Genomic DNA, 227867 nt, shown 5'->3' on the forward strand with positions numbered 1-227867 from the left:
CCCCACCGGGTGCCCGGACCGCCGAGCACCACCATGACCAGCAGCGACAGGGTCAGCTCGGACGAGGTGATGTGCGGCGACGCGCCGCCGACGATCAGGACGTAGACCACCCCGCCCGCCGACGCCAACCCGCCGGCCAGGGTGAAAGCGACAAGCTTGTAGCGGTACGGGTCCAGCCCGAGCACGCCGATCCGTCGCTCGTCGTCGCGCAGCCCGGCGAGCACCCGACCGGTCGGCGACCCGCTGACCCGGTGCACCACGAAGACCACGAGCGTCAGGTACGCGAGCGCCAGCCAGTACAGGTTGACCGTGTTGGTCACCCCCACCAGGGCGGCGGGCAGCCCGGACACGTCCAGCGGCAGTCCCTCCTCGCCGCCGGTGAGCCCACCGAAGTCCCGGGCCACCAGGATCGCCCCGACCTGGGCGAACGCGAGGGTGACCATGGCGAACGCGATGCCCACGGTCCGCAGGGCCACCGCACCGAGCAGCGCCGCGAGGATCGTGCCGCCGGTGATGGTCAGCAGCGCCGCCTGCCACAGCGGCAGCCCGGCCCGGGTGACGAGGATGTCGGTGCCGTACACGCCGGCCGCGAAGTAGAGCGCGTGGCCGAACGAAAGCATGCCGGTCCGGCCGAAGAGCAGGTCGTACCCGGCCGCCAGCCCACCGAAGATCAGGCAGATGGCGAGCAGTTGCAGGGTGCCCGGCGAGTTGACCGGCCCTTCGAAGATCCCCGGGAGGGAGATCGTCGAGTACGGCAGGACCGCCATCACGACGAGCGCGACGAGCGGCAGGAACGGGCGGACCCGGTGGACACGGCCTGGCTTCGGCACGGTGGGCGTCGGCGTCGGTGTTGTCTGAAGAAGCGTCATGCCGTTGCCACCTTTCCGGCGATGCCCTGCGGGCGCAGCAGCAGCACCACGGCCAGCAGCCCGACCACGCAGATGTCGCCCAGCCCGGACGTGCCGTAGTAGTTGACGAACTGCTGCACCAGCCCGACCACGACCGCCGCGTACGCGGAGCCGACCACCGAACCCATCCCGCCGATCACCACCACGATGAACGCGAAGATCAGCAGTGAGCCGCCCTGTCCGGGCGAGACGGTGCCGAAGTAGACCCCGCCGAGCGCCCCGGCGAGCGCGGCAGCCGCCCCACCGATGGCGAAGACCAGGGTGAACGCCTTGCGGACGTCGATGCCGAGCGCGGTGACCATCTCCCGGTTCTCCACCCCGGCCCGGATCACCAGGCCGTACCGGGTCCAGCGCAGGAACGCCAGGATCGCACCGAGCACCAGCACCGCCGCGATGATCAGCAGCAGGCCACCGTTGGGCACCTGCGCACCCAGGATTCCGGTCACCTGCCGGGTCCAGTCCGGGCGCGGGAACGGTCGGGCGTCCGCGCCCCAGGTGGCCTGGAGCAGCGCCACCCCGGCCAGCGACAGACCGACGGTGACCAGCACCTGCTCGATGGTGCGGGAGTAGAGCGGGCGGATCAGCACCAGCTCGACCAGCACCGCGACGAGCGTGCCGGCGGCCACCCCGAAGGCGACCGCGAGCACGAAGCCGAACCCGTCGGACCCCGCGCCCGGCAGGTTGCCCGCCGCCCACCAGGTGCCGTACGCGCCGACGCCGAGGAACAGCCCGTGCGCGAAGTTCAGCACGTCGGCCAGGCCGAAGACCAGCGACAGGCCGGACGCGACCAGGAAGTACAGCGCCGCCAGGCCCAGCCCGGTCAACGCCAACAGAATCACGGTGCTCACGCCTTCACCTCCGCGCCGACACCCAGCAGCGACTTCGTCAGCGCGGTCTCCAGCAGCAGGTCCTGCGCGTCGCCGGTCCAGGCCACCTTGCCGGCGGCCAGCACCACGGCGTCGCGGGCGAGCCGCCGGACCACCGCCAGGTTCTGCTCGACCAGCAGCACCGGCACCGACTCCGCGACCCGTTCCAACACCTCGGCCACCTCGGTCACCACCTTCGGCGCCAACCCCTTGGTCGGCTCGTCGACCAGCAGCAGCCGGTTGTCGTTGAGCAGCACCCGCCCGATCGCGAGCATCTGCTGCTGCCCGCCGGAGAGCGAGCCGGCCCGTTGCCGTCCGCGCCGGTCCAGCTCCGGAAAAAGAGCGAAGACCTTGTCGTACGCCGGGGTGGTGCCCCGCCGTTCGGCGAGCCGCAGGTTCTCCGCGACGGTGAGGCCGGCGAACACGCACCGGTCCTCGGGCACGTACCCGAGCCCGCCACGGACCAGCCGGTGCGTGGGCCGCGCCAGCAGGCTCTGCGCGCCCATCCGGATGGTGCCGCGTACCTCCCCGGCGGGCGGGGTGAGGCCGACGATCGCGCGCAACGTGGTGGTCTTGCCGACGCCGTTGCGCCCGAGCAGGACCGTCACGCCGGTCGGGGCGACCTTGAAGGACACCCCCTGGAGGATGTGCAGCCCGGAGATCCGAACCGACAGGTCCTCCACGGTGAGGATCGGTTCCATCAGAGCGCCTCCCCGAGATACGCCTCTTGCACGGTCGGGTTGGCCATCACCGTCTCCGGGGTGTCGCAGGCCAGCAGCGCGCCGTGGTGCATGACGGCGATCCGGTCGGCCAGTTCGAGGATGACGTCCATGTGGTGCTCGACCATCAGCACCGACCGGCCGCTGTCACCGGTCAACGACTTGATGACGGTCACCAGTTCGGGCACGTCCTCGGCGCTGACCCCGGCCATCGGCTCGTCCAGCAGCATCACCCGGGGTTCGCCGGCGAGCAGCAGCGCGATCTCCAACTTCCGCTTCTCCCCGTGGGCCAGGGTGCCGGCGAGCGCCGTACCCCGGTGGGCGAGGCCGACCCGGTCGAGCGCCGCGTCGGCGGCGGCGGCGACCTCCCGGTCGGCCGCCGCCCGCCGCCACAACGCCATCGAGCCCCCGCGGTGCGCCTGCACGGCGAGCCGGACGTTCTCCCGCACGCTGAGCGAGCCGAAGACCGAGGACGCCTGGAAGGTACGGCCCAGACCGAGGCGCGCCCGCTTGTGCGGCGGGAGCGCCCCGATGTCCTGCCCGTCCAGGGTGATCCGGCCCTCCGTGGCCCGGCGCAGGCCGGTGATCAGGTTGAACAGTGAGGTCTTGCCGGCGCCGTTCGGCCCGATCACGCCCAGGAACTCTCCCGGCGCCAGGTCGAGGTAGACGCTGTCGACGATGGCGACCTCACCGATCCGCCAGGTCAGACCGCGGGTGGCGAGCATTTCTCAGCCCTTCATGGCCACGGCCGGTGGCGCGGTCTCGTCGCCGGTGAGGCTCTTCTGCGCGGTGGCCGTGAAGTCGGTGCCGCTGCCGGTCAGCTTGGCCTGGAACATCGGCTGGAGCAGCGCGTGGTCGGCGGCGCGGATGGTCATCTTGCCCTTGACCCCGTCGAAGCTCCAGTCCTCCAGCGCCTTGACCATCTTGTCGACGTCATCGCCGCCCTCCTGCACGGCCCGCACCACCATCTGGGCGGCCGCGAAGCCGTCCGGGTGGAACAGGTCGATGGTGTTCACCTTGGCCTTGAGCGCCTTGCTGGCCTCGGTGTCGGACGCCCCGTCGAAGTAGTGCGACAGGAAGGAGATCTTCGCGCCGGCCGCGCCGAACGTCGGCCAGGACGCCCGGATGTCCAGGCCGGTGACGACCGTGGTGGACGAAAGGACGCCCTGCTGGTCGAGGGGCTGCCACATCGCCGGGGCGGTGGTGCCGGCCCAGGCGACGAAGAGCAGGTCCGGCTTGGCGGCCTTGATCTGGCTGGCGAACGGGGTGAACTCGGTGGCGCTGGCCGGCGCCCGCACACTGCTCACGGTGGCGCCCGCACCGCCGATGACGGCCTTCACGGCGGCCTCGTTGGCGTCGCCGAACGCGCCGTCCTGGGCGAAGACCACCACCTTCTTGCCGGTCGGGTCGCCGATGAACGACTTGGCGGTCACCACGTCCTGGTAGGACTGCCGGCCGGACCGGAACGTGTACTTGTTCGCCCCGGTCACCGCGTCCGTGGCGGCCGGGCCGGAGATGAACAGGACCTTGTTCTGCGCCGCGATCGGCGCGACCTGCAACGCCACCCCGGACGCGGTCGAACCGGCGATGATCTTCGTACCCTTGCCGATCAGGTCCTTCGCGGCCGAGACCGCCTTGGCCGGGTCACCGGCGTCGTCGACCTCGGTCAGCTCTATCTTCCGGTCACCGACCTTGCCGGTGCCCTTGGTGGCGAAGTCGAGCCCCGCCTTGAAACCCTCGATGTACTGCTTTCCGTAGCTGGCCAGGGCTCCCGACTGGGAGTACACCAGGCCGACCTTGACCGGGGCGGCACTGTCGCCGCCGCCGGTGGCGGTGTCCTGCGGGCTACCGCAGGCCGTGGCGGCCAACGCCGCGGCCATCATCGTGGCGGCGGAGAGGAACGCCCGCCGCGTGTGCCGGACCGTCATCGCGACTCCAGGTGAGGACAGGATGCTTGGTTGTCGGCTCACGCTAGAAGTGACGTCACCCACGGGCTATGTGGCGGAAACACACAAGTAACGCGAGGGGGGTGGCCCGGGGTTACAGCGGGCCGCACTACCACCCCCGCCCCGGACCTCCCGATGGCCCGTAACGCCACGGATGGATCGACACGTGTGTCGCCCCAAGCCATCCCCCGTCAGCCGCACGGCCCGGCGTGGTCCGCCGGGCGCGGGCACCGCCGCCGACCGCCGAGCAGGTGGTCACAGAAAACCCGATGTCGTACGCACTGAGCGTCCTCCTCCGACACCGTCGTCTCGGCCCGGTCCACGTCGGCAAGGAAGCCCAGCGCCCGGGTGATCGCCCGCGCGAACCGCAACGCCCCCGGCAGGTCAGCGGACACCACCGGCAAGTGCACCACGAAGCGTTCCCTCTCCACGACCACCGTCCTCTCAGCATGGAAGGGCGGTCCGGCGCGCGGGTAGGGGACGCGCATCGGACCGCCCGGCCCCACGCCCGCAGCTCTCGACAGCGGCGGTACGAACGCGGAGCCAACCAGTGGCCCGAACTCCGAGGGGTTTGCCGAACCAACCGGAGCCGGACACCCAGCAACCTACACCAATTGCTTGTGTAGGTCGACGACCGAAATCGCAGCTTGTTGCAGTTATTGGTGCAGGCCGGCATGATCGAGGAGCCGAACCAACCGGAGTCCTCACCATGCCCACAGCAGAAGCGCCCTATCGGCGCATTGCCAACGAGATCGCCGCGAAGATCAAGAGCGGCGAGCTGAAGCCGGGCGACAAGCTGCCGTCCACTCGGGAACTCGCGGAGAGCTACGCCGTGCACATGAACACCGCGTCGCGGGCGCTCTCCCTGCTGCACGACCGTGAGCTGATCACCGGTCAGCCCGGGCGTGGCACCTACGTCGCCGAGCATCCCGGACGTTGACGCCCCGCCACCCTCCCCGCGTCTCCACCGTCGGCCCGCTCCACTTCCGCCGTCGCCGACCGCCCTCGTCGCTCGCGGCCGCCGCCGAAGGCGGGTCGAGCACGCGAAGATCCGCGCAACTTCCTCGTTACTGCTGCCTCCGCCAGGCCTGATGCAGCAACTTCCCTGTTGTTGCTGCAGCAGGCCGACTAGCCCCCGCAAGATCGTGCCCGAACCAGGAAGTAGTGGCCTCGCACTGCCTCCGAGGCCACTACTTCCCTGTTCGAGCGCGATCTTGGGGAGCGTTGCCGTTGGGCGTGCCATCTCCTGTTGAGCCGTATGCCTCTGAGTCATCTTGATGACTCACAGGCATCAGGTCGGCGGGTCTTGGGCCTGCGGGTTGCGTCGGGGACGCCGCTGGCCCGGCATCCAGGGTGGCGGACGACGGGCCAGCGGGTGGGCCGGGCGTGATCGGCCCGGTGGTCGACTCGGAGCGGGTCAGCGGCCGGGTCGAGGTTCGGTGCGCGGGTCAGAGGCGGGCGCAGGTCGGAGGCGGGTGCGGGTCAGCGCCCAACGGCCGTCAGCGGCCGGCGCGGGCGGCGACTGCCGTGTCCGGGTGGTCGCTGAAGACGCCGTCCAGCCCGAGGCCGAAGAAGAGTTCGTACTCGGCCGTGATGTCGCCGCGCGCGTTCGGGTCGGTGCCGATCCGGAAGTCCACCGGGAGGAACTGGTTCTCCGCGCGGAACGTCCAGGAGTGCACGAGCAGCCGCTCGCGGTGCGCGTCCCGGACCACGTTCGTCGGGGCGAGCAGCTTGCCGGCGGCGTCGCGGGGCACGATCAGGTTCTTGTTCGCGCCGATGCCGTCGGCGTACCCGGCGATCCACTTCAGGCCGGCGGCCGTGGCGAGGTCCTGGTAGGTGCGGGTGTCACCGGCGGCGGTGAAGTCGTACGGGCTGCCGGTCGCGTCGAGGAGCTGGATCAGCTTCACGTCGGTGAGGCGGCTCAGCCGGCGCAGGTTGGCCGTCTCGAACGACTGGATGAAGACCGGCGAGTTCTTCCGGTCCAGCTTGTTGCGCCGCAGCACCGCCAGCAACGGCTCCTCCAGCGGCTTGCCGATGGACGTGAAGTAGCTCGGGTGCTTGGTCTCCGGGTAGATACCGATGGTGCGGCCCCGTGCCCGCCCCTCGGTCCGGGCGAGGTCGATGACCTCCTGGAGGGTGGGCACCTCGAACCGGCCGTCGAAGGCGGTGTTCGCCACGCGTACCTGCGGCAGTCGTTCCTTGGCCCGCAGCGTCTTCAGCTCGGCCAGGGTGAAGTCCTCGGTGAACCAGCCGGTCACGGCGACACCGTCGATGGTCTTCGTGGCCTTGCGGGCCGCGAACTCCGGGTGCGTCGCCACGTCGGTGGTGCCGGAGATCTCGTTCTCGTGCCGGGCGACCAGCACGCCGTCGGAGGTGGACACCAGGTCCGGCTCGATGTAGTCGGCGCCCATCCGGATCGCCAGCCGGTACGCCTCCAGGGTGTGTTCCGGCCGGTAGCCGCTGGCCCCGCGGTGGCCGATGACGATCGGCCGGTCGGTGGCCCGGGCACGGTCCGCGTCGGTCGAGGGACCGGCGGCGGCCACGGTGGGCACGGCCACCGCGGCGGCGAGCAGCGCGCCGGCCACGCCGAGGGTCGAGAGGGTACGTCGCAACGCCGTCTCCTGTCATCGATGGTGTCGCAGACAGCAGACCGGTCGTGATTGGCCGGAAGTTGGTCGATGGCTGGCCGGCAGGTGAATCTCCGGAATGGGCGTTCCGACTCCGGCAGGCACCCGGAAAAGGAAGATTGTCTGGTGCACCGGTTACTCCGCAACCCCGTGCGGCTGGTGCCGCTGGGGTTCCTGGTGCCGATCCTGCTCGGCACCGGGCTGCTGATGGCGCGCTGGTCGACCGTCCAGCACCAGCGGCCGCCCCTGGTCACCGCGCTGTTCACCGCCACCTCTGCGGTGTCCGTCACCGGTATGGCGGTCACCGACACCCCCAACTACTGGTCCGGCGGCGGCCTGGTGGTGATCACCCTGCTCACCCAGCTCGGCGGCCTCGGCATCCTCACCGTCGCGGCGCTGGTCATCCTCGTGGTCTCCCGTCGGCTCGGCCTACGCAACCGGCTGCTGGTCCAGGCCGAGACGGCGGAGTTCGGGCTCGGCGACGTGACCCGGCTGCTGAGCCGGATCGCGGTGACCGTCTTCGCCTGCGAGGCGGTGATGACCGCGCTGGTCGCCGGCCGCCTCTGGTGGGCGTACGACTACCCGCCCGGCCGGGCCCTCTGGTCGGGCGTCTTTCACGCCGTCCAGGCGTTCAACAACTGCGGTTTCGCGCTCTACACCGACGGTCTGCTGGCGTTCAGCCGCGACCCGTGGGTGTCGCTGCCGTTGGCGTTCGGTGCCATCGTCGGCGGTCTCGGCTTCCCCGCCCTGTTCGAGGCGGTGCGTGAGTGGCGAAAACCGGCGGGGTGGGCGGTGGCCACCAAGCTGACCATCTGGGGCAGCGTGGCGCTGCTGCTGCTCGGCTTCGTCGGCCTGCTCGCCGCGGAGTGGACCAACGCGAGCACCATCGGCCCGTACGACGTGGCGGGCAAGATGCTCGCGTCGTTCACGCAGATCGCGTTGAGCCGGACCGGTGGGTTCAGCGTGCTCACCATCGGCGATCTCCAGGAGGAGAGCTACCCGCTGCTCATCGTGCTGATGTTCATCGGTGGTGGGAGCGCCAGCACGGCCGGCGGCATCAAGGTGTCGACGTTCTTCCTGCTGGCGTTCACCATCTGGGCGGAGCTGCGTGGGGAGCCCGACGTGACGGTCGGGCACCGCCGGGTGGCTACCGCCAGCCAACGGCAGGCCGTCACGGTCGCTCTGCTGAGCGTCGCGCTGGTCACCGCCGGGACGATGCTCGTGCTGCTGCTCACCGAGGCCGTGCGGTTCGTCGCGGTGCTCTTCGAGGTCACCTCGGCGTTCAGCACCACCGGACTGACCATCGGCCTGGCCGGCGAGTTGCCGAGCAGTGGTCAGCTGGTACTGACGGTCCTGATGTTCATCGGTCGGGTCGGGCCACTCACCCTCGGGTCGGCGATCGCCCTGAACACCCGGCGCAGGCTCTACCGCTATCCCCAGGAACAGCCGATTGTCGGCTAGCGACGAGGAGGTCGAGGTGTCGACGAGACGAGCGGACGGCGGTGGCGTCGTCGTGATCGGGCTGGGCCGGTTCGGCTGCCACCTGGCCGGGTCACTCGCCCGGATGGGCCGCGAGGTGCTGGCCGTCGATCGCAATCCGGATCAGGTGCAGCGCTTCTCCGCCCAGTTCGACCGGGTGGTGCAGGCCGACACGACCGAGGAGGGCGCGTTACGGCAGCTCGGCGTGGCGAGCTTCGGCCGGGCGGTGGTGGCCATCGGGGCGTCCGTGGAGGCGAGCGTGCTCACCGTACTGGCGCTGGTCGAGCTGGGTCTGCCGCAGATCTGGGCCCGCGCCACGTCGCAGAAGCACGCCAAGATCCTGTCGTCGGTGGGCGCGCACCACGTGATCTTCCCGGAGGCGGAGACCGGGGACCGGGTGGCGCACCTGATCGTCAGTCGGCTGCTCGACTTCATCGAGTTCGACGACGACTTCGCGATCGCCACCGTCCGAGTTCCACCGTCCCTGGTCGGTCGTACCCTGCACGACCTGCGCCCACAGGAACGCGACGGGGTCCGGGTGATCGGCGCGAAGGTGCCGGGCGAGCGTTTCCGGTACGCCTCGGACGACACCGCGCTGGTGGACGGCGGAGTGCTGGTCGTGGAGGGCGGGATCGACCAGGTGCAGCAGTTCGCGGGACGGCGCTGACACGTCACTTCGGGTGGTGCGCGCGCCCCTCAGGCGCTTTCACCCTTTTCCCGGACCACCCGGCCCCTTGCCCTTGCCATTGTTCGCCTTCGGCGCCTTCGGCTGCTCGGCCGCCTTCGGTGGCGCGGGCGCCTTGGGGGCGACCTTCGTGGTGGTCTTCGTCGTCGTCTTCTTCGGCGGCGCCTTCGTCGGGGCGGCCTTGGTCGCCGGGGCGGTGGACGGGGTCGACCCGGCCACCCCGGAGACGCGTACCCCGCAAGTCGCGTCGCCGAGCCGGAACTCCACCGGCAGCGGGTTCGCCCCGGTGTACGTCCCCGCGAGGGTGAGCTTCTCGGCCGCGCCGGGCGCCAGCGTGGTCCGCTGCGCCGCGGGGCGGATCTGCACCGCGCCACCCTGCTGCTGCGCCGGGGCGGGCTCGGCCTTGGTCACCTTCTGCTGCCCGGGGAACGTGAAGCTCATCGTCCAGTCGTCGAGCGCCCGGTCGCCGGTGTTGGTGAGGGTCAGCTCGGCCGTGAAGTCCTTGCCGGAGTCGCTGCGCAGCGCGTACGCCACCTCGCAGGGCGCCTTCTCCGGCAGACCCATCCGCGCCTCGGTGGTGGGCCGGTCCTGACCGCTGGCCGGGCTGCGGGAGGTGAGCCCCCACATCGCCCCGGTGACCGCGATCAGCCCGACGGCGGCCACCCCGGCCTCCACCCGCCGACGCCGGTTCGCCTGCCGGATGCGGCTGCGCCGGGTCCGCGACAGCGGAAGGGCGTCCGTCTCCGCCGACCAGGGCAGGATCGTGGTGCCGGCGTTGGCCAGCGCGGTCGCGTCCAGCGGTCCGCCCGCCGGTGACACCGGTATCGCCGTCAGCATGCCGGCCGCCTCGGCGAGGGTCCGGGCCAGCTCGGCGGTGTCCGGCCGGTCGGCGGGTCGCTTGGCGAGGCAGCGCCGCACCAGGTCGGTCACCTCGTCGGGCAGACCGGGCACCGGCGGCATCGGCTCAGGGTCGCTGTACATGTGCGCCCGCAGCATCTGGGTGGTCGTGGTCGCCTCCCACGGCAACCGGCCGGTGAGCATCCGGTAGAGCAGCAGCCCGACGGCGTACACGTCGGTGGCCGGGGACACCTGGCCGTTGTCCAGCCGCTCCGGCGCGAGGTACGCGGGCGTACCCAGCAGCGCGCCGTCCGGCCCCTTCTCGCTCTCCCCCACCAGTGCGGAGATCCCGAAGTCGACCACCTTCACGCCGGTCGAGGTGAGCATGACGTTGCCCGGGGTGACGTCGCGGTGCACGACCCCGCGACCGTGTGCGGTGGCCAGCGCCGAGCTGACCTCCGCGCCGATCGTCACCGCCTCCCGCCACGGCAGCCGCACCTCCCGGCCGAGCCGGGCGGCCAGCGAACCGCCGTCGACGAGTTCCATCACGACGTACGGCACGGTCAGGCCGACCTGGTGGGACTCGCCGTAGTCGTACACGTTGGTGATGTTGGGATGGCAGAGCCGCGCGGCGGCCTGCGCCTCGACCCGGATGCGGTGCCGGAAGGCCCGGTCGGTGGCCAGCCGCGAGGCCAGCACCTTCACCGCGACCTGGCGGCCCAGCACCTCGTCGTAACCACGCCAGACCACCGACATGCCACCCGCGCCGAGCTGCTCGACGAGCCGGTACCGCTCATCGAGGAGTTGCGCGCCGTTCCGGTCCCCACCGCCCATGGTGGCCGTTGTTGCCCACCACGGACCGGGCTACACCTGAAGGATCGGAATCGGTCAGGAATGTCACCCGATCAGGCGGTCGCCAGCAGTTGGTCCACCGGGGCGTAGTCGTCGGTCAGCACCAGCGCCGAGCCGACGAAATCCATGAGGTCCGTGCCGGAGAGCAGGCTGACGGTCGCGTCGACCACGTCGAGGCGGGCGCGCACGGCGGCCAGCGGCAGCGGCGCGTCCGAGGCGACGATGAGGAAGTTGCTGCCCCGCTGCTCGGCGAGAGCTTCGGGCGGGGCGATCAGCGCGACGTTGGTGAACTCGGCGGCGACCGTCGCCAGCTCGGCGCGGATGAAGCGCAGCGGCGGGTAGTCGATGACGTTCTGCACGTACACGCCGCCGGGGCGGGTCACCCGCCGGATCTCGGCGGCCATCTCCCGGGTCGCCAGGTGCCACGGCACCACCAGGTGGCCGAACGCGTCGCCGACGACCAGGTCGCGGCTGTCCGCCGGCTCGCCGGCGACGAGCATCCGGGCGTCGCCGACCACGGTCCGCAGGCCCGACCCCGGGCGTACGCCCAGTTCCCGTTCGCCCAGCTCGACCAGCCCACCGTCGATCTCGAACACCACGTTGTCGGTGCCCGGCCGGGTGGCGGTCAGGTACGTCGGCACGGTGAAACCGCCCCCGCCCAGGTGCAGCGCGTCCAACCGCTGCCCGGCCGGCGCGGCCACGTCCGCGACCGCGCCGATCCACTTCGTGTACGCGTACTCCAGGTGCCTCGGGTCGGCCAGGTCGACGTACGAGTGCTGGGCCGAGTTGAGCAGCAGCGTCCGGCCGCTGGGCCGGTTCGGGTCGGTGACGACCCGGGCGCAGTGGTACGCGGTCTCGATGTCGCACGGGTTCGGCGCGATGGTGCTCAGCCCCGCCCCGAGCAGGCCGAGGATCGCCAGGGCGGCCCGGGCACGGGCCGGACCGGGCAGGCCGCTAGGTGCCTGCCGGCGCAAATACCAGCCGAGTCCGATACCGACCAGGCCGAGGGAGATCGCCAGGGCCAGCAGGATGACAGTGGTGGGCAGCGCGGCGACCAGCACGAACCCGGTGAGCAGGGTGGCGGTGATACCGCCCAGGGTGCCGATGCCGGACAGTCGGCCGACCACCTGGCCGGTCCGGCGCAGGTCGGCGAGTTGGAGCTTCACCACCAGCGGGGTGACCGCCGCCAGCAGCGCCGCCGGCACGAACACGGCGAGCGCCACCAGCAGCAGGATGGCGCTCGCCGCCCCGCCTCGCAGCACCTCGCCGGCGTAGCGCACCACGGGCAGGGTGATCGCGGTGGCGATCCCGGCCAGCACCAGCGCGGGCGCCAGCAGGCCGCGCGGGTCACGCCGGTCGGCCAGCCAACCGCCGGACCACGCGCCGTACGCGATCGCGGCGAGCGCGATGCCGATGACCGAGCTGGTCACCTGGAGGGTCACCCCGACGTACGGGCCGACCAGGCGCAGCGCGACCGTCTCCAACACCAGCACGGCGCCGCTGGAGAAGAAGACCAGGAAGGCGGCCAGCCCGTTGGGCAGCGCCCTGCCGGTGACCGGCACGGGCGGAACCTCGGGAGCCGCTACGTCGGACGATGGGGAACTCATCGTCGCGATGGTACGCAGCGAAGCTGCCGCTCCGGGTCAGTACATCGAGAGATGAACATGGTTCGTGTGGGACGCGGCGGGACTGCCGCTGCCACTGTAGGCACGCCAGCCGGTGCCGGGATGCCAGATCTGCCGGTACCAGATCACGTAGAGCACACCCAGCCGCTCGGCGTTGCGGACGTGCCAGGCGGCCAGGCTGTCCCCGTACGCCTTGTCGCCGCCGGTCGCGTTCTTGTCCTCGAAGCCGTTGGTGGCGGCCGAGAAGTCGCAGGCCCGACCCTTCGGGTGCTCACCGCCGCCACCGCTGCGCTTGCAGGAGACGTGCCGCTTGTAGCCGGCCGCCTGGGTCTCCTTCAGGGCGTGCAGGGTGCGCGGGGTGATGCACCCCGAGGTGGTCGGGTCCTTCACCGAGCAGGACTCCGACGGCCACGACCCGTCGGAGTTGCGCGGCGCCGGCTTCGCCGAGGTGGAGCTGCCGCCGCTGAAGCCGTTGCTGCCACCCGAGCTGACCTCGGCCAGCGCCGCCTCGGCCTCCTTCTTCTTCTTGGCCATCACGGCGAGCTGCTTCTGCTGCTCACGAACCTCGGCGTCGATGGCGATCTTGGCCTGCTGGGCCTGCTGCCGGGCCTCGGTGAGATCGCGCAGCCGCTTGCTGTCCCGCTGGGCCATCAGGTCCAGGTCGGCCGCCCGTTGCAGGAACGCCTGCGGCGTCGCCGTGTTGAGCAGCATCGCCGTGGGGGTGAGCCGACCGGCCCGGTACGACTGCGCGGCCACCTCGCCGACCTGGGCGGTCAGCCCGACCAGGCGAACCTCGACCGCCTTCAGCTCACCGTTCAACGCCGTCTGCCGCCGCTTGGAGTTGTCCAGCTTGGCCTTGGCCTCGATGTGCCCCTTGGCGGTCAGTTCCAGCGCGTCCCGCAGCTTCTTGGTGCCGCCCTCGTCCGGCTCCGCGGACGCGGGCGCGCCTGGCGCGAGCACCAGCGTCAGGGCGGCGAGCAGCGGGAGCAGTACGCGGCGAACGCGCGGCTGACTGAGCCTGGTCCTGGGCACGAAAGCGTCCTTCCGTCGACCGCCGGCCCCCGGGTGACACGCTGCGCGGCGGCGTCCCCGCCGGCGCCGGGCGGCGGCCTGCTGGCGGAGACCGCCGGTCACGATACCGGAACGCGCGGCGGTGACCAGTCCCGCGACCGACCGCCGGCCGCAGTGTCGACGCAGCGTGCCAGCGTGGTTGCGGGCCGCACGCGAGGGCTCGCGATTCAGGAGCTGAGCAGTGCCTCGTGCACCTGGGCCCAGATCTCTTCGTTGGCCGCGACGAGCAGGCCACGACCGTCGTCGGCCGGGTGGTAGTCGACGCCGTCGAACCGGCGGGCCACCCCACCCGCGGCGCGGACCAGCAGCGCGCCCGGCGCATGGTCCCACGGCAGCGTGCGCCAGAAGAGGGCGAACTGCTGCTCACCGGTGAGGATGTCCAGGTACTCCCGGCCGGCGCAGTGCTGGCCGGGCAACAACTCGCCGAGCCGCCGACCACCGGCCCGGACCCGGTCGCGGGTCTCCGGCGGCAGGAAGCGCGTCATCGCCGCGCCGCGGATGTCGCCCGGCGGCGCGACGACGTCGGCGGTGCCGACCGGCTCGCCGTTGAGCAGGGTGCCCTCGTCGGCCAGGCCGGCGGCCAGCGTGCCCGCCAGCGGGTCGAGGATCCAGCCGGCTCGCGGTCGCCCGTCGGTCAACAGCGCCACCATCAGGGCGAACGGCCGGCGGCCGGCGGCGAAGTTGGCGGTGCCGTCGACCGGGTCGACAAGCCACACGTCCCCGGCGTCGCGCAGGTGGCCCAGCAGCGCCGGGTCGTCGGCGACGCCCTCCTCACCCACCACCAGCGAACCGGGTCGCAGCCGGCGCAGCCCGGCGGAGATCAGCTCCTCGGCGCGACGGTCGGCGACGGTGACGACCTCGCCGGGTGCCTTCTCCGACACGTCGTCGTCGTCGAGCTTGCGGAACAGCGGCAGCACGACCTGGTCGGCGGCCTCGGACAGGAGGTCGCCGACGTCGTCGAGCAGGGTGTCAGCCACGCGGCGGCAACTTGACCACGCTGACGAAGAACTCGTCGATCTGCCGGACCACCGAGATGAAGCGCTCGAAGTCCACCGGCTTGGTCACGTAGGCGTTGGCGTGCAACTGGTAGCTGCGCAGGATGTCCTCGTCGGCCTGCGAGGTGGTGAGTACGACCACCGGGATCCGGCGCAACTCCTCGTCCTTCTTGATCTCTTCCAGCACCTCCCGCCCGTCCCGGCGGGGCAGGTTGAGGTCGAGCAGGATCAGGTCGGGCACCACGGCGTCCGCGTACGGGCCCTCCCGTCGCAGGTAGGCCAGCGCCTCCGCGCCGTCGGAGACGACGGTCAGCCGGTTGCGCAGCTTGTGCTCCTCGAACGCCTCCTGGGTCATCAACACGTCACCCGGGTCGTCCTCGACGAGCAGGACCTCGATCGGGCTCTTGCCGTCCGCCGGCGCGGTCATCCCACCGTCTCCCTCATGTCACCCGTTCTACCGCTTTCCGGCGGCCCGTCGGCCCGGTCCGGCTGGTCCGCCCCGGCGGAGTGCTCCGGCTGCGCGGAGGACGCCTCGTCCGCAGGCGTGGTCTCGCCCACCGTGACCTCCTGCGGCTCCTCGGCGGGATCGGCGGCGGCCTCCACGTCCTCCGGACGCGCCGGCAGCGTGAACCGGATGGCGGTGCCCTCCGGTACGTCGGTGTCCACCCAGACCCGGCCGCCGTGGTATTCCACGATCTTCTTGACGATCGCCAACCCGATGCCGGTGCCCGGGTACGCGTCCTTCGAGTGCAGCCGCTGGAAGATCACAAAGATCTTGTCGGCGAACTCCGGCTCGATACCGATGCCGTTGTCCTGGCAGCTGATCTCCCACTCGGCGTCGACCAACCGAGCCGAGATGTGCACCTTCGGCGGCACGTCCGGCCGGCGGAACTTGATCGAATTGCTGACCAGGTTGGCCAGCAGGTTGGTGAGCAGCGGCTCCTCGCCCCGGATCACCGGCAGGTCGGTCCAGGTCAGCTCCGCGTCGGCGTACTGCCGGGCCGCCTCGGTCTGGCCGGCCACGTCGCCCATCACCTTGTTGAGGTCCACGTCCACGAAACCGGTGGTGAGCCGGCCGATCCGGGAGAACGCGAGCAGGTCGTTGATCAGGCGCTGCATCCGCTGCGCGCCATCCACCGCGAAGGCGATGTACTGGTCGGCCCGTTCGTCGAGCTGCCCCGCGTAGCGGCGCTGGAGCAACTGGCAGAAGCTGGCCACCTTGCGCAGCGGCTCCTGCAGGTCGTGGGACGCCACGTACGCGAACTGCTCCAGGTCACGGTTGGACCGGGTCAGCTCCTCGGCCTGCTTCTGGAGTTGACTGTTGACCCACTCGATGCGTTCGCGGGCCTCCCGCACCTCGGCCAGGTCGGAGGCGATCTTCTGGCGCATCGCGTCCACGTCGTCGCCGAGCCGGATGAACTCCGGTGGGCCGACGGTGGCGACCCGGTGCTGGTAGTCGCCCTCGGCGACCTCGCGAACCTGGTCGGCCAGCCCGGTCAGCGGCTTGACCACCATCCGGTCCAGCGAGAGCAGCAGCACCACGCCGGCCACGACGACCACCAGGGCCGCGACGATCAACAGGACGACCAGCACGTTGCTGCTGCTGCGCACGTTGTCGGCGGCCTGCTGCCGAGCGGCCAGAATCTCCTGCTGCAGGTCGTCGACGGCCAACCGGACCTGATCGAACTGCTGCCGGGCCTGCTCGGTGACCAACGCCTGGCCGGCCCGGGTGCCCTCCCGCTCCGTCGTGGTGATCACCGGCTCGGCGACGGTCTCCCGCCACTGCGCCGAACGCTCCTCGACGATCCGCAGCTCCTGACCGATCTGCGGGTAGTCGTTCAGCAGGGCCCGCATCGCGGTGACGGTGGCCTTCTCCTGGTTGAGACCCGCGTCGTACGGCGCCAGGTCGGCCGGGTCACCGCTGACCGCGTACCCGCGGATCGCCGTCTCCTGGTCGAGCACCGCGTTGAGCAGTTCCTGCGACTGCACCCGCAGCGGCCCGGTCTGGTTCAGGATGGCGTCGATCTGGGTGCGGTTGCGGGCGGCGATGGCCGCCTCCGCGACGGCCAGGCCGATCAGCAGCACACCGACGACGGTGAGCAGCGTGATGACCCGGCGGCGCAGACTCCAGCCGCCGACCACCGGCGTCACCGGCCACCACCGCGACTGACCAGCAGCATCGCCACGTCGTCGGCGAGCGGACCGCCGTTGATCTGCTCGGCCCGGCCGACCAGCCAGGCGGGCAGCTCGGGCAGCGACACCTCCCGGTTGGCGGGCTCGTCGAGCAGTCCGCTCAGGCCCGGCACGTCGAGCCGTTCGTTGCCGGTGCCCACCCGTCCCTCGATCAGGCCGTCGGTGTACATCAGCAGGGACCAGTCATCGGTGTCGAACTCCAGGTCGTAGGCGATCGGCCGGCGGGGTCGTACGCCCAGCAGCAGGCCGCCGGGGGCGGGTACCGGAACGACCCGACCGCCGGAGAGCAGCAGCGGCGGCGGATGCCCGGCGAGTCGGACGGTGGCCCGGTTGGCGTCCAGGTCGAGTCGGGTGGTGGCCACCGTCGCGAAGATCTCCTGGAGGCGGCGCTCGCTCATCAGCACCTGCTCGAGAGCCGGCAGCACCTCGTCGTCCGGCACCCCGGCGAGGACGAGGGCCCGCCAGGCCACCCGCAGTTCCACGCCGAGCGCCGCCTCGTCCACCCCGTGCCCGCACACGTCCCCGACGATCAGGTCGAGACGGTCCGGGCGGGTCTGCACCACGTCGAAGAAGTCCCCGCCGATCAGCGCGGCGTGCCGACCCGGACGGTAGAAGGTGTGCACCGCCACCTGGTCGGTCGTCATCAGCGGCTGCGGCAGCAGGCCGCGTTCGAGGCGGGCCGACTCGGCCTGGCGCAGCTCGACCTCGCGCAGCCGGCGGGCGTTCTCGTCGGCGCGCTTGCGCTCGACCGCGTAGCGCAACGCACGGGTCAGCAGCACCCCGTCGACCTGGCCCTTGACCAGATAGTCCTGCGCGCCTTCGGCGACCGCCACGATGCCCAGGTGCTCGTCCGAGCGGCCGGTCAGGACGCAGACGGCGGCCCCGCTGGACATCTCCAGCACCTGGCGCAGCCCGTCCAGCCCCTGGGCGTCCGGCAGGCCCAGGTCGAGCAGGACGCAGTCGACATCGGTGATCCGCTGCCGCGCCTCGCTGAGGCTGGTGGCGACCACCAGGTCGATCATCGAGTTCGTCTCGGCCAGCAGCTCGCCCACCAGGAAGGCGTCGCCCTCGTCGTCCTCCACCAGCAGGACCCGCAGTCGCTCGCCGGGCGGCAGGTTGCCGTGCCGAGCCAGCCCACCGTGCGGGTACGGCACGACTGGGGAGCCGGCCAGGCCGCCTCCCCGGTGCGGCCGGGTCACCGCCGCGAGACGCGGGAGTTCGCTGGTGATGTCGGGCTCCTTCCGAGTGCCCTGCTGATCCTGTATTAGACAACGGTCGCACACAACACGATGGCCGCGGCACGGGGCGGGGATGGGCAGGATCACTGCCGGTCGGCCCCACTACCCTCGAGGAGTTCGGATGGGCGCACCCCCCACCCCCGTCACGGCGGACGTACCGCTCAAGCCAGCTCGGGGCGTACCCCCTGCCGACCGTGCGCTGACCCGACCGCGCCGGCGGCTCCTGGCCGCCGCGGCCGCGCTGGTCGCGCTGGCCGCCGTCGGCGCCGGCAGCCTGCTCGACCTGCGGACCCCGGCGCCCCGACCGGCGGACGCGCCGGCGGGCGAGTTCAGTGCCGCCCGGGCGTACGCGGACGTCCAGGTGATCGCGGCCCGCTCGCACGTCGCCGGGAGCCCGGCCAACGACCAGGTACGCGCGCACGTCGAGCAGAAGCTGCGCGGCCTGGGCCTGGAGACGCAGGTGCAGGACACCGTCGCGCCGGAGGCCGGCCAGCTCAGCGGGGCGGCCGGCGGCGCGACCGTCGCCCGGGTCCGCAACGTGGTGGCCCGGCTACCCGGCACCGACCCGACCGGCCGGGTGTTCCTGGTCGCCCACTACGACTCGGTGCAGACCGGACCGGGCGGCAACGACGACGCGGCCGGCACCTCGGCGATCCTGGAGGTGGCCCGCGCGCTGTCCACCGGTCCACGGCCCCGCAACGACGTCGTCTTCGTGCTGACCGACGCCGAGGAGGCGTGCCTGTGCGGAGCGGCGGCGTTCGCCGCGAGCAACCCGCTCGCCGCCGACGGCGGCGTGGTGCTCAACCTGGAGGCGCGCGGTTCCACCGGTCCGGTGATCATGTTCGAGACCTCGAAGAACAACGCCAAACTGGTGGACGTCTTCGGCCGCGCCGCCCCGCACCCCGTGGGCACCTCGTTCGCGGTGGAGATCTACCGGGCGCTGCCCAACGACACCGACTTCACCGCCTTCCTGGACCGTGGGTTCGTCGGGTTGAACTCGGCGTACATCGACGGCGGGGCGATCTACCACACGCCGCTGGACACGCCCGCCGCGATGGACCGGGGCAGCCTCCAACAGCACGGGGACAACGCGTTGGGCCTGGCCCGGGAGTTCGGCGCGGTCGACCTGACCGAGCTGCGCTCCGGGCACGACGCCACCTACTTCCCGCTGCCGGGTGGGCTGGCCCGTTACCCGGGCTGGCTCGTCCTGCCGCTGGCCCTGCTCGCGGTGCTGGCGGTCGCGGCGCTGGGGTGGCTGACCCGCCGCAGCGGACGGGCCGGCACCGGCCGGCTGGTCGCCGGTTTCGGCCTCGCCCTGGTGCCGATCGTGGCCGCGCCGGTCGCCGCCCAACTGCTCTGGTTGGCGATCACCACGATCCGGCCGGGCTACGCGGAACTGCTCGACCCGTACCGCCCGATCTGGTACCGGCTGGCCGTACTGGCGCTCGCCGCCGCCATCCTGTTCACCTGGTACGCGCTGACCCGCCGCCGGATCGGCCCGGCCGCACTGGCCGTCGGCGGCCTGGCCTGGCTGGCGCTGCTCGGCGTGCTGCTCGCCGTGGCGGTACCCGGCGGGGCGTACCTGACCACCCTGCCGGCCCTGGCCGGCGCTCTCGGGGGCCTGGTCGCGCTGCGCACCCGGCAGACCGGGCCGTGGCCGGTGGTGGCGGTGACCGCCACCGCGGCGGTCGGCGTCGTGATCCTCCTGCCGACGGTGGTGCTGCTCTTCCCCGCGCTGGGGATGGCGATGGGCGGGGTGGCCGCGCTCGTCGCGGTGCTGCTCGGCCTGACCGCGCTGCCGGTGGTCGACCTGCTGCACCCGCAGGCCGGCGGGCAGCGCGGCCTGCTGGCGCTGCGGGCCCGGCGCCGCGCGGCGCTGCCGGCCGGCGCCGCCGCCGTGGCGGCGGTGGTGCTCGCCGGGGTCGGGCTGGCCGTGGACCGCTTCGACGCCGCCCACCCCGCGCCCACCCACCTGATGTACGCCATGGACGCCGGCACCGGGCAGGCGCGCTGGTTGAGCCACGAGACCGACCCGCAGCCGTGGACGGACGGCTACGTGGACGGGGTGGCCAGCGTGGCGGACGACTTCCCCGGCCTCGGCGACGGCGAACTGCGGGTCGGCCCGGCCCAGGCGACCAGCCTGCCGGCACCGAAGCTCGACGTGCTGGCCGACACCAGCGCCGGTGGTGAACGCACCCTGCGGCTGCGCCTCACCCCGCAGCGGGCGGTCCGACTCACCACCCTGCACGTCGACACGACGACCGCCACCGTGCTGCGCGCCGAGGTCGCCGGGCGCACCGTGCCGGTGGAGCCGCGGGCGGGCAGGTGGGGCTTCGGTCTGGTCTTCCACGCCCCGCCGCCGGAGGGTGTCGAGGTCACGCTGACGCTGCGGCCGATCGCCGCGCAGGTGGCGCTGCGGGCGATGGACGCCAGCGACGGGCTGGACGCGCTGCCCGGCTTCCGGCCCCGGCCGCCGGCCGTCGGCGTCGTCGGGTCGCACAGCTCCGAGATGCTGGCCGTCGCCCGCACCTATCCCGTCTGAGAAAGACGAACCGGTGGTCCGGCGGACGTTATATACCGCCGGGCCACCGGTTCGACAATCGTGTTTCTGTCAGTTCACCGGCTCGGGTTGACCGGAGCCGATACGCCGCCAGCGGTTTCCGTCGTGATCGGTGAAGGTCAACTCCACCAGAACGGTGTCGGTCGACGCCTGTAACCGGTGCTCGGTGGTGACCGTGATGAAAAGATCCGCGCTTTCCCGGCCGTGAATACGGCGGACCTGTTTGGCTCCGGCGAGGTCGACGGGGGGATCGTCCGGATCGTCCGACGGCACCAGCCGCGGCAGTACCGTCACGTCGAGCACCGGCGCGTCACTCTCGTTGGCCACGGTCACCCGCAGCACCGCGTTGCCCCGGATCTCGGTGACCGCCGAGACCAGCCGGGCCTGGGTGGCCCGGACCCGCATCTCGTCTGCGCGTCGGGCGCGGATCTCCCGGCGCAGACCGAGGTACACGAAGAGCACACTCGCGATCGAGCCCAACGCGCCGAACCAGTCCGGCACCGAACCCCAGTCGGCCACATCGTCGTACGGCAACCAGTTCATGTGTCCATCGTGGATGCACCACGCGAACGTCGAGGACGGCGGATCGGTCCGAATGACCGACGAATTGTAAATGGCGATGTCGATTCCGGTCGACCGGGTGACCTAAACGGAGAGTGTGCAAGTCAGTACGGCGGTGGATACCCTTGCGGTTGACGTAGGGCGGGTGACGACCCCTCCGAATGTCCACTCAGTGGACATGATCTTTTCTGCCACCCGCCGCGCCGCAATTTCGCCACCGAAGGGGGACCGCATTGACTGCGGACGTTCCACCCGCGGATGCGGGCGTGCGCCGACCTGCCTATGACCGACCGAGTCGCGTCTCGGTCGACCCGCCCCTCGGGCGCCTGGACACTCCACTGCACGGCCGCGACGCGCTGATCGACGAGATCATGCTCCCGGCGGACACCGACGAGGCAGCGCCGTCGGTGCACATCCTGTGCGGCATGGGTGGCTCCGGCAAGAGCCATGTGGCCCTGGAGATCGCCCGGCGGGCACGCGCCGACGGCCGGACCGTCTGGTGGGTGCAGGCCGGCCGGCTCAACTCCGGGATGCGCGAGGTGGTCAGCCAACTCGGCGCGTCGGAGAGCCAGGTCGACCAGGCCTGGTCCGGCATGATCAGCGCCACCGACCTGGTCTGGCGCTACCTCAACCAGGCACGGCAGCCGTGGCTGCTGATCTTCGACAGCGCGGACGAGCCCGCCGCTCTCGGCCCCACCGACGGGGTGCTCGCCGACGGCACCGGTTGGCTGCGCCGGCCGGAGGCCGAGGACGGCATGGTCCTGGTGACCACCCGGGACGGCAACCGTGCCACCTGGGGCACCTGGTCGACACTGCACCAGGTACGTCCACTCGACGCCGACGCCGGCGCGCAGGTACTCATCGACCGGGCCGGCGCACAGGCCGGCGACCTCGACGACGCCCGCGAACTGGCCCGCGAGCTGGGCGGGTTGCCCCTGGCCCTGCGGGCCGCCGGCAACTACCTCCGCTCGGTCAACGCCAGCCTGGTCTGGCGCGGCTCCTCCACCATCACCACCTTCGCCGACTACCGCAGCGCGGTCCAGCGGCGGTTCCGCTCACCGCTGGACGCCCCCGGCGTCGACCTCGACGAATCACTCGGCCTGGAGATCGTCCAGAAGGTCGACGACATCTCCCTGGACCTGCTGGCCCGCCGCGGGCTGGAGCAGAGCCGGCCGCTGCTCAACGTGCTGGCCTGCCTGAGCATCTCCCCGGTGCCCTACGAGGTGGTCCTCAAGCCGGCCATCCTGGCCGGATCACCCCTGTTCGAGGGGCTGACCGCCCGGCAGCGGGTGAAGGTGTTGGAGGGGATCGGCGACCTCGCCCTGGTCGACTTCGACGTCCAGGAGGACGTCACCGACCCGGCCTTCGCGCATGTGCTGTCGCTGCACCCGCTGGTGCACGCGATGTTCCGCGACCGCGACGAGGTCCGCGAGCAGATCGCCGAGTACCACGGCGTCGTCATGAAGCTGCTGCTCGCCGCCACCGAGGGCCAGAATCCGGACGACCCGGCCGCCTGGTCGAACTGGGACGTGCTGGTGCCGCACCTGGTCGAGGCCGTACGCGAGTACCTGGTGCCGCAGAAACACAAGCACGACCCCGAGACGGTACGCCGGGCACTGGAACTGGCCCGGCTGACCGCCCGCTACCTGATCGCCGTCGGTCTGCCCGGCTCGGCCTACGACATCCTCGAACCGATCGTGCGGGGCTGCGCCGCGTACGACCACGACCTGGACCGGCCGCAGGTGCTGGCGCTGCGCCACGAGTTGGGCCGCACCTGGCTGGAACGCAACCAGCCGGAGATGGCCGACCGGGTGCTGCGCGACGTGATCGCCGACCGCACCCGGGTACTCGGCAGCGACGACCCGGACACCCTCGCCAGCCGGCACAAGCTCACCAAGGCGATCATGGCGCAGCGCCAGTGGCCGGAGGCCGAGTCGGAACTCCGACAGATCGTCACCGCGGAGCACCAGGTACGCGGGCCCGAGCACTGGGACACCATGGTCGTGCGGCACAGCCTGGCACTGGCCGTCCTCGCCCAGCACCGCGCCCCCGAGGCCGAGGAGATGCTGCACGCGATCCTGGAGGTCCGGTACCGGCTGTGGCCGTCGAACCAGCCGGAGACCTGGCAGGCCCGGCACACGCTGGCCCGGTGCATGCAGGAGCAGGGCCGCCTCGACGAGGCGGAGGCGGAACTGCGGGCCACCCTGGCCACCGTGGAGCCCCGGCACGCCGACCGCAGCGAGGTGCTCGCCATCCGGGCCACCCTCGCCGTGGTGCTCCTGCTCGCCGGACGGGTCGACGAGGCGATCGAGGTGTACGAGGCCCTGCTGGCCGACCGTCGGCGGCTGCTCGGGGACTTCCACCTGGACACCCTCCAGGTGGAACATGCCCTGCGCCGCCTGCGCAACGGGGAGTGACCGGTCAGTGCGGTGCGGCGGGCCCCAGGTCGCTCGGGTCGGTGTTGCCACCGCAGACGATCACCGCGACCTGCTCCCCCGCCCGGGGCACGTACGCCCCGCCGACCAGCGCGGCCAACGCGGCGGCGCCACCCAACTCGGCGGCGACCCGCAGCTCCGACCAGAGCAGGCGACGCGCGCGCACCAGGTCGTCGTCGCGTACCAGCACCGAGACCACGCCGGTACGACGGGCGGTGTCGAAGGCGATGTCGCCGATCCGGCGGGCGCCCAGCGAGTCCGTGGCGATACCGCCCACCTCGATGTCGACCGGCCGGCCCGCCTTCAGGGCGGCGTTCAGGGTGGGGATCTGCTCCGGCTCGACGGCGACGACCCGCACCGACCCGTCGAACCAGGTGGCGATGCCGGACACCAACCCGCCGCCACCGACCGCGACCAGCACGGTGTCGACCCCGCCGAGCTGACGCTCCAGCTCCCGGCCCACGGTGCCCTGCCCGGCCACCACCTCCGGCTGGTCGTACGCGTGCACCACGAGCGCTCCGGTCTCGGCGGCCCGCTGGGTGCTGGCCGCCAACGCCTCGGCGTAGTGCTGGCCCACCTGCCGCACCTGCGCGCCCAGGCCGGCCAGCCGCTGCACCTTGACCGGCGAGGCGGTGACCGGCACGAAGACCTCTGCCGGCACGCCCAGCGAGCGGGCCGCGTACGCGACGGCGAGGCCGTGGTTGCCCCCCGAGGCGGCGATCACCCCGGACGACGGCAGCGGCCCCTGGAGCATTCGGTTGAACGCGCCGCGCGGCTTGAACGAGCCGGTGTGCTGGTGCAACTCCAGCTTGAGGCTGACCAGCCCGGGAACGCCCAGGTCGGCACCGTCGACGGCGATGACCGGCGTCTCGCGGACCCGCCCCTCGATGCGCGCCGCAGCCGACTCGACGTCGCTTCTGTCCACCATGGGGAAACGCCCTTCACTACGACCAGAGAGCCAGTCGACCCTCGTCGGTGAGTCCGACGAAACATCCTATGGAGATGCGCCGGCCATCCGTCGCCGGACGCACCGTGTGGAAGTGGCGCGGGTCGAAGAGGAATCCCTCTCCCAACGTCGGGCGCAACGTCAACGACTGCGCGCCGTCGGCCACCGACTCCCGATAGCCGTACCCGCCGGGAATGCGCAGGTCCTCGTCACTCGGCTGCCACCGGCGACGCCACAGCACCGTCTCCCCGCCGCCGGGCGGCACCTGGACGTAGATGTTGAACGCCAACTGGGCCACCACCTCGGCGTCGAGCAGCCGACCGGCGTACTCCCGGACCGCGTCGTCGAAGTGCACCTGAAGGCCGGCGTTGATCTCCCGGACGATGCCGACGTGCATCTGCCGTCCCTGCCGCGTGCCGGGCGTCACGTCCGGCCAGGCAGCCCGGAACGCGGCGAGGCACAGCTCGCGGGGCGCATCCGGCAGGCCCAGCGTGGACCAGCCCTTCTCCGCGGCGTCAGCCGCCTCCCAGTAGTCCTCGCGCAGGTCACCACCATCGCGGTGGTCGTTGATGGCCGGGCCGAACTTGGCGACGACGGGAAAGACGCGACTCTCGTCGTAGCGGTCCATCTCCGCGTCGGCGAGCGCGGCGGTGATGGCGTGGCAGCGGGCGGCGGACAGCAGCCCCGGCACCCGGACGGCGGCGATCCGCCCGGCGGCCAGACCGGCGACGTCCGCGCGGGTGATCTTTTCCGACTCGACGGCCACGAACAACGGATCTGTTCTGCTCGGTTGTCGCACGGCGGTCCTTCCGTTTCGAAGATCCCTGACCGGACCGGTCGCGCCTTCCGATCCGCGCACCGTGCAATGTAGCGAGCGCCGGCAAACCCGAACGCCACCATTGACCGTGGCGTATCTGGCGCACACTTTTGGCAGTTCCCGGGCGAGGTGGTGGACGCGCCGTTACCATCGGCCCATCCAGGGGTACGACACACCGGGCCGTACGGCGGATCGATTCCACCGATCGGAGAATGGTGGCGACTCCCCCGCACGGTGGATGATGCGACTAGTTCGAATGCGGACGAGGAGTTCGATTATGGCTGGCGCCGGCCCGACCGATCTTGACGCGTACGTCGACCGCCTAGAGATGGCGCGTCGAATAGCCCGGGAAATGATCGAGTCCGACCACCTCGCGCTGGAGTTGGCCGTCCGGCAGCGCCCGCAGTGCTGGTCCCGACGCCCGGTCGTGCACGCCTCCCGCACCGACGCCTGACTCACGCGCTAACCCGCACCTCGGCCGCCGGCCGTGCCCGCCCTCCGCGCCGGATGATCGACTCCAGTTCGGCGAACTGGGGCCATCTTGCTGCGGGGATACCCCCAGTTCGTCGAACTGGAGTGGATCACGTGGCCGGGACCGCGAAACGTGGCACGGTCGGGCAGGATGCCACCCATGCGCCGGCTCGCAACCGTTCTCTGCCTGCTGACTGCCGTTGCGCCGGGAGTGGCTGCCTGCGCGGCGCCGCAGACACGGCCCGAAGACGCCGTACCGAGCGCGTCCGCCACGTGGGGCAGCTACCAGGCCGAGGTGAGCGGCGTGACGCCCGGTCCGGGTGTCCGGGCGGTGACCGTGCAGGTCAAGGCGCTAGCTGGTGGCGATGGTTGCTCCCGCAACGTGCGGGTTGACAACCAGACCGAGGAGAACGGCGTCATCTTTGCCGACATCGTGCAGGAATCGGCCGGGTCCGCCATCGTTGGCGCCTGTCCGACCTTCGAGGCCGCCGAGGTGACCCTCACGTCGGAGGAGCCGATCGGCGACCGCCCGCTGTCGCTCAACCAGAAGACGTGGGCGCTGAAGAATGGCGCGTACACCCGGTGTGACGAGACCCTGGGCTGCAATCCACCGAACGACCGCTGCGACCCGACCTGGACGCGTGCGGCCGTACGGGGGATGGACGTCTCCCGCCACTCTCAGGGCCACGTGGAAGCCTGCGACGGCAACTGGCTGGTCATGACGGTGCCCGACGACCCGACCGCGTGCGGTGTTGAGCCCCGGCCGGGGTGCGAGGTGAACACCGCCGTGCGGCGCTACTTCCTCCGAAATGAGCCGGCCGGATGGTCGACCGTCGCCCGCACCACATCGGGTGGATGCGACGTCGCCCTCAAGGCCGCGCCCGCCTTCCCGCGGAGTCTCTGCGCCAACCTGGAACCGACCGCACGGCTCGTCACCGCAGGCCCACCGCTGCCCTCCGATCGGCCCGGCGGCTGATCGGCGTAGTTCCAATGGGGACGAGGAGTTCGATTAGGGCTGGCCCCGGCCTGAGCGCGGTGCTACCGCTGGCCGGGTGCGGCCTCCTCACCGCCAGCCTGCGACCGTGCGCCCAGTCGGAGTAGGACATGCCTCTGTCGTCTGGGTGGACGCTGCCCATCAGCGCGTCCATGCCACGAACCGCTCGTACAACTCGGCCGGCGCAACGTCGGGCAGCTCCACGACGACGACGAAGAGCAGCCCAGCGACGTACATGGAAAGGCCGATGCGGTCCCGCCCGTACGCCTCGGCCAGGCGCACCCGCGCGGGATGGCACGGCCAGGGCGTGTCCGCCGAACACGTCTGACAGTGCCACTGCGGCCGGCGCGGCAGGTGCTCCCCGTCCATCCGGCGATTGAGCGCTGACACCGACCGTTCAGCCCGATTGGCCCGTGCCGTCTCCCACCCTCCGGCCTTCACAGGGCCGCCCGCCCACCGTCGCGGGTGCCGTCCCGCGCCGTGATCCCGTACGCGCCAAACCGCTGTGGGTAGCAGGTTGCTGCGCCGGTTGGGTCCAACTGGACCTGATGCCGTCTCCTCCACCAGCGCTTGAACCGCTCCCGAACTGCCACCACGCCTCCCACCGTCACTGCGCGTACTCGTCCGATACACCGTGCGGCGGTACGCTCACTTGGGTCGACGGGTTGCGCGTTGCCAATGCGCACCGGCAACCTGGCAACTCCGGCGGGAGGCGCGAGACATGCCAACATTCGGTGCCCGAATGCGGACAGCGCGGGAAGCGCGTGGGCTCAGCCTGGCCGCTCTCGCCGAGCTGCTGCCCGCCGACAAGGGCCACCTCTCACGGCTTGAGAACGGCCGTCGTCGACCGGGTGAGGATCTGGCCCGCAGGATCGACGACGTCCTGGCCGCTCGTGGGGAGCTGATCGCCTGCGCCGCCCTGGATATCGCCGCCGCCTCCGACACGCGGCCGTCAGAGACCGTCGAGCTGTTACATCGAATGCACGCCAGGGACACCGCCCCCGCCACCATCGAGACGTTGCAAGCGACCGTGACCGAGCTGTGCTGCCAGTACGGGTGGCGCGACGCCGGGGAACTCCGCACCGAAGGTCAGGGTTGGCTGCGCGAGGTCGCCCGACTGCTACAGCGACCGACCGGGCTGCGGCAGCACCGCGAACTGCTGGTGTGCGCAGGCTGGCTGGCGCTGCTGATCGGCTGCGTCGAATACGACCTCGGCAAACGCGCCAGCGCCGAGGCCACCCGCACTGCTGCCCGGCAGCTCGGCGAGGAAGCCGGTCACCCCGGCATCACCGGCTGGGCGTGGGAGATGACGGCGTGGTTCGCACTCACCCAGTCTCGGCACCAGGCAGTGTTGGCTGCCGCCCGAGCTGGGCAGGAAGCCGCCGGCCGGCAGCGGGTGGGGGTGCAACTGATCGCACAGGAGGCCAAAGCGCTGGCACGGCTCGGCGACCTCGATGGCGCGCGGACGACGCTCGATCGAGGTCGGCGGCTGCTCGACCACCTCGGTGCGCCCGACCGGCCCGACAACCACTTCGAGGTCGATCCTGGCAAATGGCTGTTCTACGCGATGGACGCCTACCGCCTCGCCGAACACGACGCTCTTGCCGAGCACTACGCCAACGAGGTTCTACGTCTCGGCACCGGATCGGACGGCATCGAGCGGTCACCCATGCGGATGGCCGAAGCCAGACTTACTCTCGCCGCCACAGCCCTGCGAGCTGGCGAGCTGGATCGAGCCGTCGAGGAGGGGGTGGCGGCGTTCGCCGCAACTCGCCGGTCCCTGCCCTCGCTGCTGCTCGTCGCCGGCGAAGTTGACGTCGAACTGCACCGTCGCTACCCCCGCGAGCAGGCCACCGCCGAGTTCCGCGACGCGCTGAACGCCGTTCGATAGCCACACCCGCAAGCGCTGACGTCATCTCCGCCATATCCCGGACCGGGCTCTTCATCCGTGCAGGTACTCGTCCACGTCCAGTTCCGCCCGCGTGAGCCGGAGGAATTCCAGCACCCGGGCATCCAGGTGCCAGCCCATCAACTGAATGAAGAGGCGGGCCAAGGAGTCGGCCTAACGGATGAGCACGCCGCCGCCCCCGCGCTCAGGAAAACGGACGGTAGCGGAAGCCTGACAGTGCGCCTTAGCCTGGGGAAGCTCGGAGCGAAGGCGGGAGGATGGCACGACGTAGTGTCTGGGTGGCTGTCTTGAACATCAGCTCGCGTACCGCCGCAAAGATCTCCGCGAAGCATCAACTCACAGCCGACGAGGTCCGTGACGCGGTCGTCTGTGTTACAGGGCTGACCTACGTATGGGATGTCGATGAGGTTCGTGGCGAGCGGGCGGTCGTTCAGGTGTGGCTGCGCGGCAGACCAGCGCTAATAGTCTTGTACCCGGCAGACGATCCGATGGGCGATGCTTGGAACTTGGGTAGTGCTTACTTCACTGACATCTAGCGAAGAGCCGAGACAGGGGAGATGATGGCACCATGGCGACCAGCGACGAGTTCTACGAATCCGATGAGCCGCTAGACAAGATCAAGAACGCCTTCGATCGTGGCGAGAAGGGCCACACTGGCCGCGCCACTTGGTCTGTGACCTCGTACCTGAAGCTTCCCGCCTCTGTGGGGCTCGTTGTCGACCACCTGTCGAACAAGACGACGCGAGAACTACCTGCCCACTGATGGCGTCCCCGGTAGAGGCGCAGCTCATCCTTTGCGATGCCGCGCAAGCTGAGTCCGGCAAGGTTCACATGCTTGGTGCTGGTTGGTCGATGACCTCATCCCCGACCGCACCTCACGCCGTAGCCGTGTTGATCAAAGTTCCTTGGGACCGCGCGAACCAGCAACTGCCGCTGAAGTTGCAGCTACTCGAACAAGACGGCAAAGCCGTTAAGGTCAACATAGGGGTGTCTGAGGTTCCAATCGGCACAGAAGCCAACATCGAGGTAGGTAGGCCGGCTGGCTTGGCTCCTGGGACCATGCTCGACGCGTCGTTCGCGCTGAACGTCCCCTCTCTTCCCCTCCCCCCAGGGCGTTATGAGTGGCGCATGAGCTTTGCGGGGAAAGATTTCGTAGCTTCCTTCACAGTCCGTAGTACCTGATCGAACGTTTGCAAACGTCACGGCCCTGCTGGCCCTGTTGAACGAGCCATCCCGGAGTGCCCAAGGGTTCCGCTGGAGGCACTGCACTGCCCATGTCCCGATCAACTTGAAGCCCGGAACCGCCATAGATCATGGTGGCCCGGGGCCTCTTCCAATGTCGCGCCCGGCGGGCTGTCACCGTCGCGCTAGGGAAGGCCAGAGGCACGGCGGCGGGTCATCGGCCCGGCTCAGGTTCGGCGGCGCGAGCGGCCGGCGAAGCCAGCGACCTTGACGACCTGAACACGGCATGACCATGGTCCGGCGGCCCTTGGCAGAGCTGTGGAACGCAGGTCGGAGGCCATGCAGCTGCTACTTCCAGCGGAAGTGGACGAAGAGGCGGCCGAAGTTCTTCGAGTCCTTCTCGACCCGGTGGTAGAGCTGCTTGACGTCCTTCTGGTCGAGGAACCGCAGCACCCGCTTCTTGAGCTGCCCCGAGCCCTTGCCCGGGATGATCTCGACGAGGGTGGCCTTCTTCGCGACCGCCTCGTCCATGATCCCGCGCAGCGCGCGGTCGATGTCCTGGCCCTTGTTGAAGATGTCGTGCAGGTCCAGCTTGAGCTTCATGCCGCAGCCCCCGGCCGGTCAGGTCCCATGTCCGCCATCCTAGGCACGCCCCTGCGCCGGCCCGACCGCCAAGTGACGGCCCGATCACCAGGGCAGGCCCGACGACGAAGGGGCGGCCCCCAGGACCGCCCCTTGTTCGTCACCGGTTTTGCGTTCAGCGGGTGCTGCCCACGCGGGCCGAAACCCGCTCCAGCGCCACCCGGTAGTCGTCGTTGGCCGCGTACATCGCCGCGGCGATCCGCAGGTGCCGCAGCGCGTCGGTGTGCCGGTTCAGCCGCTCCAGCGTCCGGCCCAGGACGTGGTGCGCGTAGTGGTCGCTCGGGTCCCGGTCGATCAGCTCCCGCAACTGCTCCTCGGCCCGGTTGAGCTGGGCCGACTGGAAGTACGCCCGGGCCAGCAACTGCCGGACGGCCGCGTTGCCGGGCTCGACGTCCACGATCGGCTCCAGCAGTCGGGCCGCGCCGCTCGGGTCACCGGTCTCGAAGAACATGGTCGCCCGCCGGTAGTCCGCCAGAAGATCCATCTGCCCACCTCCTCGGGTCGCGCCGTCACCTGTTCCGACGCTGGCACAACGCCGGCCGTTTGGCGACTGTTCCCCGAGTCGAAATGAGGTCACGTACGGGCGTCGCGACGTCCGGCGGACAGCTCCCAGGCCCGGACGCCGCCGACGATCCCGGCCGTGTTCGGCACCACCACCACGTCGTCGCCCATCCGGGCGAGCTGCTCCGGCCGGATCAGCCGGGAGTTGCCCCCACCCAGGTAGAGCCGGTCCCACCGGAACACCGGGCGCAGCCCGTCCACCACCTGCCGGATGCGGCGGGACCAGAAGGCGTCGCCGAGCCGCCGCCGCTCCGGCTCACCCACGTACGTGTCGTAGGTGGTCCCCCAGCGGACCGGCGCGTGCGACAGCTCCAGGTGCGGCGCGAGGACGCCCCCGTCGAAGAGGGCGCTGCCCAACCCCGTCCCCAACGTCAACACCAGTTCACAGCCGGTGCCGGCCACCACACCCGCCCCGTGCACCTCGGCGTCGTTGAGCACCAGCGCCGGCACCCCGAACGCGTCGGCCAACGCGCCCCGCGCGTCCCAGCCGGACCACTCGGCCAGCAGGTCCGGGTCGACCCGGGACCGGGGTCCGCTGCGGGTGACGTAGTGCGGGGTGGCCACCACGACCCCGTGCCGGATCATCCCGGGCACGCCGACGGTCAGCCGGTCGGCCGTGGGCAGTCGCCCACCGAGCTCCAGCAGGGTCCGCACGAACAGGGCGGGCGGCAACGGGTACGGGGTCGGCACCCGCAGCGGTCGGGCGCGCATCGTGCCGGCCTCGTCGAGCACCGACGCCTTGATGCCGCCGCCACCGCAGTCGATCGCCAGTGTGGTCACCACGTCATGGAGTCTGCCCGCTGGCGGCCGGTCTCATGCGGGCGGCCCGATAGGCTGCCGTCCTGATGAGCGCCACGATGATCGTCAAGGACCTGGCCGCCGGGCACGGCGACCGCCCCCTCTTCGCCGGGCTGGACCTGGTGGTCGCCCCGGGCGACGTGGTCGGCCTGGTCGGGCCGAACGGGGCCGGCAAGTCGACGCTGCTGCGTACCCTCGCGGGGTTGTTGCCGGTCGAGGCCGGCAGCGTCCGACTCAGCCCACCCACCGCGACCGTCGGACACCTGCCGCAGGAGCCGGAGCGGCGGCCGGGCGAGACGGTACGGGAGTTCCTGGCCCGCCGGACCGGGGTGACCGCCGCGCAGGCGGCGTTGGACGCGGCCACCGAGGCGCTGACCGCCGGGACGGCGGGCGCCGACGACGCGTACGGGGACGCGTTGGAGCGCTGGCTCGCCCTGGGCGGCGCGGACCTCGACGAACGCGCCGACCAGGTGAGTGCCGATCTGGGGCTCACGGTCGACCTGGACCACCCGATGACCGGGCTCTCCGGCGGCCAGGCGGCCCGGGCGGGGTTGGCGTCGCTGCTGCTCAGCCGGTACGACGTCTTCCTGCTCGACGAGCCGACGAACGACCTGGACCTGGCCGGGCTGGAGCGGCTGGAGGAGTTCGTCACCGGGCTGCGGGCCGGCACGGTGCTGGTCAGCCACGACCGGGAGTTCCTGACCCGCACGGTGACCCGCGTGCTGGAGCTGGACCTGCCGCAGCAGCAGGTCAACCACTACGGCGGCGGCTACGCGGCCTACCTCGAGGAGCGCGAGGTGGCGCGGCGGCACGCCCGCGCCGACTTCGAGGAGTACGCCGAGACGAAGGCCGGCCTGGAGGCGCGGGCGCGTACCCAGCGCTCCTGGATGGAGAAGGGCGTGAAGAACGCCCGCCGCAAGGCCACCGACAACGACAAGATCGGCCGTAAGTTCCGCAGCGAGGCCACCGAGAAGCAGGCCGCCAAGGCGAAGCAGACCGAGCGCCTGATCGAACGCCTCGAGGTGGTCGAGGAGCCCCGCAAGGAGTGGGAGCTGCGGATGGAGATCGCCGCCGCGCCCCGCGCCGGCGCGGTCGTGGCCACCCTGCGCAACGCGGTGGTACGCCGGGGCGGCTTCACGCTCGGGCCGGTCGACCTCCAGATCGACTGGGCGGACCGGGTGGCGGTGACCGGGGCGAACGGCTCGGGCAAGTCCACCCTGCTGGCCGCGCTGCTGGGGCGGCTGCCGCTGGACGAGGGGACCGCCTCGCTCGGGCCGGGCGTGGTGGTCGGCGAGGTGGACCAGGCGCGCGGGTTGTTCCTCGGCGACGCGCCGCTGATCGACGCGTTCCAGGCGGCCGTACCGCAGATGTCGCCGGCGGACGCGCGGACCCTGCTGGCCAAGTTCGGCCTGCGCGCGGCGCACGTCCCCCGGCCGGCGGCGACCCTCTCGCCCGGCGAGCGCACCCGCGCGGCGCTGGCTCTGCTCCAGGGGCGCGGGGTCAACCTGCTGGTGCTGGACGAGCCCACCAACCACCTGGACCTGCCCGCCATCGAACAGCTCGAATCGGCGCTGGCCAGCTACCCCGGAACGCTGCTGCTGGTCACCCACGACCGGCGGATGCTGGCCGCCGTCGAGACCAACCGGCGGCTGCGGGTCGACGCCGGGCGGATCGCCGAGGATTGATCCCGGCGCGCGGCCGGGCGCGGGGTGAGAATGACGCCATGCTCAAGTGGGAGTACGCCCTGCTGGTCCGCCGCCGCCAGGCGGCGACCAACGACCTCGGCTGGGAGGTCGTCTTCGTCTGGTACGGCCCGGACGGCTCGATGGTCGACGTGACGCCGTACGGCGACACGGCGCTGGCCCACCTCAACCGGGCCGGCGACCAGGGCTGGGAACTGGTCGCGATGAGCGAGGACCCGTCGCTGCCCGGCAACCACGAACTGCACCGGTACCACCTCAAGCGGCCGAAGCCCGCCGCTCCCCCGCCCCGCCAGCGGATCCGGGGAGGTCGCCGGACGCTGTCGGGCTGACCTTCGACGTCACTGGACCGGAGCGCGGGTCTTGGACCCGGGCGGCGGCACTCCGATGAGCGTGATGACTGTGCGGCATCTTGATGCCCCACAGTCATCACGCTCGACAGGGGTACGTGCCTCCGGACGCCCCGGCACGCCCGCCGTCGGGCGCGCGACCGCGAAACGGGGGAATACCGGGCGCGTAGCCGGGTAACGCGCGGCGGGAGGTGGCCCGAATGGTCGCTTTGGCACAGACTCCGCCCTCGGCCGACCGGCTGCGGTTGATCGACGAATCCCTCGCCCAGGCGTGGGCGGACCAGGTCCGGCACGACGACCGGCTACGGAGCCTGGCCGTCGAGGTGCGGTTCGACCGGGGGGTCGCCCACCTCACCGGCGAGGTGGCCGAGCCGGCCGACCTCCGGCTGGTACGGGACCTGGTGGGACGGCTGGCCGGCGTCTACGGCGTCTGGTGCCGGGTCGGCGTCGGCGGACGGGCCCCGGTGGTGGTGGACCTGGGCTGCGGCCCGACCAAGCAGTGGTCGGGCAACCTCGGGCTGGACATCTATCCCGCGCCGGGCGTGGACGCGGTGGCGGATCTCTCCGGCTCGCTGCCGCTGGCCGACGACTCGGTGGACGTGCTGTTCGCGGTACACATCCTGGAGCACCTGATCGACTTCCTGCCGCTGGTGGACGAGTGTCACCGGGTGCTCCGGCCCGGGGGCGTCCTGCACGTCATGAGCCCGTGGTGGGGGCACGTCAACGCGGTGGCCGACCCGACCCACGTACGGCTGATGGACGTGCAGACCTTCAAGGGGATCTGCCAGCTCCGGCCGCCGGGCACCCCGCGCTGGTACCCGCTGCACGCCGGGTGCGACGGCGCGTCGATCTTCGCCGACCTGACGCCGCTCCCGGCCGACGCCGAGCCCGCGCCGAACTTCCACCTGGCCCGCTTCTTCGACTAGGGCTTGGTGGATTCGCGTAGTTCCAGGCGGTACGCGGCCTTGACCGCGCGGGCGGGGGCAGCGCGGTCACCGTCGAGGCGATCGGCGAGGAGTTCGACGGCCAGCCGGGCGATCTGCTCCTTGTCGGGGGCGACGGTGCTCAGCGTGGGGACCGAGAACCGGCCGTCCTCGATGTCGTCGAAGCCGACCACCGCCACGTCCTCGGGAACCCGCAGACCCGCCTCGTGCAGGGCCCGCAGCGCGCCCAGGGCGAGCGTGTCGTTGAAGCAGAAGACGGCGTCGGGGCGTACCCCGGCGGTGAGCAGGCCGCGCATCGCGGCCGCGCCATCGGCGCGGTGCCAGGCCGTCGCGGACGCCACGAGGGCTTCGTCGTAGGCCAGGCCGGCAGCCCGCAGCGCCTCGGCGTAGCCGGCCAGGCGGAGGCGCGCGCTGGCGCCCTCGTCGGTGCGCTGCGCGCCGATCGCCGCGATCCGGCGGCGGCCGAGCCGGATCAGGTGGTCGGTGATCTCCCGGGCGGCGGTGACGTTGTCGATCACCACGCGATCGGCGGGGCCGTGGTCGACGCGCTCGCCGAGCAGCACCATCGGGGTGCCGTCGAGGCTGGCCAGATCCTCCGCCGTGAGCGCCAGCGGGCTGAAGATGAGCCCGTCGATCAGGTGGTCGGTGATGCCGGAGGCGACGACACGCTCCTGCTCGCGCCGGCCGCCGGTCTGGTCGATGAGCACGGTCCAGCCGTACGCGGCGGCGGCGGTGACGACGTGCCGGGCGAGTTCGGCGAAGTACGGGATGTCGAGTTCCGGCACCGCCAGGGCGATCACCCCGGTACGCCCCTTGCGCAGGTGACGGGCGGAGAGGTTGGGCCGGTAGTTCAGCTCGGCGATGGCCTCCTCGACCCGGGCCCGGGTGTCCGGACGGACGTGCACGTACCCGTTCACCACGTTGGAGACGGTCTTCACCGAGACGCCGGCCCGCTCGGCCACGTCCTTGAGCCTGTGTCGCACCCCGCAACCTCCCCGATGTGACCCAGCGCACCATACCCGCTCTACAACGTTGCAAAAAGGGGCCGGCACGCGCCAAGGGCTCCCGCCATGGCGGGAGCCCCTCGGCTGTCGTGCGGTCAGGCGCTCGGCTGGCGCTGCTCCGGCGCGACGGCCGGTTCGTGGCGGGCGAGCCGGTTACGGCGGTAGCCGTAGCCGAAGTAGATGATCGCGCCGAGCAGCATCCAGGCCAGGAACCGCAGCCAGGTCTCCACGGACAGGTTGAGCATCAGGTAGAGGCAGGCGACCGCCGAGACGATCGGCAGCACCGGCGAGAACGGCACCCGGAACGGCCGGTCCAGGTCCGGACGCTTGCGGCGCAGGATCGGCACGGCGATCGAGACCAGCACGAACGCGCAGAGCGCGCCGATGCTGACCAGGTCGGCCAGGGCGGACAGCGGCAGGAAGCCGGCCAGCAGCGCGACCGCCACCGTCATGATCGCCGAGATCCGGTACGGGGTGCCCCAGCGCGGGTGCACCTTCGCGATCGCGGGCGGGATCAGCCCGTCCCGGGCGATGGCGAAGCCGATCCGGCCCATCGCCACCAGGTCGACCAGGATGACGCTGGTCAGGCCGGCGACCGCCGCGATGGAGACCAGTACCGCGGCCCAACCGGCGCCGACCGACTCGAAGGCCGAGGCGATCGGGGCGCCCCGGTCGATCTCGGTGTACGGCACCATGCCGACGACCACCAGCGAGACGCCGATGTAGAGCACGGTGGAGATCAGCAGCGTACCGAGCAGGCCCAGGGTGAGGTCCCGCTTGGGCTTGCGGGTCTCCTCGCCCAGGTTGGCGACGGCCTCGAAGCCGGTGTACGCGAAGAAGACCACCGCCGCGGCGCTGAGCACCCCGACGAAGCCGAAGACCGACGGCTCCAACCCGAACAGCGCCTGGGTGACCGGCTGCTTGATGCCGTCGTCGCCGCTGCCGGCGGGCTCGGCCGGCGGGATGAACGGGGTGAGGTTGGCGGCCTTGACGAAGAACAGGCCGGCGACCACCACGAAGACGCAGATCGCGACCTTGACCAGCACCAGCAGGTTGGTGATCCGGGCCGACTCCCGGATGCCGACGATGGCGACGACGCCGAGGATCAGCACGATGGCGATGGCGCCGACGTTGACCACGCTGCCCTCCTCGCCGAACCACCGGGTCGGCAGGTCGAGCAGTTCGGCCAGGTAACCGGACCAGCCGCGGGCCACCACCGCCGCGCCGAGCGCGAACTCCAGCAGCAGATCCCAGCCGATGATCCAGGCGACGATCTCGCCCATCGTGGCGTACGCGTAGGTGTAGGCGCTGCCGGCGGTCGGCACGCTGGACGCCAGCTCGGCGTAGCAGAGGGCGGCGAGCAGGGCCACCACGCCGGCGATGGCGAAGGAGATCACCACGCCCGGTCCGGCGCTGTCGCGCGCCTCGATTCCGGTGAGTGTGAAGATGCCGGTGCCGATCACGATGCCGATGCCGAAGCCGGCGAGGTCGAGAGCGCCGAGTCGCCGCTTGAGTCCGACCCCGCCGTCACTGCCGTCCGCCTCGCCCTGGGCTATCACGTCCTTGATCGGTTTGGTTCGCAGCACGGACATGCGCTCACCCCTTCACACCGTGCGACCACCACCGTGGCGGCCGGTGACCGGCGTTGCTACCCAGCGGAACGAATGGTCAACCACGAACACTTGCGGCGACGACGCGATTGTGAAAATTTCCTTCTGTACGCAGATAGGCAGCGGCGAATCTTGCCGCATGCAGATCGCATCGGGAGCCCCAACGAAGGGACATACCGCATGAAAGCACTCCGTCTCACCGCCGCCGGCCTGGCCGCGGTCCTGCTCGGCTCACTCGCACCCGTCGCCCCCGCGAACGCCTCCGCCTCCTCCTCGACCGCCGCCTGCGTCACCAACCCGGCCACCCCCAAGCGACAGTTCCGGGCCATGTGGATCTCGTCGGTGGTCAACATCGACTGGCCCAGCAAGGCCTCCCAGACCAGCCCGGACCGGATCGCCGCCCAACAGGCCGAGTACCGCGACCTGCTCGACCTCGCCGAGCGACTGCACCACAACGCGGTCGTCGTGCAGGTCCGGCCCACCGCGGACGCGCTCTGGCCCTCTACGTACGAGCCGTGGTCGGAGTACCTGACCGGGGTGCGCGGCCAGGACCCCGGGTGGGACCCGCTGGCCTTCCTCGTCGCGGAGTCGCACCGGCGCAACCTCGAATTCCACGCCTGGTTCAACCCGTACCGGGTCTCCATGCCGGCGCCCGGCGGCGCCGGCGCCGACCTCGACCAGCTCGCGCCCGGGCATCCGGCCCGGCAGCACCCGGACTGGACCTTCGCCTATCCGCCGGCCGGCGTCGCCGGCAGCCGGCTCTACTACAACCCCGGAATTCCCGAGGTACGCGAGTTCGTCCAGACCGCGATGATGGACGCGGTCAAGCGGTACGACATCGACGGCGTCCACTTCGACGACTACTTCTACCCGTACCCCAGCGGCAGCTACCAGGTGCCCGACGACGCCACCTTCGCGGCGTACAACCGGGGCTTCACTGACCGGGCCGACTGGCGGCGGGACAACATCAACCTGCTGATCCAGGAGATGAACGGCAAGATCAAGGCGGCGAAGCCGTGGGTGAAGTTCGGGGTCAGCCCGTTCGGCATCTGGCGCAACGCCAGCGCCGACCCGCTCGGCTCGGACACCACCGGCAGCCAGTCGTACGACATCATCTCCGCCGACACCCGCAAATGGATCAAGCAGGAGTGGATCGACTACGTCGTGCCGCAGCTCTACTGGTACATCGGCCAGTACCCGGCGGCCGACTACGCGCGACTCGTGCCGTGGTGGGCCGAGACGGTGCGCGGCACCCGGGTGCAGCTCTACATCGGCCAGGCCGACTACAAGAGCGGCGACCCCGCGTACGGGCCCTACTGGCAGAACCCGCGTGAGCTGTCCGACCACCTGACGCTCAACCGGGCGTACCCGGAGGTGCAGGGCAACGTGCACTTCTCCGCCGTCCAGGTACGGGCCAACCGGCTCGGCGCGACCGACACCTACGCGGCCGAGCACTACTCGCGCCCGGCCCTCGTACCGGCCATGCCGCACCTGCCGGCGAAGCCGCTGCTCCCGCCGGTCGTCACCGGGGTCACCCGGCAGGCCGACGGGGTACGGCTGACCTGGCGTCAGCCCGCCGACGGCAAGGGTCCTCTGGGCACCGCCACGTCGTACGCGATCTACCGGTTCGACGGGACCACCCTGCCCGGCCGGTGCGCCACCGCGGACGCCACCGCACTTGTCGACACCGTCCGGGCCACCCCCGGCGGCGCGCAGTCCTGGGTGGACACGTCGGCCGAGCCCGGCCGGCGCTACACGTACCGGCTGACCGCGCTGGACCGGACGGCGAACGAGAGCCCGGCCGGGCCTCCGGCGTTCCTGCTGCGCTGACCAGGTCCGTTGAATGCCCCGGGCGCACCCACGCCCGGGGCATTCGTCTGTTTCGACGCATGTCACCGATAGTTGGCGCGGCGCATACCGGGACGCTGATCAATTGATCGACACTTGTCGACATCCGGTGACCAGCCGGTAACTTCCGTCCCACCGCACACCCCGCGGAGGTAAACCGTGCCCCGACGTCTCGCCACCCTGTTCGCCTCGGGCGCGCTCGCGCTGCTCGCCACCCTCGCCCTCGCCTCCCCCGCCGCCGCCGTCACCCCCGCAGAGAAGCTGTCCGTGCTGTCGAGCTGGACCCAGACCAGCGCGTCCAGCTACAACGCCTGGAACAGCGCCCGCCTCAACCGGGCACCCTGGGCCGAGTACAACTTCGTCTGGTCCACCGACTACTGCTCGTCCAGCCCGGACAATCCGCTCGGCTTCACCTTCAACCTGGGCTGCTACCGGCACGACTTCGGCTACCGCAACTACAAGGCGGTCGGCCAGTTCTCCGCCAACAAGGCCCGCCTCGACAACGCCTTCTACGCGGATCTGAAGCGGGTCTGCGCCACGTACAACGCGGTCGTCCGCCCCGCCTGCTACAGCCTGGCTTGGACCTACTACCAGGCCGTCCACGTCTTCGGCTCGGTAGCCGCCGTCCAACAGTCCGACATCGACCGAGCCGCCCGAATGAAGGCGAAAGCCGAATCCCAAGCCCGCGCCCGCGCCTGACCCCCTTTTTCACCGGTGATCAAGAGGTTGGCGTCAGCTGAGGCGCGACTTCTGACGCTAACCTCTTGATCGACAAGGCCCAGCGGGTGGGGGTTAGGCGTGTTCGGTTTTGGTGGCGGGGTGTTGGGGTGGGGTGGGGTGGGACAGGTCGGTGCTGAAGCGGGTCGAGTCCGCGGCCAGGTCCGGGTGTTCCACGTCGAGCGCGAGCGCGACGGCCTCGTCCAGGCTCAACTCGCCGCCCTCCCCGTACGCGTCGTCGAACGCCACGTCACCTATCATCATCCGCAGCTCCGCCTGCTGGTCGGCCCAGTAGCCGCCGTAGATGCCCGGCGTCGCCCGCATGCTCGCCCGGGTGACCTGCGCCGCCCCGAACAGCCGCGCGGCGGTCGACCGGTCCCCACCGAGCGCGCACCGCACCGCGATCGCGTTCAGGGTGTCGCAGGCCCCGCCGTGGTAGCCGTGCCCCATCCGTGAGCGCAACGCCGCGAGTAGGTGCTCGTGCGCGGCGATCACGTCACCCCGGGCCAACGCGACCATCCCGAGCAGCATGTCCACCGAACGCCGGCCCCGCTCGACCGGACGGGCGGCCTCCACCGGCCGCGCCGCGCCCAGCAGATCCGCCGCCTCCTCCAGCGCGCCCCGCCGCCAGAGCAGCTCGGCCAGGCTGAACACCGCGAACAGCGCCTCGCCCACCACGTCCTGCCCGTGCGCCCAGTCGATGACCTCCCGACAGACCCGCTCGGCCTCGAAGAACTGGCCCATGTCCACGAGTGGCGCGGCCCGGCCGGCGAGCACCCGGGCCAGCAGACCGGCGTCACCGGCCTGCCGGGCGGCGGCCTCCGCCCGCTGCGAGTACCGCAACTCCTCGGCGAACTCGCCGTCGGCGCCGGCGTGCATCGAGTGCATGTGGTACGCCGCCGCCAGCTCCGCGTCCGGGATGCGCTCGCCCGTCTCGGCGATCCGTCCGTACAGCCGGAACAGCCAGAGCCGACCCTCGCGCGCCAGTCCACGCTCGCGCCACCACTGGTCCAGCCCGTTCGTGAGACGCAGACCGGCGCGGGCGCTGCCTCCGGTGGCACACCACCGCAGCGCGGCCCGCAGCTCGTCGGCCAGCGGATCGAGGGTGTAGAGCGACAGCGTCACCGGTCGTCCGTCCGGGCCGAGGTGCGCCCGTTCCAGGGCGTGTGCCGACCAGGCCACGTGCCGGTCCCTGGCGGCCTGCTCCTCACCCGCCTCGGCCAGCCGCCGGGCCGCGTACGCCCGGATCGGGTCGAGCATCCGGTACGAGCTGCCGGCGGCCCGCGGCTCGGCCAACACCATCGACTTGTCCACCAGCACCGACAGCGGATCCAGCGGGTCGTCGCCGAGCAGCCACTCCACCGTCGGCAGGTCCACCGGCCCGGCGAAGACCGCCATCCAGCGCAACAGCCGCGCCGCCCGGGGCCCCAACGTCCGGTACGACCAGGTGACGGTGGCCTGCATGGTCAGGTGCCGTTCGGTGGCCGACCGCTGCACGGCTCTGCTCGCCGGGGTCGGCGGCGGCGTGCCGATCGCCGCGGCCACCAGGTCCACGGTGTCCTGCTGGTTGCCGGACCAGCCGCGCTCCACCGGCGGTGGCTCCGGGTCCTCCCGGCCGGCGTCCAGCGTGCCGAGGACGTCGTCCAGCCGTTCGGCGAGCTGACCCACGGAGAGCACCCGCAGCCGGGCGGCCGCCAACTCGATGGCGAGCGGCAGCCCGTCCAACCGTTGCACCACCCGGCGCAGGTCGGCCGACTCGGCCGGGTCCGGCTGCCGGCCGCCACGGGCCGCCGCCGTCCGGTCCAGCAGCAGCGCGACCGCATCGCTCTCCGCGCCGTCGGCGCGCGGATCGACCGAGAGCGGCGGGATCCGCCACACCACCTCGCCGGGCAGGCTGAACGACTCGCGGCTGGTCGCCAGCACCCGTACGCCGCCCCCGCCGGAGAGCAGCCGCGAGATGACCTCGCCGCAGGCGGCCGGTTGCGAGTCGCAGGTGTCCAGCACGACAAGCATCCGGCGAGCCGCCGCGTACTCGACGAGCGTGTCCAGCATCGGGCGGCCCGGCTCGGGCCGCAGCCCGAGCACCGCGGCGATCGCGAACGCCACCAACCCCGGGTCGGTCACCGAGGCGATGTCGACGAACCACACCCCATCGGGGTACGCCTCGACGACCCCGGCGGCCAACTCCACGGCGAGTCGGGTCTTCCCCGCGCCGCCCGCACCCAGCACCGTGACCAACCGGTGCCGCTCCACCAGCCGCCCCAGCTCGGCGCGCTCGACCTGCCGCCCGACGAACGAGGTCACCTGGGTCGGCAGGTTGTGCGCCACCGCCTCGGCGGTACGCGGGCGGGGGAACTGCCGTTCCAGCCCAGGAGCGACCAGTTGGAACAGCCGCTCCCGGTCGTCGAAGCCCCGCAGCCGGTGCAGGCCCAGGTCCAGCAGGGTGGCACCGGGCGGCAGCGGGTCGGCCCGACGGGCCGTGGACGCCGAACACAGCACCTGCCCGCCGTGCGCCGCCGCGGCCACCCGGGCGGCCCGGTGCACCTCGGGACTGGCGTACTCCCCGTCGCGGGGCTCGGCGTAGCCGGTGTGCAGGCCCATCCGTACCCGGGGCGCGGCCTCGGTGGTCGGCCAGTCGTGGTTGGCCAGGGCCCGCTGGGCGGTCAGGCAGGCCGTCAGTGCCGCCGCCGCGTCGTCGAAGGCCAGGAAGAACGAGTCGCCCTCGGTCAACAGTTCGGCACCACCGGTGGCGGCCAGGGTACGACGCAGCAACCGCCGATGCTCGGCGAGCACCGGGCGGTAGTCCGCGCCGAGCAACTGGGCCAGCCGGGTCGAGCCCTCGATGTCGGTGAACACGAAGGTCACCCAACCGCTCGGGAGCTGGATCCGTGGCGACATGCGTGGAACCTCCGCCCGTGACGTCGGGTTCATGCTGCCTGAGTCCGAGCGGTCACGCATCGTGAGAACGGCCGGGCACGTGCCGCCTCAAGGTGCCACTCCAACCCGGTCCCGGCAAGGCCGGTTCACGAGTCTGCCGCCGAAACCGCCGGATCAGCAGCCGCAGGCGCCACCGCAGCAGCCGCCACCGCCGGATGCCGGCGCGGCACCGGCGCCGCGACCGGTGACCGACACCGCCGAGAGCAACTTGACCGTGTCGGCGTGGCCCTGCGGGCAGGTGGCCGGCGCTCCGGCCTCCGCCATCGGACGGTTGACCTCGAAAGTGTCGCCGCAGGCGCGGCATCGGAATTCGTACCGGGGCATGCAACCAGGGTACGTGGACCTGACGTCCGAGGGGACATGAGTGATACTCGACGGGTGGTGGACGGCGAGGACAAGACGCGAGTGCAACCGCTCCGACCGGCCGCGCCGCTGGACGGGCCGCTGGCGGAGTCGGGCGCCGCGCCGGATCCGGTGCCCCCGGCCGTGCCTCGCCCGCGTCGGCCCTGGCTGAGCAGCGGCAGTACGGACGCGAAGACCACACCCCCGGCCTCGGGCGAGGCTGCTCCTTCCTCGACAGTCGACGCTCCGGCCGCTGTCCAGCGCGAGGACGCCCCCGACGACATCGCCGCGAAGGACGCCCCCACCACCGATGCCACCGGTACGGCCACCGCCGCTGCGGACCGGGCCGAGGGAGGCATCGACAGCCCGGCGCGCGACAACCCCGACGGTGACGTCACGGCGAGGGCCGACACCACGGCCGCCGAGCCCGCGAAGGCCGACCCGGCAAAGACCGACGCGGCAACCGCCAGCACCACGGCCGCCGACACGGCGAAGAACGACGCCACGGCCCTCGACGCGGCGAAGGCCGGCACCACGGCTGCCGACGCGGCGAAGACCGGCACCACCGACGCCGACACGGCGACGAGCGACGCCACGGCCGCCGATCCGGCGAAGGCGAAGACGGGCGACGCCAAGGCCGGCACCGCCAAGACCGGCAACGGGACGGTCGCGGCGGGTACCGCCGCCACCGATCTGACGGCGACCAAGGTGGACGGCGTGGCCGTCGTACCGGCGACGACGCCCGGTCGGCGGCGGCGGGTCCCGTTCGCGCACGCCGTACGGCTGCCACCGCCGCGCCAGGCCGCGGTGACCGCCGCGCGGGCGACCCGCGACTGGTCCCGCCGGCCCAGCGGCCGACTCACCGTGCCCGGGGTCTTCCTGCTCGCCCTGGTCGCCGCGACCGCCGCCGCCGGGGCGCTGCTCGTCCCGGCGACCATCCGCGGGTCCAAGCCGGTGGCCGTCGACGCCTCGGCCGCGCCGACCGTGGCCGTGCCGCCGGCCCTGCCGCTCGACCCACGCCCGACCGGCCCGCTGCCCAGTGGTGCGGTGCCCACGGGCCCGCCGCCCACCGGGGCGTTCCCCACCGGCGTCGTGCCGACCGGACCAGCCGTCGCGCCGACGGTCGGCGGTCGCCCGTCGGACGCCCTGGCCGGTTGGGCGCAGCAGGTCGGGGCCAAGGTCGGCATCCCGCCGGCCGCCATGCAGGCGTACGGGTACGCGGAACTGATGCTCGCCCAGACCAACCGGAGTTGCGCGCTGAGCTGGACCACGCTGGCCGCGATCGGTCAGGTCGAGTCGGGGCACGGCTCGGCCAACGGCGCGCAGCTGGGTCCCAACGGCAAGGTGTTACCCAAGATCATCGGGCTGCCGCTGGACGGCAAGGGCGGCCGGATGCGGATCATCGACACCGACCGCGGGGCGCTCGACAACGACAGCACCTACGACCGGGCGATCGGGCCGATGCAGTTCATCCCGACCACCTGGCAGGAGATCGGGGCCGACGCCGACCAGGACGGGATCAAGGACCCGCACGACCTGGACGACGCGGCGCTGGCGGCCGGCAACTACCTCTGCAAGGGTGGCCGCAACCTCAGCATCCCCGGCGACTGGTGGAACGCGATCCTGTCGTACAACGATGTGCGCCGGTACGCCCAGGACGTCTACAACACCGCTGACCGGTACGGACGGGCCAGCCGCCAGATGTGATCGTCCGCGTACATTGGAGGACCGGACACTTCCCCCTGGCAGCCGTTAGCGGCAAGCTAGACGGGTGATGGTGCGCGAGTGGGACCCCAGGACCGCGTCCTCCGCCGAGATCGCGTCGTTGTTGACCACGCTGAACGCGGTGCTCGCGGCCGATCTGCCGCAGGACCCGCCGTGGCGGGAGACCTCCCTGCGGGAGTATCTGGCCGAGGTGATGCCCGGTGAGCGACGGATCTCCTGGCTGGCCCAGGCCGAGCCGGGCGACCCCGGCGAGGTCGGTGCCGTCCTCGGGCAGGTCCACGTGCTGCTGCTCGGTGACATCGGGGTGATCGAGGTGCTGGTCCACCCCTCCGCACGACGCAGCGGCCTCGGCCGTGACCTGGTCCTGCGCGCCGCCCGGCGGGTCTACCAGGAGGGCTTCCGGTCGATCGGTGTCGAAGTGGTCGGCGACACGCCGGCCGTGGCCTTCTACGAGTCGCTCGGTTTCACCCGGGAGTACGTGGAGACGCGCAGCGTGCTCGACCTGACCTCGGTGGACTGGGCCGAGTTGACCGAGATGGCCACCGGGATCGGTGCGGGCTACCACCTGGAGTTCTACCCGGGCGGGCCGCCGGACCATCTGATCGAGTCGTACGCGCGGGCCAAGGCCGAGGTGCGCGACGTCGAGGACGGCGAGCTACGGCCCAGCTCCTACGACCCGGAGCGCCTGCGGGACAGCCTGGACACCCTGCACCGGCGCGGCATGAAGCCGTACATCGTGCTGGCCCGGCACGAGCAGAGCGGTGAGGTGGCCGGTCTGACCGAGGTCGTGGTGCCCGCGCAGCACCCGACCCGCGCCGACCAGTACGACACGATCGTCGCGCAGGACCACCGGGGTTACGGCATCGACCGGGCGATCAAGGCGCGGATGCTGCTGGAGCTGCGCTCCGCCGAGCCGGAGCTGGCCGAGGTGCAGACCTGGAACGCGCAGGCCAACGAGGCGATGCTCAAGGTCAACGCGGAACTGGGCTACCGGCCCGACCGGGACTGGTGCGAGTACAGCGTCGACGTCGCCGAGCTGGTGCACCGCCTCGATCCACCACGCTGAGGAATTCACGAAAGTGTCCGCCAGGGGATGGACGGTGGACAGTGGGGCACCTTAACGTGCGTTGACCCCGTCCACCCATCGTGGAGGCCCTATGCGCCCGCGCCGCACGACAGCAGCGCTCGCGATCGCCACCGCCGCAGTGACCGTCACGGCTCTCGGCGTCACCCCCGGCGCGGCCAGCGCCGCGCCCACCGACCTCTTCATCTCCGAGTACGTCGAAGGCTCGTCGAACAACAAGGCGATCGAGCTGTTCAACGGCACCGGCGCTCCCGTCGATCTCACTGCGGGCGGCTACCAGCTCCTGCTCTACTTCAACGGCGCCACGACGGCGACCACCATCGCGCTGACCGGGACGGTCGCCGCCGGGGACGCCTTCGTCTTCGCCAGCGCCTCGGCCGGGCCGGCGATCCTCGCCCAGGCGGACCAGACCACCGGGGCGAGCCTGTTCAACGGTGACGACGCGATCGTGCTGCGCCGGGGCGCGACCGTGCTCGACTCGATCGGCCAGGTCGGCGTCGACCCGGGCACCGAGTGGGGCACCGGCACGACCAGCACGGCGGACAACACGCTGCGCCGGCTGCCCTCGGTCATCGCGGGCGACACCGATCCGTCGGACGCGTTCGACCCCGCAACGCAGTGGGCCGGCTTCCCGGTCGACACCTTCGACGGGCTCGGCGCGCACACCGTGGACGGCGGTGGGCCGGTCGACGTCCCGGCCACGGTGACCTGCGGCGACCCGCTGGTCACCGCCTCGGGAACGGCGGCGAGCCGGGAGGTCACCGCCACCGACCCGGACGACGAGATCGTCGACCTGGCGGTGACCGGGGTCAGCCCGACGCCGGCCAGCGGCTCGATCAGCCGTACCGCGGTCACGCCCGCCGACGCGGTGGGCGGCACGGCCCGCGCCACGGTCGGCGCGAGCGCCGACCTCACCGCCGGGGCGTACACCGTCACCGTGACCGCGACCGATGCGGGCGGTGGCACCGCGAGCTGCGCGCTGGTCGTGCAGGTGACCCGGGAGCTGACCGTCGGGGAGGTGCAGGGTCCGACCACCGACACCGAGTCCGGCCCCGCCGACCGGTCGCCGCTCGCACCGGCGAGCGGCAACGGCACGAGCAGCACGATGTACGACGTCCGTGGCGTGATCACCCAGCGGACGCTGGCCCGTACGTCGGCCGGGGCGGAGCAGAACGGGTTCTTCCTCCAGAGCCGCAGCGGCGACACCGACGGCGACCCGACCAGTTCCGACGGCATCTTCGTCTTCATGGGCACGTTCACCTCGCTGATCGGCGGCTACGTGCCGACCGTCGGCGACGAGGTCGTACTCCGGGCGCGAGTGTCGGAGTACTACAACTTCACCCAGCTCTCCGGGGCGTCGCTGGTCCGCCGGATCGCCACCGGTCTGGACGTGGACACCACGGTCACGGTCGCCGACGCGACGCCGCCGGTCGAGCTGACCGAGGCGCAGCGCTGGTGGGAGCGGCACGAGGGCACCCGGCTGCGGGTCCGCGCCGGCAGCGGCGCGGTGAGCGGACGCGACGTCTTCTCGTCCACCGCCGACGCGGAGCTGTGGGTCGTCGACCGGGACGATCCGCTGCTGGACCGGGCCGACCCGTACGCCCGGCGGGTCTTCCGGGACGCGCACCCGCTGGACAACGACCCGACCCGGCGCTTCGACGACGGCAACGGCCAGCGCGTGCTGCTCGGCAGCATGGGGGTGAAGGCGACCGCCGCTGACAGCACCGCGCTGCTCCCGCCGGCCCACACCTTCGACACGCTGCGCGCCGACGCGGTGGGCGGCGTCTACTACTCGTTCGAGAAGTACGGCGTCCAGGTCGAGCGCGCCGAGTTCGACGCCGGGGCCGACCCGTCGAAGAACAACCCGCCGAAGCCCGCCGACCGGTCCCAGGAGGTCGCGGTCGCGACCTACAACGTGGAGAACCTGTACGACTACCGCGACGACCCGTTCGACGGCTGCGACTTCACCGGCAATGCCGGGTGCACCGGTGTCAGCCCACCGTTCGACTACGTGCCGAGCAGCGAGGCGGACTACCGCCAGCACCTGACGTCGCTCGCCGACCAGATCGTCAAGGATCTGCACGCGCCGGATCTGATCCTGGTGCAGGAGGCCGAGGACCAGGACATCTGCACGGTCTCCGGGACGGCGCTGGCCTGCGGCGAGACCAACAACGCCGACGGCGCCCCGGACAGCATCCAGGAGTTGGCGCTCGCGGTGGCGGCGGCCGGTGGGCCGGCGTACGCCGCTGCCTACGACCGGACCGGCGCGGACGCCCGCGGGATCACCGCCGCGTTCCTGTACCGCACCGACCGGCTGTCCCTGGCGGCCGCGACGGCGAGCGACCCGCTGTTGGGCGCGACGCCGACCGTGCAGTACCGCGCCGCCGGTCTGCCGGGCAACGCCGACGTGCAGAACCCCAAGGCGCTCAACGCGGTGTTGCCATCCGACGTGGACACCTCGACGGGCAAGGACGGCAACAACGTCTTCACCCGGGCACCGCAGTTGGGCAAGTTCACCGTGGCCGCGGCGCCGGGCTCCACCGAGCGGTTCACCCTGTACGCGCTGAGCAACCACTACTCCTCCGGTCCGGACAGCCGGGTGGGGCAGCGACGGGAGCAGGCGGCGTACGGAGCGGCGATCGTCACCGCGATCGAAGCGGCCGACCGGGACGCCCGGGTCGTGTACGGCGGTGACCTGAACGTCTTCCCCCGCCCGGACGATCCCATCGCCACCGCCGCCCAGCCCACTCCGTCGGACCAGCTCGCTCCGCTGTACGAGGCGGGCCTGCACAACCTCTGGGACAAGCTGGTGGCGGACGTGCCGGCCTCGGCGTACTCGTACAGCTTCGAGGGGCAGGCGCAGACGCTCGACCACCTGTTCGTCAACGACGCGCTCTACGGCGACCTGGTGCAGGTACGGGCGGCGCACGTGAACGCCGACTGGCCGGCGGAGTTCACCGGTGACGGCTCGCGGGGTTCCAGCGACCACGACCCGCAGGTGGCGAGGTTCCGCTCGCGGGCGTCGTTGACCGTCGCCGACACCACTGTGGTCGAGGGCGACCAGGGCACCCGGCAGATGGTGTTCACCGCCACCGTCTCGCGGCCGCTGTCGCAGCCCGTACTGCTGTGCGCCGCGACCGTCGGTCTCACGGCGCAGGCTGGCTCGGACTTCGACGCGTACGCCGGCTGCAAGGTGCTGGCCGCCGGCGATACCTCGGTGACCTTCCCGGTCACCGTGCGGGGTGACCGGCGGCGCGAGTCGGACGAGACGCTGACCCTGCTGGTGGCCGGCGTGCCCGGCCTGCGGCTGGCCGACCCCCTGGCGACCGGAACCATCACCAACGACGACTGAACAAACGGCGTTGATGGCCCACCGTCCGGTTTCTCCGGAGGGTGGGCCGTTCGCGGTGTCAGTAGTATTCGTCGATGATCGGCGGCGGTGGCAGGTGCCGATGCTGCGCGACCCGCACCTCCCACTGGCTACGTCGGCGCCGTGCCTCGCGGTCCGCCGAGCTGCGGTGGTAGGTCTCCGGTGGCCGTGCCAACCCGTAGATGTCCCCCCACCACTCCCCCGGCTCCGGATCGAGGATCGTGTCGAGGTGCGAGGGATAGCGCCGACCCGCACCGTCGTGGACGTCTTCCCGGTCGGCCATCGGCTGGACGATCCGGCCTTCCTGATCCACCACGACCAGGTAGAGGCCGCCCGCGCCGAGCAGGCGTTCCAGTACAGCAAGGCTCGGTGTCAGGCTGCCCGCCTCGACCCGCCCCACCGTCGACGGTGACACCTTGGCGAAGCGGGCCAGCCGAAGTTGGCTCAGCCCGACGATCCGACGTGCGCGGCGAACCAGACCGGCGATGGGAAACCGACCGACGGTAGGGCCAGGGGGAAGAGGAGGTTCGAGCGCCGACGCCATCTCACCACCATCACCCGTGTCGGCACCCGACTCAATCCCTGTGGATAAACCTGTGGACAACTGAGGACCGGGCCGGCGCCGGGCCGGGGGCGGCCGGGGCATGGTTGACCGCCTTTGCTCTGCTTCAACGGACGCAACAGTTGGAACCCAAAAGTGTTGCGTCCGTTGAAGCAGAGCAAAGGGCGCGTGAAGGGGTACCGGACCTCCTCGGGCCGGTTGTCAGGATGGGTCGCTCAGGGCCCGGGCGGGTCAGAGGTCGCAGAGGCGACGGCCGGAGCCGATGTCGTCAAGCGCCGCGTGCAGGTCGCGGATGCGCCGCTCGGCCTCGGCGGTCAGCCGGTCGTGCAGGCGCTGCCAGTCGGCCGGCTGGGGGTCGGGTGGCAGGGCCGCGAGCAGGTCACGGATCTCGTTGACGGTCAGACCGACGCGCTGGGCCACCCGCGCCACCCTGATCCGGCAGGCCGCGTCGACGTCGAAGCGCCGCTGGTTGCCGCCGGTGCGGTCAGCCGTGATCAGGCCCTGCCGCTCGTAGAACCGCACGGCGGAGCCGCTGACCCCGCTCTCCCGGGCCACCTCGCCGACCGTCAATGTGCCCATCGCCAGTCCCCCACCGCCATTGACTTCACCATTACTTCAAGTCCTAGCGTCCGAAGCATGACGACGCAAGAGGACACCCGCCCGACCGTCGCCGTGCTCGTCGGGAGCGTCCGGCAACCCCGGCTGGGCCGCTCGATCGCCGACTGGTTCGTCGCGCACGGGAGCCGCCGGGCGGACCTGGACCTGGACCTCGTCGACCTCGCCGAGGTGGCGCTACCGTTCGCCGACACCCCTCCCGGGGGCAACTCGACCAGCCCGATCAGTGCCCGGTTGGCCGTCGCCGACGCGTTCGTGGTGGTGACGCCCGAATACAACCACAGCTTCCCGGCCGCCCTGAAGAACGCCATCGACTGGCACTACCGGGAGTGGGCCCGCAAGCCGGTGGCCTTCGTGTCGTACGGCGCCAGCTCCGGCGGCATCCGCGCGGTGGAGCAACTCCGGCTGGTCTTCGCCGAGGTGCAGGCCGCCACGACCCGCTCCGGGGTGGTGCTCCGGGCACCCTGGGAACGCCTCGACGCCGACGGTCGGCTGGTCGACGACGAGCCACTGCGGCAGGCGGCCGACGCCACCCTGAGCGAACTGGCCTGGTGGGCCGAGGCGCTGCGCACCGCCCGCCGGGTTCGGCCCTGATGGACGCGTCCGCGCGGCGGCTCGGCTGGTACCTGACCCTGGGTGGTCTGCTCGCGGTGATCGACACCACGGTCACCGTGGTGGCCCTGCCGAGGCTGGTCGACGACCTCGACACCGACCTTCCCACGATCGGCTGGGTCACCAGCGGCTACGCGCTCGCCCTGGTCGCGGTGATGCCCACCGCGGCCTGGGCGATCGGCCGCTTCGGCGCCCGCCGCACCTACCTGACCGCGCTGCTGCTGTTCACCGCCGGCTCCGTGTTGGCCGGGGCCACCTGGAGCGTCGGGTCGCTGATCGCGTTCCGGGTGCTCCAGGGGCTGGGCGGCGGCCTGCTCAACCCGGTCGGGATGGCCGTCGCGCTCGCCGCGGTCCCGCCGCAGCGGCGCGGGCGGATGATGAGCCTGCTCGGCCTTCCGGTGCTGGTCGGACCGCTGATCGGACCGGTGCTGGGTGGGCTGCTGCTCGATCACGCCTCCTGGCGGTGGATCTTCTGGATCAACCTGCCGGTGGGGCTGGTGGCGCTGGTGCTCGGCCGGCTGGTGCTGCCGGTCGCCGACGCGCGACGACCACCGGTCCGGCTGGACGTCGTCGGGCTGCTGTTGCTCTGCCCTGGTCTGGCGCTGGCGGTGTACGGCCTCAGCGTCAGCGGCGAGCGCGGCGGGGTCGTCACCGCGTCCGTGCTGTTGCCGTTCACGCTCGGTGCCCTGCTGGTGGTCGCCTTCGCGGTGCGGGCCGGCCGGGTCCGGCAGCCACTGCTGCGCCTGGCCGTGCTGCGCGCGCCGGGGATGACCCCCGGTGCCGCGACGGTGGCCCTCTTCGCCGCCGGATACTTCGGCTCGTTCCTGATCATCCCGGCCTACGTGCAGGTGGTACGCGGTGACTCGGCCACCCTGGTCGGGATGATCGGCATCCCGCAGGCGCTGACCACCGGGCTGACGCTCCAGGTCGCGACCCGGCTCGTCGATCGCGTCTCGGCGCGGCGGGTGGTCGGGCTGGGCATTTGCACCGCCGTGACCGGCACGGTGGCCCGGCTGCTGGTGCTCGACGCCGACACGTCGTACCCGTTGCTGGCCGCGCTGGGGGCGGTCATCGGCCTGGGCATGGGTGCGACGCTGATGCCGACGATGACGGCGGCCAGCCGGTCGCTGCCGGCCGACGACGTACCGTCCGGCTCCACGCTGCTCACCACGGTGTCGCACACCTCGGTCGCGGCCGGCACGGCGCTGATCGCCGCCGTCCTGTCCCTCCTCGTGGACCGGGTGGCCCCGAGCCTGGGTGGCGGGGGCATCACGGCCGCCGGCCGGCTCGACCCGGCCAGCCGACTCGGGCTCGCACCGGAACTGGCGCAGGCCACCCGGCTCACGATGGCGGTCTCGGCCGTGCTGCTGGCGCTCGCCTGGCTGACCAGCCGAGGACTTCCGGCCACCGTCGCGGCCGCCGACGAGGCGGTCCACCCGGCGGGAGCCGCCGAGTCGGTCAGTAGCGCTGGCGGAGCAGACCCGCGGCCTCGACCGCCCAGTAGGTGAGGATGATCTGCGCGCCGGCCCGCTTGATCGAGGTGAGGGTCTCCATCATCACCCGCTCCCGGTCGATCCAGCCGTTCGCGGCGGCCGCCTCGACCATCGCGTACTCGCCGGAGACCTGGTAGGCGGCGACCGGGACGTCCACCGCGGCCCGGACCGCCGACACCACGTCGAGGTAGGGCAGCGCCGGCTTGACCATCACCATGTCGGCGCCCTCGGCGACGTCGAGCGCCACCTCGCGCAGCGACTCGCGCAGGTTCGCCGGGTCCTGCTGGTAGCTGCGCCGGTCGCCCTCCAGCGCCGACTCCACGGCGTCCCGGAACGGGCCGAAGAACGCCGAGGCGTACTTCACCGCGTACGCCAGCACGGACACGTCCTGGTGTCCGGCGGCGTCGAGCGCCCGGCGTACCACGCCGACCTGGCCGTCCATCATCCCGGACGGCCCGACCACGTGGACCCCGGCGGCGGCCTGGGCCACCGCCATCTCGGCGTACGCGGCCAGCGTGGCGTCGTTGTCGACGTCACCGTCGGGGGCGAGCACCCCGCAGTGCCCGTGTGAGGTGAACTCGTCCAGGCACAGGTCGCTCATGACGACGGTGCTGTCGCCCACCTCGGCGACCACGTCGCGGATGGCGACGTTCAGGATGCCGTCCGGGTCGATGCCGCCGGACCCGGTGGGGTCGCGCCGCTCGGGGACCCCGAAGAGCATGATCCCGCCGACACCGGCCTGCACGGCCTCGGCGGCCGCCTTGCGCAGCGAGTCCCGGGAGTGCTGGAGCACTCCCGGGAGCGACGCGATGGCCCGTGGCTCGGTCAACCCTTCCTTGACGAACATCGGCACGACCAGCTCGGCCGGGTCGACCCGGGTCTCGGACACCAGCCGGCGGATCGCGGGGGTGCGGCGCAGGCGGCGGGGCCGGATCTCGGGGTACGACATGGAAGGATCCTCTCGAACGACGACTACCGGAACCGCAGAGCGGTCGGCCCCTGCACCTTCGAGCCGCGGCGCTGCTTGGCCGGCATGGCGGCCAGCTTCTCGCGCAACTCGACGGCGTAGGCGGCCAGCGCCTCCACCAGGTCGGGCACCGAGGCGTGCGGCGGCTGGACGTCGACCCGCAGGCCGAACTCCGTCGCGGTCTCCGCCGTCTTGGGCCCAATCACGGCAACAACCGTGCGCGCGTGCGGCTTCCCGGCGATACCGACGAGGTTCCGCACGGTCGAAGAAGACGTGAAGAGCACCGCGTCGAACCCGCCCGACTTGATCGCGTCCCGAATCTCGGCCGGCGGCGGCGCGGCCCGCACCGTCCGGTACGCGGTCACGTCGTCGACCTCCCAGCCGCGCTCGGTGAGCCCGGCGGCGAGCGTCTCGGTGGCGATGTCGGCGCGCGGCAGCAGCACCCGGCCGACCGGGTCGAGGATCTCGTCGTGCGGCGAGAACTCGGCCAGCAGACCCTCGGAGGACTGCTCACCGGCGGGGATCAGCTCCGGCTGGATGCCGAACGCGCGCACCGCGTCGGCGGTTGCCTCACCGATGCAGGCGATCTTGACGCCGCCGAAGTGCCGGGCGTCCAGGCCGTGCTCGGCGAACTTCTCCCAGACCGCGCGGACCGCGTTCACCGAGGTGAAGATCACCCAGGCGTACCGGCCGTCGACCAGGCCCTTGACCGCCCGCTCCATCTGCGCCGGGGTGCGCGGCGGCTCGACCGCGATGGTCGGCACCTCGCACGGGATCGCCCCGTACGCCCGCAGCCGGGCACTCATCACGCCGGCCTGCTCCTTGGTCCGGGGTACCAGCACCTTCCAGCCGTACAGCGGGCGGTTCTCCCACCAGCTCAGCTTGTCCCGCTGGCCCACCCCGACGCCGACGGTGAGCACCACCCGGCCGGTGAAGCCGAGCGCGGCGGCCACAAAGCTGTCCACGGTCGACGTGGTCGTGTACTGGGTCTCGCCGGTGCCGTCGCCGGTCACCGCGACACCGGTGGTGCCGTCGACCCCCGCGGCCAGCAGTCCGTCCCGGACGGCGGCGAGGTCACCGGCGTCCACCGCGAGCGCGAGCGAACCCCGGCCGACGGCGGCGGCCAGCGCCTCGAAGTCCAGCGCGCTGACGTCCTCGACGTCGGCGGCGGTACGCACACCCGGCAGCGGAACCCCCGCGTAGGTGGCCACACCCTCGGCCTGGCCGACGCCGGGCACGACCTCGAAGTGGGCGGCGGTACGGGCGACGGCCTGCACCTCCTTGACCACCGAGTCGTGGCCGAACGGGTCGCCGGCGACCAGGTGCACCGCGTTCAGCCCGGACCGGGCCGCGGAGATCAGCACCTTCGCCACGTCCCCCGGGGCACCTTCGGCCGGGGTGAACTCGGCGTCGTCCCTGGCCTCGGCGCGCACGGCGACGAGCAGCGACTCCGGGACTCCCCGGTCGTAGATCACCTGGTCGGCGTCGACCAGGGCGTCGTGCGCCCGGCGGGTCAGCAGACCTGGATCGCCGGGGCCCGCCCCGACGAACGCGATACGGCCGACGGGCTTACGGGTGCGGGTCATTCTGTGCTCCCAAATTGCTGGGTCCCCGGGCCGGTGTGTCCTTCGTGGCCGAGGATCGAGTCGGCGCCGAGTTCGAGGAGTTCGGCGGCGAGTGCCTTACCGATCTCCGCCGCGTCGGCGGGCGTTCCGGTGCGGGACAGCCGGAGGTCACGAGTGCCGTCCGGACTGATCACCGCCCCGCGCAGGTAGATCTCATCACCGGTCTCGCCTTCGGCGAGCTCGGCGTAGGCGGCGACGGGCGCGCTGCACCCGGCCTCCAGGGTGGCCAGCAGCGCGCGCTCCGCGATGACCGCGGCGCGTGACGGTGCGTGGTCGAGCGTTCCGAGCAGCTCGACCAGGTCCTGGTCGTCGACCCGGCACTCCACCGCCAGCGCGCCCTGGGCGGGCGCGGGCAGCATCAGCATCGGGTCCAGCGTCTCGGTGATCACGTCGGTCCGGCCGATCCGGGCCAACCCGGCCCGGGCCAGCACGACGGCGTCGAGGTCGGCATCGGGACCGAGCACCCGCGCCAGGCGGGTGTCGATGTTGCCGCGGATCGGGGTGACCTCCAGTTGCAGGCCGAGAGCGTGCAACTGGGCGATCCGGCGCAGCGCGCCGGTGCCCACGGTGGCGCCGGGCGGCAGCTCGGCGAGCGTCCGACCGTCGCGGGCGACCAGCGCGTCGCGCGGGTCCTGTCGGGGCGGTACCGCCGCGATGTGCAGCCCTCCCGCGCCGGCCGTGGGCAGGTCCTTGTACGAATGCACCGCGAAGTCGATCGTCCCGGCGGTCAGGGCGTCACGCAGCGCGGAGACGAACACGCCGACGCCGAGCCGGTGCACCGGCGCGCTGGAGCGGTCACCGGCGGTGACGACCTCGACCAGCTCGACCGGGCGGCCGGTGGCGGCGGTCACCGCCTCGGCGACGTGGCCGGACTGGGCCATGGCCAGGGCGCTGCCCCGGGTGCCGAGGCGCAGGGGGGCGGTCATCGCGCACCTCCGGTGGGCGGGACGGGGTCGGTGGCGTCCGCGCCGGGCACCGGGTCACCGGCGGCGGACAGCCCGCCGAGCTCGGGGCTGAGCACGTCGGGGACGGTGTCCACCGGCGAGGTCTGCGGCACCTGAAGGTCGAACAGCTCACGCAGCAGGGCGGCGTACTGGTCGCCACCGGGCTCGGCGGCGAGCTGACGGACCTTGACGGTGGGCTGGTGCAGCAGCCGCTGGACCACCCGGTGCACCGTACGGGCCACTTCGGCGCGCAGGTCGTCGCCGAGGTCGGGACGGCGCTGGGCGAGGCGACGCAGCTCGGTGGCGACGACGTCGTCGGCGCGACCGCGCAGCGCCGCCACGGTGGGCGCCACGTCGGCGCCGCGCAGCCAGGTGAGGAAGCCCTCCACCTCGCCGGTGACGATTCCCTCGACGGCGGCGGCGTCGGCCGCGGCCGGACCGTGGGCGAGCAGTGCCGCCATCCGGTCGATGTCGATCACCTCGACGCCGGCCAGGTCGGCGACGCCCTCCTCGACGTCCCGCGGGACGGCCAGGTCGAGCAGGACCAGCGGGCCCCGGGCCGGGTCGCGCTCGGCGAGCGCGGCCTCGACGACCGTACGGGTGAGGACCGGTTCGGTGGACGCGGTGGCGGCCACTACGATGTCCACTGTGGAGAGCGTGGCGGCCAGCTCGGTCATCGGCGCGGCGCCCGCACCGTACGACTCGGCGAGCCGGACGGCCCGGTCGATGCCCCGATTGGTGACCGTGAGCGGCCCGGCGCCCAGCCGGGAGAGCGTGGCCACCCCGAGCGAGCCCATCGCGCCGGCCCCGATCACCAGGGCCGGACGGCCGGCGAGGTCACCGTCGAGGTGCCCGGCCGCCAACTCCAGCGCGGCGGTGACGACGCTCTGGCCGGCCCGGTCGATGCCGGTCTCGGCGTGGGCCCGCTTGCCGACGCGCAGCGCCTGCTGCATCAGCTCGTGCAGCAGGCGGCCGGCCGAGTCGGCGCCGGTGGCCCAGTGGTACGCGTCGCGCAGCTGGCCGAGGATCTGCGCCTCGCCCACGACCATCGAGTCCAGCCCGGTGGCGACCCGGAAGACGTGGTCCACGGCGGCGGTGTCGTAGTGGACGTAGAGGTGGTTGGCGAGCGCCGCGGGAGTGCTGCCGGCCTGCTCGCCCAGGACGGCGCAGATGTCGCCGAGCCCACCGTGGAAACCGGACACGGCGGCGTACACCTCCACCCGGTTGCAGGTGGAGACGAGCACCGCCTCGCTCACGTACGGCTGAGCGACCAGGCGGTCCAGGGTGCGGGTGAGGTCGGCGGGGGGCACGGCCAGCTGCTCCAGCGTGGCGACCGGGGCGGTCCGGTAGGACGCGCCGACGACGAGCAGTTTCACGTGCCGATCGCCTCCTGGGTGTCGGTGGCCGCGAGCCCGCCGGGCAGGGCGGTGAGAGCGGACCCGCCGGTGGCGGGCAGCGCGGTCAGCGACGCCTTACGGTGCTCGTGGAAGGACAGAATCTGCAGCTCGATGGCGAGGTCGACCTTGCGTACGTCGACCCCCTCCGGAACAGAGAGTACGCACGGCGCGAAGTTGAGGATGCTCGTCACGCCGACCGCGACCAGCTGATCGGCGACCCGCTGGGCAGCCGGTGCCGGGGTGGCGATCACGCCGATCGCGATGGACTCCTCCGCGGCGACCGCCGGGAGGTCGTCGACATGCCGGACAACCAGGCCGTTGATCTCCTCACCGACCCGGGAGGGATCGGCGTCGAGCAGTGCGGCGATCCGGAAGCCCCGGCTGGCGAACCCGTCGTAGCCGGCCAGAGCGTGACCGAGATTACCCACCCCGACCAGGGCGACAGCGCGACGCTGTGTGAGCCCGAGCACGTACTCGATCTGCTCGATCAGCAACGCGACGTCGTAGCCCACGCCCCGGGTGCCGTACGAGCCGAGGTGGGAGAGGTCCTTGCGGAGCTTGGCGGAGTTGACTCCGGCGGCCGCCGAGAGGCCCTCACTGGAGATCGTTTCGTGGCCGGCGTCGGCGAGGTTGTGCAGCGCGCGCAGGTATTCCGGGAGCCGAGCGACGGTCGCCTCGGGGATGTCCGGGAGCGCCGGTACGGCACCGGCGCGGCCGGGCGCACCTGGCTGACGGTGCTGACTCATGAGACTCCGTGCGGTGCGATCCTCGGCCAACTCCGCTGGTCGGCCGCTTGTGGACTCCCGCTGGCGACCGAGGTTGCCGGCTGTGCTAGCAGGGCGCGTCGGAACTACAGAGTAGGCGCTTGTGAAGACGTGCACAAATCGCGATCTTGCCGCTCCAGCACGCGACCCCACCCGCCCCTCCATTCCACAAGATCGATTGAGCACTCACCACCCGCGCGATTATTGCTCAATCCCGACTTCTCTGACCAATCCCGCGCCGCCCACCCCCCGCACCACCCCACCCCCGCCCCCACCTGCGCCCCAACCCCGCCCCGCCCCCACCCCTGCCCCCGCCCAGCTCCCGCGATCTTGCACTTTCTGTCGTTCCATACCACCCACATCCACACAAAGCGTCGACAGCAACTGCAAGATCGACGCGGGGATGGGGGAGGCGCGGGCTCGGGAGGGGGGCACGGTGGGAGAAATGGGGAGGGCACGGTGGGAGACGGGACGGGGCACGGTGGGAGACGGGACCGGGCAGGGTGGGAGAAGGGCTGGGAGGGTGGGGGCAGCACTACCGGGGAGAGACCAGGCTTCGGGATGGGGGGCGGGTCGGCGGCTGCCTAGCCTTTGAGCCATGACCGCCCTTGCCGCCACCAGCGACCGGCAGCCGCTGGCCCGGAGCATCCCCCGCCAACTCTTCGTCGACTCCGGGTACGTGCTGCTCAGCCTGCCACTGGCAGTGGCCAGCTTCGTCGTCCTCATCGCCGGCCTCTCGGCCGGCCTCGGCCTTATGGTGACCGTGATCGGCCTGCCGATCCTCAGCGGCACCCTGTACGCCGCCCGCGGGCTGGCCGACATCGAGCGCCTGCGGCTGCCCGCCGTGCTCCGGCAGCCCCGGGTCCGACCGCGCTACCGGCTGCCGGAGGCGGGCGCGAGCGCTTGGCGACGGATCTTCCTGCCGATGCGCGACGCCCAGTCCTGGCTCGACCTGGCGCACGGAATCCTGCGGTTGATCGTGGCGCTGGCCACCTTCGTGGTCACCGTCTCCTGGTGGGTCGTGGCGATCGCCGACTCCCTCTACTGGGCGTACGACTGGGCCCTGCCCCGCCCGTCCGACGGCGACCAGGACCTGGCGCAACTCCTCGGTCTCGGTGACTCGACCACCGCCCGGATCGGTCTGAACACGGCCGTCGGCGTGTTCTTCCTGATCACCCTGCCGATCGTGGTCCGGGGCTGCGCGCTGCTCCAGGCCAGCTTCGGCAAGGCCCTGCTGACCGGGGTGGCCGAGATGCGGGACCGGATCACGGTGCTGGAGGAGCAGAAGCGGGCGGCGGTGTCCGCCGAGGCGTCCGCGCTGCGCCGGCTGGAACGTGACATCCACGACGGCCCGCAGCAGCGGCTGGTCCGGCTCGCGATGGACCTGAGCCGGGCCCGGATGCAGCTCGCCTCCGACCCGGAGGAGGCCGGCCGGACCATCGACGAGGCGGTCACCCAGACCCGGGAGACGCTTGCCGAGTTGCGGGCGCTGTCACGCGGCATCGCCCCACCGATCCTGGTCGACCGGGGTCTGCCCAGCGCGCTGGCTGCGCTCGCCGGCCGCGGGCTCGTCCCCATCGAGCTCCAGGTGGACCAGCAGTTGGGTACGCGGGACGGCCGGCTCGACCCGGCGGTGGAGAACACCGCGTACTTCGTGGTGGCCGAGGCGCTGACCAACATCGCCAAGCACAGCCGGGCCACCGAGGCCACGGTCGCCGTGGCCCGCCGGGAAACCCACCTGGAGGTACGGGTGGGCGACGACGGGCAGGGCGGCGCACACCTGGCCAAGGGGCACGGGCTGGCCGGTATCGCCGACCGGGTGCGGGCGGCCGGCGGTGAGCTGGCCGTGGTCAGCCCGAACGGCGGGCCCACCGAGATCCGCGCCGAACTTCCGCTGTGAACCATTCGGGAAGCGGCCTGGACGTGGTAGACACCACACCCATGCGCATCGTGATCGCCGACGACGCCGTCCTGCTCCGGGAAGGGCTGGTACGGCTGCTGACCGAGAGCGGGCACCAGGTGGTGGCCGCCGTCGGGGACGGAGACGCGCTCGTCGAGGCGGTGGTCGAGCACCGGCCCGACGTGTCGATCGTCGACGTCCGGATGCCACCGAGCCACACCGACGAGGGGTTGCGGGCGGCGGTACGGGCCCGCCAACTGGTGCCGCGTACGCCGATCCTGGTGCTCTCCCAGTACGTCGAGGTGTCGTACGCCGATGATCTGCTCGCCACCACCGGCGGTGCCGGCGGCGGCGGGATCGGCTACCTGCTCAAGGACCGGGTGGCGGCGATCGACGAGTTCCTGGACGCGCTGCGCCGGGTGGCGGCCGGCGGCACGGTGCTCGACCCGGAGGTGGTCGGCCAGCTCTTCGCCCGACGCCGCCGCGACGACCCGCTGCGCGAGTTGACCCCGCGCGAGCGGGAGGTGCTCGCGCTGATGGCCGAGGGCCGGTCGAACACTGCCATCGCCCGCGCCCTGGTGGTGAGCGACGGCGCGGTGGAGAAGCACGTGCGCAACATCTTCACCAAGCTCACCCTCCCGCCGGACACCGAGCAGCACCGGCGGGTGCTGGCCGTCCTCACCTACCTGCGGAACTGACCACCCCGGCGGCCAGCGCCACCGCCTCGGTGAGGGTGTCGGCCACCGGGTGACCGGAGGCGCGCAGCCGGGCCGGGTCGGTGAACCCGCCGGTGTAGAGCACCGCCCGGCCGCCGACGGCGAGCGCCGCGTCCGCGTCGTCGATGGAGTCACCGATGAGTACGACCGCGCTGCCGTCCACGCCCAGCTCGGCCAGGTGCTGCCGCAGCGACTCGGCCTTGCGGTCGCCGCCGACCGTGGCCCGCAGTCCGTCGACCCGGGTGAAGTGGCCGGTCAACCCGTACGTGTGCACCGTGGGCACCAGTTCCTCGTGGAACCACATGGAGAGCAGGCTCTGGCTGCCGTCCCAGGCGGCCATCGCGGTCCGCGCGTCGGCGGCCAGCTCGCAGGTGGTCAACCCGTCGCGGTACGCGTCGTGGAAGATCCGGTCCAGCCGACCGAACGCCTCGTCGTCCACGGCCTGCCCGAGCACCTCGGCGTAATAGTCGGCGATCGGCCGGCGGAACCGCGTCCGGTGCTCCTCGAGGGTGACCGTCGGCCCACCCACGCTGGCGAACACCGCGTTGGTGGCGGCCACCACCAGGCTGAGGTCGTTGAGCAGGGTGCCGTTCCAGTCCCAGACCAGGTGGGGTTGCGCAGGGGTCATCCGAGCACCATAGGCGCAGAGTCAGAGTTGTGGGGTGGTCAGGTCCCGCAGCAGCCGGTCCTCCTCCACCCGCCAGTAGCCGTGCTCCTTACCGTCGAGCATCACCACCGGCAGCCGGTCCCCGTACTCCCGTTCCAACTCCTCGTCGCCGGTGACGTCCCACTCGACCCACTTGTCGCCGGTGACCGCCACCACCCGGTCGAGCGCGGCCTTGGCGTCGTCGCACAGGTGGCAGCCGGGTCGGGTGATCAGGGCGAGCCGGGCGTCAGTGGCCATCGGGTACCTCCGTGCGGGCGTCGTCGGCGGGTGCGGGCGGGCCGGCCGGGGTCGCCGACCGGAGTTGGGTCTTTCGTACCTTGCCGATCGCCGAGTGGGGCAGTGCGTCGACGAACTCGACGGCGGTCGGGCACTTGAACCGGGCCAGGTTCCGTGCGCAGTGTGCGAGCAACTCCTCGCCGCTGACCGACCGCCTTGGTGCCGGTACGACGTACGCCCGCACAGTCTCGCCGGTTCGCGGGTGCGGCACACCCAGTACCGCCGACTCGGCCACCCCGGGGTGCCCGGCGAGCACGAGTTCGACCTCGTGCGGATAGACGTTGAAGCCGTTGACCAGGATCAGGTCGCCCAGTCGGTCGACCAGGAAGAGGTCCCCGTCGGCGTCGGCGTACGCGATGTCGCGGGTGCCCCACCAGCCGTCGTCGTCCGGACCGTCGCGGCCGTCCGGCCAGTAGCCGTCGAAGAGGTTGGGACCGCGGACCACGATCTGCCCCGGATCGGTGCCCGGGGCGACGTCGGAGATGTCCAACTCGTCCGGGTCGTCGTCGGGGACGGTCTGGCCGTCGCGCCACAGGTCCACCGAGTCCGGGCCGACCAGGCGCAGGTGGACGCCGGGCAGCGGCCGGCCGATCGAGCCGGCCTTGGCCACCGGTCCGACCAGGGTGGACGTGAGCACCGGCGCGGTCTCGGTGAGGCCGTAGCCGACGTGCACCGAGTGACCGGTGGCCTCGGTGAAACGGGCCGCGACCGCGGGTTCCAGCGGTGCCGCGCCGCATACCGCCACCCGTACCGACGCGGTCGCCGCGCGGGCCGCCGGGGCGTCGGCCCAGGCCAGGAACATCGACGGTACGCCGACCAGCACGCTGACCCGGTGCCGGGCGATCTCGGCGAGCGCCGCCGTCGGGTCCGGCTCGTCGAGCAGCACACCGGTGGCGCCGTGGTGGACGACGGCACCGAGCGCCGAGTTGAGCCCGTACGCGTGGAACAGCGGCAGGGCCAGCAGCACCGTGTCGTCCGGGCCGACGACCGGCGGCTCGATGGCGTCGACCTGCTCCTGGTTGGCCAGCAGCGCGCGGTGCGAGAGCATCGCGCCCTTCGGCCGGCCGGCGGTGCCGGAGGTGTAGAGCAGTACGGCGAGGTCGTTCCCGCCCCGGCGGGCCCGGGGGTCCGGCCCGGGTTGCCCGGCGGTCGGCGGGGTGTCGTGCACGGCGGTGAGCGCGGGCAGGTCGGCGGCCACCTCGGCGACCAGGCCACGGACCCGCTCGGTGCCGATCAGCAGCGACGCGCCGGAGTCGGCCAGCACGTGCCGCAGTTCCGGGGCGGTGGAGGCGGGGTTGACCGGCACCGCGACCAGCCCGGCCCGCAGCGCACCGAGCCAACCGATCACGAAGTCGGGAGTGTTGGGCAGCGCGATCGCGACCCGGGGCGGCTGGGCGCCCGGCTCGGTGGCCGCAACGGCGGCGGCGAGGCCGTACGCGGCGGCGGTCACGGCGGCGTCCAGTTCGGACCAGCTCACCCGTCGGTCCCGCCAGTACAGCGCGGGCCGGTCGCCGTGGTCGAGAGCCGCCCGACGGACGCGGTCGGCGAGGTTCGGCGGCGGTTCCGCCGGCAAGTCCTGCACGGTGGTCGAGTCTGGCACAGCGGCGGTCGACTGGCCACGCCCGACGAGCGCCGCGCGAGGGGCGTACCGCGTCCCGTCAACGGGACACCAGCCGTGCCGTCGGTGCTCCGATCGAGTCCGGCTGATGGGACGTGCGGCGCGCCCGGGCAGCGGTTCGGCCACCCCGGTCCAGCGGGCGGCGAGGACGGCTCGGCCGATCGGTTGAGATCGCGTCCGACCTGGGGATCCATCCTGGAACAACGGGTCGGTCGAAAGTCAAACGCACACGACGGACAACCGGTCCGCCACCGGTGCGACACGGCGGGAAATACTTCCGCCCTGTGTAACGGACTTGCCACGCGCGGGTGACGTTGGCCCTATTATCACTCGGGTCGGCTCACCCCATTTGCCGTGAGTCGACACCCCTCAGCCCGAGGAGGCCCCCGTGCCTGTGAGCGCATTGGACCAGCACCTCAAGGGGAACTGCCGCCCGTCGGCACACCCCGGAACAGTCCTGCCCGACCGGCTGCCCGGCCGGTCCGCACCGACGACCCGCAAACCGGCCCGCCCGGCCACCAACGGGACGGGGGCGGCGCGATGACCACCTTCGGATACGCGGAACGCCCCGTCGGCCTGACCGGCCAGACGCCCCGTTCGCAGGTCAACGAACGCCCGGCGGCCCGCACACCGCTGAACGATCCGCACGCCGCGCTGCGCGGAGAGGGCCCCGCCCAGCGGACCCGCAACCGCCCGCACACCAACGAGCCTCCGCCGAGACCGGCGGTCCCCGGTGGCAACGCGATGCCGACCGGCGGTCGGGTCGCCGCACCGGCCCGACCGACCATGCCGTCGCAGGGCCGCCGGGCCGGCGACGCCCCGGCTGCGGCCACCGACCCGGCGGCGGGCGAGACGGCGGTGATCCCGGCGGTGCCGGCCGCCGCGCCGACCACACCGACCGGCTTTCCGAGCCGCCCGGACCCGTCCGACCCGGCCACCGAGGTCTGGACGCTCGTCGAGCGGGCGCAGGCCGGCGAGTCCGAGGCGTTCGGTCTCATCTACGACAGGTACGTGGACACCGTCTTCCGGTTCGTCTACTTCCGGGTCGGTAACCGCCAGCTCGCCGAGGACCTGACGTCGGACACGTTCCTGCGCGCCCTCAAGCGGATCGGCAGCTTCACCTGGCAGGGCCGTGATCTGGGCGCCTGGCTGGTGACCATCGCCCGCAACCTGGTCGCGGACCACTTCAAGTCCGGCCGGTACCGGCTGGAGGTCACGACGGGCGACGTGCTGGACGCCGACCGGGAGGACCGCGGGCCCGAGGGCAGCCCGGAAGCCGCGGTGGTCGAGCACATCACCAACGTCGCCCTGCTCACCGCCGTCAAGCAGCTCAACCCGGAGCAGCAGGAGTGCATCGTGCTCCGGTTCCTGCAGGGCTTCTCGGTGGCCGAGACGGCCCGCGCCATGGGCAAGAACGAGGGTGCCATCAAGGCCTTGCAGTACCGGGCCGTCCGCGCCCTGGCACGGCTGCTGCCCGACGGCTTCCAACCGTGATCCGCTAGCCGTCCTGAGCGGCGTCGATCACTGTCTGCGCAGCTCAGGACAGGTGTCGCTCGGTGACGCCGATCACTTTCTGTGATTTCCGCCCCGCCCGGCCCGTAACCCGTGCCCGGCCCGCCGCGTTTCTCCGGGTGCGACCGGTGGATGTCCCGGCAGGGCCGGGGCACCGAGGTCCGCCCGGCACGCCGGACGGCGCCTCAGCTCCGTGGCGTCACAACGCCGCCCGGTCGCCGGAGACCACGGCGGCCGACCGGCCGTGACCAGCGAGAGGAGGTGCCTGCGGTGGACAACGACCTCTTCTCCCGCCGGCGTGCCGAGCGCTTCGCGCAACTTCTCGACGAGGCCAACGGCGGCCGGCGGCACCACGTGCGGTCCCGGGTGGACAGCCAGCTTGCGCCGCTCGTCGCGGTGGGTCAGCGGATCAGCGCCGATCCACCCGCCGTCGAGGTGGATCCCGACTTCCGTACCGGCCTGCGGGCGATGCTGCTCGCCACCGCCGAGCGCGAGGGGATGGGCACCACCCCGGCCACCGCCGAACCGGCCGCCCCGCGTGCCGCAGCCACCGGCCGTGGCTCGCTGCTGCCGGCGGTCACCGCCCGACGGGCCCGTGCCCGGGGCGCGATCCTGGTCGGCATCGCCGCCGGCGCGATCGCGGTCTCCGGCATCTCCGCCGCCAGCGAGAACGCCGTTCCCGGCGACGCGCTCTACGGCATGAAGCGGTCCACCGAACGGGCCCAACTCGCCCTGGCCAGCTCGGACATCAGCCGTGGTCAGCTCTTCCTGGACTTCGCCCGGACCCGGCTCGGCGAGGCGGCCGAGCTGCGCGGTGACCGGATCGGCTACAGCGCCGTCCTCGACGACATGGACGCCGACACCCGCCAGGGCATCCGCCTGCTCACCGCCGCCGCCGTACAGCGCGCCGAGCCGGCCAGTCTGGACACCGTCAACACGTTCGTCGCCAGCCAGCGACGGGCGGTGAGCGGGCTGCTCGACGGCGCGGGGCGGGCCGACCGGGAGCGGACCCGACGGTCGCTGGCCCTGCTGGACAGCATCCGGGAACGGTCGGACGCGGTACGCGCCGCCATCGCCTGCGGCCTGCCCGCGCCGACCGGCAGCGACACGCTCGGCCCCACCCCGAGCACCTGCCCCGGCGCGCGCTGACCGCTACCTGGGACCCGCACGACCGGCCGCGCACGTTTCCCGTGCCCGGCCGGTCGGTCGTGCGCTCCGGATACCCTCGCTGGAGGCATCGTCGTAGCTGCTGAAGGAGGGAAGTCGCGTGGCGCGCAGCCGCAAGGTGACGGTCAGCACCGACGTCCGTGGGCACACCGCCGGGTGGGCGGAGACCGACCTGGCGTCGGTCACCCCGCCCGCACCGGACCCGACCGCCGCCGCCTTCTTCGACGTCGACAACACGATGATGCAGGGCGCGTCGATCTACTGGTTCGCCCGGGGGCTCGCCGCCCGGAACTACTTCACCACCGCCGACCTGGCCCGTTTCGCCTGGCAGCAACTCCGGTTCCGGCTGCTCGCCCGGGAACACGCGGGCGACATGTCCCAGGCGAAGGAGGCCGCGTTGGCCTTCGTCGAGGGGTGGCGGGTCGACGACGTGGAACGGCTCTCGGAGGAGATCTTCGACGAGCTGATGGCGCCCCGGATCTGGGCCGGTACCCGACAGCTCGCCCAGGGCCACCTGGACGCCGGCCAGCGCGTCTGGCTGGTCAGCGCCGCCCCGGTGGAGATCGGTCGGGTGATCGCCGCCCGACTCGGCCTGACGGGTGCGATCGGCACGGTGGCCGAGGTGCGGGCCGGGGCGTACACCGGGCGGTTGGTGGGTGATCTCATGCACGGGCCCGCGAAGGCCGAGGCGGTCACCCAGCTCGCCGCCGTGGAAGGGCTGGACCTGACCCGCTGCGCGGCGTACAGCGACTCGGCCAACGACCTGCCGCTGCTCTCTGCGGTGGGGAGGGCGGTGGCGGTCAACCCGGACGGCACCCTGCTGCGGCAGGCCCGCCAGCGTGGTTGGGAGGTACGGGACTTCCGAACCGGCCGTCGGGCCGTCAAGATCGCCGTACCGTCGACGGCCGCGGCTGGTCTCGTCGCCGGCGCGGTCACCGCCGGCCTGGCTCTCCAGCGTCGCCGCCGCGCCGGCTGAGCGTCAGGGGCCGAACGGGTCGGGTCGCCGTTCCAGCAGCGTGTGCAGGGTCTGCTGGATGGTCTCCCGCACCTGGTCGGCGAGGTTGAAGACGACAAGCGGATCGTCCGCCGAGTCGGTCAGGTGGGCGGTGGGGATCGGCGGGCAGAACTCGATCAGCCACTTGCTGGGCAGCGGCACCATGCCCAGCGGCCCGAGCCACGGGAAGGTCGGCGTCACCGGAAAATACGGAAGCTTGAGCAGTCGCGCGAGGGGCTTGATGTCGGCGAGCATCGGATAGATCTCCTCGCCCCCGACGATGGCGACCGGGACGATCGGCGTGCCGGTACGCAGCGCCGCCGAGACGAAGCCACCTCGACCGAACCGTTGCAGCTTGTACCGGTCGGCGTAGAGCTTGCCGATGCCCTTGAACCCCTCGGGGAAGACGCCGACCAGGTCGCCGCCGCCGAGCAGCCGCTCGGCGTCCGGGTTGCAGGCCACCGTGCCACCCGTCTTGCGGGCGATCTCCGACACCACCGGCATCCGGAACACCAGGTCGGCGCCGAGCAGCCGCAGGTAGCGGTGGGCCGGGTGCTTGTCGTGCAGAGCCGCCGACAGGATCAACGCGTCCAGCGCCACGGTGCCCGAGTGGTTGCCGACCACCAGGGCGGGCCCGTCGACGGGTACGTTCTCCACCCCGCTGACCTCGGTGCGGAACCAGTCCCGGTAGAGCAGCCGCAGCAACGGGTGGAAGACGGCGTCGGTCAGCTCCGGATCGAAGCCGAACTCGTCGACCTCGTAGTCCCCGGCCAACCGTCGACGCAGGAACGCCAGCCCGTTCGCGACCCGACGATCCCACTGGTCTCCCGGCCGGTCCGCCACCGCGGGGGCGGTGCCACCGCCGGAAGCCGACGCGGTGCCACCGCCGGAAGCCGACGCGGTGCCGCCGCCGGACGCCGGCGTGCTCTCGCTGGTCGGCTCGTCGGGCGTCGTGCCGTCGGCCTCGGCGGCGGGTGTATCAGCCGGGCCGTCGGTCGGCAGGTCGACCTCGTCACCGGCCGTCGCGGCGGGGGCGAGCCGGGCCGCTGGACGGTGGCCGTTGCGCCGCGCCGGCTCCGCGTCCGGCACGGGCGGAACCGGCGGTACGTCGTACCGCCCGATCCCCTGCGGCTCCTGCCCCGGCCCGGTCATGAGGTGCGCTCCCGCACCGCGGCCCGGACCTGCCGGATGCCGTCCAGCACCAACTGCTCGGCGGCGGCCAACTGGCCCCGGCTGAGCACCGCCCTGCCGTGGTGGGCGCGGATGAAATCCTCGAACGCCTCGGCCGTGGAGCGCGGCGTGAAGCCGTACTCCTGCTCGAGGCGCGTGGTGTCGACGACCCGGCCGTGGACGAAGAGGTCGACCTGGTCGAGGCCGTAGCGGCCGACCCCCATGGTGCGGGCCAGCGCCGCGGCGCCGGAGAGACCGGGCTCGAACACCGGCACGGCTACCCGACCGGCCCGCCGGATCGCCTGGGACAGCGACAGCACGCCGGGACCGGCGACGTTGTAGGTGCCCGGATGGTCTTCCACGATCGACCGGTGCAGCACCTCCAACGCGTCGTCGAAGTGCAGGAACTGGAGTCGAGGATCGCGGCCGAAGACGGTCGGCACGAACGGCTGCGCGAAGTAGCGGGTCAGGGTCGTGTCGGCGGTCGAACCGATGAACGGGGCGAAGCGCAGCACCGTCGCGGTCACGTCGGCCCGACGGCGGCGGAAGCCCCGCACGTACCCCTCGACGTCGAGGATGTCGCGGCCGAAACCGCCGCGTGGCACCTCGCGCGGCTCGGTCTCCTCGGTGAACACGGCCGGATCGCGGAACGACACCCCGTACGCGGCGGTCGACGAGCGGACCACGAGCTTGCGCAGGCGGGGCGCGCGCTGGCAGGCGGCGAGGAGCTGCATGGTGCCGATGACGTTCTGGTCCTTCATGGCCGACCGGCCACCGTGCTGCGGGTCGGGGGAGCTGACCAACGCGAGGTGGACCACCGCGTCGACGTCCAGGTCGGCCAGGAGCCCACCGAGCGAACCCGGGTCGACGCGGATCCGCTCGACGCGGTCCAGCAGGTCGGTGAACTCGGCGGCCGGTTCCGGCGCGTCCACGCCGATGACCCGCTCGATACGCGGATCGGCGGCCAGCCGGGCGGCCACGTGGGCGCCCAGGTAGCGACCGACCCCGGTCACGACGACGACCCCCGGAGCACCTGGGGTGCTACCGGGGGTCATCTGACGCACCTACGCCGACAGGCGGGATCGAGCCGGGACGACCACGGCCTGATCACCTGAGCCTCCGGAGGTCGACAGTTTGGCAAGTGACGCTGCTGCCGGGCTGGGCCCGGCGACTGTCACTTGCCGAGACGGCGACGCTGGACGCGGGTCTTGCGCAGCAGCTTGCGGTGCTTCTTCTTAGCCATGCGCTTACGGCGCTTCTTGACCACCGAGCCCATACGACAGCCTTTCGATACAACGTGCGGGGCGGACCGGATGACACCACGCAGGTGGCGACGGAGACCGCATGCGGACAACGGACCGGACCAGTCTGGGCGGCGGGGCGCACCGGCGGGGTCTCGGTCGCGCTCCAGGGTAGCCGGAGAGCGTCAGCAGGACCAACGCGCCCCCGTCCATCACGCCTCGCGAGCGCTCGATCGGCCGTGCGGTGGCTCAGGCGGTTTCCTGAAAGGCACCCCGCAGGTATTCGTGCACCGCGTGCTCGGGCACCCGGAACGACCGGCCCACCCGAACGGCGGTCAGCTCACCGCTGTGCACGAGGCGATAGACCGTCATCTTCGACACCCGCATGACCGTCGCCACCTCCGCGACGGTCAGGAACTTGACCTCCGACAGCCGTCCGTCGGACTGCGACCCGGCCATGGCTCACCGACCCATCCCATGCCCGGCGCGAGCCAACCCGACGGATGCTCCGGGCCGGGCGGCGACGCGCGTGTTACCAGTACGGTAGCGGGACGGCTGTGACCGGCGCGATCCCTTCGTACAACTGATCATGTTTCGGTGGTGGGTTCACCCGATCCGGCCCGCCGTTATCTCCCCGGCTGCGTCCGTCGTCCGGTTGTTCACTCGGCGCGCAGCGCCACCACCGGGTCGAGCCGGCCGGCGCGCTGCGCCGGGACCACGCCGAAGACGATCCCCACCGCCGCCGACACACCGAACGCCAGCGCCAACGACCACCACGTGATCGCCGCCGGGATCGGTGACAACGCGTCCACCAGCAGGGCGGTCCCCACGCCGAGCGCCATCCCGGTCAGCCCGCCGATGGTCGTGAGCAGCACCGCTTCCAGCAGGAACTGCACGCCGATGTCGCGGGGCCGCGCGCCGACCGCCTTGCGCAGCCCGATCTCCCGGGTCCGCTCGCGGACGCTGACCAGCATGATGTTGGAGACGCCGACGCCGCCGACGAGCAGCGAGATGCCGGCGATGGCGGCCAGCACCCCGGTGAGTACGCCGAGGATGTCGCCGAGCACCCCGAGGATCTGCTGTTGCGTGACCGCGCTGAACTCGGTGTCCGGGTGCCGACGGTTCAGCTCGGCGACGATGCGTTCGCCCAGCTCGTCGATCCGTTCCCGGTCGGGAGCCTTGACCGCGATGCCGTCCACCCGCTGGGTGCCCCAGAGGCGCTGGGCGGCGGTCACCGGTACGTGCACCTCGTCGTCCCGGTCGACGCCGAGGCTCTGCCCGAGGGGCGCGAACACGCCGATCACCCGGAACCGCACGCCGGCGAGGGTCACCTGCTGACCCAGCGGATCGCGGTCGGGAAACAACGCGCGGGCCACCGAGTCGCCGAGCACCGCTACCCGCCGGCTGGTGTCCACGTCCGTGCCGGTGAGGTAACGGCCCCGGGCCAGCGAGCGGGTGAACACCGTGGGCGTGGTCTCCAGCACGCCCTGCACGGTGGTGAAGTCGGAGCGCGCGCCGGCCCGCGCGGTCGCCCCCGAGGCGACGGTGACCGCCACCCGCTGGGGATCCCCGACGACGCGGGAGACCGCGTCCGCGTCCTTGAGCGTCAACGGCGAGACCACCGGGGCGTTGCCCACCTCGATCTTGCCGGGGACCACCAGCAGCAGGTTCGAGCCGAGCCCTTCGACCTGCTGTTCGACCTTCTGTTTGGTGCCGGTGCCGATGGCGACCAGCAGCACCACCGACGCGACCCCGATGATCACGCCGAGCATGGTGAGCGAACTGCGCAGTCGGTTGGCGCGCAACGCATCCAGCGCCACCCGCCACGCCTCGGCGACCCTCACGCCGTACCGTCCCCGGGCTCGACCATCTCGGCCCCGGCGCGGCGCGGGCCGAGCTCACGCACGTCGGCCCGCGCGGCCTCGTGCGGAAGGCGTCCGGTGGCTCCGGCGGGCCCACCGGAGCCACCGGACGGGTGCCCCGGGCCGTTTCCGGACACGGACCGGGGCTCCGCGCTGGGAGCGGGGACCAGTGTCTCAGGTCGACCGTGGTCGACGGACGGCGGTCGATCATGGAGATCGCCGGCGCTGTCCGCGACCACCACACCGTCGCGCATGGCGATCCGGCGTGCGGCCCGCGCCGCCACCTCCTGGTCGTGGGTGACCATCACCAACGCCACCCCGGACTCCGCGTTCAACCGCTCCAACAGTTCCAGCACCGCCGCGCCGGTCACACTGTCCAGGTTGCCGGTCGGTTCGTCGGCCAGCAGCACCGTCGGCTCGGTGACCAGCGCGCGGGCGATGGCGACCCGCTGCTGCTCGCCACCGGACATCTGGTTGGGCCGGTGGTCGAGCCGGTGCCCGAGACCGACCCGGCCCAGCATCGCCGCCGCCCGCTCCCGACGCTGCCGGGCCGACACCCCCCGGTAGACCAGCGGCAACGCCACGTTCTCCACCGCCGAGGTACGCGGCAGCAGATGGAACGCCTGGAAGACGAAGCCGATCGTCTCGTTGCGCAGGGTGGCCATCTCCGGCGGGGAGAGAGCGTTGACGTCCCGCCCGCCGATCACCAGTCGGCCACCGGTCGGCCGGTCGAGCCCGCCCAACAGGTGCATCAGGGTGGACTTGCCGGAGCCGGACGGCCCGACCAGCGCCACGTAGTCCCCCGCCCGCACGGTCAACGACACCCCGCGCAGCGCTTCGACCGACACCCCGTCGAGCTGGTACGTGCGCGACACGTCCACCGCCTCGATGGCCGGTGGGGTGTCGCTCACCGCACCTCCTGGCCGTCGCGCACCTGGTCGGTGCCGCGTACCACGATCCGGTCGCCGGCCTGGACGCCGTTGAGGATCTGCACCAGGTCGGCCCCCTGGACGCCCACGGTCACCGGTGCCCGGTCGGCCTTTCCGTCGCGGACCACCCAGACGGCGTCCCGGCCGTCGGCGGAGAAGACGGCCGAGGCGGGAACGGTCACCGCGTCGGCCGCCTCGCGTACCCGCAGGTGCACGATCGCGTTCATGCCGGGGCGGGGCGTGGGGGCGGGCTCGTCCTCGGCCAGCTTCCCCGCGCCGAGTGCGAGGCGTACCCGGTAGGTGACCCCGCCCTGCGCCGAGCTGGTGGGGAGCACGTCCACCGAGCGGACCGTGGCGTCGTAGCTGGCACCGCTGACGGCGTCCAGCTCGACGGTGGCCGTCACCCCGGGCTTGACCAGCAGCACGTCGGTCTCGTCCACGTCGGCGAGCAGCCCGAGCTGCCCGGTGTCCACGATGGTCAGCACCGGCGTGCCGGCGGTGACGAGACCGCCGACCACGACGGCGTCGTCGACTCCGGCCGGCGGACCGGCCGGGGCGGGCGTCAACGCGGACGGGTCGAGCCCGGCCCCACCGGCCTGCTCCAACAACCCGGCCAGACCGCCGCTCGCGCCACCGCCGGACCGGGTGCCGCCCGGCTGCACCACTCCGGCGATCGGGGCGCGCAGGGTCAGCGCGTCGACGGTCGCCTTCGCCAGGTCGTACGCCTGCTGGGCCTGGAGCCGTTGCGCCGCGGACAGCGAGCCGACGGCGGAGTTCAACCCGCTGATCCCCCGCTGCACCGCGCGCACGGCCGCGTCAGCGCTGCGCGCGGCGGCGGCGTACTGCCGCTGGGCAGAGGTCACCTGGGCCAGCAGCGCGTCCCGTAGCTGCTGGTCGGCGATCTTCTCGGCGGCCTCGCGGGCGGCGTCGAACGCCTCGTCGGCGGCCTTGTCGGTGCTGCGCCGGCTGCTGGTCAGGTTGCCGGTGGAGACGCCCCGGCCGGCGCGCTTGGCCGCGTCCAGCGCCTCCTTCGCCTGACGCAGGCGGGCCTGGGCCGACGGGGACGCGACCACCGCGAGCACCTGCCCGCGCTTCACCCGCTGTCCGGGCTGGACCCGCAGGCTGGCCAGGGTGCCGTCGGCGGGCGCGGTGAGGCTGGCGGCGGCGCGGGCCGTCACCGTCGCCGGAGCGTCGATCACCTCGCTGACCGGGTTGACGGCCGCCGAGGCGAGCGCGACCGGCGGTTGGTCGTCACCGCAGGAGGCGGCGGTGGTGGTGGTGAGGACGGCGACGGCGGTCAGGGCGATGAGCAGGCGGGGCCGCGTGGCGCTTGCGGGCCTCGGCAGGTCGGGGCGGCGCACCCATCGATGGTACGGTGCACCGTCACGCGGCGGCGGCGCGGATGTACGCCACGCACTCGTCGTGCAACGTCGACCAGTCCTCGCCGAACGCCTCGTCGGCGGCGGCGGCGAGCGTCGCGCGGTCGTGCACGACGGCCTTGAAGAACGTCAGCAGCCGCTCCGGCCCGAACCGGTCGACGAGGTGCCGGACGGCGAGGTAGCCGACGCCGTAGCTGCCGCCGACCCGTTCGGCGGGCGCGTCGTCGGTGGGGGTGATCCCCTCCAACCGGCCGTCCCAACCGCTCCCGACCAGTTTGCGCACCTCGGCCAGCCCTTCGTACCGGTCGACCGGCCGACCGCCGGAACCCGAGAACTCGGCCAGTCCCTCGACCAGCCACCAGGTCGTCTTGCCCGGGTAGCCGCGCTCGGGCAGCGAGGCGGCGTGGGTCAGCTCGTGCCGCAGCAGGTCGTCGGCGCCGCTGCCGGGCAGCCCTTCGGCGTTGAGCACCACCTCGTGGTGGCCGCCACCGACCGTCACCGCGTAGCCGCCGGTCCACTGTGGGCGTCCGCCGCCGTACCAGCGCTGCCACTCCGTGCGCCCGGCGTAGAAGATCCGGTAGCGGTCCGGGGGCGAGCCGGCCACGACGTACGTGTCGGCGACCTTCGCGGCCGCCTCGGCCTGGGTCAACAGGGCCGGCAGCTTGCCGCGCAGCGCCGGTGTGGTGGCGACGATGGTGCGCGCGCCGACCGCCACGACCAGGTCGCTGATCTCCCACGGCCGGGTGCCGGTCTCGGCGGACTTGGACTCCTCGACGGCGACGAGTCGGGGCTGGTCGCCGTTCTCCCGCCAGCGGGTGCCGATCAGCACCGGGCTCGGTCGGCAGTCGGCCGTGACGAAGCAGTACTGGAAGCGGACCAGCAGCCGCCACTCCCCCGGCTTGCCGACGACCGGCGTGGGCAGGCCGCTCGGCTCGGCCCGCCAGACGGTCACCTTGAGGGCCCGCAGCGCGGCGAAGCGACGACGCAGGTCGGTGTGCGCGGCCGGGTCGGCGACCGCGAGGAAGCCGGTCCGATCGCCGCCGAGCAGCGCCGTGGACTGCCGCCGGAGCTGGGCGGTCATCCGGTCGGAGAGGCCGCGCGCGACGGCGGTGGCCGGGTCGTCGGTGGCGGTGACGCCGGCCCGGCTGAGCGTGGCCCGGCCGCCGGCCTCCCGGATGGCGCCGACCACAAGCGCCGCCGGAAGGCCGCAACCCAGCAGCAGAACGACAACGACGAGTACGGTCCACAGCGGCCAGAGCCGCCGCGGTGCTGGCTGCTGCACCCCGTCAGTCACCCGGCGAAGGGTACGACCAATCGGCGAATCGGGCGAGGCCGACCCGACCCGAACGGGTCGGTCAGACCCCGCGAGCCGGCCAGGAGCGGAATGCGGTGTCCAGGCCGGCGACCAACTGGTGGTACGAGCGGTCGACCTCGCGCGGCAGCCCGAAGCCGCCGGCTGCCTCCAGGGCGACGAAGCCGTGCAGGGCACTGCGCAGGGCGCGGGTGGCGTCCACCGCGTCGTCGCCGGTGAGCCCGTAGCCGCGCAGCACCGCGAAGATGGCGCCGACCGCGCGTTCGCCCGCCTCGACGTGCTCGGGGTCGGACGGGTCCGGCACCCGCTGGGTGGTCGGGTAGCGCCCCGGGTGCCGGCGGGCGTACGCCCGGTAGGCGTCGGCCATCGCGCGCAGGGCGTCCCCGCCGGCCCGCCCGGCCGCGGCCGTGGTCAGCTCGGTGGCGAGTTCGGCGGTGGCGAGCGCGGAGAGCTTCTGGCTCAGCGCGTCCGCCCCGCGGATGTGCTTGTAGAGGCTGGGCAGCGCGACACCGAGCCGGCTGGCGAGCGCGGCGAGGGTGAGCTGTTCGTAGCCGACCTCGTCGGCGAGGCGGGCGGCCTCGCGTACCACGGTCTGCTGGTTGAGCCCGGCCCTAGGCACCGCCACACACCTGGCTATCAGTCATAGCCCAAAAGCTAACGCTGCTAGCCAGGTGCGTCAACCGACTGTCACTTCTTGGAGATCAGGGCGCGGCCGAAGAAGACCATGTTCGCCGGGCGCTCGGCGAGCCGACGCATCAGGTAGCCGTACCACTCGTCGCCGTACGGGACGTAGGTGCGCACCGTGTAGCCCTCACCGGCCAGCCGGGCCTGCTCCTCCGGGCGGATGCCGTAGAGCATCTGGAACTCGAAGCGCTCCGGACCCCGGTCGAACCAGCGGGCCCGGTCCTCGCCGATCGAGATCATCCGTGGGTCGTGCGTCGCCAGCATCGGGTACCCGTCGCCGGACATCAGGATGTTCATGCAGCGGACGTAGGACTTGTCCACCTCGCGGGCCGACTGGTAGGCCACCGACTCCGGCTCCTTGTAGGCGCCCTTGCAGAGCCGCACCCGCGAGCCGGCCGAGGACAGCTCCCGGCAGTCCGACTCGGTCCGCCGCAGGTACGCCTGGAGCACCGCGCCGGTCGACGGGAAGTCCTTGCGGAGCTTCGCCAGCACCTCCAGCGTCGAGTCGGTGGTGGTGTGGTCCTCCATGTCCAGGGTGACCGTGGTGCCCACCGCGTCGGCGGCCGCGCAGATCGCCCGCGCGTTGTCGTACGCCAACTGCTCGTCGAACATCTGGCCGAGCGCGGAGAGCTTCACGCTCACCTCGGCGGCCGGGGTGAGCCCGGCCCCACCGAGCATCGACAGCAGCTTCAGGTACTCGTCCCGGGTGGCCGTGGCCTGCTCGGGAGTGACGGTGTCCTCGCCCAGGTGGTCGAGGGTGACGGCCAGACCGTCGTCGACGAGCCCGCGGGTCGCGCGCAACGCGTCGTCGGTGGCGGCGCCGGCGACGAACCGGCGGACGACGTCCCGGGTGTACGGGGCGGTCGCGACGAGCCGCTCGACCTGGGATGACCGGGAGGCGGCGAGGATGACGGAACGGAGCATGAGCCGAGCGTATCGCCCCTGCCAGGAGCCCCGCCCGGCGGCGGCTGGGGCTGCGGTGCTGGCGTCGATCAGCTACAACGATGCCGTGAACCAAAGCCCCCGCCGCCGGCTTCGGTCGGCCTCCGTGCAGCTCGGCGCGCTCACCGCTCTCGCGCTCGCCCTCTCCGGCTGCAACCTGACCTCGGACGACGACGATGACGACGACTGCGCCCTCGGGCCGGTCGGTGGCGGCGACACGGTCGCGCTGGCGATGCGGGTGCCCGCCTCCGCCACGGCGCGTACCACCGGGGAGCCGACCAGCGCCGCCCTGCCCGAGCGCGGCGGGTTCGGCACCCACCTCGCCTCCTGCGGCGGCTGACGTGCGCCGCGAGACGGTCACGCCCCGGCCCGACTGGGACGCCACGATCCGCGCCCAGGGCCTGGTCTACGTCGACACCGAGCTCCCCGACGGCGGGATCATGTCGTACTGGGACGAGACCGCCGCGTACGCCTTCGACCTCGACGAGGTGCTGCGGCTGGAGGAGGCCACCGAGGAGCTGCACCGGATGTGCGTGGCCGCCGCCGAGCACGTGGTGGCGCAGCGCCGGTACGCCGAGTTCGGCATCCCGGAGTGGGCCACCGACGCGGTGGCCCGGTCGTTGCGGGAGACGCCGCCCACCCTCTACGGGCGCTTCGACCTGGCGTACGACGGCAACTGGCCGCCGAAGATGCTGGAGTACAACGCGGACACCCCGACGGCGCTGGTCGAGGCGAGCATCATCCAGTGGTACTGGCTGGAGCAGACCCGCCCCGACCTGGACCAGTGGAACAGCCTGCACGAGCGGCTGGTCGGCGCCTGGGCCAAGATCGGCGCCGGGCTGCACGACCCGCGGGTGCACGTGCTCTGGTCGAACGAGGAGGAGTCGGGCGAGGACCACATGACCGCCGGCTACCTCGCCGAGACCGCCCGCCAGGCCGGCCTGGACGTCGAGCTGCAACCCATCCAGGAGATCGGCTGGGACGGCCGGCGCTTCGTCGACGCCGCCGACCGTCCGGTGACCACCTGTTTCAAGCTCTACCCGTGGGAGTGGATGCTCGCCGAGCCGTACGGGCCGCCGGCGCTGGCCCCGGGCACCCCGACCACCTGGATCGAGCCGGCCTGGAAGCTGCTGCTGTCCAACAAGGCGCTGCTGGCGATCCTCTGGGAGCTGTACCCCGGGCACGAATACCTGCTCCCGGCGTACCTCGACTCGCCGCGCGGCATGCCCGAGTACGTGGCCAAACCGCTGCTCGGCCGGGAGGGCGGCTCGGTACGCATCGTCACCGCCGGCGAGGAGATCACCAACCCGGGGATCTACGGCGACGAGGGCTGGTGTTACCAGGAGTTCCGGGCGCTGCCACAGTTCGCCGGCAACCGGACGGTGCTGGGTAGCTGGATCGTCGACGGCGAGTCGGCCGGGCTGGGCGTCCGGGAGAGCGCGAGTCTGATCACCGACGGCTACGCGCGGTTCCTGCCGCACTACATCGACGCGCCGCGCACCCCGTGAGTCGTCTACCGTTGGGGTGTGAACTTCGACGCGTACGCCCGGACCGGCGTTGACCTGGTCAACGCCCGCCTGGACGACCTCGACGACCTGCGGGCCCTCTTCCCCGACGACAACGCCTGGATGCGCGACGAGGTCGCCGACCGCGATGTCGCGATCTTCCGGCGGGCTCAGAAGCGGTTGCGTGACGTCTTCGAGTACGGCACCTCGGGGCGCGACGCCCAGGCGGTGACCGAGCTGAACGCGCTGCTGGAGGCGTTCCCGGTTCAGCCGCGCATCTCCGGGCACGACTCCAGCGACTGGCACATGCACGTGACCAGTCGGGGCGCGTCGGTCAGCGCCGAATACCTGGCCGGCGCGGTCTGGGGGCTCTCGGTGTGGCTCTGCGAGTACGGCAGCGCCCGCTTCGGGGTCTGCGCCGACGAGCGGTGCGGCAACGTCTACCTGGACACGTCGTCCAACTGCTGCCGGCGGTTCTGCTCGGAGCGCTGCGCGACCCGCTCGCACGTTGCGGCGCACCGGGCCCGCAAGCGGGCCGCGGTCGGTGAACAGGCGACGGTCGCCCCGCAGCCCACCTCGACCACCGAGTCGCTGACCCCGGTCAGCTGACCCGCCGGCCGGGCGGCGATGTCAGACGTCGACCGGTGACGGCGCGGTGAGGTGCGCGCGGGCGAATTCGAGCGCGGTCCGCAGGTCCGCCTCGCGCACCGCGCGACTCTTCGCGCCCCGGGTCGCCACCTCGACGGCGACCGCGCCGGTGAACCCCCGCCCGGCCAGCGAGGAGAGCAACTCCGCGCAGGGCTGGGTGCCGCGCCCGGGCACCAGGTGCTCGTCGCGGCCCCCGCCGGTGCCGTCGCCCAGGTGCACGTGGGCCAGCCCCGCGCCCATCCGGTCGGCCATCGCGAGGGGGTCACTGTGCGAGGCCGCGCAGTGCGAAAGATCCAGGGTGTACGACGGGTAGCCGGTGTCGGTCGGGTCCCATCCGGGGACGTACGGGACGAACTGCCGCCCGGCCATGCGCACCGGGTACATGTTCTCCACCGCGAAGCGGAGCCCGGAGAACCGGTCCGCGACGGTGGCCAGCCCCTCGGCGAAGCCGCGCGCGTACTCGCGTTGCCAGGTGAACGGCGGGTGCACCACCACCGTCGGTGCCCCGAGCGTCTCGGCCAGCTCGGCGGCCTTGCGCAGCCGCTGCCACGGGTCCGGGCTCCACACCCGCTGGGTGACCAGCAGGCAGGGCGCGTGCACCGAGAGCACCGGCACGCCGTAGTGCGCCGACAGGCCGCGCAACGCGCCCGCGTCCTGGCTGACCACGTCAGTCCAGACCATCACCTCGACGCCGTCGTAGCCGAGCGCCGCGGCCAGTTGGAACGCCGCGGCGGTCGGCTCGGGGAAGACCGAGGAACTGGACAGGAGCACCGGGACTCGGGACGTCACACCAGCCAGCGTAGCCCGGCTGTCACGGGGTCAGCAGGACGAGCACCGGCAAACCGGTCGGCGGCCGGCGCTCGGTCACATCGGTTCGAGTTGATCGAGCCGACGGAGGATGACCCCCTCCCGCAGCGCCCACGGGCAGATGTCCAACGCGTCCAGGTCGAGTCGGCGCATGACCCCCTCGGCGACCACCGCACCCGCCAACAGTTGGTGGGCCCGACCCGCGCCGACCCCCTCCAACTCCATCAACTGGGCGGGCGTCATGTGCCGGATGAAACCGATGATCTGCCGCAGACCGGCACGGGTCAGCCTGCGGTGCACCCAGAGGCCCGCGCCGGACGGCGCCGCCCCGGCCAGTCGCGCCAGGGTGCGGAACGTCTTCGAGGTGGCCGCCACCCGGTCCCAGCCCACCTCGGTCATCTGGTCGACCACCTTGTCCAGCCGGCTGTCGACGTACTCCCGTAGCTTGTCGACGGCCTCGGCGGACGGCGGCGTGGTGCTGGCCGGGTCGACCCGCAGTTGCTCGCGGGTGAGCCGCCCGGCGCCGAGCGGCAGCGAGACCGCGACATCCGGGTCCTCGTCGATCCCGGCGGCGATCTCCAGGGAGCCGCCGCCGATGTCGAGCACCAGCAGACGCCCCGCCGACCAGCCGAACCAGCGTCGCACCGCCAGGAACGTCATCCGTGCCTCGTCCGCGCCGGAGAGCACCTCCAGGCGTACGCCGGTCTCGTCGCGGACCCGGGCCAGCACGTCGGCCGCGTTGGTGGCGTCGCGCACCGCCGAGGTGGCGAACGCGAGCAGGTCGTCGGCCTCCAGCCCGGTGGCCGCCGCCCTGGCCATGCCAACCGCCTTGACCAGGCTGTCAGCGCCCACCTCGGTCAACGCCCCGTCCGGGCCGATCTGCTCGGCGAGACGCAGGACGACCTTCTCCGAGTGGGCCGGCCAGGGGTGCGCGCCGTGATGCGCGTCGACCACCAGCAGGTGCACCGTGTTGGATCCGACGTCGAGGACACCCAGTCGCATGGTGAAGACCCTAGGTGCAACACGTTCGTGCGGCTCGTCGGCCCGCGGACGGCACCGCGCGTACGCTGGTCCGGGTGACGATGGAGCTCCGCGTGCTGGTGGACGACCCGGGCGACCCGCGCAGCCGCGAGGTCCCGCTGGACTTTCCCCGGGAGTGGATCGAGTTCGCCGACCCGGCGGACGAGACCCACCTGATCCGGGCCGACCTGACCTGGCTGCTCTCCCGCTGGACCTGCATCTTCGGCCGGGGCTGCCACGGCATCATCGCCGGCCGGGCCGCCGACGGCTGCTGCTCGCACGGGGCGTTCTTCACCGACTCGGACGACGAGAAGCGGGTCCGCCGGGCCGTCAAGCTGCTCACCCCGTCGACCTGGCAGCACTTCCAGCGCGGGTTCAAGAACTGGACCGACGAGGACACCATCGACGGCAAGAACCCGGCCCGCCGCACCGCCACTCAAGGCGCCGACGGGCCGTGCGTCTTCCTGAACGACGCCGACTTCGCCGGTGGCGGTGGTTGCGCGCTGCACGCCCAGGCGCTGCGCGACGGGGTGCACCCGCTCGAGTACAAGCCGGACGTCTGCTGGCAGCTGCCCATCCGCCGGGACCAGGACTGGGTGAAGCGTCCGGACAACACCAAGGTGCTGGTGTCCACGCTGTCCGAGTTCGACCGGCGAGGCTGGGGCGCCGGTGGGCACGACCTGGACTGGTGGTGCACCTCGTCGACGGATGCGCACGTCGGGACCGAGCCGATGTACCTGTCGTACGGCCCGGAGCTGACCGCGCTGATCGGCGTGGCAGCGTACGAGCGACTGGCCGAGCTGTGCGCCGCCCGGGTGCGGCAGGGCCTGGTCGCCCCCCACCCCGCCGACGATCTCTGAGTCTGGCGATCAGCTCCGTCGGTCGAGGGCGGCGGCGACGAGGGTGCGGGCGCTCTGCCGGGCCGCCTCGGCGATCGCCGGATCGCCGTCCAGCACACCGCTGGCGAGCCCACCGTCGATCAGCAGGGTGAGCTGCCGGGCGAGCAGCTCCGGGTCGGCCGCGCCGGCCTTGCGGGCCAGCTCGGTCACCCACGCCCGGACGACGGTCTTGTGCTCGACCGTCCGGGCGTGCACCGGGCCGTCGGCGGGCGACTCGGCGGCGGTGTTGATGAACGCGCAGCCGTGGTAGCCGTCCCGGCGACAGGCGCTGGCGAGGGCGTCGAACATCCCGACGAGCTGGTCGCGCGGCTCGTCACCGGCATCGCGGGCCGCCGCCCGTAACGCGCCGAACCACGCCTGGTCGACCCGGTCCAGGTACGCCAGCACCAGGTCGTCCTTGCGGGGGAAGTGCTTGTAGAGCGTCGCCTTGGCCACCCCCGACTCGGCGATCACCGTGTCCACCCCCACGCCGCGCGGGCCGTGCGCGTAGAACAGTCGGAACGCGGTGGCCAGGATCCGGTCCCGGGCCGAGCCGGCCGGCGTGCGCTGCGCGGACATCAACACTCCCTCGTCGCTGCTGGTGGCGGGCACGATTTTACAGACAGCTCCGTCTACAGACAGCTTCGTCTGCTACCGCTCGGTCTTCTGCCACTCGTCGGTCCGCCGCAGGGGCTGACGGTGTCCTCGACTCCTGTCGAGCTGCCCCAGATATGGGGCTGAACCAATGGGGCTGCGCCAGCGGGGCTGCGCAACCGGGGCTGCGCCGACGGAACTGAGCCAACGGAGCTGAGCCACCGAGGGTTCGGGCGAGCGGCCACGCGCCACCCGCGCACGCCCGCCCGCAACGCCCCACTTCTGGGGCAGCTCGACACGGGGCGAAGGACGGGCGCCATGCCGCGCCGCAACCGCGACCGAACCTCCGCCCCATTTCTGGGGCAGCTCGACACGGGGTGAGCGATAGGCACCCTCCCGCGCCGCACCGCAGCCCAACCCCCGCCGCCCCGAATCCGGGGCAGCTCGACACGGGCGAGGGACAGGTTCGATGCCGCCGTCCATGAGGGACAGCAATAGACAGACCTGTCTGTTAGTCTGCGGGCAACCGGCGCGAGGCCACCGCGCCCGAGTGGAGGATCGATCGACATGCGCATCGCAGTTCTCGGCACCGGCTCGGTGGGGCAGGCCATCGCGGCCCGCACGGCGGAGCTGGGCCACCAGGTCACCGTCGGCACCCGGGACGTCGCGGCCACCCGGGCCGGCGCGTACGCCGACTGGGCGGCCGCCCACCCCGAGGTCGGCCTGGCGACCATGGCCGCGGCGGCGGCCGACGCCGAGCTGGTCGTCAACGCCACCAGCGGCACCGCCTCCCTGCCGGCGCTCACCGCTGCCGGCGCGGCCAACCTGGCCGGCAAGGTCCTGCTCGACATCGCCAACCCGCTCGACTTCGGCGCGGGCTTCCCGCCCACCCTGACGGTGGACGACACCGAGTCCCTGGCCGAGCGGATCCAGCGGGAGTTCCCGCAGGCAAAGGTCGTCAAATCACTCAACACGCTCACCGCGGAGCTGATGGTGCACCCGCGCCAGCTCGCCGACGGCGAGCACAGCGTCTTCGTCTCCGGCGACGACACGGAGGCGAAGCGGATCGTCACCGACCTGCTCGTCAGCTTCGGGCACACCGACGTGATCGACCTCGGCGACCTCTCCACCGCCCGGGGCACCGAGATGCTGATGCCCCTCTGGCTGCGGCTCTACGGCCGACTCGACACCGCCATCTTCAACCTCAAGGTCGTCCGCTGACCCGATGCCCACAGCCCGAAGGGGCCCACGCCAGGCGCGTGGACCCCTTCGGATCGGCCGATCACGGCTCGAACTTGTAGCCCAGACCCCGTACGGTGACGATGAAACGCGGTGCCGACGGCTCCGGTTCGATCTTGGAACGCAACCGCTTGACGTGCACGTCCAGCGTCTTGGTGTCACCCACGTAGTCGGCACCCCAGACCCGGTCGATGAGCTGGCCACGGGTCAGCACCCGGCCGGCGTTGCGCAGCAACAGCTCCAGCAGCTCGAACTCCTTGAGCGGCAGCTGCACGGCCCCACCCTCGACCGTCACGACGTGCCGCTCGATGTCCATCCGCACCGGACCGGCGGCCAGTGTCGGAGCGCCCGCCTCGGCGACCTCCGGGCTCTGCCGCCGCAGCACCGCGCGGATGCGGGCGACCAGCTCGCGGGGGGAGTACGGCTTGGTGACGTAGTCGTCCGCGCCGATCTCCAGGCCGACCACCTTGTCGATCTCGCTGTCCCTCGCGGTGACCATGATGATCGGCACGGCCGAGCGCTGCCGGAGCTGCCGGCACACCTCGGTCCCCGACATCTCGGGCAACATCAGGTCGAGCAGCACGATGTCGGCGCCGGTCCGGTCGAACTCGGTGAGGGCGTCGGTGCCGGTCGCGGCGACCGATACCTCGAAGCCCTCCTTACGGAGCATGTACGACAGGGCGTCGGAGAACGACTCCTCGTCCTCGACCACCAGAACGCGGCTCAACGGGGATTTCCTTTCCATTGCTGTCAGACCTGCCGTAGCTCGGCCGGACCGGCCTCGATCCCAACCGGCGGCAGTGTCGCCAGCAGGTCGTCCGGTGGGCTGGCGGGCAACCGGAGGGTGAACGTCGACCCACCACCAAGAGTGCTCGACACCTCCACCCGACCGCCATGGTTGCTCGCGATGTGTTTCACGATGGCCAGGCCGAGCCCGGTGCCACCGGTGGCGCGTGACCGTGCCTGGTCGGCCCGGTAGAACCGCTCGAAGATCCGGTCCACGTCCGTCGGGGCGATGCCGATGCCCTGGTCGGCGACCGCGATCTCGACGTGCTCGTCGTCACCGCGGAGGGTGACCCGCACCGTGGTGTCCTCGCCCGAGTAGTTGATGGCGTTCTCCACCAGGTTCGCCACCGCCGTGGCGAGCTGACTGTCGCTGCCGTACGCCGTGAGGCCACGCTCGCCGTCGACCGTCACCTCGACGCCGCGCGCGGCAGCCGTGGTCCGGGTGCGGTCGACCACCTCGGCGATCACCCAGTCGAGCGCGACCGGCTCCGGTGGCGGCTGCGGCTCGGCGCCCTGGAGCCGGGTCAGCTCCAGCAGCTCCTGCACCAACCGGCCCAGCCGGGTTGACTCGTGCTGGATCCGTTCGGCGAACCGACGGGCGGCGACCAGGTCCTCGGAGAGGTCCGGTGCCGTGGCGTCGGCCGGCTCGGTGGCGTCCAGCAGCGCCTCGGCGAGCAGTTGCAGCGCCCCGATCGGGGTCTTCAGCTCGTGGCTGACGTTCGCCACGAAGTCGCGCCGGACCCGGGTCAGCCGGTGTGACTCGGTCACGTCGACGGCCTCGACGGCGATGAAGCCGTTCCCGAGACCCATGGCCCGCAGGTGCACGCCCAGCGGGTTCTCCCCCGCGCTGTCGCGGCCCCGGGGCAGATCCAGCTCGATCTCGCGCCGCACGCCGGTGCGCCGCACCTGACCCGCCAGGGTACGGATCAACGGGTGCGCCGCGATCGAACCGGGTGTGCTCCCGGTGCGCAACAGCCCCATGGCGCGGGCCGCCGGGTTGATCAGCACCGGCTCGTCGTCGTTGTCCAGTACCACGACACCGGCCCGGAGCGAGTCGATCGTCCGACGGCCGAGCCCGGCCTGCTGCTCGTCGGCTATCGCGGGCCTCCCTGTTCTCCAGCGGGACAGCAGGAGGCCGGCGACCAGTCCGGCCGCCAACGCCACGGCCACCACGACCGCCACCGCCCACTCCACTCGGCGATCGTAGGGTCATTGTTAACCTGGCTACCACACAGAACGGGACGAACCACCCTCACTTTCAGAAGTGTTCACCCCCACGTCTGGCGTCGTTCACCGTGGTTCATCCGGGGTCCGTCAACGCCCCCTACCGTTGGCGTCGCACCTGCTCAAACCCTGCGCCGGCACCAGTCGGCGGCGACCGACCACAGGACGTGATGATGCGCGACGAGTTCCGGGCCGACCTTCAGATCGTCAGCCAACTGCTGGTGGACATGGCGGAGGGCATCCGCGCCGCCATGCGCCAGGCAACCCGGGCCCTGCTCACCGCCGACCGGCAGGCCGCCGAGACGGTGATCGAGCGGGACGCCGAGATCGACGACCTCTACCGGCACGTCGAGGAGCGGGTGTGTGACCTGCTCGCCCGACAGGCGCCGGTCGCCTCCGACCTCCGGGCGATGATCACCGCGCTGCACGTGGCGGCGGATCTGGAGCGGATGGGCGACCTCGCCGAGCACGTGGCGAAGACCGCGCTGCGCCGGCATCCCTCCCCCGCCGTTCCGGCCGAGCTGCGGACGGTCTTCACCGAGATGTCCGAGATCGCCGACCGGATGGCCGGGAAGATCGGTTCGGTGCTGGCGAAGCCCGACGTGGACCTCGCCGCCGAGCTCGACCGCGACGACGACGCCATGGACGAGCTGCACAAGAGCCTGTTCGCGGTGCTGCTCGGCGACGACTGGCCGTACGGGGTGGAGACCGCGATCGACGCCACCCTGCTGGGCCGCTTCTACGAGCGTTTCGCCGACCACGCGGTGAACACCGGCGAGCACGTGATCTACCTGATCACCGGGGAGAACAGCCCGACCGCCAACTGATCGGATGTACGAGAAAGGGGGCCCCGCCGACGCGGGGCCCCCTTTCTGCGACGCTCAGCGGCCCTGGTTGGCGACCGCGGCGGCGGCTTCCTTCGCCGCCGTCGGGTCGAGGTAGGTGCCGCCCAGGGTGAGCGGGCGCAGCTGCGGGTCGAGGTCGTAGCGCAGCGGGATGCCGGTCGGGATGTTCAGCTTGGCGATCGCCTCGTCGGAGATCTGGTCGAGGTGCTTCACCAGGGCGCGCAGCGAGTTGCCGTGCGCGGCCACCAGCACCGTCCGGCCGGCCAGGATGTCCGGCACGATCGAGTCGTACCAGTAGGGAAGCATCCGCTCGACGACGTCCTTGAGGCACTCGGTACGCGGCATCAGCTCGGTCGGCAGCAGCGCGTACCGCGGGTCACCCACCTGCGACCACTCGTCGTCGTCGGCGATCGGCGGCGGCGGGGTGTCGTACGAGCGGCGCCAGAGCATGAACTGCTCCTCGCCGTACTCGTCAAGGGTCTGCTTCTTGTTCTTGCCCTGTAGGGCGCCGTAGTGGCGCTCGTTGAGCCGCCACGACCGGCGTACGGCGATCCAGTGCCGGTCGGCGGCGCTGAGCGCCAGCTCGGCGGTGCGGATCGCCCGGCGCATCACGCTGGTGTGGACGACGTCCGGCAGCAGGCTGTGCTCGCGCAGCAGTTCGCCGCCGCGCCGCGCCTCGCCCTCGCCCTTCTCAGTCAGGTCGACGTCCACCCAGCCGGTGAAGAGGTTCTTGGCGTTCCAGTCACTCTCGCCGTGCCGCAGCAGGACCAGCGTCCCGACGGTGGGCCCCTCGCTCGCAGTCATGCGGATCATCCTGCCTCAACCGGTTCGCGGACACGCGGGCACCCGTCGTGACGACCACCACGTGAAAAAGCGGATGACCTGCGATTCCGGCCAGCACTAGGGTTGTAAGGCGCTGTAGTCACATCGGTCATTACTTGCAAGCGGGGGCACCACGTGCGGACGATGCGGAGCTGGTTCCGGGACACCACCGGTGGCCTGCCGAGGACCTTCTGGTACCTGTGGTCAGGCACGCTGATCAACCGGCTCGGCTCGTTCGTCCTGGTGTTCCTCGCCATCTACCTGACCCAGGAACGCGGCTTCTCCCCCTCTCAGGCGGGCCTGGTGCTCGGGCTCTGGGGCGTCGGCGGCGCGGTCGGCACCACGGCGGGCGGGGCCCTCGCGGACCGGTGGGGCCGCCGGCCGACGCTGCTCACCGCGCACGTCGGCGCGGCGACCATGATGCTCGCCCTCGGGCTGGCCCGGGACCTCTGGGCGGTCGCGCTGGGCGCCCTGCTGCTCGGCATGTTCGCCGAGGCCGCCCGGCCGGCGTTCGGGGCCATGATGATCGACGTGGTGCCGGCGAAGGACCGGCTGCGCGCCTTCTCGCTCAACTACTGGGCCATCAACCTCGGCTTCGCCTGCGCCGCCATCCTCGCCGGTCTCGCCGCGCAGGCCGACTACCTGCTGCTGTTCGTGGTCGACGCGGGCACGATGCTGATCACCGCGCTGATCATCTTCGTCCGGGTACCGGAGACGCGCCACGGTGGGTTCACCGTCGCGGCGACGACGGCCCCGCGCGGCGCCCTGCGCACGATCCTCACCGACCGGGTCTTTCTCGGCTTCGTGACGCTGAACCTGTTCGCCGCGCTGGTTTTCCTCCAGCACATCTCGATGCTGCCGATCGCCATGGGCGACTCCGGCCTGAGCCCGGCCACCTACGGCTCGGTCATCGCACTCAACGGCCTGCTCATCGTCGTCGGCCAGCTCTTCGTGCCGCGGCTGATCCGGGGACGCAACCGGTCGCAGGTGCTCGCCCTGGCCGCCGTGGTGATGGGCGTCGGATTCGGGCTGACCGCGTTCGCGGGGAGCGCCTGGTTCTACGGACTGACCGTGTTGATCTGGACGGTCGGCGAGATGCTGAACTCGCCGTCGAACTCCACGCTGATCGCCGAGCTCTCCCCGGCCGAGCTGCGCGGTCGCTACCAGGGCGTGTTCGGCCTCTCCTGGCAGATCGCCGGCGCGAGCGCGCCCATCCTGGGCGGTCTGGTGCGCGAGCATGTCGGCAATGCGGCACTGTGGCTCGGCTGCGCCGCGATCGGGGTGCTCACGGCGGTGGCCCACCTGGCGTCCGGCCCTGCCCGGGAGCGCCGGGCCGCCGCGCTACGGCACGCCGCCGAGGCCGCGGCACCGGTCGGCGCGCGTGCGCCGCAGCCCGCCGAGGTTGCGGCCTGAGTCCGGTACGACCACCGCGGGCGGGCCCGACTACCGTTCCGAGGAAACGGTTAACAAACTGAACTGTCGGGAGGTCGCATGCACGCCCTGCGGCGTTGGTGGCACGACACCGCGGGCGGGCTCCCCGACTCCTTCTGGTACCTCTGGGCCGGTCTGCTGATCAATCGTGCGGGCGCTTTCGCGATGCTCTTCCTGTCGCTGTACCTCACCGACGCCCGGGGCGCCAGCGAAGCGGTGGCCGGCACGGTCGTCGGGGCGTACGGGGCCGGTGGGGCGGTCGGCGTGCTGTTCGGTGGGGTGCTGGCCGACCGGTGGGGTCGCCGGGCCACCCTGCTCGCCGCCCACCTGGCCACCGCCGCCCTGATGGTGGCGCTGGCCTTCAGCCGGCCCCTGCCGCTGATCGCGGCGTTCGCCGCGCTGGTCGGCGTCGCGCACTCCATGCCCGGCCCGGCGTTCGTCGCGGCGATCGTCGACGTGGTGCCCGCGGACCGGCGTTCGCGCGCGTTCAACCTGGAGTTCTGGGCGCTGAACCTCGGGATGGCGGTCGCCTCGCTGCTCGCCGGGCTGGTGGCCGAGGCGAGCTTCACCGCGCTGTTCCTGATCGACGCGGGCGCCACGCTGACCGCCGCCGCCGTCATCGGCTGGAAGGTTCCGGAGACCCTGCGCCGGGTCGCCCCTGCCGCCCGGACCAGCCTCCGGACGCCCGTCCGGCCCCGGCGGCCGGGACTGCTCACGGTCCTCAGCGACCGGATCTTCCTGGTCTTCGTCGGCCTCACCTTCGTGCTGGCCGTCCTCACCCTGCAGACCTCCACGATCATGCCGCTGGCGATGCGCGCGGACGGCCTCGGACCGTCGGCGTACGGCGTGGTGGTGGCGCTCGGCGGCGCGCTGATCGTGCTCGGGCAACTGTTCGTGCCCCGACTGATCGACCGACGCCGCAAGGCCGTCGTGCTGGCCGCCTCCTCCGCCCTGCTGGCGGTCGGCTTCGGAACGCTGGCCGTCGCCGACGACCTCGTCGTCTACCTGGGCGCGGCGGTGGTCTGGACGGCCGGCTCGATGCTCGCCGCCCCACCCAACGCGCAGATCAACGCGGATCTCGCGCCGCCGGACCTACGCGCTCGGTACCAGTCGGTTTTCTACCTGACCTTCCCCGCCGCGGCCTTCGTCGCTCCCATGCTGGGCGGGGTGAGCCTGCAGTTCCTCGGCGACCGGCACTGGCTCATCGTGGGCGGCTTGGGTCTGCTGGCCGCCGTCGGCCACCTGCTGGCCGGACCACAGCGCGAGCGGCACGTCGACGCGCTGCGCCGGGCCGCCGACCGGGAGCCGGCGGACCGGGTCCCGACAAGCTGACGGTACGACGGCAAAGCGCCCACCACATCCCAAAGGTCATGGTGGGCGCTCGCCGGTGGGGCCGGCGGCGGCGGGCAACACTCACCCCCGTAAGCATCGCCCGCTCACGCCGCCGGTCCAAACAGGTGGGCACCGTCCCCCAACGGTTGATCCACCCGTCCCCTCGCGCCTCGCCTGGTGCGCGGATCTGATCGATCCGCCGCTCCCCCGAACGTTTCCAAGCGTGGCGCGGCGCAATAAAGCTAGTTCGACCGCATTCTGGATTCAACCCAGAAGGGCTGTCTCGCCGGTCACAACTGGCGAGTATCCCCAGTTCGGGCCTCGGTCTGTGGCAACAGCCGACTACCCGTCGGGCATTCCCGCAAACACCTCAGCCGTCCTCACGATCGGGTGATTCCGTTCGGAAGAAGTTGCTCGGCCGGCCGTCCCGCAGCTGCTCCTGATAGATCAGATTGAGCCGGCGCAGATCAAAGGTGTGGAACCACTCATCCCAGGTGATCTCACGAATCCGGCTGCTTTCCCGGTATCCGGGGATGTTGAAGGTCAACACGCCGGCCCGGCCCTCCCGCTCGGTGCCCGCGATGGTCGCCGGCTTCGCGCCACGCGCCCGTGCCCACCGCTGGATGACCTCGTGGTTCGCGGTGATCAGGCTGCGCCCCGGCCGCTCCGGCCGGTCCGCGATCGACGCGATCACCTGCGAGCTGCGGACCGACCGTCCGGTGCCCCGCCCGGTCCGGATCCCACCGGCCGCCGTACCTGTCGACCGGCTCGCCGTGGCCCGCTTGGCGGGAGACGTGCTCTTCGCGGCAGTCGTGCTCCTGGCGGTCGCCCGCTTGGCGGGAGCCGTGCTCTTCGCCGTGGCCCGCTTCGTCGGTGCCGTACGCTTCGCCGCCGGTCGGGCCGACGCCTTCTTCGCGGGCGCCTTGCGCGCCGGAGCCGTCGTCCGCGCGGTCGCCGAGGTCCGGCGCGCCGCCGTCGACTTCGCCGCCGTCGTCCTCTTCGCCGTCGTCCTCTTCGCGGTGGTCTTCTTCGCGGCGGCCGACTTACGGGCCGCCGTCGACGTCCGTACGGTCGTCGTCTTCTTGGCAGCCGCCGTCTTCCGCGCCGGGGTGCTCTTGGCGGCGGCCGTCTTCTTCGCGGCGGCTCGCTTCGCCGGGGCGCTCTTGTTCGCGGGCGCGGCCTTCGCGCGACTCGGCGCCGCCCGCGTCGCCGACTTCTTCGTCGCGGCGGCCCGACCCGCCGACGCCCTGCTGCCGGATGCCCGGCCGGCCGGCCCGGTGCTGCGCCGACCCGCCCCACCGGCGTCCGAACGCATCGAACGCACCAACTGCTTCACCAGGTCGGGCTTGCGCATGGCGGAAATGCCGGAGACCCCGCGCCTGCGCAGTTGCCCCCGGATGTCGTCCACCCGCATCTGGGAGATCGCCGACTCGGACACTCCCGGCGTGCCCGGAGTCTGGTTGCCGGCCTGTCGTCTGGTTCGGGTCGCAGTCCCGCCGCGACCTGAGCTGTTCCGCTGAGCCATGGGACGCTCCGCTCCTCGACACTCCGTCCTCGGCGCGCGGGGGTCCCTGTGCCGCACCGCGCGCCGCGGCATACCCCGCAGGAGCAGCCCCAACCCCCAACCGCGCCCCGCCCCCACCCCCCAACCGCGCCGATCTTGCGCTTTCGGTTGTCGATATAACCCTTTATGCGCCTTGTGTCGCGACAGAAAGTGCAAGATCGCGGGGCGGGGCGGGGCGGGGCGGGGCGAGGCGGGGCGGGGCGTCAGGCAGGGTTGGTGGTGGGGGGTGGGGGTGGGGTGGAGGGTTCGAAGAGGTGGGCGAAGGCCGCCAGGTTCGCGGTCGACTCGCCGCGCTTGACGCGCCACTCGTACTCGCGCCGGATCGAGCTGCCGAAGCCGATCTCCAGCATCGTGTCGAAGGACTCGTCGGAGTAGGTGAGCACCGAGCCGAGCAGCCGGTCCAGTTCGTCGGCGTCCACGCCGGCCGGATTGACCCGCCCGGTCAGGTAGACGTCGCCGACCGCGTCGATGGAGAAGGAGACGCCGTACATCCGGGCGTTGCGCTGCAACAGCCAGGACCACAGCTCCTCGCGGCGCTCGTCGGGCTGGCGCATCACGAACGCCTCGATCCGCAGGGCGTGCTCGCCGACGATCAGGTTGCAGATCGTCTTGAGCTTGTGGGTGCCCGGCAGCGTCACCGCGTACGAGCCGGGACCGGTCGACTCCCAGGCCAGGTCACGGTCGGCGCAGACCGACTCGATCAGGGTCGCAAGATCGCTCTTCGGGCTCACCGGACCCACTCTACGACCGACCCGACCAACGCACCCGATGGCGAGCGCCCGGGGTCACCAGGAGCAGGACAGGGCCGGGTCGCAGGCCAGATCAGCGGCGAGCCGGGCCCGACGCGCGGCGATCGCCTCGCCGTACACGTCGAGCAGCCCCGACACCGTCTGGTCCCAGGAGAAGTGCCGGGCGTGCTGCGCGGCGCCCCGGGACAGCCTGGCCCGCAGTGCGTCGTCCGGCAACAGGCGACTCAGCGCGCGGGCCCAGTCCACCGGGTCGTGCCCGTCGATGAGCACCCCGCTCACCTGGTCCCGGACGGCGGTGACCAGGCCACCGACTGCGGCGGCCAGCACCGGCGTACCGCAGGCCTGAGCCTCCAGGGCGACGAGGCCGAAGGATTCGTTGTGCGACGGCACCGCGACCAGGTCGGCGGCCCGGTAGAGGGCGGGCAGGTCGTCGCCGGTACGCGGCGGCAGGAAGACCACCCGATCGGTGACACCGAGCGTCGCGGCCAGCTCGATCAGGGCGGTCGGCCGGTCCAGGCCGCTACCGCTGGGGCCGCCGCAGATCACCACGGTCACCTCGTCGGCCAGGGCGGGGTCCCGCTCGCGCAACGCGGCGACGGCGCGGATCAACACGTCCGGTGCCTTGAGCGGCTGGATCCGGCCGACGAAGGCCACCACGTACCCGTCGACCGGCAGTCCCAGCCGGCGGCGGGCGGCGCGGGCGGCCACGGCGCGCTCGCCCGGCGCGGGTCGGAACCGGGCCAGGTCGACGCCCGGCTGCACGACGGTCACCTGGGTCGGGTCGGCGTCGTACCGCTCGACGAGGTCGCGGGCCTCCACCCGGGTGTTGGCGACCAGCCGGTCCGCCTCGGCGACGACCTGCTCCTCGCCGATCACCCGGGCCTTCGGCTCCGGCCGGTCGTCGGCGGCGAGCTGAGCGTTCTTGACCTTGGCGAGGGTGTGCGCGGTGTGCACGAGCGGCACACCCCAGCGTTCCTTCGCCAACCAGCCGACCTGACCGGAGAGCCAGTAGTGGGAGTGGATGAGGTCGTAGTGCCCGGGCGGGCGGGACGCCTCGGCCCGCAACACCCCGGCGGTGAAGGCGCAGAGCTGCCCGGGCAGCTCCTCCTTGGTCAGCCCTTCGAGCGGGCCGGACATGATGTGCCGGACCTGCACACCGGGGGCCATCTCGACCACCGGGGGAAGTTCGCTCGAGGTGGCCCGGGTGAAGATCTCCACCTCCACGTCGGCCTCGGCGAGCCGCCGGGCGACCTCGAGGATGTATACGTTCATCCCCCCGGCGTCGCCCGTCCCGGGCTGGTGCAGGGGGGATGTGTGTACGGAGAGGGTGGCGATGCGGCGCGGCCGCGGCCACGGTCGGGCACCTCGCTGACGACCGACACCGGTGTGCAGTTCCGCCACGTCCGCTCCTTCTGTCACGGTTAATGCCGTCACGCACGACCGGCGCTTCTCGGTCAACCTGTACGCCGGATGTCATCTTCCCCATCGGGCTACGGAAATGCCTCAGCGCAGCCGCCCGGCGTGACGGACCTCATCACCGGGCTCCGTCGACGCTGCCGTACGCCCGGTCGGGATCGGCGGGGCGGCGCGGGTGACAATGGCCCGATGACCTCTGTCGCCATCGTCACCGGAGCGTCCAGCGGAATCGGCGCGGCCACCGCCCGCCGGCTCGCCGCCGAGGGCTTCCACGTGCTCGCCGCCGCCCGCCGGGCCGACCGGCTCGCCGGTCTCGTCGCCGAGATCGCCGCCACGGGCGGACAGGCCACCGCGGTGACCTGCGACGTCACCTCGGACGAGTCGGTGGCCGGGCTCGCCGAGGCCGCCGCGCAGGCGCCCGGGCCGGTCACCCTGCTGGTCAACAACGCCGGCGGGGCGCGCGGGCTGGACCCGGTGGAGTCCGGCTCGCTCGACGACTGGCAGTGGATGTACGACGTGAACGTGCTCGGCACGCTGCGGGTGACCCAGGCGCTGCTGCCGGCGCTGGAGGCGTCCGGCTCGGGGACCATCGTGGTGGTCTCCTCCACGGCCGGGCTCACCGTGTACGAGGGCGGCGGCGGCTACACCGCGGCGAAGCACGCCCAGACGGCCATCGCCGGCACGCTCCGGCTGGAGCTGTGCGGCCGACCGCTGCGGGTGATCGAGATCGACCCGGGGATGGTGAAGACCGAGGAGTTCGGTCTGGTCCGCTTCGACGGCGACGCCGAACGGGCCGCCGCCGTCTACGCCGGAGTGCCCGGGCCGCTGGTCGCCGAGGACGTGGCCGACTGCATCGCCTGGTGCGCCACCCGCCCGGAGCACGTGAACATCGACCGGCTGGTGGTCCGGCCGCGGGCGCAGGCGGCGCAACACAAGGTCCACCGGGTCTCCTGAGCCGGGCACAGGACCCATGAGCGGGGCGCCACGACGCCGACCCCTCGGCGTGGTCACCCGGGGCACGACCAACCCGAACCGGCTCCGCCGGGTGGACAACTGGATCGTGGAAACCTGCGCCGACCGGCTGCGGGCCGCGGACGATCCGCTGGTGGTGGACCTGGGCTACGGCGAGACGCCGGTCACCGCCGTGGAGCTGCGGGCCCGGCTGGCGTCGGGGGTGCGTCGGGACGTACGCCTGGTCGGGCTGGAGATCGACCCGGCGCGGGTGGCGGCCGCGACGCCGGCCGCCGACCCGCCCGGCCTGACCTTCGCCCGGGGTGGCTTCGAACTGGCCGGGCTGCGGCCGGTCCTGGTCCGCGCGTTCAACGTCCTGCGCCAGTACGACGAGAGCGACGTGCCCGACGCCTGGCGTACGATCACCGCCGCGCTCGCCCCGGGCGGGGCGCTCGTCGAGGGCACCTGCGACGAGCTGGGTCGCCTGGCGAGCTGGCTGCTCATCGACGCGGACGGCCCCCGGACGTTGACCCTGGCCGCGAAGCTCACCACCCTGGGCAGCCCCGCCGAGCTGGCCGAACGGCTACCCAAGGCGCTGATCCACCGCAACGTGCCGGGTGAGGCGATCCACGACCTGATCCAGGCGTTGGAGGACGCGTGGCGGACCGCCGCCCCGTACGCCACGTTCGGCCCCCGCCAACGCTGGGTGCGCGCGGTGACCCAGCTGAAGGCCGAGGGCTGGCCCGTCCTGGCTGGTCCGCACCGTTGGCGCCAGGGCGAGCTGACCCTCCCCTGGCCCCTCCCCACGCACCCCTGACCGCGCGCCCCCGACCCCGCGCACCCTCACCCCACGCACCCTCACCCCGCGCACCCACCCCGCGCACCCCGCCCCCGCCCCCGCCCCCGCCCCCGCCCCCGCCCCCGCGATCTTGCAGTTTCTGTCGTCACATCGCGGGCGAAAATGGACAAAGCGATGACAGAAAGTGCAAGATCGCGGGGGCGTGGCGCGCGGGGCGGGGCGTGACGCGGGCGCGAGGGCGCGCGGGGGGCGCGGGGGCGCGGGACGAGCGCGGGCGCGCGGGGGCGCGGGGGCGCGGGCGCGGGCGCGGGCGCGCGGGGGCGCGGGGGCGCGGGCGCGGGCGCGGGCGCGCGCGGGGGGGGCGGGACGGGGGTTAGAGGGCGCAGTTTACGAGGACTGGTTCGGGGTGCAGGGTCACCCCGAAGCGGTCGTGTACCTCGTCGCGGATGGTGTTGGCCAGCGTCAGCAGGTCGCCGGTGTGGGCGGTGCCGCTGCGGTTGGTGAGGGCGAGGGTGTGCTTGCCGGAGATGGCCACGCCGCCGGGGCCGGGGTGGCCCTTGGCGAAGCCCGCCTTGTCGATCAGCCAGGCCGCACTCACCTTGACCATGCCGTCGGATCCGGGCCAAGCCGGCGGTTCGCCCAGTTCGGCGGCGCGTTCGCGCAGCAACGCGTACGTCGCCTGGTCGAGCACGGGGTTGGTGAAGAACGAGCCGACCGAGCGGGTGTCCGGGTCGGTGGCGTCGAGCACCATGCCCTTGCCGGCCCGCAGTCGCAGCACCGCCGCGCGCGCGTCGGCCAGCGGCACCTGATCGCCCACCTCGACACCGAGCGCCCGGGCCAGTTCGGCGTAGCGCACCGGGCCGGACAGCGGCGAGCGGCTGAGCCGGAAGTCGACCGAGAGCACCACCCAGCGGTCCTGGTACTTGAAGATGCTGCCCCGGTAGGCGAACCCGCAGTCGGCGGCGGGGACGGTCCGGCGGGTGCCGTCGAGGCGGTCGTACACCTCGACGCCGGTAATCGTCTCGGCGACCTCCTGGCCGTACGCGCCGACGTTCTGGATCGGGGTGGCGCCGGTCGAGCCGGGGATGCCGGAGAGGCATTCCAGGCCGGCCCAGCCGTTGCGGACGGTGGTAGCGACCAGGTCGTCCCACGGCTCGCCGGCCTCGACACGTACAGTGACGGACTCGGCGTCCTGACTGAGAACCCGCAGGCCACCCGAGCGCACCAGCACGACCGTGCCGGGGAAGCCGGCGTCGCCGATCACCACATTGCTGCCACCGGCCAGGACGAGGATCGGCTCGTCCGCGGCCCGAACCGCCCGGATGATCTCGTCCGCGCTGGTCGCGGCCACGATCCGCCCGGCCGGCCCGCCCATCCGTAGCGTGGTGTAGTCCGCCAAGGGACCCGGAATGGGACGATCGGCTTCGGTTGTCGGCTGGGCGGAGGCGTCTGACACGTCTTTCACTTTAGGCTGATGGGCAGCCGCGGCACCCACTGGTGGCCCGGCACCCCCGGGAGGATGGCGATGAGCAGAGTGCAGGGCAGCAAGGATTTCTGGATTGGGGCGCTCCGGGCCGAGGGTCCGGCGTTCGCCGCGGCGGTTGCCGAGGCACCGCCGGAGACACCGGTGCTGTCCTGTCCCGGCTGGACGGTCAATGATCTCACCCTGCACCTCGCGGGCATCTACCACTGGGTTTATTCGTTCGCCGGATCGGGGAGCACGGAGGCACCACCCCGCCGGGAGGCGTCCGAGGCGCCGTCCGGGGTGAGCGCGCTCCAGCTCTGGCAGCACGGGTACGACCAGTTGATGACCCTGTTCGACGGGCTCGACCCGGAGGCGCCGGCGTGGAACTGGGCCCCGCAGCCGAAGAAGGCCGGTTTCTGGCCGCGCCGGATGGCGCACGAGACGGCGGTGCACCGCTGGGACGCCCAGCTCGCCATCGCGGCCGGCGAGCCGGTCGAGGCCAAGCTCGCCGCCGACGGGGTGAGCGAGGTGTTGGACACCTGGTTGCCGGCCGGCCGGCGGCAGGTGAAGGGCGACTGGCACGGGGTGGTCCAGCTCGCGGCGACCGACGCGGACCAGGAGTGGTACCTGCGGCTGCGCGGTCAGGGCGTGGCACTGCTCGACACGGCGACGATCTTCGACCACGACGACCACCACGCCCGTGCCCAGGTCAGCGGCACGGCGAGCGACCTGCTGCTGGCGCTCTGGGGCCGGGTCAGCTTCGAGACGCTGGACGTCACGGGCGATCGTGCGCTGCTGGACGGGCTGCGCACCGGCTGATCTCACGCCACCACGCGTGACGAGGGCGTCACCCCGATGGGGGTGACGCCCTCGTCGCATGGCGGGACAGATTCGTGAGAGCGCTCTCTTGACAGCGTGCGGGTGACCCACCACGCTGGCGTGAGAGCGCTCTCTTGGCCTTCTGCCACCACCTCATCACGTTGAGAGAGGTCCATACGATGGCTGTCCTTCCGCGCCGCCGCCTCGCCGCGGTGGCCCTCGCCGCAACGACCGCCCTGCTCGTCACCGCCGGCTGCGGCGGCGGTGACGACGCCGACGCGGGCGGTCCGATCACGCTGACCGTCGACGTCTTCGGTCAGTTCGGCTACGACCAGCTCTACCAGGAGTACATGGCCGCGCACCCCGACGTGAAGATCGTCGAGCGGGGCACCGGCAGCAACCTCGACGAGTACTCACCGAAGCTGACCCAGTGGCTCGCCGCCGGCCGGGGCGCCGGCGACATCGTGGCCATCGAGGAGGGCCTGCTCGTCGAGTACAAGGCGAACCCGAACAACTTCGTCAACCTGCTGGACCACGGCGCCGCCGACCTCAAGGGCAACTTCCTGGAGTGGAAGTGGAACGCCGGCCTGACCGCCGACGGCAAGCAGCTCATCGGCCTCGGCACCGACGTCGGCGGCATCGCCATCTGCTACCGCAAGGACCTTTTTGAGAAGGCCGGCCTGCCCACCGAGCGGGACGAGGTGTCGAAGCTCTGGCCCACCTGGCAGGACTACATCGCCACCGGGGAGAAGTTCGTCGCGGCGAAGACCGGGGCGTCCTTCCTCGACGCGGCCACCAACACCTTCAACACGATCCTGTTGCAGACCGCCGGCAACACCACCGGCTACAGCTACTACGACACGAACGGCAACGTCGTGGTCGACAGCAACCCGGCGGTACGACAGGCGTGGGACACCACGATGGACATCATCGACTCGGGCCTCTCCGGTAAGTACGGCTCGTGGTCCGAGGAGTGGGTGTCCGCCTTCAAGCAGACGAAGTTCGCCACCATCGCCTGCCCCGCGTGGATGACCGGGGTCATCGAGGGCAACGCCGGCCCGGCCGCCAAGGGCAAGTGGGACATCGCCCGGGTTCCCGGCAACGGCGGCAACTGGGGAGGCTCCCACCTGGCCGTACCGAAGCAGAGCAAGCACCAGGCTGAGGCCATCGAGCTGGCCAAGTTCCTCACCAGCGCCAAGGGCCAGATCGGGGCGTTCAAGGCCAAGGGGCCACTGCCGTCCTCGCCGCAGGCGCTCGACGACCCGGCGATCGCCCAGTCGACGAACGCGTACTTCTCCGACGCGCCGGTCGGGATGATCTTCGGCACCGGCGCGAAGAGCCTCAAGCCGGTCTACATGGGCCCCAAGAACCAGGCCGTGCGGACCGAGGTGGAGAACGCCGTACGGACCGTGGAGCTGGGCCAGCGCAGCCCGGCGCAGGGCTGGACGGACGCGGTGACCAACGCGAAGAAGGCCGCCGCCAAGTAGCCCGAGCCAGCGTGCGGGCGGACTCCGGGAGCCGGGTGCCGCCCGCACGACGGAAAGGAGTTTCCGGGCATGACGGTCCAGCTCGACGCCCGACCACCGGTCGCACCGGCGACCAAAGCCCGCCGACAATCGTCGGGCCGGCTCAGCCGCCTCGACACCCGCTACTCGCCGTACCTCTACATCGCCCCGTTCTTCCTGCTCTTCGCGGTGTTCGGGGTCTACCCGCTGGCGTACACCTTCTGGGTCTCGCTGCACGACTGGGACCTGCTCGGCAGCGAGCACCCGTTCGTGGGCGCGGAGAACTACACCCGGCTGCTCGCCGACCCGGACTTCTGGCACGCGCTGGTCAACACGCTCGGCATCTTCGTCATCTCGACGGTCCCCCAGTTGCTCGCCGCGCTGTGGCTGGCCAACCTGCTGAACCGCGGGCTGCGGGGGCGTACGGGCTGGCGGATGGCGGTGCTCGTGCCCAACGTCACCTCCACGGCCGCCGTGGCGATCGTCTTCGGGGTGCTCTTCGGCCGCGAGTTCGGCATGGTCAACTGGCTGCTCGACCTGGTGGGGCTGGACGCGATCGAGTGGAAGTCCAACCGGATCGCCTCCTGGGTGGCGATCTCCGCGATGGTCGACTGGCGGTGGACCGGCTACAACGCGCTGATCCTGCTGGCCGCGATGCAGGCCATCCCCCGCGACCTCTACGAGGCGGCGGCGATCGACGGCGCGAGCCGGGCCCGACAGTTCTGGTCGGTCACCGTTCCGCTGCTCAAACCGACGATCATCTTCTGCACCATCATCGCCACCATCGGCGGCCTCCAACTCTTCACCGAGCCCCGGATGTTCCACTCCGGCACCAACCCGATCCGGGGCGGACCGCTGCGCGAGTCGCAGACCCTGACCATGTACATGTTCGAGAACGCCTTCGCGCCGCACTACAACTTCGGGTACGGGTCGGCGGTGGCGTGGTTGCTCTTCGCGCTCATCGCCCTCGTCGCGGCCGTCAATGTGCTGGTCCTGCGCCGCCTCGGCGGCTCAGCCGGCAGCGGCAAAGGCGGCACAGCTGGCACCGGTCGAAGCGGCTCGTCCGGCACCGGCAGGAAGGGAACCCGATGAGTCGGCTCTGGCGGGCCAGTCCGCTCACCTACTTCGCCCTGATCGTCGCGGCAGTCCTGTCGATCTTCCCGATCTGGTGGATGTTCGTCGTCGCGAGTCGTACCAGCGACGCGATGGGCCAACTGCCGCCTCCGGTCACGCCGGGCAACAACCTGGGCGCCAACATCGCCCGGCTGTTCGACAACACCGACGCGTACTTCCTGACCGGCCTGATCAACTCGGTGATCGTGGCGACCACGGTCACCGTCTCGGTGGTGTTCTTCTCCAGCCTGGCCGGGTTCGCCTTCGCCAAGCTGCGCTTCCGGGGTCGCAACGCGCTGCTGTTGGTGATCATCGCGACCATGATGGTGCCCACGCAGCTCGGCGTGATCCCGCTCTACCTGCTGATGACGAAGTTGCAGTGGAACGACCGGCTGCCCGCGGTGATCGTCCCCGTGCTGGTCACCGGGTTCGGCGTGTTCATGATGCGGCAGTACGCCGGCCAGGCCATCAGCGACGAGCTGATCGAGGCCGCCCGGATGGACGGCTGCGGCACCGCCCGCATCTGGTGGCACGTCGTGCTGCCGGCGCTGCGCCCGGCCGCCGCCGTGCTCGGCCTGCTCACGTTCATGACCACCTGGAACGACTTCCTGTGGCCGTACGCTGTGCTGAACGACCCGGCCAACCCGACCGTTCAGCTCTCCCTACGGGCGTTGTCCGACGGGTACTACCAGGACATGTCGCAGGTGTTCACCGGCACGGCCATCGCGACGCTGCCCCTGTTGCTGGTCTTCGTGCTGTTCGGTCGCCAGATCATCGGCGGGATCATGGAAGGTGCGGTCAAGGCGTGAACGAGATCCGATTTCCGGAACATTTCCTCTGGGGAGCGGCCACCGCCGCGTACCAGATCGAGGGCGCGGCCCGCGACGACGGTCGCGGTCCGTCCATCTGGGACACCTTCTGCCGTACGCCCGGAAAGGTCTACCAGGGCCACACCGGCGACGTCGCCTGCGACCACTACCACCGGTACGCCGACGACGTGGCCCTGATGGCCGAGCTGGGCCTGCGGGCGTACCGGTTCTCGGTCGCCTGGCCCCGGATCCAGCCCGACGGCAGCGGCCCGGTCAACCCGCGCGGGCTCGACTTCTACGACCGGCTCACCGACACCCTGCTGGCCCGGGGCATCGACCCGATCGTCACCCTCTACCACTGGGACCTGCCGCAGAGCCTCGAGGACCGGGGCGGCTGGACCAACCGGGAGACCGCCGAGCACTTCGCGACGTACGCCACCGCCGTCCACGCTCGCCTGGGCGACCGGATCGACACCTGGACCACCCTGAACGAGCCGTGGTGCTCGGCCTACCTCGGGTACGGCAACGGGGTACACGCCCCGGGTGCGCGGGACGGGGCGGCGGCCTTCACCGCCGTACACCATCTGCTTCTGGCGCACGGCCTGGCGGCGCGGGCGCTGCGCGCGGCCGGCGCGCGCAGCGTCGGCATCACCATCAACCCCGCTGATGTACGACCGGCGGACCCGCAGAGCGCGGCGGACGCGGCCGCCGTCCGGCTGGTCGACGGCCTGCACAACCGGATCTTCCTGGATCCGTTGCTGGCCGGCGGCTACCCCGACGACGTCCGCGAGCACGTGGCGCGGATCGTCGAGCCGACGTTCATCCACGACGGCGACGAGAAACTGATCGCCGCCCCGATCGACCTGCTCGGGCTCAACTACTACGCGCCCACCTACGTGGCGGGGCGGCCGGACGGCGACGGTGACGGCGCGTACCCGGGGACCGAGGGGGCGGTGCACTTCCTGCCGCCCAGCGGACCGCTCACCGACATGGGCTGGATGATCGAGCCGGCCGGGCTGACCCGGCTGCTGGAACGGATCGCCGCCGACTATCCGGGCGTGCCGCTGCTGATCACCGAGAACGGCGCGGCGTTCCCCGACAAGGCCGGCGCCGAGTCCCCCGAAGGGCTGGGACAGGTGATCGACAACGACCGGATCGCCTACCTCGACGGGCACCTGCGGGCCGCCCACGAGGCGATCTCCCGGGGCGTTGATCTGCGCGGGTATCTCGTATGGTCATTGTTGGACAACTTCGAGTGGGCGGAGGGTTACCGCAAGCGGTTCGGGATCGTGCACGTCGACTACCTGACCCAGCGGCGCACACCGAAGGCCAGCGCCCGGTGGTACCAGGAGGTGATCTCCCGGAACGGGCTGTGACGAGCGGGGGGCGGTCACGATGACGACGGCGCAGCGGCCGACGCTGGAGGCGGTGGCGGCACGGGCCGGGGTGTCCAGGGCCACCGTCTCCCGGGTGGTCAACGGCTCCACCACCGTCGCCGAACCGATCCGGGAGGCCGTCAAGCGGGCGGTCGCCGAGTTGGGGTACGTGCCCAACCTCGCCGCCCGCAGCCTCGTCACCCAGCGCACCGACTCGATCGCCCTGGTCATGCCGGAGGCGGCCACCCGGGTCTTCTCCGACGACCAGGTCTTCCCGGGCATCATCCGGGGCGTCAGCCAGGAGTTGGAGGCCGCCGACAAACAGTTGGTGCTGATGCTGGCCGGTTCGCCGGCCGGGCACCAGCGGGTCGAGCGGTACACCACCGGCCGGCACGTCGACGGGGTGCTCTTCGCCTCGCTGCACGGCGCCGACCCGCTGCCCGGCACGCTGGCCCGCCTCGGCATCCCCGTGGTGGTCAGCGGCCGGCCGCTCGGCGACGTACCCGTGCCGTACGTGGACGTCGACCACGTCGGCGGGGTCACCGCCGCCGTCCGGCACATGATCGACAGCGGTCGGCGGCGGATCGCCACCATCGCCGGCCCGCAGGACATGGTGGCCGGCATCGAACGGCTGAACGGCTACCGGGAGGCGGTCAGCACCGCCGGGCTGCCCGAGCTGGTCGCCGTCGGTGACTTCACCCGGGAGTCCGGCGCGGCGGCGATGCAGCAGCTCCTCGCCGACCACCCCGACCTGGACGGGGTCTTCGCCGCCTCCGACCTGATGGCGCACGCCGCCCTGCGGGCGCTGCACGCCGCCGGCCGGCGGGTGCCGGAGGACGTGGCGGTGGTCGGCTTCGACGACATCGAGACCGCCGCGTACACCGAACCGCCACTGACCACCGTCCGGCAGCCGATCGTGGAACTCGGCCGCCGGATGACCCGGCAACTGCTCCGCCTCGCCGCCGGCGAAGCGATCGAACCGGCCGTCATGCTGGACACCGAGCTGATCATCCGCACGTCGGCGTGACCCGCTTCAAGATCCGCGCAACTTCAGTGTTGTTGCTGCTTCCCGGCGTCGGGAGGCAGCAACAACCCTGAACTTGCTGCCTGCCCCGTTAATGCGTCGCCGCCGTGCGCGATCGTCGTTAGCCTCGCCGGCATGCCGGATCCTGTCGCGCTGCTGCACGTACCCGCTCTCTCCGACGTCGCCGAGTACGCCTACGCGGCGACCGTCGAACCGCCCGCCCGCCTGGTGTTCACCGCCGGCGCGTGCCCGCTGGACGCCGAGGGTCGTACCGTTTCGCCGGGCGACCACGCCGCGCAGGCCCGGCAGGTGATGGCGAACCTGGAGACCGCCCTCGGCACGGCCGGCGCGCGGCTCACCGACGTCGTCAAGACCACCGTGTACGTGGCATCGTCGCGCCAGGCGGATCTGGTGACCGTCTGGGAGGTGGTCCGGGACTTCTTCGGCGACCACGACCCGCCCAGCACCCTGCTGGGGGTGGCCGTGCTCGGCTACAGCGACCAGCTCGTCGAGGTCGAGGCCGTCGCCGCCGTACGGACGGGGGCCTGACATGCGCATCCGCAAAGCCCGGCCGGACGACGCCGCCGCCGTGGTGGCGCTACGGGCGATCGTCCATCCGTACCTGGTACGCGGAGTCGAGTCGACCCGCAAGATGCTGGCCGAACCGCCGCCGCACGAGGGCTGGATCGCATTCGTGGCCGAGGTCGACGGCCAGGTGGTCGGCTGGACGTCCGCCGAGCCCACCACGTCGACGTCGGTGCAGGGCTTCGGTGACGTCAACATGCTGCACGTACACCCCGACCACCGCCACCGGGGCATCGGGACGGCGCTGCTGACCGCCGCGACCGACCACCTCCGCCCTCTCGGGGTTCGCCGCGTCCGCACCATGGCCACGGCAGACTCGCTGCCCTTCGCCAGCCGGCACGGCTTCACGCCCAGCCGCGAGGTGCGCTACTCGGCGCTGGACCTGACCCCGCCGCCCGCGCTGCCCGAGCCGCCTCCGGGCGTACGGCTGCGGCCGATCGCCGACCTGGACCCGCACCTGCTCTACGCGGTCGACGTCGCCTCGGCCGTCGACGAACCCGGTGACGTGCCCGTGGACGCGGTCACCTTCGAGAGCTGGCGGCAGGACGTGTGGGACAACCTCGGACTGGACAAGACGGCGAGCATCGCCGCCGAGGTCGACGGCGAGTTGGCCGCGTTCAGCCTGGTCAAGCGGGACGGGGACCGGATGTGGTCGGACTACACCTGCTCGGTCCCGGCGTACCGGGGTCGCGGGCTCGCCCGGCTGGCCAAGACGGCGGCGCTGCACAAGGCCGCTGCGACCGGGGTACGGATCGCGTACACCTCGAACGACGAGTCGAACGCGCCGATGCTGGCGATCAACGCCCGGCTGGGCTATCGGCCCGTGACGACCCTCTGGGCCTGCCTGGCCGACCTGACCTGATCAGTCAGCTTGATTGCGTGGGCGCGTCCATTCCAGGAACCGCGCGACGTACACCGCCGGGTCCGGCCGCAGGCCCAGCCTCAGCGCGTCGGCGAACGCCTCCCGCGCGAGCGTGGTCAACATGAGCAGCATCCCGACCCGATCGCCACGCCAGCGGGACAGCAGCGACAGCCGCGCCGCCGAACACGGCCAATGGGCGCCGCAGCGGGTACAGCGCCAGTGCGGCAGGCCGGCGTGATGCGGGCGCGGTCGCGGGCTCATCGGGCGCACGTGGGCAGCCGGGTGTTCAACACCTGCACGCCTTCGCGCCGCACGTAGAGCTCACGCCGGGCAATCGCGTCACCGCGCGTCCCCAGCTCGTACGCGTCGAGCCACACCCACCCGTCGTACGTGTCCCACTCCAACTCGCGGATGACCCGCACGGTGATCGGGCGCAGAAACTGCACGCTCGCGGTCGCCGACAGGCGCAGCAGGTCGCCGGCCCGGAATGTCGCTCCTGGTGCTGCGGGCATGTCTTCCCCTCCGGTGGGCCAGGAGGGGCCGCCCCTGAGTGCTCGCCCACGGGACGGCCCCCGGGCTGACACCGCCGCCGGGGCTACACCTCCACCAGCAGCGCCGCTCACCTGACACACTGCCGATAGGAGCTGGACGGCTACACCCCGTAGATATACGTTTCATAGACGTGGGGGACGTCCAGCGGGAGGCGACCATGAATCAGGCGCTGCGCGCTGCGCTGGCGAACTCGGGTGAGACCGTTGAGAGTCTTGCCGAGCAGGTGGGAGTAGACCCGAAGACGGTCGCACGGTGGGTCTCGCCCGGCAGAGTTCCCCACCCCCGCCATCGAGCGGCGGCGGCGAGCGCCCTGGGGCTCGATGTAGAGGACATTTGGCCGGACGTTTTGAAGCGCCGTGAGCCGGCGTGGCTACGGCCGTGGGTCGAGACAGAGCTCCAGGCGACCGCACTCCGCGCCTTTCAGGTGTCTGTGATTCCCGGTCTGCTACAGACACCGGAGTACGCATCACTAGTCCTCAGCAGCGGGTTGTTGGACGCGGACGAGGTTGAGGGTTACGTGGAGACACGCCTCCGCCGACAGGCGGCGGTCCTCAACCGACGTAAGCCCCCGCTCTACATCGCGGTCATCGACGAATGCGCGTTGCGCCGCGGGGAGCCCGACATCATGCACCGCCAGCTGGACCATCTGATCGAAATGGCGCAGCGGTCCAACACCTTCCTTCATGTGTTGCCGCTTGACGCGGGCATGCATCCCGGACAAGCCGGACCGTTCGTCATTGCCACCACCGAGGATGGCGACGTCGGGTACCTCGACGATCAGGCATCCGGCCGGCTGACCAACGAGACAGCCCCGCTCTGGGCCATCTGGGATACGCTGCGATCAGTGGCTCTTCCACGCCGCCACACCATCGACTTTCTGAAGGCACGAACATGGCTGACCTGACCGGCGCCAAGTGGCGTACCAGCACCCGAAGCAGCTCTAACGGCGGCGACTGTGTCGAGGTCGCCGACAACCTTCCGGGTGTCGTCGCGGTTCGCGACTCAAAGGACCGCGATGGCGGCACCCTCCGGTTCGACCGGCACACCTGGCAGGGCTTCGTCGACATGGTGAAGACCGCCGCCCTCTGAGCCACCACATCAACGAAGACCCTCAAGATCACCCGGGGTCACTCGCTATTGACGCCGCTAACGTGCGAGGGCCTGGCATACCGTGAGACCCACAGCGCTTCCGCGCGACCAATCCGTCGATTTCCTGGGAGCCCGAAAATGGATGACCTGACAGGCACCCGTTGGCGCAAGAGCACCCGCAGCAGTTCCAATGGCGGCAACTGTGTCGAGGTTGCCAACAACGAGCCGGGCGTCGTCCTCGTCCGGGACACCAAGGACCGTGACGGCGGCACCCTCCGGTTCGACCGTCGCACCTGGCAGGCCTTCGTTGACAAAGCGAAGACCACCGCCCTCTGAGCAGCCACATCGAGAAAGATCATCGGGATACCGGGGTCTTTCGTATGCCGTCGGCGGCAACGGCTGACGACTAGCCAGCCAAGCCTGGGCGGCGTCGAAAACCTCGTGGGCCTTGGCATGGGTGTCCGCCCCGAAGAGCACCAGACGCGCCTTGGTCGCCGCCGGAGAGTGGCCAGGCGAAGCACCGAGAACGCCTGGGGCCACCGCGTACAGCAGTTGTTCCTGGCGGCGCGAACAGCGTGCCGACAGTACGCGAACGGGTCGTCGTCGCCGGAGACGCAGCGCTCACGACCCCGACGATCAGATCGCGGCGACTCTCGCCGACCTGGGCACCCCACCGACGGCGGAGAAATTCGCCCCGACTGCAACACTGCACGGCTAGCGCACCCAGGTCGAGCAGGCACCGCGAGAGACGTCGTCGAGCGGGCACCGACAGGCCGTACGCTCGCCGCAGAATGGCACGCGCGGGAGGCTGAGGGCAGACGAGAACTGCTCAGGGATGCGGTCGACGTGATGGCGCTCGGGCCCGACCGCAGAGAGCCGCAGGGATTCGACCCGTCGCGGCTCACGGTCGCGTGGGCGGAGATGCTGCACTAGGATTAGGCCCAGTGGGAAACGGTGACGCGCCGTAAGCATAGACGGGGCCTGCGGCAGGACCTGCCCGTTAATGCACTCCGATCGGGACGTCACGTGTCACGGCGTGCGACGGGCGCGGCGGTGATGTGGTGGGCACCCGTTGCGGAGCCTCGATAGCGTCGAGCGCGTGAACTGGCGTCAATTCAGCGTGGCGATCGTGCAGGCCCTTGCGTGGCCGTCGGTCGTCCTTATCGCGCTGCTCGCGTACCGGCGGCAGGTCTCGCAACTGCTCGGTGACAACCTGCGGCGGCTCTCGTGGGGCCGATCGAAGCCGAGTGGGACCGAGTAGCCGAGGAGACACGAGCAACGATCGAGGCGGCCGCATTTGCGCCCACACTGCCGGAAAGTGACCGTGAACTGTCACGCGCCGAGCGACTGCTCGCCGCGGGGCATGCAAACGCTTCCACAAATCCAACGGCGGCAATTGTGTACGCTTTCCAGGCAGCCCGCGTCGCACTCAAAGACTATCTACCAATCGAAGACGAAGACCTTAAGGAGAGCACGCTCGGTCGGCTGATAGAGCTCTCGACAGAGCGAAATCTGATCGATCCTGCCGCAGCAGTTGTCTTCTCGCGCCTTGAAATGCTCGGTGACTTGGCTCATCATTCCGGACGCCAGGTGCGGACAGCCGAGCAAGCCGAAGAGTACGTGAAGATGGTCAAGGAGTTCATGACGCTCCTCGACCATTCGCCGGCAACTGTGGGGCGCACAGCCGCCTGGTCAGCCGGGAGTGAGTGAAAACCAGACTTCAGGCGTGTCGGCTGGCCTTCGCTCGCCGCGCCCGTACGGCCTGGGAGGGCGGGACACCCTGGGCGTGTAGCGGTATCCTTCGCGATCGATTACCACTCCACATTCCGCCGCTGGAGGCGCACCCGTGACGATCGAAGCGTGGATAGGGCTTGGCAGCCTGGTGGTGGCTATCGTCGGTGTCGCGGCGGCGGTCCGGTTCCGACCTCAGCCGTCCCTCGCCGCCATGCATCCCGGCCTGCACGAGGAGGAGCGCCGCGAGGCGCTTTCGGCACTCCATGACATCGAAAACGTAATCAATGATATTCGCTGGGGCACGCCCCTTGCACACGGCATGCCTGCCTTCACCGTACTATCGGAAGCTGTTGAACGACTAGGCAAGGTTGCGAAGATTGCACCACATCTAGGCGAAATTTTCGAGGACGCTTTGGAGGAAGCGCGCCATCTTCGGTCCGTCACCGGCAGCGTTCCGGATGACAAGGAGATCATGTATGCCCTGCGCGAGTGGAAGCGGACCGACGATCCGATCAGCCTATACGCGCCTGGCCCTCTCTTGCGCAATATCGCCGGCAAGGCGATCCGGCAGTTCAATACCGCCAAAGATTGCCACGAGGCGGTGATAGGGGCCAGAGAGGCGCTGACAAGCTCGAAGAGCTGAGCCAGTCGCCTGACGATGGCGAAGGCGGACGATTGGGCCGGCGGCGTCGCTTACGCCCGAGGCCTGGGAGGCCCTGCCGGCCGAGCGGCTGCTGGGGTGTTGGGCAAGGATGTAGAGGTGTTATGGCCAGAGGTCGCCCGCCGCGCGATCAAAATCGGTTCAGACCGCGAACTCGTCGGCATGTACGCGCGCCGTTCCGACCTGCCGCGTTCGCTGTTTCGCGAGTTGATCGACAAGGCGGACAGACGGTTGTGGTTCGGCGGGTACACGAGCTACTTCGTGTGGCTTGAGGTGCCCAACGCCCCTGCCACGCTCGGTGCGAAGGCGCAGAACGGCGGCGACGTACGTTTTCTGCTCGGTGACCCCGGCAGTGAGATCACCATGGCACGAGAAGGCATCGAGGCGACTCCACTCACGCTGGCGACTCGCATAGCCATGACTCGGGCGGAAATCGCGAAGTCTCCGGAACCCCTTGCCGTCCGACTGTCAGACCGGCACGTTGCCATGTCCGTCTGGGTCTTCGACGACGAGGCGATCGTGGCCACCCACATCGGTTCAGGACTAGGGCAGGATTCGGTGACCATGCATCTCCGACGCCGCGAGGCGGGTGGCCCGTTCGATCGCTACGTGGAGCACTTCGAGTCCCTGTGGAATGACGCGGTCCCGACTGGTCCGACGATGATCACTTGATGCTGACCAGTTCCCAGGAGCGATTTCCAACTGGTGAGCATCAAGTGATCAAGCCGCGAGCCGCACGGGACCTACGCCGCGTCGAAGACCTCTCGGGCCGTGGCGTGGGTGTCCGCGCCGAAAAGCACCAGGCGTACCTCGCTGACCGTGGCGGGCGTGGCCGCGCGGAGCACCGACAGCGCCTGGCGGACCGCGTCGTCGACCGGCCAGCCGTAGATGCCGGCGGAGATCAGCGGAAACGCCACCGTGGACGCGCCCAGCTCGTCGGCGACCCGCAGGCTGTTGGCGTAGCAGTCGCGCAGGAGCCCCGACCGGTCCTCGCCGGCCGAGAAGACCGGGCCGACCGTGTGCACGACCCAGCGGGCCGGCAGGTTCCCCGCAGTGGTCGCCACCGCCTGCCCGGTGGGCAGCCCTCTGCCGTACTTCGACGCGCGCAGCGCCCGGCACTCGGCCAGGATGGCCGGCCCACCGCGTCGGTGAATCGCGCCGTCCACGCCACCGCCGCCGAGCAGGGACGAGTTCGCGGCGTTCACGATGGCGTCGACCCGCTGTTCGGTGATGTCGCCCTCGATCAGGGTGATCTCCACGTCAGCTCTCCTCGATCGACTGGCCCAACGAGCGGCGGGCCAGCAGGGTGGCGCCGGCGACGGCGGCCGGCATCACCAGCACCGCGCCGAGTGGGATGAGGAAGCACAGGAAGACCGCCACGCCGAAGCCGAGCGCCATGGGCCGGTCCGCCTTGAGGATCGTCCGGCGCTGCGGCAGCCGCATCCCGCGCCGGTAGAAGGGTGCGCCGACCAGCTCGACGGCGAGGAACCAGCCACCCACGGCCGCCCCGATCACCGGGACCACCGTCTGGCCGACCACCGGGATGAAGCCGGCGAGGAACAGTGGGATGCCGACCAGCGCGGTGAGGGCCACCAGGCGTACCGAGTCGGCGGTGCTGCGGCGCAGCGACGACCAGAACGGCACCTCCACGGCGTTCGGGGTGCCGCCGAGCCGTTCCTCCACCTTCTCGGAGATCTTCTCGTAGAACGGGTCGCCGATGACCAGGGTGACCGCGGTGAAGCTGATCACCGCGAGCAGTCCGCCGATCCCCAGGAAGGCGAGCCCGGCGATCACCCGGACCAGGCTGCGGCCGGTGGTCGACCAGCCATCGGCGAACGGGGTGACCAGGGCCGCGAGGTCGTCCACGAAGTACACGAGGGTGGCGAACGCGGCCACGAAGAGCGCGCCGGAGATCAGCGCCGGCACGATGCCGAGCAGCATCAGCTTCGGGCTGCGCACGTAGAGGCCCAACCCGCGTAGGAGCAGCCGCACTCCGAGGAGGAAGCGTCCGACGGCCCCGGTCACCGGGCTGGCGATTCTGCTGGCGTCCACGATCGAGCAGCCTAACCATCGGTGATCGATTCCGCCGGACGGCGAGCGGCACCAGGCAGGATGGTCGGGTGCGCGCCTCCCGACTGATCTCGTTGCTGCTGCTGTTGCAGGCGCGCGGTTCGATGACGGCCGGCGAGCTGGCACGGGAGCTGGAGGTCTCCGAGCGGACCGTCTACCGGGACGTGCTGGCGCTCTCCGCCGCCGGGGTGCCGGTGTACGCGGACCGGGGCCGGGCCGGCGGGTACCGGCTGCTCGGCGGCTACCGGACCCGGTTGACCGGTCTCACCCGCGACGAGGCCGAGGCGCTCTTCCTCGCCGGCCTGCCCGGCCCGGCCGGCGACATGGGCCTGGCCGACGCGGTCGCCAGCGCCGAGCTGAAGGTGCTCGCCGCCCTGCCGCCGGCCCTGCGCGACGCGCCCGTCCGCACCGGTCAGCGGTTCCACCTGGACGTGCCGGGTTGGTTCCAGGAGACGCCGCCACCGACCTGGCTGGCCGAGCTGGCGCGGGCGGTCTGGGACGACCGGGTGGTACAGCTGCGCTACCGGCGCGGCGACAACGAGGTGACCCGGCGGGTGCAGCCGTACGGGCTCGTACTCAAGAACGCGACCTGGTACCTGATCGGTCGGGTCGGCGACAACATGCGCACCTACCGGGTGGACCGGGTGACCGACGTCGAGGTGGGCGACGAACAGTTCGCCCGCGACGCGGGCTTCGACCTCGCCGGGTACTGGCGCGAGCAGGCCGGGTCGTTCCTGCGGACCATACTGCGGGCCGAGGTCACCGTCCGGCTGAGCCCCGCCGGCCTGCGCCGGCTCCGACACGTGGTCGACGCCCCCGAGGTGTACGACGAGGTCGTCACCACCCTCGGCGAACCGGACGGGCAGGGCTGGGTGGTGGCGCGGCTGCCCGTGGAGACGGTCGACGTCGCGTACGCCCAGTTGCTGGCGCTGGGCCCGGAGGTGGAGGCGCTCGACCCGCCGGAGCTGCGCGGACGCCTGGCGGACGCCGCACGCCGGGCCGCCGCACGGTACGACGACCCGGTCGTGCCGTGACGCCGGTCAGCGGCCCGTCACGTCAGCGGGCCGAGCGGTGACCGGTCAGCGGTAGCCGGTGACGTCGGCCGGCTTGCCGGCGTCGACGACCTCGCTGATGTAGCGGAACGCCTCCGGCTGGCTGCCGTCGACGTCGGTGAAGCCGTACACCTTGGACAGCGTGCCCGCGTCGACGGACTGGCCGCTCCAGCGGGCCTTTTCCTCGTCGGCGGCGAGCGCGGCCACCGCGCGGCCCACGAAGGCGGGTGTCTCGGAGATCAGGAAGTGCGGGTCGGTGGCGGCCCCGTCGCGCCAGGTCTCCTCGGTCACGCCGAAGTGCTCCAGCATCGCCTCCGAGCGGATCCAGCCGGGGGTGAGCGCGACGGCCGTGCAGCCGTGCGGCTTCAGCTCGTGCGCCTGGCTGAAGGCGAGCCGGTTGACCGAGACCTTGGCCAGGTCGTAGAAGACGGAGAGGCGGTAGTTCTGGTCGTTGTACGCCTTGGTGCCGTCGCCGATCTCGACCACCAGGCCACCGGGCTTGCGGATCAGCAGCGGGAGGGCGAAGTGGCTGGTGATGATGTGCGTGTCGACGGCCAGCCGCAGGGTGCGAAAGCCCTTGTCGAGCGGCTGCTCCCAGACCGGCTTGTCCCAGGTGACCAGCGGGTCGCCGCCCCAGATGTCGTTGACCAGCACGTCCAGGCCGCCCTGTTCGCCATCGATCCGGGCGACCAGGTCGCGTACCTGCTCCGGCACCAGGTGGTCGACCTGTACGGCGATGCCGGCGCCGCCGGCCGCGGTGACCAGGTCGGCGGTCTCCTCGATGGTCTCCGGCCGGTCCATCTCCGAGCGGCCGGCACGGCTACTGCGGCCGGTGGCGTACACGGTGGCACCGGCGGCACCCAACTGGACCGCGATCTGCCGCCCGGCACCCCGCGTGGCACCGGCGACGAGCGCGATCTTTCCTGCGAGCGGTTGTGTCATGCCTGCGAGGCTGCCAGCGATACCTGACAGCCGACGTCCGAATTCGTCAATCCACCAGTCGGACCCGGACCCGCCGGTTGGCCCGCCCCTTGCTCTCCACCTTGACCACCTGCACCTTGCCGATCTGGGCGGTGGACGCGACGTGGGTGCCGCCGTCCGCCTGGACGTCCAGACCGACGATGTCGACGATCCGCACCTCCTGCTCGTCCGGCGGGATCAGGTTCGACTGGGTGCGGATGATGTCCGGCAGGGCCAACGCCTCGGTACGCGGCAGCACCCGGGTGGCGACCGAGCGGTCGGCGGCCACCTCGGCGTTGACCAGCTCCTCGATGCGGCTCTTGAAGTCCGGCGGCACCTCGGGCAGGTTGAAGTCCATCCGGGCCTCGCCCGGTTCCATGTTGCCGCCGGTGACCAGCGCGCCGAAGTCCCGGAACACCACGCCGCAGAGCACGTGCAACCCCGAATGGGTACGCATCAGACGGGTGCGGCGCTCGTCCTCCACCGCACCGACGACCTCGGTGCCGACCGGCGGCAACGGGTCACCTTCGGCGGGGATCAGGTACGGGTCGTCGCCCTTGCGCGTACCGACGATCCGGGTCTGCACGCCCTGCCACAGCAGTACGCCGTGGTCCGGTGGCTGGCCGCCGCCGCCCGGGTAGAACGCCGAGCGGTCGAGCACGATGCCCTGCTCCGGGTCGGCGTGCAGGACCGTGCAGGTCCACTCGCGCAGGGTCGGGTCGGCGAGATCCAGCCGGTGCGTCCGGCCATGCTGTGTGACGCCCATGACAGGGCACGTTACTCGTTGAGGAAGCCGGAGATGCGCCCCCGCAGGTCGGCGCGTTCCGTCCAGAGGAAGCCGGGGCGGCCGTACACGTGCAGGGTGGCCCGGGGCAGGGCGGCCGCGAGTTGCTCGGCAACCTCGACCGGGTGCAGCTCGTCGCCCACGCACCCGATCACCAGAGCCGGCGCGGTGACCGCCGCCAGCACCCCGGCGTCGTCCAGCGGCACCTGACCCGCCAGAGTGCCCAGGCCCTCGTCCAGGCCGTCGCGGAGCAACTGGTCGAGCCGCTGCCGCAGGTACGCCCAGCCGGCCGGCGTGTTGCGAACCGCCGCCGGCAGCTCCAGTGAGACGACGTCCGCGACGGCCCCCGCGTCCCCGCTGGCCACGGCATCCACCAGGGCGCCGATGCGCTCCCAGGCGACCGGACCACGCGGCTGGTCGAGCGCCGCCGGCAGGAAGAACACCAGTTTCTCGAAGCGCTCCGGGCTCTCGGCGAGCAGCCGGCAGAGCGCCCCCGCGCCGAGGCTCGCCCCGAACGCCCGGTTGGCGCCGCCCAGGTCGGCGATCGCCCGCAGATCACGGGCGAGGTCGAGGTAGGTCCACGAGCCGGGCGGAGCGTCCGAGCGGCCGTGCCCCCGGAACTGGAAGAACAGTCGGCGACCGGCCACCCCGCTACCGAACGGTCGCGTGGTGGCGATCCCGTTGCCCAGCCCGTGCGCGAAGACGGTGACCGGCTCACCGACGCCGGTGACCAGGCGTTCCAACCGCACGCCGTGCGGCGTGTCGACCAACTCGGTTTCCGGATCGGGGATCGCGGGTCGGCCGGTACGCGGTCCGCCCGGGCCGGGACCGAAGGTGCGGGGACCGCTGTCCGGTGGCGGAGGCCAGCGGAAACCTCTCACCAGAACCCTTTGCCGTTGCCGTCACTGAGGTCGCGCAGGCCGACCCGGACGTCGAGCAGGTAGATGAGCGCGGCGGCGATGCCGATCAGTCCGAAGAGGCTGATCGGACCCCGGCTGAGCAGGATCAGGACGAGACAGACCGCGAGGATCGCGATCCAACCGCCCTTGGGCAGCGTGCCGATGGCGGCGAAAGCGTCGGAGCGCTGCGTGATGGCATGCACCAGCGCGACACCCTGGATGATCAACGCGAAGACGAGCAGAATCAGCTCGATCACGTAACGGACTTCGAACGCGAAGATCGGCGCGGCGGTGGCCATGCCGGCAAGTTTATGTCGGCGACCCCGACTACGTCCGTCAAGGACGCCGTCGGGATCGCCGACCGGACGAACTACTCGGCCGCCGGGCGGGTCCGCTTGGTGGCCCGGGGCAGCTTGGCCGACGGGGTTTCGGCCGGCTTCGCGGCCTTCGCCCGGGTGGCCTTCTTGACGGCGGCCGGCTTGGCCTCCGCGATCTCGGCGACCTCGGCCGGGCTCGGCACCTCCGCCGGGGCCGCCGTCGCAGCCGGGGCGGGCGCGGCGGCCGGAGCCGCGGTCGGGGCGGGCGCGGCGACCGGGGCCGCGGTCGGGGCGGGCGTGGCGGCCGGAGCCGTCGCCTCGGTGGCCTCGATGTCCGCGTTGACCGTCTCGGCGGCCTCCAGCACGCCGGCGCCGACGACCCGCTCGCCACGGGCGACCAGCGCGCCGTACGCGGCGAACGCCCGCTCCTGGGCGGCCTGGGCGGCGGTGACGACCACGGCTGCGTTGCGGGTGGCGGCGGCGCGCAGCTTCTCGATGTCGGCGACCTCGCGCAGCTTGGCCAGGTCGGCCGACTCGCGCAGCTTGGCCAGGTCCAGTTCGGCCTGCGCCCGGTCGCGCAGGGTGCCGGCGGTCTCGTTGGCCGTACGCAGCGTCTCGGTGGCCTTCTGGCGCAGTTCGAAGCCGGTCAGCACCGCCCGGCCGCCCAGGTCGGCGACGACCCGGGTGCCGTGCACGCCGACGACCGCGGGCAGCTTGCGGAGCTGCTCGATGGCCAACTCGGCCGCACCGGCGGCGGCGTAGATGGGAGCGGGGATGCGGTTGGTCTTCGGCTCGGTCATGACGTCTCCTCCTCGGCCGTCTCGGCGGCCTTCTTCTCGGGGGTGCTGCTCGGGGCGTTCTTGTCGGGGGTGCCGCTCGGGCTGTTCTTCTCGGAGGTGCCGCTCTTCTCGGAGGTGCCGGTCGGGGCGGGTGCGGGGCCCGCCTCGGTCACGGCGACCGACTCGAGCACGGCCTCGGTCGGGGTGCCGCCCTCGGTGGTGGGGCCGGTCGCGGCCAGGTTGGCCACGTCGGCGGGCGCGTCGTTGACATCGGTCGGGGTGGCCGCCCCGGCTGCGGCCTGGGCCTCTGCCGCCGCGGCTGCGGCCTGCGCCTCTGTCGGGGTGGTCGCCCCGGCTGCGGCCTGCGCCTCGGAGAGCCGGGCGTTCTCCCGGCGGAAGGTCTCGTAGATCTGGCTGAGCGACTGCTTCTGGGCCATCGTCAGGTCGGGGTCCACCGCAATGGCGGCGAGCACGCCGTGGCCCTCCTTGTCGTCGAGCAGCCCGGCTCGCAGGTACATGGCCGGGGTCGACACCCGCAGCGCGCTGGCCAGTTGCTGAAGCACCTCGGCGCTGGGCTTGCGCAGACCGCGCTCGATCTGGCTCAGGTACGGGTTGCTGACCCCCGCCTGTTCGGCCAGCTGGCGCAGCGAGATCTTGGCGTTACGGCGCAGATCGCGGATGAACCCGCCGACGTCGGGGAGGTCCTTTGGTGTCGCCATGCCGCCGACGCTAATCCCCTCCGCTAACTCCTGCAAGCAAAATGCTTGCCAGAGTTAGCAAGGTCTCAACGTCCCATTTGCGCGCCACCCCGCCCGGTCCGTACGGTCCGTTGGTGCACAAGATCACAGTCAATGGAGCAGCCCTCGCCTACGACGAGGCCGGCAGCGGTACGCCCGTCGTCCTGCTGCACGCCGGCATCGCGGACCGACGGATGTGGCGGGACGTCCTGCCCGCTCTCGCCGTCCGGCACCGGGTGATCGCCCCGGACCTGCGCGGGTACGGCGATTCGGAGCTGCCACCGATGCCGTTCACGCACCACGACGACGTGGTCGGCCTGCTGGACGCCCTGGACCTGCCGCAGGCCGCCCTGGTCGGCTGCTCCTTCGGCGGGTCGGTCGCCGTCGACACCGCGCTGGCCCATCCGGACCGGGTGAGCGCGCTCGCCCTGTTCGACACGGCGGTCTCCGGCAACGAGTGGTCCGAGGAGGCCAACGACCTCTGGGACGACCTGGTCGGCGAGGTCGACCCGGACGACTTCGTCGCGGGCGCGGCCGGCGAGGTGCGGTTCTGGGTGGTCGGCCCGGCCCGTCAGCCGGCCGACGTCGACCCCGACCTGCTGGCGCTGGCGCAGGAGATGGACCAGCGCGCCCTGGCGGCGGAACTGGCCCTCGGCGCGGTCGAGGTGGGCGAACTGACGCCACCGGCGATCGGACGTCTCGGCGAACTGAAAATCCCCGTCCTGGTCACCGCCGGCGCGGCCGACGTGCCGGACATCCGCCGGCTCGCCGATCGGATCGCCGCCGAGGTCCCCGGTGCGGTACGCCTGCCGGACGTCCCCGACGCCGCACACCTGCTGCCACTGGAGCGCCCGGCGCCGGTCAACGCCGCGCTCCTGGACTTCCTGACCTGAGCAACCCCCACCCCGACGCCCCGACACTCGCCATCCGGCGACGCTCGGCGACCGGCGCTGGCGCTCGGTTGAGCGTGATGCCTCAGAGGCATATATATGACTCTGAGGCATCACGGTCACTGACAAGCGGGCGACCCGACGAGCGCCCCGGCCCGCACACCGCCGAGGCCGCCGTGACCACCACACACTGACCCGTTGATCATGAAGTTATTGCCATCCGCATCGGGGTGTCGTGGCAATAACTTCATGATCAACGGCGGGGACGGCGGGGACGGCGGGGGCGGGCTTGTGGGAGTGGGGGGCGGCCTTGGTTACCAGAGGGGGCGGACGGCGCCGACCGGGACGCCGCCGCCGAAGAGCGGCACCTCGGCGTACTCGGTCAGCACCGGTGCCTGCACCCCGAGCCGCCGCAGCGCGGAGACCAGCACCGGCATCCGCGCCCGGTCTGCGCCATCGTCGATCTTCAGGGCCACCGCGCCGACGCCCGGCAGCCCGACCGCGAACACGCCCTCGGCGCCGATCTTGGCCAGCAGGCCCGGAACACCGCGCATCAGCCGGGTGTCGTCGGCCTGGGTGCCACCCACGATCTCCGGGTACGCGCGCATGGCATCGGCCACCCGGCGCGGCGCCGAACCGGGCTCGGCATCGACAAGCCGCAGGTACGCGCCGGCCAGGCCGGTCAGCGACACCGCGAGCACCGGCGCGCCGCAGCCGTCCACGCCCACCGCCGCCACCGGCTCACCGGTGAACTCCTCGACGGTCGCCCGCAACCGCTGCTGCAACGGGTGCTCCGGCCGCCAGTAGCCGTCCCGGGGCCAACCGGCGGCCTCGCAGGTCAGCAGCATTCCGCTGTGCTTGCCGGAACAGTTCATCTGCACCCGGGTCGGCCCGCCCCCGGCGCGCAGCACGGCCTCCCGGGCCGCCACGCCCGCCGGTAGGTCGGGCGGGCAGTGCAGCGCGGCGGCATCCAGTCCGGCCCGGTCGAGCAGCGCGCCGACCCGGGCCAGGTGGAAGTCCTCCCCCGCGTGGCTGGCCGAGACCAGCGCCAGGTCGGCCGGGTCGGTGAGCGGCAGGCCGGCGCGGAGCATCCCGACCGTCTGCATCGGCTTGCTGGCCGAACGCGGGAAGACCGGTGCGGTCACGTCCCCGGCGGCGGCCAACGGCGCCCCGGTCGCGTCCAGCACCACCACCGAGCCGCGGTGCCCACCCTCCACGAACCCGGACCGGACCACCTCGGCGAGCGGCACGCCGCCCTCGTACGTCTTTCCCACGTGCTGGACGGTACCCAGCGGATCGGGTCGCCCGTCGGCGGGGTGACCAGGTCGTCCACCGGCCGAGTGACAGGGGCGCGGGATGCCCTCGGCCTTACAACCCGAGCAGCGCGCGGGCCTCGATGGTGGTCAACGGCGGCCGCTGGGCGAGTTGGGCGAAGCCGACCGCGCGGGCGACCAACTGCATGTTGGACTCGACCGGGCGACCCTTGGCGTACGTCACCGTGTCCTCCATGCCGACCCGCAGGTGTCCGCCGGTCGACAGCGAGGCCAGCAGTACCGGGATGGTGCTGCGGCCGATGCCGGTGGCCGAGAACGTGGTGCCCTCGGGCAGGTCCCGCAGCATCCGGTGCGCGGCCACCAGCGTCTCGGTGGTGCCCGGCATCCCGCCCGGCACACCCATCACGAAGTCGACGTGCACGTGCCCGCCCGCCGGCAGCCCGTACTTGCCGAGCAACCGCTGCAACGCGGACAGGTGGCCGAGGTCGAAGATCTCGTACTCCGGCACGATCCCCCGCTCCTGCATGCGGGTGTGCAGGTCGACGATGAACTCCCAGCGGTTGAGGAAGACGTCGTCGCCGAAGTTGACCGTCCCCATGGTGCAGGAGGCCATGTCGGGACGCGCGTCGAGCACGGCGAGCCGGGCAGCCTCCGGATCGGTCACCGCGCCGCCCGAGGAGAGCTGCACGATCAGGTCGGTGCTCTCCCGCAGCGCCGCCACCGTCTCGGCCAGGCGGGCCGGGTCGAGAGTCGGCCGGGCCTCGTCGTCACGGATGTGGACGTGGATCACGGCGGCGCCGAGCGCCTCGCACTCCTTGGCGGTGAGCAGCAACTCGTCCAGGGTCACCGGCAGCGCCGGAACCTCCGTCTTGGCCGACTCCGCCCCAGTCGGGGCCACCGTGATCAACGTCCCTGTCGTCATGCCGGCGATCCTAGACGTGCCGGTCAGGACGGGTCGATCGCCGCCGCGGTCTCGCCGATCATCAGGGCGGCGTCGTCCGGGACGTTCCGCTTCAGCACGGCGAGGGCGACCTGACCCAGTTCGTGGTGCAGCACGGCGCTGCCCACGAAACCCACCGCCCGGCCGTCGAGAGTCACCGGCGTACCGGCGGCCGGCGGCTGGTCGGTGGTCACCCCGTCGAGGTGCAGCAGCACCAGGCGGCGCGGCGGCCGGCCCAGGTTGTGCACCCGGGCGACCGTCTCCTGCCCCCGGTAGCAGCCCTTGTCCAGGTGCACGGCCGGGCCGATCAGGTCCACCTCGGCCGGGATGGTCCGGTGGTCGGTGTCCACCCCCACCCGGGGCTGCCGGGCGGCCACCCGGATCGCCTCGTACGCCCAGAGGCCGGCGACCGGCACGCCCGCGCCGCGCAACTCGGCGACCACCTGCTCCATCGCCGAGCGGGGCACCAGCAGGTCGACCCCGAGGAGGCCACGTCGCGCCCAGCCGCCGATCGGCAGCGGGCGGACGTCGTACCGGATGCCGGCCCGGGGTGGCACGGCCCCGGCGGCGAACTTCGGACCCGGCACCGGGAGCAGGTCCGGTGCGGCCAGCCCGGTCACGCCGAGCGTGCCGACGGCCTCCGCCGCCGCCGGACCGACAAGCGACAGCAGCGCCCGTTCGGCGGTGGCGTCGCGGGGGTCGACCTTGCTGAAGAACCGCATCTTCTCCAGGTATCCCAGCAGGCCGTCGGTCGCTCCCGGCTCGGTGTCCAGCCAGGTGGTCTCGCCGTCCTCGGCGACCAGGGCGTGCTGCTCGACGTGCCCGTGCGGGGAGAGCACCAGCAGCTCGGTGCCCTCACCGGCGGCCAGCGTCGACAGGTGCTGCGAGGTGATCGTGTGCAGCCAACCGGCACGCTCCTCGCCGGGCACCGCGACGATCCCCCGGTGGGAGCGGTCGACCAGGCCGACCTCGGTGTCCAGCACGCGCTGCTCGCGCAGCGGATCGCCGTAGTGCGCGGCCACCCCCCGCACACCTGCGGCGACGTGCGCCGGGTCCGGCTGGTCGCGGCTGGCCTCGTCGATGCTCTCGACGGCCACCGCGCCCGCGATGTCGATCATGTGTGGTCCCCGTTCTCGCAACGGCCGCAGACGCCGAAGAGTGACACGTGCCCGATGTCCACCCGGAAACCGCGCTGCGCGACCAACTGGTCGGCGAGCGGACGGAGCAACTCCGGATCGATCTCGTCGATCGCGCCACACTCCCGGCAGACCAGGTGGACGTGTTGGTGCTCACCCGCCGCGTGATAGGTCGGCGAACCGTGCGACAGGTGGGTGTGCGTCACCAGGCCGAGCCGTTCCAGCAGCTCCAGCGTGCGGTAGATGGTGGTGATGTTGACCCCGGCGGCGACCTCCCGCACGGCGGCGTGCACCCGCTCCGGGGTGGCGTGGCCCAGATCGAGCACCGCCTGGAGCACGAGCTGCCGTTGGGCCGTCAACCGCAGTCCACGGGCCCGGAGCATTTCCGCGAGGGAGGATTCGGACACCGTCCGATCATAGTTCGGCGATCGCGCCGGTCCCCCGCGCGCGGCGTCCGCCGCTACGCTCGACGGTCATGGTGACGTCGTCCGCCGGCAATGTCCCGGCCACCCCGAGCACCCGGATCGCCGTGCTCGGACGAGGCCCGATTCCGGCGGACGAACCCGTGCTGCGCGGCGACGACCTGGGCGTCCTGCGCGGTGACGGGCTCTTCGAGTCGATGCACCTGCGCCAGGGGCGACCCTGGCTACGCGACGAGCACCTGACCCGGCTGGTCACGGCGGCGGCAGCCGTCGAGCTGGACCTGCCGCCCACCGACGCGCTGACCGACCTGCTCGACTCGGTGCTCGCGGGCTGGCCCGCGGAGGTGGAGGGCGCGCTGCGGCTGGTGTGCACCCGGGGCTCGGAGGCCGGCGGTCCGCCGACCGTCTACGCCACGTTGACCGCGGTACCGGCGTCGTCGCTGGCGGCGCGACGGAACGGGATAACCGTGGCCGTCCTGCCGCTGGGGGTGCCCGCCGACGCCCGTACCGGGCTGGACTGGCTGCCGGCGGGGATCAAGTCCACCTCGTACGCGGTCAACAGCGCCGCCCGTCGGTGGGCGCGACGGGCCGGGGTGGACGACGTGCTCTGGGTCTCGTCCGACGGGTACGCCCTGGAGGGGCCGACCGCCAACGTGGTGTGGCTCACCGGCGACACGATCTGCACGGTGCCCGCCGCCACCACCGGCATCCTGCCCGGCACGACCATCGCCTGGCTGCTCGCCCACGCGCACGAACTGGGCCTGGAGGGCGCCGAACGGATGGTGACGCCGGCCGAGCTGCACGCCGCCGACGGTGTCTGGTTCAGCTCCTCGGTACGCGGACTCGCCGAGGTCCGGATGCTGGACGGGGTACGCCGGGACCCCTGCCCGCGTACCCCGGCCCTGCACGAGCTGCTGGGTTTCCCCGTCGACTGAGCCGTCAGCCGCCGACCCGGACGAGCCGCGCCGACAGGTGCGGGCTGAGCGGGTGACCCATCGCGGCCATCTCCTGGGCGTAGAGCAGCGCGCCCTCCACGATGCCGAAGAGGCGGTGCCCCCCGGTGACCTCCTTGGCGGTCGCCGTCCGCACCACCGCGTCGGTGGCGAACTCGACCTGGGTGCCGGTGCGCTTGCCGAGGTGCAGCTCCATCACCCCGGTGGGAGTCGTGAGCAGGGCCTCCAGCTCGTCGGTGGCCCGGCCGTCCACCAGCACCGGTCGCCACCAGCCGACCTCGCGACCGGCCGGACGAACGGGCCGGCTCTGCTCGTCGAGGATCCAGGCCCGCGACTCGTAGTGCAGGAACGGCCGGCCGTCGTGGCTGATCTTGATTTCCTGCGCGTAGTCGAAGTCCTCGATGGTGGGGAAGCCGCCCTTGCCCCGACCACGCCACAGACCGATGTACGGCAGCAGGCCGTCCAGCGCGGGGTGCAGCTTCGGGCCGACACGCAGGTCGTAGCTCTCCTCGTACGGGTACTCCTCGACCGGCGGCGCGTTCAGCCACGGCGGTTGCAGCGGATTCTCGTCGCTCACTGTGCGCTCACCAACGTCCCCTTGAAATCCTTACCGCCAGGTAGACCAAGCCACCGGCGAGTGCGCCCAGTCCGGCGACCAGCAGGCTGACGAACCCGATCTCGGTAACCATCGTGACCATCCTATGCTGGGCCTCATGGCCCGCTCTCTCGTCGTCAAGGTCACCGCCGGGGCGGACGCCCCGGAGCGCTGCGCGCAGGCGTTCACGGTCGCCGCCACGGCGGTCGCGGCCGGCGTGGACGTCTCGCTCTGGCTGACCGGTGAGTCGACCTGGTTCGCGCTGCCCGGCCGCGCCCAGGAATTCGAGCTGCCGCACTCCGCGCCGCTGGCCGAACTGCTGCACGTCGTCCTGACCAGCGGCCAGGTGACCGCCTGCACCCAGTGCGCGGCCCGGCGCGAGATCGGCCCGGAGGACGTACTGCCCGGCGTACGGATCGCGGGCGCCGCGGTCTTCGTCGAGGAGGCGATGACCGAGGGCGCGCAGGCGCTCGTCTACTGACCCCTGGAGTGCCAATACCGACCCGGCAACCCGAGGCGCTGCCTACGATTCGGGAGTGACCGAGGCGACCCAGAGGTTCTTCGAATCCCTGCCGGCGCGGGCACGGACGGTCCTGCGCGGCCCGGTGGCCGGAACCCTTCAGATCGACCTCGGCATCGACCACCAGACCGAGCACTGGCTGGTCCGGATGCGACCCGGAGAGGCACAGGCCACTCGCGAGCGGGGTCCGGCGGACGCCATCTGGTACAGCAGCGCGGCCCTGTTCGACAGGTTGATCGCCGGGGAGTCCCAGGCGCTCGCCGCCCTGCTGCGCAACGAGAGCACCTTCAGCGGTGACGTGAAGCTCTTCCTGGCCTTCCGCCGCTTCTTCCCGGAGCCACCGGGCACCCGGGACCCGCGCGAGGTCGCCCGCGAGGTAGTCGGACGGCGGTCGTGAAGGACCTCGTCAGCATCCTGGACGGCAACACCTTCCTGGTCAGTGACCGTCGGGGGGACATCGAGCCGTCCTTCGACTTCCCGACCGGGCTGTTCTCCTTCGACACCCGCTTCCTGTCGAGCTGGGTGCTCACCCTCGACGGGCAGCGGTTGCACGCCCTCTCCGTGGACGACAGCGAGTCGTACCGGACCACGTTCTTCCTCGCGCCCGGCGAACCCACCCACTACCTGGACGCCAAGGCCTCGATGATCCGCAGTCGGGAGATCGGCAGCGGCTTCGACGAGGAACTGACCGTCCTCAACCACTCCGGCGACGCGGCCGAGTTCACCGTCCGAATCGAGATGGGCAGCGACTTCGCCGACCTGTTCGAGATCAAACACGCCCAACAGAAGGTGGGCCGCACGACGATCGAGGAGGCCGACGGCGCGCTGCGCCTGACGTACCGGCGGGAGGCCTTCCACCGGGAGACGCTCATCCGCTCGTCGGTGCCGGCGCAGGTCGACGCCGCCGGGATGACGTTCCGGGTCCGGATCGACCGCAACGGCGAGTGGCGGACCCGGATACAGGTTTCCACCACCGTCTTCGGTGCGCGGGGCGAGGACATCCGGGCCACCCTGCCGTACGCGGGTGGACGCGGCGGGGACGCCATCCGGGCCGAACACCGGAGGCTGATCGACCGTGCGCCGAAGCTCGGCTGTGACTGCGAGCCGCTGGCCGGGGCGTACCATCGCAGCCTCAACGACCTGGCCGCGCTGCGCTACGAGTCGATCGCCCTGGGCGTACGGCTGATCGCCGCCGGGCTGCCGTGGTTCATGACCCTCTTCGGTCGGGACAGCATCATCACCTCGTTGCAGGTGCTGCCGTTCCTGCCGGAACTGGTCCCGCCGACCGTCCAGATGCTGGGTGGCCTTCAGGGACACCGGGTGGACGACTTCCGGGACGAGGAACCCGGCAAGATCCTCCACGAACTGCGGTACGGCGAGACCGCCGGCTTCGAGGAGCAGCCCCACTCGCCGTACTACGGTTCGGCCGACTCGACACCGCTGTTCGTCATCCTGGTCGACGAGTACGAGCGCTGGACCGGTGACACCGCACTGGTCCAGCAGTTGGAGCCGCAGGTCCGCGCCGCGTTGGACTGGATCGACAGCTACGGCGACCTGCTCGGCACCGGCTATCTCTGGTACCGCACCCGCAACCCGGAGACCGGCTTGGAGAACCAGTGCTGGAAGGACTCCTGGGACGGCATCTCGTACGCCGACGGCCGGATCCCCGGCTTCCCCCGGGCCACCTGCGAGTTGCAGGGCTACGCGTACGACGCGAAGGTCCGTGCCGCCCGGCTGGCCCGCCAGGTATGGAACGACCCGGCGTACGCCGACCGGCTGGAACGGGAGGCCTCGGAGCTCAAGCAGCGGTTCAACCGCGACTTCTGGATCGCCGACCGCGAGTACTACGCGCTGGCCCTGGACGCCGACGGTCAGCAGGTCGACGCGCTGACGTCGAACATCGGGCACCTGCTCTGGAGCGGGATCGTGGACGAGCCGCGGGCCGGCAAGGTGGTCGAACACCTGCTCGGGCCGCGGCTCTTCTCCGGCTGGGGGGTACGGACCCTGGCCGAGGGCGAGGGCCGGTACAACCCGATCGGCTACCACGTCGGCACCGTCTGGCCGTTCGACAACTCGATCATCGCCTGGGGGCTGGGCCGGTACGGCTACCGGGACGAGGCCGGGACGCTCTGCGAAGCCATGCTGGCCGCGTCCACGTACTTCGGCGGGCGGCTGCCGGAGGCGTTCGCCGGCTACGCCCGCAGCCGCACCGGCTACCCGGTGGAGTACCCCACCGCGTGCAGCCCGCAGGCCTGGTCGAGCGGTACCCCGCTGCTGTTGCTGCGGGTGATGCTCGGGCTGGAACCGCAGGGCGAGCACCTGATCATCGATCCGGCCGTGCCGCCGGGCATGGGCCGGGTGGAACTGCTGGACATCCCCGGCCGCTGGGGCCACGTCGACGCGCTGGGGCGCAGCCGCGAGGCCGACGGTCGCGGAACGGACGGCTGACCCGCCGACTCAGCCGGGGCAGCCCACGGTGGCGGCCACCCGTGCGGCGTCCGGGCCGAGTTCGGCGAGCACGGTGACGTTCCCGGTGCGGTACGCGTACACCGGGGGGTTGTCCAGCAGTGGTGCGCCGCCGGCCAGCGCGGCGAGCGCGCTGGTCTCGGCCGCGGCTGCGGGACCGGCGGCGGACCGTGCGGTACGGGCCAGCGTGCCGTCCGGACACGGCGCGGTGACCAGCTCCGGCACGTCACCGGTCGGCCGGCCCAACGCCGTCAGGGCAGCCGTGAGGGCCGCCGCCTCCGGGCCGGCGACGGCGGCCGGCGTCGGGTCCTGACCGGCGCCCGGCGGCCGACAGCCGGTGTCGACGGTCAACCGCAGCCGGCCGTCCCCGGTCGCCCGCCCGGCGACGGCGACGAACTCCCCGGCGTCGGCGCGCAGCTCCGGACCGTCCAGACCGGTACCGACCCCGGCCCGCCAGCTCGCCGGCAGCCGGTCGGCGATGCCGGTCAGTACCGCCCGCTCGGTGCCGGCGGACGCCAACACACCGACCTCGCGACGCAACCTCGCGCCCTCGGCGAGCGGGGTGACCCGGCAACCCGCGCTGACCCGCGCCGGTCCCAGCTCCAGCAGCCCGGCCGGGCCGGCGGCCCGGGCCAGCTCGCCGACCGCCCGGTCGACCACCGGGGCGGAGTCGGCCAGGGTGCGCTGCTCGCGGACGGTCGGCGGATCGTCGCGGACCGACAACCAGGTGAGCCCGGCCAGCAACAGAGCCCACAACACGGTCGCGACCAGCAGCCAGCGCCGCCCACGCCGGGCCGGCGCCGGCGGGGCGGGATCGCTCGACGAGGGCCAACCCGTCTGGACAGCACCGCTCACCCGGCCATGGTGTCACGGGCCGTCCGGCCCGCCGCACGGCAGTCGTCGACGGTCCGGCCGCCCGCCTTTCGACCGGAATAACGCCAGGTCAGCGGCCGATCGTTAGGTATTGAGCACCGTCCGAGCAGGTCCCGAACCCAGCGGGACCCCACATGGGGAGGAACAGTGCTCCAACCACCACCGAAGATGAGATCCGTCCGCTGGCGAGCAGCCCTGGCGTGCGGCGCGGCCCTGCTGGCCCTCACCGCCCAGCCCGCCGTCGCCGCCCGACCCGCGCCCACGCCCACGCCCACGCCCGCCCGCGTCGACCAACTGCTGCTCCGCCAACTCGGCGCCACCGGCAGCGGCAGTTTCCTCGTCTACCTGCGCAGCACCGCGCCGGTGGCGCGGAGCGCGAAGCTGCGGGACCCGGACGACCGGGCCCGCGAGGTGCACCGGCTGCTCACCACCACCGCCACCCGCACCCAGCGGGGTCTGCGCGCGTTGCTCAAGACCCGCAAGGCGCCACACACCGCGTACTGGATCGCCAACGCGGTACGCGTCACCGGGAATCGCGCACTGCTCGACGAGATCGCCAAGCGGCCCGAGGTGGCGCGGATCGAGCCCAGCCGCAGCTACCCCCTGCTGCGGCCGACCCCGGCGACCGGCAGCCGCGCGGAGGCGAACGGCCCGGAGTGGGGGCTCACCAACATCAACGCCCCGCAGGTGTGGAACGAACTCGGCGACCGGGGCGACGGCGTGGTCGTCGCCACCATCGACAGCGGCGCCCAGTACGACCACCCGGCGCTGGTCCGCGCGTACCGCGGCAACCTCGGTGGGGGCACCTTCGACCACAACCACAACTGGTACGACCCGGCCGGCGTCTGCCCGAGCGCCGCGCCCTGCGACAACGCCGGCCACGGCACGCACACCATGGGCACGATGGTCGGCGACGACGGCGCGGGCAACCAGATCGGCGTCGCCCCCGGCGCGAAGTGGATCGCCGCGAAGGGCTGCGAGACCGACTCCTGCACCGACGCCTCGCTGCTCGCCGCCGGCCAGTGGGTGCTGGCACCGACCGACCTGAACGGGCGGAACCCCCGCCCCGACCTGCGCCCCGACGTGGTCAACAACTCGTGGGGCGGTGCCGGCGGCGACCCCTGGTTCGAGCAGACCATCGCGGCCTGGCGGGCGGCCGGCATCTTCGGCGTCTTCTCCGCCGGCAACGACGGTCCGGCCTGCGGCAGCGCCGGCTCCCCCGGGGACAGCGCCAACGCGTACGCCGTCGGCTCGTACGACGCGCAGAACGCCATCTCCGACTTCTCCGGGCGGGGCGCCGGTACCGACGCGCGGTCGTACAAGCCGAACGTGGCCGCGCCGGGCGGCAACGTGCGCTCCAGCGTTCCCGGCGACTCGTACGCCGCCTACGACGGCACCTCGATGGCCGCACCGCACGTCTCCGGCACGGTGGCGCTGCTCTGGTCGGCCGCACCGACCCTCAAGGGCGATGTCGCCGCCACCGAGGAACTGTTGGACCGCACCGCCCGCGACGTCGACGCCACCGCCTGCGGAGGCACCGCCGCCGACAACAACGTCTTCGGCGAGGGCCGACTGGACGCGTACGCGGCGGTGCGGGCCGCGCCGCGCGGCGCCGTCGGACGGGTCACCGGCACCGTCACCACGGCCGACGGCGGGGACCCGATCGCCGGCGCGACCGTCGGCGACGGCACCCGCAGCGTCACCACCGGCGCGGACGGCCGGTACGCGCTCACCGTGCCGGTCGGCGCGGCGACGATCGGCGTCAGCGCCTACGGGTACGCCGGGCAGAGCGCCACCGTCACCGTCACCGAGAGCGGGACGGTCACCCGCGACTTCGCCCTGACGGCCAACCCGACGGTCACCGTGGCCGGCCGGATCACCGACGGATCGGGGCACGGCTGGCCGCTCTACGCCCGGATCGAGGTCGCCGGTCGTCCCGGCGCACCGGTGTTCACCGACCCGGCCACCGGTCGGTACTCGTTCACCGTGCCGGGCAACGCGACGTACCGGCTCACCGCCACCGCCCGCTACCCCGGCTACCGGACGGTCACCCGGGACGTGGTCACCGCCGGTGACCCGGTGACGGCCGACGTCGCCGTACCGGTCGAGACCTCGTGCACGGCGGCCGGCTACACCGGCAGCTTCGGCACACCCCTGCTGACCGAAAGCTTCGACAGCGGCGCGACACCGGACGGCTGGTCGGTGCGGAACCACACCGATGACGGCGGCTGGACCTTCACCGACGTGGCCGAACGGGGCAACCTCACCGGCGGCAGCGGCGCCTTCGCCATCGCCGACAGCGACCGCCTCGGCTCCGGCCGGACCCAGGACACCGACCTGGTGAGCCCGACCGTCGACCTGCGCGGCACGCCCGCGCCGGTGCTGCGCTTCCACAGCGACTGGCGGGCGGTCGGCGTGAGCGACACCGCCGACGTGGACGTCTCCACCGACGGCGGTACCACCTGGACCACCGTCTGGCACCAGACCACCAGCCGGCGCGGACCGGTCGTCGAGGAGGTGCCACTCGACCCGGCGACCGGGGCCGCCGCGGTACTGATCAGGTTCCGCTTCCACGGCAGCTTCGCCTGGTGGTGGCAGGTGGACGACGTGCAGGTGGTCAATCGCGACTGTGTGCCCGCCCCGGGCGGCCTGGTGGTCGGGGTGACCACCGACCGCAACACCGACACGCCGCTCGACGGGGTCACCGTGGCCGGCGTCGACCGCCCGCAGGACCGTGGCAGGTCAGCGCCGACACCGGACGACCCGAACCAGCCGGACGGCTTCTACTGGCTCTTCTCCGGGGTGACCGGGACGCGCCGATTCACCGCCGGCCGCCCGCCGTACCAGGTGGCCACCGAGACGACGACGGTGCCGGCCGACGGCGTCCGTCGCCTCGACGTCGCGCTGGCCGCCGGCCGGCTCACCGTCACACCGGCGACCGTGGAGTCGTACCAGCCGTACGCCAGCACCCGGACCGCGAAGCTGACGGTCCGCAACACCGGAACCGCGCCGGCCGCCGTCCACCTGGTGGAGCGCAACGGGCGGTTCGACCTGCTGTCCCGGGCGGGAGCGCCGCTACGGGAGCAGCGCACGAAGGGGATCAGCAAGGCCCGCACCGGCACCGCGTACGACGGGACTCGGACCGGGACCGCGCCCCGGACGTCTGATGCCTGGACCGGTGTCGCCGACCTTCCGGCGGCGGTCTACGACAACGCGGCGGCCACCCTCGACGGCAAGGTCTACTCCGTCGGTGGCGGTGGCGGCAGCGGCCAGGAGCGTAAGGCCTGGCGCTACGACCCCGACACGGACACCTGGGAGGCGCTGCCCGATATGCCGAGCGCCCGCGCCAAGCCGGTCGCGGCCGCCGTCGGCGGCAAGCTGTACGTCCTCGGTGGCTGGGGCGCCGACGACAGCACCGTCGCCTCGGCGGACGTGTTCGACCCGGCCACGGACACCTGGAGCACGCTGGCTCCAGCGGTCAACCCGTTCCCAGTGGCGGCGGCCGGCGGAGCGGTCACCGGTGGCAAGGTCTACCTGGTCGGTGGCTGCCGGGACAACGACTGCACCGAGTCGGATCAGCTCGTCATCCTCGACCCGACGACGGGCACGTTCCACACCGGAGCGGCGTACCCGCACCCCGTGGCCTGGCTGTCCTGCGGCGGGATCGGCGGCGCGGTCTACTGCGCCGGTGGCACCGGCGACGCCGACTACACCGACGCCTACCGGTACGACCCCACGACGGACGCCTGGCACCGCCTGCCCGACCTGCCGGTGGACCTCTGGGGCGCCCAGTACGCGGCGGCCGGTGACCTCCTGGTCCTGGCCGGTGGGGTCACGGCGGCGTCCACCACGGTGACCAACCGGACCATCGCGTACGACCCGGTGGCGGGGAGCTGGCGTGACCTGCCCAACGTCCAGTCCGGTCGGTACCGGGGCGCGGCCGCCTGCGGCGCGTACCGGATCGGCGGATCGCCGTCCCCCTTCGTCGGCTCACCGGACGTCGAACGACTCAGCGGCCTGGAGTTGTGCGCCGGCGAGGCGGACCTGCCCTGGCTCACCACCGAACCGGGCACGTTCACCCTGGCGCCGGGCGCCTACCGAAAGGTAACCGTCAAGATGCGGGCCACGGCCGCCGCCGGGGTGGCCCAGCCGGGCACCTACTCCGGCGAGTTGGGAATCGCGTCCGACACGCCGTACCGGGTTCCGGCGGTGCCGCTGCGGATGACCGTGTCGCCGCCAGCGAACTGGGGCAGGATCCAGGGCACGGTCACCGGGGTCACCTGCGCCGGGGCCACCGTCGCGGTCGCGGCGACGGTCCGGGTGAACAGGGTGGGTACGGCGACCGGCTGGACCCTGACCGCGAACGCCCAGGGCCGGTACGTCTGGTGGCTGCCGACGGGTCGCTACGAGGTGATCGTCGCCAGGGACGGGTGGACACCGCAGACCCACCGCACACGCGTCCGGGCCGGCCTGGTCGACACCGTCGACGTCGTCCTCGACCCGGTCTCGTCCTGCACGAGAGCCACCGGCATCTGACCGCACCCGCGATGACGACGACCGGGGCCGGCCACCCGCAGAGGGTGACCGGCCCCGGTCGATCAGAGCGGTGGGTCAGGCGACGGTGACCGTCACCTCGTTGATGCCCCGGCCGGCGGTGACGGCGGTGTCGCCGTTCCCGTGCCGGGAGAGCGCCCGCAGCGTCCAGGAGCCCGGCGCGGCGAAGAACCGGAACTGGCCGGCGGCCGAGGTGACCACCTCGGCGGTGAACTCACCGGTCGAGTCGAGCAGCCGGACGTACGCGCCGGGCACGACCTCGTCCGCCGCCGAGCGGACGATGCCGGTGATGACGGTTTCCTTCTCGAGGTCCAGGCTGGCCGGCAGGGGCGCGGCCTGGTCGGGCGCGGCGCAGCCCGCAGCGGTGGGAGCGGTCATCGTCAGGCCTCCCCTGGCTCGTCGCCGAGCGCGACCGGCACGCCGACCAGCGAGCCGTACTCGGTCCAGGAGCCGTCGTAGTTCTTGACGTTGCGGTGACCGAGCAGCTCCTGGAGCACGAACCAGGTGTGCGAGGAACGCTCGCCGATCCGGCAGTACGCGATGGTCTCCTTGCTGTCGTCCAGCCCCGCGTCGCCGTAGATCTTGCGCAGCTCGTCGTCGGACCGGAAGGTGCCGTCCTCATTGGCCGCCTTGGACCACGGGACGCTGATCGCGGTCGGGATGTGACCGGCCCGCTGCGCCTGCTCCTGGGGGAGGTGGGCGGGGGCGAGCAGCCGGCCGGCGAACTCGTCGGGGCTGCGCACGTCGACCAGGTTCTTGGTGCCGATCGCGGCGACCACCTCGTCGCGGAAGGCCCGGATGGAGGTGTCCGGCTCCTGCGCGACGTACTGGGTCGCCGGGCGGGTCGTCGTCTCGGTGACGAGCGGCCGGGCGTCCAGCTCCCACTTCTTGCGACCGCCGTCGAGCAGCTTGACGTCGCGGTGGCCGTAGAGCTTGAAGTACCAGTAGGCGTACGCCGCGAACCAGTTGTTGTTGCCGCCGTACAGGATCACGGTGTCGTCGTTGCTGATGCCCCGCTCGGACAGCAGCGCCTCGAACTGGGTCTTGTTGACGAAGTCCCGGCGGACCTGGTCCTGGAGGTCGGTCTTCCAGTCGATCTTGATGGCGCCGGCGATGTGGCCGGTCTCGAAGGCCGAGGTGTCCTCGTCGACCTCGACGAAGACGACGCCCGGGGCGTCGAGGTTCTTCTCGGCCCACTCGGCCGAGACGAGTGCGGTGTCGCGACTCATCGAATCACTCCCTGGTGAGGATGGATGGTGAGCCAACGCGCGAATATCGATGGGTTGAACTGTCGCACCGCGCGCGGGACCCAGTGGAAGGACGGGATCACGGGTTCGTGCGACGGCGCCGCTGCCGGGCGTTCGGTGGGATCACCGGAAAGGGTCGGAGACCCTGCGTGCCGGTGGCCGCCGTCAGGCGGCCGAAAACAGCCCCGCCGTCAGATGACAGGGCGACACAGGCAGGTGGCCACGCGGCACAGGTCGACCGCGCGCCGTTTGGTGAGGTGGGTCCCCATGGTCACGGAGCCTACCAGTCAGTGAACGGGCTGCCACCGTACCGACCACCATCCGGGAATCGTCCGGCTGCGGGCCGGTCTGCCGTCCCACCGGCGGCCGGACGGGTCAGCTGACCGAATTGATCGGTACGTTCTTCGCGTCGGCGGTGACCGCCAACCCTTCGGGCAACGGCTGGACCTTGCGGACCGCGAGCTGGAACGGCAGGTCGGGCAGCGGCACGTCGATGGAGATGCCCTTGGCGTAGTTGTTGAGGATCGTGCGGGCCAGCGGCAGGTTCGGCAGCCCGGCGGCGTCCAGGTTGTTGAAGCGCAGGGCCACCGCGCCACTCTTGGCGACGGTGACGTCGGCGGTGCCGGCGACGGTGAACTTCTGGCCGAGGATGTCGACCGGAGCGCTGACGGCCAGCTTGCCGCCCTGCTCGCCGAGCGTGAGGCCGGGCCGGTTCAGCAGCGCGGCGAGGCTCTCGTAGCTGATCGTGCCGGTGCCGTCGACGGTGTCGGCCACGACGTCGCCCTGCCCGGACCGCAGCGTGTCCAGCGACGCCCGCACGTTGCGGGCGTCGACGTCCAGCACCGGCAGCCGTACGGCGTCACCCTCGACCGAGGCCTGCACGTCCCGCAGCGAGATGGAGATCCGCTCGTACCGCCCGTCGAGCACCTGGGTCAGGAACGGAACCCCACCGACCTCGACGTCGGGCGCCGCGGACTGCGCGCCCTGCTTGCTGATCTCCTGGCTGACCCGTTCGGCGATCAGCCGCTCGGCCACCCCGACCGCCACCCGGTCGGCGACCACCAGCAGTCCCACCACCACGAGGAGCAGGACGACAAGCCCGATGAGCAGCTTGCGCCCGCGCCGTCGGGGCCGGGCCTCGCCGACCGGATACTCCTGGGCCACGCCGCCTCCTGTCTCCGTCCGCCGCGACACGGCGGATCGTCCGAACCGGTGCCGCAGCGCGGCGCACCGTAGGTACCCGAGGGGCACCGACCTCAACCGTGGCTCAGAGGAAGAGCATGCACATGGCGTACGCGGCCGGCGCGGCCAGGGCGAACCCGCCGAGCGGCCCCTGCATGTGCCGGGCGACCCACATGGTGGGCGGCTCGCCGGCCATCAGGCGGCCCGCCTCCGCGTACCCCACGGCGAGGTCGGTCAGCACGGCGGCGACGGCCGCGACCAGGCCGATCACCGCGGCCCTGGTCGGCGTGAAGGGTGCCACCAGATAGCCGCCGAGCAGCGCGCTGCCCAGCGTGCCCACCATCGCGCCGCCGACGACGCCGGCCGCGCCCCGGGGCACCTGCGGGGCCAGCCGAGGCCACGGCAGCACCGCGTCGGTGAGCCGGGCGACGGTGAGCGCGACGCCGCTCGCGGTCAGGCAGACGGTGATCGCCTGCGTGCCGGCGGGGATGCGACTGAGCACGATCAGGGTGCCGAAGGCCACCACACCGACCACGATGAGCAGGGTGGCGCCGAGGGAGTCGGTGACCCGGACCCGGTCGACGCGGCGGATCAGTTGGCCGAGCACCGCGGCGAGGAAGCCGCCGACGGCCAGATAGCCCAGCGGCGCCAGGCCGGCGATGTCGCTCCGTACGGCGGCGATGTCGGCGGCCGCGGCCACGGCGGCGCTGATCCCGCCGACCAGCAGCAACGCCGGTGGGCGCATGGCCATCGTCCAGGCGAGCACGAACAGCAGTTGGACGCCGAAGACGATGACGGCGAACGGCAGCCGGTGGCCCGGGCCCGACGTCTGCGCGCCGAGCACCAGTCCCACGCCGAGCAGCGCGGCGAAGCCGGCGATGGTCAGCGCCAGCGGGCGGTGCACCTCGACCGGGGGGACGACCTCCTCCTCCGGCTCGTCGACCTCGTCCTCGGCACGACGGGCCGGCTCGCCGGCACGGCGGGCCCGGCGCGGCCCACGTTCACGGCGCTCGCCCTCGGCGACAGCCGGTCCGGTGCGCGGCGCGGGCGGGTGGCCACGGGTCGGAGCGGCCGGACCCGGGCGGGGGCCGTCGGACCACGAATCGCGGCCGGCGTCGGGCGAGGTGGAGGGAAACACGCCCCGATCGTGCCAGATCGACCGGCCGGTGCGGCGGTCACGGGTTTCAGCAACGTTAAAACCTGTGCCACGATCAGGGGCAAGCTAGACAAACGGGAAATGGCCTGACGGTGCAGCCGAGGCGATCGGTTACGCTCAACGCGTTACCCGCCCGTCAGCGACGCCGGGACCACGCAATTTCTCAGCGCACTCCCTCACGAGTGTGTCTGGTCGCGTGCGGCGATGCGCCGCCGGGACGGAGGTGATCGTGGAGATCCTGCTGCTGGTGACCGCGCGTGCAGGCGAACCGTCGGCTGTGCTGCCGGCGCTCGACCTGCTGCCACACTCGGTGCGCACCGCGCCGCGTGATGTCCGCACCCTGGTCGCCGGGCCCAGCCCGGACGCGGTGCTGGTGGACGCCCGGTCGGAGTTGAGCGAGGCCCGGGCGACCTGCCGGATGCTGCACGCCACCGGGCTCGGGGTGCCGCTGGTCGCGGTCGTCACCGAGGCCGGCCTGATCGCGCTGAACGCGGACTGGGGCGTCGACGACGTCATCCTCGCCTCGGCCGGTCCCGCCGAGGTCGAGGCCCGGCTGCGGCTCGCGGTCGGCCGCCTGAGCAACGCGACCGCCGGCGCCGGCGGCTCGATCCGGGCGGGGGAACTCACCATCGACCCGGACACGTACGCGGCCAAGCTGAAGGGTCGCCCGCTCGACCTCACCTACAAGGAGTTCGAGCTGCTGAAGTTCCTGGCCCAGCACCCGGGCCGGGTGTTCACCCGCGACCAACTGCTGCGCGAGGTCTGGGGGTACGACTACTTCGGCGGCACCCGGACGGTGGACGTGCACGTCCGGCGGCTGCGCGCGAAGCTCGGCTCGGAGTACGAGTCGATGATCGGCACGGTCCGCCAGGTGGGTTACAAGTTCGTCGTACCGCCGTCGCGTTCCCTGCCCGAGGCGGAGCACGCGCCGCTGCCCGTCTAGCTCCGGCCCGATTCCCCATATGCCCCTTTTGTGCAGCTCGTCGGTCCTATTCTGACTGCCGGGTTTGTCGCAAAAGGGGGTCAAGGGTGCGCGCAGACAGCACGGGGGCGACGGGCCGGCGGCTCCGGCCGACCGGGTGGAAGCCGTGAGGCGGGTCAACTCGACCGCCCGCGCGGCCGGGATCGTGACAGTGGTATTGGCAGCGCTACTCGGCTCCGCGTACGTGCTGGGCCGCAGCCTCGTCCCGGACCAGACCCGGCCGCACGCCACCGGCGTCACCACGGACGCCACCGGGCCCCACTACGCCGACCAGCCTCCCGAGCAGCCGTCGAGCGAGCACCCGAGCACCAGCCAGAGCGCCGCCGGGCCGGCCGAGGCCGGTCAGGACGGCACCGGCCGGGACGCCGGTGGCGACAAGCTGTTCGGCGCCCACACCGACACCGGCACCGCCCGACTCGCGCTGACCTTCGACGACGGCCCGGACCCGCGCTACACCCCCCAGGTCCTCGCGATGCTGCGCGAGTACGACGTCAAGGCCACGTTCTGCGTGGTGGGCGAGAACGCCCAGGACCACCCCGACCTGATCCAGGCGATCGTCGCGGACGGCCACACGCTCTGCAACCACTCCTGGCACCACGACGTCTCCCTGGGCAACCGGTCCGCCGATCAGATCCGCACCGATCTGGTACGCACCAACCAGGCCATCCGGGCGGCGGTGCCGGACGTACCGATCGTCTGGTACCGCCAACCCGGCGGCGCCTGGACCTACCCGGTGGTGTCGGTGTCCCGGCAACTCGGCATGACCCCGCTGCACTGGTCGGTGGACCCGTCGGACTGGCAGGCGCCCGGCGCCAACAAGATCGCCTCGACGGTGCTCACGCAGGCGCAACCCGGGGCGGTCGTGCTCATGCACGACGCCGGGGGCGACCGGCAGGGCACAGTCGACGCGTTGCGCCGGATCCTGCCCGAACTCAGCGCGCGCTACGAGTTGGAGGCGCTGCCCACCGACCCGACGTGACCCGGGCCCGCCACCTCGGGCGACCGTCGGGGACGCGGACGGCGCAGCGGCTACGGTGACGGGATGAGCAGCGCGGAGCCGACCAGCGACCAGGTGACCCGGACCGACCGACTGGCCCCCACGGAGATCGCCGGGGTGCTGGCCCTGGCTCGGACCGCGGGCGACACCGACGGCGCGGACCCGCTGGACGAGCACACCCTGCTCCGCCTGCGCGACCCGGACGCCGCGGCCGTACACCTGCTGGCCCGCGCCGACGACGGCACCCTGACCGGGTACGCGCACCTGGACACCACCGACCCGGGGGACGGGATCGGGGTGGAGTTGGTGGTGCACCCGGCGTACCGGCGGCGGGGCACCGGCCGGGCGCTGGCCCGGGGGGTGCTCGCCTCGGCGACCGGACCGCTGCGGGCGTGGGCGCACGGCGACCACCCGTCGGCGGCGGCGCTCGCCGTGGACCTGGGGTTCGCCCGGGCGCGGGTGCTCTGGCAGCTGCGTCGACCGTTGGCCGCCCCACTGGGCGAGCCGCGCCTGCCCGACGGGGTGGCGCTGCGGGCGTTCCGGCCGGGGGCGGACGACGCCGCGTGGCTGGCACTGAACGCGCGGGCCTTCGCCGAACACCCCGAGCAGGGCCGGTGGACCGAGGACGACCTGCGGGTACGACTCGCCGAGCCGTGGTTCGACCCGGCCGGCTTCCTGCTCGCCGAGGAGACCTCGACCGGTCGGCTGCTCGGCTTCCACTGGACGAAGGTGCACGAGCGGCCCGGGTCGGCCCGGATCGGCGAGGTGTACGTGGTCGGGGTCGAGCCGACCGCGCACGGCGGCGGCCTGGGCCGGGCGCTGACCACGGCAGGGCTCGCGTACCTGCGGGACCGGCGGGACCTGGACCGGGTGATGCTCTACGTCGACGACTCGAACACCGGGGCGGTCGCGCTGTACGAGCGTCTCGGCTTCGCCCGGTGGTCCGCGCACATCAACTACCACCTCGGCTGAGCGGAACGGGCACTGAAGTGCCCCGGTTCACTTAACGGACAACTCACCCTCAGCGAGCGGTCACCTCAGCGGCCGTACGTGTTCACCTCGCGTTCACTTGCGACCGGCGAACCGGCTACCTGGCACTTCTAACTTTCGTGTCAGCCGGTCAGTGCCGGTCCTCGGGCCCCGGGATCGGGGCGCCAAGTCAGACGCGAAGGGAAACCCCTCAGGTGAAGCTCCAGCGGTACGGCACTATTGCCTGCCTCGCTCTTGCCGCGACGCTCGGCCTCAGTGCATGCGGCTCGGACAACAACGAGCCCACTTCCGGCGCCAGCGCCTCGGGCTCCGCCGCCGCGGTCGACTGCGGTACCGGCACGGTCAACGCCCAGGGCTCGTCGGCCCAGAAGAACGCCATGGCCGAGTGGATCAAGGCGTACCAGCAGAAGTGTGCTGGCACGACCATCAACTACGAGGCTTCCGGCTCGGGCGCCGGCATCCAGGCGTTCATCGCCGGGACCGCCGACTTCGCCGGCTCCGACTCGGCGCTCAAGCCGGAGGAGCAGCCGCAGGCCGACGCCAAGTGCTCCGGCGGCAAGGCCCTCAACCTGCCCATGGTGATCGGCCCGGTCGCGGTCGTATACAACGCCGGCAGCGACGTGAAGGACCTCCAGTTCAAGCCGGCCACCCTGGCGAAGATCTTCGCCGGCAAGGTCACCAAGTGGGACGACCCGGCGATCAAGGCGGACAACCCGGACGCCAAGCTGCCGTCCGCCGCCATCCAGACCGTCCACCGCTCGGACGAGTCGGGCACCACCGACAACTTCACCAAGTACCTGTCGAAGACCGCCGAGTCGGACTGGACCTTCAGCAACGCCAAGGCGTGGAAGGCCCCGGGTGGTATCGGCGCCGCCAAGTCCGACGGTGTGGCCAGCAAGGTCAAGAGCACGGTCGGCACGATCAGCTACGTCGAGTGGTCGTACGCCGAGAACTCCAGCCTGAACATGGCCAAGGTGCAGAACGGCGCCGGCGAGTGGGCCGCGCTGACCGCTGAGTCGGCCGGCAAGACCATCGCCGGGGCGAAGATCGAGGGCCAGGGCGACGACCTCAAGCTGTCGATCGACTACAACACCAAGGAGGCCGGGGCCTACCCGATCGTCCTGGCGACGTACGAGGTCGTCTGCAGCAAGGGCCTCGCGGCCGACAAGCTCAAGCTGGTCAAGGGTCTGCTGGGCCACGCCGCCAGCGCCGAGGGCCAGAACTCCCTGACCGACCTGGGCTACGCCCCGCTGCCGGAGACGGTCCGCACCAAGGTCGAGACCGCGGTCAAGAACCTCTCCTGATCCGACCCCCACACCTCCGCAACCGAATCGAGCGAGCAGATGGGTGAAACCCCTCACCGCTCGGCCGACGCCGGCACCGGCGGGACGCGCGTGACCGAGAGTCACGAGTGGCCCGCCGGTGCCTCGGCGCGTGTGGCCGAGGCACCAGTCAGCACCCGTTCCCCGGGCGGCACCGGGCTGGGCGGCGGCGGCGCGCTGCCCCGAAACCGGAAGTTCGGGGCCGAGCGGGCCTTCCGTGGCCTCACCCTGGCTGCCGGAACGACAGTGTTGGTCATAATCGTGGCCATCGCGGTCTTCCTGATCGCGAAGGCGATCCCGGCCCTACGCGCCAACTCCGCGAACTTCTGGACCTTCGAAGGCTGGTTCCCGAACGACAACCCGCCCACGTTCGGCATCGGCGCACTCGCCTTCGGAACCGTGCTCACCGCCGCCCTGGCACTGCTCATGGCTGTGCCGGTGGCCATGGGCATCGCGCTCTACCTCTCCCACTACGCTCCGCGCAGGATCGGCAACAGCCTCGGCTTCCTGATCGACCTGCTCGCGGCCGTACCCAGCGTGGTTTTCGGCCTCTGGGGTCGCGACTACCTCATCGGCCCGGTGTCGGACCTCTCCGTCTGGCTCAACAAGTACTTCGGCTGGATCCCGATCTTCGGTGGCGACGGCCCCTACGGCAACTCGATCCTGCTCGGTTCCCTGGTCCTGGCCATCATGATCCTGCCGATCGTCACCTCGCTCACCCGCGAGGTGTTCCTCCAGACGCCGAAGGCCAACGAGGAAGCCGCCATCGCCCTGGGCGCCACCCGTTGGGAGATGCTCCGCACCGCGGTACTCCCCTACGGTCGCCCCGGCATCATCGCCGCGGTCATGCTCGGTCTCGGCCGCGCGCTGGGCGAGACCATCGCGCTGGCGCTGACCCTCGGCTCCACGTACGCCATCTCGTTCAACCTGCTCGAGTCCGGTGGTAACACCATCGCGGCCAACATCGCCAACCGGTTCGCCGAGGCGAACGAGACCGGTCGGGGCGCGCTGATCGCTTCCGGCCTCGTGTTGTTCGCGATCACCTTGATCGTCAACATCATCGCGCGGGCGATCATCTACCGCCGCCGGGAGTTCACGGAGTCCGCCGCATGACCACAACCGTCACCTCCCACCGAACCCGGCCGCCGGCCCAGCCCGCCTCGCTGCGGGCCAGGCGGCTGCCCTGGTACGCCGCACCGGTCATCGCCGTTGCGGCGCTCGCGCTCTCCGCCGTGATCGTCTACGGCGCCGGCATCGGCGGCCCGGTCCTGGTGGTCGTCCTCGGCGCGCTCCTCTACCTGGTCGGGCTCTTCGCCGCGGCCAACGCGGTCGAGGGACGGCGCTCCGCCCGCAACCGCACCTGGAGCGCACTGATCCACTCCGCGTTCGTGCTGGCGGTGGTGCCGCTCGTTTCGGTCGTCTGGACGCTCGTCAGCAAGGGCACCGAGCGGCTGGACGGCGACTTCTTCAACAGCTCGATGAACAACATCGGTGCCCGGGACGCCAACGGCGGCGCGTACCACGCGATCGTCGGCACGCTGGAGCAGGTCGGCATCGCCACTTTGATCACCGTACCGCTCGGCATCCTCTGCGCCATCTACATCGTCGAGTACGGGCGGGGCCGTTTCGCCTTCGCGATCCGGTTCTTCGTCGACGTGATGACGGGCATCCCGTCGATCGTCACCGGCCTCTTCGTGCTGGCGTTCTGGGTGCTGATCGTGTCGCCGTGGTTCAACGACGGCCGGCCGAGCTTCTCCGGCTTCGCCGCCGCGCTGGCCCTCGCCGTACTGATGCTGCCCACCATCGTCCGGTCCACCGAGGAGATGCTCCGCCTCGTGCCGGCCCCGCTACGCGAGGGCGCGTACGCGCTCGGCGTACCCAAGTGGAAGACCATCCTGCGGGTGGTCCTGCCGACGGCGTTGCCCGGCATCGTCACCGGCGTCATGCTCGCGATCGCCCGCGCGGCCGGCGAGACCGCGCCGGTGCTGCTGGTCGCCGGCGGTGGCGCCGCGATCAACTTCAACCCCTTCGAGAACAACCAGTCGTCGCTGGCCCTCTTCGTCTACCAGCAGGCCGGCGAGGCGTCGAAGTATTCGCCGGCACGGGCGTGGACCGCGGCACTCACCCTGGTCGCCCTCGTACTCATCCTGACGATCGCGGCGAAGTTGCTGGCCCGTCGCAACAGGCTCAGCCGATGAACCCCGGAGGTACCACCATGGCCAAGCGCGTCGAAGCCTCGAACGTCACCGCCTACTACGGCGGGTTCAAGGCGATCGAGAACATCAACCTGACCGTCGAGCCGAAGACTGTCACCGCTCTGATCGGGCCGTCCGGCTGCGGCAAGTCGACGTTCCTGCGGTCGATCAACCGGATGCACGAGGTGCTGCCGGGTGCCCGCGTCGAGGGCAGCCTGACCATCGACGACCAGGACATCTACGACCGGGACGTGGACGTCACCGCGGTCCGGCGCATGATCGGCATGGTCTTCCAGCGGCCGAACCCGTTCCCCACCATGAGCATCTTCGAGAACGTGGTGGCCGGGCTGAAGCTCAACGGCGTCCGCAAGAAGTCGATCCTGGACGAGGCCGCCGAGAAGGCGCTGCGCTCGGCGAACCTGTGGGACGAGGTCAAGGACCGCCTCGGCAAGCCCGGAGCGGGCCTCTCCGGCGGTCAGCAGCAGCGGCTCTGCATCGCCCGGACCATCGCGGTCGAGCCGCAGGTCGTCCTGATGGACGAGCCGTGCTCGGCCCTGGACCCGATCTCCACGCTGGCCATCGAGGACCTGATGTTCCAGCTCAAGGACAAGTTCACGATCATCATCGTGACGCACAACATGCAGCAGGCCGCCCGGGTGTCGGACCGGACCGCATTCTTCTCCATCGAGAAGACCGGCGACCCGGGCCGGCTCATCGAGTACGACAACACCCAGAAGATCTTCAGCAACCCGAGCGTGAAGAAGACCGAGGACTACATCACCGGCCGCTTCGGCTGAGCCTCCCTCTTCCCTCCCGACGCGGGCGGTCCGTCTTCGGACGGGCCGCTTCGTCGTTCCCGCGGCCGATGACCGTCGATCCGTGAGCTGCCTACCATCATCGGGTGCGTTCACCCGGCAGGCTCCTGCGCGGATGCCGGCCCGACGTGCGGGTCGCCGTCGGCCTGTTCGTCGTGCTCGCGGCGCTGATCCTGGTCACGCCGAACGGTCCGCGCCAGGTGCCCGGCTACGCTGCCGCCATCGCACTGGCGGCGGTGCAGGCCGGCACCATCGCGGTGCTGCGCCGCCACCCGGAGGGCGCGATGGCGGCGGCCGTCCTCGCCGGAATCGGCATCGAGGCGCTCACTCCGGCCATCGGTTGGCTCGGTCAGGTCGCCGCGGTGCTGGCCGGGTACGCGCGGCGGAGGCCGCCGTCGCGGTCGCTGTGGGTGCTCGGCCTGCTGCTGGCCGGCACGCCCTGGAAGCTGGCGTACGGCGACTGGCGCAACGTGCTGCTCGCGATCGCCGGCCCGGCGCTCGGCTGGACCCTCGGTGAGCTGGGACGAACCCGCGCGCTGCGCCGGCGGGACTCCGAGCGGCGCATCGTCTCCCAGGAACGGGAACGGATCGCCCGCGAACTGCACGACGTGCTGGTCCACACGGTTTCGGTGATCGTGGTGCAGGCCGGCGCCGCGCAGGACGTCTTCGACCGTCGACCCGATCTGGCCCGCGCGGCGCTCACCTCAATCGACCTGGCGGCCCGTTCCACCCTGTCCGAGCTGCGGGTGCTGTTGCAGACGATGAGCGCCGACACCGAGCCCGATCCGGCGACCCCACAGCCCGGTCTGGCGCAACTGGACACGCTTGCCGCGTCGTTGAGGGCCACCGGTCTCACCGTCGAGCTGGACCGGGAGCCGGCCAGGTCACCGTTGCCGGCGGCGGTGGACCTCTCGTCGTACCGGATCGTGCAGGAGTCGCTGACCAACACGCTACGGCACAGCCAGGCCACCCTGGCCCGGGTGACGGTGCGGTACTCGCCCCGGTCGGTGCGGCTGGAGATCTGCGACGACGGCCCGGCCCGGCCGAGCGGTCGGATCGACCGTTCCGCGCACCGGGGCATCGTGGGGATGCAGGAACGGGCCCGGCTGTTGGGCGGGACGCTGGACGCCGGGCCGGTGCCGGGGGGCGGCTTTCGGGTACGGGCGGACCTGCCGCTCACCTCGTCATGACGGCGGCACCCATCCGGGTGTTGATCGCCGACGATCAGGCCCTGGTGCGGGCCGGGTTCACGATGATCATCGGGAGCCGCGAGGATCTTGAGGTGGTCGGTGAGGCGGGCGACGGCGTGGAGGCCGTCGAGCTGGCCGGGCGGCTGCGACCGGACGTGATCCTGATGGACGTACGGATGCCCCGGCTGGACGGCATCGAGGCGACCCGCCGGCTGGTCGCCGCCGGCCAGCCGGCGAGAATCATCATGCTGACCACGTTCGACCTGGACGAGCCGGTGTTCTCGGCGCTGCGGGCCGGTGCCAGCGGCTTCCTGCTCAAGGACATCCGCCCCGACGAATTGGCCACCGCGGTACGGGTGGTGGCGCGCGGTGAGGCGCTGCTCGCCCCGACCGTCACCCGGCGGCTGCTCGACCGGTTCGCCAGCGAGCTGCCCGGCGGCACTCCCCCACCGGCGCTCGACGCGCTCAGCGCCCGTGAGATCGAGGTGCTCACACTGGTCGCGCGGGCGCTGTCCAACGACGAGATCGCGGAGCGCCTGGTCCTCAGCCGGGCTACCGTGAAGACCCACCTGTCGGCGATCCTGCTCAAGCTCGGTCTGCGCGACCGGGTGCAGGCGGCCGTGCTCGCCTACGAGTGCGGCCTGGTCCGGCCGGGTACCGCTCCGCCCCGGGGATGACCGCGAGTCCCGTCCCGGGACTGATCCGACAGGCCCGCCGACCTGCCTAATCTCCCTCCAAAGAGGAGGGAATCATGATCCGAACAGTTCTGGCACTGCTGACCGCCGTACCCCTGATCGTCACCCCGGCCTCCGCCGCCGACCCGCCGGCCGACCGGTGCGCGGGGTTGACCGGGACGCGGATCCCGCAGGTGTCGGTGACGTCGGCCAAGCGCGACACCAACGCCGAGGGCCAGGAATTCTGCCTGGTGCAGGGGGTGATCCGGCCGCAGACGCGGTTCACCGTCAAGCTTCCCTCCTCCGGATGGACGGGGCAGTACGTGCAGCAGGGCTGTAGCGGGCTGTGCGGCACGGTGCCCGACCTGACCATGCCGCTCTTCGGGTTCCAGTGCGCGGCGGCGCGAGACGGCAGGCTGGTGCTGGCCTCCGACGACACGGGGCACACCGGTGACCCGCAGACCAGCGAGCCGGCGACCTGGGGTGCCGACCCGCGGGCGCGACTGGAGTTCGGTCTGCTGTCCGAGCACCGGCTGCGTCGGGTGGCGGACGCGGTGATGGTCGCGTACTACGGGCACGGGCCGACGTACCGGTACTTCGACGGCTGCTCGACCGGCGGTCGGCAGGGGCTGATGCTGGCGCAGCGGTTCCCGTCCGACTTCGACGGCATCCTGGCCGGCGCACCGGTACACAACCTGGCGCCGCTGGCGCTGCTCAACGCCTGGGTGGTGCTGCGCAACACCGACGCGTCGGGCCGGCAGATCCTCGGCCCGGAGAAGATCCCCGCCCTGCACGAGGCGGTTGTTCGGCAGTGCGGCTCGGTCATCGAGGACCCCCGGCGGTGCGGGTTCCAGCCGTCGTCGCTGCGCTGCCCGCGCGGCACGGACCGGCCCGACTGCCTCACGCCCGCCCAGGTGTCGGCAGTTGTGGCGTTCTACCGGGGCCCGAACGGCCTCTACCCCGGCGGCATGCCGTACGGATCGGAGCTGGGCTGGATCGACGAGTTCGTGGTGCGCTCCGGCGCCCCGGTGGACGGCAACACCGCGAGGATCGCGCTCAACTACCTGAGGTACCTCGCGTACCCGCAGAACCCTCCGGCCAACTTCCAGTTGAACGACGTGCGATTCACCCGGGCCACGTTCGAGCGGCTGAACGTGCTGGGCGACACCATCTACAACGCCACTGACGCGGACCTGTCCGCGTTCCGCGACCAGGGCGGCAAGCTGATCCTCTACCACGGCTGGGCGGACCCGTCCGTCCCCCCGTTCTCGACTGTCGACTACTACGCGGCCGTGCAGCGTCACGGCGGCAGCGAGGCGTTCACACGGCTGTACATGGTGCCGGCGGGTTACCACTGCCTGTTCGGGCCGGAGCCGACCGAGCACCCGTCGGAGGTCGGCATCCCCGAGTTCCTCCAGCCGCTGATGGACTGGGTCGAGCGCGACGTCGCTCCGGGCGACATCGACGTCCTCACCTACGCGCCCGACGAGGAGCCGGACCAGCAGTTCGTCCGCTTCCTCACGGTGGCGCCGTTCGACGCGCTGGCACCGGCGCACGCCGCCCCGGGCAGTCTCAACGCCGGCTACCGGTACGTCGGCCACTACTGACGGTCCGCCGTACCCCAGGGGCGCTGCGAGTCAGCCGAGCACGAAGCGAGGCTCGCCGTCGGCCGGGAGGTCCAGCCGCGGGGTGATCGAGGTGGCGGCGTCCCGGCCGGCCGCCGCCCGCGCCACCGCAGCCAGGTCGCCGGCGGCCGCCACTTCGGCCAGCGTGACCAGAGTCGGTGGCAGCATGGTCAGCTCCCCCGCCTCGGCGCGGGCCAGCGCGTCCGCCGGTCGGATCCACAGGGTGTGGTCGGCCTCGCCGGAGACGTCGCGGGTCCGCTGCCCGGCCGGCAGCAGGGCGACGAAGAAGTACGTGTCGAAGCGGCGCGGCTCGAACTCCGGAGTGATCCACCGGCTCCACGGCAGCAGCAGATCCGATCGGAGGGTGAGTCGACGGTCGGCGAGCAGCGCGGCGAAGCCCAGCCGACGCCCTTCCAGGTCCTGCCGGGCCGCCTCCCAGTCGTCGCCGCTGACGTCGCCGACCACCGTCGCCGGGTCGGGTCCGGCGAGCAGCACGCCCGCCTCCTCGAAGACCTCCCGGGCGGCGGCGCAGACGATCGCCTGGGCGGCTTCCGCGTCCACTCCGAGCCGTCCCGCCCAATCGGTCGGGGTCGGGCCGGCCCAGTCCAGGTGCGCGTCGGAGTCGGAGCGGTCGACGCCGCCGCCGGGGAAGGCGTACATCCCGCCGAAGGTCATCGCCGCGACCCGACGGATGACGTACACCTCGAAGTCGGTGTCGGTCGGACGCAGCAGCAGCACGGTGGCCGCGACCCGCGGGGTCGCCGGGCGGCCGCCCTCGGCCTGGAACCGGCGGGCGTGCTCGACCAGGGCGGCCGGGGCGGGGAAGCCGTCGCTGTCGATCGTCATGCCGCGAGCCTAGTTCGCCACCCGTGCGCGGTGACCGTCCGCCGCGGGCCTCCCGCCCTACTCCCGCCCTACCGCCCTACCCGCTCGGCCCCTTTGCTCTGCTTACACGGAGGCGACGGAAAGGGCCCGTCAGTGTTGCGTGGGGTGAAGCAGAGCAAAGGGGGGAGACCGAGGGGTGGTCGGTCGGCGAGGGGCGACGTCCGGCCAGCTGCCACAGGGGTTAGCGTTCCGGCATGACTCGTTGGGGCATCCTGGCCACCGGCCACATCGCCAGCCGTTTCGCCGAAGACCTCCGGCTGGTGCCGGACGCCGAACTGGTCGCGGTCGGCTCCCGCTCGGTTGACAGCGCGCGGCGGTTCGCGGACACGTACGGGGCGCAGCGGGCGTACGGCTCCTGGGTGGAGCTGGCCGCCGATCCTGAGGTCGACGTGATCTACGTGGCCACTCCGCACGCCGCGCACCACGAGGCGGCGCTGACCTGCCTGACCGCCGGCCGCGCGGTGCTGCTGGAGAAGCCGTTCACCCTCGACCTGGCCACCAGCACCGAGCTGGTGGACACCGCCCGCGCCGCCGGGGTCTTCCTGATGGAGGCCATGTGGATGCGGACCAACCCGATCATCCAGCGAATGGTCCAGCTCGTCGCGGACGGCGCGATCGGCACGGTGCGCAACGTACGGGCCGACTTCGGGGTGGCCGGACCGTTCCCGCCGGAGCACCGGATGCGCAACCCGAAGCTCGGCGGGGGCGCACTGCTCGACCTGGGGATCTACCCGATCAGCCTGGCGCACCTGCTGCTCGGCGTGCCGCAGCACATCCGGTCCTGGGCGCACCTGGGCCCGGAGGGCACCGACGAGAACACCGGCATCCTCCTGGGGTACGACAGCGGGGCGGTGGCCACGCTGAGCTGCGGCATGGTCGGGGCGAGCACGTTGGCCGCCTCGATCACCGGCAGCACCGGCCGGATCGACCTGCCCGAGCCGTTCTTCCGGCCGGCCTCGCTGACCCTGTACCGGGACAGCGCCGAGCCGGAGACGATCGCCGCCGAGGAGGCCGGCAACGGCTACCAGTACGAGGCGATCGAGGTGCAGCGCTGCCTGGCCGCCGGGCTGACCGAGAGCCCGGTGGTGCCGCACACCACGACCCTCGAGGTGATGGCGCTGCTGGACACGGTCCGCGAGCAGATCGGCGTGCGCTACGAGTGAGGCGCAAAACGGCCCCCGGAGATCCGGGGGCCGTTCCGTGCGCCGGAACCGGTCAGCCGAACAGCGGCCGGACCAGCAGATAGGTGACGCAGGCGATCAGCGCGGCAGCCGGGAACGTGATGACCCAGGCGATCACGATGTTGCCGGCGACGTTCCAGCGGACCGCGGAGAGCCGCTTGGTCGCGCCCACACCCATGATCGCCGAGGTGATCGTGTGAGTGGTGGAGATCGGGGCCTTGAGCACCAGGGCGTTGAAGTAGAGCACCGCGCTGGCCACCGTCTCGGCGGCGAAGCCCTCCGGCGGCCCGAGGTCGATGATCTTGCGACCGAGGGTGCGGATGATCCGCCAACCACCGGCGTACGTGCCGAGGGCCAGCATGGTGGCCGAGGTCCAGAAGACCCAGCCGGGAATGTGCGTCTTGCTCTCCTGGAAACCGCCGGTGTAGAGCGCCAGCACCACGATGCCCATCGTCTTGGCGGCGTCCTGCATACCGTGACCGACGGACATCGCGGCGGCGGAGACGGTCTGCGCGTGGCGGAAACCCCGGTTGAGCTTGCCCGGCTGACCCTTGCGGAAGAGCCAGAGGATCGCCAGCATCAGCAGGTAACCGAGGGTGAGGCCGACGATCGGCGAGAGCACCATCGGCAGGATGATCTTCTCGCCGATGTTGCCCCACTGCACGATGCCGCCGGTGGACAGCAGGGTCGCGCCGACCAGGCCGCCGAAGAGCGCGTGCGAGGACGACGACGGCAGGCCGAAGTACCAGGTGATCAGGTTCCAGGCGATGGCGCCCAACACCCCGGCGAAGACCACGCCGAGGCTGCTCACGCCGGTGGGGAGGGTGACCAGCCCGTCGCCGACGGTCTTGGCGACCCCGGCGCCGAAGTGGGCGCCGATGAAGTTGCCGACCGCGGCGAGGCCGAGGGCGATCCGGGGTGTCAGCGCGCGGGTCGAGACGCTTGTCGCGATCGCGTTGGCGGCGTCGTGGAAGCCGTTGGTGTAGTCGAACGCCAGGGCCACCGCGATCACCGCCAGCACGGCGATGAGTTCGGGAGTCACCGGTTCAGGACTCCTTGACCGCGATGGTCTCGACGGTGTTGGCCACGTGCTCGAAGGCGTCGCAGGCGGCCTCCAGCTCGTCGGCGACCTCCTTCATCTTCAGCACGGTCAACGCGTCGTACTCGCCCGAGAAGAGCCGGACGAGGAGCTGCCGGTTGATCCGGTCACCCTCGTTCTCCAGCCGGTTGCACTCGATCCAGTAGTCCTCGAGGTCCTTCATCGACTGGAGCCGGGGCATCGCCTCGGCGGTCAGCTTGGCCTGCTGGTCGAGCACGTTGACCATCTCGTGCAGCTCCCGGGGCAGCGCCGGCAGCTCGGTCAGCCCGTACAGGTAGAGCAGGTCGCCGACCGCCTCCAGGTGGTCCATCACGTCGTCCAGCAGCGAGCCGAGCCGGTAGATGTCCTCCCGGTCGAACGGCGTGATGAAGGTCGAGTTGATCTTCTTGTAGAGATCGTGCGTGATCTGGTCGCTGTCGTGCTCGACCTCGGTCAGCCGCTCGCTGACCGACTGCACGTCGACACCGGGCAGAGCCAGTTCGTTCAGCAGCGTGGTGCCCCGGACCAGGTTCTGCGCGGCCCTGGTGAAGAGCTCGTAGAAGGCGCCCTCGGTGGGGCGGAAGGAAAACTTCACAGCACAGACCTCGTCGCGTCGGTGGAAGGGTGGCGGCGTCCGTGGGCGTCCGCTCGGTGAATGCTAGGAAACGCCGGAACCGCGAATTCGCCGGCCCACCCCTGGTCGGACCACATTCACCGCCCGTTCACCTAGTGTTCATCTCGGGCGTCCCACCCGTCCCCGCTCCCCCAGCGGCCAACCGCTCGCGCTCGTGCGCCACGTCGAAATCGGCAGCCGGATACCCCAGCGGGAGCGTGTCGAACGTCTCCCGCAGCAGGTGGGCCACCGCCCAGTCCCGGTACCACTTGCGGTCCGCCGGCACCACGAACCACGGCGCGGCGTCCATGCCGCACCGGCTCAGGGCCTCGGCGTACGCGGCCTGGTAGTCGTCCCAGTGCGACCGGGAGTCGACGTCCGACGGGTTGTACTTCCAGTGCTTACGCGGATCCGTGAGCCGTTCCAGCAGCCGCTCGCCCTGCTCGGCGTACGAGATGTGCAGCATCACCTTGACGACGGTCACGTTGTCCTCGGTCAGCTCCCGCTCGAACGAGTTGATCTCGTCGTAGCGGGCCCGCCAGACCGCCTCCGGCACCAACCCGCCGACCCGGGCGATCAGCACGTCCTCGTAGTGCGACCGGTTGAACATGCCGACGTACCCCGCAGGCGGCAACTCCCGGCGGATCCGCCAGAGGAAGTCGTGCTGCAACTCCTCCTCGGTCGGCGGCCCGAACGAGCGGATGTGCAGGCCCAGCGGGTTCATCGCGCCCGCCACCCGCTTGATCGTGCCGTCCTTGCCACCGCAGTCCATGGCCTGGAGCACCAGCAGCACCCGGCGCGCGGGCTGCGTCGTCGACCCGGCCTTGGCCATCGCGAACAGCATCTCCTGCTGCCGGCCCAACTCCTCGCCGATCAGCTCCACCTGGCCGCGGGCCCAGGTCTTGCGGCGCTCACCGAGCCTATCGGCGGCCGGCAGGCCGGGCGTGGACCGGGGATCGATCGCGGCGAGATCCACCGGCGCGGTGACCCGCAACAGGTCCCGCACCGAGCCACCGTCCGGCGGCACGATCTGCCCGCCCTGTCGTTGCCGCGGTTCGCTCATCTGAGGATCATCGCCCACCCGCGCACCATCCGCGCGTCGACGCCCGCCGCGCGCGGGCTCAGACCACCAGGGCCAACCACTTACGGTACGAGGTGGCGAACGGCTCGGTGCCGTCGCCGAGCGCGCCGTACAACCACCGGGCCGCCGCCTCGGCCTCGACCACCACGTCGTCCGGGTAGCCGAAACGGGCCCGGTGCTCGGCGAACTCGTCCTCGTCCAGCAACTCCACCACCCCGGTGGCCCGCCGCCGGACCACGTCCAGGTCGAGGTCGATCAGGTGGACCGTGTCGTCGGACTCCCAACGGGCCGGCGTGGCGATGTCGCAGTAGACCTCGCTGGTGCGCGGGGGCGGGTTGAACATGCACGTCCACCAGGCGTGGTGCGGGACCAGCAGGACGAAGGGGATCTTCTCCACCGACGGCCGGCCGTGGTAGACCGATTCGGTGCCGAACGGGACGCCGAGCCAGACGCCGAGGTCGTCCTCGGTGAGGCGGCGGGCCGGGTAGTCGCGGTGGGCGCTGCCGTCGTACTTGCGGTAGATCACTCGGACCACGTCGCTCGGCATGATTCGCACCCTAACCGATAGCGCCCACACGTCGTAGTGCAGCCGTAACCGGGCGGCACCGGCCCGCGCGGTCGACGGACGGGTACGCGCCACGCGGACGGATGGGCGCAGTCGGTGTCGGCGGCGACGGGTACCGTCGCACGGTGACTCCGCCCCGCACCGCCACCGGTTCCGCCCCCACCTCGGCCCGCGGCGCAGGCCGGCGGCGGGGCGCTCGACCCAGCGGCGCGGACCTGCTCGCGGCGGCCGTCGGCGCGGTTCCCGGTGGCGCGGCCCGACCCGGGCAGCAGCAGATGGCCACGGCCATCGAGGAGTGCGTGACCAGCGGCGAGCACCTGCTCGTGCAGGCCGGCACCGGCACCGGAAAGTCCCTGGCCTACCTCGCGCCGGCGCTCACCGTGGACGGCCCGGTGGTGGTCTCCACGGCCACGCTGGCGTTGCAGTCCCAACTCGTCGACCACGACCTGCCCCGGCTGGCCGACGCGGTCGAGCCGGTGCTCGGCCGGCGACCCACGTTCGCGGTGCTCAAGGGTCGTCACCACTATCTCTGCCTGGCCCGGTTGGACAACTCCACCGCCGACGAGCCGGAGGACACCCTCTTCGACGCCCCGGCCTCCCGCCCCGGCGGCGGCACCAAGTGGCTCGGCGAGGCCGGCCGGATCGGCAAGCAGATCGAGCGGCTGCGCGACTGGGCCGAGAAGACCGACACCGGCGACCGCGACGAGCTCGACCCGGGCGTCGACGACCAGGCATGGCGACTGGTCTCCATGCCGTCGCGGGAGTGCGTCGGGGCGACCCGCTGCCCGTTCGGCGCGGAGTGCTTCGCCGAGGCGTCCCGGGCCCGCGCCCGCGAGGCCGACATCGTGGTGACCAACCACAGCCTGCTCGCGGTCGACATGCTGGCCGACCGGCACATCGTCCCGCCGCACAAGCTGCTGATCGTCGACGAGGCGCACGAGCTGGCCGACCGGGTCTCCTCCGCCGCCCAGGCCGAACTCGTGCCGGAGATGATCGACCGGTCCACCCGGCGGGCCCGCCCGCTGCTGCGCCCGGAGACGGCCGACGCGCTGACCGCCGCCGGTGACGCCCTCGCCGTCGGGCTGGCCGAGGCGCCGGCCGGGCGACTCACCGCCGGTCTACCGACGCCGCTGCGTGAGGCGTGCACCCTGCTCGACTCGGCCACCCGCGCCGCCCTGGACACGATCGGCGAGATCAAGTCCGACGATCCCGACCCGGTCCGCAAGCAGCAGGCCAAGGCCGCGATGGACGACCTCTCCAGCACCGCCCAGCGACTCCTCGAAGAGGCCGACCACGACGTGGCCTGGGTGGAGAAGAACGACAGCGGCAACCGGCGGGCCCTGGTGGTCGCGCCCCTGTCGGTCGCCGGCACCCTCGCCGCCCACCTGTACGACGAGCGCACCGTGGTCGCCACCTCGGCCACCCTGACCCTCGGCGGACGGTTCGACACGGTGGCCCGTGCCCTCGGCCTGGACGCCCCGCCGGTTCCGGCGTCCCCGGCCGCCGCCGCGCTGGCCTCCCAGAGCGGTCCCGGACGGCCGGCGGCCGAGACGCCGGGCCGCCGACTCGCCGCCGACACGGGGTCCGCCGTCCCGGCGACCGAGGGGCCGGGCTGGCGGTCTCTCGACGTGGGCTCGCCGTTCGACTACGCCCGCCAGGGCATCCTGTACGTCGCCGCGCACCTACCCCGGCCCAGCGTCTCCGGGCTGCCCGACGCGGCCGGCGAGGAGTTGCTCGGGCTCGTCGAGGCGCTCGGTGGTCGTACCCTCGGGCTCTTCTCCTCCCGACGGGCCGCGACGCAGGCGGCGGAGCTGCTGCGCGCTCGGACCGACCTGCCGGTGTTGTTGCAGGGCGAGGAGGCGCTGCCGCTGCTGGTCCGGCGGTTCCGGGAGGAGAGGTCGAGCTGCCTGTTCGGGGTGATGTCGCTCTGGCAGGGGGTGGACGTGCCCGGCGACGCCTGTCAGCTGGTGGTCATCGACCGGCTGCCTTTCCCCCGGCCCGACGAGCCGCTGGCGGCTGCTCGCGCGGCCGCCGTGGACGCGGGCGGCGGCTCCGGCTTCGCGGCGGTCAGCGTGCCGATCGCCGCGGTCCGGTTGGCGCAGGGCGTGGGCCGGCTGATCCGGGCGACCGGCGACAAGGGCGTCGTCGCGGTACTCGACTCCCGCCTGGAAACGGCAAGAGGCTACGGCCCGTTCCTACGCCGGTCCCTCCCCCCGTTCTGGTACACCACCCGCCCCGAAGTAGCCCGAGGCGCCCTAACCCGCCTAGCCCAGACCTAACCCACCCCCCACCCCACCCCGCGCCGCCCCGTCGCGCGCCGTCGCGCCACCCCGCGTCGATCTTGCAGTTTCGGTTGTCGATTTGGGGCGTTTTAGCCGCATTTGTCGCCACCGAAAGTGCAAGATCGGCGAGTCAGGGGTGGGGCGCGGGGGCAGGGAGGGTCGGGGTTCAGGGGGCTTGGGAGGCTACTACTACGGCGTCGGGTGGGGTGTCGGGGACGGTGCGGGCGGCCAGCCGGCGTACCGCGGTGTTCAGCACGGCGATCAGCGGGACGGAGACCAGCGCGCCGGTGATGCCCGCGAGCACCACGCCGGCCGCGATCCCGATGATCACCGCGAGCGGGTGGATGGCCACCGCCCGGCCCATGATGAGGGGCTGGAGCACGTGCCCCTCGACCTGCTGCACACCGATCACCGCACCCAGGATGATCAACGCGGTGACCGGGCCGCTGTCGACAAGCGCCACCAGCACGGCGACACCGCCGGAGAGCGCCGCGCCGACGATCGGGATGAACGCGCCGAGGAACACCAGGGCGGCCAGCGGGAAGGCGAACGGCACGTCGAAGATGACCAGGAAGATGCCGATGCCGACAGCGTCGATGAAGGCGACAAGCACGGTCGCGCGGACGTACGCGACGAGGGTCTGCCAGGCGGCCCGCCCGGCGTCGTCGACCTTCCAGCGGGCGGCCACCGGCAGCAGCCGGACGAGGAACCGCCAGATCCGGTTGCCGTCGCGCAGGAAGAAGAACGTCGCGAACAGCACCAGCAGCGTGCCGGTCAGCACCTCGGCCAGCGTCGCCGCGGTGCTCAGCGCGCCGCTGGTGAACTTCGAGGTGTTGTCGTTGATCCAGCCCTGCGCCTCGTCGATGTAGCGGTCGAGCTGGGTGTCGGACAGGTGCAACGGGCCGGTCTTCAGCCAGTTCTGGATCTGCCGGACGCCCTGCGACGACTTCTCGCTCAGCTCCGGCACGCCCTGGATGAACTCGTTGACCACCAGGGTCAGCGTGCCGATGACCGCCGCCAGGCCGCCGACCAGCACCACGGCCGTCGCCAGGGAACGGGGCAGCCGGGCCCGCAGCAGCCATCCCACGGCCGGCGCGAGCAGGGCCGAGAGCAGCAACGCGATGGCCAACGGGATGATCACGATCCGGACCGTGCCGACGATCCGGAGCAGCGCCCAGGCGACCACACCGATCACGATCAACCGCCAGCACCAGGCGGCGGCGATCCGCAGGCCGTGCGGCACGTCGGCGTCGTCCCGGCTGGACGTGGAGCTGTGCAGGTCCACCGGCGGTTCCGCGCCGACGACCGTGGCCTTCGCCGGAGCGGCGGGACCGGGGACGGCCGGCGAGGCGACCCCCGGCGACTCCGGCGCGTCGCTCGGGGTCTCCTGGGCGGCGCGTACCGACTGCTGTCCTGACTGGTAGGCGCGGCGCAGCCGCCCGCGTACCCGCTCGAAGCGGCTCAAGCGCACCTCCTGGCAGAAGAATCGTCCGCCCACGGCGACAGGTCGGACAGCATACGTCCGTTCCCGACACGGTAGGGCAGTTCCGCCACACAATGCCCGTACGGCCATGGGCGTAACCACCGGCGGCCGGTCACCTGCGACACGGTAGCGTCTGCCCCGTGACCGCCGACCAGGATCTCGACACCGGCCTGCCGATCCGCCTGCTGCACGACCGCGTGCTGGTACGGATGGACGGCAGCGAGGGCGAGCGTCGCTCCACCGCTGGCATCGTCATCCCGGCGACCGCAGCGGTCGGCAAGCGCCTCGCGTGGGCCACCGCCGTGGGCGTGGGGCCGAACGTCCGCGCCATCGTCTCCGGCGACCGGGTGCTCTTCGACCCGGACGACCGTTCCGAGGTCGAACTGCACGGCCGCGGGTACGTGCTGCTGCGCGAGCGCGACGTGCACGCCGTCGCCGCCGAACGGGTGGAGAACGACTCCACCGGCCTCTACCTCTAGCCACCCCCGGGCCTGACCGCGCCGTTTGTCGGACCGTACGACGGGAAGCCAGCCGGCGACCGTGGCCCTGGGGAGGGACGATGCCGGTATTCGTGAAGAAGCTGCTGACCTGGGGCAGCGTCGCTTTCCTGATCTACTTCATGGCGTTCCGGCCGGACGGCGCAGCGCAGATGTTCAAGGCGATCGGGGCAGCGTTGATCGCGATGGCCCAGGGGCTCGGCGACTTTCTCACCACCCTGATGACCTGACCCCGCCGGTCCGCGACGCCGCCCGCCGCGCTCACCGGTTAGCGGGCGGCCACGGCGCGGCCGGGCGCAAACCGGGCCAGCCGGCCGGCGGGTAGCTGACCGGGGGCGCCGGGGCGAGCACCACCGGAATGGGCACCACCGGCTCATCGGGTGCGGTCACCGACCGCTGGGTGCCGTCCGGGAAGCGCAGGTGGTACTGGCTACCGTCCCAGACACCGACCGGGGCCTGCGGGTCACGGCCCACGAAGTACGACCGGTACGCGGTGATCGCCTCCAGCAGTTGCCGCTCCTCGACGGCGCTCCGCTCCCGGTCGGCCGGCTTACGGTCCAGTCCACGCAGCGTCCCGTCGCGCAGCAGGGCCAGCCGGGTCGCGGCGAGCTGGTATCCGCGCATGGCACGCGCACCGGCGTCGCCGCCGACGCGGCGTGCCCAGCTCCGGGCGGCGTGCCGACGACCCAGGCTGCTCAGTGCGGCCACCTCGGGCGGGCTCAACCAGCCGGCGCGTACGTAGTCCGGCAGCGTCCGCTCGGTGAGCCGGCCCTCCCAGGCGCGCAGCCACACGGCCAGCCCGACCACCCCGAAGAACACCGGCACCATCAGCCCCAGGAAGCCGTACAGCATGATCACCGCTTCGCCGGTGGCCTGGGTCAGCGTGGGCAACAGGTTCCAGGTGCCGTGCAGCATCATCGCCAGCAGCAGGCCGGCGATCGGGGCCAGCACCCGGACCCGCCGGTCGGCGGTACGGGCGGCCACCCCGAGCCCCACACCGGTCATCGAGGTGAAGAGGGGATGGGCGAACCCGAACAGCAGGATCCGCACGATGAAGATGGCGATCACCTGCTGGGTGCCGGTCGCCGGGCCGTACCGGTCGGCGCCGGCCGCGTAGCCGTACCCGCCCAGGTAGAGGATGTTCTCCACCATGGCGAAGCCGACCGCGGAGAGCCCGCAGTAGACCAGGCCGTCGGTGATCCCGGACCACTCCCGACGCCGGAACACCAGCAGCAGGATCGGGCCGAGCGCCTTGGTCAACTCCTCGATGAACGGCGCCACCAGCACGGCGGTCAGCGCGTCCGGCAGCCCCCAGTCGGCGAACCGCCCGGCGGCGAACTCGTTCACGTTCAGCGAGACGGCGGTGGAGACGAACGCGCCCCAGGTGAAGCAGAAGATCAGGTACTTCAGGGGCTCCGGTTCGTACCGGTCCAGCCAGAGGAAGCAGGCGACCAGTACCGGCACCGGCAGGATGGCGGCGCCCACCCCGATGAGCAGCGCGTCGAGCCCCAGCGACTGGCCGAGCCGGACGACCATGAAGACCGCGCACGCGGCGATGAGCAGCACCACCCCGGCCAGCACCAGGAACCGCAGCCAGCCGAAGCGGCGCGGCGGGATCCCGGGTGACCCGCCGACGGGCGGGGCCATCGGCGGGTGCGGCGGCGACGGCAGGGGGGCACCGGGCGGGGTGTCGGCCATGCGGTCAGCGTAGCCATCCGCCGCCGGCTGGTCCGGTCGCATCCACAGCCGCTATGCTGCCGGCAGGTCACGAGCGCCAGCGTCAAGCCCCGGCTTGCTGGCCGGCAACCCTCGTCGAGTTCGCGGTGGGGTGCCCCGGGTGATGACCGGGCCCAGCCCGATCGGTGTGCTGGGCAAGCGCGGACCCCGTCCCGACAGCACACCCGGGGTCCCTGACCCCGGAGGTTCCGGCGTGTCCGTCACTCTCGTACCCTCGCTGCCCAGCCTGCCCGCTCTCGCGTCCCCACCGTCGGCGGCGCTCGACGTGCTGGGCGTGCCCGGCGAGATCAACCTGGACTACGCGGCCACCGCGCCGTGCGCGCGGGCCGCGGCCGACGCGGTCACCGAACTGCTGCCCTGGTACGCCAGCGTGCACCGGGGGGCGGGAGCGCTGTCGCGGCGCTGCACGCTGGCCTACGAGCGGGCCCGGCAGACGGTCGGTGACTTCCTCGGCGCCCGCGCGGACGACCACGTGGTCTTCACCCGGAACACCACGGACGCGCTCAACCTGCTGGCCCGCTCGTTGCCGGCCGGCACGACGGTGGTCACCTTCGCCGGTGAGCACCACGCGAACCTGCTGCCCTGGCCACGCGGCTCGGTACGCCTGCCGGTGCCCGCCGACCCGGCCGCGGCGGTCCGCGCTCTCGCCGCCGCGCTGAGCGAACTGCGCCGCGACAGCAACCCCGCGCTGCCGGTGCTGGTCGCGGTGACCGGGGCGAGCAACGTCACCGGTGAGCTGTGGCCGGTCGCCGAGCTGGCCCGGGTGGCCCACCGGTACGGCGCGCGGATCGTCCTCGACGCGGCGCAACTCGCCCCGCACGCGCCGGTCGACAGGCAGGCGCTCGACGTGGACTACCTGGCCGTCTCCGGGCACAAGCTGTACGCCCCGTTCGGCGCGGGGGTGCTCGTCGGCCGGGCGGACTGGCTGGATGCCGCCCCGCCGTACCTGGCCGGCGGTGGGGCCACCAGCCACGTCGGGCCGGCCACCCACGACGTGGCCTGGACGACCGGCCCGGCGCGGCACGAGGGCGGTACCCCCAACCTGCTGGGCGCGGTGGCGCTGGCGGCGGTCTGCGCGGCGCTGACCGACGCCGACCGGGTCGCGCTCGCCGCCCACGAACAGGCGTTGCTGGCCCGGCTTCGGGCCGGCCTCGCGGCCCTGCCGCACGTCGTGGAGTTGCGCACCTTCGGCCCGGACGCGCCCCGGGTCGGCATCGTGTCGTTCGTGGTCGCCGGTCAGGACTCCGCCACGGTGGCCGCCCGGCTCGCCGCCGAGCACCACATCGGCGTACGGGACGGGTTGTTCTGCGCCCACCCGCTGGCCCGGCGGCTGCTGGACGAGGCGGCCACGCGTACCGGCCGGAGGGATCTTCCGTCGACCGCGCTGCGTGCCAGCATCGGTCTGGGCAGCACCGCCGCCCAGGTCGACCGGCTGCTCGCGGCGCTCGCCGAGGTGGCCTGAGCCCCGCGTTCAGCCGACCGGCGGCGCGGTGGGTGGTTTCGGCGCCTCGCCCGGTTCGGCCGGTTCACCCACCGGTCGCTCCTGGTCGCCGAAGGAGGTGCGGATCCAGCGGTTCGCCTCCTCCTGCTCGATGCCGGAGGCCACCAGCAGGTCACTTGCCGTGGTACGGACCTGGGCGATCACGACGCTGCCCGAGAAGCCGACGCCGGCCCCGTACGCGCGACCGGCCTCGCTGACGGCCCGCAGCGACCGCTCCCGCGCCTTCTGCGGCTCCTCCCCCACCGCGAACTCGTGCTTGAGCAGCCGGACCGACTCGGCGAGGTGGCCGATCGCGTCCGGCATCGGGTCCGGTACCGGCTCGTCGTCCTCGATCAGGGTGACGGACCGGCGGATCAGCGTGCCGGAGTTCCGCATCGCGCGGTCGATCGGGTCAGCCGCCTCGGCGTAGTGGGTGAGTTCGTTGCGGCGGTGCCAACGGGCCGGTGACAGGGTCGCCGTCTCCTTCGCGCCCTCGATCGCCTCGGTCAGGGTGGCCAGCTCCTGCTTGTTGTCGCGCAACCGTTCCAGCGCCCGCTGGATGATGGCGCGGTCCCGGGTGCGCAACCCGTCGGCGGTGGCGTCGAGCTGCGCGGCGAGCAGGTCCAGCGCCGGACGGGCGGCCCGGTTGATCACCCGGAGCGGGTTCAGCGGCAGCAGCACCGCCGTCACCAGCAGGGCGACCCCGCCGCCGAGGAACGCGTCGACGAAGCGGGGGATCTCCAGATTCTGGGTCGACGGGCTGAGCGTCACGATCAGCACCGCCGTGGCCGCCGCCTGGATGACGATGGCCACGCTCGCCCCGGCGAAGATGGTGAGCAGGATCGCCACCGTGACCACCAGGCCGAGTTGCCACGCGCCGGTGCCGAGGAAGTAGATCAGCAGGTCACCGACGAACACCCCGACGCCCACCCCGACGATCAGCTCCACGGTCCGGCGGAACCGCTGGCCCACCGAGGCGGCCAGGGTGCCGACCGCGGAGATCGGCGCGAAGACCGGTTGCGGGTTGCCGAGCAGCTTGTGCGAGACGAGGTACGCGAGGCCGGCCGCCAACCCGGCCTGCACGGCCAGCCCGCCGGCCATCCGTACCCTGTGCAGCCGGTCGTGCAGAGTGGCCCGGCTGCGGTGCTTGAGCTGCTCGGTGGCCTCGGCGATGCGCGCACCGTCGACGTCGACGAGTCCGTCGCGCAGGGGCGCACGCCGCACCATCGGAGGTCTCTTGTCCCGGGCCGCCGCCATGGGCGCGACTACCCGTGGCGGGCCCGCTGAATCCTCCCCCGGGCGTGCGCGGCGTACGGATGCGGCAGACTCGGGCGGTGGCCGATCTGCGGGAGCGGTGGCGGGCGGCGGCGCACGCCGCCGGTGCGATACCGGACGAGCACGCGACCCGGGCCGGTGAGCGGCTGCTCGCCCGCTGGCGGGAGCCGCATCGGCACTACCACACCGTCACGCACCTGGCCGCCGTGCTCGACGTGGTGGACCGCCATGCCGAGCTGGCCGCGCGGCCCGACCTGGTCCGGTTGGCGGCCTGGTGTCACGACGCGGTCTACGATCCCCGGGCCGTCGGTGACGCCAACGAACGGGACAGCGCGGCACTGGCCGGGAGCCTGCTCAGCGGGCTCGGGGTGCCCGACCCCGCGGTGGCCGAGGTCCGCCGGCTGGTTCTGCTGACCGCCGGACACCGGGTACCGGCGGACGACCCCGACGGCGCGCTGCTCTGCGACGCGGACCTCGCCGTGCTGGCCAGCCCGCCGGCCGACTACGACCGCTACGCGGCGGCCATCCGACGGGAGTACGCGCACGTGCCCGACCCGGCCTTCCGCAGCGGCCGGGCCAGCGTCCTCAACGGGTTGCTGGCGCTGCCCGCGCTGTTCCGGCTGCCGCCGCTGGCGCGACGGTGGGAGGCGCCGGCCCGCGACAACCTGCGCCGCGAGTTGGCCGTGCTCACCGGGCCGGCGAACCGTTGAGGTGCTTCGGGCGACGCAGGTCGGCGTCGCGGAGCAGCCGGACCAGTTCCCGGCTCGGCACCACCCGGGCGCCCAGCCACACCGCAGCCGCGAACCGGTCGGCCGGAATGTCGTAGTGGTCCCGGTCGAAGCCGCGGCGGGGTGCGCCCAGCGCCTCGGCGAAGGCGTGCAACTCGGCGTAGGAGACGTCGCTGATCAGGTGCGACCACAGCCGACCGCGCCACGGCCAGGCAGGCCGGTCCAGGTAGAGCATGTCACCAAAGCTAGCCCGCGTTGATGATCGGTGGTCGCCAGCCTAGCCTCGGCGTCATGGCCCCCACCGGACTCCTCGACGACCTGCGCGCCGCCCTGGGCGAGAACGCCGTGCTCACCGACCCGGACCTGCTGCGCGTGCACCAGCGCGACGAGGCCGACCTCTGTGCCGCCGGCGTACCCCTCGTGGTGACCCGCCCCCGGAGCACCGAACAGGTGGTCGCGGTGGTCCGTGCGGCGGCCCGGCACGGCGTACCGGTCGTGCCGCAGGGCGCGCGGACCGGGCTGGCCGGCGCGGCGAACGCGGTGGACGGCGCGGTGGTGCTCAGCACCGTCGCGATGGACGAGATCCGGGAGATCGACCCGGTGAGCCGGATCGCGGTCGTGCAACCGGGCGTGGTCAACGCCGCGCTGGCGCAGGCGGTCGCGAAGCAGGGGCTCTGGTACCCGCCGGACCCCGGCTCCTGGGAGTCGTCCACCATCGGCGGCAACGTGGCCACCAACGCGGGTGGCATGTGCTGCGTGAAGTACGGCGTGACCACCGAGTACGTGCTGGGTCTGGAGGTCGTGCTCGCCTCCGGTGAGGTGCTGCGCACGGGCCGGCGTACCGCCAAGGGCGTCGCGGGCTACGACCTGACCCGACTCTTCGTCGGCTCGGAGGGCACCCTCGGCGTGATCACCGAGGTGACGGTGGCGCTGCGACCCGCCCCGGCCGATTCGTTGACCCTGGTGGCGGTCTTCGGATCCACGGCGGCGGCGGGCACGGCGGTGGCCCAGATCGCCGCGCAGGGTCTCACCCCCAGCCTGTTGGAGTTGCTGGACCAGACCCACCTGCGGGCGATCGAGGCGTACCGGCCGATGGGTCTGCGGACCGACGCGCAGGCCCTGCTGCTGGCCGCCGTCGACACCGGCGACCGGGCGGCCGATGACCTGGCCGCCGTGGCGCAGGTGTGCGAGGCGGCCGGCGCCGAGGAGGTCTACGCGGCCACCGACACGCTGGAGGCGGCGGCGTTGTTGCAGGCCCGTCGGCTGGCCCACCCCGCGATGGAGAAGTTCGCCGCCGACACCCACCCCGGCGGCAGCGGCGGTCTGGTGATCGACGACGTGGCGGTGCCGCGAGGTGCGCTCGCCGCGCTGCTCGACGGCGTGGCCCGGATCGCGGCGGAGTGCGAGGTGCCGATCGGCGTGGTGGGGCACGCCGGGGACGGCAACATGCACCCGAACATCGTCGTCGACCGGGCCGATCCGGAGAGCGTACGGCGGGGCCGACGGGCGTTCGACGAGATCATGCGCCTCGGCCTGGACCTGGGCGGCACCTGCACCGGCGAGCACGGCGTGGGCCTGCTCAAGCGGGACTGGTTGGCGGCCGAGATCGGCCCGGTCGGCGTCCGGGTGCACCAGGCGATCAAGTCGGCGCTGGACCCGGCCGGCCTGCTCAACCCCGGCAAGGTGCTCTGAAGGGCTGCGTTCAGCCCTTGACCTCGGCGGGCGTGGCCTGGGTGAGCAGCAACAGGATCTCGCCGGCCACCGGTGGGCGTTCCTCGCCCGGGCAGTCCTGCGAGGTGATCAGGCCGGACGAGGTGAGCAGGCTCGACGTGAGCGCGTCGATGCAGGTGGTCCGGTACCGCCGGACCTGGTCGGTCTCCTCGGCGAGCCGTGGGTCGGCGAGCAGCACCTGCAACCGCTCGGTCTGCTCGGGCGCCAGCCGACCCCGGGAGGTCACCCCGTCGCCGGCGCAGTCGAGGCACTGCCACGAGCCGTCCTTCTCGACGCTCAGGGTGCGCAGCGGGGCGTCGGCGCCGAGCCGCTGGAGCAGGCTGACCTGGCCCACGGCCACCGTCGTCGGGGGCTCGGGGGCGGAGACACCGGCCGCGGTGCCGGCGGGCGGCGGGGCGGTCGCTGTGTCGGCGTCGTCGCCGCCGAACAGCGAACACCCGGCCAGGGCACCGACGAGCACCACGGCGAGGACAGGGGCGAGCAGTCGGCGGCGCGCACGGTACAGCACGCGCGGAAACCTACCCCACCGTAGGTAGCGTTCGAAACCACCATCCGGGCCGCTATCGATAGTTACCACTCGGTAACGTTACATTCCGGTCAGCTCGCCGTCGGTCGCAGCTCCGCCTGATCGTCGTCGCCCCGGTCCGCCGCGTACCCGCGTGCGTCCGGCACCCCGAGCCGGGCGGCATCCGCCTCGGCGTCGTCCGGCATGAGTTGGGACCGGCGCTCCGCCTCGACCCGCGCGCGGTAGTGCTCGACCTCGCGGGCCCGGGTCGCCGCGTCCCAGCCCAGCACCGCGCCCATCAACTCGGCCGCGTGCTCCGCCGACTCCAGCCCGCGGTGGCTGGTCTCGAACGAGATCCGGGTGCGTCGCGTCAGCACGTCCTCCAGGTGCAGCGCTCCCTCGGCCCGCGCCGCGTAGGCGACCTCCGCCGCCAGGTACTCCGGAGCACCGGCCAGCGGTGACGCGAGCAGCGGCTCGGCGTCGACCAACGCCAGCAGGTCGAGGGTGAGGCTGCCGTACCGCTCCAGCAGGTGCTCCACCACGCCCACCGGGACGCCGTGCCGCCGGGCCAGGTCGGCCCGGTCCCGCCACAGCGCCGCGTACCCGTCGGCACCGAGCAGCGGCAGGTCGGCGGTCCGTGACGCCCGCCCTCCCCCCAACCGGCGTACGGCCCGGTCGACCACGTCGGACGCCATCACCCGGTACGTCGTGTACTTGCCGCCGGCCACCAGCAGCAGCCCGAGCATCGGCTCGAACACCGCGTGCTCCCGGGACAGCTTCGAGGTCGAGTCGGCCTCGCCCGCCAGCAGGGGGCGCAGCCCGGCGTAGACGCCCTCGATGTCAGCGGTGGTCAACGGCCGGTCCAGCACGGTGTTGACCTGCTGCAACAGGTAGTCGATGTCGCGTGCCGAAGCCGCCGGGTGGGACCGGTCCAGCCGCCAGTCGGTGTCCGTCGTGCCGATGATCCAGTGCCCGCCCCACGGGATGACGAAGAGCACCGACGTCGCCGTACGCAGGATGAGCCCCGTCTCCCCGGTGATCGCCGAGCGGGGCACCACCAGGTGCACCCCCTTCGAGGCACGCACCCGGATGCCGGGCCGCAGGCCCACGTCGTTGAGCATCCGGGACATGTCGTCGCTCCACACGCCGGTGGCCGCGATGACGGTGCGGGCGTGCACCTCGAACTCCGCGTCCGGCGAACCGGCCGGCGCCTCCAGGTCACGGACGCGGACACCGGTCACCTCCCGCGCCTGCCGGATCAGCCCGACCGCGCGGGCGCTGCTCACCACCGTGGCGCCGAGGCTGGCGGCGGTGCGGGCCAGGGTGACGACCAGCCGGGCGTCGTCGACCTGCCCGTCGTAATAGCGGATCGCACCGGCCAGGGCGTCGGCGCGCAGACTCGGGAAGATCCGCCGGGCCCCCTCCCGGGTCAGGTGCCGGTGCAGCGGCATACCCCGGCCGGTGCCGAAGAGACCGGCGAAGACGTCGTACGCGGCCACACCGGCGCCGTAGTACGACCGGCGGAAGACCCGTGCCGGCAGGTCGCGCAGACCCCGGCCGGCGGGCAGCGGCACGAGGAACGGCACCGGGCGGACCAGGTGCGGCGCGAGCCGGGTCGCCAGCAGACCGCGCTCGGTCAGCGCCTCGTGGACCAGATGGAACTCCAACTGCTCCAGGTAACGCAGCCCGCCGTGGATCAACTTGCTGGACCGGCTCGACGTACCCGAGGCGAGATCGCGCGCCTCGACCAGGGCCACCTTCAGGCCCCGGGACGCCGCGTCCAGGGCGGCACCGGCACCGGTCACCCCACCCCCGATGACAAGTACGTCGAAGCGTTCGGCGCGGAGTCGGCGCAGGTCCGCCGTACGACGGATCGGCGAGAGCTGGCCGGCGACGGATCGGGAGACATTGGGATCACGCACTCATCCACCGTAACCGCCGTCCGCGCCGGTCGACATGTGCCGCCCGCCCCGTGCCGTCCCCGGTCCACGTCGACCCACCGCAGATCGCCGACGGAAACCGTTGAAGATCTTCGAGCTGGCCGTAAGGTTCTCGGATGCATGGTCAACCTGGAAGCGGCGACCGCAGCTCCCCGTGGCCGGTGGTCGCGGCCGTGTTCGTCGGCTGCTGGATCGTCGCGGTCACCGCAGCCACCCAGACCGGTGGCTGGCTGACCGATCAGGTGCTGCTGAGCTTCGGACGCGACCGGGTGGGCTGGCTCTGGCCGGTGCTCGGCCTGACCGCCGTCGTCCTGGCCGGAACGCCCGCCCTGCTGCTGGCCCTGCTACCCCGCTCGGCCTCCGTCCGGGCCACCGGACACCTCTGGCTGCTCGGTGCGCTGGCCCTCGGGGTGCTCAGCCTGCTGCGGGTGGTCCCGCCCGTGCACCACGAGGCGTACCTCGCCCTGCTGGCCGCGACGGCGCTGCTCGGCGCGCTCGCCGTGCGGTGGTCGGCGCGCCGGCGGGCGTACCCCCGGCCGGCCGGCCCGGTCGACGGCCCGGCGCTGGGCGACGAGGGTGACCCGGCCCGGACCGCTGCCACGCCCACCGACCCCACGCGATCCGATGCCGACCCGGCGCGGGCCGACGCCGCGCGGACGGAGGCCACCGGCGGCGCGGAGAAGGCCGGGCGCGGCTCGCGCCGGTGGGGCGCGCTACCGCTGCTCGCGGTCGCCGCCGGGCTGGCCCTGTTGCTGCCCTGGGTCTGGCTGGGCGCGCTCGGCGGACTGCTGGAGACCGCCCTCGCGGCCCTGGCGGCCGCCGCGCTGGGCGTGCTGGCGGGCACCCTGCTGGACACCACCTTCTGGTACCGGTTCGCGGTCGGTAGGCCACCCCGACCGGCCCGGCTGGTGCTGGTCGGCGGCCTGGTCGCCGGGGTGGCGCTGCTGCTGCTCGCGGCCGGAACGGGCCAGTCCGGCGCGCAGTTGCCCGCCCTGCTGACGCTGCCGCCCACCGGCTTCGTGCTCGCCGCGCTCTGGGCGGCAGCCGCGAAACCCGCCGCCGACCCGGTCACGGCCGCGCGTCCCGGTGTCGACGCGACCGCTCCGGCCCGCGCCGCCCGGACCGCGACCGGCTGGCTGGTGGGCCTGGCCACGCTCGGGCCGCTGGCGTTCACCGACCCGGAGGAGATCACCCTGCTGCTGGTCGGCACCCGCGACGTGCCGTTCTGGGTGGCGGCCGCCGCCGGCATCGGCCTCGCCGTCGCGGTCGTCCTCGCCATCGGGTACGCGGTGCTGCTGGCCCGCCCGACGGCACGCACCCCGAGTCGCCGGGTCGCCGCGCTGGCGGCGGCGGTCCTGCTCGTGACGGTGGGCGTGGTGGACGTCGGGCCCGGTCAGCCCGGCCTGTACGGCGAGCGGCTGCTGGTGGTGCTGCGCGAGCAGGCCGACCTGAGCGGTGTCCCGGCCGGGGCCCCCGGGCAGGCCGGACGGGACGCCCGGGCGACGGAGGTCTACCGGCGACTGGTGGCGACCGCCGACCGCACGCAGGCCGACCTGCGGCGCACGGCGGGCCGGCTACGACTCGACCCGGTGCCGTACTACCTGGTCAACGCGGTCGAGGTGGACGGCGGTCCGGCCGTACGCGCCTGGCTCGCGCGCCGGCCCGAGGTGGCCCGGGTACTGGTCAGCCAGCGGCTACGGCCACTGCCCGCCCCGGCGGGGCAGAATCGGGGCACCGCGCCGGCACCGACCGGCCCGGAGTGGAACATCCGTCAGCTCGGCGCGGACCGGGTCTGGTCCCAGCTCGGGGTGACCGGCGCGGGGATCGTGGTCGGCAGTTCCGATTCCGGCGTGGACGGCGGCCATCCGGCGCTGCGGCAGGGGTTCCGGGGCGGCGACGACTCCTGGTACGACCCGTGGGACGACACCCGGGCACCGACCGACCAGGGCGGGCACGGCACCCACACGGTGGGCAGCGCGGTCGGGCGCAACGGCATCGGCGTCGCCCCGGACGCGCAGTGGGTGGGCTGCGTCAACCTGGATCGCAACCTGGGCAGCCCGGCGCACTACCTGGACTGCCTCCAGTTCATGCTGGCGCCCTTCCCCACCGGCGGCGACCCGTTCGCCGACGGGCGGCCGGAGCGCGCCCCGCAGGTGCTGACCAACTCGTGGGGCTGCCCGACGATCGAGGGCTGCGACCGGGACGCGTTGCTGCCGGCGGCCACGGCGCTGGACGCGGCCGGGATCTTCGTGGTCGCCGCCGCCGGTAACACCGGCCCGTGGTGCGCGTCCATCGACGACCCACCCGCGCCGTACGCGAGTGTGCTGACCGTGGGCGCGGTGGACGCGCAGCGACGGGTGGCGGAGTTCTCCTCGCGCGGGCCGGTACCGGGCGGTGTGGGCAAGCCGGACGTACTGGCCCCCGGGGTGGGCGTGGTGTCGGCCATGCCCGGCGGCGGGTACGCGGCGCTGGACGGCACATCGATGGCGACCCCGCAGGTGGCGGGAGTGGTCGCGCTCATGTGGTCGGCGAACCCGGCCCTGATCGGCGATCTGGCCCGGACCCGGCAGATCCTGCGGGACACCGCCACGCCGGCCGAACCGACGTACCGCTCCCGCAATCCCGGCGACGCCTGCGGCGCTCCGGCGAACGTCACCGGCGCCGGCCAGGTCGACGCGTACGCCGCCGTTCGCGCCGCCCGGGGGTGAGCAGGGCGGACGGCGACGGGTGATCTAGGGTCGGCGACCATGGACGCCGAGATCACCGTCACCGAACTGGCCGCCGATCTCGCGCCCACCGTGGCGCGGCTCTGCGCGCGGGCACTCGACCTGCCGGAGGACGCCGCCGAGGCGGACGCCATCGTGGACGTCCTCTGGCCCCGGGCCGCCGTCGACCGGACCGTGATCGGGCTGGGGGCGTACCGGGCCGACGACCTGGTCGGGGTGGTGCTCTGCTCGGTGTCACCGACCGAGCCGGGTGTCGGGCACGTGGACCTGGTCGCCGTCCTGCCGGCGCAGCGCCGCCGGGGCGTGGGCCGCGCGCTGCTCGCCGGGGCCGAGCGGGCACTCGCCGGGCAGGGCGTCACCGAGGTGCTGCTGGCCGGAAACCCGCCCTACTACGCCTGGCCGGGCATCGACGTGCGGTACACGCCGGCGGTGTGCGCGGCCCTGGCGCTCGGCTACCGGCAGGACCGGACCGCCTGGAACATGACGGCGGACCTGTCGTACGACGGATCGCCGGCGCTGCGGTCGACGGAGGCCGCCGAGCGGCGGCTGGCCGGGCAGGGCATCACGGTACGGCGAGCCGAGCCCGCGGACCTGCCGGCGCTGACCGCGTTCGCCCGGTCCACCTTCGGCGGTGCCTGGGACGGTGAGCTGGTCGGATCGGTGGGCCGCGCGGGGGCCGGCTGCCACCTGGCGGAGCGGGCCGGCGAGGTGCTGGGTTTCGCCGCCTACGGATCGTCCCGGCCGAGCTGGTTCGGGCCGATGGGCACCGCCCCGGCCGCCGAGGGTTCGGGCATCGGTGGGGTGCTGCTTCGGCGCTGCCTGCGGGACCAGCGGGCGGCGGGTCTGGACCGGGCGGAGATCGGCTGGGTGGGGCCGGTGCCGTTTTACTCGGGCAGCGCGGGCGCACGGATCGAGCGGGTCTTCTTCCTGTACCGGCGGCACCTCGGGGCGCAATAGCGGGGCAAATGGGATATTGATCCATTCGCCCGCGTCGGGCATCGACGCCCCCTACCGTTTCGGTAGAGGAGGCAGCCATGACCGCGGATGACGACCAGACCGAGGACGGCCCGCCGATCACCTGGAAACCGGTCGGCGAACTGCCCGGCCAACTGCCGTTCGACCGACTGGACTACGGCGACGCCGAACAACTGGCCGAGATGAGCGCCGACGGCCCACCGGCCACCGAGGAACCGCAGGAGATGGTGGACGCGCCGATCCAGTTGCTGCCGCCGTACGACCGGGCGCAGAAGCGCCGTAACCAGCGCCCACTGCCCACCTGACGACGAACGGGGCGGACCGCGTCAGCGGCCCGCCCCGTTCGGTGTGTCGGAACTGGACTCAGAAGTCCATGTCCCCGCCACCCGGGCCAGCCGGGGCGGCCGGGGTCTTCTCCGGCTTGTCCGCGACGACGGCCTCGGTGGTGAGGAACAGCGCGGCGATCGACGACGCGTTCTGCAGCGCCGAACGGGTCACCTTGGCCGGGTCGATGATGCCCGCGGCCAGCAGGTCGACGTACTCGCCGTTGGCGGCGTTGAGGCCGTGACCCGCTTCGAGGTTACGGACCTTCTCCACCACGACGCCGCCCTCGAGGCCGGCGTTGACGGCGATCTGCCGCAGCGGGGCGTCCAGCGCGACCTTGACGATGTTGGCACCGGTCGCCTCGTCGCCGACCAGGTCCAGCTTGTCGAAGGCGGTCTTGCCGGCCTGCACCAGCGCGACACCACCACCCGGGACGATGCCCTCCTCGACGGCCGCCTTCGCGTTGCGAACGGCGTCCTCGATGCGGTGCTTGCGCTCCTTCAGCTCGACCTCGGTGGCCGCGCCGACCTTGATGACCGCAACGCCGCCGGCCAGCTTGGCCAGCCGCTCCTGCAGCTTCTCGCGGTCGTAGTCGGAGTCGCTCTTGTCGATCTCGGCCCGGATCTGGTTGACCCGGCCCTGGATCTGCTCGGCGTCACCGGCACCGTCGACGATGGTGGTCTCGTCCTTGGTCACCACGACCTTGCGGGCGCGGCCCAGCATGTCGACGCCGACGGCGTCGAGCTTGAGGCCGACCTCCTCGCTGATGACCTGACCACCGGTGAGGATGGCGATGTCGGCGAGCATGGCCTTGCGGCGGTCACCGAAGCCCGGCGCCTTGACGGCGACCGACTTGAAGGTGCCCCGGACCTTGTTGACGACCAGGGTGGCCAGGGCCTCGCCCTCGATGTCCTCGGCGATGATCAGCAGCGGCTTGCCCGACTGCATGACCTTCTCCAGGATCGGGAGCAGGTCCTTGACCGACGAGATCTTGCTGTTGACGATCAGGAGGTACGGGTCGTCGAAGACGGCCTCCATACGCTCCGGGTCGGTCATGAAGTAGGCCGAGATGTAGCCCTTGTCGAAGCGCATACCCTCGGTGAGCTCCAGCTCCAGCCCGAAGGTGTTGCTCTCCTCGACGGTGATGACGCCTTCCTTGCCGACCTTGTCCATCGCCTCGGCGATGATCTCGCCGACGCTGGTGTCACCAGCGGAGATGGAGGCGGTGGAGGCGATCTGCTCCTTGGTCTCGACGTCCTTGGCGAGCTTGGACAGCCCCTCCGAGACGCTCGCGACCGCAGCCTCGATGCCCCGCTTCAGGGCCATCGGGTTGGCGCCGGCGGCCACGTTGCGCAGGCCCTCGCGAACCAGGGCCTGGGCCAGGACGGTCGCCGTCGTCGTGCCGTCACCGGCGACGTCGTCGGTCTTCTTGGCGACCTCCTTGACCAGCTCGGCGCCGATCTTCTCGTACGGGTCCTCGAGCTCGATCTCCTTGGCGATGCTCACACCATCGTTGGTGATGGTGGGGGCACCCCACTTCTTCTCGAGCACGACGTTGCGGCCCTTGGGGCCGAGGGTCACCTTTACGGCGTCGGCGAGCTGGTTCATGCCCCGCTCGAGGCCGCGGCGCGCCTCTTCGTCGAACGCGATCATCTTGGCCATACGGCGTTGTCCTCCTGGACACTCACGGGCCACCCGAGATGTGTCCCCCGGATGGGCCGCCTGGTGTACGCACCTTGGGACGTCGCCACCTGGCGACGACGACGTCCTTCGGCCGGGCCGGATAGCCCGCGACGACCGGCCATGTGCTGCCCCGGTGTCTCCACACCGGCACAACCAGGCCCCACCGTCCCGACCATTGGCACTCACGGTATGCGAGTGCCAATGACTTGTTTAGCACTCTCACCTGCCGAGTGCAAGCACGATGAGCCCGGTCAGCCGAGTTCCGCCGCCAGTGTGGCCCCGTTCACGGGCCCCTCATGAGCGCGTTGCTCGGCGTACGTGATCAGGAGACCGACCAACTGGGCGAGGTGGGCCGGCAGGGCCAGCACCGCCGCGATGCCGATGACCACCACCACCCCGACCGCGGCCCCCGGGGACGCGAACGGATCCTCGCCGAACGCCGTGGTGCCGACCGACTCCAGGATGCTGGACACCACGGTTCCGATGATCACCGCCGCGCCCACCAGGGCCACCCGCCCGAGCAGCAGCCCGAGCCGGTCGTGGAACATCCGGAACGACCGGCCGATCGGATTGTGCCGCTCGAACAGGTAGACCGGGCCGGCCATGCTCAACGCGAACGCCAGGTAGATGCCGGGCAGCACGCAGAAACAGACCCCGATGCCGACGAGCAGGCTGACCAGCAGCGTCCAACCCCACAGGCCGACCGCCCGGCGCAGCCCGTACCGCAGCGCCGCGTCGAGTTCGGCGGGCTGACCGGCCGCCTGCCGGGTGATCACCCAACTGCCCGCAGCCCAGCCCAGCGCCTGCACCAGGCCGATCACCAGGCTGCCGACGACCAGCACGACGACGACGGTCAACAGGCCGGTGGCGAAATTGTCGGGCAGCCCGGTCGGGTCTGTCTCGGCCTGGGCCTCCCACCCGGCTGACGGGTCCACGCCGAAGGAGATGACCGAGAGCACCGCCGCCGGCAGGACCTGGGTGAGCAACATGATCGGCACCAACTGCCGCCAGCCCCGGCGCAGCGCGCCCCAGAACCGGTCGAACCAGGCCCCGATGCCGCCGCCGGGCGGCGTGACCAGGGCGTCGTTCGGGTCGAGGCCGTAACCCGGCGGGTACCAGCCGGCCGGCGCCCCCGGATACCACGGCTGCCCGCCGTAGGGACCGGCCCCCGGCGGGTAGCCGCCGGTGGGCGGGAAGGCCCAGCCCTGCGGTGGCGGACCGGCGGACTGACCCCACGCTCCCTGGGCGGGATCCCAGCCCGGCGGCGGACCGCTGGGCTGACCCCATGCCTGCGCGGGGTCCCAGCCCTGCGGCGGCGGGCCCTCGTGCGGCAGGCTAGCGCCCGGGACGGGCGGGGTGCCCGGCGCGGGTGACGCGCCGGAGCCGTCGCCGGGCGACGTGGGGTCGGGCCGGCTCGGCTCACCCGGCCCGGAGGGTGTGGCGGGTGGCGGCGGCTGGTCGGTCATGAACCCTCCTCAGCATCGGCTGGAACGGTTCACGATCTTCCCGGGCCGGCGTCCGCGCCGCAGCCCCGACTCGCCAGCCGATCGGGCGGATCCGCCGGCGAGCAGATCGGGGGGATCGGTCAGCCGATGACGCGGACGTGCTCCGCCTGCGGGCCCTTCTGACCCTGGGCGATCTCGAACTCGACCCGCTGACCGTCGTCGAGCGCCTTGTAACCGTCCATCTCGATCGCGGAGAAGTGGACGAACACGTCCTGACCGCCGTCGACGGCGATGAAGCCGTAACCCTTCTCGGCGTTGAACCACTTCACGGAACCCTGTGCCACGGTGCACTTCCCTCACTCTGCGCGGCGTTGCCTGCCCGAACGCCCGGCACGGCCGGACACCCGTGGACCACCGCCACAGCGATCGACGGCGACCGCTGAAAGAGGTGATCGAAATCGCACGCTACACGAGGAGTGACGGGAGCGCACGACCACAAATCGGGCATAATTCGTGGCGATCCGAGGGTCCGTCGGATTCATGACGATGGTTGTGTTTGGGGCGGATGGCGGAGTTCCGGCCGCACCGGGCGCGGGTGCACGCGGCTGTGGTAGGCATGCGGACATGACCACCGACCCGGGCGCCGCGGCCCTGCGGCAGGCGCGGATCCACCGCGTACGACCGCAGGACGCCGCCCGGATGCGGGCGCTGCGCCTGGAGATGCTCGCCGACGCGCCGTTGGCCTTCCTGGAGACCCTGGCCGACGCCGCGGCCCGACCGCACAACGAGTTCGCCGCCCGGGTGGCGTACACGTCGACCGGCCCGCACAACGCCCAGTTCGTCGCCGACCCGGGCGGCCGGCTCGTCGGGCACGCCGGTGGAACGGCCGCCCCGGACGAGCCCGACCTGACCGTCATCTACGCCGTGTACGTCACGCCCGCCTGGCGGGGCAGCGGACTCCTCGGCGAGCTGATCGACGGGGTGGCCGCCTGGTCGCGGGCCTGCGGCCGGCCGGAACTGCTGCTGGAAGTGGTGGTCGGCAACGACCGCGCCTACCGGGCCTACCAGCGGCTGGGCTTCAAGGACACGGGCGTACGGGTCCCCCACCCCACGATCCCCGCCCTGACCGAACTCCAGATGCGCCGCCCCGCATAAGAAGGACCCTTCCCAAGGCAAGACCACCAAGATGTCCCTAAAACCGGACCGTCAGGCGACACCGTGCCCACGAGAGGGTTTCCGGGGCAGCCCGCCCCGCGCAGGGATCAAGCCTGACCGCCCGGAGCGGGGCGGGCTGCCCCGGAAACCCCCACCGCAACCAATCAAGCAGGACGCCGAGACTGCACGATCCGGAACCGGTTCGCCACGTAAGCCCCGTCGGTCAGCGCCGAGTTGGCCGCCGCGTTCGCGCCACTGCCGTGGAAGTCGGAGAAGGCAGCCGACTGGTTCACGAAGACACCGCCGGTGAGGTTGCAGGACAGGTGCACCCCGACCTCGACCGCGACCGCCTCGGCGGCGTCCAGCACCGCCTCGTCGGTCGAGTAGACCCCGGCGGTCAGCGCGCCCTTCTCGCCGACGGTCCGGCGCATCAGCTCCAGGCTGTGCGCGGTGGAGTCGGTCGCGATGGCGAACGAGATCGGCCCGAACCACTCCCGGCCGTACGCCTGCTCGTCGTCCGCGGTCAGCTTCACGATCGTCGGGGTACGCACCACCGCGTCGGCGTACGCCGGGTGGGCCACGGTCCGCGACTCCAGGACCGGCTCACCCACCTTGGTGACCTCGGCCAGCCGCTCCAGCACCCCGTCGTTGACGATCGCACCGGTCAGCTCGACGCCCCGGGCCGGGTCGGCGGTCAGCTTGCCGACCGCCGCCGCGATCCCGCCGGCCACCTCGTCGAAGCTCTTGTGCCCCTGGTCGGTCTCGATGCCGCCGGCCGGGATGAGGATGTTCTGCGAGGTGGTGCACATCTGCCCGCTGTAGAGGGTCAGCGTGAAACCGAGGTTGCGGCACATGCCGGCGAAGTCGTCGGTGGAGTCGATGACGACCGTGTTCAGGCCGGCCTTCTCGGTGTAGACCGACGCCTGCCGGGCGTGCGTCTCCAGCCAGTCGCCGTACTCGGTGGAGCCGGTGAAGTCGACGATCTTGACGGCCCGGTGCAGGGCCAGGTCGCTGGCGAGCTTCTCGCCGGGGGCCTCCGCGGCCAGCAGGACCAGGTTCGGGTCGAAGCCGGCCTCGGCCAGCACCTCCCGGGCGTACTTCACGGTGATCGCCAGCGGCAGCACCGCGCGCGGGTGCGGCTTCACGATCACCGGGTTGCCGGTGACCAGCGAGGCGAACAGCCCCGGGTAGGAGTTCCAGGTCGGGAAGGTGTTGCACCCGATCACCAGCGCCACGCCACGCGGCACCACGTGGAACGTCTTGGTCATCCGCAGCGGGTCGCCCTTGCCGGCGGCCTTCTCCCAGCCGGCCGTGCCCGGGTGCCGGGTCATCTCGGCGTACGCGTACGCCAGCGCCTCCAGCGCCCGGTCCAACGCGTGCGCGCCACCGGCCTGGAAGGCCATCACGAACGCCTGCCCGCTGGTGAACTGCACCGCGTTGGCCAGCTCGAAGATGTGCTTGTGCAGCCGGTCGAGGATCTCCAGGCAGACGCCCACCCGGGCCTGCGGACCGGCGTCGCGCCAGGCCGGCAGCGCGGCCGAGGCGGCGGCGACCAGCTCGTCGGGGCCGGCGTGCGGGTAGCGCACCGCCAGGTCGACCCCGAACGGGCTCGTCTCGGTGGCGGTCCGCTCGCCGGTGCCGGGCTGGTCGAGCGGGAAATCACCACCGAGGTACGCCTCGAACGCGGCCTTGCCGTCGGCGGCGGCGGTCTCGCCGTACACGCGGGGGCTGGGGGACTCGGGATAGGCGGACCAGTAGCCCCGCTCCGTGATCGCGGTCAGCGCACGGTTGAGGGTGTCGGCGTGCCTGTCGTACAGGGGATGCGGGGTCTCCGTCATGCCGCCATCATGCATGACGGAGGTCCGCGGACAGTAGCGGCGGATACCCGTCAGAGGGTGAGCTGCCAGTTGTCCCAGGCGTCCACCGGACGGAACCCGAGCTGCTCGTTGATCGCCACCATGTGGCTGTTGCTGGCGGCGTTCCAGGTGTCGATGACGCGTACGGCGGGCTCGTGGGTGAGCAGGTGGTGCAGGTTCTCCGCCTTGGCGATCAGACCCAGCCGGTGCCCACGGTGATCCGGGTCGACGATGGTGATCTGCTGGTAGGCGTGCCAGTCGGCGGAGGCACCGACATCCAGCAGAGTCCAGGCGACGACCCGGCCGGTCTCCTCGTGCAGCATTCCGAGGTGGTACCGCCGCCGCCCCCGGGCGTCCAGCGCGCGCTCCATGCCCCGGAGGCGCTCGGCGTCCACCTGCTCCGGCTCCCACTGCACGTCACCCATCGGCGCGTCCATCAGCAGGCGGCCCTCCAGGTAGGCGATGTCCGCCACGTACTCCGCCGGGGTGCCGCCCTGCCAGGAGACGGAACGGTAGCCCTCGGCGCGGGGCTCAGCCTCGGCCAGTGCCGCCCGCAGCGCGAGCCGGTCGATGCGCTCGATCTCCAGTCGGCGACGCACCTCGACCAGCGCGGAGTGCGCGCCCATCGCGGTGGCGAACGCGGCGCCCGCCGCCGGCCGGGCCGGCCCGTCGGGTAGCGCGGCGACGGCCATGGCGACCACCCGCTTGCGGCCGTGCTGACGCAGCAGGCGTACCCCGTACTCGTGCAGGGCCCGACCGACACCCCGGCGGCGCAGGTCCGGGCGGACCGTCAGCTCGGCGGTGGCGTTGTCGGGGTTGTCGAGCTGCGGCAGGTCGAGCTGAAGGTAGCCGGCGGGCACCCCGTCCAGCCGGGCCAACGCCCAGAGGGATCGGGTGCCGGGCATCGGGGTGTGGAAGAGGGCGTCGAAGCGTTGCCGGCAGGACGGCGGGAAGTCGGGCAGGTCGGCCTCGATGGCCGCCGCGGCGATCCGGTACGCCTCGTCGACCGCGGCCCGGTCGGTGCCGTCGAACGGCGCGATCGTGATGCTCATGCCGGTGAGCCTGGCACCCGCAAAAGCGACAGGGCCAGCGATTATTCGCTGGCCCTGTCGAACGTGGTCGGGAGGGACACTCGCACAACGCCTCCGGCGTTGGGTCGCAAGAACTTCAAAAGTCTTCGGCGAAATGCCCTCCCGCACGGAGCATCTTGCGCCGTCCGGTTCCTGCCGTCAAGTCCTGAGCGGCGGGTTTTCCACACTCACAGCGAAAATCCAGTCACCCGGTGGATTCAGCCGAGCAGACCGGCGTCCCGGGCCGCCCGCAGGGACGGCTTGATCTGGTGGGTCGGGCCGACCTGGGCGGCCACCGCGTCGATCGTCTTCAGACCTTCGCCGGTGTTGAAGATGACCGTCTCCGCCGTCGGGTCGAGCCGACCGGACGCGACCAGCTTGCGCAGCACCGCCGCCGTGACGCCGCCCGCCGTCTCGGCGAACACCCCGGTGGTACGAGCCAGGTCGCGGATGCCGGCGCGGATCTCGTCGTCGTCGGCGTACTCCATCCAGCCGCCGGTGCGGCGCACCGCCTCGAGGGCGTAGAGGCCGGCGGCCGGGTCGCCGATGTTGAGCGACTTGGCGATGCCGGTGGGCTTGACCGGGGTGATCGTGTCGGTGTCGGCGTGCAGCGCGGCGGCGATCGGGTTGCAGCCGGCCGACTGCGCCCCGAAGACCTTCCAGCCGCCCGCCGGGGCCTCGACCAGGCCGATCTCGACCAGCTCGGAGAACGCCTTGTCAATCTTGGTGAGCAGTTCGCCACTGGCCATCGGGATGACCACCTGGGCGGGGATCCGCCAGCCCAACTGCTCGGCCACCTCGTACCCGAGGGTCTTGGAACCCTCGGCGTAGTACGGCCGGACGTTCACGTTGACGAACGCCGTGTCCTCGAACTCGTCGGTCTCCACCAGCTCGCCGCAGAGCCGGTTGACGTCGTCGTACGAGCCGTCGATGGCGACCAGTTCGCCGCCGTACACGGCGGTGGTGATGACCTTGCCCTGCTCCAGGTCGCAGGGGATGAAGACGATCGAGGGCACCCCGGCGCGCGCGGCGTGCGCGGCCACCGAGTTGGCCAGGTTGCCGGTGGAGGCGCAGGCGAACCGGCTGAACCCGAGCGCCTTCGCGGCGGTCAGCGCCACCGAGACGACCCGGTCCTTGAAGGAGTGGGTCGGGTTGGCGCTGTCGTCCTTGACCCAGAGCGGCGCGGTGATGCCCAGTTCGGCGGCGAGGTGCGGGGCTGCCACCAACGGGGTCAGACCCGGGTCGAGGGTGACCCGACTGGCCGGGTCCTGCCCGGCGGGCAGCAGCGCGGCGTACCGCCAGATGTTGTCCGGGCCGGCCTCGATCTGCTCCCGGGTGACCGTGGCGAGGGCCGCGGTGTCGTAGTCGACCTCCAGCGGGCCGAAACACTCGTAACAGGCGTGCTGGGCGGCGAGCGGGTAGCGGGCCGAACAGGCCCGGCAGACTAGGGCACGGGCGGGGCTGGCGGAGGTGTCGATGCCGGAGGCGGCGAGCGTCGACGTCATGTCGAGAGTCCTCTCATCTTTCCCCGCATCGCACGGTGCGGCGGGGACGGAATTGGCACCTGCCCCGCCTGTCGCTCAGCGGTGAGCGCGCGGGGTGGTTGCCGGGGCGTCGTCGGGCCGTATCCCTCAGCCCCTCTGGATGAGGTATGCAGTTGTACCGCCGAGTCTAGGCAACGTTGCCCGGCGCCTCCACCGGGCATCCCAGCCAGTGGGTCAGCGGGCGGCCACCGCCACCGGGTCGACCACCGCGACGGGATCGGTGACCGCGGTCGGCCGGGTCGGCGACGACGGCCGGGGGCGGGTGCGCGCGGCGAGGTTCGCGGCGACCAGGGCGGCGATGGTGATCGCGGCGCCGATCAGTTCGATCCGCTCCGGCCGGTAGCCACGGGCGATCTGCACGATGAACGTGGTCACCGGGACGAGGTTCATGAACAGGGCGGCGTTGGCCGCGCCCAGCCGCTGCACACCGGTGTTCCAGGCCAGCACCGCGACGACGGCGGCGACGAGCACGGCGTACGCCAGTTGCGGGGTGACCGCTACGAGGTCGGCGGCGGACGGCGCGTGCTGCCACCCGACGGCGTCGGCGCCGATGCTCGCGGCCAGCATGGCGGCCGTGCCGGCGAGCGCCGTCAGGGTGGTGAAGCGCAGCGGCGACCAGCCGCCGAACCGGGTCGCTCCATGGGTGTAGACGGCCCAGCCGAGCACCGCACCGATCATCATGAGGCCGCCGAGACCGAACTGGCCGAGCCCGGCCAGGCTCCCGCGGGTGATCACCAGGCCGACGCCGAGGAGCGCCACCAGGGAGAGCGCCAACAAGAGCGGCTTCGGCCGTACGCCGTCCCGGGCCCACCGGACGAGCTGGGTGATGATCGGGGTGGTTGCCACGAACAGGGAGATCTGCTGCGGGGCGGCGTGTTCGAGCGCCAGGTTGGTGAGCAGGTTGAAGCCGGCGAAGCCGACCACACCGAGCACCACCACCTCGACTCCGCGACCGCCGAGGCGCAGCGCGGCCGAGCCCTCCCGGATCAGCAGGATGCCGACCAGGATGACCGTGGCGAACAGGTAGCGGGCGGTGGTCAGGTTGAGCGGGTCGACCCTCGTCAGCGCGGTGGCCAGGATGGGGAACATCGCACCCCAGGCGAGCGCGGCGAGCAGCGGGTAGGCGGCGGCGCGGGATCGCATCGTCAGCTCCAATGTTCGAGTATCGTCGAACCAACGACACCGACCCTAGGAGCTTGTTCGACTATTGTCGAACAAGGGTTACACTGCTCACATGGAGCCGCACGAACCCGACCTGAGCGCCGTACCGGTCACCGCAGTGCTGGCCGCACTCGCCGACGACGTGCGGTTGCAGATCGTCCGGGCGCTCGCCGAGGGCGGCGAGGCGGCGTGCGGCAGCTTCGACTTCGGCGTTTCGAAGGCGACCCGCAGCCACCACCTGAAGGTGCTGCGCGAGGCCGGCCTGACCCGCACCCGGGCCGCCGGCACGAGCCGCCTGGTGCGACTCCGCCGCGACGAGGTGGACGCGCGCTACCCGGGCCTGCTGGACGCGGTCCTCGCCCCCCGCCCGCCGGCCTGATCTGCTTGATGCGGGCTGGCGTTGGTCACGCTGCCGGAGCCTGCCGCGGAGGCGCCCGAGCGCGCCCGTCATCTGCACGTCCTTTGGAGCTGAATCGTTTACGACATCACCGGAACGGGTGGCCCTCCCCGGAACGGGCGGCCCTCCCCGACCGACACGCGTCGCCGGAGCCGACACGCCGAGGCTCCGGCGACGCGCGTCACGGGTGCGGTCAGGCGTTCACCGGGCTGGGCTCGGCCATCGACGGCGACGGCGCGTCGGCACGACGCTTGAAGAGCAACGAGTCGAGCGCCCACGGGCCCGAGCCGAGCGTCGCGACCAGCAGGAACGACCAGCAGAAGAGGGCTGCCAGCTCACCGCCGTTGCGCAGCGGCAGCAGGTCGTCCGGCTGGTGCACGACGAAGTAGGCGTACGCCATCGAGCCGGACGCGAGCAGCGCGGCGGGCCGGGTGAAGAGCCCGACCAGCACCAGCGCGCCGCAGATGAGCTGGATCAGGGCGGCCCACCAGCCCGGCCAGGTGCCGAGCGGTACCGCCTTTCCGGTCATCGGGTTGCCGCCGAACAACCCGAAGACCGAGGAGAGGCCGTGCAGCGTGAACAGCAGGCCGATCACGATGCGGAACAGGGACAGGGTCGGCCCGCCGAGCCGAGAGACGTTCATGGAGACCTCCATGGAAGGGGATGGATCTCCTTCATGATGGGGCCTCAAGACATAGATGGAAATAAATTCCTTGCTAGTGGGAAAATCCCCGTCGGGAGAACCCTGGGCGCACTGCAGGAACTGCGACTTTGCCCTGATTTGACGCACCCCTGGCAGTAGCTCTCACGCATTGGGAGCGCTCCCGAGCCCTCAACGTACCGGTTGGCGTGGTGCCCGTACACCCTGTCGATCTGCCCCGAATGCGGGGCAAGCGACCGCCAGGGGTGCCGCGACTCGGTCGCCACGACGGCTCGGGCTGCTGCTGGATGGCGTCACTCTTCGCTCAACGCTTCGGGAGCCGGGACTGCAACAGCGCGCAGATGTCGGATAGTGTCCGCTCCGACACGTAATGCGACATCGCTTCGCATCGAAGTTCGGGAGGCATGCATGGCGAGCATCGAGGAAGTCAAGGCGGCGCTTGCACAGGCTGCGGAGCAAGCCAATGCCACCCAGCAACAGATTCGCGCGGCCGTCGAGGCAACCGAGCAGACTTTGGCAAGACTCCGGGCTGTGGCCGCCGGCACGGGACACCCAGCGCTGGCCGAAGCAATCGCCGGTGCCGAGCAGAGCAAGCAACGCCTCGTGGAGGCGATGACCCTGCTTCAGGGCAGCTCGCAGGCCGCCCGAAACTACATGGGCGTTCTCGGCTGAACGATCGTTGCAATGCTGCGGCCGTTACCTGTGCCGATCGTGCGCGGCATGCCGCTGGCTATGTCACTCCCGCGAGGCGAACTGGGCTGCCTCCGCGAGCAGCGCTTCCAACTCGATGTCAGTCAGCGTCTCGTCGGTGAATATCTTTTGAACCGTCGCTGCTTGGATCCGTCCGACCATCTCGGGGCTGACCGCGTAGTCAAGCGAGGGGTCGATGGTTGCCAGGATCAACGACTCGACGTCATCGGCTCGGATCTCGGGGCCGCCCTCGTACTGAGCTCGAAGGTCTGCGACAAACTTGATCACTCCAACCCGGTCTGCGGTCTCGCCAAATCGTCGGTCGACCGCCACGAAGAACAGAGCCGCGAGGAAGCGGGGGAAGCCGTCCCAGCCCTCGGCATCGAGCCGGGCACCGATGGACTCGTTGGCAGCGTAGTCACTCCGGATCATCGTCCGGACGTACTCGATCAGGTCAGGCTTGATCATCGCTGTCCCGTCTCCTCGCTCGTCGAGTGTGGCCATAGTTCCACACTGCTTTGGCGATGACTGCCACTGCACCGGCCGCCATCACCAGCGCTGTCACGGGGTTGTCGACCTGGGGAGACGCTTGAGCCGGCGCCGGCGAGGCAGTGCCAGCGCTCGATCCGCCGCTGGCGTCCTGCCTAAGAAACTTGTAGAACTGCTTGGCACCGCTCTCGGCTTTCTTCAGAGCGTCTTCGGTGTCGTCCGCCTTCTGGACCTGGCGTCGCCACAGGATGTCGGCTCTCCTGCCGCGGGCTTCGGCCTCGGTCACCAGACGCTCGCCGGAGGGCGTGGAGGCGTCGACGGACGGGTCGACTGGTGCGGCGCCGGGAGCGATAACGTTCACGTAGGCGGTGATGTGCCGGGCGGCGTCGGCCAGCAGCCGCGCGTAGCGACCTGCCTTGTCTCTGGCGACTTCGGCATCTGCGGCAGCAGCCGCCAGCCGTTGATTGGTGCCACCCCGGAGAGCCTCGGTCAGGTGTGCGAGCGCTTGTTCGGCGTCTGCCCGCGCACGCGACGCTGTTACCGCAGCGCTGTCGAGGCTTGCTCGTATCGCCACGAGCTGCGCGACCACCTCGCCTACGCTGGTCATCCGAGTTGCGAGCGGTAGCCGCCGACCTTCTCGGCACAGGTATCGAAGCGGCGGCGAGTCGGTGCAACCTCGGCATGGGCGGAACGAAGCGCACTGTGGGTCCGCGCCACCTCGGCATGCTGACTACCTCGGAGGACTCGGGCCGCTTCATTGGTCGCTGATTCGGCCTCTGCAATCGCCAGATCGAGGGTTCGGCGGCCTTGGCGGGCGGATTCGATGGCAGCACCAAGGGTCGCCTTCAGCTCGGCGATGCTCATCGGGCAACCCGTCCTCCGTCGACGTACACGTGGCGACGGTATCGAGTATCGACTTGTATCGCACTCCCGAACTGAAGGCTATTCAGCCACGAAGACGCCCAGCCCTTGGTGGCCGTACAACTCACCGGTTTCGATAAGGATCGTGATGGCTTGCCGAACAGTCGACTGGCTGCCGACGTTGTACAGGTCTGCCAACTCCTTGGTCGAGGGCAGTTTGTGCCCAGGCGGCCACTCGCCGTCGGCGATACGCCTCCTGATGTCGGCGATGATCCGCCGGTAGTGCGGCTCGAACTTCCGTGGTGTGGGCATGCAAGGTACTCCCAGCTAGGCATGCCCATCTGATCACGACGACGCGAGTCACCTCAAGCGCATCGTTGACTTTACCGGCATTACCGGTAAAGCTGGGATCAGGAACTTCCAGCTAGGCACTGGGCGGTTCCCCCCGTCGGGGCGGCGCGCAGGTCAGCTCAGATGCCCCCATCTGGGCTGGCTGTCGCGCTGCCCCGGCACCCACAGATCCGAGAGGAGGCCCACCGTGACCGTGACCGAGGCGAGCGCCGCCTGGGAGGTCGAGCAGGTGGCCGGCGAGCTGCGCGAGACGTACCTCGCGGTGGCCGCCGCGACCGTCTTGTTGGAGCGGACCAGCGCCGGCTGCGCCCATCCGGCGATCCGGCACGCGCGGCGTCGCGGAGACGACGCGCTCGACCTGGCCGGTGACGCCGAACGGCAGCTCAGCGACGGTGTGAGCCGGCTGCGCACCGCGTCCGGCCAGCCCAGCATCGGCGACCTGATCGAGGTGCTGGATGCCGCGCGCGACCAGTTCGGTGCCGCCGCCGCACAGGTTGGTCAGCTTCCGGCGCGGATCAGCGCAGCTCGGCAGCAGCTCGCCGACGCCGGCCAGCCCGACCTGGCCGCCGAGACAGCGAGTGGGCAGTGGGCCCGGGCTGCCGAACAGCTCGACCTGATGACCGAGAGCCTGACGGCGGCCGCCGAGGCGCTGACGTCGTACACCGAAGGGTTGTCCGGCGTGAGTGCGTGAAGCCCGAGCCGAAGGGAGAACCATGACGGAGTACGAGGTACCACCCCGCTGGATCGTGCACCTACCCACCACCCTGACCAGCATCGCCGGCGCTCGGGCGCTGGCCGAGGCTCTGCGTGACTCACTCGGCCACGTCACCGCGATCGACTTCGGCGAGACGACGCTGAGCGAGGAGGACCGTCAGTTCGTGCGTACCCGGGTCTGGTGCGACCACCGACTACCCGACGGCGCCCGCTGCGACCTGCCCGCCTACCACCCCGACGGTTCTTGTGGGCCGGGATGACGACCGACCACCCACGCTGCTCATTTGACGGACAGGGGGTGCGCGATTCGCAACTGCTCCGTCACGCGGCGGTCGTTTAACGTGAACCGTTGGCGCGACATCCAACAGCACAGGAGCCACGGTGACCGATCCTGCCGGAGAACTGGTCCTCTACCGCACCGACGACGGCGGTTCCGTTGTCCAACTGAGGGCGGCCAAGGGAACGGTCTGGCTGACGCAGGCCCAGATGGCCGAGCTGTACGGCACCTCGGTCCCCAACATCGTGCAGATCATGCGACGGGTGCTTGCCGAAGGGGAGGTGACCGAAGCAACTATTAACTCAGAGTTAGTAGTTCGGACCGAGGGCACGCGGCAGGTGCGGCGCGAGGTCAAGGTCTACAACCTCGACATGATCCTGGCCGTCGGCTACCGGGTGACCACACCCCGCGCGGTGCAGTTCCGCCAATGGGCCACGACAGTGCTGTCGGAGTACCTGGTCAAGGGCTTCGCCATGCAGGACGAACGACTCAAGGACGCCGCCGCTGCGGACTACTTCGACGAGCTGTTGGAACGCATCCGGGACATCCGGGCGTCCGAGAAGCGCTTCTACCAGAAGGTCCGCGACATCTTCGCCGCCACCAGCGCCGACTACTCCGGGACCAGCGACACCGCCAAGACGTTCTTCGCCACCATCCAAAATAAGTTGATCTATGCGGTCACGGGTCATACCGCCGGCGAACTGATGGTGAAGCGGGCTGACCCGAGTTCACCCACTATGGGCTTGACCACCTGGCGCGGCCAGCAGGTACGCAAGGCGGACACCGCTATCTCCAAGAACTACCTGACCGCTGACGAGATCACTGAGTTGAATCGACTGACCACGATGTTCCTCGACTTCGCCGAGGACCGGGCACGCCGCCGACAGCAGATCCTGATGGCGGAATGGGTTCAGCGTGCCGACGCGTTCCTGACCTTCAATGAACGGCAGGTGTTGACCGGTGCCGGCGGAATCTCCGCCACTGCGGCCGAAGCGCGGGTCGGGCAGGTGTACACCGAATTCGATCACCGACGTCGCGAGAAGCAGGCAGAGGAGGCGCGTCAACGGGAGGAGCAGGACCTTGCCGACCTGCTGGAGTTCGAGCGTCGCCGCCGGCTTGGTGGAAGGCCACCAGAGGGTGCCGACTGACCCGGCGGTGCCCGCTGCGCCCTGCCCACCGACCATCCTGGCGGGTTGTGCGACTTACGGCCGGACACGTAGCCGATGCGGACGCTGGCCGGAGGCAGTGCTGCCCCAGATTTGGGGCAGCTCGACAGCGTTTGAGCAGGGGACGGCAGGTCCGCCCCAGAGCGAACGACGACCGCCCGGGCAGCGGCGGATTAGAACCGTCGGCGAGGATCGAGGAATGATCTTTCGCAACGCCATCGGGCGACGGGTCGGCGCGGCGGCCGCTCTGCTGGTCACGCTCAGCGCCTGCGTCCCACGCGATCACGCGGGGCAGGGCGGCGACCCGACCGGCCCGCCGCCGAAATCTTCGAGCCCCGCCCCGTCGGCGAGCGCCGAGCCCGTGCCCACGTGCCCGGCGTCCGGCATCCGGATCCGCTCGACCGGCGGGGACGCGGCGATGGGGCTGCGCGCTCTCGGCCTGGAGCTGGTCAACTGCGGCGACCACCCGTACCGGCTCGACGGGTACCCGACGGTGTGGGTCCTCGACGAGCGGCGCAAGCCGATCATCCTCGCCGTGGTGAACGGGGCGAAGGGCATCACCTCGGGCTTCGACCAGCCGCCGCAGCCGATCACGCTGCACAAGGGCGAACGGGCCGTCGCCACCGTCCTCTGGCGCAACCTGGTCACCGACTCGACGGTGGTGGCCACCGACGGGGCGTACCTGTCGGTGGCGCCCGCCGCCGGTCAGCCGGCCGAGGACGTCGACCCGCACGGCCCGGTCGACGTGGGCAACACCGGGCGGATCGGCGTCAGCCCCTGGCGGATACCTACGACGTGATGTCCTTGCGGGTGAACCGCCAGAAGGCCAACCCCCAGAACAGCGTCGCGTAGCTGATCGCCGAGATGCAGCCGCGTACCACGTCGTCGGTCTGCACCGGCGTAGACAGCAGCCCCAGCCAGGCGGTGCTGAAGTGGGTGGGCAGGAAGTTCCGCAGCACGCCCAGGGCGGTGATCTGGTCCAGGATGCTGGACAGGATCCACAGCAGGACCGCGCCGCCGACCGCGCCCAGCGCGGCGTCCGTCGTCACCGACAGCAGGAACGCCAGGCCGGCCACCACCAGGAGTACGACCGCCAGATAGCCGAGCACCGCCAACAACCGGAGCAGTCCCTCGCCGGGCTCCAGCTCGGCCGCCACCGTGCTGCGCAGCGGCGACCAGCCGTAGCGCAGGGTGCCCGCGAGCAGGGCGGTACCCGCCAGCAACACCAGGGCCAGACCCGAGTACGCGAGCGCGACCACCAGCTTGACCGTCAACAGCCGTGCCCGGGGCACCGGGATCGCCAGCAGGTACCGCAGGCTCCCCCAGCTGGCCTCGCTGGCCACCGTGTCGCCGCAGAACAGTGCCACGACCACCACCAGCAGGAACGACGCCGAAACGAAGATCGAGAAGAGTGTGAAGTTCAGCCCGCCGGAGGTGGCCAGGTCGACCAGGCTGGCGAACTCGTTGTTGCCGTTGTCGTCGTCACCACCGGAGTTGAACTGGAAGGCGATCAGGATGATCAGCGGCAGCAGCACCATGAACCCGAGCGCGAGCTGGGTCCGCCGCCGGGACGCCTGCCGGCGGAACTCCGCCGCGAAGGGCAGGGTGGCTGACGGCCGGTAGCCCCGGGCCTCGCCCGCGTCGACAACTGCCATCACCGGTCACCGCTTCCCCGAGAGTTCTCGCCCACCAGGGCGAGGAACGCGTCCTCCAGGCGTCGCCGGGGCACCACCCGGTCCACCCCGATACCGGCCCGCACCAGCTCGGCCACCACCTCGCTGCGCGCCGTGCCGTTGGTGTCCACCACCAACTGCCCGTCGCTCTCCGGCAGCACCCGTACGCCGTCCAGCCGATCCAGCACCGCCCGCGCCGCCGCCGGGTCGGTGACGTCGAACAGCACGCTCGGCGACTCGCCCACGATCTCCTGGACCGGCCCGGAGGCGACGATCCGGCCCTTGTTGACCACCACCGCGTGCGTGCAGGTCTGCTCCACCTCGGCCAGCAGGTGGCTGGAGACCAGCACCGCCCGGCCGTCGGTGGCGTACCGCTGCAACACCCGGCGCATCTCGGCGATCTGCGGCGGGTCGAGCCCGTCGGTCGGCTCGTCCAGCACCAGCAGCTCGGGCAGGCCCAGCATGGCCTGGGCGATGGCGAGCCGCTGGCGCATACCGTGGCTGTAGTTCTTGATCTTCCGGTGCACCGAGTCGCCCAGCCCGGCGATCTCCAACGCCTCGTCGAAGTGCGCGTCCTCGGCCGGTCGCCCGGTGGCCCGCCAGTACGCCCGCAGGTTCGCCAGGCCGGAGAGGTGCGGCAGGAACCCCGGCCCCTCCACCAGCGCGCCGATCCGGGACAGCACCGGCGAGCCGGGCACCAGCCGACGACCGAACACGTAGATCTCGCCGGCGGTCGGCTGGGTCAGTCCCATCAGCACCCGCAGGGTGGTGGTCTTACCCGCGCCGTTGGGCCCCAGCAGGCCCACCACCTGGCCCGGGTGCACCTCGAAGTCCACGTTCGACACGGCCACGAAGCCGTCCGCGTACTCCTTGCGCAGCGCGCGCACGGCAAGCGGCGTGTCCGCGTACTCCGGATGCACCGAGCGGTCCTGGCGGCGATGCCGGCGGCGGACCACGGCGACGACCACGACGAGCCCGATCACGATGGCGGCGAGCAGGCCGGCGAGCACCCAGCGCCAGACGGTGGCCGCGGTGGGGATCGGCTCGCCGTCGACCGTGGGCAGGCTGACCGCGCCGTCGGCGGCCACCGTGTAGACGGTGGGCGCGGCGGGCGTGGTGTACGCCTGGTCGGAGCTGGCCACCACCAGGCGCAGCCGGTGCCCCGCCTCGATCCGGCGGACGATCCCGGGCAGCGTCACGGTGACCGGGCGGGCGTCCTGCACCCGCTGCGGCAGGCCGGTGAGGCGGATCGGGGCGACCAGGCCGTTCGGCAGGGTGGCCGCCCCGTCCTTGTCCACGTCGTAGAGCTTGACGAAGAGCACCGCCTCCCCGGTGGGCGAGGCGGCCCGCACGGTCACCGTGGGCGCGCCGGCCACGTCCACCGCCTCGGTCAGCGGCGTCGACTCGAAGCGCGCGTGCTGGCCGGGCACGTCGCCGGCCACCCCGTCGAGCAGCGAGGCGAGGCCACCGGCGAACGGGATCGACGAGATGGCGGCCGGGTTGCCGTTCGGCGGGTTCGCGATCGGCTGCGCCGGACCGGCGACCGCCACCTCGCGGCGGGCGTTGCCGGCCAGGCCCGGATAGTCGGCGCGGCGGAAGCCGGTGGCGACCAGACCCCGGTCCAGCGCGTCGAAGCCGGCGATCCGGGACCAGGTGAAGTCGTCGCCGGGTGCGTCGCCCTCGCCCTTGACGTAGTGGTCGAGCCACTGGACGGTCAGGAACTTCACCCGGTCCGAGTCGGAGCGGGGACCCGCTCCCCCGTCGTGTCCGCCGGTGAACCAGGCGACCCGCACCGGGGTGCCGGTGGCGGCGATGCCCCTGGCGTTCGCGTCCGCCTCACCGAGCGGGAAGAGGGTGTCCGCCTCGCCCTGCACCAGCAGGGTCGGTGCCTTGATCCTGTCCAGCACGCCGGCCGGGCTGGACCGACGGAGCAGGTCGACGGCGGCCTGGTCGGCCCGGCCCGTGGTGGCGATCCGCAGGTAGGCGGCGCAGACGTCGGCCGCGAACCGCCCGCAGGACGGGTCGGCGGCACCGGCCGGAAGGCCACCGGGCGCGGTACCCGGGCCCGCTCCCGGTCCCGGGCTCGGCGGGCCGGCGGACGCCGGGGCGCCCTCGGGCTGCGCGGCGGTCGTACCGGACAGCCCGGCCGGGCCGCTGCCCACGTTCCCGCCCCCGCCGAAGAAGAGACCGGCCCAGCCCTTCTTGAACACACCCTCGGTCGGCGCGCCGCCGGTGCTCTCCGGCAGGAACGCCCGGGACAGGTCGTTCCAGGTGATCATCGGGACGATCGCGTCCACCCGGCGGTCCTGGGCGGCCAGCAACAGCGCCAGACCACCGCCGTACGAGCCGCCGACCACGCCGACCTTCGGGTCGCCGGGGGCGTCGGTCCGTACCTCGGGGCGGGCGGCCAGCCAGTCCAGCAGCCGCTGCGCGTCGCGCACCTCGTAGTCCGGGTTGTCCAGGTGGATCTCGCCGCCGCTGCGGCCGAAGCCCCGCGCGGTCCAGGTGAGCACCGCGTACCCGCGTCCGGCGAACTCCTCGGCGTCCGAGCGCACCGACTCCTTGGTGCCGCCGAACCCGTGCGCCAGCAGGACCGCGGGGACCTTGCGGCCGGACGACGCGCCGGGCGGGAGGTACAGGGTGGTGTCCAGGTCCACGGGCGCGTCGCCGGACGGTCCGGAGCGGACGGTGAGCATCGCGCTCTCGGTTCGTACGTCCGATCCCTGTGGCCACACCGCCCAACCGACGACGACCGCCACCAGCACGACGACCACCGAGGCGGCGATCACACGGCGGCGGGTGGGCAGGGCACGCCGGACCCACGCGGCCGGCGACGGTGATCTCATGCGGCACACGCTACGGCGCGCAGCCTGAGCGTTGGCTGAGATCCGCCGTACGTCCGTCCGGTTGCCCCGATCGGTGATCCGGCCCGATGCGACCGAGCATCCTGTGTGGCGGGCCAGTGAGTTGAGTTCGGATCCCGTGAATTCCGATCTTTCGCGGATATCACCCTCGATGCCTTCATGTCACACCAGCAAATGGGACACAGCGTGCCCGGAACCCTGACGAACGGTGACATCACACGAACTGACGCAAACCTGACTCACCGCAACCGACCGGCTCGCCTGGGGGTTCGGTTAGTTTTCCGGTCCGGTGGACGGGACTTGTCGGCGAACCCGACACCGCGCCGATCCCCCGCCCGACGCCGGAGGAGACACACCATGACAGTCCCCGCGCCGCGGGCCCGTCGACGGACGTCCATGCTCGGCAGGTCACTGCCGCTGTTGCTCATCGTCGCGCTGCTCGCGCCGGTCGGGATGCTCTTCGCGTCCACCTGGCGACACACCGGCGACGATCGGAAACTGGCCGACTCCGAACGACTCGGCGTGGAGTACCTGCGCGCCCTCGCCCCCATCACCGAGGCGCTGGTGGAGGCCCAGTCCAACGCCGTCGCCGGCCGGGGCGTCCCCGGCGAGCCGCTGACCCGCGCGGTCGAGCAGGCCGCCGCGGTGGACGCCCGCATCGGCGGACAACTACGCACCCAGGAACGGTGGGCCGGGCTGCGGGCCAAACTGGAGGCGCTGCGCGAGCGCAGCCCCGCCGACCCGGAGGCCGCCTACACCGCGTACGGCGAGGTGACCGACCTGCTGCTCGCCCTGCACCGAAAGGTTCGGGAGAGCTCGGGGCTGGGCCGTGACCCGGGCTCCGACTCGTTCTTCCTCCAGGACAGCGCCGGACAGGAACTCCCCGAGGCGGTGGTGGCCGCCGGCCGGCTCGCCGACCTCGGCGCGCTCGCCAGCCGGCGACCGGCCGCCCAACGGCCCCGGAGTCTGATGGAGCTGACCGGCCTGCGGGTGTCCGCCCTGTCGCCCGCGACCGACGTGGTCGACAACCTGCGCTCCGCCGTGGACAACTCGGAGAGCACCGACCTGGGCGCCAACGTGCTGACCCCACTCGACGCCTATCAGCGGTCGGTGGAGGCGTTGGCCCTGTACTCGGCGCCCAGCGCCGCCGGCACCGTCGACCAGGGTCAACTGGCCGCCGCCGCGCTCAACACGCGCAACGCCGCGCGCCAGCTCCAGCCCGTCATCCTCGGTGAACTGGACACCCTGCTCAGCGACCGGATCGACGGACTCGCCCGGGACCGGTGGCTGACCATCGGGGCGGGTGCGGTGGCCGCGCTGCTGCTGATCTGGCTCGCCGGGCTGCTGGTCGCCGCCGACCGGCGGAGCCGCCGACGGGCCGCCGCACCGGACGCCGTGACCCCCGCCGCCCCGCCGCCCGGGGATCCCTGGCAGCCGCCGGCCGCGACCGACATCCGACCGCTGCAACCGGTGGGCGCGGCCCACGAGCCGGTCGCCGAGCAGTGGGGGCCGTTCGATGCTGCTCGCTAGGCTCCGGATCCGCGGCAAGCTCGCGCTGCTCGTGGTGATTCCCCTGCTGAGCATGGTCGGCCTCGCGGTGCCCGTGGTGATCGACCGGGTGGCCGCCGCCCAGCGCGCCGCCGACATCACCGACCAGGTACGACTCGCCAGCCGGGTGGGCAGCCTGGTCCAGGACCTCCAGCAGGAGCGCATCCTGTCGATCGGCTTCCTGCTCGGCCGGGTCGAACGCTCCGAGGTGATCCGCAAGGCGGCCGACGTGGACGACCGGGTGGCCGACCTGCGGGCCGACGGCGGCGACGCGCTGACCGAGCAGGTCGACCACGCGCTCAACGGGGTGTCCCGGCTCGGCGACCTGCGCCGGGGGGTGCTGGCCCGGACCGCCAACCCCGGCCAGGTGATGGACGCCTTCGGCCCGGTCAACAAGGAGTTGATCGGATCGCTTCGGCTGGTGTTCAGCGTGGACACCGAGACGCTGCCCGGTCGCCAGGTGCTCGCCCTGGACGGGCTGCTCCGCGCCGACGAGGGCATCGGCGCCTGCGCCACCCTGAGCATCCTGGTCAAGGCGATCGGTACTCCGGACACCACCGCCGGCTACGTGGCGTGCATCGCCGCCCTCCAGGTCGACAACGCGCGCTTCCGCAGCCTGATCACCCCCGAGCAGCTCAAGGTGGCCCAGCTCAACGACGCCGCGGTGGCCGCGCGTACCAGCCCCGACTTCCTGATCACCAGCGCCCGGGACCCGGCCGGAGCGGTCCGCGACGTGCCGATGGAGGCGCTGTTCCCGGCCGTCCGCACGATGATCCGGCTCGGCCAGTTCGTCGAGAAGAAGATCGTCGCCGACGTGCTCGCCGAGGTGAAGGCCGACCAGCGGCGGGCGCTGACCGCCGCCTACCTGGTGGCGGGTGCGGCGGCGCTGATCCTGGCGCTGGTGGTGCTGCTCAGCGCTGCGGTGGCGCGTACGGTGGCCCGACCGCTGACCCAGCTCACCCGCTCCGCCGACCGGGTCGCCCGGGTCGCCGAGGCGGAGCTGGTCCGGGTGAGCGACGACGAGGCGGAGAGCGTCCAGTCGGTCCGGTTGGAACCGGTGGTCATCCGGTCCAGTGACGAGATCGGTGACCTGGCCCGGGCGTTCGACCGGGTGCAGAACACCGCCGCCCAGTTGGTCGAGCGGCAGATCGCCGGCCGCCGCAACGTGGCGCAGATGTTCGGGCACGTCGGTCGGCGTACGCAGAACCTGGTGAGCCGGCAGCTCGCGCTGATCGACCGGTTGGAACAGCAGGAGGCCGACGCGGGCCGGTTGGAGCACCTGTACCGGCTCGACCACATCTCCAGCCGGCTGCGGCGTAACGCCGGCAGCCTCGTGGTGCTCTCCGGCTCGGCCGGCGCCGACGCGCACACCGCGCCGGTCCCGCTCGCCGACGTGGTCCGGTTGGCGCTCGGTGAGATCGAGGACTACACCCGCGTCGACGTGCAGGTGCCGGCGGGTGTCGCCGCCGCGCCGGCCATCGTCGGCGACCTCGTCCTGGCCCTGGCCGAGCTGATGGAGAACGCGACGGTCTTCTCCCCGCCGCACACCCGGGTCGTGGTGACCGGCGAGACCTCCGGGCAGGGCGCCCGGATCACCGTGGTGGACCGGGGCATCGGCATGAGCGAGCAGCGGCTGGCCGAGGAGAACGCCCGGCTCACCCGGCGGGAACGACTCGACCTCGCGCCGACCGAGGTGCTCGGTCTCTTCGTGGTGGGCCGGCTGGCTCGCCGCCACGGCTGGGAGGTGAGTCTCGCCACCACCGCGGGCGGCGGCGTGACCGCCCAGGTGGAGATCCCCCAGGCGTCCCTGGTGCTGCGCCGCGCCGACCGGGCCGGGGCGACCGTTGCCCGTGCCGCCGTACCGGACCGGGGGCGACGGCTGGCTCTCGACTCCGCCCGCGGCGCCCGCGCCCGGGGAGCCGCCAGCGCACCGGCCACCCCCGCGCCGACCCCCGCACCCGCCGTCGCCGCGGTGGCACCGGCCAGCTTCGACACGGACCTGCTCAGCCGGGCCACCCGCAGCCTGGAGGCCGGCGAGTCCTGGGACGCCTTCGGCGCGCGGGAGTCGGCGGCCGCGACCGCCGGTACGGCACCGCCACCCGCCGCCGTCGCGCCGGGCAGTGCCACGGCGGGGACCTCCGCCGGCCCCCGGATCCGGCAGCGGGTGCCCGGCGCGAGTCTCTCCGCCACCGCCGCGCCCACCCGGCCGGTCGACGCCACCAGCGCCGACCCGGACGCCGCCCGCGCGCTGGTCGAGGCGTTCCAGTCCGGCGTACGGCGGGCCGAGTCGAGCAGCGCGCCGGCCACCGATCGCCCCGTCGGGCAGTGGTCGACGCGGACGGTCACCGACCCACCGGCCGGCGCGGGACCCACGGAAGCCGATCCCGGCGCTACCGTCGACCTGCCCACCACCCCGGGCGGCCGCGGCCCGACCGTGGCGGACACCGGCGGCGCCAACCGCAGCCGTCCCCGGCTGAGCCGACGCGTGCCCGGCGCGAACCTGACGGTCTCACCGCCCAACCAACCAGCCAGCCCGCAGCTCGGCGACCCGGCCGAGGTGCGCAGCCTCATCACCGAGTTCGAGGCGGGCGTCGCCCGTGCTCTCCGCGAAGTCAGCCCAGATCGTCGGAACGAAGAAGGATCATCACGGTGACCAGCCCCTTCCTGCACGACAACGTCGACCACCAGACCCAGCCGGCCACCGCCGGGGACCTCAGCCCCGAGGCCCGCACGTTCAACTGGCTGCTGGACTCGTTCACCTCCAGCACCGCCGGGGTGTTGGAGGCGATCGCGGTCTCCTCGGACGGGCTGCTGATGGCCATGTCGGCCATCAAGGACCGCTCCAACGCGGAGCGCCTGGCCGCCGTGGTCTCGGGCATGACCAGCCTCGCCGGGGGCGCGGCCAGCTGGTACGCGCTCGGCGGCCTGAACCGGGTGATCGTCGACATGGCCGACGGGTACCTGTTGATCAGCGCCATCAGCAGCGGCTCGGTGTTGGGTGTCGTCGCCGACCGGTCGGCGAACCTGGGCACCGTCGCGTACGAGATGACGCTCTTCGCCGGCCGGGCCGGCGGCGCGCTCACCCCGCGCCTGATCGCCGAGCTGAAGAACGCCGTTCAGCAGTGACTCCCGACGTCGCCGGCGAGGATCCGGACCCGGAGCCCGGGGTACGGATCCGCCCCTACCTGCGCACGCCGCCCCCGGGTGGGGGCGGCGCGCCGGCGGCGCCGGAGCCGGCGCCGGCTCCGGACGACAGCGGCCCGGCCGGTCTACGGCCGTTCGTGCTCACCGCCGGACGGGTGGCCGGCGCCGACCCGGCGATCGGACTCGAGACGCAGGTGACCCGCTCCGAGGGCGGCCGGTGGACGGGCACACCGGTCAGCCTGCTCGCGCCGGAACTCCAGGCGATCATCGCGCTCTGCGCCGAGCCGATCTCGGTGGCCGAGATCTCCGCCCGGGCCCGGCTGCAGTTCGGCGTGACCCGGGTGCTGGTCGGCGACCTGCGGGCCGCCGGGCACCTGGACGTGCACGTCACCGACGCCAACGACGCCTACGACCCCGACCTCATCCTGCGAGTGATTGATGGACTTCGTGCGATCTCCTGAATGGCCGGTCGCCCCGAGCGGAGGGCTCGCCGGCAACAGCGCCACCGCCCGCTACGGCGCGGCTCCGGGCACCGGTCCGGCGTCCGGGCGGGCCAGCGCGCCACCGCCGACCGGGCCGCCACCGCCACCGCCACCGCCGCCACCGCCGTACCGGCCGCCGGCCGGCACCGGACCGACCAGCCGCCCGTCGGCCGCGCCACCCGTACCGGTCAAGATCCTCGTTGCCGGTGGGTTCGGGGTGGGCAAGACCACCACGGTCGGCGCGATCTCCGAGATCGCGCCGCTGACCACCGAGGCCGAGATGACCAGCGCGGGCATCGGCGTGGACGACCCGGGCATCCGGTCCACCAAGACCACCACCACGGTGGCGATGGACTTCGGTTGTGTGACCATCGACCGCAGTCTGAAGCTCTACCTGTTCGGCACGCCGGGGCAGTCCCGCTTCGGCTTCATGTGGGACGACCTCGCCCGGGGCGCGCTCGGCGCGCTCGTGGTCGTCGACAGCGCCCGACTTGACGACTGCTTCCCGGCGATCGACTTCTTCGAGCGGGCCGGGTTGCCGTTCGTGGTGGGGGTCAACGCGTTCGACGGGCGACTGGCGCTGGAGCTCGGTGAGATCCGGTGGGCGCTGGCCATCGGCGACCACGTACCCCTGGTGCAGTTCGACGCCCGGGACCGGCTCTCGGTGCGGGACGCCCTGCTGGTCGTCCTGGATCGCGCGCTGGACCGGGCCACCCGGGACAGGAAGGCCTGAGCCGACCGGCTCCGGCCGTGGCGGGAAGGGGTGATCTGGTGAGGGGCGACCTGGACGAGACGTTGGCCCGGCTGGCCCGGCGCGAGGAGGCGCGGCGCCGGCGGGCCGACGACCGTGCCGCCACCACGTCACCGCCGGCCCCGACCGCCGCGCCGGCCCGCAACGCCGGGCCGGCCCGGCACGCCGAACGGGACGACCCCGACGCCGCCGGGTGGGGGCCGGTCGAGGAGGTGACCGAGGCGGTACGCCAGGTCGTCGGCGTGCACCCCGGGCTCGCGGTGACCGTCCGGGTGGAGCACGACGGTCGGACGTACCCGCTGCGGGTCTCCTGGGACGGCCCGGACGTGACGGTCGCCCCGGAGCCGCCGCCGACCCCGGTGGAACCCCCGCCGTCCTGGCCGCTCTCCGGTCGGACGGTGCCGGCCTGGGCGCCCGGTCCGGACGGGTTGACGCCGGACCCGGCGGCCCGCCTCGCGGAGTTGATCCGGCGCGACCCGTCGCTGCTGGACGAGTTGGATCCGCGGCGCTGAACGACGGGACCGGCTGACGGGTACTACGGTCGGTCGGTGGCCCAACCCGACCTGACCCTGACGGCGAGCCTGCGACCGGCCGCGCTGGACGCCCGACGGGGCATCGTGCGGCTGCACCCCGAGGCGCTGACCGCGCTGGGCCTGCGCCCCGGCGCTCCGGTGCGGCTGACCGGCCGCCGGGAGACCGCCGGGATCGTCGCGGCGGCCGGGTCCGGCGCGAGCAGCGCGCTGCTCTACGCCGACGACCTCACGCTCGGCAACCTGGGTGTGCGGGACGGCGCGTCCGTGCGCGTGTCGCCGCTGCCGCTGACCCCGGCCGGTCGGGTCACCCTGACCGGGCCGGTGGGGGTGCTCGCGGCGGTCAGCCCGGAGATGCTCCGGCTCGCCCTGCTCGGCAAGGTGGTCACCGTCGGCGACGACGTGTCGCTGCTGCCGCAGGACGTCCTGCCGGACGCGTCGACGCGCGGTCTCGTCGAGGCGGCCCGCCGCAGCCTCGCCACCAGCGTCGGCTTCGCCTGGACGAGCACCCTGCTCAGCGTCGTCACCGTGGAGCCGTCCGCCGGTTCGCTGGTCACCATGGACACGGTGGTCGCCTGGCAGCACGGGCCGGCCACGCACGGCGCGCCGTCGCCGGCCCAGCGGCCCCGGCCAGTCGACGCCGTACCGGAGACGGACGCACCCGACGTGGACGAGTTGCCGGGGCTGCGTGCCCAGGCGGACGAGTTGACCGAACTGCTCGACCTCGGCTTCCACCACCGGGAGGTGCTGGGCCGCCTCGGCACCACCATCTCGCTGGGCGTGCTGCTCTCCGGTCCGGCCGGCTCCGGGAAGTCGGCGCTGGTCCGGGCGGTCGCGGCCCGGGTGGGTGCCCGCGTACACCCGCTGTGGGCGCCCGAGGTGGCCGCGCTGGCCGACCAGGCCGCCGCCGAACGGCTGCGCGCCGCCGCGACGGCGGCCCGGGCCGGCGGTCCGGCCGTGCTGCTGGTCACCGACGTGGAGGCGTTGGCCCCGGCGGACGAGCCCGGCCCGCTGGCCACGGTGTTCCGGCAGGTGCTCGCGGAGGTCGTCCGGGCGGGTGTGGCCGTGGTCTGCACCACCGGCCGGCCGGAGGCCGTCGACGTGGCGCTGCGCGCGCCGGACCTGCTGTCGCTGCGGATCAGCGTGCCGCTGCCCGACGCGGCCCTGCGCCGCGAACAGCTCACCGTGCTGACCCGGCAGGTCCCGCTCGCCGACGACGTGCGGCTGGACGAGGTGGCCGGACGTACCCCCGGGTTCGTCGCGGCGGACCTGGCGGCGCTGGTCCGGGAGGCCGGGGTACGCGCGGCGCTGCGGCAGAAGTCCGCGTCGACGCCGACGGTGTCGATGGCCGACTTCACCGCCGCCCTGGAGGTGGTCCGGCCGACCACGATGGCCGCATCGACGCTGGAGTTGGCGTCCGTGACGCTCGATGACGTCGGTGGCCTGGACGAGGTCAAGCAGACGTTGACCGAGTCGGTGCTCTGGCCGTTGACCTACCCGGACACCTTCGCCCGCCTCGGCGTGCAGCCACCGCGCGGCGTGCTGCTCTACGGACCGCCCGGCTGCGGCAAGACGTACCTGGTCACCGCGCTCGCCGGCTCGGGCCGGGCGAACGTGCTCTCGGTGAAGGGCGCGGAACTGCTCTCGAAGTGGGTGGGCGAGAGCGAACGTGCCGTCCGCGAACTGTTCCGCCGGGCCCGGGAGGCCGCGCCGACGCTGATCTTCCTGGACGAGGTCGACGCGTTGGCCCCGGTGCGCGGGCAGGCCACCGACGGCGGCACCACCGATCGGGTGGTCGCCGCGCTGCTCACCGAACTGGACGGGGTCGAGACGCTGCGCAACGTGGTGGTGGTCGGCGCCACCAACCGGCCGGACCTGGTCGACCCGGCGCTGCTGCGGCCCGGCCGGCTGGGGCGGCTGGTCTACGTGCCGCCACCGGACGGTCCGGCGCGCGCGGAGATCCTGCGGGCCGCGGCCCGGAACGTGCCGTTGGCGTCCGACGTCGACCTGGCCACGCTCGGCGATGAACTGACCGGCTTCTCGGCCGCGGACTGCGCGGCGGTGATCCGGGAGGCGGCGCTCGCGGCGATGCGGGAGTCCCTGGCCGCGGCCACCGTCACCGCCGCGCACGTGGCCGTCGCGCGGGAACGGGTCCGCCCGTCGCTGGACCCGGCCCAGGTCGCCTGGCTGGCCCGGTACGCCGCCGAACGGGACTGAGCGCCGGGTCCAACCTTTTGCCGTCCGAGGAACGTTCTCGAAGCGGAACGTTCCTCAGTGGAGACATCCACTCGACGACAGGCGGTGACCCTCTTGCGCAGGCTGCTCTCTCTTCTCGTCGTCCCCCTGATGGCGGCGGCCACCCTCGGCACGCCCGGCTCGGCGGCGAACGCTCGCACGACGCCTTTTCCGTCCCGGATCGCCCTGCCGGACGGGTTCAGCCCGGAAGGGCTGACGATCGGGCGGGGCACCACCGTCTACGTCGGCTCGGTCGGCAACGGCGCCGTCTGGCGGGGTGACCTGCGGACCGGGCGGGGTTCGGTGTTCATCCCGGGTGCGCCTGGTCGGGAGAAGGCCGGTCTCAAGCTCGACCCGCAGGGCCGGCTGTGGACCGCCGACTTCTCCGCCGGAGCGGCAAGCGTCCACGACGGCACGACCGGCGCGCAACTGGCCCACTACCAGTTCACCGACGAGCCGGGCAGCATCGTCAACGACCTCGTGGTCACCCCGCGCGCCGTCTACTTCACCGACTCGGCCCGGCCGGCGCTGTACGTCGTACCGCTGCTCCCGGGTGGACGGCTGCCCGCCGCCGGCGCCGCCCGGGTGCTGCCGCTCAGCGGTCCGGCCGCCGCGCCCGACGCGTTCAACAACGGGATCGTGGCCCTGCCCGACGGAGACCTGCTGGTCGCCCAGATGCTGACCGGCCGGCTGGTACGCGTCGACGCGCGCACCGGCGCGAGCCGGGTCGTCGACCTCGGCGGCTACTCGGTGGACCGGGCCGACGGGCTGGTGCTGCGCGGTCGCACCCTCTACGTGATCCGGAACCTGACGAACGTGGTCGCGGTCGTCGAGCTGAACGCCGACCGGACCGCCGGGGTGGTGCGGCGGGAGATCACCAGCCCGGCGCTGCGGTCGCCGGCCACCGGGGACCTGCTCGGCCCGGCGCTCTACGTGGTGAACGGTCGGTTCGACGTCGAGCCCGGCCCGACCGTCGACTACGACGTGGTGCGGCTCCCCGCCTGATCGGACGGTCGGCGGCGGCACCGGGGGGGGTCGCCGCCGACCGTCAGTCAGAAAGCCGGCGGCGTCGAATCCAGGCAGATTTCGGCGTGCACCTTTCCGCCTTCCTCGCGCAGTTTTGCACCGCATTTCTCGAGGACGGCGAGTGCGCCGACATTGTCCGGGGTCGTGTCCGCGACGACGGCACGCATGCCGGCCCGGGCGGCGACGTTGAGCAGCTCGCGCAGGGCGGCCGCGCCGATGCCCTGGCCCCGCGCCGAGAGGCCGAGCCACATGCCGGTCTCCACCGTGCCCGGCTCGTCACAGCGGGTCATCCGGATCATGCCGACCACCTCGCCGCCGACGAGGATCGCGTACATCTGGGAGCCGGTCGGTCCGTCCAGGCCGGCGAAGCTCGCCCGGTGGAACTCGCGGAAGGCCTCGCGGCGGGCGAGCGACCAGCCGGCGGGTGCCTCCACCGGAGGCATCACCTCGCCCGGCTCGGCCTCGGCAGCCGCTACGGAGAGCAACGGCTCCAGGTTCCGCTCGTCCACCGGCTCCAGCCGGACCGCACTCGCCACGTGCCGCAGTCTGCCGGCCCTATCGGCCGAAGTCCACCCCATTGGGGATCGGATGGCGGTCCGGCCACGGGTACCGGCCGGTCGGGCGATTCGAGTGTTTCTCCTCACGCTCCGTCGTCATCTGGCCTATGGGGCGAACTCGCAGAACACCACCGAGGCGTCGTCGGTGGACTTGTGTCGGCGGAGCCGGTCGGGATGGTCGCGCTCGGCGTCCCGTACCCGGGAGAGCAGCGCGGCCGGGCCCTCGGCGCTCAGCAGGTCGAGCAGTCCGGCCCAGTCGGTCAGCCCGAACTGCTCGACCGCGCTGGAGGCGCCGTCACTGAGCAGCGCCGCCCGGCGCAGGGCCGCCGAACCCCGCCGCGACGCCGTCCCGGTCACCGCGTGGAAGGCCGCGTCCGGGTCGGCCGCCGCGACCCAGTAGCCGTGCGTACGGTTCATCCGCTCCCGTTGGACGCCCACGGCATGCCGGAAACGCGCGACCGGGTCCGACGGGCCCGCCGGCACGGTGGCGACGGTCTGCCGTAGCTCGGCCATCGCCGTGTCCAGCCGGTCATCGGTCACCACGCTGACCTGACCGCCCACGTCCAGCACCAGCGGACTGTCGCAGAGCACCAGGTAGTCGACCTGATCGCCGCAGTCGCGCAGCAGGCACACGGTGCTGGACGGGGTGCCCGGATGGTCGAGGTCGCACTGCCCGTCGTGGTCGGCGCGGACGGCGAGAATGGCTGCGGCCAGGTTGCTGGTCAGCCGGGCCGCCGGGCGGGCGGCCTCCGCCACCGCGAGCCGGGCGGCCAGGTGTCGGACGTACCACTGGGGCCCGTGGACGCAGCCCGTGTCGAAACCGTCCGGCACCGTGGCCCCGTCCAGCACACCGACGAGCGGACCGAACTGGAAGACCACGTCCTCGTTGACCGGCCGATCGGGGGCCGGCGCGGACGCGGACCGCACCCGCATCATCGGCACGGCCCGTTCGGGTCGGCACCCCTCATCGCTTACTCCCTCGCTCGTACGACGGCGTACCCCGCTTACCCGTCGCTCCTGGTCACATTCCTGCGCCGGCCGGTATCGGGGCAACCCGGGCTCGTCGGACGGCCACCGGCGGTAGCGTGACAGAGGCCGGCCTCCGCGGTGTCCCTTCGCAGGTGGAGGGCGGTTCGGGGCCTTCCGTGGCGACAGGGGGATCGCATGTTGAAGCGGTTGCACGAATCGGGACTCACGTCGGAGCACATGTACATGGCCGGCTTCGTCAGCATCGGCCTCTCGTTCACCAGTTGGTTCCTCTCCAAGCACCTGGAGCGGGCCGGGGTGGCCCGCGCCGACCGGTGGGGGATCTTCATCGGCGAGTGGGCGCCGACGTTCTTCGCCATCGGCAACGGCCTGCAGGGGTACGAGAAGAAGTAGCGCCCGCGGGTCAGCGGCGGCGGTTGCGGGCCCGCGACGAGCGCAGCCGGCGGAGCCGACCGATCAGCACCGGATCGGCGGCCAGCGCCGCCGGATTGTCGAGCAGGCCGTTGAGCAGCTGGTAGTACCGGGTCGAGGAGACGCCGAAGGTGTCCCGCACGGCCTGCTCCTTGGCACCGGCATGCCGCCACCACTGCCGCTCGAAATTGAGGATGGCCTCTTCGAGGACGGTCAGGCCCGCCTCGGGCTGGGCTGTTGCGGCGGCCGGCACCGCGTCGTCCCGCTCGCCGTCGTCGGCGTTCTCCACGGACGGCGCCGGTCGCGGGGTCGGCACACCGGGCGTGCCGCCGGCGGCCGTCGCGCCCGGACGAGCGTCGGTGGACGGCTCGGGGGCGGCCGGGGTGGCGTCGGCAGGCATGACGTCCAGCCTAGTCAGGCTGCGCCTCGGTCGCAGCAGCCGGCGCGGCCGGCCCCGCCCGTCGGAACCCCGACGGTGGGAGCCGGCCGCGCCGGGTCGCCGATGTGTCGATCAGGAGATGTCGCGGCGGCGCATCGCCCAGGTCGCCGCGCCGAGGATCACCACGAGTCCGACCGAGAACAGGACGGAGGACTGCTGCCAGGTGATGTCCATCGTCTCCGGCTTGCACTCGCCGTAGTAGGTGGCGTTGCAGGACTGCCAGTTCTGCAGGGTGACCGTCTTCGTCATCCAGGCCAGCGCGTAGGTGGGCAGCAGCCACGCCTCGGCGAACTTCACGCTCGCCATCGACAGCAGGATGCCGAGGCCGAACTGACCCACCACCATCAGTGCCACCACACCACCGAGTGCCATCGCGGTGTGCCGGCCCAGCGAGGCCAGCGCGAAGCCGATGGTGGTGATCACCAGCACCAGCGCCACGCCGCGCAGCCCGGTCAGGGCGAACGACTGCCAGGCCCCCGAAGTCATCTTCTCGGTACTGCCCCGGAAGCTGGCCACGGCCCAGAAGCCGGCGAACCACAGCACCGCGGCGGGCAGTGTCACCGCCAGGATGCCGGTGAGCAGCGCGGCCAGCTTGGTGAACAGTACGGTGAGCCGCTTCGGCCGCCAGAGCAGCAGGTTCATCATGCCGCCGGTGCTCCACTCGGCGCCGACGAAGGACGCGCCGATCACGAACCCGACCAGGGCGAGGATCGCCGCGAAGGGGACCAGTGTCTCGTCGAACGTCTTGCGGAAGTTGAACGTCGAGGGCAGGAACCACTCGGCCTGGATCTCCTCGCGCGGCGGCGGGGCGATCACCGAACAGTCGTCCGGGTAGCGGCCGTCGTTCGCGGTGCCGGCCCGCTTGGCCTGCTCGCAGTTGACCCGCTCCTGCTCGCTCCAGCGGACCTGCTCCTGGTACTGCTGGTCGGCCTGCCGCTCGGCCTTGGCGAGCTGGGCCGCGTCGATCTTCTGGTTGGTGAAGAAGACACCAACCACCACCGCGGCCAGCACCAGCAGGCCGAGCAGCGTCATGTAGCGGGTGAAGCGCCGCTTGGCGAGCCGACGCAACTCCGTCCGATAGAGGCTCACGCGCCCCACCCTCCCGTGGCGGTGCCGGGCTGGCCCGTCCCACCGACCTTCATGGACTCGTCAACCTGCCGGTGCTGGCCGGGGACCGGTGCGGTGGCGGTCAGTTCGAGGAAGACACTCTCCAGGTCGACCGCGATCGGGGCCAACTCGCTGACGTACAGGTTCTGCTCGGCGAGCAGCCGCGTCACCGACGCCGGCTTGTCGACGCCGGCCAGCATGAGGTGGTCCGGGTGCCCGGTGACCCGGATGCCGGCCCGGGTGAGGGCCTCGGTGGCCGCCGGCAGGTCGCTGACCGCCTCGAGGCGTACCCGGACCGCGCCGGACGAGTGCTGGGCGAGCACCTCGTCGACCGGGCCGAAGGCGACCCGACGGCCGAGCGAGATGATGGTGACGGAGTCGCAGATGAGCTGGATCTCGCCGAGGATGTGGCTGGACAGCAGCACGGTCATCCCGGATTCGGCGAGGGTCCGCATCAGCGTGCGCATCTCCCGGATACCGCCCGGGTCCAGGCCGTTGGCCGGCTCGTCGAGGATGAGCAGCTTCGGGTTCTTCAGCAGGGCGGACGCGACGGCGAGCCGCTGCTTCATGCCCAACGAGTACGTCTTGACCCGCTCCCCGGCCCGGTCGCGCAACCCGACCAGCTCCAGGACCTCGTCGATCCGGTTCTCCGGCACCCCGCCCGCCCCGGCCAGCAGGGACAGCGTGTCCCGGGCGGTGAAGTGCGGGAAGAACTGCGGGCTCTCGACGATCGCGCCGACCTGACCGGCGACGGTGGGCAGCGCGGCGGGAACCTCGTGCCCGAGCAGCGTCATCCGTCCGCCGTCGGGCCGGATCAGGCCGAGAAGCGTACGCAGCGTGGTGGTCTTGCCGGACCCGTTGGGGCCCAGGAAGCCATGCACCTGCCCCGCGTCGACCCGCATGTCGAAGCCGTCGAGCGCGTTGCGGGTGCCGCGTCGACGACTCTTGTACGTCTTACGTAGACCTTCGATCTCCAGGACAGCTGGCAAGCTGCACCTCCCCCGATGGTGGGCGTGACAGCCGACACCATACGCGGTATGCAGCGGTGCGCAATACCCGGTATGCATCGACACGCCGGTCGATGCGTTTCATCGACGGAGCGTGACCGTTCAGGCGCAGACGACCTGCACACCGGCCGCCCGGAAAGCGTCCACCACCTCGGGTGCGGCCCCGGAGTCGGTCACCAGCGTCTCGACCCGCTCGACCGGGCAGATCCGGGCGAAGGCGTGACCGCCCAGTTTGGACGAGTCCGCGATGATCACGACCCGCTTGGCCCGGGCGACCATCAGGTTGTTCATGGCCGCCTCCCCCTCGTGGTGGGCGGCGGCACCGAGCTGCGGGTCGATCGCGTCCACGCCGAGCAGGGCGACGTCCAGGGTGACCTCCCGCAGCAACGCGCCGCCCAGCGGGCCGACCAGCTCGAACGACTTCGGACGCACCACCCCGCCGGCCACCACGACCTTCATCCGGGATCGCACCAGCAGCTCGTTGGCGATGTTCAGGGCGTTGGTGACCACGGTGAGCTGGGCGCCCTCGGCGCTGGTGTTGAGATCCGGCCGGACGGCCAGCGCCCGGGCGACCTCCGTGCTGGTGGTGCCGCCGTTCAGGCCGACCACGGTGCCGGGGGTGACGAGCGCGGCGGCGGCGGCGCCGATCCGCTGCTTCTCCGCCGAGTGCTTGGCCGTCTTGTAGCGCAGCGGCAGGTCGTACGAGACGCCGTTGGCGACCGCGCCACCACGGGTTCTGGTGATCATCTGCTGCTGGGCGAGCTGGTCGAAGTCACGCCGGATGGTCGCCTGGGAGACGTCCAGCCGCTCGGCGGCCGCCTCGACGCTGACCCGACCGTTGTCGGTCAGCATCTCCAGCAGGGCGTTCCATCTGGCGTACCGGTCCACCTCGGGGGCCCTCCCAGTAACTTGCACGCTCGGTGATTGATTGCGTGCACACTAGTGCGCGAAACTAGCCTGGCGCAAAAGGTTGGCCTGCGCGATCGGCCGGCCGGTTGCCACGACCACCTCGTTTCGCGCAGAATAACGCGCGAAATACGGCCCTTACGAGCCGTATTGCGCAGACAGGTCGGCCCTGCGAGGAGTTACCCATGGCGTACGTGGACGCGGAGATCGCGAGCCAACCCGACTGTTGGCGGGAGGCGGCGTCGCTGTCCGACGCGGTGCGCGGCGACCTTCCGCGCCCCGGCGAGCGGGTCGCCGTCGTCGGTTGCGGCACGTCGTGGTTCATGGCGATGGCGTACGCGGCCCGCCGCGAGCAGGCCGGCCAGGGCGAGACCGACGCGTTCCAGGCGTCCGAGTTCCCGGCCGGCCGCCACTACGACCGGCTCATCGCGATCACCCGCTCCGGCACCACCACCGAGGTGCTGGAACTGCTCGCCGCGCTGCGCGGGCGTACGCCCACCACCGTCATCGTCGGCGACCCGGTGGCACCCGCCGTCGACCTGGCCACCGCCGCGGTGACCATGGCCTTCGCCGACGAGCGGTCGGTGGTCCAGACCCGTTTCGCGACGACCGCGCTGGCCCTGCTCCGGGCGCACCTCGGCGACCCGGTGACCGCGCTCGCCGCCGACGCCGAGGTGGCGGTGCGGTCCCCGCTGCCGATCGACCCGGCCACCATCGAGCAGGCCACCTTCCTCGGTCGCGGCTGGACGGTCGGCCTCGCTCAGGAGGCCGCGCTCAAGTGCCGGGAGGCGGCCACCTTCTGGGCCGAGGCCTACCCGGCGATGGACTACCGGCACGGTCCCATCTCGGTCGCCGCGCCGGGCCGACTGGTCTGGGCGTTCGGTGAGCTGCCCGACGGACTGCCGGAGGACGTCGCCGCCACCGGCGCCGCCTTCGTGCACAGCCGTACGCACGGCTGGCGCACGGTGCTCGGGAGCTGGTCGGCCGGTCGTACCCCGGTCGACCCGATGGCCGACCTGATCCTGGCCCAACGGTTCGCGGTCGCCCTGGCGACCAGCCGTGGCCTCGACCCGGACGCGCCCCGACACCTGTCCCGGTCGGTGGTACTGGCGTGAGCGGTTCCTCGCGTGACGACCGGGTGGTCGTGGCGCTGGACGTCGGCGGCACCGGCATGAAGTGCGCCCTGGTCCGGCCGGACGGCGTCGCCGTACGCACCGAACGACACCCCACCGACGCCGCGCGCGGGCCGGCCGCCGTGGTCGACACCATCCTCGACATCGCCGAAGGGCTGGCCGCCAAGGCCCGCGCCGACGGCCTCACCCCGGTCGCCACCGGCATCGCGGTCCCCGGAGTGGTCGACGAGGCGCGCGGGGTCGCGGTCTGGTCGGCGAACGTGGGCTTCCGGGACGTACCGCTGCGGGACCTGGCGGTGCGACGGCTCGGGCTGCCCACCGCGCTCGGCCACGACGTGCGCGTCGGTGGTCTCGCCGAGGCGCGGCTCGGGGCCGGGCGCGGCGCCGACCACGTGCTCTTCGTGGCGATCGGCACCGGCATCGCCGCCGCGCACGTCGTCGACGGCGTGGCCGCCGTCGGCGCGCACGGCGCGGCCGGCGAGATCGGCCACATCATGGTCCGACCCGACGGCCCACGCTGCGGGTGCGGGCGGCCCGGCTGCCTGGAGGCGGTCGCGTCGGCGTCCGCGATCGGCCGGCGCTACGCCGAGCTGGCCGGCGGCCGGCCGGAGGCGCCGGTGACGGCTGCCGCCGTGGCCGAACGGGCGGCGGCCGGCGAACCGCTCGCCGCCCAGGTCTGGCGGTCGGCCGTCGAGGCGCTCGCCGACGGCCTGGCCACCGGGCAGGCGCTCTTCGACGTGACGACGATCGTGCTCGGCGGCGGTCTCGCCCAGGCGGGCGACCTGCTGCTCGTCCCCCTCCGGGCGGCCGTGCACGAGCGGATGACCTTCCACCGTGAGCCGCAGCTCGTCGCGGCGGCCCTCGGCGACGAGGCGGGCTGCCTGGGCGCCGCCCTGCTCGCGCTGGACACTCTGACCGCCGACCGTGCTTGACCAACAGGAGGAACGATGACCGAACGGGTGAACGGCCGAGTGGTGACCCCGACCGGTGTCATCCGGCAGGGCTGCGTCGAGTGGGACGGTGAACGGATCACCGCGGTGGCCGAGTACCCGTCGGTCCGCGACGGGCACTGGATCCTGCCGGGCTTCGTCGACATGCACACGCACGGCGGCGGCGGGCACACCTTCACCACCGGGGACGCCGACCAGGCGCGCGCGGCGGCCGCCTTCCACCTGGGACACGGCACCACCACGCTGCTGGCCAGCCTGGTCAGCGCGCCCTTCGAGGTGATGCGCTCGGCCACCGAGGCGTTCACGCCGCTGGTCGACGAGGGTGTGCTGGCGGGGGTCCACTTCGAGGGCCCCTACCTCTCCGCCGCCCGCTGCGGCGCGCAGAACCCCGAGTACCTGCGAGACCCGTCCACCGAGGAACTGGCCGAGCTGATCGAGCTGGGCCACGGGGCGGTCCGGATGGTCACCCTCGCCCCGGAACGCGACGGCGCGCTGGAGGCGATCAAGCTGCTCACCGCGCAGCGCGTGGTGGCCGCCGTGGGTCACACCGACGCCACCTACGAGCAGACCCAGGCCGCCGTCGCCGCCGGGGCGAGTGTGGGTACGCACCTGTTCAACGGCATGCGCCCGGTGCACCACCGCGAGCCGGGGCCGGTGGTGGCCCTGCTCGACGCGTCCACGGTGGTCTGTGAACTGGTCGCCGACGGGGTACACCTGCACGACGGCATGCTGGCCTTCACCGCCACGACCGCCGGCCCCGACCGGGCCGCGCTGATCACCGACGCGATGGCCGCCGCCGGAATGGCCGACGGCGCGTACGAGCTGGGTGGTCAGGACGTCACGGTGACCGACGGGGTGGCCCGGCTCGCCCGCGACGGAGCGATCGCCGGCAGCACGCTGACCATGGACGCGGCGCTGCGGCACGCCGTGCACGCCGGCATCCCGATGGCCGACGCGGCCCGGATGGCAGCGACCACCCCGGCCCGCGCGATCGGCCTGGGCGACCGGGTCGGCGCCCTCCAGGTGGGTCTGCGCGCCGACCTGGTCGTGCTCGACGACGACCTCAACGTGGTACGGGTGCTGCGCGGCGGTTCCTGGGTGGAGTGACGCGGGCCGCTAACGCCTGGCCCTCGGACGCCCGCCCGCGGATCCTGCCTTCCGGCGAGGCTTGCGCTTGCCTGTCGGAGAGCCTGTCGAGCTGCCCCAGATGTGGGGCGGGAGGGCACCGAAATCGAAACCGGCAGCGGCAGCGGCAGCGGCAGCGGCAGCGGCAGCGGCAGCGGCAGCGGCAGCGGCAGCGGCAGCGGCAGCGGCAGCGGCAGCGGCAGCGGCAGCGGCAGCCAAACTCAACCCAGCACGTCCCACCCCACATCTGGGGCAGCTCGACAGCACCGGCAGCCGACTCGACCCGACAACTCCCACCCCATATCTGGGGCAGCTCGACAGCACCGGCAGCCAACTCGACCCGACAACTCGCGCCCCACATTCGGGGCAGCTCGACAGGACATGAGGAGGGGGCTCGGTACCTCGCGGCGCAGCCCGACCGTGACGTCAGCCCATCGGCCGTGACGTCAGCTCAGACGGACGCGCGCCGGCGGTCAGCTCAGGCTGGGGACGTCGACGCCGAGGATGGCCTGTTCGTCGGGGCGGTGCACCAGCACGTCGGACAGGTACGACTGGACCGCGTGGCGCATCCCCACGTCCCGGCCGGCCTGCTCGGAGAGCAGCCACTTGTGCTCGATGATCTGCGCGAACAGCTCCTGCGGCTCCAACTTGCGCCGCAGGTGGGCGGGCACGGCCCGGACGACCGGTTCGAAGACCTCGGTGAGCCAGCGGTGCGCCGCCTGCTGCTCGTCGAGCAGGTCGCTCTCCGCGCGGTAGGCGTCCAGGTCGTTGAGCAGCTTGCGGGCCTGGTTCTCCTCGGCGTCCAGGCCGGTCAGCCGCAGCAGCCGCCGGGTGTGGTAGCCGGCGTCGACGACCTTCGGCCGGACCAGGTAACGCCCGTCCTCGGCGCTCGACATCGCCACCTCGGCCACGTCGAAACCCAGGTCGTTGAGGCGACGGATCCGACCCTCGATGTCGTGTCGGGCCTGCCGCTCGACCGCCTGCTCGTAGGTGATCTCGTGCCACAGCCGTTCGTACCGCTGCACGACCTCCTCGCAGACCACCTCCGGGTCGATGGACTCGTGCAGCAGCCCGGCCGCCTGCAGGTCCAGCGCCTCCCCGAAGATGTTCACCCGGGCGATCTCCAGGTCCTCACCGCGCTGGCCGTTGGAGAGCGACTGGTGCAGCGCGCCCGTCTCCGCGTCGACCAGGTAGGCGGCGAAGGCACCCGCGTCCCGGCGGAACAGCGTGTTCGACAGCGAGCAGTCGCCCCAGAAGAAGCCCGTCAGATGCATCCGCACGATCAGCGCCGCGAGCGCGTCGAGCAGCCGGCTCATCGTCTCCGGTCGCAGGGTGTGCGAGAAGAGCGCCCGGTACGGCAGTGAGAACTGGAGGTGCCGGGTGATCAGTACCGATTCCAGGGGCTCGCCGTCCTCGGTCTGCCGGTCGGCGACGACCGCCACCGCCTCGACCGAGGGGAAGTCGATCCGTTCCAACGCGCGCAGCAGGTCGTACTCCCGCTCGGCGATCCGCTCGCGGGTCTCCTTGAAGGCGTACACGTAGTCACCGAGACGGACGAACCGGACGATGTGCCGGGAGATACCCTGCGGCAGCGCCACCAGGTGCTGGGCAGGCCACTCCTCCAGCGGTGTCGACCAGGGCAGGTCGAGCAGCGCCGGGTCCACGAGGGCAGACGTGATCCGCACGGGGACAAGCATGCCGGGTCACCCCCGACATCCGCCGCACATCGTGGCTGGGCCCACAGCGCCGAGGACCCCGGCCGCGCGCCGGGCCGGTAGCGTGGTCGCGTGCTCAAACCCACGGGTGTACGACGTGACCTGCGGCTACGGCCCGTCCGCCCGGCCGGCTGGTGGTTCGACGCCCTGCTGCTGGCCGGTTTCGGGGCGGTGACCCTGGCGCTCGCCAACGGGGCGTTGCTCGGGCTGGACCTCGCCGTCCGGGAGTGGGCCTACGCCCATCACCCGGCACCGGTCTACTGGACGGCGCGGGTGTTGAACTTCCTCGGGCAGGGCGGCTGGCTGCTGATGCCGATCGCCGGGGCGCTCGGCCTGGCCGTCGCGTGGCGGTCCCGCACGGTGCGACCACTGCTGCTGCTGGCGGCGGCGTTCGTGCTGTTGTACCTGACGGTCGGCCCGCTGAAGGTCGTGACCGATCGGGCCGCGCCCAGCTCGGACCTGCCGCCGAGTGAGTCCGTACGGATCTTCAACGACCTGCCGCCCACCGAGTACGACCTCTCCTACCCGTCGGGGCACGTCGCCAACGCGATCGTCTGGTACGGGGTGATCGCCGTGCTGCTGACCGCGCTGACGGCCGGGCGACTGCACCCGAGCGTCCACCGCCTGATCCGTTTCGCACCGCCGGCGATCCTGCTGGTCACCACGACATACCTGAACTTTCACTGGCTCACCGACGGCGTCGCGGCCCTGCTGCTCGGGCTCTTCCTGGACCGGCTGCTGCAGCGGGTGCCGTGGGACGATCTGCCGCTCCCCGGCCGGCTACGCGAGTGGGACCGGCCGTTCACGTCGTACACCTAGGGTTTCGGCTCGTGGATCAACTGGCGCGGCGGCTGGGCGTACCCGATGCGGTCGTCATCGGGTTGGGCTCGATGCTCGGCGCGGGCGTCTTCGTGGTCTTCGCCCCGGCCGCGGCGGTGGCCGGCGGCACCGGCCTGCTGCCCGCGCTGGTGCTCGCCGGCTTCGTGGCCTTCTGCAACGCGACCAGCTCCGCGCGGCTGGCGGCCCGTTACCCGGAGTCCGGCGGGACCTACGTGTACGGGCGGGAACGCCTCGGCCCGCTGGCGGGATTCGTGGCGGGCTGGGGGTTCGTGGTCGGCAAGACGGCGAGCTGCGCGGCGATGGCACTGACCATCGGGGCGTACCTGTGGCCGGGGCAGACCCGGCTGGTCGCCGTCGGCGCGGTGCTCGCGGTGACCGCCGTGAACCTACGCGGCATCGGTAAGACGGCCACCGCCACGAAGGCCCTCGTCGCGCTGGTGCTCGCCGTGCTGACCCTCGTCGCGGTCGTCGGACTGGTGGGCGGGCCGGTGCACCTCGACCGGCTGACCGAGACCGGCGGCTCGGCGCGGGGTGTGCTCACCGCCGCCGGGCTGCTGTTCTTCGCCTTCGCCGGGTACGCGCGGATCGCCACGCTCGGCGAGGAGGTCTGTGACCCGGAGCGAACCATCCCCCGGGCGGTGCCGCTGGCGCTCGGGGCGGTGCTGGCGATCTACCTGGTGCTGGCCGTGATCACGCTCGGCGTGCTGGGCGCCGACCGGCTGGCCGGATCGGCAGCGCCCCTGGTCGACGTGGTGACCGCCGCCGGGCTGCCCGGCCTGGCCTGGGTGGTCCGGGCCGGGGCGACCATCGCCGTCGTCGGGGTGCTGCTCTCCCTGGTCGCCGGGGTCGGCCGCACCACGCTCGCCATGGCCCGCCGACGCGACCTGCCCGGCACGCTGGCCACCGTGCATCCCGTGCGCCGGGTACCGCACCGCGCCGAGTTGGCCGTCGCCGTCGTGGTGATCGTCGTGGTCCTGCTCGGCGACGTACGCCAGGCGATCGGCTTCTCGAGCTGCACGGTGCTGGTCTACTACGCGATCACCAACGCGGCGGCGCTCACCCTCGGGCGGGACCGGGGGCGGCGGCTACCGGTGCAGGTGCTCGCCGGGCTCGGGCTGGTCGGCTGCCTGCTGCTCGCGCTCAATCTGCCGCTGGGCAGCGTCCTCGCCGGCCTCGCCGTACTCGCCGCCGGAGCGGTGTGGCACGGCCTGCGGCAGCGGGGTCGCTGACAGGTCCCCCGGGCGCGGCACCGAACTGATCGCGGGCGGGGCGCACTGGCGGGTCAGCCAGTCCAGGCCGCGCCGGCGGGCGACAACCGTGAGCCGGTCGCCCGCGAAGATCACCTGGCGGGGGTCGAGGTCCTTCCACCAGATCGTCTTGCCGCCGCCGGCCGGGGTCCGGGCGATCAGCCGGACCTGGCCGTCCCGGTTGACCGTGTCCAGCGGCCGGCCGTCCAACTCGGAGCCGGCGGCGACCGGCACCTCGGCGACCGGCAGCGCGTGCCGGTCGACCGGGATGGTGGTGATGACCGCGCGTTCGGTGAGTGCGCCGATGAAGGCCGGCGCCGCCAGGTAGGAGACCGATCGGGACACCCCGAGCGCGAAGGTCTCCTCCACCCGTTCGGCGAAGTCGCCGTCGAAGAGCCGCAGCACCACCCGCAGGTCGTCGCGGAGGTCGCGGGCCGCCAGGGCCGCCTCCAGGTTGGCGACGTCGTCGGTGGACGCCACCACCAGCGCCTGACAGTTCGCCACCGACGCGGCGGCCAGGGTCTCGGGCAGCGCGGCGTCGCCGACGACCAGCGGCACCTCCAACTGGCGGGCCAGGGCCGCGCCCCGTGGCGCCGGGTCCTTGTCGATCGCCACGACCTCGACGTCGTACTCGCGGAGTTGGGCCATCACCCGGGTGCCGACGTTGCCGAGGCCGATCACCACGACGTGCCCGGCGCGTTCCGGTTGCAGCAGACCGGTGTGCAGGGCGAGCCGGGCGTTGACGATGCCGTCCACCACCACCGCGGTGATCAGCGGGATCAGCGCCAGCCCGGCCAGGTTGAGCACCACCTGCATGATCTGGGCGTCGGCGGCCTTGCCGGTGTCCGGGTCGGCGCCGCTGAGCGTGGTGACAAGCGTCAGGTACAGCGCCTCCAACGGCGAGACGTGCTCGGCGCGGGAGATCAGCGCGCCGAGCACCGCGATCACCGCGAGCACCAGCATCACCGCGATGCCGATCTTGCGGGTGGCGAAGCCGCGTACGGCCCGCACCAGCACCGCGACGGGACGGCGGCGACGTCTGGCCCGGACCAGCCGCCGCGCGGCGACCTCGGTGCCCGGCGGCTGGCCGGTCGCCTCGGCGAGCACCAGGTCCGCGCCGGCCTGCTCGGCGGGCAGCAACTCCATCCCCTGTCGCCCGTCGGGGCGGGCCAGCGCGCACACCACGTCCTGCGTCCGGACGTCGGCCCGCCGTGCCACCCGCAGCGTCTTGTCCCGGTGCTGGAACGAGCTGGGGTCGACCTCGCCGAGCGCGGCGGCCACGAACGCCGGGGCGGCCATCTCGGCGTCAGAGAGCACCTCGACGGGCGCCTTGATCAGCTTGCGGACCCCGTCGGCGAGGGTGCCGTTGAACATCCGCAGCACCTGCCGTACGCGCTGGTCGACGGCCTGTGCGCAGAGCGCGGCGTGCAGGTTGCCCACGTCGTCCTGGTGCAGCAGGGCGAGCCCGGTCGCGCCGGCCAACCCGGCGGTCTCGAAGGTCGCCACGTCGAGGCGTTCCGAGCGGATCACGCGAACGCCGCGCAGGCTCGCCACGTCCGGGCCGGTGCGGTAGCGCTCCGGCACCACGACGGTCACCCGCGCGCCACCCGCGGGCAGGTCGGTTTCGAGCAGCGCGCGGGCCACGTAGTAGGCGAGGGCGTCCCGGCCGCAGATCACGTAGTGCGGACGCGGGTCGCCGGCGGAGCGGAGCCGCCAGTTCCACTCGACCGCCCGTCGCGCCCGGTCCCGCCACGGCTCCGCCATGCCCGGATCGTAACCAGCACGATCACCCTGGGCGACCCCGCCCGGATCGTCCCCCGGGCAGGCATGCCGACCCGGGCCGTGGGTAGAGCACTGCCATGCAGACCTTCCTCCCGTACCCGGACTTTCTGGCCAGCGCCCGCGCGCTGGACCAGAAGCGGCTGGGCAAGCAGCGGGTGGAGGCCATCCAGGTGCTGCGCGGGCTCACCTGGCCGGGGTACGGGTGGCGCAACCACCCGGCCGTGAAGATGTGGGCCGGGTACGAGGAGGCGCTGACCCGGTATGGGCTGGACATGTGCGCGGTGTGGACCGAGCCGGGCCGGGCGGACACCTGCGCCACCACGCTGACCGTCGACCTCGCCGCCGCCTGCGGCGGTGGTGTCGTCCGCACCCAGGACGAGCTGGCCCGCGCCGGTGACCTGCCGCCCTGGCTGGGCCGCGCCGACCTGCACCTGAGCCACCGCTCCTCGCTGCTGCGCAAGGACCCCACGCACTACGGCCCGATCTTCGGCACCGACACGCCGGACGACCTGGAGTACGTGTGGCCCGCGTCCGACCGGGCGCGGCGCTGCCTGCCGTAGCAGACTGGCGGCAGACGAGGGAGGTGCCCGTGGCGCTGTCGCGTGTGGTGGGTCGGCTCATCGGCGTACACCAGCATGAGGTGGACCCCGGCGGCGGTGGCGCCGACCGCGTGCCGCGACCGGTCGCGGCGGTCGTGGTCGGTGCGGGCATCGCCGGCATGTCGGCGGCGGTGGTCCTCGCCGAGCGGGGCGTGAACGTGACCGTGCTGGAGGCCGCGCCGACCATCGGTGGACGGCTGGGTGCCTGGCCGGAGGCCCTGCCGGACGGGGAGCAGCAGAACGAGCATGGCTTCCACGCGTTCTTCCGGCAGTACTACAACTGGCGGTCCATCCTCCGCCGGGTCGAGCCGGACCTGGGCTTTCTCAAACCGATCCCGGGCTATCCGATCCTGAGCGCCGAGTGGCCGACGGAGGAGTTCGGCAAGCTGCCCCCCGCACCACCGGCGAACCTGCTCGCGCTGCTGCTGCGCAGTCCCAGCCTGCGCCTGGGTGACCTGCGGTCGATGGACCGGGACGCGGCGTTGCCGCTGCTCACCTACGATCCGGTCCGCACCTACGCCGAACTGGACGACACCACCGCCGACGAGTTACTGGCCTCGCTGCGGCTGCCGGACCGGGCCCGGGCGATGCTGTTCGAGGTCTTCTCCCACTCGTTCTTCAACCACGAGGCGGAGATGTCGGCGGCCGAGATGGTCGCCCAGTTCCACTTCTACCTGCTGGGCAATCCGGAGGGACTGGCCTTCGACTGCCCGGACGAGGACTACGCGACGGCGATCTGGCAGCCGCTGACCCGGCACGTCGAGAAGCACGGCGGTCGGGTGGTGACCCGCTCCGGCGTGACGGGGGTGCACCGCGACGGCGACGGCTGGCGGGTGACGACCACCGACGGCGGCGACCACCGGGCGGCCCACGTGGTGCTGGCCGTCGACCCGCCGGCGCTCGCCGCGCTGGTGGCGGCCTCCCCCGACCTGGTCACGGGGGCACCGGAGCTGGCGGAGCGGATGCCCCGCTTCGGCCGGCCCGGCCCGCCGTACGCGGTGGCACGGTACTGGTGCGACGGCGACGTCGCCGCCGACCGTGCGGTGTTCAGCGGGGTGTCCCGACAGCCCACTCTGGACTCGGTGACGCTGTACCACCGGTTGGAGAACGAGCCGCGGCGCTGGGCGCGTCGGACCGGCGGTTCGGTCGTCGAGTTGCACGCGTACGCCTGCGAGCCCGGTGTGCCGGCCGAGGAGTTGGCCGAACGGATGCGCCGCGAGCTGGTGGCGCTCTGGCCGGAGGCCGCCGCCCTGCGGGTACGGGAGCTACGCGCCCGGGTGGAGGCGCAGGCGCCCGCGTTCACGCCGGGCAGCCACGCGTGGCGTCCGGGGGTGCGCACCGAGGCGCCCGGGGTCTATCTGGCCGGCGACGGGATCGCCACGGACTTCCCGAGCGCCCTGATGGAACGCTCCGCGGCCACCGGGATCCTCGCGGCGAACCACATCCTGCGGGCGCAGGGCGCCGCGACCGAGCCGGTGCGCTCGGTCCGCCCGCGCGGCCTGCTGGCCGGGCGGGCCACCCCAAACCGACAAAAAGCGACATAACCGACGGTACGCTGCCGTACGCTCGATTGATCAACCGTCGATCGACCGGGCGGGAGGGCAGCGGCGATGTCACCACTGCACCGCGCCGGCGCAGCGGACGTACGACCGGTCGAGGAGGCCGCCCGGGACGACGCGTACCCGCTGATCCGTGACGAGCGCGCCTGCGTCGTCACCGCGCTGCGGCTGGGCTGGTGGATGGCGGACGCCTACCACCACGGGCAGCACGCCGAGCCGGGGCCGGCCACGCCCGTCCACCCACCGGCCAAGCTGTCCAACCTGACCGAGATGTCACTGCCCCGCCGGATGCGGATGTACCTCGACGGCGTCGACGTCGCGCTGGCCCAGATCTCGGCGCTCACCCGGCACACCGGATCGTTGCCGGACACGTCCGCGGCCCGCACGCGGCTACCCGACCTGGACCGCCTACCCGACCTGGACCGCCTTCCCGATCTGGAACGGCCGGGCCTGGTCGACACCGAACCGCTGCTGCTCGCCCTCGACGATCTCAACGTGGACGTGTTGCGCTGGGCGATGGCCACCAACCTGCGGGTCGGGCTGGCCTACCGGCTGGGCCGGTCCCTGGCCGACACGGTCCGGCCCGGCGACGCCGACCAACTGCTGCGCCGCTTCGACGGCCGACAGATCCAGATCAGCCGGTGGTTGGACGAGTTGGCGAGCGTGCTGCCGCCGTACTCGGCCGCGGTGGTACGCCGCTCGCTGGCCGCCTGGGCGGTGGCCGTGGAACGCGCCGGCCGGGGTGATGCGGCCGAACCGGAGCCCGCCGAACTGAGCCGCGAACTGCGGAACCAGGGTGACCTGTGGCGCGGCGTGCTCACCGGCGGCCTGCACCCGCGTGACCTGCTGGACGAGGAGGACTACGCGGTGGTCGCCCGGAACCTGATCATCCGGGACCGACGGCTGGTCGCCCAGGCCGCCCGGGGCATCTTCTGGCCGGTGCTGGTGCCGCTGCTGGTGGTGCTCTTCGCGCTGGTCGGGGTGAGCGCCGCCGCAGCGGCCGGTTCGCCGACCACACGGGCCGCCGTGGCCCTGCTCGGCCTGGGCGCCGGGCTGGCCGCCATCTGGCGCTCCGTCTCCGGTCCCGCGCTGGCGGTCGCCGGCGAGGTCAACCGGCCACTGTTGGACAGCGAACTCACCGCGCGGATGGCGCTGCGGCTGGACCGCCCGCTGGCCAACGCCCGCCGCACGGCGGGAACCGCCTCCCGCACCCGGCGTCAGCGTGCGCCCGAGGAGCCGGGCGACCGATCGAAATACGTTGCCCCCCTCTCCCGTGCGGAACTACCGTGATCGCGCAAGGTCAACCACCACCGCGGGAGCAGTTCATGACGATGTCGCACGCCACCACCGTGCCCGCGTCGCTGTTGCCCCGGGGCGGTTGTCTGCTGCTCGCCGGCCGCGGTTGGCCGGCGGAACACCCCCGGGCGGGCCGGCCCGACTGACGCGCACCCGTACGCGTCGAGCCGCCCGTCCGCACGCCGGACCGGGCGGCTCTTCGCTGTCCGTCGCCACTGTCGAAAGGAGTCCCGGTGGACGCCGTCCTCGTCGTCAACGCCGACCTCGGCCCGTTGCACCGGGTCACCGTCCAACACGCCGTCCGGATGCTCTGCCGACGGGTGGCCGAGATCCACGAGGCGGAGCCGGATCGGGTGATCGGCGTCTTCCCGCTGCCCCGGGTGGTGCGGCTGGTCCGCTACGTGGTCACCCGGTGGCGGTTCAACTCCGGACCGGCCTGGTCCCGGGCCGGGGTGCTGCGCCGCGACGACCGCTGCTGCGCGTACTGCGGTGGCCCGGCGTCGACCATCGACCACATCCTGCCGCGTTCCCGGGGTGGCCGGAACACGTGGCGAAACACCACCGCCGCCTGCTACGGCTGCAACCAGCGCAAGGGTGACCGGACTCCGGCGGAAGCGGGCATGCCGCTGCGCCGCGAGCCGGTGAACCCCGGCTGGTCGGCGCTCGCCGGGCGGTGACCGACCGGCCGGCGGGAACGGGGGGCAGCGTCCGGGGTACGCCCCGGCGCGGCACCCGTCGGCCCCGGTCAGACGTCGCGCTCGGTGACCTTCGGCTTCGGCCGACCGGCGGCGCAGTGGACCCGGATCTCGCTGCGGTGCTCGGGTGCGGTCAGCTCGACCGTGACCTGCTTCGCGGGTCCCGCGTCGTACGGTTCCACCTGGTAACCGGCCGCCGGGGTGACCGTGAGCAGTTCGGCCGATCCCCCGACACAGCGCACGGTGACGGTGCCGCCCTGGGCACGCACGGGCACCCCCGGGGACTCGGCGGGCGGGGAGGCGGTCGTGGGCGCGACCGTCGGCGCAAGCGTCGGCGAGGGCTGTCCCGGGGCCGACGGGCGACCCGGGCCCGCTCCGGGGCCGGGGCGGGAAGCGGCCGACGTGGCAGGGGCCGTCGGGTCCGCGGGCGGAGGCACAATCGACGGTTCCGGCTGCGCGACGGTCTCCGGCAGGCCCACGGTCGTGGTGTCACCCGTTCCGATCCCGGTTCGCGGGGTCGTTCCGTCGTGCCGCCGCGTGCCGTAGTCGCCGAGCGACCCGGCCACCGCCACCGCGGCGATCACCGCGCCGCCGACCACCAGCGCCACCCGTTGTCGACGCCAGGACCGTCGCCGGGATACGCCGGAACCAGGCCGGTTCACGCCGTCGGTGTCCCGGGCCGACGCGCCGTCCCCCACCTGCGGGTCCTCACCCGCGGCGGCCTCACGCTCCGGGGCCGCACCCGCGGCCTTCTCCGCTCCGACGTCACCGGCGATGCCCTCACCAGCCCGGCCCGAGCGGGCAGGGGGCGGGCCGGCGGCGACCGCCCTGTCTGCGGCGACCCCCCTGTCCCCCGCGCCCGCCCCGGCAGCAGCGCCCAGGCCGGACGCGGCGGCCGGCCCGGAGGCAGTAGCCGACCTGTCCGCAGCAGCCGACCTGGAAGCGGCGGCCGGCCTGGAAGCGGCGGCCGGCCCGGAAGCGGCGGTCTCGCCGGCCAGCCCGGAGACGACCGTGAGCAGGATGCGGGCCACCTCGGCCGCCGGCGGGCGGTCGTCGGGGTTGCGGGCCAGACACCAGTGGTAGAGCCGGTGGACCTCGGCGGGCACCCGGTCGATCTCGGGTAGCGGGTCCGGGTCGACGTGCACGTGGGCGCGGAGCATCCCGGTCTGCGTCTCGGCGGCCCACGGCAGCCGGGCGGTGAGCGTCCGGTGCAGGAGCAGACCGAGCGCGTACACGTCGGAGGCCGGCAGGACCTCGCCGGCCGCCAGTCGCTCCGGGGCGAGGTATGCGGGCGTACCGAGCAGTCGGCCGTCGAAGTCGATCTCGGAGTCACCGGCGGCCGCCGCGATACCGAAGTCGAGCACCTTCGCGCCGGTGGGGGTGAGCATCACGTTGCCCGGCTTGACGTCCCGGTGCACCAGCCCCTGGGCGTGCGCCGCCGAGATGGCCGACGCCACCTCGGCACAGACCCGCAGCGCGGCGCGTGGCGGCAACGGCCCGGCGGCCAGCCGTCTTTCGAGGGTGTCGCCGTTGAGCAGTTCCAGCACCACGAACGGCACCTGGACACCGTCGAGCCGCGACTCGCCGAAGTCGTAGACGTTTGTGACGTGCGGGTGCGACAACCGGGCCGCCGCCTTGGCCTCGGCCCGGATCCGCTGGCGGGCGTTCGGATCCGAGGCGACGAGCACCTTCACCGCCACGTCGCGTTCGAGCACCTCGTCGTACGCCCGGTACACCACCGACATGCCGCCGCTGCCGAGACGCTCCAGGAGCCGGTAGCGGCCCGCAAGCAACTGATCACGCTGCACGACCGACAGACTGCCGTACGACTCAGGATCAGCACCACCCGGGATCGAGGTTTCGCAATGGGTGGAACCGGCGCGACTACAGGTCCGGATGAGTTCGCAGAAACACCTCAGCCCGACGCGAACCGCAGATCGTGTACGCGTACAGCCAGAGGGCCAGCAAGACCAGGAGCGTGAAGGCCACGGTGAAGAACGGCGCGAAACTCAGGAACGCCTGGCCCATGCTCATGATCATGACGCCGACCAGGATCATCGAGGACCGGCGCTGCTCGATCATCGCTCGCGCGGTTTCCCCGAGCAGAACGACGTCCTCATCCGGCACCGGATCGTCTCGTCGCACCTGTCGGCTCAGGTTCCAGCGTCGGGACCAACTCAATCGCCACAACGTCGACGTACGGTCGGCGCGGGAGCCGCGACGGCGCACCAGCCAGACGAGGGTGACGATCTCGATCACGAGCCCGGCGAGCAACAGGGATCCACCGAGGTTGGTCGCCCACGACGGCGGGTCACCGTCGAAGACACCCGTGTTTTCGCTGCCCAGTGCCACGCCCACCGTCAGCGCCCCGCACAAGCCTGCCAGCAGCAGGAGCCACCGGATGCGGTGGCGTGGCTTCCGTCCCGCCCGATTCGAACGCGTCACCGATTCGTCCACGGTGGCCCCCTCGTCGCCGACACACCGCGAGTTACCCATCGACGGGTCTGGCTGAAACGCGCCTAGCCCTTGGCGGGAGGCCGCCGATCGAAGCCGGGGGATCGGGGTTGGTCGTCGCGGGAGCGACCCGGATTGCGGGACGGGTTCATGGCGAATTGGCGAGCGAAGCCCATAAAACGGCTGTACAGCTCGACGGGGTCGGGTGGGGCTGGCAGAAGGCGAGCCAGATCGACGCTCGCCTCGCACAGGCACGAGGCCATGTCGAGCGTGAGGAGTCTCGGCTCGTCGGCATAGTCGGCGGTCAACTCGGCCTGAGCCTCCTCGCACGGCCAGTTCCGGGCGCACGCCGCGCATCCCCACAGCGGCCGGATCGGGGCGTGCCGTTGGCCGCTCACCGCCGCACCCCTCGGTACCGGGACGGCGACCGCCAGCTCACCCGACGCACGGACGGCTGACCGTAGATGACCGAGTTGACCATCCCGAAGATCACCCCGGGGGACCGCTGGGCCCGGTCCAGGTCCCCGGCGATGCGTGCGATGGCGGCCAGACGAGCCCGGGCGTCGAACAGTTCCCGTCGGGCCGCCCACAACGCCACCTCCAGCCGGCACACCCGCTCACGCATCCGCTCCAACTCCTGATCCACGCCAATCTCCCACCTGCCTCACCTCAACCTCCCCGTCAACATAGACCCGCTCACGTAGGCGGGACAATAGATACGCGTTCTAATTTACGGGTCTGCACGCTCGTACCGTCGAAGGCGTGACCGAGCAGACAGGCCCAGGCGAACTCGTCGCAGCCGGCGAGATCTTGAAGATGCTCGGCGTGAGCAGGTCGAGGTTCCGGGAGATTCAGCGGCATCCCGCGTTCCCGCGTCCGTATGCAGTGCTGACTGTCGGTTCGATCTGGCTCAAGGCTGATGTGGAGAGGTACATCGCCGAGCATCGGCGCCCTCGCCTCGCCGACGGCGACGAAGAGGCATAGGCGTAGGGCAGCCGGGTTGGGGCGACCTCGATCGACTCGGGTTGCATGAAATTGGGGTGTCCCAGCGCACGGGACACCGCGCCTTCCAGGAAGCCGAGTGGATCAAGGAAGCCGAGAGGGACGGGCCTCAGCGCTCGGTCGGTGCCCGCCAGGCGAAGCGGGGCGTACGGCGCTCGGTCATGGCGGCCACGCCCTCGCGGGCCTCGCCGGTGTCCGCGACCTTCCGGTGCCACCAGGCGATCCGGGCCGGCCCGGCGCGGTCGTCGACGATCTCCTTAGCGGCGGCGACGCTCAGCGGTGACCGCTTGGCGATCGTCGCGGTGAGGTCGTCCACCCGCTCGGCGAGACGGTCGCCCGGCAGCACCTCGTCGACCAGGCCGATCCGCAGCGCGCGTTCGGCGTCGATCAGCTCGGCGGTGAACAGCAGGCGCTTCGCCGCCGACGGGCCGACCAGCCGGGCCAGCCGGCGTGTCGTCGGCGCCGGGTAGACCAGCCCGAGCCGGGCCGGGGGTACGCCGAAGCGGGCGTCCTCCGACGCTATCCGCAGGTCACAGGCGACCGCGAGCTGCGCGCCGCCCCCGACGCAGGCGCCCCGGATCGCGGCGATCGTCGGCTTGGCGAAGTGCGCCAGGCGCTCCTCGGCGGCGACCGCGATGCTGGTGTCGCCGGCGTCCAGCAGCTCGGCCAGATCACCCAGGTCGGCACCCGCGCAGAAGGCGTCGCCCGCGCCGGTGAGCACCAGGGCCCGTACGTCGGGGTCGGGTTCCAGCCGGTCGAGCAGTTCGGGGAGCTGTCGCCACATGGCCGCCGTCATCGCGTTCCGGCGGGCCGGGTTGTGGATCACGACGGTCGCCACCGGTCCGGCAACCGCGACGGTCAACTCCGCGTCCGACACGCAGGCCCCTCTCTCCACGCCACCCGAGCCGATCCAAGATTGCCAGAACGGCCCGGACGCGAACCCGGCGACCACCGTTTCGGTGGCCGCCGGGTCCCGGGTGTCGGTCAGGTCAGGAAACGTTGACCGCCGTGTCGTCGACCACGAAGGACGTCTGGAGCGAGGAGTCCTCGGTGCCGGTGAACTTCAGGGTGACGGTCTGGCCGGCGTACCCGGCCAGGGAGAAGGACTTCTGGCTGTAGCCGGAGGCCTTGTTCAGGTTGGAGTAGGTCGCCAGCGTGGCCAGCACCGTCCCGCCCGAGTTGAGCACCTGCACCGAGAGCTTGTCGTACGCGGTGCTGCTGGTGGTCTCGGCCGAGTCGATGTGCAGCCAGAAGCTGAGCGTGTACGACGAGCAGCCCGTCGGCAGGGCCACCGACTGGGCGAGCGTGTCGGTGTGGGTGCTGCCGTACCCGTCCAGCCAGGCCTTGTACGACCCACCGTGTGCCGCCTGGCCGCTGGAGTTGGTGATCACTCCGGAGCTGGCGGTCCAGCCGGTCGAGCCGGACTCGAAGCCGGGGTTGGCCAGCTTCTGGCCCGTGGAGGTGCAGCCGCCGCCGGTGCCGTTCACGGTCAGCGTGTAGGTGGCGGTGCGGGTGACCGAACCCGCGCCGTTCACGGTGACCGAGTAGGTGCCCGGTGGAGTGCTCGCAGAGGTGCTGATGGTGAGGGTGGACGACCCGCCCGAGGTCACCGAGGCGGGGCTGAAGGCGGCGCTCGCACCGCTGGGCAGACCGGACGCGGAGAACGTCACGGTCTGCGCCGAGCCGCTCGTGGTGGCGGTCGACACGGTGGTGGAGACCGCGCTGCCCGGGTTCACCGAGCCGGCGGTCGGCGACAGCGACACGGAGAAGTCGTTGCCGGTGGAGCAGGGCGCGTCGTTGCCGGCGACGTTGACCGCCGTCCAGGCGGCCTGCACGGCCTTGTACTCGGCCGAGCAGCTGCCGTACAGGTCGGTGGCCGCCCGCAGGCTGTACGCGCGGGCGGTGTTCGCCGGGTTGCTGGTGTTGACGTACGACGTGTTGGAGGTGAAGTACACGTCCAGCGCCCGGTACCAGATCTTCTCCGCCTTGGCGCGGCCGATGCCGGTCACCGCCGGGGCGGAGCCGCAGACCGGCGAGGTGCCGTACGACGTCGCGCCGGTGCCCTCGGCGAGGTTGAAGAAGAAGTGGTTGCCGACGCCGGAGGAGTAGTGCACGTCCTTGTTCTTCGTGCTGGTCGACCAGCAGGAGTCGGACGCGCCGTCCAGCGACGGGTTGTACATGTAGCGCAGCGGCGTACCGTTGCCATTGATGTTGATCTTCTCACCGACCTGGTAGTCACCCGGGTCGCTCGGGGCGGCGGCGTAGAACTCCACCATGTTGCCGAAGATGTCGCTGGTGGACTCGTTGAGGCCGCCGGACTCACCGGAGTAGACCAGGCCGGCCAGCGCCTCGGTGACACCGTGGCTCATCTCGTGCCCGGCCACGTCCAGGGCGACCAGCGGGCGGGCGTTGCTCGACCCGTCGCCGTAGGTCATCTGGGCGCCGTCCCAGAAGGCGTTGACGTAGTTGTTGCCGTAGTGGACCCGGCTCGGCACACCCTGGCCGTTGCCGAAGATCCCGTTGCGGCCGTGGACGTTCTTGAAGTAGTCGAACGTCTTGGCCGCGCCGAAGTGCGCGTCCACCGCTGCGGACTGCCGGCTGGAGGTGGTGCCGGTGCCCCACGCGTTGTCCGCGTCGGTGAACGTGGTGCAGGACGACGTGCCGTTGTTCATGTCGCAGGTACGGCCGTTGCCTCGCACCGGGTCGATCATCTGGTACGTGCTGCCGGAGAGCGTCGTGTCGATGCTCACCGTGCCGGTGTAGAGGCCCTGGCCGCTGCCCGTGACCGACTCGATCTCGTCGTACGAGCCGACGGTCGCGCCGGAGGTGGCGTCGGTGATGACGTGCAGCCGTGACGGCGTCTGCCCGTCCGGCTGCCAGCCGCTGACCACCGTCTCCCAGGCCAGTCGGCCCTTGCCCGAGCTGGCGTCGACGAACAGTTCGGGAGCGCCCACGGTCTCGGCCTTGCCGGTGAACCCGGCGCGGGCCGTCTTCTTCGCCGCGTCCGCGCTGACCCGGGGCGTGGTGAGGAGGGTCAGCGGTGCGGCGAGTCCGACCGAACTGCCGGCGTAGGTGCCGTTCGGCGCGGTGTGGATGACGAAGTCACCGCCGTACACCCGCAGCCCCTGGTAGGTGCGGGTGTAGCGGGTGTGCGCCGCGCCGGAGGCGTCCAACCGGGTGCTCTGCACCTGGTAGGACTCGGCGCTGGAACCCTGGACCGCGCCGGGGTTCGTTCGCAGGACGGTCGCCGCTCGGGCCGCGGCGGAGGCGTCCGGCGCGGGAGCGGGAGGTGCGGCGGCGTGCGCCGCGGTGGCGACGCAGGTCAACAGGCCACTGGTGAGCAGCGCTGCGCTGACGGCCGCGAGGGGTCGTTTCACGTGCCCTCCTGGAAGGAGAAAGGGTGTGACGGGGGTAGTCACGCATGTAGATATAGCGATGCGTTGACGAAAAGAGAAGCCTTGGACCGCTCCCAGACATTGAGACTGGCCGAACGGATGAGTGCCTTGACAAGGGAACCAACGCCCGCCCTGGCACGTCCGACGGACATGAGACCCGCCTCGACGACCGGCGTCACCATCGCGCTCCTGGCCGCCCTGCTGGCCGGCTGCACCGGCACCGACCGGACCGCCACCCCCACCGACCTGCCCCCGGGCGCCGGCGTGACCGCGGGCCCGGACCTCTCGAACATCCCCGCGCCGAGCGGACTCGTCCCGAGCGGCCCGCTCCCCAGCGGTCCTGTCCCGAGCGGTCCCGTCCCGAGCGGTCCGCAAGCCGACGACCGGGCCCGCGTCGCGCTGTTCCGCTCCGGCGGGTTCGCCGGGCGCGGCGACAACATCACCGTCGAGCCGGACGGGCGGTGGACGGTGGTGGACCGGGCCGGCGGCCGTCGTACCGGCAAACTCGGCACCGCCGACCTGGGCCGGCTGCACGGCCTGGCCGCCGACCCCCGGCTGGGCACCGAGGCCCGTCGCACGGCCACCACGTCGAGCTGCGCCGACGCGTTCAGCTACCGCCTCACCGTCGGGACCATCGAGACCGGGTACGTCGACTGTCCCGCCGATCCCGCACCGCCGCCCGCCACCCGGGCACTTGTCGAGCTGCTGCTGAAGGTCACCGCCTGAGGTCGGATCAGACCAGGTAGTCCGGGGGAAGGCCGGTGCCGCGCAGCTCGGGCGGCAGGTGCGCCACGTCGTTGACGGCGATCAGGTTCGGCGGCCCGGCCGGGCCGTACCGGATGACGGTCAGCCCCGCGTTGTGGTGGTTCAAGCCGAGCCAGCGCCGCTCCGGCGCGTCGAGGGCGTGCCGGACCAGCCAGGCGATCAGGAAGGTGTGCGTCACCACCAGCTCGCGGACCGGTTCGCCCCCGGCCGCCGCGTCGTCCGGGGCGACCGGCCCGGTGAAGCGCCGCACGGCCTCCGCCGTCACGCGCGGCCCGTCGGCCCGCTCGGCCGCCGAGAAGCCGGCCAGGAATTCGGCGTACGCCGACGGCAGGCCGGTCGGGTCGGTGTCGTGCGGAAGATGGTCACCGGCCAGCTCGGTGGCGTACACCGGAACGTCGGGCAGTGCCGCGGCGACCAGCTCGGCGGTCTGCGCGGCCCGGCGCAGCGGCCCGTGGTGGACGGCCGCGAACGACCGGCCCCGCAGTCGTTCGCCGAGCAGCGCCGCCTGTCGCCGGCCGCGCTCGGACAGGCCGGTGTCCGGCTCGGTCGAGCCCGGACCGGTGTGCCCGGTGAGGTCCTGCTCGGCGTGTCGGGTCAGGTACAGCAGCCGCGTTCGCATGCCGTACACCCCAACACACCGGAGGGCGCGGTGCCGGCCCGCGCCCTCCGGTTTCTTGATCTTGTTATTACGCCCGGGGGAACATCTGGCCGATACGGATCTTGTTGCCGAACGGGTCCCGGATGCCGAAGTCGATCCCGTACGGGCGCTCGGTCGGCTCGTCGGTGATCTCGACGCCCTTCGCCACCAGCTCCTCGTGGGTCTTGTGGGCGTCGTCGGTGGTCATGAAGAGGTACCCGCCCAGGGCGCCCTTGGTGAGCAGCTCCCGCACCTGCTCGGCCGTCGCCGGGTCCAACGCCGGCGGGCCGGGCTTCTCCAACAGGATCTCGCGCTCCGGGTCGCCGGGCAGGTTGACCGTCAGCCAGCGCATGAAGCCGAGATCCTGGTCGGTGTTGACCTCCATGCCGAGCTTGTTCACGTAGAAGTCGAGCGCCTCGTCCTGGTCGAGGACGAAAATCTGGGAGCGGCTGATCGCGTTCATCGTCATGCCACGACCGTAAAGGGTGGCCCTGACCTGCTGCTTATCCAAAACTGCTGGGACGCGTCCACGCCTTGGTGAAGCAGGACGGCACGTTGCCGGCGGCGACGCGGCGACGCCGGAACTCCGAGGGCGAATCACCGACGATCTGCCGGAATGTCCGACTGAACGTGCCCAGACTGCCGAAGCCGACCGCGTAGCAGATGTCCGTGACGTCCCGGTCGGTCTCCACCAGCAGCGTCATGGCCCGCTCCACCCGGCGGCGTTGCAGGTAGCGGTGCGGCGTCTCCCCGAACGTCGCCCGGAACGTCCGGATGAAGTGCGCCTCGGAGACGTGCGCGATCCGGGCCAGCGCCGGAATGTCCAGCGGCTCGGCGTATGCCCGGTCCATCGCGTCCCGGGCGCGCAGCATCGCCCGGTTGGACTCCTCCACCGCCCGACTCACCGCGGACCCCCGGGCGGCAGGACCGGCGTCTGCGTCACGTCCTGATCGCGCAGCTTGGCGTAGACGACCTCGGACGTGAACCCACCGATGAACCCGATGGCCAGCACGAAGAAGACCAACTGCCGCGCCGAGCCACCATCGAGCAGATCCGGGTTGGTGCTGAGCTGCGCCGCCACGAACAGCAGGAAGGCGATGACACCGGCGGCCGAACCCAACGCCGCCGCCCGCAGCCAGTTGCCGCTGCCGTCGTACGCGTTGCGCACGATCGCGCCCCACACCGACGCGAACATCGGCGCGGCCACCAGGACCGCCACGTTCTGCCAACCGCCGGCCGGCGCGGCGTACGCCAACGGGATCGTGGCCAGCGCGAGCAGCAGCAGGACCAGCGCGGTCACCAGGCCCGCCACCGTACGCCGACCGGCGGCCCCCTCGGCCTCCCGCGCGGCGCGTTCCTCATCGGCGCGGCGCCGCACCTGGGCGCAGAGCGCGGTGACGATCGCTCGGGCCGCCCCCGGCTGCCAGGGTCGGGCCAGCAACGCCACCTCCTCCTCGGTGGCGACGCCACGCTCGTTGGTGAGTCGTTGCCACGTTTTCTCCGCGCCACCGCCGAACGCCGCCACGGCCGCGACCGGAATCCGACGGGACAGGCCGATCAGCCCGGCGACGAACGTGGATCGTCCGCCACCCACCAGCAGCAGCGCATCGGCCGCCAGCAGCGACCGGTAGAAGCTGACCTCCCAGTCGTCGGTCGACTCGGGCACCACGGTGAACAACTCCGGGTGTCGCTGAGCCTCCTCGAAGTCCACGTCCTGCTGGTACCGGCCACGGACCAGGATCGACCCGGGCACCGCCCGACCGGAGCCCACGTAACCCCGCACCACGTCCCGTTCCACGAAGTCGGGATCGTTGGAGTACACGACGATGCGGCAGCCCTGCCTCGCAAGCTCCGCACCCAGCTCGGCCGCCGCCGTGGGCGCGGCCTCCGGATCGCGTACGACGGGCGAGTAGGAGCGGTTGACCTGGGCGCTGCCGGCGATCGCGACGAGCGGGCTCATGCGACTCCTCGACGGTCGGGTGATACCCGAACTATAGGAGCGGCCGACCATCGATGGCCCGCGCCGGCCGCGCGATCGGCGCGCGCGTCCTTCGTTGCCGTGGGCGTCCGGGCACGGTCACCTCCGTCGTCACTCATTTGGTCGCTCGGTTGGTCATCCTCATCGCCCATGCCCGATAGCGAGGTACGGCACCAGAGTGGTGACGGATGGCGATCTTTGGCTCCCATCTGTGCCCAGCCTTCCCGAGGACTGCCTACAGATCCCAGAGCACTAGACGAGTAAGTCCTAACGACCCCGGGCTGTGGGCATAGACGAAGGGTGTTGAAGATCCGTTTGTGACGACAGACCTCAACACCCTTCTGACCGCACTGTACGTGAAGATCGACGACTGGCTCGGGCGTCCTCGCCGGACGGGTAGGCCACCGAAGCTCTCTGACGCGGAGTTGCTGACCCTGGCCGTCGCGCAGGCGCTGCTCGGGGTGCGTTCCGAGGCCCGTTGGCTGCGGTTCGTGCCCGGGCATCTACCCGGGGCGTTCCCGTACCTGCCCGGACAGTCTGGTTACAACAAGCGGCTACGGGCAGCGTTGCCGCTGCTCAAGCGTGCCATCCGGGCGGTCGCCGAGGACACTGACCTGTGGTCCGACGCCACCTGGGTCATCGACTCCACACCGGTGGAATGCGGGCGGTCCAGGCCGACGGTGAAACGCTCTGACCTGGCGGGGTGGGCCGGGTACGGCTACTGCG

Annotated in this window: 222 protein-coding genes, 2 pseudogenes and 2 riboswitches (2 of these 226 running past the window's edge); of the genes and pseudogenes, 105 read left to right on the top strand and 119 right to left on the bottom strand. The window is 72.1% G+C overall.

From position 1 onward, the window contains the following. The 6 genes from ACN263_RS26805 to ACN263_RS26830 all read right to left on the bottom strand — a co-directional run. Positions 1-869, bottom strand: the 5' portion of a protein-coding gene (locus ACN263_RS26805) for a branched-chain amino acid ABC transporter permease (protein ID WP_422737028.1). Its footprint begins 223 nt before the window's first position; only the first 869 of its 1092 coding nucleotides appear in the window; the start codon lies at positions 867-869; its stop codon lies beyond the left edge, outside the window. After that, positions 866-1756 carry a branched-chain amino acid ABC transporter permease gene (locus tag ACN263_RS26810; protein WP_422737029.1) on the bottom strand — a complete coding sequence of 297 codons (891 nt, stop codon included), beginning with the start codon at positions 1754-1756 and terminating at the stop codon, positions 866-868. The genes ACN263_RS26805 and ACN263_RS26810 overlap by 4 nt, the downstream gene beginning before the upstream one ends. After that, entirely contained in the window at positions 1753-2475 is a 723-nt protein-coding gene (locus ACN263_RS26815; protein ID WP_422737030.1) for an ABC transporter ATP-binding protein, read from the bottom strand. Before ACN263_RS26815 ends, ACN263_RS26810 begins: the two co-directional genes overlap by 4 nt. Then, on the bottom strand, positions 2475-3218 hold the full coding sequence (locus tag ACN263_RS26820) for an ABC transporter ATP-binding protein (protein ID WP_422737031.1): 744 nt from the start codon (positions 3216-3218) through the stop codon (positions 2475-2477). Before ACN263_RS26820 ends, ACN263_RS26815 begins: the two co-directional genes overlap by 1 nt. Before the next feature lie 3 nt (positions 3219-3221). Next, the gene (locus ACN263_RS26825) at positions 3222-4421 is read right to left on the bottom strand and encodes a substrate-binding domain-containing protein (RefSeq protein WP_422737032.1); all 1200 of its coding nucleotides are present in this window, start codon (positions 4419-4421) and stop codon (positions 3222-3224) included. Positions 4422-4630: 209 nt separating this feature from the next. Next, entirely contained in the window at positions 4631-4870 is a 240-nt protein-coding gene (locus tag ACN263_RS26830) for a hypothetical protein (protein WP_422737033.1), read from the bottom strand. A gap of 278 nt (positions 4871-5148) precedes the next feature. Between ACN263_RS26830 and ACN263_RS26835 the strand changes: the two genes are divergently transcribed. After that, positions 5149-5379 carry a GntR family transcriptional regulator gene (locus tag ACN263_RS26835; RefSeq protein ID WP_139586398.1) on the top strand — a complete coding sequence of 77 codons (231 nt, stop codon included), beginning with the start codon at positions 5149-5151 and terminating at the stop codon, positions 5377-5379. Positions 5380-5938: 559 nt separating this feature from the next. On the opposite strand, the gene ACN263_RS26840 is transcribed toward ACN263_RS26835, so the two are convergent. After that, a complete protein-coding gene (locus ACN263_RS26840; protein ID WP_422737034.1) occupies positions 5939-7051 on the bottom strand; it encodes a glycerophosphodiester phosphodiesterase in 1113 nt (370 codons plus the stop codon). Positions 7052-7192: 141 nt separating this feature from the next. On the opposite strand from ACN263_RS26840, the gene ACN263_RS26845 reads away from it, so the two are divergent. Both ACN263_RS26845 and ACN263_RS26850 read left to right on the top strand, forming a co-directional pair. Next, positions 7193-8527, top strand: a complete 1335-nt coding sequence (locus ACN263_RS26845) for a TrkH family potassium uptake protein (RefSeq protein WP_422737035.1) — start codon at positions 7193-7195, stop codon at positions 8525-8527. Between the two features lie 16 nt (positions 8528-8543). Beyond that, positions 8544-9212, top strand: a complete 669-nt coding sequence (locus ACN263_RS26850; RefSeq protein WP_422737036.1) for a potassium channel family protein — start codon at positions 8544-8546, stop codon at positions 9210-9212. A 39-nt stretch (positions 9213-9251) separates the two neighbouring features. Here the strand turns inward: ACN263_RS26850 and ACN263_RS26855 are convergent, their stop codons facing one another. The 7 genes from ACN263_RS26855 to ACN263_RS26885 all read right to left on the bottom strand — a co-directional run bounded on the left by ACN263_RS26855 (position 9252) and on the right by ACN263_RS26885 (position 17957). Continuing rightward, positions 9252-10901 carry a protein kinase domain-containing protein gene (locus tag ACN263_RS26855; protein WP_422737037.1) on the bottom strand — a complete coding sequence of 550 codons (1650 nt, stop codon included), beginning with the start codon at positions 10899-10901 and terminating at the stop codon, positions 9252-9254. A 71-nt stretch (positions 10902-10972) separates the two neighbouring features. Further along, positions 10973-12526: a fused MFS/spermidine synthase gene (locus ACN263_RS26860; protein WP_422737038.1), complete on the bottom strand. Its 1554-nt coding sequence runs from the start codon at positions 12524-12526 to the stop codon at positions 10973-10975. A 36-nt stretch (positions 12527-12562) separates the two neighbouring features. Then, complete coding sequence (locus ACN263_RS26865) at positions 12563-13534, bottom strand: coiled-coil domain-containing protein (RefSeq protein ID WP_422740835.1); 972 nt, start codon at positions 13532-13534, stop codon at positions 12563-12565. Between the two features lie 248 nt (positions 13535-13782). Further along, positions 13783-14592, bottom strand: coding sequence for an inositol monophosphatase family protein (locus ACN263_RS26870; RefSeq protein WP_422737039.1), 810 nt, complete (start codon positions 14590-14592; stop codon positions 13783-13785). Continuing rightward, positions 14585-15037 carry a response regulator gene (locus ACN263_RS26875; protein WP_422737040.1) on the bottom strand — a complete coding sequence of 151 codons (453 nt, stop codon included), beginning with the start codon at positions 15035-15037 and terminating at the stop codon, positions 14585-14587. The genes ACN263_RS26870 and ACN263_RS26875 overlap by 8 nt, the downstream gene beginning before the upstream one ends. Continuing rightward, positions 15034-16761, bottom strand: coding sequence for a sensor histidine kinase (locus tag ACN263_RS26880; RefSeq protein ID WP_422737041.1), 1728 nt, complete (start codon positions 16759-16761; stop codon positions 15034-15036). Before ACN263_RS26880 ends, ACN263_RS26875 begins: the two co-directional genes overlap by 4 nt. Beyond that, on the bottom strand, positions 16758-17957 hold the full coding sequence (locus ACN263_RS26885; RefSeq protein WP_422737042.1) for a PP2C family protein-serine/threonine phosphatase: 1200 nt from the start codon (positions 17955-17957) through the stop codon (positions 16758-16760). The genes ACN263_RS26880 and ACN263_RS26885 overlap by 4 nt, the downstream gene beginning before the upstream one ends. Positions 17958-18162: 205 nt before the next feature. Between ACN263_RS26885 and ACN263_RS26890 the strand changes: the two genes are divergently transcribed. After that, the gene (locus ACN263_RS26890) at positions 18163-20583 is read left to right on the top strand and encodes a M28 family peptidase (protein WP_422737043.1); all 2421 of its coding nucleotides are present in this window, start codon (positions 18163-18165) and stop codon (positions 20581-20583) included. A 69-nt stretch (positions 20584-20652) separates the two neighbouring features. On the opposite strand, the gene ACN263_RS26895 is transcribed toward ACN263_RS26890, so the two are convergent. Then, positions 20653-21144, bottom strand: a complete 492-nt coding sequence (locus tag ACN263_RS26895; RefSeq protein WP_422737044.1) for a hypothetical protein — start codon at positions 21142-21144, stop codon at positions 20653-20655. A gap of 284 nt (positions 21145-21428) precedes the next feature. On the opposite strand from ACN263_RS26895, the gene ACN263_RS26900 reads away from it, so the two are divergent. Next, complete coding sequence (locus ACN263_RS26900; protein ID WP_422737045.1) at positions 21429-23579, top strand: tetratricopeptide repeat protein; 2151 nt, start codon at positions 21429-21431, stop codon at positions 23577-23579. Between the two features lie 4 nt (positions 23580-23583). Here ACN263_RS26900 and ACN263_RS26905 read toward each other — a convergent pair whose 3' ends face one another. Beyond that, complete coding sequence (locus ACN263_RS26905) at positions 23584-24525, bottom strand: threonine/serine dehydratase (protein ID WP_422737046.1); 942 nt, start codon at positions 24523-24525, stop codon at positions 23584-23586. A 16-nt stretch (positions 24526-24541) separates the two neighbouring features. Continuing rightward, positions 24542-25342, bottom strand: a complete 801-nt coding sequence (locus ACN263_RS26910; RefSeq protein WP_422737047.1) for a hypothetical protein — start codon at positions 25340-25342, stop codon at positions 24542-24544. Between the two features lie 295 nt (positions 25343-25637). Here ACN263_RS26910 and ACN263_RS26915 point away from each other — a divergent pair, with 295 nt between their 5' ends. Both ACN263_RS26915 and ACN263_RS26920 read left to right on the top strand, forming a co-directional pair. Next, positions 25638-25814, top strand: coding sequence for a hypothetical protein (locus ACN263_RS26915; RefSeq protein WP_422737048.1), 177 nt, complete (start codon positions 25638-25640; stop codon positions 25812-25814). 177 nt (positions 25815-25991) lie between these two features. Then, a complete protein-coding gene (locus ACN263_RS26920; protein ID WP_422737049.1) occupies positions 25992-26807 on the top strand; it encodes a hypothetical protein in 816 nt (271 codons plus the stop codon). A 159-nt stretch (positions 26808-26966) separates the two neighbouring features. On the opposite strand, the gene ACN263_RS26925 is transcribed toward ACN263_RS26920, so the two are convergent. Beyond that, positions 26967-27194 carry a hypothetical protein gene (locus ACN263_RS26925; RefSeq protein WP_422737050.1) on the bottom strand — a complete coding sequence of 76 codons (228 nt, stop codon included), beginning with the start codon at positions 27192-27194 and terminating at the stop codon, positions 26967-26969. Positions 27195-27567: 373 nt separating this feature from the next. Between ACN263_RS26925 and ACN263_RS26930 the strand changes: the two genes are divergently transcribed. The 3 genes from ACN263_RS26930 to ACN263_RS26940 all read left to right on the top strand — a co-directional run bounded on the left by ACN263_RS26930 (position 27568) and on the right by ACN263_RS26940 (position 29916). Further along, entirely contained in the window at positions 27568-28716 is a 1149-nt protein-coding gene (locus ACN263_RS26930; protein ID WP_422737051.1) for a helix-turn-helix domain-containing protein, read from the top strand. A 586-nt stretch (positions 28717-29302) separates the two neighbouring features. Then, positions 29303-29497, top strand: coding sequence for a hypothetical protein (locus ACN263_RS26935; RefSeq protein ID WP_422737052.1), 195 nt, complete (start codon positions 29303-29305; stop codon positions 29495-29497). Then, positions 29497-29916 (top strand): DUF6941 family protein, encoded by a 420-nt coding sequence (locus ACN263_RS26940; protein WP_422737053.1) that lies wholly within the window; start codon positions 29497-29499, stop codon positions 29914-29916. The genes ACN263_RS26935 and ACN263_RS26940 overlap by 1 nt, the downstream gene beginning before the upstream one ends. A 348-nt stretch (positions 29917-30264) precedes the next feature. Here the strand turns inward: ACN263_RS26940 and ACN263_RS26945 are convergent, their stop codons facing one another. The 3 genes from ACN263_RS26945 to ACN263_RS26955 all read right to left on the bottom strand — a co-directional run bounded on the left by ACN263_RS26945 (position 30265) and on the right by ACN263_RS26955 (position 31902). Then, entirely contained in the window at positions 30265-30519 is a 255-nt protein-coding gene (locus ACN263_RS26945; protein WP_088987488.1) for a Smr/MutS family protein, read from the bottom strand. 154 nt (positions 30520-30673) lie between these two features. Beyond that, on the bottom strand, positions 30674-31042 hold the full coding sequence (locus tag ACN263_RS26950; RefSeq protein WP_422737054.1) for a tetratricopeptide repeat protein: 369 nt from the start codon (positions 31040-31042) through the stop codon (positions 30674-30676). 89 nt (positions 31043-31131) lie between these two features. Then, positions 31132-31902: an ROK family protein gene (locus tag ACN263_RS26955; protein WP_422737055.1), complete on the bottom strand. Its 771-nt coding sequence runs from the start codon at positions 31900-31902 to the stop codon at positions 31132-31134. Between the two features lie 62 nt (positions 31903-31964). Here ACN263_RS26955 and ACN263_RS26960 point away from each other — a divergent pair, with 62 nt between their 5' ends. From ACN263_RS26960 to ACN263_RS26970, 3 genes are all read left to right on the top strand, one after another. Continuing rightward, positions 31965-33602 carry an ABC-F family ATP-binding cassette domain-containing protein gene (locus tag ACN263_RS26960; protein ID WP_422737056.1) on the top strand — a complete coding sequence of 546 codons (1638 nt, stop codon included), beginning with the start codon at positions 31965-31967 and terminating at the stop codon, positions 33600-33602. A 38-nt stretch (positions 33603-33640) separates the two neighbouring features. Further along, positions 33641-33949 carry a hypothetical protein gene (locus ACN263_RS26965; RefSeq protein WP_422737057.1) on the top strand — a complete coding sequence of 103 codons (309 nt, stop codon included), beginning with the start codon at positions 33641-33643 and terminating at the stop codon, positions 33947-33949. A gap of 218 nt (positions 33950-34167) precedes the next feature. Next, positions 34168-34893 (top strand): methyltransferase domain-containing protein, encoded by a 726-nt coding sequence (locus ACN263_RS26970; RefSeq protein WP_422737058.1) that lies wholly within the window; start codon positions 34168-34170, stop codon positions 34891-34893. Here the strand turns inward: ACN263_RS26970 and ACN263_RS26975 are convergent. Next, a complete protein-coding gene (locus ACN263_RS26975) occupies positions 34890-35894 on the bottom strand; it encodes a LacI family DNA-binding transcriptional regulator (protein WP_422737059.1) in 1005 nt (334 codons plus the stop codon). The genes ACN263_RS26970 and ACN263_RS26975 overlap by 4 nt on opposite strands. Positions 35895-36010: 116 nt before the next feature. Then, the gene (locus ACN263_RS26980; protein ID WP_422737060.1) at positions 36011-37507 is read right to left on the bottom strand and encodes an amino acid permease; all 1497 of its coding nucleotides are present in this window, start codon (positions 37505-37507) and stop codon (positions 36011-36013) included. A gap of 198 nt (positions 37508-37705) precedes the next feature. Here ACN263_RS26980 and ACN263_RS26985 point away from each other — a divergent pair, with 198 nt between their 5' ends. Both ACN263_RS26985 and ACN263_RS26990 read left to right on the top strand, forming a co-directional pair. Beyond that, on the top strand, positions 37706-39355 hold the full coding sequence (locus ACN263_RS26985) for a glycoside hydrolase family 10 protein (protein ID WP_422737061.1): 1650 nt from the start codon (positions 37706-37708) through the stop codon (positions 39353-39355). A gap of 177 nt (positions 39356-39532) precedes the next feature. Further along, positions 39533-40072: a phospholipase gene (locus tag ACN263_RS26990; RefSeq protein WP_422737062.1), complete on the top strand. Its 540-nt coding sequence runs from the start codon at positions 39533-39535 to the stop codon at positions 40070-40072. A 93-nt stretch (positions 40073-40165) separates the two neighbouring features. Here ACN263_RS26990 and ACN263_RS26995 read toward each other — a convergent pair whose 3' ends face one another. Then, a complete protein-coding gene (locus tag ACN263_RS26995; RefSeq protein WP_422737063.1) occupies positions 40166-42988 on the bottom strand; it encodes an ATP-binding protein in 2823 nt (940 codons plus the stop codon). 153 nt (positions 42989-43141) lie between these two features. After that, positions 43142-43351, bottom strand: a complete 210-nt coding sequence (locus ACN263_RS27000; protein WP_422737064.1) for an FmdB family zinc ribbon protein — start codon at positions 43349-43351, stop codon at positions 43142-43144. Between the two features lie 36 nt (positions 43352-43387). On the opposite strand from ACN263_RS27000, the gene ACN263_RS27005 reads away from it, so the two are divergent. From ACN263_RS27005 to ACN263_RS27015, 3 genes are all read left to right on the top strand, one after another. Next, positions 43388-45076: a lytic murein transglycosylase gene (locus ACN263_RS27005; protein WP_422737065.1), complete on the top strand. Its 1689-nt coding sequence runs from the start codon at positions 43388-43390 to the stop codon at positions 45074-45076. Positions 45077-45143: 67 nt separating this feature from the next. After that, complete coding sequence (locus ACN263_RS27010; protein WP_422740836.1) at positions 45144-46160, top strand: GNAT family N-acetyltransferase; 1017 nt, start codon at positions 45144-45146, stop codon at positions 46158-46160. A 91-nt stretch (positions 46161-46251) separates the two neighbouring features. After that, a complete protein-coding gene (locus ACN263_RS27015; protein WP_422737066.1) occupies positions 46252-49530 on the top strand; it encodes a lamin tail domain-containing protein in 3279 nt (1092 codons plus the stop codon). 58 nt (positions 49531-49588) lie between these two features. Here the strand turns inward: ACN263_RS27015 and ACN263_RS27020 are convergent, their stop codons facing one another. Next, a complete protein-coding gene (locus tag ACN263_RS27020) occupies positions 49589-50092 on the bottom strand; it encodes a helix-turn-helix domain-containing protein (protein ID WP_422737067.1) in 504 nt (167 codons plus the stop codon). A 249-nt stretch (positions 50093-50341) separates the two neighbouring features. Further along, a complete protein-coding gene (locus ACN263_RS27025; protein ID WP_422737068.1) occupies positions 50342-50689 on the bottom strand; it encodes a MerR family transcriptional regulator in 348 nt (115 codons plus the stop codon). Positions 50690-50746: 57 nt separating this feature from the next. Between ACN263_RS27025 and ACN263_RS27030 the strand changes: the two genes are divergently transcribed. Both ACN263_RS27030 and ACN263_RS27035 read left to right on the top strand, forming a co-directional pair. Continuing rightward, positions 50747-51319 carry an NADPH-dependent FMN reductase gene (locus tag ACN263_RS27030; RefSeq protein ID WP_422737069.1) on the top strand — a complete coding sequence of 191 codons (573 nt, stop codon included), beginning with the start codon at positions 50747-50749 and terminating at the stop codon, positions 51317-51319. Next, a complete protein-coding gene (locus ACN263_RS27035) occupies positions 51319-52845 on the top strand; it encodes a DHA2 family efflux MFS transporter permease subunit (RefSeq protein WP_422737070.1) in 1527 nt (508 codons plus the stop codon). The genes ACN263_RS27030 and ACN263_RS27035 overlap by 1 nt, the downstream gene beginning before the upstream one ends. Here ACN263_RS27035 and hemB read toward each other — a convergent pair. From hemB to ACN263_RS27060, 5 genes are read right to left on the bottom strand one after another with little or no spacing between them, the layout of a single operon-like run. Further along, on the bottom strand, positions 52796-53779 hold the full coding sequence (hemB, locus tag ACN263_RS27040; protein WP_422737071.1) for a porphobilinogen synthase: 984 nt from the start codon (positions 53777-53779) through the stop codon (positions 52796-52798). The two genes, ACN263_RS27035 and hemB, sit on opposite strands and share 50 nt — an antisense overlap. 23 nt (positions 53780-53802) lie before the next feature. After that, positions 53803-55383 (bottom strand): uroporphyrinogen-III synthase, encoded by a 1581-nt coding sequence (locus tag ACN263_RS27045; protein WP_422737072.1) that lies wholly within the window; start codon positions 55381-55383, stop codon positions 53803-53805. Beyond that, on the bottom strand, positions 55380-56348 hold the full coding sequence (hemC, locus tag ACN263_RS27050) for a hydroxymethylbilane synthase (RefSeq protein ID WP_422737073.1): 969 nt from the start codon (positions 56346-56348) through the stop codon (positions 55380-55382). The genes ACN263_RS27045 and hemC overlap by 4 nt, the downstream gene beginning before the upstream one ends. Then, on the bottom strand, positions 56345-57742 hold the full coding sequence (locus ACN263_RS27055) for a glutamyl-tRNA reductase (protein ID WP_422737074.1): 1398 nt from the start codon (positions 57740-57742) through the stop codon (positions 56345-56347). The genes hemC and ACN263_RS27055 overlap by 4 nt, the downstream gene beginning before the upstream one ends. Then, positions 57739-58509 carry a redox-sensing transcriptional repressor Rex gene (locus tag ACN263_RS27060; protein ID WP_422737075.1) on the bottom strand — a complete coding sequence of 257 codons (771 nt, stop codon included), beginning with the start codon at positions 58507-58509 and terminating at the stop codon, positions 57739-57741. Before ACN263_RS27060 ends, ACN263_RS27055 begins: the two co-directional genes overlap by 4 nt. A 616-nt stretch (positions 58510-59125) precedes the next feature. Here ACN263_RS27060 and ACN263_RS27065 point away from each other — a divergent pair. Both ACN263_RS27065 and ACN263_RS27070 read left to right on the top strand, forming a co-directional pair. Then, a complete protein-coding gene (locus ACN263_RS27065; protein ID WP_422737076.1) occupies positions 59126-60427 on the top strand; it encodes a sensor histidine kinase in 1302 nt (433 codons plus the stop codon). 41 nt (positions 60428-60468) lie between these two features. Next, positions 60469-61125 carry a response regulator gene (locus ACN263_RS27070; protein WP_422737077.1) on the top strand — a complete coding sequence of 219 codons (657 nt, stop codon included), beginning with the start codon at positions 60469-60471 and terminating at the stop codon, positions 61123-61125. Here the strand turns inward: ACN263_RS27070 and ACN263_RS27075 are convergent. From ACN263_RS27075 to ACN263_RS27085, 3 genes are read right to left on the bottom strand one after another with little or no spacing between them, the layout of a single operon-like run. Next, the gene (locus tag ACN263_RS27075; protein WP_422737078.1) at positions 61106-61771 is read right to left on the bottom strand and encodes an HAD family hydrolase; all 666 of its coding nucleotides are present in this window, start codon (positions 61769-61771) and stop codon (positions 61106-61108) included. The genes ACN263_RS27070 and ACN263_RS27075 overlap by 20 nt on opposite strands. Before the next feature lie 21 nt (positions 61772-61792). Then, positions 61793-62047: a glutaredoxin family protein gene (locus ACN263_RS27080; RefSeq protein WP_355050810.1), complete on the bottom strand. Its 255-nt coding sequence runs from the start codon at positions 62045-62047 to the stop codon at positions 61793-61795. Further along, positions 62037-63668 carry an AMP-binding protein gene (locus tag ACN263_RS27085; RefSeq protein ID WP_422737079.1) on the bottom strand — a complete coding sequence of 544 codons (1632 nt, stop codon included), beginning with the start codon at positions 63666-63668 and terminating at the stop codon, positions 62037-62039. The genes ACN263_RS27080 and ACN263_RS27085 overlap by 11 nt, the downstream gene beginning before the upstream one ends. Before the next feature lie 576 nt (positions 63669-64244). On the opposite strand from ACN263_RS27085, the gene ACN263_RS27090 reads away from it, so the two are divergent. The 3 genes from ACN263_RS27090 to ACN263_RS27100 all read left to right on the top strand — a co-directional run bounded on the left by ACN263_RS27090 (position 64245) and on the right by ACN263_RS27100 (position 67359). After that, positions 64245-65198, top strand: coding sequence for an ECF subfamily RNA polymerase sigma factor, BldN family (locus ACN263_RS27090; RefSeq protein ID WP_422737080.1), 954 nt, complete (start codon positions 64245-64247; stop codon positions 65196-65198). A 288-nt stretch (positions 65199-65486) separates the two neighbouring features. Further along, entirely contained in the window at positions 65487-66365 is an 879-nt protein-coding gene (locus tag ACN263_RS27095) for a DUF5667 domain-containing protein (RefSeq protein ID WP_422737081.1), read from the top strand. 118 nt (positions 66366-66483) lie between these two features. Then, positions 66484-67359: an HAD family hydrolase gene (locus ACN263_RS27100; protein WP_422737082.1), complete on the top strand. Its 876-nt coding sequence runs from the start codon at positions 66484-66486 to the stop codon at positions 67357-67359. A 3-nt stretch (positions 67360-67362) separates the two neighbouring features. Here ACN263_RS27100 and ACN263_RS27105 read toward each other — a convergent pair whose 3' ends face one another. The 10 genes from ACN263_RS27105 to ACN263_RS27150 form a co-directional block, all read right to left on the bottom strand. Continuing rightward, complete coding sequence (locus tag ACN263_RS27105; protein WP_422740837.1) at positions 67363-68220, bottom strand: lysophospholipid acyltransferase family protein; 858 nt, start codon at positions 68218-68220, stop codon at positions 67363-67365. 305 nt (positions 68221-68525) lie between these two features. After that, positions 68526-69602, bottom strand: a complete 1077-nt coding sequence (locus ACN263_RS27110; protein ID WP_422737083.1) for an NAD-dependent epimerase/dehydratase family protein — start codon at positions 69600-69602, stop codon at positions 68526-68528. Between the two features lie 119 nt (positions 69603-69721). Beyond that, a complete protein-coding gene (locus ACN263_RS27115) occupies positions 69722-69823 on the bottom strand; it encodes a 30S ribosomal protein bS22 (RefSeq protein WP_007465623.1) in 102 nt (33 codons plus the stop codon). Between the two features lie 214 nt (positions 69824-70037). Further along, on the bottom strand, positions 70038-70247 hold the full coding sequence (locus ACN263_RS27120) for a helix-turn-helix domain-containing protein (RefSeq protein ID WP_007465625.1): 210 nt from the start codon (positions 70245-70247) through the stop codon (positions 70038-70040). Between the two features lie 200 nt (positions 70248-70447). Further along, on the bottom strand, positions 70448-71632 hold the full coding sequence (locus tag ACN263_RS27125) for an ABC transporter permease (protein ID WP_421473346.1): 1185 nt from the start codon (positions 71630-71632) through the stop codon (positions 70448-70450). Next, a complete protein-coding gene (locus ACN263_RS27130; RefSeq protein WP_422737084.1) occupies positions 71629-72561 on the bottom strand; it encodes an ABC transporter ATP-binding protein in 933 nt (310 codons plus the stop codon). Before ACN263_RS27130 ends, ACN263_RS27125 begins: the two co-directional genes overlap by 4 nt. Continuing rightward, positions 72558-73940 (bottom strand): efflux RND transporter periplasmic adaptor subunit, encoded by a 1383-nt coding sequence (locus tag ACN263_RS27135; protein WP_422737085.1) that lies wholly within the window; start codon positions 73938-73940, stop codon positions 72558-72560. The genes ACN263_RS27130 and ACN263_RS27135 overlap by 4 nt, the downstream gene beginning before the upstream one ends. Positions 73941-73962: 22 nt before the next feature. Beyond that, the gene (locus ACN263_RS27140) at positions 73963-75252 is read right to left on the bottom strand and encodes a hypothetical protein (protein WP_422737086.1); all 1290 of its coding nucleotides are present in this window, start codon (positions 75250-75252) and stop codon (positions 73963-73965) included. 61 nt (positions 75253-75313) lie between these two features. Further along, entirely contained in the window at positions 75314-75889 is a 576-nt protein-coding gene (locus ACN263_RS27145; RefSeq protein WP_422737087.1) for a TetR/AcrR family transcriptional regulator, read from the bottom strand. 68 nt (positions 75890-75957) lie between these two features. Continuing rightward, positions 75958-76878, bottom strand: coding sequence for a proline dehydrogenase family protein (locus tag ACN263_RS27150; protein WP_422737088.1), 921 nt, complete (start codon positions 76876-76878; stop codon positions 75958-75960). A gap of 85 nt (positions 76879-76963) precedes the next feature. Between ACN263_RS27150 and ACN263_RS27155 the strand changes: the two genes are divergently transcribed. The 3 genes from ACN263_RS27155 to ACN263_RS27165 are packed head-to-tail and all read left to right on the top strand — an operon-like array spanning position 76964 to position 79010. After that, on the top strand, positions 76964-77236 hold the full coding sequence (locus tag ACN263_RS27155; protein WP_422737089.1) for a hypothetical protein: 273 nt from the start codon (positions 76964-76966) through the stop codon (positions 77234-77236). A 1-nt stretch (position 77237) separates the two neighbouring features. Next, complete coding sequence (locus ACN263_RS27160) at positions 77238-78404, top strand: glutathionylspermidine synthase family protein (RefSeq protein WP_422737090.1); 1167 nt, start codon at positions 77238-77240, stop codon at positions 78402-78404. Positions 78405-78422: 18 nt separating this feature from the next. Continuing rightward, positions 78423-79010: a CGNR zinc finger domain-containing protein gene (locus ACN263_RS27165; protein WP_355050824.1), complete on the top strand. Its 588-nt coding sequence runs from the start codon at positions 78423-78425 to the stop codon at positions 79008-79010. 21 nt (positions 79011-79031) lie between these two features. Here ACN263_RS27165 and ACN263_RS27170 read toward each other — a convergent pair whose 3' ends face one another. Both ACN263_RS27170 and ACN263_RS27175 read right to left on the bottom strand, forming a co-directional pair. Then, positions 79032-79838 carry a sugar phosphate isomerase/epimerase family protein gene (locus ACN263_RS27170; RefSeq protein ID WP_422737091.1) on the bottom strand — a complete coding sequence of 269 codons (807 nt, stop codon included), beginning with the start codon at positions 79836-79838 and terminating at the stop codon, positions 79032-79034. Between the two features lie 75 nt (positions 79839-79913). Next, positions 79914-80858 carry a Ppx/GppA phosphatase family protein gene (locus ACN263_RS27175; RefSeq protein WP_422737092.1) on the bottom strand — a complete coding sequence of 315 codons (945 nt, stop codon included), beginning with the start codon at positions 80856-80858 and terminating at the stop codon, positions 79914-79916. An 80-nt stretch (positions 80859-80938) separates the two neighbouring features. Between ACN263_RS27175 and ACN263_RS27180 the strand changes: the two genes are divergently transcribed. Further along, positions 80939-81736: a hypothetical protein gene (locus tag ACN263_RS27180; RefSeq protein WP_422740838.1), complete on the top strand. Its 798-nt coding sequence runs from the start codon at positions 80939-80941 to the stop codon at positions 81734-81736. 9 nt (positions 81737-81745) lie between these two features. Here ACN263_RS27180 and ACN263_RS27185 read toward each other — a convergent pair whose 3' ends face one another. Further along, a complete protein-coding gene (locus ACN263_RS27185; RefSeq protein ID WP_422737093.1) occupies positions 81746-82333 on the bottom strand; it encodes a TetR/AcrR family transcriptional regulator in 588 nt (195 codons plus the stop codon). A 582-nt stretch (positions 82334-82915) separates the two neighbouring features. Here ACN263_RS27185 and ACN263_RS27190 point away from each other — a divergent pair. After that, positions 82916-83569: an NADPH-dependent F420 reductase gene (locus tag ACN263_RS27190; RefSeq protein WP_422737094.1), complete on the top strand. Its 654-nt coding sequence runs from the start codon at positions 82916-82918 to the stop codon at positions 83567-83569. 61 nt (positions 83570-83630) lie between these two features. Here ACN263_RS27190 and ACN263_RS27195 read toward each other — a convergent pair whose 3' ends face one another. Then, positions 83631-84314 (bottom strand): response regulator transcription factor, encoded by a 684-nt coding sequence (locus tag ACN263_RS27195; RefSeq protein ID WP_039906992.1) that lies wholly within the window; start codon positions 84312-84314, stop codon positions 83631-83633. A 23-nt stretch (positions 84315-84337) separates the two neighbouring features. Beyond that, positions 84338-85543: a sensor histidine kinase gene (locus tag ACN263_RS27200; protein WP_422740839.1), complete on the bottom strand. Its 1206-nt coding sequence runs from the start codon at positions 85541-85543 to the stop codon at positions 84338-84340. Positions 85544-85770: 227 nt separating this feature from the next. On the opposite strand from ACN263_RS27200, the gene phoU reads away from it, so the two are divergent. Next, on the top strand, positions 85771-86424 hold the full coding sequence (gene phoU, locus ACN263_RS27205) for a phosphate signaling complex protein PhoU (protein ID WP_422737095.1): 654 nt from the start codon (positions 85771-85773) through the stop codon (positions 86422-86424). Positions 86425-86478: 54 nt separating this feature from the next. Here the strand turns inward: phoU and ACN263_RS27210 are convergent, their stop codons facing one another. Next, positions 86479-87246, bottom strand: a complete 768-nt coding sequence (locus ACN263_RS27210; RefSeq protein ID WP_421473362.1) for a phosphoglyceromutase — start codon at positions 87244-87246, stop codon at positions 86479-86481. A gap of 153 nt (positions 87247-87399) precedes the next feature. Here ACN263_RS27210 and ACN263_RS27215 point away from each other — a divergent pair, with 153 nt between their 5' ends. Both ACN263_RS27215 and ACN263_RS27220 read left to right on the top strand, forming a co-directional pair. Then, the gene (locus tag ACN263_RS27215; protein ID WP_422737096.1) at positions 87400-88677 is read left to right on the top strand and encodes an MDR family MFS transporter; all 1278 of its coding nucleotides are present in this window, start codon (positions 87400-87402) and stop codon (positions 88675-88677) included. A 78-nt stretch (positions 88678-88755) separates the two neighbouring features. Next, on the top strand, positions 88756-90027 hold the full coding sequence (locus ACN263_RS27220) for an MDR family MFS transporter (protein ID WP_422737097.1): 1272 nt from the start codon (positions 88756-88758) through the stop codon (positions 90025-90027). A gap of 370 nt (positions 90028-90397) precedes the next feature. Here the strand turns inward: ACN263_RS27220 and ACN263_RS27225 are convergent. From ACN263_RS27225 to mshA, 3 genes and pseudogenes are all read right to left on the bottom strand, one after another. Further along, a pseudogene (locus ACN263_RS27225) lies at positions 90398-91216 on the bottom strand (hypothetical protein); the annotation flags it as partial. A 578-nt stretch (positions 91217-91794) separates the two neighbouring features. After that, positions 91795-92322: a YbjN domain-containing protein gene (locus ACN263_RS27230; protein WP_422737098.1), complete on the bottom strand. Its 528-nt coding sequence runs from the start codon at positions 92320-92322 to the stop codon at positions 91795-91797. Positions 92323-92376: 54 nt separating this feature from the next. Continuing rightward, on the bottom strand, positions 92377-93741 hold the full coding sequence (gene mshA / locus ACN263_RS27235; RefSeq protein WP_422737099.1) for a D-inositol-3-phosphate glycosyltransferase: 1365 nt from the start codon (positions 93739-93741) through the stop codon (positions 92377-92379). 204 nt (positions 93742-93945) lie between these two features. Between mshA and ACN263_RS27240 the strand changes: the two genes are divergently transcribed. Together ACN263_RS27240 and ACN263_RS27245 are read left to right on the top strand one after the other, a co-directional pair. Then, a complete protein-coding gene (locus ACN263_RS27240; RefSeq protein WP_422737100.1) occupies positions 93946-94710 on the top strand; it encodes an SDR family oxidoreductase in 765 nt (254 codons plus the stop codon). Between the two features lie 16 nt (positions 94711-94726). Further along, positions 94727-95524 (top strand): class I SAM-dependent methyltransferase, encoded by a 798-nt coding sequence (locus tag ACN263_RS27245; RefSeq protein ID WP_422737101.1) that lies wholly within the window; start codon positions 94727-94729, stop codon positions 95522-95524. A gap of 355 nt (positions 95525-95879) precedes the next feature. Here ACN263_RS27245 and ACN263_RS27250 read toward each other — a convergent pair whose 3' ends face one another. Then, complete coding sequence (locus tag ACN263_RS27250) at positions 95880-96905, bottom strand: UDP-N-acetylmuramate dehydrogenase (RefSeq protein WP_422740840.1); 1026 nt, start codon at positions 96903-96905, stop codon at positions 95880-95882. A gap of 126 nt (positions 96906-97031) precedes the next feature. Between ACN263_RS27250 and ACN263_RS27255 the strand changes: the two genes are divergently transcribed. The 8 genes from ACN263_RS27255 to ACN263_RS27290 all read left to right on the top strand — a co-directional run bounded on the left by ACN263_RS27255 (position 97032) and on the right by ACN263_RS27290 (position 105064). Then, on the top strand, positions 97032-97790 hold the full coding sequence (locus tag ACN263_RS27255) for a maleylpyruvate isomerase family mycothiol-dependent enzyme (protein WP_422737102.1): 759 nt from the start codon (positions 97032-97034) through the stop codon (positions 97788-97790). Between the two features lie 179 nt (positions 97791-97969). Next, complete coding sequence (locus ACN263_RS27260) at positions 97970-99277, top strand: ABC transporter substrate-binding protein (RefSeq protein ID WP_422737103.1); 1308 nt, start codon at positions 97970-97972, stop codon at positions 99275-99277. 69 nt (positions 99278-99346) lie between these two features. Then, positions 99347-100387, top strand: coding sequence for a carbohydrate ABC transporter permease (locus ACN263_RS27265; protein WP_422737104.1), 1041 nt, complete (start codon positions 99347-99349; stop codon positions 100385-100387). Next, positions 100384-101217 (top strand): carbohydrate ABC transporter permease, encoded by an 834-nt coding sequence (locus ACN263_RS27270; protein ID WP_422737105.1) that lies wholly within the window; start codon positions 100384-100386, stop codon positions 101215-101217. The genes ACN263_RS27265 and ACN263_RS27270 overlap by 4 nt, the downstream gene beginning before the upstream one ends. Further along, positions 101214-102593: a GH1 family beta-glucosidase gene (locus ACN263_RS27275; protein ID WP_422737106.1), complete on the top strand. Its 1380-nt coding sequence runs from the start codon at positions 101214-101216 to the stop codon at positions 102591-102593. The genes ACN263_RS27270 and ACN263_RS27275 overlap by 4 nt, the downstream gene beginning before the upstream one ends. A gap of 19 nt (positions 102594-102612) precedes the next feature. Further along, entirely contained in the window at positions 102613-103620 is a 1008-nt protein-coding gene (locus ACN263_RS27280) for a LacI family DNA-binding transcriptional regulator (RefSeq protein ID WP_422737107.1), read from the top strand. A gap of 132 nt (positions 103621-103752) precedes the next feature. Continuing rightward, positions 103753-104166 carry a RidA family protein gene (locus tag ACN263_RS27285; RefSeq protein ID WP_422737108.1) on the top strand — a complete coding sequence of 138 codons (414 nt, stop codon included), beginning with the start codon at positions 103753-103755 and terminating at the stop codon, positions 104164-104166. Between the two features lies 1 nt (position 104167). Then, positions 104168-105064, top strand: a complete 897-nt coding sequence (locus ACN263_RS27290; RefSeq protein WP_422737109.1) for a GNAT family N-acetyltransferase — start codon at positions 104168-104170, stop codon at positions 105062-105064. Here ACN263_RS27290 and ACN263_RS27295 read toward each other — a convergent pair whose 3' ends face one another. Next, complete coding sequence (locus ACN263_RS27295) at positions 105065-105325, bottom strand: flavin reductase (RefSeq protein ID WP_422737110.1); 261 nt, start codon at positions 105323-105325, stop codon at positions 105065-105067. Further along, a complete protein-coding gene (locus ACN263_RS27300; protein WP_422737111.1) occupies positions 105322-105576 on the bottom strand; it encodes a hypothetical protein in 255 nt (84 codons plus the stop codon). Before ACN263_RS27300 ends, ACN263_RS27295 begins: the two co-directional genes overlap by 4 nt. A 197-nt stretch (positions 105577-105773) precedes the next feature. Between ACN263_RS27300 and ACN263_RS27305 the strand changes: the two genes are divergently transcribed. From ACN263_RS27305 to ACN263_RS27335, 7 genes are all read left to right on the top strand, one after another. Further along, positions 105774-106520, top strand: coding sequence for a helix-turn-helix domain-containing protein (locus tag ACN263_RS27305; protein ID WP_422737112.1), 747 nt, complete (start codon positions 105774-105776; stop codon positions 106518-106520). Next, a complete protein-coding gene (locus ACN263_RS27310) occupies positions 106517-106705 on the top strand; it encodes a DUF397 domain-containing protein (protein WP_422740841.1) in 189 nt (62 codons plus the stop codon). The genes ACN263_RS27305 and ACN263_RS27310 overlap by 4 nt, the downstream gene beginning before the upstream one ends. Positions 106706-106852: 147 nt before the next feature. After that, on the top strand, positions 106853-107041 hold the full coding sequence (locus ACN263_RS27315; protein WP_422740842.1) for a DUF397 domain-containing protein: 189 nt from the start codon (positions 106853-106855) through the stop codon (positions 107039-107041). 763 nt (positions 107042-107804) lie between these two features. Continuing rightward, entirely contained in the window at positions 107805-107966 is a 162-nt protein-coding gene (locus ACN263_RS27320) for a hypothetical protein (protein WP_422737113.1), read from the top strand. Then, on the top strand, positions 107933-108415 hold the full coding sequence (locus tag ACN263_RS27325) for a hypothetical protein (protein ID WP_422737114.1): 483 nt from the start codon (positions 107933-107935) through the stop codon (positions 108413-108415). Before ACN263_RS27320 ends, ACN263_RS27325 begins: the two co-directional genes overlap by 34 nt. A gap of 136 nt (positions 108416-108551) precedes the next feature. Beyond that, a complete protein-coding gene (locus ACN263_RS27330; RefSeq protein ID WP_422737115.1) occupies positions 108552-109082 on the top strand; it encodes a hypothetical protein in 531 nt (176 codons plus the stop codon). A 117-nt stretch (positions 109083-109199) separates the two neighbouring features. After that, positions 109200-109772 carry an XRE family transcriptional regulator gene (locus ACN263_RS27335; protein ID WP_422737116.1) on the top strand — a complete coding sequence of 191 codons (573 nt, stop codon included), beginning with the start codon at positions 109200-109202 and terminating at the stop codon, positions 109770-109772. Positions 109773-109843: 71 nt separating this feature from the next. Here ACN263_RS27335 and ACN263_RS27340 read toward each other — a convergent pair whose 3' ends face one another. Then, entirely contained in the window at positions 109844-110359 is a 516-nt protein-coding gene (locus tag ACN263_RS27340) for an O-acetyl-ADP-ribose deacetylase (protein ID WP_422737117.1), read from the bottom strand. 1 nt (position 110360) lies between these two features. After that, positions 110361-111152, bottom strand: coding sequence for an EI24 domain-containing protein (locus tag ACN263_RS27345; protein ID WP_422737118.1), 792 nt, complete (start codon positions 111150-111152; stop codon positions 110361-110363). Positions 111153-111220: 68 nt separating this feature from the next. Here ACN263_RS27345 and ACN263_RS27350 point away from each other — a divergent pair, with 68 nt between their 5' ends. Next, positions 111221-112204 carry a helix-turn-helix transcriptional regulator gene (locus tag ACN263_RS27350; protein ID WP_422737119.1) on the top strand — a complete coding sequence of 328 codons (984 nt, stop codon included), beginning with the start codon at positions 111221-111223 and terminating at the stop codon, positions 112202-112204. Positions 112205-112249: 45 nt separating this feature from the next. Here the strand turns inward: ACN263_RS27350 and ACN263_RS27355 are convergent, their stop codons facing one another. From ACN263_RS27355 to ACN263_RS27380, 6 genes are all read right to left on the bottom strand, one after another. Beyond that, positions 112250-113164: an SDR family oxidoreductase gene (locus ACN263_RS27355; protein WP_422737120.1), complete on the bottom strand. Its 915-nt coding sequence runs from the start codon at positions 113162-113164 to the stop codon at positions 112250-112252. Between the two features lie 46 nt (positions 113165-113210). Continuing rightward, positions 113211-113948, bottom strand: coding sequence for an alanyl-tRNA editing protein (locus ACN263_RS27360; protein WP_007465709.1), 738 nt, complete (start codon positions 113946-113948; stop codon positions 113211-113213). Positions 113949-113959: 11 nt separating this feature from the next. Continuing rightward, positions 113960-114847 (bottom strand): alpha/beta fold hydrolase, encoded by an 888-nt coding sequence (locus ACN263_RS27365; protein WP_422737121.1) that lies wholly within the window; start codon positions 114845-114847, stop codon positions 113960-113962. Further along, the gene (locus tag ACN263_RS27370; protein WP_355050857.1) at positions 114844-115164 is read right to left on the bottom strand and encodes a DUF2516 family protein; all 321 of its coding nucleotides are present in this window, start codon (positions 115162-115164) and stop codon (positions 114844-114846) included. Before ACN263_RS27370 ends, ACN263_RS27365 begins: the two co-directional genes overlap by 4 nt. A 71-nt stretch (positions 115165-115235) precedes the next feature. Further along, positions 115236-115982: a hypothetical protein gene (locus ACN263_RS27375; protein WP_422737122.1), complete on the bottom strand. Its 747-nt coding sequence runs from the start codon at positions 115980-115982 to the stop codon at positions 115236-115238. Further along, positions 115979-116680, bottom strand: a complete 702-nt coding sequence (locus ACN263_RS27380) for a helix-turn-helix domain-containing protein (RefSeq protein WP_422737123.1) — start codon at positions 116678-116680, stop codon at positions 115979-115981. Before ACN263_RS27380 ends, ACN263_RS27375 begins: the two co-directional genes overlap by 4 nt. Before the next feature lie 113 nt (positions 116681-116793). On the opposite strand from ACN263_RS27380, the gene ACN263_RS27385 reads away from it, so the two are divergent. Then, positions 116794-117591 carry an alpha/beta fold hydrolase gene (locus tag ACN263_RS27385; protein WP_422737124.1) on the top strand — a complete coding sequence of 266 codons (798 nt, stop codon included), beginning with the start codon at positions 116794-116796 and terminating at the stop codon, positions 117589-117591. Between the two features lie 311 nt (positions 117592-117902). Here ACN263_RS27385 and ACN263_RS27390 read toward each other — a convergent pair whose 3' ends face one another. The 4 genes from ACN263_RS27390 to ACN263_RS27405 form a co-directional block, all read right to left on the bottom strand. Further along, on the bottom strand, positions 117903-118862 hold the full coding sequence (locus ACN263_RS27390) for an asparaginase (protein WP_422737125.1): 960 nt from the start codon (positions 118860-118862) through the stop codon (positions 117903-117905). A 94-nt stretch (positions 118863-118956) separates the two neighbouring features. Then, on the bottom strand, positions 118957-119784 hold the full coding sequence (locus tag ACN263_RS27395) for a 3-keto-5-aminohexanoate cleavage protein (protein WP_422737126.1): 828 nt from the start codon (positions 119782-119784) through the stop codon (positions 118957-118959). 23 nt (positions 119785-119807) lie between these two features. Beyond that, positions 119808-120920 (bottom strand): YgfZ/GcvT domain-containing protein, encoded by a 1113-nt coding sequence (locus tag ACN263_RS27400; RefSeq protein ID WP_422737127.1) that lies wholly within the window; start codon positions 120918-120920, stop codon positions 119808-119810. Next, positions 120917-121345: a Fur family transcriptional regulator gene (locus tag ACN263_RS27405; RefSeq protein ID WP_421473392.1), complete on the bottom strand. Its 429-nt coding sequence runs from the start codon at positions 121343-121345 to the stop codon at positions 120917-120919. The genes ACN263_RS27400 and ACN263_RS27405 overlap by 4 nt, the downstream gene beginning before the upstream one ends. Before the next feature lie 68 nt (positions 121346-121413). Between ACN263_RS27405 and ACN263_RS27410 the strand changes: the two genes are divergently transcribed. Further along, entirely contained in the window at positions 121414-122295 is an 882-nt protein-coding gene (locus tag ACN263_RS27410) for an aminotransferase class IV (RefSeq protein WP_422737128.1), read from the top strand. 4 nt (positions 122296-122299) lie between these two features. Here ACN263_RS27410 and ACN263_RS27415 read toward each other — a convergent pair whose 3' ends face one another. Both ACN263_RS27415 and mtfM read right to left on the bottom strand, forming a co-directional pair. Beyond that, positions 122300-122890 (bottom strand): FABP family protein, encoded by a 591-nt coding sequence (locus ACN263_RS27415; protein WP_421473394.1) that lies wholly within the window; start codon positions 122888-122890, stop codon positions 122300-122302. 7 nt (positions 122891-122897) lie between these two features. Beyond that, a complete protein-coding gene (gene mtfM / locus ACN263_RS27420; RefSeq protein ID WP_267897534.1) occupies positions 122898-123002 on the bottom strand; it encodes a small membrane protein MtfM in 105 nt (34 codons plus the stop codon). Between the two features lie 12 nt (positions 123003-123014). On the opposite strand from mtfM, the gene ACN263_RS27425 reads away from it, so the two are divergent. From ACN263_RS27425 to ACN263_RS27435, 3 genes are read left to right on the top strand one after another with little or no spacing between them, the layout of a single operon-like run. After that, positions 123015-123389: a DsrE family protein gene (locus ACN263_RS27425; RefSeq protein WP_421473395.1), complete on the top strand. Its 375-nt coding sequence runs from the start codon at positions 123015-123017 to the stop codon at positions 123387-123389. Positions 123390-123444: 55 nt separating this feature from the next. After that, entirely contained in the window at positions 123445-123825 is a 381-nt protein-coding gene (locus ACN263_RS27430; protein WP_422737129.1) for a hypothetical protein, read from the top strand. After that, entirely contained in the window at positions 123822-125876 is a 2055-nt protein-coding gene (locus tag ACN263_RS27435) for a glycogen debranching N-terminal domain-containing protein (protein WP_422737130.1), read from the top strand. Before ACN263_RS27430 ends, ACN263_RS27435 begins: the two co-directional genes overlap by 4 nt. Before the next feature lie 9 nt (positions 125877-125885). Here the strand turns inward: ACN263_RS27435 and ACN263_RS27440 are convergent, their stop codons facing one another. Next, entirely contained in the window at positions 125886-126749 is an 864-nt protein-coding gene (locus tag ACN263_RS27440) for a hypothetical protein (RefSeq protein WP_422737131.1), read from the bottom strand. Positions 126750-126935: 186 nt separating this feature from the next. Between ACN263_RS27440 and ACN263_RS27445 the strand changes: the two genes are divergently transcribed. Beyond that, positions 126936-131303 (top strand): S8 family serine peptidase, encoded by a 4368-nt coding sequence (locus ACN263_RS27445; RefSeq protein ID WP_422740843.1) that lies wholly within the window; start codon positions 126936-126938, stop codon positions 131301-131303. A 75-nt stretch (positions 131304-131378) separates the two neighbouring features. Here the strand turns inward: ACN263_RS27445 and ACN263_RS27450 are convergent, their stop codons facing one another. The 5 genes from ACN263_RS27450 to ACN263_RS27470 form a co-directional block, all read right to left on the bottom strand. Further along, complete coding sequence (locus ACN263_RS27450) at positions 131379-131699, bottom strand: DUF1416 domain-containing protein (RefSeq protein WP_422737132.1); 321 nt, start codon at positions 131697-131699, stop codon at positions 131379-131381. 2 nt (positions 131700-131701) lie between these two features. Continuing rightward, entirely contained in the window at positions 131702-132550 is an 849-nt protein-coding gene (locus ACN263_RS27455; protein WP_422737133.1) for a sulfurtransferase, read from the bottom strand. 209 nt (positions 132551-132759) lie between these two features. Then, entirely contained in the window at positions 132760-132837 is a 78-nt protein-coding gene (locus ACN263_RS27460) for an Ms5788A family Cys-rich leader peptide (protein ID WP_310503780.1), read from the bottom strand. Between the two features lie 106 nt (positions 132838-132943). After that, on the bottom strand, positions 132944-133732 hold the full coding sequence (locus tag ACN263_RS27465; RefSeq protein WP_422737134.1) for a DUF2993 domain-containing protein: 789 nt from the start codon (positions 133730-133732) through the stop codon (positions 132944-132946). Positions 133733-133835: 103 nt separating this feature from the next. Next, on the bottom strand, positions 133836-134888 hold the full coding sequence (locus tag ACN263_RS27470) for a hypothetical protein (protein WP_422737135.1): 1053 nt from the start codon (positions 134886-134888) through the stop codon (positions 133836-133838). 241 nt (positions 134889-135129) lie between these two features. Between ACN263_RS27470 and ACN263_RS27475 the strand changes: the two genes are divergently transcribed. From ACN263_RS27475 to ACN263_RS27520, 10 genes are all read left to right on the top strand, one after another. After that, complete coding sequence (locus ACN263_RS27475; protein WP_179781168.1) at positions 135130-135849, top strand: winged helix-turn-helix transcriptional regulator; 720 nt, start codon at positions 135130-135132, stop codon at positions 135847-135849. A 136-nt stretch (positions 135850-135985) separates the two neighbouring features. Continuing rightward, positions 135986-136867: a polysaccharide deacetylase family protein gene (locus ACN263_RS27480; protein ID WP_422737136.1), complete on the top strand. Its 882-nt coding sequence runs from the start codon at positions 135986-135988 to the stop codon at positions 136865-136867. A 63-nt stretch (positions 136868-136930) separates the two neighbouring features. After that, the gene (gene mshD, locus ACN263_RS27485) at positions 136931-137857 is read left to right on the top strand and encodes a mycothiol synthase (protein ID WP_422737137.1); all 927 of its coding nucleotides are present in this window, start codon (positions 136931-136933) and stop codon (positions 137855-137857) included. A gap of 212 nt (positions 137858-138069) precedes the next feature. Continuing rightward, the gene (pstS, locus tag ACN263_RS27490) at positions 138070-139179 is read left to right on the top strand and encodes a phosphate ABC transporter substrate-binding protein PstS (RefSeq protein WP_422737138.1); all 1110 of its coding nucleotides are present in this window, start codon (positions 138070-138072) and stop codon (positions 139177-139179) included. 39 nt (positions 139180-139218) lie between these two features. Further along, the gene (gene pstC, locus ACN263_RS27495) at positions 139219-140310 is read left to right on the top strand and encodes a phosphate ABC transporter permease subunit PstC (protein ID WP_422737139.1); all 1092 of its coding nucleotides are present in this window, start codon (positions 139219-139221) and stop codon (positions 140308-140310) included. Further along, entirely contained in the window at positions 140307-141395 is a 1089-nt protein-coding gene (gene pstA / locus ACN263_RS27500; RefSeq protein WP_422737140.1) for a phosphate ABC transporter permease PstA, read from the top strand. Before pstC ends, pstA begins: the two co-directional genes overlap by 4 nt. A 17-nt stretch (positions 141396-141412) precedes the next feature. Continuing rightward, a complete protein-coding gene (pstB, locus tag ACN263_RS27505) occupies positions 141413-142189 on the top strand; it encodes a phosphate ABC transporter ATP-binding protein PstB (protein ID WP_151488544.1) in 777 nt (258 codons plus the stop codon). Positions 142190-142293: 104 nt separating this feature from the next. Further along, positions 142294-143397, top strand: a complete 1104-nt coding sequence (locus ACN263_RS27510) for a sensor histidine kinase (RefSeq protein WP_422737141.1) — start codon at positions 142294-142296, stop codon at positions 143395-143397. Further along, positions 143394-144074 (top strand): response regulator, encoded by a 681-nt coding sequence (locus tag ACN263_RS27515; protein ID WP_422737142.1) that lies wholly within the window; start codon positions 143394-143396, stop codon positions 144072-144074. The genes ACN263_RS27510 and ACN263_RS27515 overlap by 4 nt, the downstream gene beginning before the upstream one ends. A 74-nt stretch (positions 144075-144148) precedes the next feature. Continuing rightward, positions 144149-145678 (top strand): tannase/feruloyl esterase family alpha/beta hydrolase, encoded by a 1530-nt coding sequence (locus tag ACN263_RS27520; protein WP_422737143.1) that lies wholly within the window; start codon positions 144149-144151, stop codon positions 145676-145678. A gap of 30 nt (positions 145679-145708) precedes the next feature. Here the strand turns inward: ACN263_RS27520 and ACN263_RS27525 are convergent, their stop codons facing one another. Continuing rightward, entirely contained in the window at positions 145709-146542 is an 834-nt protein-coding gene (locus ACN263_RS27525) for an NUDIX hydrolase (protein WP_422737144.1), read from the bottom strand. A gap of 233 nt (positions 146543-146775) precedes the next feature. Between ACN263_RS27525 and ACN263_RS27530 the strand changes: the two genes are divergently transcribed. Next, on the top strand, positions 146776-147744 hold the full coding sequence (locus ACN263_RS27530) for a Gfo/Idh/MocA family protein (RefSeq protein WP_422737145.1): 969 nt from the start codon (positions 146776-146778) through the stop codon (positions 147742-147744). A gap of 52 nt (positions 147745-147796) precedes the next feature. Here ACN263_RS27530 and ACN263_RS27535 read toward each other — a convergent pair whose 3' ends face one another. From ACN263_RS27535 to ACN263_RS27550, 4 genes are all read right to left on the bottom strand, one after another. After that, positions 147797-148804, bottom strand: coding sequence for an inorganic phosphate transporter (locus ACN263_RS27535; RefSeq protein WP_421473415.1), 1008 nt, complete (start codon positions 148802-148804; stop codon positions 147797-147799). A 4-nt stretch (positions 148805-148808) separates the two neighbouring features. Beyond that, entirely contained in the window at positions 148809-149435 is a 627-nt protein-coding gene (locus ACN263_RS27540; protein WP_355050883.1) for a DUF47 domain-containing protein, read from the bottom strand. Between the two features lie 127 nt (positions 149436-149562). Then, positions 149563-150516: a PPK2 family polyphosphate kinase gene (locus ACN263_RS27545; protein WP_422737146.1), complete on the bottom strand. Its 954-nt coding sequence runs from the start codon at positions 150514-150516 to the stop codon at positions 149563-149565. Positions 150517-150574: 58 nt separating this feature from the next. After that, a complete protein-coding gene (locus ACN263_RS27550; protein WP_355050885.1) occupies positions 150575-151081 on the bottom strand; it encodes a DUF402 domain-containing protein in 507 nt (168 codons plus the stop codon). A gap of 101 nt (positions 151082-151182) precedes the next feature. Between ACN263_RS27550 and ACN263_RS27555 the strand changes: the two genes are divergently transcribed. Next, positions 151183-153378, top strand: a complete 2196-nt coding sequence (locus ACN263_RS27555; protein WP_422737147.1) for an ATP-dependent DNA helicase — start codon at positions 151183-151185, stop codon at positions 153376-153378. Positions 153379-153547: 169 nt separating this feature from the next. Here ACN263_RS27555 and ACN263_RS27560 read toward each other — a convergent pair whose 3' ends face one another. Further along, a complete protein-coding gene (locus ACN263_RS27560) occupies positions 153548-154846 on the bottom strand; it encodes an AI-2E family transporter (protein ID WP_422737148.1) in 1299 nt (432 codons plus the stop codon). Between the two features lie 158 nt (positions 154847-155004). Between ACN263_RS27560 and ACN263_RS27565 the strand changes: the two genes are divergently transcribed. Together ACN263_RS27565 and ACN263_RS27570 are read left to right on the top strand one after the other, a co-directional pair. Continuing rightward, positions 155005-155343, top strand: coding sequence for a GroES family chaperonin (locus ACN263_RS27565; protein ID WP_422737149.1), 339 nt, complete (start codon positions 155005-155007; stop codon positions 155341-155343). 80 nt (positions 155344-155423) lie between these two features. Next, a complete protein-coding gene (locus tag ACN263_RS27570) occupies positions 155424-155591 on the top strand; it encodes a hypothetical protein (RefSeq protein ID WP_234588321.1) in 168 nt (55 codons plus the stop codon). Between the two features lie 31 nt (positions 155592-155622). Here the strand turns inward: ACN263_RS27570 and ACN263_RS27575 are convergent, their stop codons facing one another. Continuing rightward, complete coding sequence (locus ACN263_RS27575) at positions 155623-157101, bottom strand: PrsW family intramembrane metalloprotease (RefSeq protein WP_422737150.1); 1479 nt, start codon at positions 157099-157101, stop codon at positions 155623-155625. A 23-nt stretch (positions 157102-157124) separates the two neighbouring features. Continuing rightward, positions 157125-157245: riboswitch (SAM riboswitch) on the top strand. 79 nt (positions 157246-157324) lie between these two features. Here ACN263_RS27575 and ACN263_RS27580 point away from each other — a divergent pair. Then, complete coding sequence (locus tag ACN263_RS27580; protein ID WP_422740844.1) at positions 157325-158560, top strand: aminotransferase class V-fold PLP-dependent enzyme; 1236 nt, start codon at positions 157325-157327, stop codon at positions 158558-158560. A 9-nt stretch (positions 158561-158569) separates the two neighbouring features. Here the strand turns inward: ACN263_RS27580 and ACN263_RS27585 are convergent, their stop codons facing one another. Next, the gene (locus tag ACN263_RS27585; RefSeq protein WP_422737151.1) at positions 158570-159805 is read right to left on the bottom strand and encodes an FUSC family protein; all 1236 of its coding nucleotides are present in this window, start codon (positions 159803-159805) and stop codon (positions 158570-158572) included. Between the two features lie 107 nt (positions 159806-159912). Between ACN263_RS27585 and ACN263_RS27590 the strand changes: the two genes are divergently transcribed. Further along, entirely contained in the window at positions 159913-160563 is a 651-nt protein-coding gene (locus ACN263_RS27590; RefSeq protein ID WP_422737152.1) for a metal-dependent phosphohydrolase, read from the top strand. Here the strand turns inward: ACN263_RS27590 and ACN263_RS27595 are convergent. Then, complete coding sequence (locus tag ACN263_RS27595; RefSeq protein WP_422737153.1) at positions 160541-160816, bottom strand: DUF4031 domain-containing protein; 276 nt, start codon at positions 160814-160816, stop codon at positions 160541-160543. The genes ACN263_RS27590 and ACN263_RS27595 overlap by 23 nt on opposite strands. A 56-nt stretch (positions 160817-160872) precedes the next feature. Between ACN263_RS27595 and ACN263_RS27600 the strand changes: the two genes are divergently transcribed. Further along, entirely contained in the window at positions 160873-162273 is a 1401-nt protein-coding gene (locus ACN263_RS27600; RefSeq protein ID WP_422737154.1) for an FAD-binding oxidoreductase, read from the top strand. A 10-nt stretch (positions 162274-162283) separates the two neighbouring features. On the opposite strand, the gene ACN263_RS27605 is transcribed toward ACN263_RS27600, so the two are convergent. Together ACN263_RS27605 and ACN263_RS27610 are read right to left on the bottom strand one after the other, a co-directional pair. Continuing rightward, complete coding sequence (locus ACN263_RS27605; protein ID WP_422737155.1) at positions 162284-162820, bottom strand: hypothetical protein; 537 nt, start codon at positions 162818-162820, stop codon at positions 162284-162286. 89 nt (positions 162821-162909) lie between these two features. Further along, a complete protein-coding gene (locus ACN263_RS27610; protein ID WP_422737157.1) occupies positions 162910-164739 on the bottom strand; it encodes a glycerol-3-phosphate dehydrogenase/oxidase in 1830 nt (609 codons plus the stop codon). Between the two features lie 134 nt (positions 164740-164873). Here ACN263_RS27610 and ACN263_RS27615 point away from each other — a divergent pair, with 134 nt between their 5' ends. The 3 genes from ACN263_RS27615 (at position 164874) to ACN263_RS27625 (ending at position 168763) form a co-directional block, all read left to right on the top strand. Further along, complete coding sequence (locus ACN263_RS27615) at positions 164874-167465, top strand: S8 family serine peptidase (protein WP_422737158.1); 2592 nt, start codon at positions 164874-164876, stop codon at positions 167463-167465. A 39-nt stretch (positions 167466-167504) separates the two neighbouring features. Further along, entirely contained in the window at positions 167505-168440 is a 936-nt protein-coding gene (locus tag ACN263_RS27620) for a GNAT family N-acetyltransferase (RefSeq protein ID WP_422737159.1), read from the top strand. Positions 168441-168517: 77 nt separating this feature from the next. Beyond that, the gene (locus ACN263_RS27625) at positions 168518-168763 is read left to right on the top strand and encodes a hypothetical protein (protein ID WP_422737160.1); all 246 of its coding nucleotides are present in this window, start codon (positions 168518-168520) and stop codon (positions 168761-168763) included. Between the two features lie 58 nt (positions 168764-168821). Here ACN263_RS27625 and groL read toward each other — a convergent pair whose 3' ends face one another. The 3 genes from groL to ACN263_RS27640 all read right to left on the bottom strand — a co-directional run bounded on the left by groL (position 168822) and on the right by ACN263_RS27640 (position 172254). Then, positions 168822-170444, bottom strand: a complete 1623-nt coding sequence (groL, locus tag ACN263_RS27630) for a chaperonin GroEL (RefSeq protein WP_422737161.1) — start codon at positions 170442-170444, stop codon at positions 168822-168824. Positions 170445-170716: 272 nt separating this feature from the next. Beyond that, positions 170717-171931, bottom strand: coding sequence for a hypothetical protein (locus ACN263_RS27635; RefSeq protein ID WP_422737162.1), 1215 nt, complete (start codon positions 171929-171931; stop codon positions 170717-170719). Between the two features lie 119 nt (positions 171932-172050). After that, on the bottom strand, positions 172051-172254 hold the full coding sequence (locus ACN263_RS27640; protein WP_124815530.1) for a cold-shock protein: 204 nt from the start codon (positions 172252-172254) through the stop codon (positions 172051-172053). A gap of 280 nt (positions 172255-172534) precedes the next feature. Here ACN263_RS27640 and ACN263_RS27645 point away from each other — a divergent pair, with 280 nt between their 5' ends. After that, a complete protein-coding gene (locus ACN263_RS27645; RefSeq protein WP_422737163.1) occupies positions 172535-173065 on the top strand; it encodes a GNAT family N-acetyltransferase in 531 nt (176 codons plus the stop codon). Between the two features lie 164 nt (positions 173066-173229). Here the strand turns inward: ACN263_RS27645 and paaN are convergent, their stop codons facing one another. From paaN to ACN263_RS27665, 4 genes are all read right to left on the bottom strand, one after another. After that, entirely contained in the window at positions 173230-174903 is a 1674-nt protein-coding gene (gene paaN / locus ACN263_RS27650) for a phenylacetic acid degradation protein PaaN (RefSeq protein ID WP_422737164.1), read from the bottom strand. A gap of 50 nt (positions 174904-174953) precedes the next feature. After that, positions 174954-175973: a GNAT family N-acetyltransferase gene (locus ACN263_RS27655; RefSeq protein WP_422737165.1), complete on the bottom strand. Its 1020-nt coding sequence runs from the start codon at positions 175971-175973 to the stop codon at positions 174954-174956. 236 nt (positions 175974-176209) lie between these two features. Next, positions 176210-177496 (bottom strand): threonine synthase, encoded by a 1287-nt coding sequence (thrC, locus tag ACN263_RS27660; RefSeq protein ID WP_422737166.1) that lies wholly within the window; start codon positions 177494-177496, stop codon positions 176210-176212. Positions 177497-177506: 10 nt separating this feature from the next. Then, positions 177507-177642: riboswitch (SAM riboswitch) on the bottom strand. 67 nt (positions 177643-177709) lie between these two features. After that, positions 177710-178678 (bottom strand): DMT family transporter, encoded by a 969-nt coding sequence (locus tag ACN263_RS27665; RefSeq protein WP_422737167.1) that lies wholly within the window; start codon positions 178676-178678, stop codon positions 177710-177712. Between the two features lie 91 nt (positions 178679-178769). Here ACN263_RS27665 and ACN263_RS27670 point away from each other — a divergent pair, with 91 nt between their 5' ends. Further along, positions 178770-179075, top strand: a complete 306-nt coding sequence (locus ACN263_RS27670; RefSeq protein ID WP_422737168.1) for an ArsR/SmtB family transcription factor — start codon at positions 178770-178772, stop codon at positions 179073-179075. 211 nt (positions 179076-179286) lie between these two features. Here ACN263_RS27670 and ACN263_RS27675 read toward each other — a convergent pair whose 3' ends face one another. After that, positions 179287-179736, bottom strand: coding sequence for a DoxX family protein (locus ACN263_RS27675; RefSeq protein ID WP_422737169.1), 450 nt, complete (start codon positions 179734-179736; stop codon positions 179287-179289). Between the two features lie 426 nt (positions 179737-180162). Here ACN263_RS27675 and ACN263_RS27680 point away from each other — a divergent pair, with 426 nt between their 5' ends. Next, positions 180163-180426 (top strand): hypothetical protein, encoded by a 264-nt coding sequence (locus ACN263_RS27680; protein WP_422737170.1) that lies wholly within the window; start codon positions 180163-180165, stop codon positions 180424-180426. A gap of 63 nt (positions 180427-180489) precedes the next feature. Here ACN263_RS27680 and ACN263_RS27685 read toward each other — a convergent pair whose 3' ends face one another. The 4 genes from ACN263_RS27685 to ACN263_RS27700 form a co-directional block, all read right to left on the bottom strand. Beyond that, complete coding sequence (locus tag ACN263_RS27685; protein WP_422737171.1) at positions 180490-180912, bottom strand: hypothetical protein; 423 nt, start codon at positions 180910-180912, stop codon at positions 180490-180492. Then, a complete protein-coding gene (locus tag ACN263_RS27690) occupies positions 180899-181522 on the bottom strand; it encodes a hypothetical protein (protein WP_422737172.1) in 624 nt (207 codons plus the stop codon). The genes ACN263_RS27685 and ACN263_RS27690 overlap by 14 nt, the downstream gene beginning before the upstream one ends. A 14-nt stretch (positions 181523-181536) precedes the next feature. Beyond that, a complete protein-coding gene (locus ACN263_RS27695) occupies positions 181537-181797 on the bottom strand; it encodes a hypothetical protein (RefSeq protein ID WP_422737173.1) in 261 nt (86 codons plus the stop codon). A gap of 78 nt (positions 181798-181875) precedes the next feature. Next, a complete protein-coding gene (locus ACN263_RS27700; protein ID WP_357128894.1) occupies positions 181876-182106 on the bottom strand; it encodes a winged helix-turn-helix domain-containing protein in 231 nt (76 codons plus the stop codon). 226 nt (positions 182107-182332) lie between these two features. Here ACN263_RS27700 and ACN263_RS27705 point away from each other — a divergent pair, with 226 nt between their 5' ends. From ACN263_RS27705 to ACN263_RS27720, 4 genes are all read left to right on the top strand, one after another. After that, positions 182333-182836: a hypothetical protein gene (locus ACN263_RS27705; protein WP_422737174.1), complete on the top strand. Its 504-nt coding sequence runs from the start codon at positions 182333-182335 to the stop codon at positions 182834-182836. Between the two features lie 22 nt (positions 182837-182858). Beyond that, positions 182859-183119 (top strand): hypothetical protein, encoded by a 261-nt coding sequence (locus ACN263_RS27710; RefSeq protein WP_422737175.1) that lies wholly within the window; start codon positions 182859-182861, stop codon positions 183117-183119. Between the two features lie 121 nt (positions 183120-183240). Continuing rightward, positions 183241-184284: a virulence RhuM family protein gene (locus ACN263_RS27715; RefSeq protein WP_422737176.1), complete on the top strand. Its 1044-nt coding sequence runs from the start codon at positions 183241-183243 to the stop codon at positions 184282-184284. A 217-nt stretch (positions 184285-184501) separates the two neighbouring features. After that, positions 184502-185101, top strand: a complete 600-nt coding sequence (locus ACN263_RS27720; protein ID WP_422737177.1) for a DUF4232 domain-containing protein — start codon at positions 184502-184504, stop codon at positions 185099-185101. Here ACN263_RS27720 and ACN263_RS27725 read toward each other — a convergent pair. Together ACN263_RS27725 and ACN263_RS27730 are read right to left on the bottom strand one after the other, a co-directional pair. Then, on the bottom strand, positions 185091-185957 hold the full coding sequence (locus ACN263_RS27725) for an ABC transporter permease (RefSeq protein ID WP_422737178.1): 867 nt from the start codon (positions 185955-185957) through the stop codon (positions 185091-185093). The two genes, ACN263_RS27720 and ACN263_RS27725, sit on opposite strands and share 11 nt — an antisense overlap. Continuing rightward, positions 185957-188821 carry an alpha/beta fold hydrolase gene (locus ACN263_RS27730; protein ID WP_422737179.1) on the bottom strand — a complete coding sequence of 955 codons (2865 nt, stop codon included), beginning with the start codon at positions 188819-188821 and terminating at the stop codon, positions 185957-185959. Before ACN263_RS27730 ends, ACN263_RS27725 begins: the two co-directional genes overlap by 1 nt. A gap of 375 nt (positions 188822-189196) precedes the next feature. Here ACN263_RS27730 and ACN263_RS27735 point away from each other — a divergent pair, with 375 nt between their 5' ends. The 8 genes from ACN263_RS27735 to ACN263_RS27770 all read left to right on the top strand — a co-directional run bounded on the left by ACN263_RS27735 (position 189197) and on the right by ACN263_RS27770 (position 198534). After that, positions 189197-190369, top strand: coding sequence for a hypothetical protein (locus ACN263_RS27735; RefSeq protein WP_422737180.1), 1173 nt, complete (start codon positions 189197-189199; stop codon positions 190367-190369). Beyond that, positions 190356-193040, top strand: a complete 2685-nt coding sequence (locus tag ACN263_RS27740) for a nitrate- and nitrite sensing domain-containing protein (RefSeq protein ID WP_422737181.1) — start codon at positions 190356-190358, stop codon at positions 193038-193040. The genes ACN263_RS27735 and ACN263_RS27740 overlap by 14 nt, the downstream gene beginning before the upstream one ends. Continuing rightward, positions 193037-193513, top strand: a complete 477-nt coding sequence (locus tag ACN263_RS27745) for a roadblock/LC7 domain-containing protein (RefSeq protein ID WP_422737182.1) — start codon at positions 193037-193039, stop codon at positions 193511-193513. Before ACN263_RS27740 ends, ACN263_RS27745 begins: the two co-directional genes overlap by 4 nt. Then, positions 193510-193992 carry a DUF742 domain-containing protein gene (locus ACN263_RS27750; RefSeq protein WP_422737183.1) on the top strand — a complete coding sequence of 161 codons (483 nt, stop codon included), beginning with the start codon at positions 193510-193512 and terminating at the stop codon, positions 193990-193992. The genes ACN263_RS27745 and ACN263_RS27750 overlap by 4 nt, the downstream gene beginning before the upstream one ends. Then, entirely contained in the window at positions 193970-194746 is a 777-nt protein-coding gene (locus ACN263_RS27755) for a GTP-binding protein (RefSeq protein WP_422737184.1), read from the top strand. The genes ACN263_RS27750 and ACN263_RS27755 overlap by 23 nt, the downstream gene beginning before the upstream one ends. 38 nt (positions 194747-194784) lie before the next feature. Next, complete coding sequence (locus ACN263_RS27760; RefSeq protein WP_422737185.1) at positions 194785-195276, top strand: hypothetical protein; 492 nt, start codon at positions 194785-194787, stop codon at positions 195274-195276. Positions 195277-195312: 36 nt separating this feature from the next. Next, entirely contained in the window at positions 195313-197511 is a 2199-nt protein-coding gene (locus ACN263_RS27765; RefSeq protein ID WP_422737186.1) for an AAA family ATPase, read from the top strand. A gap of 84 nt (positions 197512-197595) precedes the next feature. After that, positions 197596-198534, top strand: a complete 939-nt coding sequence (locus tag ACN263_RS27770) for an SMP-30/gluconolactonase/LRE family protein (RefSeq protein WP_422737187.1) — start codon at positions 197596-197598, stop codon at positions 198532-198534. A gap of 47 nt (positions 198535-198581) precedes the next feature. Here the strand turns inward: ACN263_RS27770 and ACN263_RS27775 are convergent, their stop codons facing one another. After that, positions 198582-199091 carry a GNAT family N-acetyltransferase gene (locus tag ACN263_RS27775; RefSeq protein WP_422737188.1) on the bottom strand — a complete coding sequence of 170 codons (510 nt, stop codon included), beginning with the start codon at positions 199089-199091 and terminating at the stop codon, positions 198582-198584. A gap of 126 nt (positions 199092-199217) precedes the next feature. Beyond that, the gene (locus ACN263_RS27780) at positions 199218-200048 is read right to left on the bottom strand and encodes a hypothetical protein (RefSeq protein WP_422737189.1); all 831 of its coding nucleotides are present in this window, start codon (positions 200046-200048) and stop codon (positions 199218-199220) included. A 228-nt stretch (positions 200049-200276) separates the two neighbouring features. Between ACN263_RS27780 and ACN263_RS27785 the strand changes: the two genes are divergently transcribed. After that, on the top strand, positions 200277-200492 hold the full coding sequence (locus ACN263_RS27785; RefSeq protein ID WP_422737190.1) for a hypothetical protein: 216 nt from the start codon (positions 200277-200279) through the stop codon (positions 200490-200492). 10 nt (positions 200493-200502) lie between these two features. Here the strand turns inward: ACN263_RS27785 and ACN263_RS27790 are convergent, their stop codons facing one another. The 4 genes from ACN263_RS27790 to ACN263_RS27805 all read right to left on the bottom strand — a co-directional run bounded on the left by ACN263_RS27790 (position 200503) and on the right by ACN263_RS27805 (position 203951). Next, positions 200503-200910, bottom strand: coding sequence for a DUF3263 domain-containing protein (locus ACN263_RS27790; RefSeq protein ID WP_422737191.1), 408 nt, complete (start codon positions 200908-200910; stop codon positions 200503-200505). Between the two features lie 111 nt (positions 200911-201021). Beyond that, a complete protein-coding gene (locus ACN263_RS27795) occupies positions 201022-202038 on the bottom strand; it encodes an ABC transporter permease subunit (RefSeq protein ID WP_422737192.1) in 1017 nt (338 codons plus the stop codon). Then, positions 202035-203045: an ATP-binding cassette domain-containing protein gene (locus ACN263_RS27800; protein WP_422737193.1), complete on the bottom strand. Its 1011-nt coding sequence runs from the start codon at positions 203043-203045 to the stop codon at positions 202035-202037. The genes ACN263_RS27795 and ACN263_RS27800 overlap by 4 nt, the downstream gene beginning before the upstream one ends. Positions 203046-203165: 120 nt before the next feature. Further along, positions 203166-203951: a DeoR/GlpR family DNA-binding transcription regulator gene (locus tag ACN263_RS27805; protein ID WP_053654382.1), complete on the bottom strand. Its 786-nt coding sequence runs from the start codon at positions 203949-203951 to the stop codon at positions 203166-203168. Between the two features lie 203 nt (positions 203952-204154). Between ACN263_RS27805 and ACN263_RS27810 the strand changes: the two genes are divergently transcribed. Genes ACN263_RS27810 through nagA form a run of 3 tightly spaced genes read left to right on the top strand, consistent with a single transcriptional unit; the run spans position 204155 to position 207159 of the window. Beyond that, positions 204155-205084, top strand: coding sequence for an SIS domain-containing protein (locus ACN263_RS27810; RefSeq protein ID WP_422737194.1), 930 nt, complete (start codon positions 204155-204157; stop codon positions 205082-205084). Beyond that, positions 205081-206034, top strand: a complete 954-nt coding sequence (locus ACN263_RS27815) for an ROK family protein (protein WP_422737195.1) — start codon at positions 205081-205083, stop codon at positions 206032-206034. Before ACN263_RS27810 ends, ACN263_RS27815 begins: the two co-directional genes overlap by 4 nt. Before the next feature lie 15 nt (positions 206035-206049). Continuing rightward, a complete protein-coding gene (nagA, locus tag ACN263_RS27820) occupies positions 206050-207159 on the top strand; it encodes an N-acetylglucosamine-6-phosphate deacetylase (RefSeq protein WP_422737196.1) in 1110 nt (369 codons plus the stop codon). 491 nt (positions 207160-207650) lie between these two features. Here the strand turns inward: nagA and ACN263_RS27825 are convergent, their stop codons facing one another. Then, positions 207651-208862 carry a DUF4032 domain-containing protein gene (locus tag ACN263_RS27825; RefSeq protein WP_422737197.1) on the bottom strand — a complete coding sequence of 404 codons (1212 nt, stop codon included), beginning with the start codon at positions 208860-208862 and terminating at the stop codon, positions 207651-207653. Positions 208863-208964: 102 nt separating this feature from the next. On the opposite strand from ACN263_RS27825, the gene ACN263_RS27830 reads away from it, so the two are divergent. Further along, the gene (locus ACN263_RS27830) at positions 208965-209711 is read left to right on the top strand and encodes a phosphatase PAP2 family protein (RefSeq protein WP_422737198.1); all 747 of its coding nucleotides are present in this window, start codon (positions 208965-208967) and stop codon (positions 209709-209711) included. A gap of 11 nt (positions 209712-209722) precedes the next feature. Further along, complete coding sequence (locus tag ACN263_RS27835; protein ID WP_422737199.1) at positions 209723-210961, top strand: APC family permease; 1239 nt, start codon at positions 209723-209725, stop codon at positions 210959-210961. Here ACN263_RS27835 and ACN263_RS27840 read toward each other — a convergent pair. Beyond that, positions 210941-212743: pseudogene (locus ACN263_RS27840) on the bottom strand (potassium channel family protein); the annotation flags it as partial. The gene ACN263_RS27835 and the pseudogene ACN263_RS27840 sit on opposite strands and share 21 nt — an antisense overlap. Positions 212744-212838: 95 nt before the next feature. Between ACN263_RS27840 and ACN263_RS27845 the strand changes: the two are divergent. From ACN263_RS27845 to ACN263_RS27860, 4 genes are all read left to right on the top strand, one after another. After that, positions 212839-213321 carry an MSMEG_6728 family protein gene (locus ACN263_RS27845; protein ID WP_422737200.1) on the top strand — a complete coding sequence of 161 codons (483 nt, stop codon included), beginning with the start codon at positions 212839-212841 and terminating at the stop codon, positions 213319-213321. 29 nt (positions 213322-213350) lie between these two features. Continuing rightward, positions 213351-214904: an FAD-dependent oxidoreductase gene (locus ACN263_RS27850; protein WP_422737201.1), complete on the top strand. Its 1554-nt coding sequence runs from the start codon at positions 213351-213353 to the stop codon at positions 214902-214904. A gap of 66 nt (positions 214905-214970) precedes the next feature. Continuing rightward, positions 214971-216209, top strand: coding sequence for a hypothetical protein (locus tag ACN263_RS27855; RefSeq protein WP_422737202.1), 1239 nt, complete (start codon positions 214971-214973; stop codon positions 216207-216209). 239 nt (positions 216210-216448) lie between these two features. Continuing rightward, positions 216449-216892, top strand: a complete 444-nt coding sequence (locus ACN263_RS27860; RefSeq protein WP_422737203.1) for an HNH endonuclease — start codon at positions 216449-216451, stop codon at positions 216890-216892. Between the two features lie 68 nt (positions 216893-216960). On the opposite strand, the gene ACN263_RS27865 is transcribed toward ACN263_RS27860, so the two are convergent. The 3 genes from ACN263_RS27865 to ACN263_RS27875 all read right to left on the bottom strand — a co-directional run bounded on the left by ACN263_RS27865 (position 216961) and on the right by ACN263_RS27875 (position 220010). Further along, the gene (locus ACN263_RS27865; RefSeq protein WP_422737204.1) at positions 216961-218718 is read right to left on the bottom strand and encodes a serine/threonine-protein kinase; all 1758 of its coding nucleotides are present in this window, start codon (positions 218716-218718) and stop codon (positions 216961-216963) included. 76 nt (positions 218719-218794) lie between these two features. After that, positions 218795-219367 (bottom strand): hypothetical protein, encoded by a 573-nt coding sequence (locus ACN263_RS27870; protein WP_422737205.1) that lies wholly within the window; start codon positions 219365-219367, stop codon positions 218795-218797. A gap of 391 nt (positions 219368-219758) precedes the next feature. Then, entirely contained in the window at positions 219759-220010 is a 252-nt protein-coding gene (locus tag ACN263_RS27875; protein WP_422737206.1) for a hypothetical protein, read from the bottom strand. Positions 220011-220126: 116 nt separating this feature from the next. Between ACN263_RS27875 and ACN263_RS27880 the strand changes: the two genes are divergently transcribed. Beyond that, positions 220127-220348, top strand: a complete 222-nt coding sequence (locus ACN263_RS27880; protein ID WP_422737207.1) for a helix-turn-helix transcriptional regulator — start codon at positions 220127-220129, stop codon at positions 220346-220348. A gap of 127 nt (positions 220349-220475) precedes the next feature. Here the strand turns inward: ACN263_RS27880 and ACN263_RS27885 are convergent, their stop codons facing one another. Next, a complete protein-coding gene (locus ACN263_RS27885; protein ID WP_422737208.1) occupies positions 220476-221243 on the bottom strand; it encodes an enoyl-CoA hydratase/isomerase family protein in 768 nt (255 codons plus the stop codon). Between the two features lie 112 nt (positions 221244-221355). Continuing rightward, a complete protein-coding gene (locus ACN263_RS27890) occupies positions 221356-223743 on the bottom strand; it encodes a M4 family metallopeptidase (RefSeq protein ID WP_422737209.1) in 2388 nt (795 codons plus the stop codon). Positions 223744-223911: 168 nt separating this feature from the next. Here ACN263_RS27890 and ACN263_RS27895 point away from each other — a divergent pair, with 168 nt between their 5' ends. Next, complete coding sequence (locus ACN263_RS27895) at positions 223912-224487, top strand: hypothetical protein (RefSeq protein ID WP_422737210.1); 576 nt, start codon at positions 223912-223914, stop codon at positions 224485-224487. A 7-nt stretch (positions 224488-224494) separates the two neighbouring features. Here ACN263_RS27895 and ACN263_RS27900 read toward each other — a convergent pair whose 3' ends face one another. The 4 genes from ACN263_RS27900 to ACN263_RS27915 form a co-directional block, all read right to left on the bottom strand. Then, complete coding sequence (locus tag ACN263_RS27900; protein WP_422737211.1) at positions 224495-225145, bottom strand: histidine phosphatase family protein; 651 nt, start codon at positions 225143-225145, stop codon at positions 224495-224497. Between the two features lie 67 nt (positions 225146-225212). Continuing rightward, entirely contained in the window at positions 225213-225632 is a 420-nt protein-coding gene (locus ACN263_RS27905) for a VOC family protein (RefSeq protein ID WP_422737212.1), read from the bottom strand. Positions 225633-225666: 34 nt separating this feature from the next. After that, positions 225667-226068 carry a helix-turn-helix domain-containing protein gene (locus tag ACN263_RS27910; protein WP_422737213.1) on the bottom strand — a complete coding sequence of 134 codons (402 nt, stop codon included), beginning with the start codon at positions 226066-226068 and terminating at the stop codon, positions 225667-225669. Beyond that, the gene (locus tag ACN263_RS27915) at positions 226065-227123 is read right to left on the bottom strand and encodes a hypothetical protein (protein ID WP_422737214.1); all 1059 of its coding nucleotides are present in this window, start codon (positions 227121-227123) and stop codon (positions 226065-226067) included. Before ACN263_RS27915 ends, ACN263_RS27910 begins: the two co-directional genes overlap by 4 nt. A 335-nt stretch (positions 227124-227458) precedes the next feature. Here ACN263_RS27915 and ACN263_RS27920 point away from each other — a divergent pair, with 335 nt between their 5' ends. Further along, positions 227459-227867, top strand: the start of a protein-coding gene (locus tag ACN263_RS27920; RefSeq protein WP_422736979.1) for an IS982 family transposase. It continues 485 nt past the right edge of the window; only the first 409 of its 894 coding nucleotides appear in the window; its start codon is at positions 227459-227461; the stop codon falls past the right edge of the window.

Origin of the sequence: Micromonospora sp. WMMD729, assembly GCF_049315225.1 — a bacterium.
Classification (GTDB): Bacteria; Actinomycetota; Actinomycetes; order Mycobacteriales; family Micromonosporaceae; genus Micromonospora.

Bases quoted from the DNA above. Each gene is read 5' to 3' on its own strand.
- ACN263_RS26815 (WP_422737030.1), bottom strand. From the start codon at position 2,475: ATGGAACCGATCCTCACCGTGGAGGACCTGTCGGTTCGGATCTCCGGG.
- ACN263_RS26820 (WP_422737031.1), bottom strand. From the start codon at position 3,218: ATGCTCGCCACCCGCGGTCTGACCTGGCGGATCGGTGAGGTCGCCATC.
- ACN263_RS26825 (WP_422737032.1), bottom strand. From the start codon at position 4,421: ATGACGGTCCGGCACACGCGGCGGGCGTTCCTCTCCGCCGCCACGATG.
- ACN263_RS26835 (WP_139586398.1), top strand. From the start codon at position 5,149: ATGCCCACAGCAGAAGCGCCCTATCGGCGCATTGCCAACGAGATCGCC.
- ACN263_RS26855 (WP_422737037.1), bottom strand. From the start codon at position 10,901: ATGGGCGGTGGGGACCGGAACGGCGCGCAACTCCTCGATGAGCGGTAC.
- ACN263_RS26860 (WP_422737038.1), bottom strand. From the start codon at position 12,526: ATGAGTTCCCCATCGTCCGACGTAGCGGCTCCCGAGGTTCCGCCCGTG.
- ACN263_RS26875 (WP_422737040.1), bottom strand. From the start codon at position 15,037: ATGACCGCGCCGGCGGACGGCAAGAGCCCGATCGAGGTCCTGCTCGTC.
- ACN263_RS26890 (WP_422737043.1), top strand. From the start codon at position 18,163: ATGGGCGCACCCCCCACCCCCGTCACGGCGGACGTACCGCTCAAGCCA.
- ACN263_RS26895 (WP_422737044.1), bottom strand. From the start codon at position 21,144: ATGAACTGGTTGCCGTACGACGATGTGGCCGACTGGGGTTCGGTGCCG.
- ACN263_RS26905 (WP_422737046.1), bottom strand. From the start codon at position 24,525: ATGGTGGACAGAAGCGACGTCGAGTCGGCTGCGGCGCGCATCGAGGGG.
- ACN263_RS26915 (WP_422737048.1), top strand. From the start codon at position 25,638: ATGGCTGGCGCCGGCCCGACCGATCTTGACGCGTACGTCGACCGCCTA.
- ACN263_RS26920 (WP_422737049.1), top strand. From the start codon at position 25,992: ATGCGCCGGCTCGCAACCGTTCTCTGCCTGCTGACTGCCGTTGCGCCG.
- ACN263_RS26925 (WP_422737050.1), bottom strand. From the start codon at position 27,194: ATGGACGGGGAGCACCTGCCGCGCCGGCCGCAGTGGCACTGTCAGACG.
- ACN263_RS26930 (WP_422737051.1), top strand. From the start codon at position 27,568: ATGCGGACAGCGCGGGAAGCGCGTGGGCTCAGCCTGGCCGCTCTCGCC.
- ACN263_RS26935 (WP_422737052.1), top strand. From the start codon at position 29,303: ATGGCGACCAGCGACGAGTTCTACGAATCCGATGAGCCGCTAGACAAG.
- ACN263_RS26940 (WP_422737053.1), top strand. From the start codon at position 29,497: ATGGCGTCCCCGGTAGAGGCGCAGCTCATCCTTTGCGATGCCGCGCAA.
- ACN263_RS26945 (WP_088987488.1), bottom strand. From the start codon at position 30,519: ATGAAGCTCAAGCTGGACCTGCACGACATCTTCAACAAGGGCCAGGAC.
- ACN263_RS26950 (WP_422737054.1), bottom strand. From the start codon at position 31,042: ATGGATCTTCTGGCGGACTACCGGCGGGCGACCATGTTCTTCGAGACC.
- ACN263_RS26960 (WP_422737056.1), top strand. From the start codon at position 31,965: ATGAGCGCCACGATGATCGTCAAGGACCTGGCCGCCGGGCACGGCGAC.
- ACN263_RS26965 (WP_422737057.1), top strand. From the start codon at position 33,641: ATGCTCAAGTGGGAGTACGCCCTGCTGGTCCGCCGCCGCCAGGCGGCG.
- ACN263_RS26970 (WP_422737058.1), top strand. From the start codon at position 34,168: ATGGTCGCTTTGGCACAGACTCCGCCCTCGGCCGACCGGCTGCGGTTG.
- ACN263_RS26980 (WP_422737060.1), bottom strand. From the start codon at position 37,507: ATGTCCGTGCTGCGAACCAAACCGATCAAGGACGTGATAGCCCAGGGC.
- ACN263_RS26985 (WP_422737061.1), top strand. From the start codon at position 37,706: ATGAAAGCACTCCGTCTCACCGCCGCCGGCCTGGCCGCGGTCCTGCTC.
- ACN263_RS26995 (WP_422737063.1), bottom strand. From the start codon at position 42,988: ATGTCGCCACGGATCCAGCTCCCGAGCGGTTGGGTGACCTTCGTGTTC.
- ACN263_RS27000 (WP_422737064.1), bottom strand. From the start codon at position 43,351: ATGCCCCGGTACGAATTCCGATGCCGCGCCTGCGGCGACACTTTCGAG.
- ACN263_RS27005 (WP_422737065.1), top strand. From the start codon at position 43,388: ATGAGTGATACTCGACGGGTGGTGGACGGCGAGGACAAGACGCGAGTG.
- ACN263_RS27010 (WP_422740836.1), top strand. From the start codon at position 45,144: ATGGTGCGCGAGTGGGACCCCAGGACCGCGTCCTCCGCCGAGATCGCG.
- ACN263_RS27015 (WP_422737066.1), top strand. From the start codon at position 46,252: ATGCGCCCGCGCCGCACGACAGCAGCGCTCGCGATCGCCACCGCCGCA.
- ACN263_RS27020 (WP_422737067.1), bottom strand. From the start codon at position 50,092: ATGGCGTCGGCGCTCGAACCTCCTCTTCCCCCTGGCCCTACCGTCGGT.
- ACN263_RS27025 (WP_422737068.1), bottom strand. From the start codon at position 50,689: ATGGGCACATTGACGGTCGGCGAGGTGGCCCGGGAGAGCGGGGTCAGC.
- ACN263_RS27030 (WP_422737069.1), top strand. From the start codon at position 50,747: ATGACGACGCAAGAGGACACCCGCCCGACCGTCGCCGTGCTCGTCGGG.
- ACN263_RS27035 (WP_422737070.1), top strand. From the start codon at position 51,319: ATGGACGCGTCCGCGCGGCGGCTCGGCTGGTACCTGACCCTGGGTGGT.
- hemB (WP_422737071.1), bottom strand. From the start codon at position 53,779: ATGTCGTACCCCGAGATCCGGCCCCGCCGCCTGCGCCGCACCCCCGCG.
- ACN263_RS27045 (WP_422737072.1), bottom strand. From the start codon at position 55,383: ATGACCCGCACCCGTAAGCCCGTCGGCCGTATCGCGTTCGTCGGGGCG.
- hemC (WP_422737073.1), bottom strand. From the start codon at position 56,348: ATGACCGCCCCCCTGCGCCTCGGCACCCGGGGCAGCGCCCTGGCCATG.
- ACN263_RS27060 (WP_422737075.1), bottom strand. From the start codon at position 58,509: ATGAGTCAGCACCGTCAGCCAGGTGCGCCCGGCCGCGCCGGTGCCGTA.
- ACN263_RS27065 (WP_422737076.1), top strand. From the start codon at position 59,126: ATGACCGCCCTTGCCGCCACCAGCGACCGGCAGCCGCTGGCCCGGAGC.
- ACN263_RS27070 (WP_422737077.1), top strand. From the start codon at position 60,469: ATGCGCATCGTGATCGCCGACGACGCCGTCCTGCTCCGGGAAGGGCTG.
- ACN263_RS27075 (WP_422737078.1), bottom strand. From the start codon at position 61,771: ATGACCCCTGCGCAACCCCACCTGGTCTGGGACTGGAACGGCACCCTG.
- ACN263_RS27080 (WP_355050810.1), bottom strand. From the start codon at position 62,047: ATGGCCACTGACGCCCGGCTCGCCCTGATCACCCGACCCGGCTGCCAC.
- ACN263_RS27090 (WP_422737080.1), top strand. From the start codon at position 64,245: ATGACCACCTTCGGATACGCGGAACGCCCCGTCGGCCTGACCGGCCAG.
- ACN263_RS27110 (WP_422737083.1), bottom strand. From the start codon at position 69,602: ATGACCCCCGGTAGCACCCCAGGTGCTCCGGGGGTCGTCGTCGTGACC.
- ACN263_RS27115 (WP_007465623.1), bottom strand. From the start codon at position 69,823: ATGGGCTCGGTGGTCAAGAAGCGCCGTAAGCGCATGGCTAAGAAGAAG.
- ACN263_RS27120 (WP_007465625.1), bottom strand. From the start codon at position 70,247: ATGGCCGGGTCGCAGTCCGACGGACGGCTGTCGGAGGTCAAGTTCCTG.
- ACN263_RS27150 (WP_422737088.1), bottom strand. From the start codon at position 76,878: ATGCTCCGTTCCGTCATCCTCGCCGCCTCCCGGTCATCCCAGGTCGAG.
- ACN263_RS27175 (WP_422737092.1), bottom strand. From the start codon at position 80,858: ATGCGACTGGGTGTCCTCGACGTCGGATCCAACACGGTGCACCTGCTG.
- ACN263_RS27180 (WP_422740838.1), top strand. From the start codon at position 80,939: ATGGAGCTCCGCGTGCTGGTGGACGACCCGGGCGACCCGCGCAGCCGC.
- ACN263_RS27185 (WP_422737093.1), bottom strand. From the start codon at position 82,333: ATGTCCGCGCAGCGCACGCCGGCCGGCTCGGCCCGGGACCGGATCCTG.
- ACN263_RS27190 (WP_422737094.1), top strand. From the start codon at position 82,916: ATGCGCATCGCAGTTCTCGGCACCGGCTCGGTGGGGCAGGCCATCGCG.
- phoU (WP_422737095.1), top strand. From the start codon at position 85,771: ATGCGCGACGAGTTCCGGGCCGACCTTCAGATCGTCAGCCAACTGCTG.
- ACN263_RS27210 (WP_421473362.1), bottom strand. From the start codon at position 87,246: ATGACTGCGAGCGAGGGGCCCACCGTCGGGACGCTGGTCCTGCTGCGG.
- ACN263_RS27220 (WP_422737097.1), top strand. From the start codon at position 88,756: ATGCACGCCCTGCGGCGTTGGTGGCACGACACCGCGGGCGGGCTCCCC.
- ACN263_RS27240 (WP_422737100.1), top strand. From the start codon at position 93,946: ATGACCTCTGTCGCCATCGTCACCGGAGCGTCCAGCGGAATCGGCGCG.
- ACN263_RS27245 (WP_422737101.1), top strand. From the start codon at position 94,727: ATGAGCGGGGCGCCACGACGCCGACCCCTCGGCGTGGTCACCCGGGGC.
- ACN263_RS27255 (WP_422737102.1), top strand. From the start codon at position 97,032: ATGAGCAGAGTGCAGGGCAGCAAGGATTTCTGGATTGGGGCGCTCCGG.
- ACN263_RS27260 (WP_422737103.1), top strand. From the start codon at position 97,970: ATGGCTGTCCTTCCGCGCCGCCGCCTCGCCGCGGTGGCCCTCGCCGCA.
- ACN263_RS27265 (WP_422737104.1), top strand. From the start codon at position 99,347: ATGACGGTCCAGCTCGACGCCCGACCACCGGTCGCACCGGCGACCAAA.
- ACN263_RS27270 (WP_422737105.1), top strand. From the start codon at position 100,384: ATGAGTCGGCTCTGGCGGGCCAGTCCGCTCACCTACTTCGCCCTGATC.
- ACN263_RS27280 (WP_422737107.1), top strand. From the start codon at position 102,613: ATGACGACGGCGCAGCGGCCGACGCTGGAGGCGGTGGCGGCACGGGCC.
- ACN263_RS27285 (WP_422737108.1), top strand. From the start codon at position 103,753: ATGCCGGATCCTGTCGCGCTGCTGCACGTACCCGCTCTCTCCGACGTC.
- ACN263_RS27290 (WP_422737109.1), top strand. From the start codon at position 104,168: ATGCGCATCCGCAAAGCCCGGCCGGACGACGCCGCCGCCGTGGTGGCG.
- ACN263_RS27295 (WP_422737110.1), bottom strand. From the start codon at position 105,325: ATGAGCCCGCGACCGCGCCCGCATCACGCCGGCCTGCCGCACTGGCGC.
- ACN263_RS27300 (WP_422737111.1), bottom strand. From the start codon at position 105,576: ATGCCCGCAGCACCAGGAGCGACATTCCGGGCCGGCGACCTGCTGCGC.
- ACN263_RS27305 (WP_422737112.1), top strand. From the start codon at position 105,774: ATGAATCAGGCGCTGCGCGCTGCGCTGGCGAACTCGGGTGAGACCGTT.
- ACN263_RS27355 (WP_422737120.1), bottom strand. From the start codon at position 113,164: ATGACACAACCGCTCGCAGGAAAGATCGCGCTCGTCGCCGGTGCCACG.
- ACN263_RS27360 (WP_007465709.1), bottom strand. From the start codon at position 113,948: ATGGGCGTCACACAGCATGGCCGGACGCACCGGCTGGATCTCGCCGAC.
- ACN263_RS27370 (WP_355050857.1), bottom strand. From the start codon at position 115,164: ATGGCCACCGCCGCGCCGATCTTCGCGTTCGAAGTCCGTTACGTGATC.
- ACN263_RS27375 (WP_422737122.1), bottom strand. From the start codon at position 115,982: ATGACCGAGCCGAAGACCAACCGCATCCCCGCTCCCATCTACGCCGCC.
- ACN263_RS27380 (WP_422737123.1), bottom strand. From the start codon at position 116,680: ATGGCGACACCAAAGGACCTCCCCGACGTCGGCGGGTTCATCCGCGAT.
- ACN263_RS27395 (WP_422737126.1), bottom strand. From the start codon at position 119,784: ATGACGACAGGGACGTTGATCACGGTGGCCCCGACTGGGGCGGAGTCG.
- ACN263_RS27400 (WP_422737127.1), bottom strand. From the start codon at position 120,920: ATGATCGACATCGCGGGCGCGGTGGCCGTCGAGAGCATCGACGAGGCC.
- ACN263_RS27410 (WP_422737128.1), top strand. From the start codon at position 121,414: ATGGTGACGTCGTCCGCCGGCAATGTCCCGGCCACCCCGAGCACCCGG.
- mtfM (WP_267897534.1), bottom strand. From the start codon at position 123,002: ATGGTTACCGAGATCGGGTTCGTCAGCCTGCTGGTCGCCGGACTGGGC.
- ACN263_RS27425 (WP_421473395.1), top strand. From the start codon at position 123,015: ATGCTGGGCCTCATGGCCCGCTCTCTCGTCGTCAAGGTCACCGCCGGG.
- ACN263_RS27445 (WP_422740843.1), top strand. From the start codon at position 126,936: ATGAGATCCGTCCGCTGGCGAGCAGCCCTGGCGTGCGGCGCGGCCCTG.
- ACN263_RS27450 (WP_422737132.1), bottom strand. From the start codon at position 131,699: ATGACCGCTCCCACCGCTGCGGGCTGCGCCGCGCCCGACCAGGCCGCG.
- ACN263_RS27455 (WP_422737133.1), bottom strand. From the start codon at position 132,550: ATGAGTCGCGACACCGCACTCGTCTCGGCCGAGTGGGCCGAGAAGAAC.
- ACN263_RS27460 (WP_310503780.1), bottom strand. From the start codon at position 132,837: ATGGGGACCCACCTCACCAAACGGCGCGCGGTCGACCTGTGCCGCGTG.
- mshD (WP_422737137.1), top strand. From the start codon at position 136,931: ATGAGCAGCGCGGAGCCGACCAGCGACCAGGTGACCCGGACCGACCGA.
- pstC (WP_422737139.1), top strand. From the start codon at position 139,219: ATGGGTGAAACCCCTCACCGCTCGGCCGACGCCGGCACCGGCGGGACG.
- pstA (WP_422737140.1), top strand. From the start codon at position 140,307: ATGACCACAACCGTCACCTCCCACCGAACCCGGCCGCCGGCCCAGCCC.
- pstB (WP_151488544.1), top strand. From the start codon at position 141,413: ATGGCCAAGCGCGTCGAAGCCTCGAACGTCACCGCCTACTACGGCGGG.
- ACN263_RS27515 (WP_422737142.1), top strand. From the start codon at position 143,394: ATGACGGCGGCACCCATCCGGGTGTTGATCGCCGACGATCAGGCCCTG.
- ACN263_RS27520 (WP_422737143.1), top strand. From the start codon at position 144,149: ATGATCCGAACAGTTCTGGCACTGCTGACCGCCGTACCCCTGATCGTC.
- ACN263_RS27525 (WP_422737144.1), bottom strand. From the start codon at position 146,542: ATGACGATCGACAGCGACGGCTTCCCCGCCCCGGCCGCCCTGGTCGAG.
- ACN263_RS27530 (WP_422737145.1), top strand. From the start codon at position 146,776: ATGACTCGTTGGGGCATCCTGGCCACCGGCCACATCGCCAGCCGTTTC.
- ACN263_RS27545 (WP_422737146.1), bottom strand. From the start codon at position 150,516: ATGAGCGAACCGCGGCAACGACAGGGCGGGCAGATCGTGCCGCCGGAC.
- ACN263_RS27550 (WP_355050885.1), bottom strand. From the start codon at position 151,081: ATGCCGAGCGACGTGGTCCGAGTGATCTACCGCAAGTACGACGGCAGC.
- ACN263_RS27555 (WP_422737147.1), top strand. From the start codon at position 151,183: ATGGGCGCAGTCGGTGTCGGCGGCGACGGGTACCGTCGCACGGTGACT.
- ACN263_RS27570 (WP_234588321.1), top strand. From the start codon at position 155,424: ATGCCGGTATTCGTGAAGAAGCTGCTGACCTGGGGCAGCGTCGCTTTC.
- ACN263_RS27575 (WP_422737150.1), bottom strand. From the start codon at position 157,101: ATGCGACCGGACCAGCCGGCGGCGGATGGCTACGCTGACCGCATGGCC.
- ACN263_RS27585 (WP_422737151.1), bottom strand. From the start codon at position 159,805: ATGGTGCGGCGTGCGCCCCTGCGCGACGGACTCGTCGACGTCGACGGT.
- ACN263_RS27595 (WP_422737153.1), bottom strand. From the start codon at position 160,816: ATGCTCTACCTGGACCGGCCTGCCTGGCCGTGGCGCGGTCGGCTGTGG.
- ACN263_RS27600 (WP_422737154.1), top strand. From the start codon at position 160,873: ATGGCCCCCACCGGACTCCTCGACGACCTGCGCGCCGCCCTGGGCGAG.
- ACN263_RS27615 (WP_422737158.1), top strand. From the start codon at position 164,874: ATGCATGGTCAACCTGGAAGCGGCGACCGCAGCTCCCCGTGGCCGGTG.
- ACN263_RS27620 (WP_422737159.1), top strand. From the start codon at position 167,505: ATGGACGCCGAGATCACCGTCACCGAACTGGCCGCCGATCTCGCGCCC.
- ACN263_RS27625 (WP_422737160.1), top strand. From the start codon at position 168,518: ATGACCGCGGATGACGACCAGACCGAGGACGGCCCGCCGATCACCTGG.
- groL (WP_422737161.1), bottom strand. From the start codon at position 170,444: ATGGCCAAGATGATCGCGTTCGACGAAGAGGCGCGCCGCGGCCTCGAG.
- ACN263_RS27635 (WP_422737162.1), bottom strand. From the start codon at position 171,931: ATGACCGACCAGCCGCCGCCACCCGCCACACCCTCCGGGCCGGGTGAG.
- ACN263_RS27645 (WP_422737163.1), top strand. From the start codon at position 172,535: ATGACCACCGACCCGGGCGCCGCGGCCCTGCGGCAGGCGCGGATCCAC.
- paaN (WP_422737164.1), bottom strand. From the start codon at position 174,903: ATGACGGAGACCCCGCATCCCCTGTACGACAGGCACGCCGACACCCTC.
- ACN263_RS27655 (WP_422737165.1), bottom strand. From the start codon at position 175,973: ATGAGCATCACGATCGCGCCGTTCGACGGCACCGACCGGGCCGCGGTC.
- thrC (WP_422737166.1), bottom strand. From the start codon at position 177,496: ATGACGTCGACGCTCGCCGCCTCCGGCATCGACACCTCCGCCAGCCCC.
- ACN263_RS27665 (WP_422737167.1), bottom strand. From the start codon at position 178,678: ATGCGATCCCGCGCCGCCGCCTACCCGCTGCTCGCCGCGCTCGCCTGG.
- ACN263_RS27670 (WP_422737168.1), top strand. From the start codon at position 178,770: ATGGAGCCGCACGAACCCGACCTGAGCGCCGTACCGGTCACCGCAGTG.
- ACN263_RS27675 (WP_422737169.1), bottom strand. From the start codon at position 179,736: ATGAACGTCTCTCGGCTCGGCGGGCCGACCCTGTCCCTGTTCCGCATC.
- ACN263_RS27680 (WP_422737170.1), top strand. From the start codon at position 180,163: ATGGCGAGCATCGAGGAAGTCAAGGCGGCGCTTGCACAGGCTGCGGAG.
- ACN263_RS27685 (WP_422737171.1), bottom strand. From the start codon at position 180,912: ATGATCAAGCCTGACCTGATCGAGTACGTCCGGACGATGATCCGGAGT.
- ACN263_RS27695 (WP_422737173.1), bottom strand. From the start codon at position 181,797: ATGAGCATCGCCGAGCTGAAGGCGACCCTTGGTGCTGCCATCGAATCC.
- ACN263_RS27700 (WP_357128894.1), bottom strand. From the start codon at position 182,106: ATGCCCACACCACGGAAGTTCGAGCCGCACTACCGGCGGATCATCGCC.
- ACN263_RS27710 (WP_422737175.1), top strand. From the start codon at position 182,859: ATGACGGAGTACGAGGTACCACCCCGCTGGATCGTGCACCTACCCACC.
- ACN263_RS27720 (WP_422737177.1), top strand. From the start codon at position 184,502: ATGATCTTTCGCAACGCCATCGGGCGACGGGTCGGCGCGGCGGCCGCT.
- ACN263_RS27725 (WP_422737178.1), bottom strand. From the start codon at position 185,957: ATGGCAGTTGTCGACGCGGGCGAGGCCCGGGGCTACCGGCCGTCAGCC.
- ACN263_RS27730 (WP_422737179.1), bottom strand. From the start codon at position 188,821: ATGAGATCACCGTCGCCGGCCGCGTGGGTCCGGCGTGCCCTGCCCACC.
- ACN263_RS27735 (WP_422737180.1), top strand. From the start codon at position 189,197: ATGACAGTCCCCGCGCCGCGGGCCCGTCGACGGACGTCCATGCTCGGC.
- ACN263_RS27740 (WP_422737181.1), top strand. From the start codon at position 190,356: ATGCTGCTCGCTAGGCTCCGGATCCGCGGCAAGCTCGCGCTGCTCGTG.
- ACN263_RS27755 (WP_422737184.1), top strand. From the start codon at position 193,970: ATGGACTTCGTGCGATCTCCTGAATGGCCGGTCGCCCCGAGCGGAGGG.
- ACN263_RS27780 (WP_422737189.1), bottom strand. From the start codon at position 200,048: ATGATGCGGGTGCGGTCCGCGTCCGCGCCGGCCCCCGATCGGCCGGTC.
- ACN263_RS27785 (WP_422737190.1), top strand. From the start codon at position 200,277: ATGTTGAAGCGGTTGCACGAATCGGGACTCACGTCGGAGCACATGTAC.
- ACN263_RS27790 (WP_422737191.1), bottom strand. From the start codon at position 200,910: ATGCCTGCCGACGCCACCCCGGCCGCCCCCGAGCCGTCCACCGACGCT.
- ACN263_RS27810 (WP_422737194.1), top strand. From the start codon at position 204,155: ATGGCGTACGTGGACGCGGAGATCGCGAGCCAACCCGACTGTTGGCGG.
- nagA (WP_422737196.1), top strand. From the start codon at position 206,050: ATGACCGAACGGGTGAACGGCCGAGTGGTGACCCCGACCGGTGTCATC.
- ACN263_RS27845 (WP_422737200.1), top strand. From the start codon at position 212,839: ATGCAGACCTTCCTCCCGTACCCGGACTTTCTGGCCAGCGCCCGCGCG.
- ACN263_RS27855 (WP_422737202.1), top strand. From the start codon at position 214,971: ATGTCACCACTGCACCGCGCCGGCGCAGCGGACGTACGACCGGTCGAG.
- ACN263_RS27895 (WP_422737210.1), top strand. From the start codon at position 223,912: ATGAGACCCGCCTCGACGACCGGCGTCACCATCGCGCTCCTGGCCGCC.
- ACN263_RS27900 (WP_422737211.1), bottom strand. From the start codon at position 225,145: ATGCGAACGCGGCTGCTGTACCTGACCCGACACGCCGAGCAGGACCTC.
- ACN263_RS27905 (WP_422737212.1), bottom strand. From the start codon at position 225,632: ATGACGATGAACGCGATCAGCCGCTCCCAGATTTTCGTCCTCGACCAG.
- ACN263_RS27915 (WP_422737214.1), bottom strand. From the start codon at position 227,123: ATGAGCCCGCTCGTCGCGATCGCCGGCAGCGCCCAGGTCAACCGCTCC.